We start from the raw sequence: 190060 nt of genomic DNA on the forward strand, positions 1-190060 counted from the left end.
GCGGCTGTCCGAGCGTTCGGCCAGGGGCTATGGCCGGTTCCCCAGGCTGACCCAGCCGATGCTGGCCGAGATGAGCCTGTTCGCGGTGCAGACCGAAGCCGAGGCGCAACGCTTGCGCAACCTGGGCGCCCGGAACGAAACCGTCGAAGTGACCGGTTCGATCAAGTTCGACCTGACCATCGACCCGCAACTGCTGGAACGCGCTGTTGAACTGCGCGGGCAATGGCGGGCACTGGAACGACCGGTGTGGATCGCGGCCAGTACCCATGACGGCGAAGACGAGGTGGTGCTGGCGGCTCATCGTCAGTTGTTGGCCAGTCACCCCGATGCCCTGCTGATTCTGGTACCGCGTCATCCGGAGCGCTTCAATTCGGTGTTCGGGTTGTGCCAGCAACAGGGGTTTGCCACGGTCCGCCGTTCCAGTGGCGATGCGGTCAGCGCAAATACTTCAGTGCTGCTGGGCGACACCATGGGCGAGTTGCTGTTTCTCTACGCCCTGGCTGACAGCGCATTCGTCGGCGGCAGCCTGGTGCCGAATGGCGGGCATAATTTGCTGGAGCCAGCAGCCTTGGCTAAACCGGTATTGAGCGGTCCGCATCTTTTCAACTTCCTCGAAATTGCCGCGCAGTTGCGCAGTGCCGGGGCGTTGCAGGAAGTGGAGGATGCCGAAGGGCTGGCGGTGGCGGTGCAGCGGCTGTTCGAACTGCCGCGAGATGCGCAGCGAATGGCAGAGGCCGGGTTGAAAGTGATGCGCACCAATCAGGGCGCATTGCAGCGCTTGCTGGACGGGTTGGGGCGGTTGATCGGCCAATAGACCGAGTCGTCGGACAGAAAAGGATCGCAGCCTGCGGCAGCTCCTGCACGGGATTGATATTCATCCTGTAGGAGCTGCCGCAGGCTGCGATCTTTGGTTTTTACTGATCAGGTCGCGCTTTCAACTGCTCCTCTGCCGCCTTGGCCAGATCCGGTGGCAGGAAGTCTTTGTCCGGGTTGTAGTTCGGATTGAGCCAGCGTGCCAGGACTTGCAGATCCCCCGGATTCAACGTGCCGGCCTGTTGCTTCAAGCGCAGGTTGTCGAGGATGTAGTCGTAGCGGGTGTTGTTGTAGTCGCGTACCGAGGTGTAGAGCTGACGCTGCGCATCCAGCACGTCGACGATGTTTCGCGTACCCACCTGATAGCCGATTTCAGTCGCTTCCACAGCGCTCTGGTTGGAGATGATCGATTGCTTGCGCGCCTGTACCTGCTCGACATCGGTGTTCACCGCGCGGTGCAGGTCGCGGGTGTTTTCCACGATGCTGCGGCGCAGGGATTCGCGTTGCTGCTCGGTCTGGTCCAGTTGTGCATAGGACTGACGCACCTGGGAGTTGATCAGGCCGCCGCTGTAGATCGGGATATTCAGTTGCAGGCCCACGGTCGTTTGCTCGACGTTGCCGCCGTAGGGTTGGCCCAAGGGAACCGGATTGCTGAAGCCCAGCGCATCGTTGTCGCCTTTCTCGTACTTGGCGACCGCGTCAACCGTTGGCAAGTGCCCGGACCTGCGCTGCTTGACAGTTTGTTCGGCGGCGCTGACGGCATAGTTGCTGGCCAACAGATTGAGGTTCTGCCTGCCCGCGGTTTCGACCCAGGCCTTGGCGTCGTTCGGTACTGGCGGCAGGATCGGCAGGTTATGGCTGATGCCCCAGATCGAGTTGTACTGGCGGTTGGTCAGGGTGATCAATGCTTCAAAGGCGTCGTCCACCTGGCGCTGCGCAACGATGCGGTTGGCGCGTGCGGTGTCGTAGCTGGCCTGTGAGTTCAATACGTCGGTCTTGTCCGAGAGGCCGACATCGAAACGCTCGTTGGATTGATCGAGCTGGCGTTTGAACGCCGCTTCTTCGGCCTTGGTCGAGGCCAGGTTGTCCTGGCTGCGCAGCACGTTGAAATAGCTGTCAGCGGTTTGCAGGATCAGGTTTTGCTCGGTCGCCGAGAGTTGCAGGGCAGCCTGTTCGTTGACTTCCTTGGCGGCCTGGAACTGGAACCAGCGATCGGCGCGGAACAAAGGTTGCGCCAAAGTGGCCTGGTAGGAATGAGCATCGCGGTTGGTCGTGCCCGAAGGTTGATCGAGCGACGTACGCACCTCGGCAACATTGGCGCCGCCCGAGAGGTTCGGCAGCAGCCCGGCGCGGGCCTGGGGCACGACTTCTTTCTGCGCGCCGTATTGGGCGATGGCAGCCGCCAGGTCGGCGTTGTTGTTGACGGCTTCCTGATAAACGCTGACCAGGTCCGTCTTGGCCGATAAGGGCGCATCTGCTGCCCAGGCCATTCCGTTGGACGCACAAGACACGGCGAGGGCCAGTGAGAGTTTGCGCAGCATAGACGATCCCTAGAATTGATATTACAGAGGTAATTTGAGCGCCAAGGCTAAGGCCATGGTTTGACAGCGTCAATGAGCGGCTCAGCGTAGCGAGTGTAGTTGTGCATTGGGGCCGCAACAATCCTGATACTGCGTGTAATTACGCCATTCATCACGGTAATTGCAGTGGGATTGGCGTTCTTTGCCAGTTGTGTCTAGACTGGCCGGGTTCTTGTCGGGGTGCCTTGCTATGAGGCTGAGATCGAATAATTTCGGATCCCGTTGAACCTGATCAGGTTAGCGCCTGCGTAGGGAACAAGATTTCTCGTCACCCGGCGAGTCCTCTTGTGCTTCGTCCGGGATGTTGTTCGACAATCGAACACCCCTCGAGCACTGAGCACAGCACAGCTGGTTTCTCCAGCGCCCGTGCGTCCATTCGTTTACAGGTTCGCTCCGACAAAAAATCCACTGCCTGGATGTGTGTCTGGAGAGCCCGTGATGACTACAAAATCAAAAATCGCCACCAACCTGAGTGACTCGGCCAAGGTCGATCAGCAATCGGTTCAGCCGTTTACCCGCTCGCAAAAAATCTATGTCCAGGGCACTCGCCCGGACATCCTCGTGCCGATGCGCGAAATCAGCCTTGATGTGACGCCGACCGACTTCGGCGGCGAGATCAATGCACCGGTCGTGGTGTACGACACCTCGGGCCCGTACACCGACCCCAACGTCATCATCGACGTGCGCAAAGGCCTGGCCGACGTGCGTTCGCCGTGGATCGAATCCCGTGGCGACACCGAGCGCCTGAGCGGCCTGAGTTCGAATTTCGGCCAGGAACGCCTTGCCGATCCTGAGCTGACAAAGCTGCGCTTCGCCCACGTCAACAACCCGCGTCGCGCCAAGCCGGGCGCCAACGTCAGCCAGATGCACTACGCGCGCCAGGGCATCATCACCGCCGAGATGGAATACGTCGCCATCCGCGAAAACATGAAGCTGGAAGTGGCCCGCGCCGCCGGCCTGCTGGACCAGCAACACGCCGGCCACAGCTTCGGCGCCAGCGTGCCGAAAATCATCACCCCCGAATTCGTCCGTGACGAAATCGCCCGTGGCCGCGCGATCATTCCGGCCAACATCAACCACACCGAACTGGAACCGATGATCATCGGCCGTAACTTCCTGGTGAAGATCAACGGCAACATCGGCAACAGCGCCCTGGGTTCGTCCATCGAAGAAGAAGTGGCGAAACTGACCTGGGGCATTCGCTGGGGTTCGGACACGGTCATGGACCTGTCCACCGGCAAGCACATCCACGAAACCCGCGAGTGGATCATCCGTAACTCGCCGGTGCCGATCGGTACGGTGCCGATCTACCAGGCCCTGGAAAAAGTCGGCGGCGTGGCCGAAGACCTGACCTGGGAGCTGTTCCGCGACACGCTGATCGAACAGGCCGAGCAGGGCGTCGACTACTTCACCATCCACGCCGGCGTGCTGTTGCGCTACGTGCCGATGACCGCCAAGCGCGTGACCGGCATCGTCTCCCGTGGCGGTTCGATCATGGCCAAGTGGTGCCTGGCGCATCACAAAGAGAACTTCCTCTACACCCATTTCGAAGACATCTGCGAAATCATGAAGGCCTACGACGTCAGCTTCTCGCTCGGCGATGGCCTGCGTCCGGGGTCGATTGCCGACGCTAACGACGAAGCGCAGTTCGGCGAACTGGAGACCCTCGGCGAGCTGACCAAGATTGCCTGGAAGCACGACGTGCAGTGCATGATCGAAGGCCCGGGCCACGTGCCGATGCAGTTGATCAAAGAGAATATGGACAAGCAGCTGGAGTGCTGCGACGAGGCGCCGTTCTACACCCTCGGCCCGCTGACCACCGACATCGCACCGGGCTACGACCACATCACCTCCGGCATCGGTGCGGCGATGATCGGCTGGTTCGGTTGCGCCATGCTCTGCTACGTGACACCGAAGGAACACCTGGGCCTGCCGAACAAGGATGACGTGAAGACCGGGATCATCACCTACAAGATCGCCGCGCATGCCGCCGATCTGGCGAAGGGGCACCCGGGCGCACAGATCCGCGACAATGCCTTGAGCAAGGCGCGTTTCGAATTCCGCTGGGAAGACCAGTTCAACCTGGGCCTGGATCCGGACACCGCGCGTTCGTATCACGATGAAACCCTGCCGAAGGATTCGGCCAAGGTCGCGCATTTCTGCTCGATGTGCGGGCCGAAATTCTGCTCGATGAAGATCACCCAGGAAGTCCGCGAGTATGCGGCCAACCAACGGATCGAAGCGGTCGACGTGGACGTTGCCCAGGGCATGGCCGAACAGGCCGAGCGCTTCAAGCAGGAAGGCAGTCAGCTGTATCAGAAAGTTTGATCTGAGCTGAGGTCGGCGGTGTTTTCACCGCCGCCATCGCGAGCTTGCTCGCGATGGCGTCAGACCAGTCAGCGAAGATCCGAATAACAAAATGTGTCCCTCTGAGATAACACCCTTGAGCATTCAACCCAGCACTTATTCTCCCGATATCGCGGTGCCGACCGACAATCGTGTGTTCGGCGGTCGCGACCTGTTTTCCCTGTGGTTCTCCCTCGGCATCGGCCTGATGGTGTTGCAGACCGGCGCATTGCTCGCGCCAGGCCTGGGCCTGTCCGGTTCGTTGCTGGCGATTTTCCTCGGCACCCTGGTCGGCGTTTTGCTGCTGGCCGCGGTTGGCGTGATTGGCAGTGACACTGGCCTGTCGTCGATGGCCGCGCTCAAGCTCAGCCTCGGCGCCAAAGGCGCGAGCCTGCCGGCGGTGCTGAACCTGCTGCAATTGATCGGCTGGGGTTCGTTCGAAATCATCGTCATGCGCGACGCCGCCAGTCTGTTGGGCGCAAAGGCGTTCAGCGACGGTAGCTGGCTGTCCAATCCGATAATGTGGACGCTGTTCTTCGGTGCGCTGGCGACCCTGTTGGCTGTCAGCGGCCCGTTGACGTTCGTCCGGCAGATCCTGCGCAAATGGGGCATCTGGCTGCTGCTGGCCGCGTGCACCTGGTTGACCTGGAACCTGTTCGCCAAGGCTGATCTGGCCGCATTGTGGGCCCAGGCCGGTGACGGTTCGATGCCGTTCGCTGTGGGTTTCGACATCGCCATTGCCATGCCGCTGTCGTGGTTGCCGCTGATCGCCGACTACTCGCGCTTCGGCAAGCGGGCGAAAAACGTCTTCGGTGGCACCGCCATCGGTTTCTTCATCGGTAATTTCTGGCTGATGAGCCTGGGCGTGGCCTATACCCTGGCGTTCGCGCCGAGCGGTGAAGTCAATGCCTTGCTGCTGGCGCTGGCCGGTGCCGGCCTGGGGATTCCACTGCTGCTGATTCTTCTGGATGAATCGGAAAACGCCTTTGCCGATATTCACTCGGCGGCGGTGTCCAGCGGGATTCTGTTGCGCGCCAAGGTCGAGCACCTGGCCCTGGCCATCGGCGTTATCTGCACGCTGATTGCCCTGCTGGCGCCGTTAGCCCAGTACCAGAACTTCCTGCTGCTGATCGGCTCGGTGTTTGCGCCGTTGTTCGGCGTGGTGCTGGTTGACCACTTCATCCTGCGCAAGCGCAGCGCCCAGGTGGCCTCGGCCGCACTGCGCTGGCCGGCGCTGCTTGCCTGGCTGGGCGGGGTCAGCACCTATCACTTGTTGGCCAACCTGTATCCGGATATCGGCGCGACCCTGCCGGCACTGGTCGTGGCAGGGTTGCTCCAGCTAGTGCTGGGCCGGGCCTTCAGTTACGGCCGGGAAACAGCTCGGGCTTGATGATGCCGTTCAGGCGAGGGTAGGGGATCTTCAGTTCGACATGGCCCAGCGCGTAAGGCGCGATGGTGCTGGTTTCGTACTTGAGGATCACCCCGCCGTAGGTCAGCGCCACGTTCTGGGTTTTCTGGAACGGCCAGCTCTTCACGAACTCCGGTTCCTGATCGAGCTTGGTGCTGATCAGCCAGCTGTTGTGTGCCACTTGCGCGGCTTTCCAGAATGCGTCTTCCTGCCCTGGCACCAGCATGTCCGACAGTGTCAGCACTTTATGCTGTTGGCGTGAATAGTTGATGAAACCTCGACCTGGGGTGCCGTGGGCGCCGCCGGTGTCCAGGTAGCTGGACAATTCGACGATCACCAAGCCGTCATGCTGCTCACGTACCTTTGCCTGCAGATAGCTGCTGAAGCGCGGGCCGGCGGTGCGCAAAAACTCTTCGCGATAGGCCGCCAGGGTCGGGGCAACCGGCGCGTCGGGCGAGGTGCGGGTCATTTGCAGCAGGCGCTTTTCGATGATCCCGTCCAGCGCAGGCTCGTCCGGGAAGTGCAGGGTGTCGATGTTGACCAGCGGGCAATCCGGATTGCTGCAACCGGGCTTGAGTTGCTCGGAGGCGTCGCGGGTGGTCTCCAGCGGCGTCCGGTAGTTGGGCTGGAACAGGCTCGCGCAAGCGCCCAGGGTCAGGGCGATAGCGGCCACGGAGGCGATTTTGAAAAGCGACATGAGCGTCCTTTCTGAAACAGGGGAAGGCAAAAAGTTACCGGCTTCGACTCTCAACAAAGCAGTCAGTTCGCCACTAAGCTAATTAGAGTGGGTTTCGCCCTCACCGTCCATCCCGCTGACAGGAAAGGGGCTGCATCAAACGTCACGGGCGCGTTAGGATGGCGCGAAGTCGAGGCCCAGGAAAAAAGCACCTCGAACAGGACTTGCAGTAAAAGAGGATAGTCATGACGGATTTTGCCAACGCCATTCCGACCGCCGTTGATATCGTGCGGCGCGAAAAGTGCTACGAGGGCTTCTACAAACTCGAACGCGTGCACTTGCGCCACGAATTGTTCGCCGGGGGCATGAGCCGCGAGATCAATCGCGAAGTGTTCGTTCGCCATGACGCAGTGTGCATGCTGCCTTACGATCCGCAGCGCGATGAAGTGGTGCTGATCGAGCAGTTTCGCGTCGGCGCCATGGACAAGACCGACAACCCGTGGCTGATCGAACTGGTCGCTGGTCTGATCGACAAGGATGAAGTGCCGGAAGCAGTTGCTCACCGCGAGGCGCAGGAGGAAGCTGGGCTTGAAATCGGGGCGCTCTGGCCGATCACCAAATACTTTCCATCGCCGGGCGGCAGCAACGAATTCGTGCATCTGTACCTGGGGCGTTGCGACACTACCGGGGTTGGCGGCCTGCATGGGCTGGAGGAAGAGGCAGAAGACATCCGCGTCACGGTCTGGGCTTTCGAAGATGCCCTGCAAGCCGTGCGCGACGGGCGTATTGCCAACGCGGCGAGCATCATTGCCTTGCAATGGCTGGCTTTGAACCGCGTTGAAGTGAGGGGGTTATGGTCGTAAACAAGCTGCGCGATCGCTATCGGGTGGACCTGGTGGGGCTGCAAGCGTCCTGCGAGGCGAACTACGCGCGCTTGATGCGACTGCTGCCGGACATGCGCAGCGAGCCCGCCGCGCGGCGCATCGCCGTGACCCATGGCGATCAGATGCTCGGTGTGCTGGCCCTGGAAGTCCTGCTGACCTGTCCTTACACCACGACCCTGCAAGTGCGTCAGGAGCACAGCCTGCCCTGGCTGCCGGTGCCGCAACTGGAAGTGCAGGTCTATCACGACGCGCGCATGGCCGAAGTGGTCAGCGCCGAACATGCACGACGCTTTCGCGGCATCTATCCTTACCCGAATGCCTCGATGCACCAGCCGGACGAAAAGGCCCAGCTGAACATGTTTCTGGGCGAATGGCTGAGCCATTGCCTGGCGCTGGGGCATGAGTACGAAGTCGTACGTTAGTTGTGAAGCGCAGTTGTGAACTGCGTCAGGTTCACAGATTTCCTCTTTCGATCGTCCCCCAGCATAATTGCGGCACTTACCCATCCCCGTGATCACGCCCTGGGAGAACGCCTTGCCGAGCGTATCCACATTGACCACCGCCGATCCGGCGTTGCTGGTGCAACTCTCCGACAGCCACCTGTTTGCCGAAGCGGACGGCGCGTTGCTGGGCATGAACACCCGCGACAGCCTGCAAAAGGTCATCGAGCTGGTGCGCGCGCAACAGCCACGGATTGACTTGATCCTGGCCACGGGTGATCTGTCCCAGGACGGGACGCTGGAGTCTTACCAACAATTTCGCGACATGACGCGTCAGCTCGATGCACCGGCGCGCTGGATTCCCGGCAATCACGACGAGCCACGGATCATGGCCGAGGCGGCGGTGCAGAGCGCTTTGCTGGAACCTGTGGTGGATATCGGCAACTGGCGGGTCACCTTGCTCGATTCGGCGGTGCCAGGCTCGGTGCCGGGATATTTGCAGGATGAACAGCTGCAGTTGCTCGCCCGCTCGTTGAGCGAAGCGCCGGAACGTCATCATCTGGTGTGCTTGCACCATCACCCGGTTTCGATTGGTTGCGCCTGGATGGAGCCTATCGGTCTGCGCAATCCCGAGGCGTTTTTTGAAGTGCTGGATCGTTTTCCACAGGTGCGTGCCGTGCTGTGGGGGCATGTGCACCAGGAAATCGATCAATTACGTAACGGCGTACGTCTGATCGCTTCGCCGTCGACCTGCATCCAGTTCGAACCCGGCAGCGAGGATTTCAAGGTCGGGGAACAGGCGCCGGGCTATCGCTGGCTGTGGTTGCTTCCCGACGGGCGGCTGGAAACCGGGGTGGAGCGGGTGACCGGGTTTGATTTCACTGTGGATTACGGTTCCAGCGGTTACTGATTTTTCATTTTTTCTGGAAAACCTAGTTGCGCCCTTCGCGAGCAAGCCCGCTCCCACAGGGGGGGCTTGTGACCGACGCAGGCCCAGTGTGGGTGCGGGCTTGCTCGCGAAGGCGTCTACACAGACGCCGTGATTTCCGCGGATATCCCCGATTCCCCCAGGTCCCTGTAAACTCCGACTCTTTAGCCGACGCACAGGGAGCTCAAATGTCCGGTTCGATCCTTTATATCCACGGCTTCAACAGCTCGCCGTTGTCGAAGAAGGCCTGTCAGTTGGTCGAGGTGATGGAGCGTCTGGGCCTGAGCGAACACTTGCGCGTTCCGGCGTTGCACCACCATCCGCGTCAGGCTATCGAGCAGCTGGAACAGGCGATTGCCGAGCTGGGGCGGCCACTGCTGGTCGGCAGCTCGCTCGGCGGCTACTATGCCACTCACCTGGCCGAGCGCCTTGGCTTGAAAGCCCTGTTGATCAACCCTGCCGTCAGCCCGCACCGGATGTTCGACGGCTTTCTGGGGACGCAGAAAAACCTGTATACCGAAGAGACCTGGGAAATGACCCACGACCACGTGACGGCCCTGGCCGAACTGGAAGTGCCGGCGCCCCAGGATCCACAGCGTTATCAGGTATGGTTGCAGACAGCTGACGAAACACTGGACTATCGCCTCGCCCAGCAGTATTACCGGGCATGCGCCTTGCGTATCCAGGCGGGCGGCGATCACGGTTTCCAGGGTTTTGCCACGCAACTGCCGGCCATGTTGAGTTTTGCCGGCATTGGCGCCGATTTGTATCAGGCAATCGATTTCACCGCATTGTGAGCGATAGCCCCATGAATTCTTTTTTCACCGAACACTGACGACGAGACCCCATGGCCACTCCCAGCGCTAGCTCTTATAACGCAGACGCCATCGAAGTCCTCTCGGGCCTCGACCCGGTGCGCAAACGCCCCGGCATGTACACCGACACCAGTCGGCCGAACCACCTTGCCCAGGAAGTCATCGACAACAGTGTCGACGAAGCCTTGGCCGGGCATGCCTCATCGGTGCAGGTGATCCTGCATGCCGACCATTCCCTGGAAGTCAGCGACGACGGCCGTGGCATGCCGGTGGACATTCACCCCGAGGAAGGTGTTTCGGGTGTCGAGCTGATCCTCACCAAGCTGCATGCCGGTGGCAAGTTTTCCAACAAGAACTACCAGTTCTCCGGCGGTCTGCACGGGGTGGGTATTTCCGTGGTCAACGCCTTGTCCACCGAAGTGCGGGTGCGGGTAAAGCGTGACGGCAACGAATACCAGATGACCTTCAAGGATGGCTACAAGGCCACCGAGCTGGAAATCGTCGGTACGGTCGGCAAGCGCAACACCGGCACCAGCGTGTTCTTTGCGCCGGATCCGAAATACTTCGACTCCCCGAAATTCTCCATCAGCCGCCTCAAGCATGTGCTCAAGGCCAAGGCCGTGTTGTGCCCGGGGTTGCTGGTCAGCTTTGAAGACAAGGCCACCGGCGAGAAAATCGAATGGCATTACGAAGACGGCCTGCGTTCCTACCTGGTGGATGCGGTCAGCGAATTCGAGCGCCTGCCGGACGAGCCGTTCTGCGGCAGCCTGGCGGGTAATAAAGAAGCGGTGGATTGGGCGCTGTTGTGGCTGCCCGAAGGTGGCGACGCGGTCCAGGAAAGCTACGTCAACCTGATCCCGACGGCCCAGGGCGGTACCCACGTCAACGGCTTGCGCCAAGGTCTGCTCGACGCCATGCGTGAGTTCTGCGAGTTCCGCAGCCTGTTGCCGCGCGGGGTGAAGCTGGCGCCGGAAGACGTCTGGGAGCGCATCGCCTTCGTGCTGTCGATGAAGATGCAGGAACCGCAATTCTCCGGCCAGACCAAGGAGCGCCTGTCGTCCCGTGAAGCGGCGGCGTTCGTCTCCGGTGTGGTCAAGGATGCGTTCAGCCTGTGGCTCAATGCCAACCCGGAAACCGGCATGCTGCTGGCGGAACTGGCGATCAACAATGCCGGCCGTCGCCTCAAGGCCAGCAAGAAGGTCGAGCGCAAACGCATTACCCAAGGCCCGGCGCTGCCGGGCAAGCTGGCCGACTGTGCCGGGCAGGACCCGATGCGTTCCGAGCTGTTCCTGGTGGAAGGTGATTCCGCCGGCGGTTCCGCCAAGCAGGCACGGGACAAGGAATTCCAGGCGATCCTGCCGTTGCGGGGCAAGATCCTCAACACCTGGGAAGTCGACGGCAGCGAAGTGCTGGCCAGCCAGGAAGTGCACAACATCGCCGTGGCCATCGGCGTCGACCCGGGCGCGGCGGACATGAGCCAGCTGCGCTACGGCAAGATCTGCATCCTCGCCGACGCCGACTCCGACGGTCTGCACATCGCGACCTTGCTCTGCGCCTTGTTCGTCCAGCATTTCCGCCCGTTGGTGGATGCCGGTCACGTCTATGTCGCGATGCCGCCGTTGTACCGCATCGACCTGGGCAAAGAGATCTACTACGCCCTCGATGAAGCCGAACGCGATGGCATCCTCGATCGCCTGGTGGCCGAGAAGAAGCGCGGCAAGCCGCAGGTCACCCGATTCAAGGGGCTGGGCGAAATGAACCCGCCACAGCTGCGCGAAACCACCATGGACCCGAACACCCGGCGCCTGGTGCAGTTGACCCTGGAAGATTTCGAGGCCACCTCGGAAATGATGGATATGCTGCTGGCGAAGAAACGCGCCGGTGACCGCAAGACCTGGCTGGAGTCCAAGGGCAACCTGGCCGAGGTGCTGGGCTGATGCGTCTGGGCTTTGCCCTGGCCTGTGGGTTGCTGCTGACGTCGATTACGGTATCCGCCGAGCCGGCGTCACAGCTGCGCGTGTTGTCCGGGCATGTCATCGACGGCATGCGCGGCGGCAACCTGTCCGGGCTGGCGCAGTGCGGCAATGACCTGTGGGCGGTTTCCGACCGCGACGATGGCCAGATCTACCGCCTCGATACCCGCGAATCCGTGTGGCAGGCACAAACTGTGCACATCGACGTACCGACGGTGCCGGACAGCGGTTTGCCCTGGGGGCTGAAGTCTCGCGTCTGGGGGGCTTCGTTCGTGCGTGGCGGCGATCTGGACTTCGAAGGCATCACCTGTGACAGCGCCGGCAATCGCTACATCGTCAGCGAAGGCCATGCCGCTGTCTTGCAAGTGCCGCCAACGGGGCCTGCCACCTGGCTTAAAATTTCGCCGATGATGGTTCGCGAGGCACGGGCCAGAGGCCTGCTGTTGCAATTCAATGCGCTGTTCGAAGGGCTGGTGATCAATCCGGCGGGGGATCGGATGTGGCTCGCCGCCGAGCGTCAAGGCCGGGGGTTACTGATGATCAAGCGCCAGCAGACGTTGTGGGATTGCGACGGTGGTTGCGTGCTGCTGAGCGAGGCGGGCATGGAAATGCAGCCCGAGCAGTTTCCCCGTGCCAAGCCTGTCCCGCGGGATTTTTCTGACCTGTCGCTGTTCAACGGCAAGCTGTTCACCCTTGACCGCAATGCCTTCCAGATCTGTCGCCGGGATGCGCAGACGGCCAAGGTCGAGCGCTGCTGGTCGTACGCCGCCGAGTTGTTGGAGGAGAGCCGTCGTTATTCACAGAACTACGGGCTGGAAGAAGCGTTGATCGTGGATGCCGATGGCGCCTGGATCGGTGTCGACAATAACTTCGGCGCGCGCGCCGATGGTGAAGTCCGCCCGGTGGTCTGGCGTTTCGCCGCACCGGAAGGTGGCTGGAGTGCCAGGCCATGAGACAACAAAGCCCGGGGCAGCGTATCGGCCGGGTGTTCATGGTGCTGGCCTGGTGTGCGGCGCTGTTTCTGGCCACGCGGTTTTTCGCCCAGTGGGAAGCGCGTCAGCAAAATCCGAATGTGGTGGTCAGTTCGGAGCAGGGCGAAGGTTTCATCGAGGTGAAACTGGTGAGCAATGTGCAGGGGCATTTCGTCGCCAGCGGCCAGATCAACGGCCAGCCGGTGGACTTCATGCTCGATACCGGGGCGACCGATGTGTCGATTCCGGCGGGCCTGGCCAAGCGCTTGAAGCTCGAAGAAGGATTCGGCGTGACCCTGAGCACGGCCAACGGCCTGAGCCAGGGCTATCGCACCCGTATCGAGCGCCTGCAACTGGGCGACATCGTGCTACGGGATGTACGCGCACTGGTGGCCCCGGGGCTGCACGGCGATCAGGTGTTGCTCGGCATGAGCGCACTGAACAAACTTGAATTTACCCAGCGCGGTGGCACCATGCTGCTGCGCCAGACAACGAACCGATGAGGCCCGCATGAGCGACTCCCTTGATCTCAGCCTGGACGGTGTAGAACGCCGGTCACTGGCTGACTTCACCGAAAATGCCTACCTCAACTACTCCATGTACGTGATCATGGACCGTGCCTTGCCGCATATCGGCGACGGTCTGAAACCGGTACAGCGCCGCATTATTTATGCGATGAGCGAGTTGGGGCTGGACGCCGATTCCAAGCACAAGAAATCGGCGCGTACCGTCGGTGACGTGCTCGGTAAGTTCCACCCCCACGGCGACTCGGCCTGCTACGAAGCCATGGTGCTGATGGCCCAGCCGTTCAGCTATCGATACACGCTGGTCGACGGCCAGGGCAACTGGGGTGCGCCGGATGATCCCAAGTCCTTCGCCGCCATGCGTTACACCGAAGCGCGGCTGTCGCGTTATTCCGAAGTGCTGCTCAGCGAGCTGGGCCAGGGCACGGCGGACTGGGGCCCGAACTTCGACGGTACCCTCGACGAACCGCTGGTGTTGCCGGCACGTTTGCCGAATATCCTGCTCAACGGCACCACCGGTATCGCCGTGGGCATGGCCACCGACGTTCCGCCGCACAACCTGCGGGAAGTCGCCACGGCGTGCGTGCGTTTGCTCGACGAGCCCAAGGCCACGGTCGAACAGCTCTGTGAACACATCCAGGGCCCGGACTACCCGACCGAAGCGGAAATCATCACCCCGCGCGCCGACCTGCTGAAAATCTACGAAACCGGTCGCGGTTCGGTGCGCATGCGCGCCGTGTATCACATCGAAGACGGCGACATCATCGTCACCGCGCTGCCACATCAGGTCTCGGGCGCCAAGGTGCTTGAGCAGATCGCCGCGATGATGCAGGCCAAGCCGTCCAAGGCACCGCAAATCGCCGACCTGCGTGACGAATCCGACCACGAAAACCCGTGCCGGATCGTGATCATTCCGGGCGCGCGAAAAAACTTCGACCACGATGCCCTGATGCAGCACCTGTTCGCCAGCACCGAGCTGGAGTCGAGCTACCGGGTCAACATCAATATCATCGGCCTGGACGGTAAGCCGCAGCTGAAGAACCTGCGGGCGCTGCTGGTCGAATGGCTGGAGTTCCGGGTGCAGACCGTGCGTCGTCGCCTGCAATTCCGCCTCGACAAGGTCGAGCGTCGCCTGCACCTGTTGGACGGTTTGTTGATTGCCTACCTCAACCTGGATGAAGTGATCCACATCATCCGTACCGAGGAACACCCGAAAGCCGCGCTGATCGAACGTTTCGCCCTCAGCGAAATCCAGGCTGACTACATCCTCGACACCCGTCTGCGTCAGTTGGCGCGACTGGAAGAGATGAAGCTGCGTGCCGAGCAGGATGAACTGCTCAAGGAACAAGCCAAGCTGCAAGCCCTGCTCAGCAGCGAAACCAAGTTGAAAAAACTGGTGCGCAGCGAGCTGATCAAGGACGCTGAAACCTACGGCGATGACCGTCGGTCGCCTATCGTCGAGCGCGCCGAAGCCAAGGCCCTGACCGAGCACGATCTGCTGCCGAACGAGAAAGTGACGGTGGTGCTGTCGGAAAAAGGCTGGATTCGCTCCGCCAAAGGCCACGAAATCGACGCCACCGGGCTTTCCTACAAGGCCGGGGACGGTTTCAAGGCTCTGGCAGCCGGGCGCTCCAACCAGTTTGCCGTGTTTATCGACTCCACCGGCCGCAGTTATTCGGTGGCCGCCCACACCTTGCCGTCGGCTCGTGGCCAGGGCGAACCGCTGACCGGTCGCCTGACGCCGCCGCCAGGGGCGAGTTTCGAATGCGTGTTGATGCCCGAAGACGACGCGTTGTACGTGATTGCCTCCGACGCCGGCTACGGTTTCGTGGTCAAGGGTGAAGACCTGCAAGCCAAGAACAAGGCGGGCAAGGCCCTGTTGAGCCTGCCGAACAACGCCAAGGTCATGCTGCCGCGCCCTGTGGCCGATCGTGAGCAGAACTGGCTGGCGTCGGTGACGACCGAAGGTCGCCTGCTGATATTCAAGATCAGCGACCTGCCACAATTAGGTAAGGGCAAAGGCAACAAGATCATCGGGATCCCCGGTGAACGAGTGGCCAGTCGTGAAGAGTATGTGACGGACATCGCCGTATTGCCGGACGGTGCAACACTGGTGTTGCAGGCCGGGAAACGTACCTTGTCACTGAAAGCGGACGATCTCGAACACTACAAGGGTGAACGTGGTCGTCGTGGCAATAAGTTGCCGCGGGGCTTCCAGCGGGTAGATGCGCTACTCGTCGAAAGCCCGGTCAACTGAGCGCTACTGCGTTCAGTTGACCGAAGAACGCGAGTTTGAGGCGCCGATCTACGATTTAACCCGTAGTTCGGCGCTTTGCGCTGGAGTCGGAACGCATATTCACGGATGATATGGCCTTTCAAGCGCCGGCATTGCCGCGCGTTCTTCATATTTATTGAGTATTTTCACTGTGGTCAGCCTTTTTGCGACCACCTGGATGGGACGATGACTGCTCTGCGCCTTCCTTTTATTCTTTTGCTCGCCGGCGTTCTTGGCCTGGCGGGTTGCAGCGTTCACCAACCGGTGTCGTTGTATCAGCTGGACGCGGGTAGTCCGGTTCAGCCCGCACAGAACGCGGGCATGGCGGTATTGTTGGGGCCTGTGACCGTGGCCGACTACCTGCAACGCGAAACCCTGTTGCAGCGCCAGCCCGATGGCAGCCTGCAAGCCTCGACCGACGGTCGTTGGGCTGGCAGCCTTTCGTCGGATATCGATCAACTGCTACTGCGTCAGGTCGCAGGTCGCCTGGACAGCCAGCGCGTAGTGCTGGCCCCGGCAACACTGGGCTTTACACCGGACGTCCAGGTCCTGCTGACTATCACGCGCCTGGATTCGGGTGAAAAACAGCCGGCGATCCTCGACGCGCAATGGCGCCTGATCGACCGTCGCGGGCAGGTCCGCGACAACCGCATCATCCATTTGCAGGAACAGCATGCCGGTACCACGGCGGCTCAGGTCCAGGCACAGGGCGTGTTGTTGCAACGCCTGGCCGAGCAATTGTCGGTGGCGCTCAAGCCCCTGGCCAATCAGCCGCCGATCGCCGAAGCCCCGCGCAAGCCGGCAGCCAAGGCGCCAGCACCTGCGGTAGAACAGGAAAAGCAGCCGAAGATCCCGATGGCCGCGCCGATTCGTACGGATATGGAAGTGTTCCGCTTCTAAGGCTGGATGGATTTGAAACAAAGCCCGCATAGATGCGGGCTTTGTTGTTTCTGCAGGATGGAGATATCTGGCGTCAGTTCCGGCCTCTTCGCGGGCAAGCCCGCGAAGAGGCCGGAGCAGGCCACAAAAAAGCCCGCAGACGATCGCTCATCTGCGGGCTTGCAGGCTTAAAGGCTAAAAGATCGCAGCCTTCGGCAGCTCCTACGCTCGGCGCTCGTGCATCCGCGCCAATTGCCGCTCCAGCATCGATGGATACGGCTCCATCAACCGCTCCACGCAGCAAGCCCCCTCAGGGCTGGCAATCGGGCGGATCCGTGCGCGCTGGCGGATCAACGCGTCGTCACTGATCTTGCGCTCCACCAGCAGCAGGTTGCGGCTGTGTTGCGACAGGGCCAGGGCGTCCTGGGCGGGATCGGTCAGCAGCAGGTCGATCTGGCTCAGGCCGAACAGTTCGTCGCCCAGGGTCAGGCCCAGTTGCAATTGCAGGGTGATGCCACTGTCCGCGACTTCGATCTGCAACTGGTGGCCCAGGGCCCGCAGCAGTTCGCCACAGCAGATGGCGTTGGTCAGGTAATCGTCGCCGCTGTCTTCTGTGTGGAACAGCATCAACGTGCTGCCATCGTTCAAGGTCTCTACTTCGCCCTGATACAGCGAGGCGGCCTGGTCGAGGCAATCGCGATAGCGTTCGAGCAGTTCTTCAAGACGTGCCCGCGGCAGGCGACGCAGTTGCTCCTGGGAGCCCAGTTGCACCGCCAGCACCGCGCTGTGTTGCGGCACGTTCGGCGTGGGCTTGCGAACCACCGGTTGTGGGGCGCTGTCGAGCGACTCGTCGCGCAGATCGGCGAACGGGTCTTCATCATCGTCGTCTTCGACGGTGCTGACGATCTGCCGTGGCGCTGGTTTGAGCGCCGCTACCGGACGGCTCTCGTCGAAACTCGGGTCGCGCAGGTTACGGACTTCGAAGGCCGGGTCGGCCTCGTCATCCATGTCGTCGAATTCCGGCTCCGGTTCCGGCACAGGGGCGGGCTCCGGGGCGAAGTTGGCGTGCAGTTGGCGCGCCAGGTCGCCGATTTCGTCCTGGCGGTCGGTGGCCGGGGTGTATTCGTCGATATTGCGCAGCCATACCCGCAATTGCAGCAGTGGCGTTGAGAGATAACGCCCCATGCGCAGGCTCAGGGCCAGGGACAAAGCCAGCAGGATGGCGCTCAGAATGCCCATGCTTTGCAGGCTGATGGTCATCGGCTGCTGGAACTGGTCCATGTCCAGGCTGATGCGCAATTGCCCGGCAGTCACGTCCTGGAAGGTGATCTTGCTCTGGTACATGCCCTCGGCTTCGCCCAGCAGGCTATGCTTGGGACGCTGGCCGGATTCGGCGAGGATGCGGTTGTCCGGGCTGTAGATGGCGGCGTGGGCCACCAGCTTGTTCTTGGTCAGGTTATTGAGCAGCACATTGAGGCTGAGGATGTCATTGGACACCAACAGCTCGGTGGCCGAGGTGGCCGTCTGCGTGGTCAGGCTTTCGCCCAGCGCATCCGCCTGCTCGTGCATGGCCTGCTTGAACTGCAGGCCCATCACACCGGCATAGATGACCAGGGCCAGGGCGACCAGGATCACGTTATGGCTGGCGATGCGCAATGCAATCGGTACACGGCGGTGACGCAGTGCCCGGAAGATCAGCAGGAAGAAGTTGTCGGTTTTTACTGGCGTAGGCCGGTTCACTTGAGCTCGGCTCTTTTGTCCGTGGAGTTGACGCGCAGTATAGCGACAGGCCCTAGACCGTCAAAGCGCTCACGGTGCCCGATGGTCACTGAAAGTGGGTAGAATGCGGTTTTTTTCCACCTGCGGGGGTGCGCCTTGCGCGAAATCGTCCTGATAAACATCACGGGAGTCGACCGTCCGGGTCTGACTGCGGCCATTACCGGCGTTCTGGCCCAGGGTGGTGTGAACATTCTCGACATCGGTCAGGCGGTGATCCATGACACCTTGTCGTTCGGTATCCTGGTTGAAATTCCCGACACCGAACAAGGCAGGTCCGTGCTCAAGGACATCCTGTTCAAGGGCTATGAGCTCGATCAACAGGTGCGTTTCACGCCGGTGTCCGAAGAGGATTACCAGCAGTGGGTCGGCAACCAGGGCAAAAAACGCCACATCGTGACCCTGTTGACCCGCAAGGTGACGGCCGGGCAGTTGCAGGCCGTGAGTTCGATCACCGCCAAATATGGCCTGAACATCGACCACATCGATCGTCTGTCCGGGCGCATGCCGCTGGACACGCCGGCCGACAAGGGCAAGGGCTGCATCGAGTTTTCCGTGCGTGGCGAAGCGGCTGATCCGCAGGCGCTGCGTGCCGAATTCCTCAGCGTTGCCCAGGAACTGAATGTCGATATTGCCTTCCAGGAAGATTCGCTGTTCCGTCGCAACCGTCGCCTGGCTGTGTTCGACATGGATTCAACGCTCATCGAAGCCGAAGTGATCGATGAACTGGCCAAGGCCGCAGGCGTCGGCGAAAAAGTGTCGGAAATCACCGAGCGGGCGATGGCCGGCGAACTGGATTTTCGCGCCAGCTTCAAGGAACGCCTGGCCTTGCTCAAGGGGCTGGACGTTAATGTGCTGGACTCCATCGGCGCCTCGCTGCGCCTGACCGAAGGTGCTGAAACCCTGTTCGCCGAACTCAAGCGCCTGGGCTACAAGACCGCGATTCTGTCAGGTGGCTTCACCTACTTCGCCAAGCAATTGCAGGCCAGGCTGGGTATCGACTACGTGTTCGCCAACGAACTGGAAGTGGTCGACGGCAAAGTCACCGGCGTGGCGGTCGAGCCGATTGTCGATGCGCAGCGCAAGGCGGATTTGCTGAAGGAACTGGCACACAAGGAAGGCTTGCGCCTGGAGCAGACCATTGCGGTCGGCGACGGTGCCAATGACTTGCCGATGCTGGCGATTGCCGGGTTGGGCGTGGCGTTCCGTGCCAAGCCGCTGGTGAAGCAGTCGGCCAAGCAGGCGATTTCGACTCTGGGCCTGGACGGCGTGCTGTATCTGCTGGGCTTCCGCGATCGCGACGGACAGCTCTGATACACCCGAAATAAATGTGGGAGCGGCGGTGCGGCGCTCCCACAGGGATGCAGCTCGGTCTTTAAGCTTTTGGCGAGCCCATGCCCTGACCCATCTGCACCGCAGTACCGGCGGTCATTTCTTCAGCCCACTTCACCTGATCCGGCCCGAACAGCACGACAGCGGTCGAACCCAGTTTGAAGCGTCCCAGCTCCGCACCTTTTTCCAGGTGGATCGGCGCGCGCGCGGCTTCGTCGTAGCGGAAGGTTTTCAGCTCGCGCTTCGGCGGCGTGACCAGGCCGGCCCACACCGTTTCAATCGACGCCACGATCATCGCGCCCACCAGCACCACGGCCATTGGCCCGCGCTCGGTGTCGAAAATGCACGCCACGCGCTCGTTGCGGGCGAACAGTTCCGGAACGTTTTCAGCGGTGGTCTGGTTGACCGAGAACAGGCGGCCCGGGATGTAGACCATTTCGCGCAGGGTGCCGGCCAGCGGCATGTGCACGCGGTGGTAGTCCTTCGGCGACAGGTAGATGGTCGCGAAGTCGCCCCCCATGAACGGCGCAGCATTTGCCGCATCGCCACCCAACAGTTCCAGCACGCTGAAGCTGTGGCCCTTGGCCTGGAACACGCGGCCGTGCTCGATCGGGCCGAGCTGGCTGATCGCACCGTCGGCGGGGCTGAGGATCGCGCCCGGGGTTTCGTCCAATGGACGGGCACCGTCTTTCAATGCACGGGTGAAGAACGCGTTGAAGTGCTCGTAGGCGGTCAGGTCTTCGACCAGCGCCTGGGACATGTCCACCTGATAACGCTTGGCGAACCAGGCGGTAAAGGCATTCTTGAACCAGCGAACGCGGCATTCGGCGATGCAGCCGGCCAGTCGCGAGAGCAGGTTGTGGGGCAGCAGGTACTGGCCGAGGAGAAACAGACGCTTGTTCATTAACGGTCCTTAAAAATCTTAAATTTCTACCGGGGTATCGGGATGGTTGCCCCATTCGCCCCAGGAGCCGGCGTAGCCTTTGACCCGCGGATAACCGAGGGATTTGGCCACCAGATAGGTGAAGCCAGAACGATGGTGAGTCTGGCAGTGGGTAATCACTTCTTTGTCTTTGCTGATCCCGAGTTGTTCGAGGATCTGCGGCATGTCGGTGCGGATGCGCAACTGGCGTGCCCGATCCATGCCCGCGGTCCATTCGAAATTGACCGCGCCGGGAATGTGCCCGCCCTTGGCTGCCAGGACTTTCTCGCCGGAGTACTCCTGCGGCCCGCGTGCATCCCAGATTGCCAGGTCGGCGGCGCCGAGGCGGCTTTGCAGGTATTCGCGGGTGGCGGTGGGTTCGTCGTGCAAGGTCAGTGAAACCGGGCCGCCCACCGGTGGCGGGATCTGGATCGACATGGGCAAGCCTTCCGCCAGCCAGGCCGTCAGGCCGCCGTCGATATAGTGGTACTTGCTGTGGCCGATGACATCCAGCAGCCAGATGAAGCGCCCGGCCCAACCGCCGCCTTCGTCGTCATACACCACGTAGATCGCGTCGGGGTTGTGTCCCAGTTCACCAAACAGCGCTTCGAGTGCTGCCTGCGGGGGCATCAGCCCCGGGGCGGGGGCCTGGCCGAGCTGTGTGCGTTTCGGATCGACAAAGCGTGCGCCGGGAATGTGCCCTTCGGCGTAGCGGGCGGGACTGGTCAAGTCCACCAGAATCAGTTCGCGGGCGTCGAGGCGAGGGAGCAAGTCGCTCGGCTCGATCACCAGCGGCAAGCCAGAGAAGTCAGACATGTGAGGTCTCCAGAGCACAAAAGGGAGGATTGTAACGCAGCTTATTGGCCACGGTGGCTAAAGCTGTGCAGGGCTTTTTCGATGCACTGCGCGGTTTTGCCGAAGGCCTGTACGGAAATTTCCGAAAACGGCCCGCCGCCTTGATCCGCCACGACGATCATGATCACCCGGCCATTGTTGACCAGCGAGCGCAGCAGCAAGTGTTCACCATTGAACTGCGAACGCAGGCTGTTGGGCAGCAGGGCCGAGAATTGCGCGTTGTTGGTTGGCGTCAGTCGCACCTGGGCCTGTTGCGCGAGCAGGCGTTGCAACACGTTGCTCTGGCTGACCACGAAATTCAACCCGGCAGCCTCCTTCGGCAGGCCGGCCGTTTGGTGCACGCGCAGATTGGCGTGGGTGCGGTCGGCCATCAGGATCATCACCCGGCGCATGCCGCAGGCCACGAGGGCGTCCCGGGCGGCGATGGTCAAGTGCATGGCATTGGTGAAACGACTCGGCTCGACCAGCAGTTCGGCGCATTGCTTGCGCCACTTCGCCAGGTCTTCGGCGGTGGGTGCCGCTGCCGGCAGCAAGCCTGCGTGGACACGGTTCATGCCCCACGGCCAGATCAGCGACTCGGCGGGGTGCCAGAGGTCGGGCATGGCGTGTTGGCGTGCGCTGTTGGCGGCTTGCTGGTGCAGTTGTTGCTGCAGCTCGTCCATTGGCATTTGCAGGTAAAGGCTGGTCAGGTACTGCCAGCGCTCACTGTGGGGGCTGTCCCAGGCGTGTTGCGCCGACAGCGCCAGCCCGTTGGCCAGCAGCACGGTATTGGCCGGTTGATTGAGCCAGCGGCGCAGGGTCGGATCGTCATCGAGGCGGTTCTGCTGGCGCAGTGGATGCTCGCTGTCACGGGCAATACGCAGGACCTTCACCAGTTCCCGCTCCTCGGTGAGCAGCAGTCGATAGCCTTGCTGCACCCAGATCGGCAGGTGCCAGACCTCCACCAGTGCCTGGCCAATCTCCAGCAGGCGTACGCCAAACAGTTGCTGTTCGACTTTGCGTGCCGATTCACCTTTATGGATGACCCGCAGCTCCCAGTTTTCGAGCAGTTTCGGATGGGTCAGCGCCAGCGGCCACAGGGGCGAAAGAAACAGCAGGCTGCCCCAGTGGATGTCCTGCCACAGGCGCGCCAGGCGACTGGCAAAAAAGCCATTGGCCTGTTGCGTGGCGTGCTGGCTGATCATCTGCAACTGACGCAGGGCTTTGGGAATCTCGGACTGGGGTTCGGCGGGCAGGCGCGCGAGCAGTTCTTCGGTGCGTTTCAGGCCGAGGCGATTGATCGCAACTTCAAGGTTTTCCGCAGGCTCGGTCATGCCGCCGTGGGTATGCCGGTTGGCTTCGCGAATCACGCTCAAGGCCAGGGCCGGGCTGCCTTGCATGAGGTCGGCGATATCGCGCAACGAGCTGCGATTGTCGCGGATGGCCTTGCAGACCCGGTCGTGGCTGGCTTGCGGAACCGGCAGGCGCACGCCATCGAGAAGCTTGACCCAGCCTTCGAGAGTGGTCGGTTTCGGGGTTGGGGCGTTCGTTTCGTTAACCATGGTGGGAGGCGATCATCGTCAACAGTACCTGTGCCCGCAAGGGGTCAAATTAGCTTTTCGCCTGAACTGGCTATAGTCTGGCGCAGTTTTGCCGATAAGTAGAAGAAGAGATTTTTTAACTTCCGAATATGACCTTGAACCCGACTCAGTAAGTGCTCTCCTAACCTATGGCTAAAATTATCGGCATCATCGTCGTATTCGCGAGCGTGCTCGGCGGATACGTGCTTTCCCACGGCAAGATTGCCGCCCTGATCCAGCCTTTCGAGGTCATGATCATCGGCGGCGCGGCCCTCGGCGCCTTCTTGCAGGCCAACCCCGGCTATATGACGATGCACGTGCTCAAGAAGTCCCTGAGCATGTTCAGTTCGCGTTTCAACCACGCCTTCTACCTGGAAGTGCTGGGCCTGATCTACGAGATCCTCAACAAGAGCCGCCGCGAAGGCATGATGGCCATCGAAGGCGACATCGAAGATGCCGCCGCGAGCCCGATCTTCGCCAAGTACCCGACGGTGCTGAAGGACGAGCGCATGACCGCGTTCATCTGCGATTACCTGCGCATCATGTCCTCCGGCAACATGGCTCCCCACGAGCTGGAAGGCTTGTTCGACATGGAGCTGTTCAGCCTCAAGGAAGACCTTGAGCATCCATCCCACGCCGTCAACGGCATCGCCGATGCCATGCCTGGTTTCGGTATCGTCGCGGCGGTACTGGGGATCGTGGTGACCATGGCTTCGTTGGGTGAGGGCGACCAGAAGTCCATCGGCCTGCACGTGGGTGCGGCATTGGTGGGTACCTTCTTCGGTATTCTCGCCGCCTACGGCTTCTTCGGCCCGCTGGCCCATTCCCTGGCCCACGATGCCAAGGAAGAACTGAACGTCTACGAAGCCATCAAGGCCTCGCTGGTGGCTTCGGCTTCCGGCATGCCGCCATCGCTGGCCGTGGAGTTCGGGCGCAAGGTCCTGTACCCGGCGCACCGTCCAAGCTTCGCCGAGCTGGAACAAGCGGTTCGCGGTCGTTAGTGCTTTGTTTCGCAAATACGCTCCTTTTTGGCGAGTGACTGTTGTTGCCAGACAAGGCGCCGCGACGAGTCATAGCCCCCGCTATGGCGAGGAGCGGCAACGCAGTATGGCGACAACAGGCACCGTCAAAAAGGAACAGTATTTGTGAGACAGAGCACTCTCCATGGAAAATAACCAGCCGATAATCATCAAGCGCGTCAAGCGCATCGCCGGCGGGCATCACGGGGGCGCCTGGAAAATCGCCTTCGCCGACTTCGCCACGGCGATGATGGCGTTCTTCCTGGTGTTGTGGCTGCTGTCCACCGCCACGCCGGAACAGAAGATTGCCATCGCCGGTTACTTCAAGGACCCGATCGGCTTTTCCGAAAGCGGCACGCCCTACATCATCGATCTGGGCGGCACACCGACCCTGGCGCCGGAAAACACTCTCAACCCGGAGGTGAAGTCCCAACCACAACCGGACAAGGTCACCATCGATACCGATCAGGTCGAAGGCATGGCCGAGCAGGTCGAAAAAGAGCGCCTCGAACTGTTGCTGCAAGAATTGCAGAACAAGGTCGAAGAAAACCCGCAGATGCAGAAGTTCAAGGACCAGATCCTGTTCGAGATCACTCAGGACGGCCTGCGCATCCAGATCATGGACGCGGAAAACCGCCCGATGTTCGACTCAGGCTCAGCTCGCTTGAAGCCGTATTTCGAAGACATCCTGCTGGCCATGGCCGACACCATCAAGGCGGTGCCGAACAAGATCAGCATCAGCGGCCACACCGATGCCAAGCCATACACCGGCACCGGTGAATTCGGTAACTGGGAGCTTTCGGCCAATCGTGCCAACGCCGCACGGCGTGCGCTAGTGGCGGGCAGCTATCCGGATGCTCAGGTGGCACGGGTGGTCGGCTATGCCTCGTCGGCCCTGTTCGATCGCGAGCATCCGTTCAACCCGGTGAACCGCCGTATCGACATCGTCGTACTGACGAAAAAAGCCCAGCGAGCGATCGAAGGTTCGCAAGGGGCGGAGCCTGCTCCTGATGCACCGCAGGGTTCGGCCGCTCCGGGAGCCGTACCGGCTAAGCCGGTCGATCCGAACGCGTTGCCGGCGGACAAGGAGCCTCTGCCGGCTCATGAACTGCGTGAGCGTCTGAACCTGTTCGACGACCCGGCACCGAAACCGGGCGAGCCAGCCAAACCGGCTGAACCGCCCAAACAGTGACCGATAAAAAAGCCGACAGCGATGTCGGCTTTTTTGTCGGCGTTTTCTACGTTAAAAGCCGCGGATGACTCGGGACTTGAGGTCGGCGTGAAAGCGATCCGCATTGGATTTGTTGACGCTGCGCACCGACTCGCTACCGGTCACCGAATCCAGTGACATCGAACGCTTGAGCGTCGACTCGTTGCGATAGGCATCGATAAAGAAGTCGATGTCCCGGTCGCTGATCAGCTTCGGCCATTTATCTAGGTACAACGGCAGCTCTGTCGGGCCGGTCTTGAACGAGCAGATACGCCGATTAGTGATCGTCGCCTCACCGATTTCGAACGGCACCCACCAGGACAGCGCGGTTTTCTCCGATACCACTGCCAGCAGGTGCGTGCATTCGCTGATGTTGCGGGTGATCACCCCGGTGATGTCGTCGGTGGTCTGGGATTCGGCATCCAGCACGTCGAGGTAGGTCTTGATGTTGGCCTGGATCAGGCGTGTGTTGATGTGAACCGCGTGGGCGCGGTCCATGTGGCGGTAGCTGATAAACACTGGCATCAGAAATGTCCCTTGATCGCGAGTTCGCGGTAATAGGCGCCGAGGGCGGTGAGGCGGCAGCCGGTGGCGTGGATGGCGGCGTAGTACATGTGTTCGGCGTCCACCGGTTCGACCAGGCTGTGGCGGTTGCACTTTTGCAGTTGGGCGAAGACCTCGCCCTGTTCCGGGTTGAACTCGGGTTCGGTGGGCTCAAAGCTGGGGGCGAGGGGGTACACCGACTCCGCTTCGGCAAACCATTCGGGGAGTTTGCGCAGGATCTCCTTGGGGATCAGCGGCGACACTTCGCGCAGGGAGATGAACTGCGACACGTTGGTCTTGAACACCGGACGCTGTTCCCAGGCATCGAGGGCGTTGTCGACAAATGAATAAAGGCTGCCGGGAGTGATCTTGCCCAGGATGTTCGCTGCGCCACCGTGCAGGGCCTGGAGCAACAATCCGGTGAACACACCGTGCTGCACGCCCTCCATCGCCGGTTCTTCCTTTTTGCAGGCGGTCAGGATGGTCATGCCTTCGCCGACCACGCTGCCCTCACTGCGCAAGGCGCGCAGTTCGCCGGCCGAGCCGCTCTGGCAACAGTCGAGAATGATCACTTTGTTCTTGATCTTCGTGGCCTTGCTCGCCCAGTTGAGAATGTCGCTGAGGCGAATCCCGTCCTTGGCACTCTTGTAATCCTGCGGGATCAACATGCCTTCGTCGGTGTCAGTGTCGAAGCAGCCGTGGCCGGCGAAATACAGCAGCGCGACATTGCAGTCGCCGGCAAACAGCTCACGGATCTGGTCTTCGAGTTTTTCCCGACTCAGATAGTCCTCGGCGGAGGTCAGTACGATGTTCTTGAAGTTCGGATCGCCATTGGCGTCGGTCTTGAGCACGGAGGCCATGGCCATGGCGTCATTGCTGCAGCCGCTCAGGCGTGACACATGGGTGTAGTCGTTGATGCCGATAAACAGTCCCTTGCGCATGGTTACACCGCCGTATGCTGGCGAATCGCATCGATGATGCTGTTGGTGTTCCACGCACATTCGGCATGTGCCGCGTCACGTACCACCATGGAAATGCGCTCGGCACCGAACGGCTTGATCGCAATGATCACCTTGCCCATGCGCTTGGCGATCTCGATTTCCTTGTTGATCCACTTGCTGTAGGTGGAGTACATCCCGGCCATGATCAATACCGCCGAACACGGGCGAATCTTGTTTTCGATGGCCTCCTCAAGTTGTTTGTCGGTTTTCGCGCCGACGATCGGGTTGTCCGGCGGTACCGAAAAATTCTTGTATGTGAAACCGGGCTTGGCGTTGAGCAGGCGCACGAGATTGTCGTGGGCGTCGGAGTAGTTCCACGAGTGGCTGATGAACAGGTGGTAGGTTTGCATGGGTGTCCCTCGGAGTCGCTGGAGTGCGAAGAGGGTTTGAACTTAGGCGAATGCAGGGCGGCCACAAGGTGTCGGCGCGGAAAGAGAAATGCCCTACAAGCGAGCGTGCGTACGTCTTACAGAAAGGTCTGATGTTTAAGAGGGGGGGAAGATCCAGCCGTCGGCCGCCCCGCTGAAGGCAGGGCGGTCGGCACGTCTGTTTAGTAGCCGTTTTCCGGCAGGCTGGCGATGATCGAGCGGTAGCTGTTCATCCGTTGCTGCTGCACGCGGCCGTCTTCCAGGGCTTTGAGCAGGGCGCAACCCGGTTCGCGGTCATGCTTGCAGTCACGGAAGCGGCAGGTGCCGAGGAGATCGTTGAACTCGATGAAGCCGGCTTCGACGTCGGCACGGCTGACGTGGCCCAGACCGAATTCGCGGATACCCGGGGAGTCGATCAACTCACCGCCGCCGGGGAAGTGGAACAACCGCGCGGTGGTGGTGGTGTGGGTACCCTGGCCAGACAGCTCGGACAGCGGACCGACGCGGGTTTCGACTTCCGGCAGCAGGCTGTTGACCAGCGATGACTTGCCGACACCGGACTGGCCGACGAACACGCTGATGCGTCCGTCCAGCTGCGTCTGCAATTGCTCCATGCCGTTGCCGTGGTGCGCCGACACTTCCAGCACCGGGTAGCCGAGGGTGCGGTATACGGCGAGCAAGGCGTTCAGTGCAGGAGCGTTGTTTTCGTCGATCAGGTCGAATTTGTTCAGCAGCAACAGTGGCTTGATGCCTGCATGTTCGGCCGCCACCAGGTAACGGTCGATCAGGTTGGCATGGGGCTCGGGCAGCGGTGCAAACACGATGACGATCATGTCGACGTTGGCCGCAACCGGCTTGAGCTGACCACGGCTGTCCGGGCGACATAGCTCGGTGTTGCGCGGCAGTTGCGCCACGATCACGCCGATGCCCTGGTTGCCGGCACGCCAGACCACCTGATCGCCGGTCACCAGCGCCGGCAGGTTGGCGCGCAGGTGGCAACGGAACACCTGGCCGGCCAGTTCGCCATCACGGGCCTCGACTTCGACCTGCACACCGAAGTGCGCGATCACCAGACCGTGCTGTTCCGGGCCCAGATCGCCGCCCTCAAGCGCCTCGACGGCCGAGGACTCGCGTTTGGCGGCGCGGGCAGCGCGTTCGCCCTGAATCTTTTCGATGCGCCAGTTTTGACGACGATTGAGTTGGCGTTTGGCCATGGGTGTTCCGTATCAAGAATGCAGCGATTAGGTAAAACGGCCGCGAGTTTAGCACGCCCGGCCACCGGCCTAGGCTAAACTGCGCAGCATTGCCTAGGAGCCGACACATGCAAAACCCACAGAACCTGATCTGGATCGACTTGGAGATGACCGGTCTGAACCCGGACACGGACGTCATCATCGAAATGGCCACCATCGTCACCGACAGTGACCTGAACACCCTGGCCGAAGGCCCGGTGATCGCCATTCACCACAGCGACGAAATCCTCGCTGGCATGGACGAGTGGAATACTCGTCAGCACGGCGGTTCCGGGCTGACCCAGCGGGTTCGCGACAGCCGCATCAGCATGGCCGAAGCCGAAGCCGAAACCATCGCCTTCCTGGAGAAGTGGGTGCCGAAGGGCAAGTCGCCGATCTGCGGCAACAGCATCTGCCAGGACCGTCGCTTTCTTTATACCCACATGAAATCTCTGGAAAGCTATTTCCACTACCGCAACCTCGACGTTTCCACGCTCAAAGAACTGGCTGCGCGCTGGGCACCGGATGTGCGTGACAGCTTCAAGAAGGGCAGCACCCACCTGGCGCTGGACGACATCCGCGAATCGATCGCCGAGTTGCAGCACTACCGCAAGCATTTCATCAAGTTCTGATACGGCCCACGGTCCTTATGTAGGAGCTGCCGCAGGCTGCGATCTTTTGATCTTGAACACCAAAGTCAAAAGATCGCAGCCTGCGGCAGCTCCTACAGGGGGGGTTGTAGGCTTTGGTGAAGTGAGTAGACTGCGCGCCTTTCTGCAAGGACCGCCAACATGCTGCTGATGCTCTACCTGATCGCCATCACCACCGAAGCCATGACCGGCGCCCTCTCTGCCGGCCGTCGCGGCATGGACTGGTTCGGTGTGGTGCTGATCGCTTGCGTCACGGCGTTGGGGGGCGGTTCGGTACGTGATGTGCTGCTCGGGCACTATCCGCTGACCTGGGTCAAACACCCGGAATACCTGGTGCTGACCACGGCTGCCGCCATGATCACGGTGTTCACGGCGCGCTGGATGCGCCATCTGCGTTCACTTTTCCTGGTGCTCGATGCCATGGGGCTCGTAGCCTTCACCCTGATCGGCTGCATCACCGCCCTGGAAATGGGCCATGGCATGTTGGTCGCCTCCGTCAGTGGCGTGATCACCGGCGTTTTCGGTGGCATCCTGCGGGACATTTTCTGCAACGATATTCCGCTGATCTTCCGGCGTGAGCTCTATGCCAGCGTTTCGTTTGCGGCGGCGTGGTGTTACATGCTGTGTATCTACCTGCAATTACCCGATGGGCAATCGATTCTGATCACCTTGTTCGGCGGCTTTTTGCTGCGCTTGCTGGCGATCCGTTTTCATTGGGAAATGCCGAAGTTCGTCTACAACGACGAAGCCTGACGTTCAGCGTGTTGCCGCAATGCCCACTCGACATGCTCACGCACCAGTTCCGAAGGGTGCTCCCGACGAGCCTTAAGCGCCTCCAGCACCGGAATCGTTGAAGGCGCATTCCCCAGCCCCACCGCCAGGTTGCGCAACCAGTTTTCGTAACCGGTCCGGCGTAGCGGCGAGCCTTCGGTGCTGCTCAGGAATTTGTCCTCATCCCACATGAACAGTTCCGCCAGTCCGGCATTGTCCAGATTGTGCCGCGGCTTGAAGTCGCCTTCACCGGACGGGCGGGCGAAGCGGTTCCACGGACAGACGATCTGACAGTCATCGCAACCGAACACCCGGTTGCCGATCAACGGTCGCAAATCTTCAGGGATCGCGCCTTTGAGTTCGATGGTCAGGTAGGAAATGCAGCGTCGGGCATCCAGCACATAGGGGCCGACGAAGGCGTTGGTCGGACAAATGTCGAGGCAGGCGCTGCACCGCCCGCAATGTTCGGTGGCGTGGGGCGGGTCGACCGGTAGTGGCAGGTCGACGAACAGTTCGGCGAGAAAAAAGTAACTGCCGGCCTTGCGATTCAAGACCAGGGTGTTTTTGCCGATCCATCCAAGACCCGCCTGTTCGGCGATGGCTTTTTCCAGCACCGGGGCACTGTCGACAAAAGCGCGGAAGCCAAATGGTCCAATCTCGGCCTGAATCTTTTCTGCCAGTTGCTGAACGCGTTTGCGGATCAGCTTGTGGTAATCGCGACCCAGGGCATAACGGGAGACGTAGGCTTTTTCCGGTTGGGCGAGCATTTTTGCCATCTGCGTGTCGCCGGACAGGTAGTCCATGCGCAGGGATACCACGCGCAACGTACCCGGCACCAGCTCTTCGGGGTGCGAGCGTTTGCTGCCGTGGGCGCCCATATAGTCCATTTCGCCGTGGTAGCCAGCTTCGAGCCAGCGTTCCAGGTGCTGCTCATGCTCGGCCAGGTCGAGGCCGCTGATGCCGACTTGCTGAAAGCCAAGCTCACGGCCCCAGTCCTTGATGGATTGGGCGAGGGCGGGCAGGTCTGTGGTAATAGCGGGCATGAGACGAGAGAAACCGGAGCTGAGGTGCGTATAATTCTGCCAGACATCGGAGCCCGAAGACGCATGCCGCACACTAAAGATGAATTACCCGACGCGCTGTACAGTGCCGCCCAGGTGCGAGCGCTCGACGCGAGCCTGATCGCCGCCGGCACAGCGGGCTTCGAATTGATGCAGCGCGCGGCGCGGGCGACGTGGCGGGCGCTGGTGCGGCAATGGCCGACCGCGAACGAACTGAGCGTGCTGGCCGGGCATGGCAATAACGCAGGCGACGGCTACCTGGTGGCTGTGTTGGCCCAGCGTGCCGGTTGGTCGGTGCGGGTGCTGGCGGTGGGGGATCCGCAGCGCTTGCAGGGGGATGCGGAGTTGGCCCATGCCGAGGCGGTGTCCGAAAACGTGCTCATCGAGCCCTGGACGGCACAATCCGGATTGCGCGGCATCGTGCTGGATGCTTTGCTTGGCACCGGTCTGAGCGGTGACGTGCGTGATCCCTATGCCAGCGCCATCGTCGCGATCAATGCCAGCGGGCTGCCGGTTGCGGCGGTGGATATTCCGTCAGGGTTGTGTGCGGATACGGGGCGCATCCTTGGTCATGCCGTGCGTGCCGACCTGACGGTCACGTTCATTGGCTTGAAGGTGGGGTTGTTCACCGGCGAGGCGGCCAATGTGGTCGGTGAGCTGGTGTTCAACGACTTGCACGCGGACCCACAGCTAATAGAAGGCGCTGCTTTCTCCGCCCGTCGCCTGACCGCTGCTAATCTGCCGCGTCCAATGGCGCGGGCACAGGCTTCCCACAAAGGTAAGTTCGGCCATGTGTTGCTGATCGGTGGCGACCGTGGGTTGGGTGGCGCGATCCTGCTGAGCGCGCAAAGTGCGCTGCGCAGCGGAGCGGGCATGGTGTCGGTGGCGACCCGCAGCGAACACGTGTCCGCCGCGCTGGCGCGGATCCCCGAGGCGATGGTGCTGGGCACTTCGTCGGCCAATCAATTGATGGGTTTGCTTCAAAAAATTTCTGTATTGGTTGTCGGTCCGGGGCTGGGCCAGGCTGGATGGGGGCGCAGCTTGTTGTCGGCCGCTGCCAATGCACCGCTGCCGCAAGTCTGGGACGCCGATGCGCTGAACATGTTGGCCGGGGAGCGTGTGAGTTTGCCCGGTAATTGCGTGATCACTCCGCATCCGGGCGAAGCGGCACGCTTGCTTGGGGTGAGCACTGCCGACGTTCAGTCTGACCGTCCCGCCGCAGCCCATGCCTTGAGCAAAAAATATACAGCTGTCGTCATCCTGAAAGGTGCCGGCAGCCTGATCGTCCATCCCGATGGGCGTCTGGCGCTGTGTCATCAGGGGCACCCGGCCATGGCCACCGCCGGTTTGGGCGATGTGCTGGCCGGTCTGGTCGGCGCATTGCTGGCCCAGGGCATGGAGCCATTCGACGCAGCCTGCCTGGCGGTCTGGCTGCACGCCAATGCCGGGGCACAACAAGGAAAATCGGGCCGTGGGCTGGCGGCCAGTGATCTGATCCCAGCCATTCGTCAATTGTTGGAGGAGCAAGCACCGTGTCTGAAGTAACCCTGTATCTGGCCGATGAGCTGGCCATGAGCGACTTTGGCGCACGCATTGCCCGAATCACCCAAGGCCATGGCCTGATCTTCCTTGAGGGTAACCTGGGGATGGGCAAAACCACGTTGTCCCGAGGCATCATCCGCGGTCTGGGGCATGTCGGGGCAGTCAAAAGCCCGACCTTTACCCTGGTTGAGCCCTACGAGATCGGCGACATTCGCGCCTTCCATTTCGATTTGTACCGTCTGGTCGATCCGGAAGAGCTAGAGTTCCTCGGTATCCGCGACTACTTCGAAGACGATGCCCTGTGTCTGATCGAATGGCCCGATAAAGGTGCAGGCTTTTTGCCAAAGCCTGACCTGACCATTACCATTAGCCCGCAAGACAGCGGGCGTTCGCTGAAAATTTTATCCCAGGGCTCGCGTGGCGAGGCCTGGTGTGCCGCTTTGGCATTGGAATCCAAATAGATGATGGGGTTAGGTATGCGCTTTCGCGCGTTGGTGGCTGCCGTAGGGGTGTTGTTTTTGGCGGTGACCGTCGACGCTGTGGCCGATTCGAAGGTCAACAGTGTTCGTCTGTGGCGGGCACCGGACAACACGCGACTGGTGTTTGACCTGACCGGCCCGGTGCAGCACAGCGTTTTTACCCTGACGGCTCCGGATCGCCTGGTCATCGACATCAATGGCGCGACCCTCGGTGCGCCGCTCAACGTCAATACCTCGAACACCCCGATTACCGCCATGCGCTCGGCCCAGCGCACGCCGACGGACCTGCGGGTGGTCATCGACCTGAAAAAGGCCGTGACGCCGAAAAGCTTTTCCCTGGCACCGAACGCCCAGTACGGCAACCGGTTGGTGGTCGATCTGTTCGATAACGCCGCAGACGCCGCGCCTCCTCCAGCGCCGACACCGTCGGTCGCCACTGTGCCTGCCGTACCGGTCACGCCGACGGAGCCTGCTATCAAATTGCCGCCAGCCCCGGCCGGCAAACGCGACATCATTGTGGTGATCGACGCCGGTCACGGTGGCGAAGATCCGGGGGCTTCCGGCTCCCGAGGCCAGCGCGAGAAAGACGTGGTGCTGCAGATCGCCCGCGAAACCCAACGCCAGGTCAACGGCATGAAAGGCTTCCGCGCCGAACTGACCCGGACCGGCGACTACTTCATTCCACTGCGCGGCCGTACCGAAATTGCCCGCAAGAAAGGCGCAGACCTGTTCGTCTCGATCCACGCCGACGCCGCGCCTTCTGCCGCCGCTTTCGGTGCCTCGGTGTTTGCCCTGTCTGATCGCGGCGCGACTTCCGAGACCGCCCGTTGGCTCGCCGACAGCGAAAACCGCTCCGACCTGATCGGTGGCGCCGGCAACGTCAGCCTCGATGACAAGGACCGCATGCTCGCCGGCGTACTGCTCGATTTGTCGATGACGGCATCCCTGACCTCCAGCCTGAACGTTGGCCAGAAGGTGCTGAGCAACATCGGCCGGGTGACACCGCTGCACAAGCAACGGGTCGAACAGGCCGGGTTCATGGTGCTGAAATCGCCGGACATTCCGTCGATCCTGGTGGAAACCGGGTTTATCTCCAACGCCAACGAAGCCTCCAAGCTTGCCGCGTCGAGCCACCAGCAGGCGCTGGCGCGTTCAATCAGCAGCGGCGTGCGCCAGTTCTTCCAGCAGAACCCGCCACCGGGCACTTATATTGCCTGGCTGCGCGACTCCGGCAAGATTGTGCAGGGGCCGCGTGATCACCGCGTCAACCCGGGCGAGACCCTGGCGATGATCGCCGTGCGCTATCAGGTTTCGCCCGCGACCCTGCGCAGCGCCAACAACCTGTCGAACGATGAGCTCAAGATCGGTCAGCACCTGACCATTCCGGGCACTGAACTGGCGGCCAAAGAATGAATCAGGTCGTGAACAACGGCGCGCGAATCGAGCTTCTCAGCCCGCGACTGGCGAACCAGATTGCCGCGGGTGAGGTGGTCGAGCGGCCGGCTTCGGTGATCAAGGAACTGCTGGAAAACAGCCTGGATTCCGGCGCCAAGCGCATCGACGTCGATGTGGAGCAGGGCGGTGTCAAGCTGCTGCGGGTGCGCGACGATGGCAGCGGCATTTCCGCAGATGACCTGCCGCTGGCCCTGGCCCGTCACGCCACCAGCAAGATTCGCAACCTGGAAGACCTCGAACAGGTCATGAGCCTGGGGTTTCGCGGCGAGGCCCTGGCATCGATCAGCTCCGTTGCGCGCCTGACCCTGACTTCCCGCACCCGCGACGCCGATCAGGCCTGGCAGGTCGAAACCGAGGGGCGGGACATGGCGCCCCGTGTGCAGCCAGCGGCCCACCCGGTGGGCACTTCGGTTGAAGTGCGCGACCTGTTCTTCAACACGCCAGCGCGGCGCAAGTTTCTCAAGACCGAAAAAACCGAATTCGATCACCTGCAAGAAGTGATCAGGCGCCTGGCCCTGGCGCGCTTCGATGTGGCGTTCCATCTGCGCCACAACGGCAAGACCATCCTCAGCCTGCACGAGGCCCATGATGATGCGGCCCGTGCCCGGCGCGTGGCGGCGATCTGCGGTCCGGGTTTCCTGGAGCAGGCACTGCCGATCGAAATCGAGCGCAACGGCCTGCATCTGTGGGGCTGGGTTGGTTTGCCGACCTTCAACCGCAGCCAGGCCGACCTGCAGTATTTCTTCGTCAATGGCCGTGCGGTGCGCGACAAGCTGGTGGCCCACGCGGTACGCCAGGCCTATCGCGACGTGCTGTTCAACGGTCGGCATCCGACGTTTGTGCTGTTTTTCGAGGTCGATCCGACCGGCGTCGACGTCAACGTGCACCCGACCAAGCACGAAGTGCGCTTCCGTGAAGGGCGCATGGTTCACGATTTCCTCTACGGCACCCTGCACCGCGCCTTGGGCGATGTGCGCCCCGACGATCAGCTGGCAGCGCCGGTCGCCACGGCCATCGTCCGGCCTACCGGCCTTGAAGCCGGTGAATTCGGGCCCCAGGGCGAAATGCGCCTGGCCGCCAATGCGCTGCTGGAACAGCCACAGGCTCAGCCGTCGTTCAATACGCCGGCGGGCTCGGGTTCGGGCGCGGGTTATCAGTATCAATACACGCCGCGACCGCAGTCCGGTGTGCCTGTCGCCGAAGCGCAGGCAGCCTATCGCGAGTTTTTTGCGCCGCTGCCCGAGGCCAATGCCGTCGCGCTCCCGGAGGGGCAGGACGACATCCCGCCGCTGGGTTATGCACTGGCCCAACTCAAGGGCATCTACATTCTTTCGGAAAACGCCCAGGGACTGGTGCTGGTGGACATGCATGCCGCCCACGAGCGGATTATGTATGAGCGTTTGAAGGTGGCGATGGCCAGTGAGGGCCTGAGCGGCCAACCGTTGCTGGTGCCGGAGTCCCTGGCTGTCAGTCAGCGTGAAGCCGATTGCGCCGAGGAACATGTCGCCTGGTTCCAGCGCCTGGGCTTTGAATTGCAGCGCCTGGGCCCGGAAACCCTGGCGATCCGGCAGATCCCGGCACTGCTCAAGCAGGCCGAGGCCAACCGGCTGGTCGCCGACGTCCTGGCTGATCTGATGGAATTCGGCACCAGTGACCGCATTCAGGCGCACCTGAACGAATTGCTCGGGACCATGGCCTGCCACGGCGCGGTTCGTGCGAATCGGCGCCTGGCCTTGCCGGAAATGAACGGTCTGCTGCGTGACATGGAAAACACCGAGCGCAGCGGTCAATGCAACCATGGCCGACCGACCTGGACCCAACTGGGCCTGGACGATCTGGACAAACTGTTCTTGCGCGGTCGTTGATGAGCCAGTTCCCACCTGCGATTTTCCTGATGGGCCCGACCGCCGCCGGCAAGACTGACCTGGCCATCGAGCTCACAAAGGTCCTGCCTTGCGAGTTGATCAGCGTCGATTCGGCGCTGGTCTACCGTGGCATGGACATCGGCACCGCCAAGCCCTCCAAAGAGCTGCTGGCGCAATACCCGCATCGTCTGATCGACATTCTCGACCCGGCCGAGAGCTATTCGGCCGCGGATTTCCGCCGTGACGCTCTGGAAGCCATGGCCGATATCACCGCGCGCGGAAAAATTCCGCTGCTGGTGGGCGGCACGATGCTCTATTACAAGGCTTTGGTTGAAGGTCTGGCGGATATGCCGGCCGCCGATCCCGAGGTCCGCGCGCAAATCGAAGAAGAGGCTGCGCGCCTTGGCTGGCAAGCCTTGCACGACCAGTTGGCGGTCATTGACCCGGTTTCCGCGGCGCGGATTCATCCGAACGATCCGCAGCGTTTGAGTCGAGCACTGGAAGTTTATCGTGTCAGCGGTCAGAGCATGACTGCCCTGCGTTTGCAACAAAGTGCGCAAAGTACTGAAGCAGCCGCTTCGGGACACCAACAATTGCCCTATACTGTCGCGAACTTGGCCATTGCTCCGGCAAATCGTCAGGTACTTCACGAGCGAATTAAACAAAGATTCACTTTAATGTTGGAACAGGGATTCATTGACGAGGTCGTAGCCCTGCGTAATAGAGGTGACCTGCATTCCGGGATGCCGTCTATACGTGCAGTAGGCTACCGCCAGGTCTGGGACTACCTGGATGGCAAGCTGACGTCAGCCGAGATGCAGGAGCGTGGAATCATTGCCACGCGCCAATTGGCGAAACGCCAGTTCACCTGGCTGCGCAGTTGGACTGATCTGCATTGGCTGGACAGTCTGGATTGCGACAATCTGCCGCGCGCCTTGAAATACCTTGGGACCATCTCCATATTGAGCTGAGTCCTTGCAATTGCCGTCTATCCTTGGGGGTGTGGCGGCCAAAGCCATCTGATTACCTATTTTTTATATTGAATCCTTAAAGGAGTGCGGCACATGTCAAAAGGGCATTCGCTACAAGACCCTTACTTGAATACTTTACGTAAAGAGAAAGTTGGGGTGTCCATCTACCTGGTCAACGGTATCAAGCTGCAAGGCACGATCGAGTCTTTCGACCAGTTCGTTATCCTGCTGAAAAACACCGTAAGCCAGATGGTCTACAAACACGCTATCTCTACAGTGGTGCCGGTTCGTCCAATTCGTCTGCCTAGCGCAACCGAATCCGATGCAGGTGACGCTGAGCCAGGTAACGCCTGATAGGAGTCTCCTTTGTTCTTTGAGCGCCACGGTGGTGGTGAGCGAGTCATCCTCGTTCACTTGGATGGACAGGACCCTGAGGCGCGCGAAGATCCGCAGGAGTTTCAGGAACTGGCTAATTCGGCGGGTGCCGAGACCGTTGCGTTTTTTAACGTGCCGCGTCATCGGCCAACCGCCAAGACCCTGATTGGCAGTGGCAAGGTCGAGGAACTGCGCGACCTGGTCAAAGCCGAGCAGGCCGATCTGGTGATTTTCAATCACATCCTCACACCCAGTCAGGAACGTAACCTCGAACGTGTTTTCGAGTGTCGCGTGATCGACCGTACCGGTCTGATTCTCGATATTTTCGCCCAGCGCGCCCGTACCCATGAAGGCAAGCTCCAGGTCGAACTGGCCCAGCTTGACCACATGAGCACCCGGCTGGTTCGTGGCTGGACTCACCTTGAGCGCCAAGGTGGCGGTATCGGTATGCGTGGCCCGGGTGAAACCCAGCTGGAAACCGACCGCCGTTTGCTACGGGTTCGCCTGCGGCAGATCAAGGGGCGGCTGGAGAAAGTGCGCAGCCAGCGCGAACAGTCGCGCCGTGGCCGATCGCGTGCGGATATTCCTACCGTGTCGCTGGTGGGGTACACCAACGCCGGTAAGTCCACGCTCTTCAATAACGTGACGAAATCCGACGTCTACGCAGCTGACCAATTGTTTGCCACGTTGGACCCGACCCTGCGTCGTCTGGATATAGACGACCTGGGGCCGATTGTCCTGGCGGACACTGTGGGTTTCATTCGCCACTTGCCCCACAAGCTGGTCGAAGCATTTCGGTCTACCCTCGAAGAGTCGAGCAACTCCGATCTGTTGTTGCACGTGATCGATGCGGCCGAACCGGATCGCATGTTGCAGATCGAGCAGGTAATGGTGGTGCTCGGCGAGATTGGTGCTCAGGACTTGCCGATCCTCGAGGTCTATAACAAACTCGATTTGCTTGAAGGCGTTGAGCCACAAATCCAGCGCGACGAAAACGGCAAGCCCCAACGGGTCTGGCTGTCGGCGCGTGATGGCAGTGGTCTGGAATTGCTTGAGCAAGCCATTGCCGAGTTACTGGGCAGTGATTTGTTTGTCGGTACCTTGCGCTTGCCGCAACGATTCGCTCGACTGCGTGCGCAGTTCTTCGAACTCGGTGCGGTGCAGAAAGAAGAACACGACGAAGAAGGCATCAGTTTGCTGGCCGTTCGTTTGCCCCGGGTCGAGTTGAATCGACTGGTAAGCCGCGAGGGATTGCAGCCGATGGAATTCATCGAGCAACACACTTTGCAATAAAAGCCTGAGAAAGCGGTTGTGCCGTGGTGACAGGCATTCTGTAGCATTGGTCGGCGCGCCGTGGGTGCGTCTTTGCTTTATCAGATGGAGAGCGCTATGGCTTGGAATGAGCCGGGTGGCAACTCGAATAATCAGGATCCTTGGGGTGGCAAGCGTCGTAACAACGGCGATCGCAAGGGGCCACCGGATCTCGACGAGGCCTTCCGAAAGCTGCAGGAAAGCCTGAACGGTTTGTTCGGTGGCGGTAAGAAACGTGGTGGTGACGATGGTGGTGGTCCGGGCAAGAGTGGCGGCTTTGGCGGCCTGCTCGGCATCGGCCTGGTCGTGTTGGCCGCCGTTTGGCTGTACAGCGCGGTTTATGTCGTCGACGAGCAGGAGCAGGCTGTAGTGCTGCGCTTCGGCAAGTACTACGAAACCGTGGGGCCGGGCCTGAATATCTACTTCCCGCCGATCGACAAGAAGTACATGGAAAACGTCACGCGTGAGCGTGCCTACACCAAGCAGGGCCAGATGCTGACTGAAGACGAGAACATCGTCGAAGTGCCGCTGACCGTGCAGTACAAGATCAGCAACCTGCAGGACTTCGTGCTGAGCGTCGATCAGCCGGAAATCAGCCTGCAGCACGCGACCGACAGCGCCTTGCGCCATGTGGTGGGTTCCACCGCGATGGACCAGGTCCTGACCGAGGGTCGTGAGTTGATGGCCAGCGAGATCAAGGAGCGTCTGCAACGCTTCATGGACACTTATCGCACCGGTATCACCGTTACTCAGGTCAACGTACAGAGCGCAGCGGCACCGCGTGAAGTCCAGGAAGCCTTCGATGACGTGATCCGTGCCCGTGAAGACGAGCAGCGTTCGCGCAACCAGGCCGAAACCTATGCCAACGGCGTCGTGCCGGAAGCTCGTGGTCAGGCCCAGCGTATCCTTGAGGATGCCAACGGTTACCGTGACGAGACTGTCTCGCGCGCCAAGGGTGAGGCCGATCGCTTCACCAAGCTGGTCGCCGAGTACCGCAAGGCCCCTGAAGTCACCCGCCAGCGTCTGTACCTGGACACCATGCAGGAAGTCTTCACCAACACCAGCAAGGTTCTCGTGACCGGCAACAAGAACGGCCAGAACAACCTGCTGTACTTGCCGCTGGACAAGATGGTCGAAAGTGGTCGCAGCACCAGCACTCCGGTGACCAGTGCGGCAGCCACCAGCAATGAAGCGAATGCGCGTGCGGCAGCTGATCTGCAGCAACAGCAAGCACGTACCAGGGAGAGTCGCTGATGAGCAATAAATCGCTGATCGCCCTTATTGTCGGCGTCGTCGTGGCGATCGCTGCCTGGAACTGCTTCTACATCGTGGCTCAGACCGAGCGTGCGGTGTTGCTGCAGTTCGGTCGCGTGGTCCAGACCGATGTTCAGCCAGGCTTGCATGTGAAAGTGCCTTACGTTAACCAGGTGCGTAAATTCGACGCACGCCTGATGACGCTGGATGCACCGACACAACGCTTCCTGACGCTGGAAAAGAAAGCCGTGATGGTCGATGCCTACGCCAAGTGGCGCGTGAAGGACGCAGAGCGTTACTACACCGCGACTTCCGGTCTCAAGCAGATCGCCGACGAGCGTCTGTCCCGTCGTCTGGAATCGGGCCTGCGTGACCAGTTCGGTAAGCGCACCCTGCACGAAGTGGTGTCGGGTGAGCGTGATGCGCTGATGGCGGATATCACGGCTTCGCTGAACAAGATGGCCGAGAAAGAGCTGGGCATCGAAGTGGTCGATGTTCGGGTCAAGACCATCGACCTGCCCAAAGAAGTGAACCGCAGCGTGTTCGAACGTATGAGCACCGAGCGTGAGCGTGAAGCTCGCGAGCACCGCGCCAAGGGTAACGAGCTGGCCGAAGGCATTCGTGCCGACGCCGATCGTCAACGTCGCGTGCTACTGGCTGAAGCCTATCGTGAATCCGAAGAGGTTCGCGGTGACGGCGATGCCCAGGCAGCTGCGATCTACTCCAAGGCCTACGGTCAGGATCAGGAGTTCTACGCGTTCTACCGTAGCCTGCGAGCCTACCGTGAAAGCTTCGCGAACAAATCCGACGTATTGGTCCTCGACCCAAGCAGCGACTTCTTCCACTACCTGGAAAAAGCCAAGCCTTGATACGGCGTTGACCTGATTTATCCCCCGCCGGGCGGCTAAAACCTCTGGCGGGGTGATCCTTTGGGAAAACGTGTGTATGATGCGGCAGCCGGGAAATTCCCGGCTTTTTTGCGTCTGCATGTTTGATTGCTGTTTTAAAGCAGATGCCGGGCCGATTGGCTCGACAGTTTTTCGAGGAAAGTGGTTGGCGAAGCCGGTAGAAGGGCTTTTCGCTCCGTCGCTCATGCGCGTGGTTTGTGCGCAAGCCGATCATTTTCTGCTTCACTCAAGGCTCGCCGACAGGCTGGTCGCCCGGAGATAGGGGAAGGCGTAATGGCAACGGTAGACCGCTGGCTTCTGCCAGATGGCATCGAAGAAGTACTGCCACCGGAAGCTGCGCGCATTGAAGTCGCGCGTCGTCAGGTGTTGGATCTGTTCCAGGGCTGGGGTTACGAGTTTGTCGTGACTCCCCATATCGAGTACCTGGAATCCCTGCTGACCGGCGCGGGCCAGGACCTGGATCTGCGCACCTTCAAGGTCATCGACCCGCAATCGGGCCGTCAGATGGGTTTCCGTGCCGACATCACGCCGCAAGTGGCGCGCATCGATGCACATACCCTGCGTCGTGAAGGCCCAAGCCGCCTATGCTATGCCGGTAGTGTCCTGCACGCTCAGCCTCGCGCCTTGTCGTCCTCGCGCAGCCCGATTCAACTGGGTGCCGAGTTGTACGGCGACGGCAGTCCGAGCAGCGACGTCGAAGTCATCAGCCTGATGCTGGCCATGCTGCAACTGGCCGATGTGCCGGATGTGCACATGGACCTCGGCCATGTCGGTATCTACCGTGGCCTGGCCCGCGCCGCCGGTTTGTCCGGTGAAGTCGAGCAGCAGTTGTTCGATGCCTTGCAACGTAAGGCCATCGACGAGGTCATTACCTTGACCGAAGGCTTGCCTGCCGATCTGTCGGGCATGCTGCGGGCGCTGGTCGACCTGTGTGGCGGTCGTGAAGTGCTGGCTGCAGCCCGTGAGCGTCTGGCCAAGGCGCCGGCACCTGTTCTGGCCGCGCTGGACGACTTGCTGGCGATTGCCGAGCGGCTGTCCGTGCGTTTCCCTGAGCTGCCGCTGTATTTCGACCTGGGCGAGCTGCGTGGCTACCACTACCACACCGGTGTGGTGTTCGCCGTGTTCGTGCCGGGTGTTGGCCAGTCCATTGCCCAGGGCGGTCGCTACGACGACATCGGCGCCGACTTCGGTCGCGCCCGTCCGGCAACCGGCTTCTCCACCGATTTGAAAACCCTGGTGACCCTGGGGCGTGCTGAGATCGAGCTACCGTCTGGCGGTATCTGGATGCCTGACAGTACGGATGCGGCACTCTGGCAGCAGGTTTGCCAGTTGCGCAGTGAGGGTCAGCGTGTCGTTCAGGCCTTGCCTGGACAACCTTTGGCCGCCGCCCGTGAAGCGGACTGCGACCGGCAATTGATTCAGCAGAACGGGCTTTGGCAAGTATCGCCACTGGCTTCTTGAGTTTTCCTGCCGGCTGCTGCCGGCACCAAGTTTGCGCGAATGAGGACAAGTGTTATGGGTAAGAATGTCGTAGTCCTGGGCACCCAATGGGGTGATGAGGGCAAAGGCAAGATCGTTGATCTGCTGACCGAACATGCTGCCGCCGTAGTGCGTTACCAAGGTGGCCACAACGCTGGCCACACTCTGGTGATCGACGGCGAGAAGACCGTCTTGCACCTGATCCCGTCGGGCGTGCTGCGCGAAGGCGTGCAGTGCCTGATCGGCAACGGCGTGGTGGTTGCACCTGACGCCCTGCTGCGCGAGATCACCAAGCTGGAAGAAAAAGGTGTGCCGGTGCGCGAGCGCCTGCGTATCAGCCCGTCCTGCCCGCTGATCCTGTCCTTCCACGTAGCGCTGGACCAGGCTCGTGAAAAGGCCCGTGGCGAGCTGAAGATCGGTACCACCGGTCGCGGCATCGGCCCGGCCTACGAAGACAAGGTTGCACGTCGTGGCCTGCGTGTGGGCGACCTGCTCAACATGCCGCGCTTTGAAGACAAGCTGCGTGAACTGGTGGATTACCACAACTTCATGCTGGTGGGTTACTACAAAGAGCCAGCCATCGAATTCGACAAGACCCTGGCCGAATGCAAAGAATACGCTGAGCTGCTCAAGCCGCTGATGCTGGACGTGACTGCCGAGTTGCACGACCTGCGTCGCGCTGGCAAGGACATCATGTTCGAAGGCGCCCAGGGTTCGTTGCTGGACATCGACCACGGCACCTACCCGTACGTGACCAGCTCTAACACCACCGCTGGCGGCGTTGCTACCGGTTCGGGTGTTGGCCCCATGTTCCTGGACTACATCCTGGGCATCACCAAGGCTTACACCACGCGTGTAGGTTCGGGTCCATTCCCGACGGAGCTGTTCGACGAAGTCGGCGCGCACCTGGCTAAACAAGGTCACGAGTTCGGCGCCACTACCGGCCGTGCTCGTCGTTGTGGCTGGTTCGACGCTGTTATCCTGCGTCGCGCTATCGATGTGAACAGCATCTCGGGCATCTGCCTGACCAAGCTGGACGTGCTCGACGGTCTGGAAACCATCAACATCTGCGTCGGCTACAAAGATGCAGAAGGCAAGGCCGTTGCCCCGACTGATGCTGACAGCTACGTGGGCCTGCAGCCTGTGTACGAAGAAGTGCCGGGCTGGACCGAATCGACCGTGGGCGCCAAAACCCTGGAAGAGCTGCCAGCTAACGCTCGTGCTTACATCAAGCGCGTCGAAGAGCTGATCGGCGCGCCGATCGACATTATTTCGACGGGCCCGGACCGCAACGAAACCATCGTCCTGCGCCATCCGTTTGCTTGATAAGTTGTTGATGTAAAACACAAAGGCCCCTTAATTGGGGCCTTTGTCGTTTATGCCTGTTGGACGGCATGACCTTTGCTATTAGCTTTGCCTAAAACGTCACTTTTGGCGTGCCATCAATTTAATGGCGCTTTTGCAGAGGGATATCAAGTGTCGGCCGTTCTCTCATTGTTACAAAGCCGTTTGTTGCGGCCCGTGTTCGTTACCCTTGGTATCGCCCTTTTGGTGCAGGTGCTGGTAGCTGTCGCTCTGACCCGGAGCACGGTGACCGCGCTGGAGGCCGATCTGGGCATGCGCCTGGGTGCAGACAGCCAAAAGCTTTCCGCTGAGCTTGAGCAGGCGGGGCGCGAAGTCACGTCGAGCCTCGACAGTCTCTCCACCAGTACCCGCCAGCGCCTGACAGCCGGTTTGTCCTCGCGACTGAAGGACGAGCAGGCGCAGTTGCGCGCAACGCTGGAAAAAGACCTGAAGGACTCCGCCAGCGACATGGCGCAGCTTCTGGCTTCCGTCGCGCCCCGCGCCATGTGGGACAACGACGTTCCGACACTTTCCGAGTTCGCTCGCCGCGCCCAGCGCAATCCCAACGTGCTGTTCGTGGTGTATGACGACGCCACCGGCCAGCACCTGACGCGCTACCTCAACCGGGAAAACCCGATCAACAAGGCGTTGCTGGAAAAAGGCCAGGGCGAGCGTGCGCTGGACAAGGTGCTGGATGCGGCGAAGAACGATCCTTCGGTGTTCTACATCGAGGCCCCGATCAATCCTAACGGCGTAGAAATCGGCAAAGTCCTGATGGGGGTCTCGACCGCTTCGGTGGAGACTGACTTGGCGGCCCTCGACAAGCGCTTCTCGGCCTTGATCGCCAGCAGCGATCAACTGGTGGGCGACAGCCTCAAGGGCGCGGCCGCCGACAGCGCCACGGCCATGCGCTCGCGCCTGCAGTCGGCGCAGTCCACGGCGGCTGAAATGAAGGCCAATACCACCAGCACCGTGCAGGAAGCCGCTACGACATTGCGCTGGCGCATCGGCGTGTGTCTGGCGGTGGTGGGTTTTGGTGTCCTGCTGTTGTTGGCGGTGGTACTCGGTCGCCGAGTGGTCAATCGCCTGAAAATGCTGATCGTTGCCATGGATGACCTGGCGGCGGGCGAGGGTGATCTGACCAAGCGTGTGCAGATCAACAGCAAGGATGAAATCGGCGACATGGCCTCGGCGGTCAATCGCTTTGTGGATAAGTTGCAGCCCATCGTGCGCGAGGCCGGTGATGTAGCCCAACGTACCGGTGTGGAAATCGGTGCCATGACCTTGCGCAACGCCGGTGCGGATGCGGCGGCTGGCATGCAGCGTGATGAGGTGGCGGAAAGTTTGCGCGCTTTGTCGCAAATGGCTGATGAGGCCCAGTCGGAAAGCCACGCGATGCAGGCGGCGCTGAAACAGGTGGTGGATATTCGTCAGGCGACTGACGAAAACACCCGGACCTCGGCGAAAGTCGGCAGCCTGATCGAGGAGCTGGCGGGTCAGGTCAACACTGGCGCCCAGGTGATCGAGCGTCTGGCGCAGCAAAGTGAGCAGATTGAGGTGGTGCTGACAGTGATTCACGGTATCGCCGAGCAAACCAACCTGCTGGCGCTGAACGCGGCGATTGAAGCGGCGCGTGCCGGCGAGACCGGGCGCGGGTTTGCCGTGGTGGCCGATGAGGTACGGGCGCTGGCGAGCAAGACACAAAGCTCCACCGGCGATATTCAGGCGCACATCGTCGCGTTGCAGCAAGGCGCGCGTGAAGCGGTGGCGGCGATTGGTCAGGCCGGGCGCCAGGCCAATGAGGGTTTGCTGGTGCTGCGCGACAGTGCGCGGTTGCAGCAGTCGGTGCAGGCATCGGTCGAGCAGGTCCATGCGGCGATCGGTCTGGCCACCCAGGCGGCGGCGCATCAGGCGCAGGGCGCGCAAGCAGTGCGGGGGCGGGTCCAGACCATTCACGCCCAGGCCGAGAAGGCGGCGCAGGCAGTGGTGGAGACCACGGCGAGCGGTAAGGTGCTCGATGGTCTGGCGGCGCAGTTGAAGGCGAGCCTGGGGCAGTTCAGGGCTTAAAAGATCAAAAGATCGCAGCCTTCGGCAGCTCCTACAGGGGGCTTTGCGTTTCTCTGTAGGAGCTGCCGAAGGCTGCGATCTTTTGCTTTGTCAGCGGCTTAGATACATCCGGGTCGTCAGCAGATAGACCGGCAACCCCGACACCACTATCAACAACGCCGCATAGGGCGCCGCCGCCGCAAACTCCACGTTCGCGGTATGCGCCCAGACTTCCGTCGCCAGCGTGTTGAGTCCGGTTGGACTCAACAGCAAGGTCGCCGTCAGTTCCTTCATCGCATCCAGGAACACCAGGGCAAAAGCCGCCCCCAGCGCCGGGAAAATAATCGGCAGTGTCACTCGGCAGAAAGCACTGAATGACGAGGCGCCCAATGTGCGTGCCGCCTCCTCAAGTTGTGGCGCCGCCTTGTTCAGGGCGGTGCGGATCGGCGCCTGGGCCAGTGGCAGAAACAGCAGGGCATAGGCGATCAGCAGCAATGCCGAAGTCTGGTAAAGCATCGGCACGTAGTGCAGGGCGAAATACACCAGAGTCAGGGCAATGACCAGTCCCGGCAGCGCATGCAGCAGATACGGCAGACGCTCGGCCCAGATCGCCAGCCGGCCTTTGTGGCGCACGACCAACAGGCCGACTGGAACCGCCAGCACCAGGCACAGCGCCGCGCCACCCAGCGACAGTGCTAGGGATGACAGCAATGCTTCGCCAATTGCCGCCGCGGGAAAGGCTGCCGATGATCCCACCGCAAGCCAATAGGCCAGCATGCCCAGCGGAATCCCGCTGCCAATGATTGCCAGCAGCAGGCAGTAAAACTGTCCCGCCATGGCCCATGGGCCCAGTTGAACCTGTTCCGCGCGTCGCGCCGCACCCTGGCCGGTGCGCACGTGTCGACCCTTGCCGCGCACGCGCAACTCCAGCCACAGCAGTGCCAGGCACAACATCAGCAGTACGGCGGAGAGCATTGCCGCGTTGGCATTGCTGAACTCCAGTTCGAACTGTTGATAGATCGCCGTGGTGAAGGTTTGCAGGCCGATGATCGACAAGGCGCCGAACTCCACCAGCATGTGCAGGGCAATCAGCAGCGAACCCGCCAGCAGCGAAGGCCAGAGCAGGGGCAGGGTGACCTTGAAAAATACGCCCCAACGATTCTGCCCCAGCGTGCGCGCGGACTCTTCGAGGGATGGGTCAAGGTTGCGCAGTGTTGCCGCCACGGGCAGGAAAATCAGCGGGTACTTGGACAGGCTCATTACCAGGATAGCCCCGCCAAGTCCCTCGAAATGAGCGCTGAGGGAAACCCAGGTGAAGCTGCTGACAAAGGCTGGAACGGCGAACGGCAGGCAGAGGATCACGCCCCACAATCGTCGGCCCGGCAGATTACTGCGCTCCAGCAACCAGGCTAGCGACAGGCCGATTACCCCGCAAACAGCGGTGACCCCAATCATCTGTGCGAGTGTGTTGCGCAGCAAGCCGAACACATAAGGTCGCCAAAGCAAATGCAGCGCTTGTGCCCAGCCCGCCTGCCAGGCTTTCAGGCCGACATACAGCAGAGGCAGGAGACTGAGCGCCACCAGCAGCAACACAGGCAATATCAGCCAGATAGACGGCCGCTTGCGCCGTGGTGCGCAGGCGTGATGCGCGGACAGTGAGGCACCCATCAATTCAGGCCAACATCGCGTTCCAGGTCCAGCGCTTCTTCGGCGTTGCCGAGGTCGGCAGGCGTGACTTTTGGTGCTTCCAGTTCGCTGAATGGCTTGAGCCCGCGATCTGATTCCATGCCTTTGTGCAGCGGGTATTCGGCGGTGGTCTGGGTGATCACGCGCTGGCCTTCTTCACTGGCCATGTAGGCGAGCAATTGCTGGGCTTCTTTTGGATGTTTGCTGGATTTCAGGACGGCAGCGCTGGAAACGGTGATCAGCCCACCGACATCGCCGCCAGTGAAGTAATGCAGCTTCGAATCGAGTTGGCCTTTTTCACGCTGCAGGGCGAACCAGTAGTAATTGTTCACCAGCACGGTGGCGACTTCGCCATTTTCCACCGCTTTCAATGCAACCATGTTGTTGCTGTAGGTCTTGCCGAATGCGCGCAGACCAGTCAGCCACTCTTCGGCTGCGTCCATGCCGTGGACCTTGATGATCGCCACCGCTTGTTCCTGGAAAGCGCCGCTGGTAGGAACGAAACCGACCTTGCCTTGCCATTTCGGATCGGAGAACTCCATCACCGAGGTCGGCAGGTCTTTTTCATCGATCAGCTTGGGGTTGAACGCAACGACGCGCACCCGGGCGGTCACGCCAATCCAGGTGCCGTTGCCAGCGACGTATTCCTTTGGCAGAACGGCCAGCGTGGCGTCATCCGTCTTGGCCAGCAGGCCTTGTTCGCCGAGTTTGTTCAGTGGTGGCGACTCTTCGGTGTAGATCACGTCGGCGGGGGAGCGATCGCCTTCTTCGACGATCTGGCTGGCGAGCTGGTTGCTACTGCCTTTGCGCACATTGACGTGGATCCCGGTCTTGGCTTCGAAGGCTTTGGCGACCGCGTCGCCGACTTCTTTGTGCTGGCCGTTGTAGAGGGTCAGGGCAACCGGGTCGGCGGCTTGGGTGAGGGGAGTGGCGAGTGCCAGGCCGAGGAGGGTGGTGATCAGGCCGCGGCGCAGGGTATTTCGAAACATCATTCGCAGGGTTCCTCACTGTCACATTGCAAAAACTTGTAACAATGATAAACGATATTGCTTCTCAAATGCGCTTTGTGAGGTGAGCTCAGGGGCGTGTGTGGTTTTCAAATGCCAGAAACGCAAAAACCCGCTTTCGCGGGTTTCTGTGAAATCCAAGGTCTTAACCTTGAATTTGAATTGGTGCCCAGAAGAAGACTCGAACTTCCACGACCTTGCGGTCACCAGCACCTGAAGCTGGCGTGTCTACCAATTTCACCATCTGGGCATTCATCTTCAGCGTTGCCGCTGTTGATGTGGCGCACTATACGGAGAGCATTTTGATCTGTAAACCCCTGATTCTAAAAATAATAAACCAGTGGTCAAAAATGCAAAAACCCGCTTTCGCGGGTTTTTGTGTGAGCCTTGAAATTGAACTAATCTCAAGCTCGAAATTGGTGCCCAGAAGAAGACTCGAACTTCCACGACCTTGCGGTCACCAGCACCTGAAGCTGGCGTGTCTACCAATTTCACCATCTGGGCAGTATCGGCAACGTTGTCCGTCGTCGATGGCGCGCACTATACGGAGCGTCTTTTTAACTGTAAACCCCCCGAGGTCAAAAAAACCTGGAAAATTTCGCCAGTGGTCTACAAAACTGCTTTGCGGTGTCGATACAGGGCTTTAGATGGGTCGTCTTAGCCTGAAATTTCCCGTTTCATTACGCCTATGCCAAACTAACCCGCATATAGACAAGGTGAAAACTCTCTAATGGCCGATTGGCAGTCCCTCGATCCCGAGGCCGCTCGTGAAGCGGAAAAATATGAAAACCCTATTCCTAGCCGCGAATTGATCCTTCAGCATCTTGCTGATCGAGGTTCGCCTGCTAACCGCGAGCAACTGGTCGAAGAGTTTGGTCTGACCACAGAAGACCAGATCGAAGCCCTGCGCCGCCGTCTGCGCGCCATGGAGCGCGACGCTCAACTCATCTATACCCGTCGCGGCACTTATGCGCCGGTGGACAAGCTTGATCTGATCCTGGGTCGCATCAGCGGTCACCGCGACGGCTTCGGCTTCCTGGTGCCGGACGACGGCAGCGATGACCTGTTCATGAGCCCGGCGCAGATGCGTCTGGTGTTCGATGGTGACCGTGCCCTGGCCCGTGTGTCTGGCCTGGACCGTCGCGGTCGCCGCGAAGGCATGATCGTCGAAGTGGTGTCCCGCGCTCACGAAACCATCGTCGGCCGCTACTTCGAAGAGGGCGGCATCGGCTTCGTGGTTGCCGACAATCCGAAGATCCAGCAGGAAGTGCTGGTGACGCCAGGTCGTAACGCTAACGCGCAGATCGGTCAGTTCGTCGAAGTGAAGATCACTCACTGGCCGACACCACGCTTCCAGCCGCAAGGCGACGTGGTTGAAGTCGTGGGCAACTACATGGCGCCGGGCATGGAAATCGATGTCGCCCTGCGCACCTACGACATTCCTCACGTCTGGCCTGACGCCGTGCTCAAGGAAGCCGGCAAGCTCAAGCCGGAAGTCGAAGAGAAAGACAAAGAGAAGCGCATTGACCTGCGCCATCTGCCGTTCGTCACCATCGACGGCGAAGATGCCCGCGACTTCGATGATGCGGTCTATTGCGAAGCCCGTCCGGGCAAGCTGCGCCTGTTCTCGGGTGGCTGGAAGCTGTACGTGGCGATTGCCGACGTATCCAGTTACGTGAAGCTCGGTTCGGCGCTGGATGCCGAAGCGCAGGTTCGCGGCAACTCGGTGTATTTCCCCGAGCGCGTGATCCCGATGCTGCCTGAGCAGCTGTCCAACGGTTTGTGCTCGCTGAACCCGCAAGTCGATCGTCTGGCCATGGTTTGCGAGATGACCATCTCCAAATCCGGCGAAATGACCGACTACTGCTTCTACGAAGCAGTGATCCACTCCCATGCCCGTCTGACCTACAACAAGGTCAGCGCCATGCTGGAAACGCCGAAAGCCACCGAAGGGCGCAAGCTGCGCGGTGAGTACACCGACGTTGTGCCGCACCTCAAGCAGCTGTACTCGCTGTACAAGGTGTTGCTGGCGGCCCGTCACGTACGTGGCGCGATCGATTTCGAAACCCAGGAAACCCGGATCATCTTCGGTTCCGAGCGCAAGATCGCCGAAATCCGTCCGACCGTGCGCAACGATGCGCACAAGCTGATCGAGGAATGCATGCTGGCGGCCAACGTGGCCACCGCCGAGTTCCTTAAAAAGCACGAAATCCCGGCGCTGTATCGTGTCCACGATGGTCCGCCACCGGAGCGTCTGGAAAAGCTGCGCGCCTTCCTCGGCGAGCTCGGCCTGTCCCTGCACAAAGGCAAGGACGGTCCGTCGCCGAAGGATTACCAGGCATTGCTGGCCGGTATCAAGGATCGTCCGGATTTCCACCTGATCCAGACCGTCATGCTGCGTTCGTTGAGCCAGGCGGTGTACAGCGCCGATAACCAGGGCCACTTCGGCCTGAATTACGAGGCGTACACCCACTTCACTTCGCCGATCCGCCGCTACCCTGACTTGCTCACGCACCGGGCGATTCGCAGCGTGATCCATTCGAAACAGAGCACCCCGCACGTTCGCCGTGCCGGTGCGATGACCATTCCGAAAGCGCGCATCTATCCGTACGACGAAGCGGCCCTGGAGCAACTCGGCGAGCAGTGCTCGATGAGCGAGCGCCGTGCCGACGAGGCGACCCGCGACGTAGTGAACTGGCTCAAGTGCGAGTTCATGAAAGACCGCGTGGGCGAATCGTTCCCGGGTGTGATCACCGCCGTGACCGGTTTTGGTCTGTTCGTCGAGCTTACAGACATTTATGTCGAAGGCCTGGTGCACGTCACCGCGCTGCCGGGCGATTACTACCACTTCGATCCTGTGCACCACCGCCTGGCCGGTGAGCGTACCGGTCGCAGCTTCCGCCTGGGCGATACCGTGGAAGTGCGGGTCATGCGCGTCGACCTCGACGAACGCAAGATCGACTTCGAGATGGCCGAGAAAACCATTAGCGCACCGATCGGCCGCAAGAAGCGTGGCACCGAAAGCACCGCACCCGCAGCGAAAGTCGAAGCAGAACCGGCCCCGGCAAAAACCGGTCGTCGTCCTGCCAAGGAAAAGGCTGTAGAAGCCTATCGCCCGAGCGATGCGGCGGCGAAAAACGCCGAAGTGCGCAAAAGCCGTGAAATGAAGCAGGCGTTGCTGGCCGGTGCGAAAAGCGGCGGTAAAGCGGCGTCTGGGGGAAAGACCAGTCGGTCGACGCCTGACAAGGCCGTCGGCGGCAAGCCAGCCAAACCGAGCAAACATCGTAAAGGTCCGCCAAAAGCGGGCTCGGCTCCAGCCAAGAGTGGCGGGGCGCGTAAACCTAAGGCCAAGCCATGAGTCAGTTGGAAAAGATCTACGGCGTACATGCTGTAGAAGCGTTGTTGCGTCACCACCCGAAACGCGTGAAGCAGATCTGGTTGGCCGAAGGTCGCAATGACCCTCGGGTCCAGACGCTGATCGAACTGGCCAACGAAAACCGGGTCCAGGTCGGCCAGGCCGAGCGCCGTGAAATGGACGCCTGGGTTGAAGGCGTGCACCAGGGTGTGGTCGCGGACGTGAGTCCGAGCCAGGTCTGGGGCGAGGCGATGCTCGACGAGTTGCTCGATCGCACCGACGGCGCGCCGTTGTTGCTGGTGCTCGACGGCGTGACCGATCCGCACAACCTCGGCGCCTGCCTGCGTTCCGCCGATGCGGCGGGTGCGCTGGCGGTGATCGTGCCGAAGGACAAGTCGGCGACCCTGACTCCGGTTGTACGAAAAATCGCCTGCGGCGCGGCGGAAGTGATTCCGCTGGTTGCCGTGACCAACCTGGCGCGCACTCTGGAAAAACTCCAGCAGCGCGGCTTGTGGGTTGTCGGTACGGCCGGTGAAGCTGAGGTCAGCCTGTATGATCAGGATCTGACCGGCCCGACCATCCTGATCATGGGCGCTGAAGGCAAGGGCATGCGTCGCCTGACCCGCGAGCATTGCGACTACCTGGTGAACCTGCCGATGGCCGGCAGCGTCAGCAGCCTCAACGTTTCCGTGGCGACCGGCGTTTGTCTGTTCGAGGCGCAGCGCCAGCGCAGTGTCAAAGCCAAGGCTGCTGCCAAGAAGTCCTAAGCTCGACGCAATCAAAATGTGGGAGCGGGCTTGCTCGCGAAAGCGGAGTAACATTCAGCAAAAATGCTGGATGTGCTGCCGCATTCGCGAGCAAGCTCGCTCCCACAGTGTTTTGTGGTGTGGCATGAATGTTGGCTGTTCAAATAATCACCAATTACCTTGCGCCTCCCTCGCCCCTTCTCTACAATTGCGCCCCTTGCTGTGATGGCAGGCACCAACGTGTCTAGCGTCCGCAAGTCCATAAGTGTCATTCACTCCTTGTCTGACCGCTTTTGAGCGGCAGGCTACAACCCGTAAGGAGCATTCATGCGTCATTACGAAATCATCTTTTTGGTCCACCCGGATCAAAGCGAGCAAGTCGGCGGCATGGTTGAGCGTTACACCAAGCTGATCGAAGAAGACGGCGGCAAAATCCACCGTCTGGAAGATTGGGGCCGTCGTCAACTGGCCTACGCAATCAACAATGTTCACAAGGCTCACTACGTGATGCTGAACGTTGAGTGCACTGGCAAGGCCCTGGCCGAGCTGGAAGACAACTTCCGCTACAACGATGCAGTGATCCGTAACCTGGTCATCCGTCGCGACGAAGCCGTTACCGGCCAGTCCGAGATGCTCAAGGCTGAAGAAAACCGCAGTGAGCGCCGTGAGCGTCGCGACCGTCCTGAGCACGAAGGCGCTGAAAGCGCTGATAGTGATGACAGCGACAACAGCGATAACGCTGACGAGTAATCCACGGACCTTTTAAGGAGCCAATTACATGGCACGTTTCTTCCGTCGTCGTAAATTCTGCCGCTTCACCGCTGAAGACGTGAAAGAGATCGATTACAAAGATCTCAACACTCTGAAAGCCTACGTATCCGAGACCGGCAAAATCGTTCCAAGCCGCATCACCGGTACCAAAGCTCGTTATCAGCGTCAGCTGGCCACCGCTATCAAGCGCGCCCGCTTCCTGGCCCTGCTGGCCTACACCGACAGCCACGGCCGCTGAGACCGGGCAGTCGACACGTAGCAAAGGATTGAATGCATGCGGGCCATAGCTGAGTTCATCATGCGCGGCCGTATGCAGGCCACTCTGGTAGTGGCTGGATGCGCGGCATTGCCGTTGTTGTATTGGTTGGGTGCTGCCGCCGGATGCCTTGTGCTCCTGCGGCGCGGATTGAGGGACGCCTTGGGCGTTCTTGCTCTGGGACTGCTGCCGGCATTGGCCTGGTGGCTTTACTCCGACGACCCACGGGCACTTCTGGTGCTGCTGGGGTCTGCGAGCCTTGCGTTGGTTTTGCGCGCAAGCGAGTCCTGGAACCGCGTGCTGCTGGTCAGCATAGCGATGGGAGTGGTGTTTTCAGTGGTGTTGGGGACAGCTTTTGCTCCCCAGATCGAGATGCTGGCGCAGGCTTTGATCAAAGTCATGCCGTCGCTACTCGGCGATGTCTACCAGAAGTTGTCGGTAGACGAACAAGCGCGTTTCGCGTCCCTGATTGCACCGGTCCTGACCGGCCTGATTGCGGCGTTGTTGCAAATCGTCAGCTTGCTGAGCCTGCTTGTCGGGCGTTACTGGCAGGCGTTGTTGTACAACCCGGGCGGTTTTGGTCGCGAGTTTCGCGCCATCCGCATCCCGCTGTTGCCAGCGATGTTGCTGCTGGCGTGCATGCTTCTGGGGCCGAATCTCGGTCCACAGATGGCCATGTTGACGCCGTTGTGCAGCGTACCGCTGGTGTTCGCCGGGCTGGCCCTGATTCATGGGCTGGTGGCGCAGAAGCGACTGGCCAGGTTCTGGCTGGTGGGGTTGTACGTGACGCTGTTGCTGTTCATGCAGCTGATCTATCCGTTGCTGGTGGTCCTGGCCATCGTCGACAGCCTGATTGATTTTCGCGGTCGTTCGGCACCGAAAGATGCCGATAACGCGAACGGTGAAGGTTAAAAGTTAAGAGGATTTTCACATGCAACTGATCCTTCTGGAAAAAGTCACCAACCTGGGCAACCTGGGTGACAAAGTGAACGTTAAGGCTGGTTACGGTCGTAACTACCTGCTGCCTTACGGCAAAGCTACCGCTGCGACCCCAGCCAACCTGGCTGCGTTCGAAGAGCGTCGCGCTGAGCTGGAAAAAGCTGCAGCAGATCGCAAAGCATCGGCTGAAAGCCGCGCTGCCCAACTGGCCGAGCTGGAAGTGACCATCACTGCCACCGCTGGCGACGAAGGCAAGCTGTTCGGTTCGATCGGTACTCACGACATCGCTGACGCACTGACCGCCTCCGGCGTTGAAGTGCAGAAGAGCGAAGTTCGTCTGCCGAACGGCACCATCCGCAACGTAGGCGAATTCGACGTAGCCGTGCACCTGCACGCCGAAGTTGAAGCCACCGTACGCGTTGTCGTGGTAGCAGCTTAAGCAGCACTTGTCGGCTGGCACCCTCGGGTGCTTGCCGGTAACATCGGGCACGATCCTGTTTACAGGTCGTGCCCTTTGTCTTTCTGATTCCTCCAATTTCAAGTGGCCATGAACGATATCTCCGCTCCTGAGCAATACGATCTGCAAACCGCCGCGCTGAAAGTGCCGCCGCATTCCATCGAAGCCGAACAGGCTGTGCTCGGTGGTCTGATGCTGGACAACAACGCCTGGGAGCGTGTGCTCGATCAAGTCTCCGACGGCGATTTCTATCGACATGACCACCGCCTGATTTTCCGTGCGATCGCCAAGCTGGCCGATCAGAACATGCCGATCGACGTCGTGACCCTGTCCGAGCAACTGGACAAGGAAGGTCAGACTTCTCAGGTCGGCGGCCTCGGTTACTTGGGCGAACTGGCGAAAAACACCCCGTCCGTCGCCAACATCAAGGCCTATGCGCAGATCGTTCGCGAGCGGGCGACGTTGCGCCAACTGATTGGTATCAGTACCGAAATCGCCGACAGTGCGTTCAACCCTGAAGGTCGCACCGCCGCCGAGATTCTTGACGAAGCCGAACGGCAGATCTTCCAGATCGCCGAGGCCCGGCCAAAAACCGGTGGCCCGGTGGGCGTCAACGACCTGCTGACCAAGGCCATCGACCGCATCGATACCTTGTTCAACACCGACAACGCCATTACCGGCCTGTCCACGGGTTACACCGACCTCGACGAGAAAACCAGCGGCCTGCAACCGTCCGACCTGATCATCGTCGCCGGCCGTCCATCGATGGGTAAAACCACTTTTGCGATGAACCTGGTGGAAAACGCCGTGTTGCGCAGCGAGAAGGCCGTCCTGGTTTACTCCCTCGAGATGCCAGGCGAATCGCTGATCATGCGTATGCTGTCCTCCCTTGGCCGTATCGACCAGACCAAGGTCCGTTCCGGTCAGCTTGAAGACGACGACTGGCCGCGCCTGACCTCGGCGGTCAACCTGCTCAACGACCGCAAGCTGTTCATCGACGATACCGCCGGCATCAGCCCGTCGGAAATGCGCGCCCGGACCCGCCGTCTGGTACGTGAACACGGCGAAGTCGGCCTGATCATGATCGACTACCTGCAACTGATGCAGATCCCGGGTTCCAGCGGTGACAACCGGACCAACGAGATTTCCGAGATCTCCCGATCCCTGAAAGCCCTGGCCAAGGAATTCAACTGCCCGGTGGTGGCACTTTCCCAGCTCAACCGTTCCCTGGAACAGCGCCCGAACAAGCGCCCGGTGAACTCCGACTTGCGGGAATCCGGAGCGATCGAGCAGGACGCCGACGTGATCATGTTCGTGTATCGCGACGAGGTGTATCACCCCGAGACCGAGCACAAGGGCATTGCCGAAATCATCATCGGCAAGCAGCGGAACGGGCCGATCGGCTTTATTCGCCTGGCCTTTATCGGTAAGTACACGCGATTCGAAAACCTGGCGCCGGGTAGCTATAACTTCGACGACGACGAGTAACCTGGGAGCGGGCTTGCTCGCGAAGGCGGTGCGTCAGATAACATCAATGTTGACTGACGCACCGCCTTCGCGAGCAAGCCCGCTCCCACGTGAGTAACGCGCAATTTCCGACCACAGCCGTCGGAATTGGTCAAAATTTGTGCTATATTCCGCGCCCGCGAAATTCAATGAAAGCCAACACCGGTTATCGACATGCAAGCAGCCAAGCCGTTATTTGACTATCCCAAGTACTGGGCCGAATGTTTCGGGCCAGCGCCGTTCCTGCCCATGAGCAGGGAGGAGATGGATCAGCTCGGCTGGGATTCCTGCGACATCATCATCGTCACCGGTGATGCCTACGTCGATCACCCGTCGTTCGGCATGGCGATCATCGGCCGGCTGCTGGAGTCCCAGGGTTTCCGCGTCGGGATCATCGCCCAACCGAACTGGCAGTCCAAAGACGACTTCATGAAGCTCGGCGAGCCGAACCTGTTCTTCGGTGTCGCGGCCGGCAACATGGACTCGATGATCAACCGCTACACCGCCGACAAGAAAATCCGTTCCGACGATGCCTACACGCCAGGTGGCCTGGCCGGCAAGCGTCCGGACCGCGCCAGCCTGGTCTACAGCCAGCGCTGCAAGGAAGCCTACAAGCACGTTCCGATCGTGCTCGGCGGCATCGAAGCGTCCCTGCGCCGCATCGCCCACTACGACTATTGGCAGGACCGTGTGCGTAACTCGATCCTGATCGACGCCAGCGCCGATATCCTGCTTTACGGCAACGCTGAGCGTGCGATTGTCGAAGTCGCCCAGCGCCTGTCCTACGGCCACAAGATCGAAGACATCACCGATGTGCGCGGCACCGCGTTCATCCGTCGCGACACGCCGCAGGGCTGGTACGAAGTTGACTCCACGCGTATCGACCGTCCGGGCAAGATCGACAAGATCATCAACCCGTACGTGAACACCCAGGACACCCAGGCCTGTGCCATCGAGCAGGAAAAAGGTCCGGTTGACGATCCGCAGGAAGCCAAGGTCGTGCAGATCCTGGCCAGCCCGCGCATGACCCGTGACAAGACCGTGATTCGTCTGCCGTCGGTGGAAAAGGTCCGTAACGACGCGGTGCTCTACGCCCACGCCAACCGGGTGCTGCACCTGGAAACCAACCCGGGCAACGCACGTGCGCTGGTACAGAAGCATGGCGAAGTCGACGTCTGGTTCAACCCGCCACCGATTCCGATGACCACCGAAGAAATGGACTACGTGTTCGGCATGCCTTATGCGCGCATTCCGCACCCGGCGTACGGCAAGGAGAAGATCCCGGCCTACGACATGATCCGTTTCTCGGTGAACATCATGCGCGGCTGCTTCGGCGGCTGCACCTTCTGCTCGATCACCGAGCACGAAGGCCGGATCATCCAGAACCGTTCCCACGAGTCGATCATTCGCGAAATCGAAGAAATTCGTGACAAGGTCCCGGGTTTTACCGGCGTGATCTCCGACCTCGGCGGCCCCACCGCGAACATGTACCGCATCGCCTGCAAGAGCCCGGAAATCGAATCCGCGTGCCGCAAGCCATCGTGCGTGTTCCCAGGTATCTGCCCGAACCTGAACACCGACCACTCGGCGCTGATCCAGCTGTACCGCAGTGCCCGTGAGTTGCCGGGTGTGAAGAAAATCCTGATCGCTTCCGGCCTGCGTTACGACCTCGCGGTCGAGTCGCCGGAGTACGTCAAGGAACTGGTGACCCACCACGTCGGTGGCTACCTGAAGATCGCCCCGGAACACACCGAGGAAGGTCCGCTCAACCAGATGATGAAACCGGGCATCGGCAGCTATGACAAGTTCAAGCGCATGTTCGAGAAGTACTCCAAGGAAGCGGGCAAGGAGCAGTACCTGATTCCGTACTTCATCGCGGCCCACCCGGGCACCACCGATGAAGACATGATGAACCTTGCCCTGTGGCTCAAGGGCAACGGCTTCCGTGCCGACCAGGTGCAGGCGTTCTACCCGTCGCCGATGGCCACCGCCACCGCGATGTACCACTCGGGCAAGAACCCGCTGCGCAAGGTCACCTACAAGAGTGACGCGGTAACCATCGTCAAGAGCGAAGAGCAGCGTCGTCTGCACAAGGCGTTCTTGCGTTATCACGACCCGAAAGGCTGGCCGATGCTGCGTGAGGCACTGACCCGCATGGGTCGCGCCGACCTGATCGGGCCGGGCAAGAACCAGTTGATTCCTTTGCACCAGCCGTCGACCGACAGCTACCAGAGCGCCCGGCGCAAGAACTCGACGCCGGCCGGCAGCCACAAGGTTGCAGGGGAAAAGACCACCAAGATCCTGACCCAGCACACCGGCCTGCCACCACGTGCCAGCGATGGCGGCAACCCGTGGGACAAGCGCGAACAGGCCAAGGCCGCGGCGTTCGCCCGCAACCAGCAGGCGGCCAAGGAGCGCAAGGACGCGGCCAAGGGCAAGGGGCCAAAGCCGACCCGCAAGCCGGTCGTGCCGCGCTAAACCTCGCTTGAGCTGAACAGAACGCCAACCTTCGGGTTGGCGTTTTGCATTTCTGGGTAATTGAATTCCATTGTAGCGAGGGAGCTTGCTCCCGCTCGGCGGCGAAGCCGTCGTAAATCTGGCAATCAGGCAAATGAAGGGGCCGCTTCGCGCCCCAGCGGGAGCAAGCTCCCTCGCCACAGAGGTCGGGCCGCGACATTTCTGTGCAACGGCCGCAAACCATTTCCCTGCATCGCCCGATTTTGGTGCTGTACTGCCTCAGGCAACCGAAGAAAGCGCCAGTGCTGCTGGATGGCATAAGTCTTGCGCGCTTTCCCATACGCTCAAGGCTCGCAGGAGGCACGCCGTGTCGATTCATGTCGCATTGCACCACGTCACGCATTACCGCTATGACCGCGCTGTCGAGCTCGGCCCGCAGATTGTTCGCCTGCGTCCCGCTGCCCACAGCCGCACGCGGATTCTGTCCTATGCGCTGAAAGTCTCCCCCGAACAGCACTTCATCAACTGGCAGCAGGACCCTCAGGGCAATTACCTGGCGCGGCTGGTGTTCCCGGAAAAAACCGAAGAATTGCGAATCGAAGTCGATCTGCTGGCCGAAATGGCGATCTTCAATCCGTTCGACTTCTTCCTCGAACCCTACGCGGAAAAAATCCCCTTCACCTATGCCGCGGATGAGCGCAAGGAGCTGGCGCCGTACCTGGAAACCCTGCCCCTGACGCCGAAGTTCAAGGCCTACCTGGACGGCATCGACCGCACTCCGTTGCCTGCCGTGGACTTTCTCGTCGCGCTCAACCAGCGCCTGAGCGAAGACATCGACTACCTGATCCGCATGGAACCCGGCGTACAAACACCTGAGCACACTCTCGACCAGGCCTCCGGTTCGTGCCGCGACTCCGCGTGGTTGCTGGTGCAATTGCTGCGCAACCTGGGGCTGGCGGCGCGTTTTGTGTCGGGTTACCTCATCCAGCTGACCGCCGACGTCAAAAGTCTCGACGGGCCGTCCGGCACCGAAGTGGATTTCACCGACCTGCACGCCTGGTGCGAGGTGTACTTGCCCGGTGCTGGCTGGATCGGCCTGGATGCGACTTCCGGGCTGTTTGCCGGTGAAGGACATATTCCGTTGGCCTGTAGTCCCGATCCGTCCTCAGCGGCGCCGATCAGTGGCCTGGTGGAACCCTGCGAGTGCGAATTCAGCCACGAAATGTCCGTGGAGCGAATTTGGGAGGCACCACGGGTCACCAAGCCCTACACCGACGACCAGTGGCTGGCGATCCAGGCCCTGGGCCGGCAGATCGATGCCGACCTGCTGGAGGGTGATGTACGCCTGACCATGGGCGGCGAGCCGACCTTTGTGTCCATCGATGACCCGGATGGCGCCGAATGGAATATCGCGGCATTGGGGCCGGATAAACGACGGTTGTCCTCCGAACTGTTCCAACGCATGCGTAAACACTACGCGCCCCAGGGGCTGGTGCATTTCGGGCAGGGCAAGTGGTACCCCGGCGAGCAACTGCCGCGCTGGTCGCTCAATTGCTACTGGCGCCGTGACGGCGTGCCGATCTGGCACAACAGCGCGCTGATCGCCGACGAGCAGGAAGACTACGGCGCGGATGGCGCACTGGCCGGGCGTTTTCTGGCGAGTGTCGCCGAACGCCTGAAAATTCCGACACGCTTTGTGTTTGCGGCCTACGAAGACAATTTCTATTACCTCTGGCGCGAAGGGATGCTGCCGCAAAACGTCAGCGCCGAAGACTCGCGCCTGGAAGAACCTCTGGAGCGTGCGCGCCTGCGCAAAGTATTCAGCCAAGGCCTGGACAAGGTGATTGGCCAGGTCCTTCCATTGGCGCGCACTGCCAAGAGCGATCAATGGCAGAGCGGCCGCTGGTATTTGCGCGACGAGCACTGCCGACTGGTGCCGGGGGACTCGCCGCTGGGCTATCGCTTGCCGCTGGGTTCGCAACCCTGGGTGAAAGCGGCGGAATATCCGTTCATTCATCCGCAAGACCCGAATCAAGACTTCCCGCCGCTGCCCGACACCACGCAACTGCAAAGCCAAAGCGAAGCTGCCGAGGTGCAGGAACGCGCACCGAAGATCGACGAGTCCGCCGACTGGCTGACCCGTACCGCCTTCTGCGCCGAGGCGCGGGCGGGTCGGTTGTACCTGTTCATGCCGCCGCTGGAACGGGTCGAGGACTATCTCGAACTGGTCGCTGCCATCGAAGCCACCGCCGAAGAGCTGATGTGCCCGGTGTTGCTGGAAGGCTACGAGCCGCCGAGCGATCCACGCCTGAGCAATTTCCGCATCACCCCGGATCCGGGGGTGATCGAGGTCAACGTGCAGCCGTCCGCGACCTGGGATGAGTTGGTCGAGCGCACAGAATTCCTCTACGAAGAAGCGCGCCAGACCCGGCTGACCACCGAGAAATTCATGATCGACGGCCGACACACCGGCACGGGCGGCGGTAACCACTTCGTGCTGGGTGGCGCGACGCCGGGGGACTCGCCGTTTTTGCGTCGCCCGGATCTGCTGCGCAGCCTGATCAGCTACTGGCACAACCATCCGTCGCTGTCCTACCTGTTTTCCGGATTGTTCATCGGCCCGACGTCCCAGGCGCCCCGTGTCGACGAAGCGCGCAACGATGCCTTGTACGAGTTGGAAATTGCCTTCGCACAGATGCCTGAACCGGGTGAGGAATGTCCGCCATGGCGGGTGGATCGACTGCTGCGTAATCTGCTGATCGATGTGACCGGCAATACCCACCGCGCCGAGTTCTGCATCGACAAACTCTATTCGCCGGACGGTGCCACCGGACGCCTCGGATTGCTGGAGCTGCGTGCGTTCGAGATGCCGCCCCATGCCCGCATGAGCCTGGCGCAACAACTGTTGCTGCGAGCGCTGGTCGCGCGGTTCTGGCGCGAGCCCTATGCGCCGCCGAAACTGGCGCGCTGGGGCACGGAGCTGCACGATCGCTTCCTGTTGCCGCACTTTATCGAGCAAGACTTCGCCGATGTCATCGTCGACCTCAACGCCGCCGGTTATCCGGTGCGGGCCGAATGGTTCGCCGCGCATCTGGAGTTCCGTTTTCCCAAGGTTGGCGACTACGCCGTCAGTGGCATTGCGCTGGAGTTGCGCCAGGCGCTCGAGCCCTGGCACGTGTTGGGCGAAGAGGGCGCCATGGGCGGTACGGTGCGTTACGTGGATTCGTCGCTGGAGCGTTTGCAGGTCAAGCTCAGCGGCTTGCCGCCCCAGCGTTATCTGCTGACCTGCAACGGCGTGCCGGTGCCATTGCAGCCCACCGGGCGTGTAGGCGAATTCGTCGCCGGCGTGCGTTTTCGCGCCTGGCAACCGGCGAACTGCCTGCAGCCCACCATCCCGGTCCACGCGCCCCTGGTGTTCGACTTGCTCGATACCTGGATGCAACGTTCGTTGGGCGGCTGCCAGTACCACGTCGCCCACCCGGGCGGGCGCAATTACGACAGCTTGCCGGTCAACGCCAACGAGGCCGAGAGCCGGCGGATGGCGCGTTTCTTCCGCGTCGGACACACACCAGGGAAACTTCCTGTGCCCAATCTGGACATTAACGACGAGCTGCCGATGACACTCGATTTGCGACGTTTCTAAACCGTACGCGACGCTCGGATTTTTCGTATATCCGGGCGTCACGAGCCTGCGTTAGTCTGACCGTTCATTGCTGTCTGCCGAGCTTTCCATGCCTGACCTGCTAGACCGCTACCCGCTGACGGCGGGCACCTATCACGAACTGCTCGACGACAGTGGCGCCGTGCGCCCGCACTGGTGCCGGCTGTTCGAGCAGTTGCAACGTAGCACGCCGGCGCAGCTGGTGCAGCGTCAGGCCCTGCTGACCCGGCAGATTCAGGAAAACGGCGTTACCTATAACGTCTATGCCGATCCCAAGGGCGCGGACCGGCCGTGGGAGCTGGACCTGCTGCCCCATGTCATCGCGGCTGATGAGTGGCAACAGTTGTCGGCGGGCATCGCTCAGCGGGCGCGCTTGCTCAATGCCGTGCTGGCTGACCTTTACGGTCCGCAACGGCTGATTGCCGAAGGTCTGCTGCCCGCCGAGCTGGTGTTCGGTCACAACAACTTCCTTTGGCCCTGCCAGGGTATCAGCCCGCCCGACGGGGCCTTTCTGCATCTGTATGCCGTGGATCTGGCGCGCACACCCGATGGCCGCTGGTGGGTGACGGCGGATCGTACCCAGGCGCCTTCGGGAGCCGGGTATGCGCTGGAAAACCGCACGATTGTGTCCCGGGCCTTTCCCGAGTTGTACCGCGATTTGAAAGTGCAGCACCTGGCCGGGTTCTTCCGCACCTTGCAGGAAACCCTTGCCCGTCAGGCCCCGAGTGACGGGGACGCGCCGTTGGTGGTACTGCTGACACCGGGGCGTTTCAACGAAAGCTATTTTGAACATTTGTATCTGGCTCGCCAGCTCGGTTATCCACTGGTGGAGGGCGGCGACCTGACGGTGCGCGACGCCACGGTCTACTTGAAAACACTGAGTGGCCTGCGTCGGGTTCACGCGATCATGCGTCGGCTTGATGACGATTTCTGCGACCCGCTGGAACTGCGTACCGACTCAGCCCTCGGCGTGCCGGGCCTGCTGGAAGCCGTGCGGCAGGGGCGGGTGCTGGTGGCCAACGCCCTCGGCAGCGGAGTGCTGGAGTCGCCCGGTTTGTTGGGCTTCCTGCCGAAGATCAATCAATTCCTGTTTGGCGAAGAACTGGTCCTGCCGTCCATCGCCACCTGGTGGTGTGGCGAAGCGCCGGTTCTGGCCCAGGCCCTGGAGAAACTGCCGGAACTGCTGATCAAGCCGGCGTTTCCGTCCCAGAGCTTTGCTCCGGTATTTGGCCGGGATTTGAGTGAAAAACAGCGCCAGGAACTCGCCGAGCGCATGCAGGCTCGGCCCTACGCCTATGTGGCGCAAGAACTCGCGCAGTTGTCCCAAGCGCCGATCTGGCAAGCCGAAGACGGTCAATTGCAACCCCGCGCCATCGGCATGCGCGTGTATGCGGTGGCCAGTCGCGTGGGATATCGGGTATTGCCCGGTGGCTTGACCCGGGTCGCCGCCCAAGCCGATGCCGAAGTGGTGTCGATGCAGCGCGGCGGCGCCAGCAAGGACACCTGGGTGTTGGGCGAACGTGCGCCCAGCGGCGAACAATGGAAGGCCCAGCGCAACATCGGCGTTCACGATCTGGTGCGGCGCGATCCGTACCTGCCGTCGCGAGTCGTGGAAAACCTGTTCTGGTTCGGTCGTTACTGCGAGCGTTGTGACGACAGTGCCCGTTTGCTGCGCATCATGCTGGCGCGCTATGTCGACGGCGACGACCCGCAAGCCCTGCAGGCCGCTGTAGACCTCGGCGAACGGCTGATATTGCTGCCCGAGGAGGGCGAGTTGCAGGAGCGCCTGTTGGCGGCGTTGCTCGGTGATGACTGGCCGTTCAGCCTGCGTTCCAACCTTCAGCGCTTGCAGTGGGCTGCTTCGCAGGTGCGCGGCAAGCTCTCGCGGGAAAACTGGCAGGCGCTGGTGGAGTTGCAGCGCGAAGCCATGGAGCTGGAAACCGAAGAGCCGGATTTCGGCGAGCTGCTGGATTTCCTCAACCGTCTGGTGATGTCCCTGGCGGCGCTGTCCGGCTTTGCACTGGACGACATGACCCGGGACGAAGGCTGGCGTTTCCTGATGATTGGCCGACGGATCGAGCGCCTGCAATTTCTCAGCGGCAGCCTGGCGGCCTTCCTTCGGGGCGCCGGGGCTTTTGACCAGGCCGGGCTGGAATGGCTGCTGGAACTGGGCAACAGCAGCATCACCTACCGTTCTCGATACCTGGCGGTGGCACAGTTGATCCCGGTGCTCGACCTGCTTTTGCTCGACGAGCAGAACCCTCATGCCGTGTTGTTCCAGTTGAAACTGGTGACCCGCACCCTCAAGCGTCTCAACGATGACTTTGGCGTGCCGCGTGAAGCCGCGTTGCCACAATTGGTCGAGCGTCTGGCGCGATTCGATCTGGGCTGCCTGGAAAACCCGCTGTTCGGCGACGCCAGTGTTCGCGCCGCCATCGAGGGGCTGGCCGCGCTGCTGCAAGAGATCGCCGACGCCAGCGGGCAGGTTTCCGATCGCCTGGCGCTGCGGCATTTCGCCCATGTCGATGATGTCAGCCAACGCACGGTGTCCGTCTGATGAGTGCTCATTACCAGATTTTCCACGACACCCATTACCACTACGACAGCCCGGTGTCCCTGGCCCAGCAACTGGCGCATTTGTGGCCGCGGCCTTGTGCCTGGCAGCGCTGCACCGACCGGCAATTGCAGATCAGCCCCGAGCCGACCTCGCGTCGGGATGAACTGGATGTGTTCGGTAATCCGCTGACCCGGCTGGCGTTCGAGCGTCCTCATGATGAATTGCTGGTCAACGCCAGCCTGACCATTGAAGTGCTGCCCCGGCCTGCGTTGGACTTCAATCGGTCACCCGCGTGGGAACAGACCCGTAGCGCGCTGACCTACAGCAGCCAGCCGCTGTCGCCCGAGCTACTCGAAGCCTGCCGATACCGGTTTGAATCGCCGTATGTGCATTTGAAGAAAAACTTCGTCGAGTTCTCGCAAAGCTGTTTTCCGCCCGGTCGAGCGTTATTGCTCGGCGTGCAGGCGCTGATGGAGAAAATCTTCAGCGAGTTCACCTTCGATGCCGAGGCGACCCAGGTGGCGACGCCGCTGGTGGAGGTGCTGGAGCGTCGGCGCGGGGTCTGTCAGGACTTTGCCCACCTGATGCTCGCTTGCGTACGTTCCAGAGGGTTGGCGGCGCGCTACATCAGCGGCTACTTGCTGACTCAGCCACCCCCGGGCCAGCCTCGGCTTATCGGCGCCGATGCGTCCCACGCCTGGGTCTCGGTGTTTTGTCCGGTGCTGGGGTGGGTGGATTTCGATCCGACCAACAATGTGCAACCGGCACTGGAGCACATCACCCTGGCCTGGGGCCGGGATTTTTCCGATGTGTCGCCGTTGCGGGGGGTGATTCTGGGTGGGGGCAACCATGATCCGGAAGTGCGTGTGACCGTGATGCCACTGGATTAACGCAGGTCAAAATGTGGGAGCGGGCTTGCTCGCGAAAGCAATTTCATATTCAACAAGGATGTTGCCTGACACTGCGCTTTCGCGAGCAAGCCCGCTCCCACAGGGGATGTGCAGTGGTTTCTGGAAAGGGGTATTTCAGACTGGCCTGTGAGGGTCGACAGCAAAGCTGCCAACCCTGGACACAGATCCGGTGGGCCTGATCAGGTTATCGGGCCCGGAGGTTCTCAGGCGTCAGGCGCCGAGTCTTTCGGTGCGTCAACATCGTCTTCTGCCGCCACTTCACCCTCAGGGTGCAGTGCCGCTTCTTCAGCTGTAGCTTTCTTGCGCTGAAGCTTTTCCTCTTTCTTCTGCTCCTTGGCCAAGTCTCTCTGACGTTTGGCGAAGGAATAATTAGGTTTAGCCATGGGCGATCCTCTGGGGTCGAAGGTGAGGTTGAGCGGCGCATATTCTGCCCTGTATCGGTGCCGAGCCGTTAGCTGGGTTTTTGCTCGGCCCATTTTGGCGCTACGGACGGTTGCCAGGCATCCAGAGCATCGAGCAGGGTTTGCGGCGATTCGCTCACTTGCAGCATGTCACGGTGCTGCCCGCGAACGAAGCCTTCGCCGACGATGTGATCAAGAAAAGACGTCAATTTGCTGTAGAAACCGTTCACTTCCAGCAAACCCAGCGGTTTTCCGTGGTAGCCGAGCTGGCCCCAGGTCCAGACTTCGAACAGTTCTTCGAGGGTGCCAAGGCCACCGGGCAGCGCGATAAAGGCATCGCTTAGCTCGGCCATCCGGGCCTTGCGCGCGTGCATGCCATCGACGACTTCCAGGCGAGTCAGGCCGCTGTGGCCGATTTCCTTGTCCTTGAGGCTTTGCGGGATGATGCCGATCACTTCACCACCGGCCGCCAGGGCCGCATCGGCGACGATGCCCATCAGGCCCACGGCGCCACCGCCATACACCAGGGTCAGCTTGCGCTCGGCCAACGCCCGGCCAAGGGCCACGGCTGCTTCGCGGTAAGCCGGGTTGGTGCCGGTGCTGGCACCACAAAATACACAAACGGATGTTAAAGACATGCCTTGCTCCATGGTCGATCAGGGCCACAGAGTAAAGGCAGGCGCACGGCACTCCAAGGGCTAGACTTGTTGTTCCGAAGTTTCGTACGTACCGCTGGCGCCGCAGGCATAGGCGGCGAGCAAACTGCACAACAGACTGTTGATTGACATGACAGACGTTCCATTTGAAGGGGGACGGTCTGATGATAGGCCCGGGCCAGACGCTTGGCCGGTAGATATTTCGCATCGGTGTCATAGCGCGAAAGTTGTATACAATTTTTGATTCAAGTCATATGAACTTGCGAGGTTTTCAGGCAGTCTTCTGTTTATTCGCGATTTCGTTAACCCTGCCTTGGAGATTCACCATGTTTGCCAAACTTGTTGCGGTATCCCTGTTGACACTGGCTAGCAGCCAATTGATGGCTGCAGAGTGCAAAGTCACTGTCGACTCCACCGACCAGATGTCTTTCGACACGAAGGCCATTGAAATCGACAAGAGCTGCAAGACGTTTACCGTGGAACTCAAGCACTCCGGCAGCTTGCCGAAGAACGTCATGGGCCATAACTGGGTGCTGAGTAAAGAAGCCGACATGCAGCCGATCGCCACCGACGGCCTGAGCGCCGGCATCGACAAGAACTACCTGAAGGAAGGCGACGCCCGCGTGATTGCCCACACCAAGGTCATCGGCGCTGGCGAGACAGACTCGGTGACCTTCGATGTGTCCAAGCTGGATGCGGCTCAAAAGTACGGTTTCTTCTGCTCGTTCCCGGGCCACATCTCGATGATGAAAGGTACGGTTACCCTGAAGTAATCGAATCGCAGTCATAAAAAAAGCGTCCTTAGTGGACGCTTTTTTTGCACTTGTAGGAGCTGCCGCAGGCTGCGATCTTTTGATCTTGAACATCAAAAGATCGCAGCCTCGTTTTACTCGACAGCTCCTACACGCTCCTGCGCGCAGGCGTTACGGCGCAAACGGCATCACCCGCTTGTGATGGGTCTTGTTGTACGTATCAACAATGATCTTGAACGCCTCTTCACGCACCGGTTCGCCGTGCAGGAAGGCGTCGATCTCGGTGTAGGTCACGCCGTGGGAGGCTTCGTCCGGTTTGCCCGGCGACAGGTCTTCAAGGTCGGCGGTCGGGACTTTCTCCACTAGCGACTCCGGCGCGCCGAAGCTGCGGGCGATGGCGCGGACCTGGTTTTTCACCAGGCCACTCAGTGGCGCCAGATCGCAGGCGCCGTCACCGAACTTGGTGAAGAAACCCATCACCGCTTCCGCCGCGTGATCGGTGCCGATCACCAGGCCATGGGCCGCGCCGGCGATGGTGTACTGGGCGACCATGCGCATGCGCGCCTTGGTGTTGCCGAGCACGAAGTCCACCGACACCGCATGTTTGCCTTCGAAGGCCGCCACTTCATTGGCCAGGGATTTAACCGCCGCGCCGATGTTCACGGTGTGGCGCTCGTCCGGCTTGATGAAATCCACCGAAGCCTGGGCGTCGTGCTCATCGAACTGGGTTTCGTAGGGCAGGCGCACGGCGATGAACTTGTAGGCGGCATCACCGCTGCGCTGGCGCAGTTCACGGACGGCCCTTTGGGCCAGCAGGCCAGCGGTCAGGGAGTCGACACCACCACTGATGCCCAGTACCAGGGTCTTGAGCCCGGAGTTGACCAGGCAGTCCTGAATGAAGGTCACCCGCCGGGCGACTTCGGCCTCAAGGGCGGCTTCGTCGGCGAATGGCGGCTGGACCTTGAGCTGTTCAGCAATCTCACGCTGTACGGCTTGCATGAATTCACTCCTTGCTTGATGTACTTGAAAGGGTGGCAGGAACCTGGAAAACGTGTCGCAAGTAAGCGACGAAATTCGGGTCTTTGCAGTGCGTCTTGCCTGGCTCGTCGGAGATCTTCGCCACCGGCTGGCCGTTGCAGGCGGCCATTTTAAGCACGATGCTCATCGGTTCGACACCCGCAATATCACAGGTCAGGTTGGTGCCGATGCCGAAGCTGACATTGATCCGACCGCGCAGCGCCCGGAATATTTCCAGGCACTTGGGCAATGTCAGGCTGTCGGAGAAGGTCAGCGTCTTGCTCATCGGGTCGATGCCGAGCTTGTGATAGTGGGCGATGGCTTTTTCCGCCCAGACCACCGGATCGCCTGAATCGTGGCGCAAACCGTCGAAAAGCTTGGCGAAAAACAGATCGAAATCGCCGAGGAAGGCATCCATGGTGATGCAGTCGGTCAGGGCAATCCCCAGCAGGCCACGGTATTCGCGGACCCAGCAATCGAGGGCGGCGATCTGGCTGTCGATCAGCCGCGGGCCGAGTTGTTGGTGCGCCATGATCCATTCGTGGGCCATGGTGCCCAAGGGTTTCATGTCCAGTTCCCGGGACAGGTGCACATTGCTGGTGCCGACGAAGCGTCCGGGGAAATCGTGCTTGAGCACGTTCACCACTTCTTCCTGCACCCGATACGAGAAGCGACGGCGGGTGCCGAAATCGGCCACCTGCAATTCCGACAATTCATCACTGCTGGCGTTGGCACTCAGCCAGTCGAACTTGCGGTAGAGCTGCTCGCGGGCCTGCTCCAGCACGACTTCGCGGTAGCGATAGCGGTTGCGCACCTCGCTGACCAGGGCCAGCAGCGGCACTTCGAACAGGATCACATGCAGCCAGGGGCCACGCAGGCGGATAAACAGCTCACCGTTTTCGATGCCGGTGTGGATGTAGCGCAGGTTGAAGCGAAACAAACCGAGAAAACGCAGGAAGTCCGGCTTCAGGAAGCTGATGCGCTCCAGAAAGCTCAATTGGTCGGCGCTCAGGCTCAGTTCGGACAGGCGCTCGATCTGGAAGCGGATTTCCGCCAGATACGGGCGCAAGTCCTCGCCGTTACGGCACCGAAACTCCCATTCGACTTCGACGTTCGGATAGTTGTGCAGCACCGCCTGCATCATCGTCAGTTTGTAGAAGTCGGTGTCGAGCAGGTTCTGCACGATGCGATCGGCAAACACACTCTCGCTCATAACGGGAATCTCCAGCGTTGCAGCGGTATTGATCGGTGGCGCTAGTGGCGCATATCAGCGGCAGGGATTGCCAGCAATTTTTTAGACCGCAGCAGATCCCTGCAGGTGTGAGCTTTTGTGGCGAGGGGGCTTGCCCCCGTTCGGCTGCGCAGCAGTCGCAATAGCTCCAGCTACGAAGTTGCAAATTTTGGGGCTGCTGCGCAACCCAACGGGGGCAAGCCCCCTCGCCACAGGGAAAGTGCAAGACGTTAGTGCTGCACCACATCCGGGCTATCAATCTGCTCCAGCATCCACTTCACAAAGTCCCGCACCTTGGGCACTTCCGCCGAGTGCTCCGGGTATGCAAGGTAATAGGCGTCGGTGCTGGGCATTGCATGCTGCCAGGGAATGACCAGCTTGCCGTCAGCCAGTTCTTCCTCCACCAGAAAACGCGGCAACAACGCTACGCCGCAACCGACCTGGGCGGCGCGGATGCACATATAAAAGGTTTCGAAGCGCGGGCCGTGGTAGCTGTGCTCGGTGTGGTAGCCCTGATGGTCGAACCAGTCATGCCAGGCCTGGGGGCGGGAAGCGTTTTGCAGCAGGACCAGGTCCGTCAGTTGCGTCGGATCGGTAAACGGTGTGTCCGGCAGGCTGCCCGGGGCGCACACCGGCACCAGCTCTTCGCCGAACAGCTTCAGGCATTCGGAACCCGGCCGCGAACCCTGGCCGAAATAGAACGCCAGGTCGCTGCGACCTTGCAGCAAGTCGTCGGCTTCCTGTTCGCTGCACAGGTCCAGGTGGATCGACGGATGCCGCAGGCGCCAGCCTTTCAGGCGCGGCACCAGCCAGCGTGCGCCGAAGGTCGGCGGTGTCGAGACGCGCAGGACTTCAGTCTCGCCGCCGTAGGAACGCAGGTAATGGGTCGACATCTCGACCTGCGTGAGGATTTTTCGCACCTCAACAAGGTACAGGTCGCCAGCCGGCGTCATCTGCAGACGTCGGCGCACCCGGCGAAACAGCAGGTGCTGCAACAGCTCTTCGAGTTGTGCGACCTGTTTGCTCACGGCGCTCTGGGTCAGGTTCAACTCTTCGGCGGCCCGGGTGAAGCTCAAATGCCGGGTGACGGCCTCGAAGCACTGCAACGCAGCGATCGATGGCAAGTAGCGTTTATTCAGCATGGGCGGTCCTTGGTTCTTGTCTCTTTATTGCCAGCAATGCACAGCATGAATAAACGGAATGATATCTCTCTTAATGGTCGTTTGTTGAGTAACCTCCGGGCAGCTAAAACTACAGGTCTGATCAGCCGTGAATTTCCGGCTGCACGTGTTCTGTCTTTTGCTTGAGGAGTGACCCATGGTTGCCGCATTGCTTGATCGTCTAGGTGTGAACCCGGCCCTGTACCAGAACGGCAAAGTGCCGGTGCATTCGCCGATCGATGGCAGCACGATTGCCGCCGTGAACTGGGAGGGCGCTGCTGAAGTCGAGCAGCACATCAGTCGCGCAGATCATGCGTTCGAACTGTGGCGCAAGGTCCCGGCGCCGCGCCGTGGCGAGCTGGTACGGCAACTGGGTGACATCCTGCGCGAATACAAGGCCGACCTCGGCGAGCTGGTGTCCTGGGAAGCCGGCAAGATCACCCAGGAAGGCCTGGGTGAAGTTCAGGAAATGATCGACATCTGCGACTTCGCCGTCGGCCTGTCACGCCAGTTGTACGGTTTGACCATCGCCTCCGAGCGTCCTGGCCACCACATGCGCGAAACCTGGCATCCGCTGGGCGTTGTCGGGGTGATCAGTGCATTCAACTTCCCGGTCGCAGTATGGGCCTGGAACGCCACGCTGGCGCTGGTCTGCGGCAACCCGGTGATCTGGAAACCGTCGGAAAAGACCCCGCTGACCGCACTGGCTTGCCAGGCGCTGTTCGATCGCGTGCTGAAGAACTTCAGCGATGCCCCACCGTACCTGAGCCAAGTGATCATTGGCGGTCGCGATGCCGGCGAAGCCCTGGTCGATGATCCGCGTGTCGCGCTGGTCAGCGCCACCGGCAGCACCCGCATGGGCCGTGAAGTGGCACCGAAAATCGCCGCACGTTTCGCCCGCAGCATCCTGGAACTGGGCGGCAACAACGCAATGATCCTCGGTCCAAGCGCCGACCTGGACATGGCCGTTCGCGCGATCCTGTTCAGCGCCGTCGGCACCGCCGGTCAGCGCTGCACCACCCTGCGTCGCCTGATCGCCCATGAGTCGGTGAAAGAGGAAATCGTCACCCGCCTGAAAGCGGCGTACTCGAAAGTGCGTATCGGCCATCCGCTGGAAGGAAACCTGATCGGCCCGCTGATCGACAAGCAAAGTTTCGACAACATGCAGGATGCGCTGGAGCAGGCCTTGAGCGAAGGCGGCCGGGTGTTTGGCGGTGAGCGTCAGCTGCAAGACAAGTTCCCGAATGCCTACTACGTTTCACCGGCCATCGTCGAAATGCCCGAGCAGAGCGATGTGGTGTGCCACGAAACCTTCGCCCCGATCCTGTACGTGGTCGGTTACAGCGACTTCCAGGAAGCCCTGCGCCTGAACAACGCCGTGCCACAAGGCCTGTCCTCGTGCATCTTCACCACCGACGTGCGTGAAGCCGAGCAGTTCATGTCGGCGGTGGGCAGTGACTGCGGCATCGCCAACGTCAACATCGGCCCGAGCGGCGCGGAAATCGGCGGCGCGTTCGGTGGCGAGAAAGAAACCGGCGGCGGTCGTGAGTCCGGCTCCGATGCATGGCGCGGCTACATGCGCCGCCAGACCAACACCGTGAACTACTCGCTGGAGTTGCCGTTGGCGCAGGGCATCACCTTCGATTAAGTATTGATTGTGAAGCTGGAAAGATCGCAGCCTTCGGCAGCTCCTACGGGACTGTGGCTGGCTGCGATTTTGTAGGAGCTGCCGCAGGCTGCGATCTTTTGGCGGCGACAACGAGGTGGGTTAGGTTTCTGTTGGAGTCTGGCAATGCCGTTACGCGAAGAGTGTCTGTGGGAAAAACTGACGCCGCAAAGGCCGGACAATTCGCCCCTCAAGGGTGAGGTTTCGGTAGATGTCTGCGTCATCGGCGCCGGATTTACCGGTTTGTCGGCGGCGGTGCATCTGCTGGAGCAGGGCAAGTCCGTTTGTGTGCTGGAGGCCCATCGTGCCGGCCATGGTGGTTCGGGGCGCAACGTCGGGCTGGTCAATGCCGGGATGTGGATTCCCCCGGACGAGATCGAAGCCGGGTTTGGCGAGGCGGTCGGCAGCCAGCTCAACCGCATGCTGGGGGCGGCGCCTTCCCTGGTGTTCAGCCTTGTGGACAAGTACAACATCGATTGCCAGTTGCGCCGCGAAGGCACGCTGCACATGGCGCACAACGCCCGTGGCGAAGCCGACTTGCGCAGTCGTGAAGAACAATGGAAACGACGCGGTGCGCCGGTGGAATTGCTCACCGGCCACGCCTGCGAACAAGCCACCGGCACGAAAAAGATCGCCGCCGCGCTGCTCGATCGCCGCGCCGGCACGCTCAACCCGATGGCCTACACCACGGGGCTGGCCAAGGCGGCCATCGGCCTGGGCGGTCAATTATTCGATCATTCCCCGGTCACCCGACTCGAGCGTCAGGGCCAACGCTGGTCTGTGCAAACCGCCCAAGGCTCGGTCATGGCCGAGAAAGTGGTGATTGCCTCCAATGCCTACACCGAGGGCGACTGGACGGAACTGCGGCGCAATTTCTTCCCCGGTTATTACTATCAGGTGGCCTCGGCCCCGCTGACCGAAGAGGCCGCCCGGCAAATTCTGCCCGGAGGACAGGGTTCCTGGGACACCCGACAGGTGCTCAGCAGTATCCGTCGAGACAAGGACGGTCGCCTGCTGCTTGGCAGCCTGGGTAATGGCAATCAGAAACCGGCCTGGTTCCTCAAGGCCTGGGCCGACCGGGTGCAGCAACATTACTTCCCTTACCTGAAACCGGTGGAATGGGAGTGCACCTGGACCGGTTGCATCGCTTTTACCCCCGATCATTTGATGCGCCTGTTCGAACCGGCGCCCGGTTTAGTGGCAGTCACCGGTTACAACGGCCGGGGCGTGACCACGGGAACAGTGGTCGGCAAGGCCTTTGCCGATTACCTGTGTAACGGAAATCCTCAAGCGCTTCCGATTCCTTTCGCGCCCATGCAGCCATTGGCCGGGGTAGGGTTGCGCAGCTGTCTGTATGAGGCGGGATTCTCGCTGTATCACGCAGGCCAGTGCCTGCGGATCGTGATCTGAAGGTTGTTTTTTGCAGTGGGGAGCGGCGCTTTTTCGATCTGCGGCTAGCCTGTAGTGGTGCGGGTTGTAGCAGTCTCGCACCAGCAGTGTGCACTTCGGTGACGCACGTTGTTACAGGCTGGTTGCACGTCGTTTAAAGCCGCGGTTGCAATGATGGCGCAGTCGGGTTGCGCCTCAAAAAAATAATGGTACTACCTTCAGCGGTTTAGACGGTTGCACGCCCAATGAAAATGGGATCGAAACAGTCGAAATAACAAGAAAGCAGCGACTTTTTTCAGAATAAAAAACCGATGGCACGGCCCTTGCTCTGAGCATTCAGTGAAGTCGCAGTGCCAATTAAAAAAACCATGGAGCACCACCTCATGTCCCAGACGTTTTACAAGAAAGGTTTTCTGGCCCTCGCAGTGGCAACTGCGCTGGGTGTTTCTGCGTTTGCTCAGGCTGACATCAAGATCGGCGTAGCGGGACCCATGACTGGCGCCAACGCGGCATTTGGCGAACAGTACATGAAGGGTGCACAGGCCGCGGCCGATGCGGTCAACGCGGCGGGCGGGGTCAACGGGGAAAAAATCGTACTGGTCAAGGGCGATGACGCCTGCGAACCGAAACAGGCTGTGACGGTCGCCAAAGACCTGACCAACCAGAAAGTCGCCGGCGTGGTCGGTCACTTCTGCTCCTCGTCGACCATCCCGGCCTCCGAGATCTACGACGAAGCGGGCATCATCGCAATCACTCCAGGCTCCACCAACCCCGCCGTTACCGAACGCGGCCTGAGCGCCATGTTCCGTATGTGCGGGCGTGACGACCAGCAAGGCATCGTGGCCGGCGACTACATCGTCGACGTGCTCAAGGGCAAGAAAGTGGTCGTGCTGCACGACAAGGACACCTACGGCCAGGGCCTGGCGGATGCCACCAAGGCTCAGTTGGTCAAGCGCGGCGTAACGCCTGTGCTGTATGAAGGCCTGACCCGTGGCGAGAAAGATTTCAGCACCATCGTGACCAAGATTCGCGGCGCCGGCGCTGACGTCGTCTACTTCGGTGGCCTGCACCCGGAAGCCGGTCCTCTGGTGCGTCAACTGCGTGAGCAGGGTCTGAAAGACGTCAAGTTCATGTCCGACGACGGCATCGTGACCGACGAACTGGTGACCACCGCTGGCGGTCCGCAATTCGTTGACGGGGTGCTGATGACCTTTGGCGCCGACCCACGCCTGCTGCCAGACAGCAAGACCGTGGTAGATGCCTTCCGCAAGGCCGGTACCGAGCCTGAAGGCTACACCCTGTACGCCTACGCTTCGGTCCAGGCCCTGGCAGCAGCCTTCAACGGCGCCAAGTCCAACAAGGGCGAAGAAGCGGCTGCATGGCTGAAGAAGAACCCGGTCAAGACCGTCATGGGCGAGAAGACCTGGGACAGCAAGGGCGACCTGAAAATCTCCGACTACGTGGTTTACCAGTGGGACAAGGATGGCAAATACCACCAGCTGGAAAAACAGAAGTAAGGGCTGACTCGATCAACTGACCCACAGTTCTCCTGTGGGAGCGAGCTTGCTCCGGGCGGCGTTCCGACGATGACGGACTGACAGGCAACACATTCGTTGAATGTTAAACCGCAATCGCGAGCAGGCTCACTCCTACAGGGGGGTGTGTCGACTGATCGTGGCTGACATTGCTCCGACGTAAATCTGTATTTTCCTTAGAAGAACCGCACAGCCACATGTGCAGGTTCTCATTGCGTGAGATTGCGTTATGGATGGTATTTTCCTGCAGCAACTGGTCAACGGCCTGACCCTCGGGTCGGTCTATGGCCTGATCGCCATCGGCTACACAATGGTCTATGGCATCATCGGCATGATCAACTTCGCCCACGGCGAGGTTTACATGATTTCCGCTTACCTCGCGGCAATCAGTCTGGCTCTGCTGGCTTACTTCGGTATCGAATCTTTCCCGCTGCTGATGCTTGGCACACTGATCTTCACCATCGTCGTCACGGCGGTGTATGGCTGGGTCATCGAGCGCGTCGCCTATAAACCCCTGCGTAACTCTACCCGACTCGCACCGCTGATCAGTGCGATCGGTATCTCCCTGATCCTGCAAAACTACGCACAGATCTCCCAGGGCGCGAAGCAACAAGGCGTTCCGACTCTGCTCTCGGGTGCCTGGCGCGTTGATATCGGTACCGGTTTCGTTCAGTTGACCTACACCAAGGTCTTCATTCTGGTCGCAGCGTTCGTCGGGATGGCCGCGCTGACCTACATCATCAAGTACACCAAGCTCGGCCGCATGTGCCGTGCAACCCAGCAAGACCGCAAGATGGCTTCGATCCTGGGGATCAACACCGATCGGGTGATTTCCTACGTGTTCATCATTGGTGCAGCGATGGCGGCCCTGGCCGGTGTGCTGATCACCATGAACTACGGCACATTCGACTTCTATGCCGGCTTCATCATCGGGATCAAGGCGTTCACCGCCGCGGTGCTCGGCGGGATTGGCTCACTGCCCGGCGCGATGCTCGGCGGGATCATTCTCGGGATTTCCGAGTCGCTGTTTTCCGGTCTGGTGAACTCGGACTACAAAGACGTTTTCAGCTTCTCGCTGCTGGTCCTCGTTCTGGTCTTTCGGCCTCAAGGCCTGCTCGGCCGTCCTCTTGTGTCGAAGGTGTAAGCGATGTCTTCAACCACTAAAAAAACCATTGATATCAAAAAAAGTCTGGTTGACGCGATTCTTGCCGGCCTCATTGCCCTGATTGTGTTCGGGCCGATTGTCGGCGTCGTTCTCGATGGCTATGGCTTCAACCTGGAAACCACCCGGGTGGCGTGGATCGTGGCGATCGTCATGGCCGGCCGCTTTGCCCTGAGCATGTTCCTGCAGACATCCAAGGGCCTGAAAATCCTCGAAGGCTTTGAAACGACAGGCTCCGGGGTGCATGTGCTCGCGCCGGACTACAAGTCGCGGTTGCGCTGGATCATCCCGCTGATGATCGTCATCGCCGTGGTGCTGCCGTTTTTCTCCAACTCCTACCTGCTGGGCGTGGTCATCCTCGGGCTGATCTACGTGCTGCTGGGGCTGGGGCTGAACATCGTGGTCGGCCTGGCCGGCCTGCTCGACCTCGGTTATGTGGCGTTCTACGCCATCGGTGCCTACGGCCTGGCGCTCGGTTATCAATACCTTGGTTTGGGTTTCTGGACGGTGTTGCCGCTGGCGGCGATTACCGCGGGGTTGGCAGGCTGCATTCTCGGCTTCCCGGTGCTGCGCCTGCACGGTGACTATCTGGCGATCGTGACCCTGGGCTTCGGCGAAATCATTCGCCTGATCCTCAACAACTGGTTGTCGCTGACTGGCGGCCCGAACGGCATGCCGGCACCGCTGCCGACCTTCTTCGGCCTGGAATTCGGCAAGCGGGCCAAGGATGGCGGCGTGCCGTTCCATGAGTTCTTTGGCATCGCCTACAACCCGGACGTGAAGTACTACTTCATCTACGCGGTGCTGTTCCTGGTGGTGCTGGCCGTGCTGTACATCAAGCATCGCCTGACCCGCATGCCGGTCGGCCGCGCCTGGGAAGCCCTGCGCGAAGACGAAATCGCCTGCCGCTCCATGGGCCTGAACCACGTGCTGGTCAAGCTCTCGGCGTTCACCATTGGTGCCTCGACGGCCGGTCTGGCCGGGGTGTTCTTCGCCACCTACCAGGGCTTCGTCAACCCGACCTCGTTCACCTTCTTCGAATCGGCCCTGATCCTCGCCATCGTGGTACTGGGTGGCATGGGGTCGACCATAGGCGTGGTGATTGCCGCCTTCGTGCTGACCGTCGCCCCTGAGCTGCTGCGTGGCTTTGCCGAGTACCGAGTGCTGCTGTTCGGCATCCTGATGGTGTTGATGATGATCTGGCGACCGCGCGGCCTGATTCGGATCAGCCGTACCGGTGTGACCCCGCGTAAAGGAGTAGCGCCATGAGCGAAGTCGTACTCAGTGTAGAAAAGCTGATGATGCACTTCGGCGGCATCAAGGCGTTGAGCGATGTCAGCCTGAAAGTGCACCGCAACTCGATCTTCGCCCTGATCGGCCCAAACGGCGCCGGCAAGACCACGGTGTTCAACTGCCTGACCGGTTTCTACAAAGCTTCCGGCGGCAAGATCGAACTCAACATTCGTGGGCAACAGACCAACGTCATCAAGTTGCTGGGCGAGCCGTTCAAACCAACGGATTTCGTTTCGCCGAAATCCTTCGCCAGTCGGCTGTTCTACAAGGCATTCGGCGGCACCCACCTGGTGAACCGTGCTGGCCTGGCGCGGACCTTCCAGAACATTCGCCTGTTCAAGGAAATGTCCGTTCTGGAAAACCTGCTGGTGGCCCAGCACATGTGGGTCAACCGCAACATGCTGGCCGGCATCCTCAACACCAAGGGCTATCGCAAGGCCGAAAGCGATGCACTGGACCACGCGTTCTACTGGCTGGAAGTGGTGGACCTGGTGGACTGTGCCAACCGCCTGGCCGGTGAACTGTCCTACGGCCAGCAGCGCCGCCTGGAAATCGCCCGTGCCATGTGCACCCGACCGCAGATCATCTGCCTCGACGAACCGGCCGCCGGCCTCAACCCTCAGGAAACCGAAGCGCTGAGCGCGATGATCCGGCTGCTGCGCGACGAGCATGATCTGACGGTGGTGCTGATCGAACACGACATGGGCATGGTAATGAGTATCTCCGATCATATCGTGGTGCTGGACCACGGCATCGTCATCGCCGAGGGCGGACCCGATGCGATTCGTAACGATCCGAAAGTGATTGCGGCCTACCTGGGCGCCGATGAAGAGGAAGTGGTGCTATGAGCCAACCCATCCTCGAACTCAAGGAACTAGACGTGTTCTACGGGCCGATCCAGGCCCTTAAAGGCGTCTCGCTGCACATCAACGAAGGGGAAACCGTCAGCCTGATCGGCTCCAACGGCGCCGGCAAGTCGACTCTGCTGATGTCGATCTTCGGCCAGCCACGGGCAGCCGACGGGCAGATCCTCTATCAGGGCGTGGACATTACCCACAAGTCGTCCCACTACATCGCCTCCAACGGCATCGCGCAGTCGCCGGAAGGGCGGCGGGTGTTCCCCGACATGACCGTCGAGGAAAACCTGCTGATGGGCACCATCCCTATCGGTGACAAGTATGCCAAGGAGGACATGCAGCGCATGTTCGAGCTGTTCCCCAGGCTCGAAGAGCGGCGTACCCAGCGGGCGATGACCATGTCCGGCGGCGAGCAGCAAATGCTCGCCATCGCCCGGGCCCTGATGAGCCGGCCCAAGTTGTTGCTGCTCGATGAGCCGAGCCTGGGCCTGGCGCCGATCGTGGTGAAGCAGATCTTTGCAACGCTACGGGAACTGGCCAAGACCGGTATGACCATCTTCCTGGTGGAGCAGAACGCCAACCACGCCCTGCGGTTGTCGGACCGGGCGTATGTGATGGTCAACGGCGAAATCCGCATGACCGGCACCGGCAAGGAGTTGTTGGTCAACGAGGATGTGCGTAACGCCTATCTCGGCGGGCATTGATCCTCAGCGTTAAAAAACGCCCTGCCGCTCTCAGTGTCAGGGCGTTTTTTATGCCCGCTCTGTAAAGGCCGTGGTAGGAGCTGTCGAGTGAAACGAGGCTGCGATCTTTTGATCTTGTTTTGAAAGGTCAAGATCAAAAGATCGCAGCCTTCGGCAGCTCCTACAAGAGCGGCGATGTGACGTAAAGTAAAATTGTGGAAAACAATATTCCCAAGCTCGTAAACCGCGACATAAAGCCGCTGCAAATAGTTGTTTTGTCACAGTTTTGACTTGTCCCCGTTTACTGTGGAACCGGCTGTGAATAACGTGGGAGTAGCTGGCTGGAGGCCTTTTAAACCGTGGCTTGCAGAGGGGTGGTTGTTTTTTGATCAAGTGTTTTTGCGCAGCTTGAAGGCCGCTTTGTCAACCTTTTTGTTCAGGGCGCAAGAGCGTGAAATCGGGGTGGACAAGCCTGTGGATAAGTCTGTGACTAAACTCTGGAAAGACTCGGCTGAAGGCCGTGGTTACTGGCTTGGCGCCATCGTCGGTTTGACCCATCAGTCATGAAAATGGCCAAGGGCTACACAGCAGGCGGTCGAGGGTCAAGCGAAAAAGTTTCAAAACCCCGCGCAAAGCCTTGTGGATAGCGGCTTGCAGCTTTTCCACTTGCCCCCAAAGACTGTGGACCGGCCTGTGGATAACGTGCGCGCACATGGCTGTAGGCCGCGCTGGTCAAGGGTTTGCCGGGATTGAGCGTTTTTTGAACAGATTGAACGGTGGTTGCCGCTGTGAACAAGGCCGGGCATGCTGCCTGCTGATTTTCTATTCCAATGGCTGGCGATCAGCCGAAGCAAGGAGAACACGATGTCCAACACCCTGTTTATTACCGGCGCGACCTCCGGTTTTGGTGAAGCCTGTGCCCGTCGTTTTGCCGAGGCCGGCTGGAAACTGGTGCTGACTGGCCGTCGTGAAGAGCGCCTCAATGCACTGTGCGCCGAGCTGTCGAAGCAGACCGAAGTCCATGGCCTGGTGCTTGATGTGCGCGATCGCAAGGCCATGGAGGAGGCGATTGCCAATCTGCCGCCATCCTTTGCCAAACTGCGCGGGTTGATCAACAACGCCGGGCTGGCCCTGGGGGTTGATCCGGCGCCCAAGTGCGACCTGGACGACTGGGACACCATGGTCGATACCAACGTCAAAGGCCTGATGTACAGCACCCGTCTGCTGTTGCCGCGCCTGATTGCCCATGGTCGTGGTGCCGGTATCGTCAACCTGGGGTCCATTGCCGGCAACTACCCGTACCCGGGCAGCCACGTTTATGGCGCGACCAAGGCTTTCGTCAAGCAGTTCTCCGTGAACTTGCGCTGCGACCTGCAAGGCACGGGCGTACGGGTCAGCAACATCGAACCAGGCCTGTGCGAGAGCGAGTTCTCGCTGGTGCGTTTTGCCGGTGACCAGGAGCGCTATAACGCCACTTACGCCGGTGCCGAGCCGATTCAGCCGCAGGACATCGCCGAGACCATCTTCTGGGTGCTCAATGCCCCGGCGCACATCAACATCAACAGCCTGGAACTGATGCCGGTCAGCCAGACCTGGGCCGGGTTTGCAATCGAGCGTAAGTCTTAAGACCGCGTAACGGCCCTTCGCGGGCTTGCTCCGGGCGGCGCTCCGACGAAGGGGGCGGAACTGGCAGTGCAAGACATCAGCTAGACTCCTCACCCAACAACTCCGCCACACCCGGCGGTCTAGAGGTATTAGAGGAGATCAAGTGAGTAATCGAGGCGAGCAGTCGCTGCTCAAACAATCGACCTTCCTGATGCTTGCCGTGACATTCGCCGGGATCATCACCGGGTTTGTTTCGGGCGCCCAATCCATCCTGTTCGATGGCTTCTTTTCGTTGATCGCGGCCTTCATCAAGGTCCTGATGCTGATTACCGCCCGGCTGATCGCCAAGGAAAGCAACCAGCGCTTCCAGTTCGGATCCTGGCACCTGGAGCCCATGGTGCTGGTGATCGAGGGCAGCTTTATTTTCCTGGTCGCCGTTTATGCCTTTCTCAACGGTGTGTTCGGCATCATCAGTGGTGGCCGCGAGGTCGAACTGGGGCTGGTGATTTTCTACGCGGCGTTCTTCACTGTCGTTGAGCTCATTTATTTTTTCTACGTCCGCCAACGCAATCGCACACTCAACTCATCGCTGATCCAGTTCGACAACATCAGTTGGCTGGTGGACGCGATGCTGTCGGCGGGCCTGCTGGTGAGTTTTCTCATCGCGCTGCTGCTCAAGACTCAGGGTTATGACAAGTGGGCGGTGTATGTCGACCCGATGATCCTGATCCTGCTGGCCCTGGGCATGCTCCCCCCGGCGTTCAAAATCCTCGGACCGGCCTTGCGCGATGTGCTGGGGATCGTCCCGGATCAACTGGACGATAAGGTGCGTCAGGTGATGGAGGTGGCGAAGGTCGAGCATGGTTTCGACGATTACATTTCCTACGTGCAGAAACACGGCAGGGCCTGTTTTATCGAGATTCACATCGTATTGCCGAAGGATTACTGGCTCGACGGTGTGGGGCAACTGGACAGTTTGCGCGAGGAAATTTCCGCGAAGCTTGGCGAGCCGGATGCCGCGCGATGGCTGACCATCAGCTTTACCGGCGATCGCAAGTGGATTGAGTGATTGGACGCCCCCTCGTCACAAAGTCAGCCGAGATATTGCGCCAGCCCGCGATAACAGGTCGCCAGGTGATAGGGCGTGGTCGACGGCATGTCGCGACGGCTGACTTCACCGTACTCGTCACGGCACTCAAACCAGCCTCCTGCGTGCAACGAGCGCTGCTGCAATGCCCGCAATTGACGCAGTACAGCCGCTTCGCTGTCCGGGCGCAGCGTCAATGCGCGCAGGTACTCGGCCTGGGCCCAGATACGCTGCGTGGCGTCCAGGACGCCGCTATCCGCTGCGAAGTCGAGCATCGCCCGCACTGCGCCAGTTTGCTGATCGACGCCCATTTGCTCGGTAAAGGCGAAGGCCCGTTGCAGATCGGCATGCAGCGTCGAATTGCGCAACAGCGCCGAGGATTCCAGCAGGAAATACCACTCGAACTGGTGCCCCGGTTCAAACCAGTTATCCACAGTCCCCAGCGGCTTCTCCATCAACACGCCGTGCTGCGGATCGATGAAGCGCGCGTGCATGGCTGTGCATAACTCGACGAGCGCCTGTTTCACGTCGGGGTCTTCGCGCACCGACAGGGTGGCGAGGAAAGCTTCGGCCAGGTGCATCAGCGGGTTTTGCAAAGGGCCGCTGTCCAGCGACGACCAGTCGCGGTCGAGCGTGGCTTCGTACAGACCGTCGTCCGTGGCGAAACGCTGCGCGACCACTTCCAGAGAGGCGTTGAGCACCGACTCCACCAGCGGCTCGCGGACCTTGTCCCAATAATGGGCGCAAGCGAACAGGATGAAGGCGTGGGTGTAGAGGTCCTTGCGCTGATCCAGCGGCGCACCTTGTGCATCGACGCTATAGAACCAACCTCCGTGCTCGGCATCGTGAAAGTGCCGCTGCATCGAGCGGAACAACGCGGCGGCACGCTCTTCGGCACCCGGCACCTGACCGATCAGGCCGGCAAACAGATACAACTGCCGCGCACAGGCCATGGCTCGGTAGCGTTGCGCTGGCAGCGGTTGGTGTTCGGCATCCAGCGCCTCGTAGGGCAACGCCATGTCGGCGTTCCAGCCCGGACCTTGCCAGAGCGGCACGATGACGTTCAGGAAGTGCTGTTGCACCGAGGCGAACAGGGCGGTCAATTCGGGCTGAGAGGCGGAGCGGGAAACAGGCGGCATTGGCTGGCGTCGTCACGGCAGGGGCGATTGCGCGACATGTTAGCAGAGAGGCTGACTCGACGGATGCGATCCTCGTAGGAGCTGCCGCAGGCTGCGATCTTTTGATGTGGATTTTGAATGCAAGATCAAAAGATCGCAGCCTGCGGCAGCTCCTACAGGGAGGGGGTTAGCCCGCCAGCAACCACACCCCGGTCGCCGCCGAAGCCGCGCCTGCCAGTCGAACCAGTGGCGCAGCTGCTTGTGGCAACACCCGCACGACTGCATAACCCGCCGCATGCAACACCGCCGTCGCTGCGACAAAACCTGCGGCGTAGGTCCAGGGACTCGACATGTCCGGTAGCTCAAGACCATGGGCCACGCCATGGAACAGCGCAAACAACGCAGTCGCACCCACCGCCATCACCAACGGTGGACGCACCGCCAAGGCAACCGCCAACCCCAAAGCCAACACGGAAGCGGCAATCGCGCCTTCCAGTCCCGGCAGGTTCAATCCTTCAAAACCCAACAGCCCGCCAATCAACATAGTGCCAACAAAGGCGCACGGCAGCGCCCAACGCGCAGCACCTTGCTGCTGTGCCGCCCACAGGCCGACGGCGAGCATCGCCAGCAAGTGATCGAGGCCGCCAAGCGGATGGCTGATGCCGGCGATCAAGCCGTTGTCGCCATGCCCCGGATGGGCGAAGGCGAGGGTCGGGGCCAGCAGCAGGGCCAGGGCGCCGAGAATGCGTTTGAGTGTCATGGATAAGCTTCCTTGTTGATAAGTCTTGCTCAGGCCGCGGTCAGCAAACCCTGGCGTTCGATGAAGGCGATGATTTCTTCCAGGCCCAAACCGGTTTTCTGATTGCTGAACACGAACGGCTTGCCGTTGCGCATGCGCTGGGTGTCGCTGTTCATCATCTCCAGCGAAGCACCGACCAGCGGCGCCAGGTCGATCTTGTTGATCACCAGCAGGTCGGATTTGCAGATTCCCGGCCCGCCCTTGCGCGGCAGCTTGTCGCCGGCCGAGACGTCGATCACGTAGATGGTCAGGTCCGACAGTTCCGGGCTGAAGGTCGCGGAGAGGTTGTCGCCCCCAGACTCCACGAGAATCAGGTCCAGCCCCGGAAAACGTCGGTTGAGCTGATCCACGGCTTCGAGGTTGATCGAGGCGTCTTCGCGGATGGCCGTGTGCGGGCAGCCGCCGGTTTCCACGCCAATGATGCGTTCCGGCGCCAGGGCTTCGTTGCGCACCAGAAAGTCGGCGTCTTCGCGGGTGTAGATGTCGTTGGTCACGACGGCCAGGTTGTAACGCTCGCGCAGGGCCAGGCACAGGGCCAGGGTCAGGGCGGTTTTGCCGGAGCCGACCGGACCGCCGATGCCGACGCGCAGGGGTTGTGTGTTCATGTGATTCTCCAAAATAGGGGCCCTAGGAACGGAACAGACGGCTGTACTGGCGCTCGTGTGCCATACACGCCAGGGACAGGCCGAAAGCGGCGCTGCCGTGGTGATCGGGATCGATTCGGGTGGCGTTCTGTTGCGCTTGTTGAAGCAGTGGCAACAGTTCGCTGGTCAGGCGTTGGGCGGCCTGCTGACCCAGGGGCAGGGTCTTCATCAGCACGGCCAACTGATTTTCCAGCCAGCTCCAGAGCCATGCGGCCAGGGCGTCCTGCGGGCTGATCTGCCAGGCGCGTGCGGCCAAGGCCCAACCCAGGGCCAGATGCGGCTCGCTGCGTTGATCGAGGAAGGCACGGGCCGGCGCGTCGAGTTCCGGCAAGCCATTGAGCAATTGCTGCAACGAGTAGCCCATCTGCCGGCTCTCCTGATGCAGCTCGCGAGTTTCGCGACTGGCGCGATGCGCTTCACAGTTCTGCAGCAACTCGTCCCAGTTTTCCTCGCTGGCGGCCACGCAATGGGCGAGCAACAGCGGCGCTTCGAAGCGCGCCAGATTCAGCAGCAACTGATCGCTGATCCAGCGTCGCGCACTGTCGGGGTCGTGAACACGGCCGTTATCCACAGCCATTTCCAGCCCTTGGGAGTAGCTGTAGCCGCCAATCGGCAGTTGTGGACTGGCCAGGCGCAGCAGCGCCCAGGCCGGGTTCATGTGCGTACGCCGAACTGGTGCAGTTTCGGCGCGTAGTTGAAGTCTTCATCGCCGTGGCGAGAATGATGATGACCACCGCCGTAGGCGCCATGTTCCGGCTGGAACGGCGCCTCGATGTTCACGGCAACGGCACCGAGTTGTTCGAGCATGGCCTTGAGAACGTAATCGTCGAGCAGGCGCAACCAGCCGTCGCCGACCTGCAGGGCAACATGGCGATTGCCCAGGTGATAGGCCGCCCGGGTCAATTCGAAGGCATTGGCGCAGGTGACGTGCAGCAGTTGTTCGGGGCGGGCGCAAACGCGCACGATTCGCCCGTCTTCGGCTTGCAGGCATTCGCCATCATGCAATGGCGGCTGGCCGCGCTCCAAAAACAACCCGACGTCTTCGCCTTCGGCACTGAAACAGCGCAAACGGCTTTTGCTGCGGGCTTCGAACGTCAGGTGCAGTTCGGCAGCCCAGGCGGGTTGAGGGTCGATTCTGCGATGAATCACCAGCATCGGAAGGCTTCCAGCAATGGACAATGCTCAGGCTAGAGCAAGGGGCTTGCCAATCGACATGATGCGTAGGAAATGGCTGACGGAGATGTGGGGTGCGCGACGATGGGGTTAGTTTTTTGGTTGAAGTTGGTGCGTTGTTTTTGATTTTTGCACCAGGTTGAAGCGATCAAGCTCAATGTGGGTTTTGGAGCAGTCTGAAACGAGGGGCGTTACTCAGTACTTCCAAGCCCTTGCCAATGCTTGAGGCCGATAAAGATGAATCGCAACTGCTGGGTGATTTTTGCCTGGGGCGTCAGGTGCTCGGGCAAGGCCTCGGTTGGCGGGTCGATGATGTCTGGCAGAGTAGCGAACACGCTCTTGACGATCAGGTCCGCCATGACGCTGAGGTCGGCGATGCCCAGATGCTGCAGTTTCGGCATCAGTGACAAATCCGCCGCCAGGTCCGAGCTGATGTTTTCACGCAAACGGCCGATGGCCTGGCGCACCGGTAGCGAACCGCCGTATTGCTCGCGTGCGAGAAACAGGAACTGCGATCGGTTGGCGCTGACTACGTCGAGAAAGATCCGCACCGAGGCATCGATGATGCCGCCCATCACGAATTCGTTGTGTCGTACCAGGCGAATGGTTTCGCGGAATGTCTGGCCGACTTCGCTGACCAGCACCAGGCCCAATTCATCCATATCGGCAAAATGCCGATAGAAACCGGTCGGTACGATCCCGGCGGTTTTCGCGACTTCGCGCAGGCTCAGGCTGCCGAATCCTCGGCCGCCATCCATCAGGCGCCTGGCAGCGTCCATCAGGGCATTACGGGTTTGTTGTTTCTGTTCGGCGCGGGGCAGCATCGCAAGGGCGTTTTCTGGACAGGGACGCGGCGCACTCTAGCAAATCGGCTTTGCCGGCGTCGAACGACTGTGGAGGATCAAGCGGGAGAAGTGCCGCATCTATCAAGCGGACCGCTGAAAAGGCAAAAGCCCAATCCGGGGATTGGGCTTTTTTTCAGGGCGGCCATGGGGCTTAGCTCACGGCGCTGTTGCGTTCGATCACACGGTCACCACCACCTTCAGCGAGGGTTTGACCTTGTGGAGTACGGTCGGAGCCATCAGCAGCGAGAGTCTGACCTTGTGGAGTGCGATCCGAACCATCAGCGGCAAGGGTCTGGCCTTGTGGGGTACGATCGGTACCATCGGCTGCCAGGGTTTGGCCCTGAGGAGTACGGTCCGAGCCATCCTGAGTGATCAGGCCTTTTTCTTTCAGGCGATCATTGCCGCCTTCGGCAAGGGTCTGGCCTTGTGGAGTACGGTCGGAGCCATCGGCGGCAACGGTCTGGCTGAACGCCGAGTGGTCTTGTTTCACTTGTGGGGTGGCCTGGTCAGCGGCTGGCAGGGCAAAGGCAGTGCTGGCCAGCATCGAGAGTGTAAGGCTAAGCAGTAATTGGCGTTTCATGATCGTTGTGCTCCTCGGGGGTGCGAAAAATTGGGTACGAGAGCAATGCTACTCTCGATAAATCGATATGAAAGTTCATAAACGCAATGGTAATAATCAATGGAATTGATTGTTTGCTGCGAAGGCTCTAAACCAGGCGTTTCAGGCGAGTTGTCCTGCCCAGAAATGGGTATTTTCGACTCATCTTCGACAGGCAGTAGTGCGGGGGGCGGTAACGCTGAATGACTGATTGGTCAGCTTTTGACTGGGTGAATTCAGCGAAATCGGTCTTTCGATTAAACCTGCCGGGTTTTTATCAGTCGTAACTCTCATGGCGAGCCGTTTGCGGCTCACCGTTTCACATGTGCGTCGCAGTCGGGGCGCTCAGTCGTATCAGGAGCCCTGTGCAATGACGCGCACTCAAAAGACGTTGGTCTGGACCCTTTCCACTTTCCTTAGCTTGTTGATGGTGCTGGTGCTGATCATCGTGTTTTTTGACTGGAACCGGATCAAACCGCCGCTCAACGCCAAGGTTTCCGAAGAGCTGCACCGCGCCTTCGCCATCAACGGCAATCTGTCGGTGGTCTGGCAGCCCGAGCCCGATGAAAGCGGCTGGCGCGCCTGGGTGCCGTGGCCTCATGTGGTGGCCGAAGACTTGAGCCTGGGCAATCCTGATTGGTCGAAACAACCGCAGATGGTCACCCTCAAGCGGGTGGAGCTGCGTATTTCACCCCTGGCATTGCTGGCGCAGCGGGTGGTGATCCCGCGTATCGATCTCACCGAACCCAATGCCCAACTGCAACGCCTGGCTGACGGGCGCGCCAATTGGACCTTCAAATTCGACCCGAAAGACCCGGACGCCGAGCCTTCGAGCTGGGTGGTGGATATCGGTGCGATTGGCTTCGACAAGGGCCATGTCACCCTCGATGACCAGAACCTGAAGACCCAGCTCGACGTGCTGATCGATCCATTGGGCAAACCGATCCCGTTCAGCGATATCGTCGGCGACAAGGCGGCGAAAGCCGCGCAGGAAAAGGGCTCGTCACCCCAGGATTATGCGTTCGCCCTCAAGGTCAACGGCCAGTACCACGGCCAGAAACTCGCGGGCCAGGGCAAGATTGGCGGGCTGTTGGCGTTGCAGGACGCGGCACGGCCGTTTCCGCTTCAGGCACAGGTAAAGATCGCCGATTCCAGCGTTGAACTGGCCGGCACCCTGACCGATCCACTGAACCTGGGTGCCCTGGACTTGCGCCTGAAACTGGCCGGCACCAGCCTGGGCAACCTCTACCCGCTGACCGGCGTGATCCTGCCGGACACGCCACCTTATGCCACCGATGGCCACCTGATCGCCAAGTTGCACGAGGCAGGTGGTGCGGTGTTCCGCTATGAACAATTCAACGGCAAGATCGGTGAAAGCGACATCCACGGCAATCTGACCTATGTGGCCAGCCAGCCACGGCCAAAACTCAGCGGCTCGCTGCTGTCCAATCAATTGCTATTCGCTGACCTGGCGCCGCTGATTGGTGCCGACTCCAACGCCGAACAGAAGGCCCGGGGCGGTGACAGCAAACAGCCGGCGGACAAAGTGCTGCCGGTCGAAGAGTTCAAGACCGATCGTTGGCGCGATATGGATGCTGATGTCGAGTTCACCGGCAAGCGCATCGTGCACAGCGAAAAGTTGCCGTTCAACGACCTCTATACCCACCTGGTACTCACCGATGGCGTACTCAGCCTCGAACCGCTGCGTTTCGGCGTGGCCGGCGGCAAGCTGGATGCGCAAATTCGCCTGAACGGCCACGCCGATCCACTGGAGGGTCATGCCCAACTCACGGCCCGAGGCTTCAAGCTCAAGCAGTTGTTCCCCGGCTTTGAACCGATGAAAACCAGTTTCGGCGAACTCAACGGCGATGCTGATATCAGCGGGCACGGCAATTCGGTGGCCAAACTGCTGGGCAGCGCCAATGGCAATCTGAAAATGCTGATCAACGATGGCGCCATCAGTCGCGAGTTGATGGAACTGGCGGGCCTGAACGTCGGCAACTACGTGGTCGGCAAAATCTTTGGCGACAAGGAAGTGAAGATCAACTGCGCCGCCGCCGACTTCGGCATCCAGTCCGGCCTGGCAACTACTCGCCTGTTTGTGTTCGACACCGAGAACGCCATCGTCTACATCGACGGCACGGCGAACATGGCGACCGAACAACTGGACCTGACCATCACCCCGGAATCCAAGGGCTGGCGCCTGATTTCATTGCGCTCGCCGCTGTACGTGCGCGGCAAGTTCATCAAGCCCGATGCCGGGGTCAAGGCCGTGCCGCTGATGTTGCGCGGAGCCGGGATGGTGGCGCTGGGCGTGATCGCCGCACCGGCGGCAGGGTTGCTGGCGCTGGTGGCGCCGAGTGGGGGGGAGGCGAATCAATGCGCGCCATTGCTGGAGCAGATGAAGGCGGGCAAGGCGCCGAAGACTGTGAAGTACTGACGCCAATTCTATGATCCTACAGCACTTCACTAAGTATCTCGAAGTGCTGTGCTGCCTGTATAAAGTTTCTTTTTGTCGGTGCCAAAAATTTACCGAGAATCTTGGATTCGAATTATTTCGGCAGTAATACTGTCATCGAGATATGCGTCAACTTCAACTCTGAGGTCTTCGTACGTGGACTCGTCAAAAGTGCTGGATAATAGCCAGGTATTAAAGTCATCTTTGTTGGTTGTATCGAGCACAGGGTTGTTCAAAATGCCGATATCGAGATATTGACCGCTCTCGATAGTAATTCTCAGTGTGTGCACGATTTTTTCGTGGTTGATAAAGGTCAATAGGATGCCAGTGCTCGTCTTTTTTTCTGAAGTGTCGCCTTTTTTGTTATCCTGGTAGCTTGTAGTTGTGTGGGCGTTAAAACGGGTAGTTAGGGCCAATATTGATGGCGAATCCTTGGGCTGCTCCTTCAGTACGGAAAACGCATGGTCAAGTGTTTGTCGATCGTTCTCTGAAAGTACATCGCCATAAGCTTGCAGCGAGATAGTGTACAAGCTTTCTTCGTTGGAACGAGTGTTGGTTTGATTTAAGCGGCAGGTCACCCAGCTCAGGTCTGCGACAGTTTTTGTATAGGTGGACCACACCTCATCGCTGTTGGTGCTATTAGCTTCGGCTACTAAATGGCCGGTGAGGCTTGAATGTAAAATGTCATTTTTGAATTTTTCGGAGTGTTCTCCAGAAAAGATAACAATATTGCCGCTGACAATGTAGAAGTCTAAATTGGAAGTTGGCATTTTGGGCTCCAGATATATTCGTTTGTTAAAGTCGACAAGTTTCGTCGACTTTAACATGGCCTGTGCGTGGCATTAGACCGGCTTTAGTTTTGGGAGCTTCCTGATCTTCGATTTAGCTTCGTTCAGAAAGACTTCGCGTAGCTCTCCGCGCAAGTCGTCAAAAATGGCGTTGTCCAGATAAATGTGCATTGCTCCTGATTTTATGGTGGTGGATTGTTTGGTGGTCTTCCAGAACAGAAAGCTTGTTGTGCTTTCCTGATTGTCCAGTGCGATGGTGTTCAAAACCATATTCGCTTGCCCGTTGCTATCAAGCCATGCCGGGGCAATGTCGAACTTTGATTGTTTTCCAAGCTTTTTATTTGACTCAAATAACGTGATCAATTCTTCATCACCCTGGATGGCGGTGATGGCTTGTTTTGCGAGGTTTGTCAGTAAGTTTGCATTGTTGCCAACTAGTCCTTTTATTACATCTATGGCGACTTGGTCCATTGTCAGGTTTATGCCCTTGATAGTCACGTCCTGAAGGTTTTTTGCTTGAATTGTCCAGCCCAGATCACTTAATCCTTTTGTGTAGTATTTATACCATTCAAACTGTTGTGTGGTATCCGGGTATTCTATGTCGGCTGCATTCTGCATAACCAGTTTGCAGAGGTTGATATCTGATATCAGGCTTTCAGAGAATCCCGGGAGAAATATATTCACACTGTCAGGAGTTACAAATCCATTTGGGCCATTGTTATCGTGTGGAGGTGTGGGTGTTTCATTGAGAGATAAAAAAGATCGAATGGCTTCTGGTTTAAGAGGGGGGAGCGTATTGATAAATTCCAAGCGTTGTTCAATGTTCATATAGAATCCTTTCTAACGAGTTTTGGTGGTCGTTTGGTTGCGGCTCAAGCTTAAGCTGAATAAAGGTAAAGTCTATTTTGATGTTGTTACCTTTAATGTTTGGGTTGGTTTGTATTCTGGCTTGCAGGGCTGCGGTGTATAATTAAGTTTTAGAGTTGAGGGCGTCTCTAGATGTTTGAGTTGCGGGGGCGGTACAGAGGTTTTTTATAAATACACTCTCTGCTTAGTTGTCGAAGGTTCCTATCTTTGAAATAGGCGGGATAATTGAGTCTCCTCCTGCAACCACGCAAAAAACGCTCGAACCGGGGGATGCCGCTCGCGCCCCGGCACGCACAGTGCGCTGTAGCCGGCGCCATCGACCTGGATGTCCCCGCGGTACGGCAACAACAGGCCACTGGCCACGCTTTCCGACACAAGAATATTGCTCGCCAATACCAGGCCTTGCCCGGCAATCGCGGCTTGCAGGGCGTAGTGTTCTTCGTCGTATTCACGCACGGCGGGCGGGCCACTCAGCCAGGTTTCGCCGGAGCGGGCGCACCAGGCTTCCCAGCCATGGGCATAGAGTTTGGAGTTGTGCCAGCGCACGCTGATCAGCGTGGGGGGGCGACTCGACGCCAGGGCCACCTGTTCTGGCGAGCCGTAGACACCGAAGGACTCATCGAACAGGCACTGGCCGTACAGGTTGGGGTAATCATCGAGGCTGTAGCGCAGCACCAGATCGACACTGGCGTCCTGATGCAGATCGATGACCTCGCAGTGGGTATCGAGGCGCACGTTGATGTTCGGGTGACGGGCGTAGAAGCGTCCAAGCCGTGGCACCAGCCACAGGGCGGCGAAGGCGGCGGTGGTGGAAACTGTCAGGTTGGCGCCGCTGCGTTGTGGGCGCAGGGTATCGACACTTTGCGCCACTTCGAGGAAAGCACCGTGCAGGCTCTGGAACAGCCGTTCGCCGCATTCGGTCAGGCGTACCTGGCGTGGCAGGCGCTCGAACAACGGCACACCGAGCCAGCTTTCCAGGGAGCGGATCTGGTGTGACACCGCCGTCGGGGTGACGGACAGTTCTTCGGCGGCAGCCTTGAAGCTCAACAGGCGTGAGGCGGATTCGAAGGCCCGCAGGGCGGTCAACGGCAATGAGGCAAACATTCAACACTCCATGGATGAAATAGATTCATCCAGACTGATTTCTTCTCATTTGAACGAGGACGTTGGTCAGCTTCAAGCTGCAAGCCACAAGCCGTTTGAGTTTAGTCCTGAGGAGAGACAGATGAGTAGAATTCTTGCTGTTCACGCCAGTCCCCGTGGTGAGCGTTCGCACTCCCGGCGTTTGGCCGAAGTGTTTCTAGCGGCCTGGCAGGCCCGTCATCCACACTCACAGTTGACCCGACGCGAAGTCGGTCGGACGTTGATACCGCCGGTCAACGAGGCATTCGTGGCTGCCGCGTTTTACCCCGAGCCTGCCGCTCGGCCGCTGTCGATGCAGGCCGACCTGGCACTCAGTGACGAACTGGTTGGCGAACTGCTTGGCCACGATGTGTTGCTGATTTCCACGCCGATGCACAACTTCAGCGTACCCAGCGGCCTCAAGGCCTGGATCGATCAGATCGTGCGCGTCGGGGTGACCTTCGATCACAGCCTGGACAATGGCGTGGCCCAGTACGAGCCGTTGGTACAGGGTAAAAAGGCCCTGATCATCACCAGCCGTGGCGGCTTCGGTTTTGGCCCGGGTGGCGAGCTCGAAGCCATGAACCATGCCGATACGCTACTGCGTACGGTGCTCGGATTCATCGGCATCACGGACATCACCGTGGTGGCTGCCGAGGGCGAAGAGTCCACCGAGCGCAGCTTTGAAATATCTGCCGCCGAGGCTGAGCAGCGTCTGTTGGCGCTGGCCGGGGAGTTCTAGGTGGCCTGGCTGTTTCTGCTGGTCGCCGCCGGGTTCGAAGTCACCTTCGCCATGGGCATGAAGTACGCCGAGGGCTTCACCCGGCTCTGGCCTTCGTTGATCACCGTGGTGGCCGCTGTGGGCGGAATCTACTTCCTGACCCTGGCCATGCGCGAGTTGCCGGTGAGCATCGCGTACCCGATCTGGACCGCCATCGGTTCGCTGGGCACGGTGTTTCTCGGTTTCGCGCTGCTGGGTGAAAGCCTGAGCGTGATCAAGCTGGTCTCGGTCGGGCTGATCGTGGCGGGCGTGGTGGGGTTGAAGTAGGGCCGATGACATAGACTTGTCGTCGAGTTGTCATCTTCGCAGGCTTAGCTTGGCGGATGTCTTGCATCCCGCCTTGCATCAACACCCGACCACAAGGATGTCCACCCATGTCGCAAGGTTCTGCCCCGCGCTACCCGCTGGTGTTGGTCCCGGGAATGCTCGGGTTCATACGGTTGGTGCTTTATCCGTACTGGTACGGGATCGTCGAGGCGTTGCGCCGTGGTGGTGCGGTGGTGTTCGCGGTGCAGGTCTCGCCGCTCAATTCGAACGAAGTGCGCGGCGAGCAATTGCTGGTGCGTATCGACGAAATCCTGCGGGAAACCGGAGCCGCCAAGGTTAACCTGATCGGCCATAGCCAGGGCTCGCTGACCGCCCGTTATGCAGCGGCCAAACGCCCGGACCTGATCGCTTCGGTGACCTCGGTGGCGGGGCCGAACCACGGTTCGGAGCTCGCCGATTACCTGCACGAGCATTATCCCCATGACAGCGTCCGTGGTCGTCTGCTGAGCGTTTTGCTACGGATGATCGGGGTGCTGATGGGCTGGCTGGATACCGGTTACCGCGGGCCGAAGCTGCCGGTGGATATCCATGCGTCTCATCACTCCCTCACCAGTGCTGGCGTGGCGCTGTTCAACCAGCGTTATCCACAGGGCTTGCCTGACACCTGGGGCGGTCACGGGCCGGAGCAGGTCAACGGTGTGCGTTATTACTCCTGGTCCGGCACCTTGCAACCGGGCATTACCGATCGCGGGCGCAATCTGTTGGACGGCACCAACCGCACTTGCCGGCTGTTCGCTAAAACCTTCGTCCGCGAAGCCGGGCATTGCGACGGCATGGTCGGGCGCTACAGCTCGCACCTGGGCACGGTGATTGGCGATGAGTATCCGCTGGATCACTTCGATATCGTCAACCAGTCGCTGGGGCTGGTGGGCAAGGGGGCCGAACCGATCCGGCTGTTTGTCGAGCATGCGGCGCGGCTGGCGGCGGCAGGCGTCTAGACCGCCTGTGGCGAGGGAGCTTGCTCCCGTTCGACCGCGCAGCGGTAGCAAATCGATCATTGAGTCTTGGGTGAATGAATAGGGGCTGCTGCGCAGCCCAACGGGACGGTGCGGCGATCCGACAAGCTCCCTCGCCACAAAAAGCTAGGCGCGACCCAACACCGTTGTCCATCGCTCGGAAACAATCACTCCACCCAAGGTCAATACCCCGCCCACCAGGTGATACAGCGCCAGTTGTTCATGCAGCACCACCGCCGCAATCAGGGCGGTAATCAGCGGCAGCAAATTGAAAAACTGCGTGGTCCGGCTCGGTCCCAAACGCACCACGGCCTGCATCCACGCCAGCGGCGCGACCATCGATGCCAGCAGGCAGGCGTACAGCACCAGCGGAATGTTCTGCAGGGTCGGGCCAACTTTCGGTGAGGCGATGAACAATGGAAACAGCACCACCACGGCCACCAGCACCTGCAGATACAAGAGCACCAGCGGCGGCAGTTTCAGTTGCCATTTTTTCAACAGGGTGCTGTAGACCGCATAGGCCAGGGTGGCGATCAGCATCATCGCGTCGCCCAGGTTGACCCCGTGTTCCAGCAATGTGCCAAGGCTTCCGGACGACACCACCACCAGGACACCGGCAAACGACAGTACCGCACCGGCCAGGGCGCCCATGGTCAGGCGCTGGCCGAGACTGATGATCGCCATGGCGAGCGACATCAGCGGCATCAGCGACAGGATGATGCCCATGTTGGTGGCCGAGGTCAGGCTCGCGGCGAAGTACGCCAGGCTTTGATAGACCGCCATGCCGAGAACACCGAGGACAAAGATCTTGCCCAGCTTCGGGCGGATCAGTGGCCAATGGGCGAGCACCGGTTTGAGCATGAAGGGCGTGAACAGCAACCCGGCCAGCAGCCAGCGGTAGAAACCGATCTCGGCGGGGAAGATCGCCCCGGCCGACATTTTGGTGATCACGGTGTTGCCGGCCCAGATAAAAATGGCCAGCAGGGGATAAGCGTATTGCATCGGGAAAAACCAGAACGTTAATGAAGGGCAATTATCCTCTTGTCTGGATGCAAGCCTATACTTCGATCCAGACAACCGGCCCCTGATGACGGACAGCATGAGCAGTAAACACATCGACCTGCTGGATTTCAGCGAACTGCCGTCGGCGGTGTACTTCCGCTACGCCGATTTCGACGCCCACGAATACGCCGCGCCCCATCGACATCCCTGGGGGACGCTGGAATATGCCGCCCACGGCGTGCTGCACATGGACGTCGAGGGCAGCCGCTTCATGTCGCCACCGCAATACGCGGTGTGGGTGCCGCCGCAGATCGAGCACAGCTTCTACAGCCACCAACCGGTCAACTACCGCGCGGTGTGCCTGGCACCCAAGGTCTGCGCCGACCTGCCGCCGCGAGCCTGCACCCTGGCCATCAGCGACATCCTCAAGGCGATCCTCAAGGACTTCGCCGCCCGGGACGTGAAAATCCCCGAACAGGCCGCCGACCAGCGTCTGGCCCAGGTATTGGTGGACCAGTTGCAACAGGCCCCGGTGCACGAGTGCTACCTGCCCTATGCCAGCAGCCCCGGATTGCTCGGGATCCTGGAAGCGCTGCAGGCCGAGCCGGGGGACAATCGGCCGCTGTCGGAATGGGCCGCACGCATCCATGTCAGCGAGCGCACCCTGGCGCGGCAGTTCGTGCGGGAACTGGGCATGAGTTTCGGTGAGTGGCGCCAGCGCCTGCGTTTTCTGGCGGCGATCGAAGCGCTGGACAGCCCGCGCAGCATTCAGGAAATCGCCTTCGACATGGGCTACAGCACCGGCTCGGCGTTTATCGCGATGTTCCAGCGCCAGGCCGGATGTACGCCGGAGCAGTATCGGCGCAGCCATCTGGAGAACAGGAAGGTGTAACAGGGGTTGTCTACACTCCAGTGCAAGGCCACGCCCCTCGGTGTGGCGACCAGGAGAAAACTCCATGAAGATGATGCGTGTCCCTTTGTTGATGATCGGTTTGCTGCTGTGCTCCCAGGGCTTTGCCGCCAATACGGCCCAGCAAGAGAAGATGACTACCTGCAACGCCGACGCTACGGCCAAAAGCCTCAAGGGCGACGAGCGCAAAGCTTTCATGAGCACCTGCCTGAAGGCGACTGCGCCGGCAAACGATGCTGGTAAGACCTTGACCCCACAGCAAGAGAAGATGAAGACCTGCAATGCCGACGCCGCCACCAAAGCCCTCAAGGGGGATGAGCGCAAGGTGTTCATGAGCGATTGCCTGAAGAAAAAATAAACTAGGGCTGAAAATTTTTGGAGCTGTGAGGGCCCCATCGCGAGCAGGCCAGTCGAGGCACTGCAAACATCCAGGGCCCCCACTAAGGTCGCCCCACACAATCCCTAGTGCTCGCACCGGATCGCTGGCAGACTGCCAATCCTTTTTACGCCGTTCGTTTTTGAGGCTGTATGCCAACGTTTTCTCAGCGTCAAGTCTTGCTGGTCATCAGCTGGGTCATCATTTTTGGCGGGCTGCTGCTGGTCCTGCCGCTGCGGTTGCTGCCCAGCCTGCTCGCCGGATTGCTGGTGTTCGAACTGGTCAACATGCTCACCCCGCAACTGCAACGGCTGATCGAAGGCCGGCGTGCGCGCTGGCTGGCGGTGGCATTGTTGGGGACTCTGATTGTCAGCGTGCTATCGCTGATCTTTGCCGGTGCCTTCAGCTTCCTGCTGCACGAGGCGGAAAACCCCGGTGCCTCCCTCGACAAGTTCATGGGAGTGGTCGACCGCGCGCGCGGGCAACTGCCGCCGTTCATCGACGCCTACCTGCCGGCCAGTGCCGCGGAGTTCCGCGTGGCGATTGGCGAGTGGGTCAGCAAACACCTCAGCGATTTGCAATTGGTGGGCAAGGATGCGGCGCACATGTTCGTGACCTTGCTGATCGGCATGGTGCTGGGTGCGATCATTGCCTTGCAGCGTGTGCCGGACCTGACCAAGCGCAAGCCGCTGGCTGCGGCGCTGTTCGAACGCCTGCACCTGCTGGTCCAGGCGTTTCGCAACATCGTGTTCGCCCAGATCAAGATTTCCCTGCTCAACACTGTCTTCACCGGGATTTTCCTGGCGGTGATCCTGCCGATGTTCGGGATCAAGCTGCCGCTGACCAAAACCCTGATCGTGCTGACCTTCCTGCTCGGCCTGCTGCCGGTGATCGGCAACCTGATGTCGAACACTTTGATCACCATCGTCGGTTTGTCGTTGTCGATCTGGGTCGCTGTGGCGGCGCTGGGTTACCTGATTGTTATCCACAAGCTCGAATACTTCCTCAACGCGCGCATCGTCGGCGGGCAGATCAGTGCCAAGTCGTGGGAGTTGCTGCTGGCGATGCTGGTGTTCGAGGCCGCGTTCGGCCTGCCGGGGGTAGTGGCGGGGCCGATTTACTACGCGTATCTGAAGAGTGAGTTGAAGCAGGTGGGGATGGTTTGATCTGCTTCGGATCTAGCAGTTGATCAAATTGTGGCGAGGGAGCTTGCTCCCGCTGGGTCGCGCAGCGGCCCCCTTATCCCTGAAAAGAAGGGAACTGCTGCGCAGTCCTACGGGAGCAAGCTCCCTCGCCACAGAGATTGTGGTCAGTCCATAGAGCCGTAGCGCTTGGCCGCTTCAATCGCCAGACCGCTACCGATACTGCCAAAGATGTTCCCTTCCACATGCCGCGCCTTCGGCAACATCGCCGAAACACTGTTGCGCAGCGCCGGAATCCCGCTCGAACCACCGGTGAAGAACACGGTATCGACCTGATCGACCCGCACATCGGCGTCCGCCAGCAGTTGGGTGACGCTGTTGCGCACCCGCTCCAGCAGGCTGTCGATGGCCGACTCGAACAGCGCCCGGCTCAGGTCCACGCTCAGGCCCGCTTCAATGCGGTCCAGTGGCACGTGGCGATTGTCGGCGTGGGTCAGCTGGATCTTGGTTTCTTCCACTTCCATGGCCAGCCAGTGTCCGGCACGCTGTTCGATCAGCTTGAACAGGCGGTCGATACCGCCGGTGTCTTCGATGTCGTAGCGCATGCTGCCCAGGGCCAGTTGCGATTTTTGCGAGTACACCGAGTTGATGGTGTGCCAGGTCGCCAGGTTCATGTGGTGGCTGGTGGGCATGTAGGCGCCGCTCTTCATGCGGCTGCCGTAGCCGAACAGTGGCATCAGGCCTTGCAGGCTGAGCTGTTTGTCGAAGTCGGTTCCGCCGATGTGCACACCGCCGGTGGCGAGGATGTCTTCGTGGCGGTTATCCACACCCCGACGCTCCGGCGACAGGCGCACCAGGGAGAAGTCGGAGGTACCACCGCCGATGTCGACGATCAGCACCAGCTCTTCTTTCTCGATGGTCGACTCGTAGTCGAACGCGGCGGCAATCGGCTCGTACTGGAACGAGACCTCCTTGAAGCCGATCTTGCGCGCCACGTCGACCAGAGTGTCTTCGGCTTCCTTGTCGGCCATCGGGTCATCGTCGACAAAAAACACCGGGCGACCCAGCACCACTTCTTCGAATTCCCGACCGGCGGACGCTTCGGCGCGGCTCTTGAGCTGGCCGATGAACAGCCCGAGCAGGTCCTTGAACGGCATCGCCGTGCCCAGGACGCTGGTGTCGTGCTTGATCAGCTTGGAACCCAGCAGGCTCTTGAGCGAGCGCATCAGGCGGCCTTCGTAGCCTTCCAGGTACTCGTGCAATGCCAGCCGGCCGTACACCGGGCGACGTTCTTCGATATTGAAGAAGACCACTGACGGCAGGGTGATCTTGTCGTCCTCCAGCGCGATCAGCGTTTCCACGCCGGGGCGCAGCCAGCCGACGGTGGAGTTGGACGTGCCAAAGTCGATACCCAAGGCACGGGCTGGAGATGCGTTGTTCATGTCTTTCAGGTTCCGGTTAAAAAACGGCCGCGCAGTGTATGTCAGAGCGCGCCAGATTCGAAGGCCGGTTATCTGCTAATTCTTCGCGGACAATGCCTTGAAAGATGGGTGATCCCCCCCAAACTACCCTGCATCAACCGGACAGCCGCGGGAGTGCTCGCAAGAAGCCCCGCCTGCTGCCGATAAACTTCTGCCGCGCCGCCCGGTCACAAACTTGAGATCGGTCAAACCAATGGCTGCAAACAAGCGCATGCTGTGGCCTGTGGCGCGATTCTGATAACGGATGGTGATTCCCTCGATGGACTTCAAAGACTATTACAAGATTCTCGGTGTGGAGCCGACCGCAGACGATAAGGCGATCAAGGCCGCCTATCGCAAGCTGGCGCGCAAATACCACCCCGACGTCAGCAAGGAAAAGGACGCCGAGTCCAGGTTCAAGGACGCCTCGGAAGCTTATGAAGCGCTGAAAAGCGCCGACAAACGCGCCGAATACGATGATTTGCGCCGCTATGGCCAGCACGGCCAACCGTTCCAGGGACCACCAGGCTGGCAAAGCCGTGGCGGTTTCGGTGGCGGTGGCCAGGACACGGGCGATTTCTCGGACTTCTTCAGTTCGATCTTCGGCAACCGTGGGCCTGGTTTCAGTGGTGGTGGACAGTCGCGTCGCAGTACCGGACGTCGAGGGCAGGACGTGGAAATGGAGCTTGGGGTTTTTCTCGAAGAAACGCTGTCGACCGAGTCGAAGAAGGTCACCTTCCAGGTGCCGCAGTACAATGCGGCCGGCCAGCATGTGAGCAACACCAGCAAGAGCCTGAACGTGAAGATTCCGGCCGGTGTGAGCGACGGCGAGCGCATTCGCCTCAAGGGGCAGGGCGCTCCGGGCGTGGGTGGCGGGGCCAATGGCGACCTGTACCTGACGATCCGTTTTGCGCCGCACCCGAAATTCGACGTCGAAGGCGAGAACCTGATCATCACCTTGCCACTGGCACCGTGGGAGCTGGCGTTGGGCGCTGAAGTCGCCGTGCCGACCCTGACCGGCAAGATCAACCTCAAGGTACCGGCGGGCAGCCAGAATGGCCAGCGCATGCGTGCCAAGGGCCATGGCCTGATGAACAAGGCCGGTGAGCGCGGTTATCTGTTCGTGCAACTGAAAGCCGTGATGCCGAAGAAATCCGACGAGGACATCAAGGCCCTGTGGCAGGAGCTGGCGAAAAAAGCCGCGTTCGACCCGCGAGAGCATTTTTGATCCCATGGAACCAAGGAGTCACTGACTATGAGCAGTCCCCTGATCGTTCAACTGGACATGGCAGAATTCTGTGAGGCGGCCGGGCTGTCGGACGTCTACGTGATCGAAATCGTCGAGCACGGCATCCTCGAACCTCAGGGCGCCCAGCCCAAGGACTGGGTTTTCAACGACTACGAGCTGACCCTGGCCAAGCGCGCCGCCAAGCTGCGGCGCGACCTTGACCTGGAATGGGAAGGCGTCGCCCTGGCGCTGGACCTGCTCGAAGAAGTCCAGCAACTGCGGGCCGAGAACCGCATGCTCAAGCAGAGGTTGGGGCGGTTGGTGGTGGAGTAACTCAAAGAGTGGCACCCAACCTGTGGCGAGGGAGCTTGTCGGATCGCCGCACCGTCCCGTTGGGCTGCGAAGCAGCCCCAAAAACATCCAGTCAGCACATTTCAACAGGTTCAGCGCAATTGCAGGGCTTGCGACCGCTTCGCGCTCGAGCGGGAGCAAGCTCCCTCGCCACAAAAGCCTCCCCTCGGCAAACGTCTAGACCTTCCTCGGCAACACCACGGTAAACGTCGTGCCATCTATCTCACGGGAACTGACTTCAATCGCTCCCTGATGCGCATCAACCACTTCCTTGACGATAAACAACCCCAACCCAAGGCTGGTCGTCGGCTCGCCGAGTTCTTCGCTGGCACTGCGCACCAGCGGGTCGAAAATCGTCGGGATCGCATCGCAGGGGATCGGGGCTCCGTCGTTGTGCACCGTCAGTCGGACGCTGTCAGCCTCGCCCCTGAGGCGCAGCGTCACTTCGCGTTTGCTTGAGCCGTGCTGCAAGGCATTGCCGATCAGGTTTTGCAGCATCTGATCGAGCCGGCGCGGGTCCCAGGTGCCGCGGGTGTCGCCCTGCACATCCAGGGTCGGATTGCATTCCGGTTGACTGGCACAGGCCCGGGCAATCGCTTCGCGCGCGGCTTCGGCCAGGTCCATGGGCGCCAGCTCGATCGGCAGGCGCTTGCCCAGGCGGCTGCGCACCAGTTCCAGCAAGTCCCCGACCATCACCGCCAGGTGCCCGGTACTGCGCAGGATATTGACCGCGCACTTGAGCGCATCACCGTCGAGCTCGGCTTTGCGCAGCAGCAGTTCAGTGGACATGCTCACCGCCTGCAGGGGCGCGCGCAGGTCATGGCCGAGGATCGCCAGAAAAATGTCCCGTGAACGATTGACCTGCTCGGCATAGGTGGCCGTGGATTCGGCGAGGGCTTCGTCGATGGCTTCGTTGAAACGGATCATGTCCTGGAAGTAGGCCAGGTCAGGCGATTGCAGGCTGTTGACCCACAGGCGGATGACACAGGCGCGCAGGTGACGGAATTCGCTGGTCATCTGCACCAGATCAAAACCCACGGTGTGACGCAGTTCGCCGTGGCTGGCGCCGGCCTCGTCGAGGCTGGGGGTTTTCTCCGGTCCTTCGCCGCGCGCCTTGGCCGCCTGTTCGGCAGGTGTCTGGGGTTTGCACATGTCCCGGGCCGCGGCCAGCAGGATCGACCGGGCATGGTCGCGCAAGGCGGCGCTATCCATGTTTTCGGCGGCCGGGGTGATGGTTTTGGCGAACAGCTCCCACTCATCGACGATGCGATCAACGTGTAACACGATGAATTCGGAAAGACGCATGGCGGTTACCTGTTCATGAATCGGGGGCGGCGAGTCGAATAGTAGTCCCTTTGCCGGAAAAAACACGACCGCTCATGCAGTGGCACAGGCGGACGTGCCGATGGCGGTAGATATATGTTTTTGGCTCCCTGAATTTCGATCCCCCGGAGCCATTTCGGGGGGGCGGCCAAGCAGTTATTTGGACTTTTGTTTCAGGTGCAGGTGAATAAGCTGGTGGTTCTTTTCCTGTCATCAAGGTGATTCAAAAGTGTCTGACTTGCATGGAAGCAACTCACAGAAAATACCGGACGGAGTGTCCATCGATAGTCACGGGATACATTACCGTCGTGCAAATGACGTGATACCGGGAGCCATCAAAAATGCGCCGGTAGAGAGGTTGAAGTCCCTGCTTGCGCTCGAGCCGCAAATGCCCGAGTGGTATAGCGGCGCGCGGGAAGTCGACCGTCAATATCTCAAGCGGTTGATTGATGAACGTTGGCGTTTACACGACGTACTGGACCAGACCCGGGGCGAGTTGAAGCATGACATCAACGCCTTCGCCGAACCGCTGCTCAAAACGGCTTTGCAATCGAAATTCACCACGGTCGAGAACTTCAACGAGCTCACCGTACAGCTCGAGGTGCCGAGCAAGTTCATTATCGGCATCGATACCGGGGCCAGTCGTGTGCGCGAATCCACGTTGCTGGAAGCTGCGCTGCACAACTTCGAACAAGACGAAACGGCACCTGACGCGTTGCGCAACAGTTCCGGTGTTTACCGCAGGGACAGTCGGGGCAGTCTCAGCCTTGAACCGGCCATCACCCTCCCGGCGTTTGCAGCCTTGTGCCGAAGCCTGGATATCGGCGGGCAATACCGACGACACATCAAGTCCGTCCTGTTACCCAGTACCCCACAGGCACAACGGACCTTGCAGCGGGATTCGGTGGCCAGTGAAAAGGCGGCTTTTCATGTGGCCGCGCTGATCGCCCGATTGAGGGGGGATATCAGTGACCATGCCTTCGGAACATTGAACAAGGTGCGTGAGGGCCAGGCAAACATCGAACTGTATAACCAGCCATTGCTTTGTCATCGGTTGTCGCTGATGGGCTTTCGAATGACTGGCATCGTGCTGTTCAGCGCAGTCATTGAGCCATCGCAAGTAAAACGCGAAGTTGAAGCGTTGACGCCGGAGCTGTTGAGTTTCTGGATAGACTGGTCGCGCCGCCTCTCGGTACTGCCGGGCCAGGCATATGATCAATTCAAACTGTTGCAAGCCTTCTTTGCCAATGGACCGCAGGGGCTGAGCGATGAACTGTTGCGCCGCGAGGATATTTATCAACAAAGTCGTTTGACCGGTTCGTTGATCGCCTATGTCCCGGATGATCCGGAGCATCCCTTCAGGGAGTATCCGTCGCTGACAGCGTTCATGAAAACGCTGCTCGGTCAGTTGAGAAATGCCGATTACCAAGCCTTTTTCAGCCGTTTTGTAGCTCAGAAGGACAAAGGACTTTTTTTCTCCCGGGTCAACGAACGACTCACCACCTACGCCTGGCACGAGCGCGAGCCGCTCGACATGGGGCCGTGGTGGCGTGAAACCGCGGTTGAAAACCCCGATGCGGAGCCCATCACCAACCAGATTACGGGTGAACTGTGGGTGGCGCTGTTTCTGGAGCGCCGCGACAAGGCCATCGCCGATGCCAGGCTCATTGCCGTGCCGACTGACGACGAGGATGCCAATGCACGCTTCAAACGCTTGACCAGTTACCTGTCGATCGGCTGGAACGTATTCAATTTCGCCGCAATGCTGGTGCCCGGACTGGGCGAAGCCATGCTCGGTATCATGGTCGCGCAGATGCTCGCCGAGGTCGCCGAAGGCATCGAGGACTGGAGCAAGGGCGACAAGGAGCAAGCCTCTGCCTACTTCAATGGGGTCTTGATCAACTTCGCGCAATTGGCACTCATGGGTGCCGGGCATGTACTGCCCGGCACCGGCGTCACGCCGATCAAAGTGTCGCCGTTTGTCGAGGGCCTCAAACCCGTGGAAGTCGGCGGCAAGGAGCGTTTGTGGAGCCCTGACCTCGGTCCCTATGAACAGCCGATCGTGTTGCCCGATGGAGCGAAGGCCAGTGACACAGGGCTGTACCGTCATCAGGATCAGGACCTGCTGCGCCGCGATGACAAATGGTACGCAGTCAAACAAGACCCGGCCACCGGCCGGCATCGACTTCAACACCCGACTCGCGCCGATGCCTATCAGCCGCTGGTGGAGCACAACGGTGCCGGCAGTTGGAAGACGGAGCTCGACCAACCGCTCGAATGGGACAGGAGGCAGATACTCAGGCGTCTGGGCGCTTCGGTGGATGGACTTTCCGATGAAACCCTGGAGCAGATTCTGACCGCCAGTGGCGTGCACGAAAATCTGCTGCGCCGGCTTCACGTCGAACAGCAGACCCCTCCCGCACTGTTGGCCGATACCCTCAAGCGCTTCAAGGCCCATACCGATGCGCAAGCCTGCACGGAGCAGATTCTGGCCAACCGGATCGGCGAGGAATGGGCCGATTACGCCGTGCGAATCATGACCGAAATGAGGGGCTGGCCCGATGACAAGGCCATTGAAGTCTTCCAGGGGCCGGGACTGACCGGGAAGGCGATCAAGGACGGCTATGCCCAGGCGTTACCGGCCAATACGTTGCAGATGAGCTGGTCCGACCTGCTGGCGGGGGCGCTGCCCGAGCGCGTGGTGGGGTTCCTTGATGAACAGGCGCTTCGTGAACTGCTCGGCGAATGGTTATCCGGTGACTCGCAGAAGCGTACCGAAGCGTTGCGCGAACAATGGGCAACACGGGTGGGTCAGCGCAAGCGCAAGTTGTTCGACCTTCTGTACAGTCGTCGGACCCGTTCGGACGATCCCTTGGTGAATCTGCTCAAGGGGGATTTTGCCGAAATCTCGCTCAGCCAGGCGCAAGAGTTGTTGGGTGAGGCGCATCCTTCGGACGTACGACACCTGAACGAAAAAAACCGCGTGCCCTTGCGCCTGGCGGAACAAGCCCGCAAGGACGCCGAGCAATTGCGGATGACACGGGCCTATGAAGGCCTTTACCTCGATGCCTTGCATAACGCTGATACCGCGCGCCTGGAGTTGCACTCCCTGGCGGCCTTGCCAGACTGGCCGGCGGGTGTGCGTTTGGAGGTTCGTGAGAATTCATTCGAGGGAACGTTGACCGACAGTCTCGGCCCCGTCGACGCGCCGATCCGCAAAGTGCTGATTCTGGGTGAGGATGGCAAATACGAAGCGCGCGACGACAGCGATCAACACCTGCACGGCGCGGACAATGTGTATGCCGCGGTGCTGCATGCGTTGCCGGATTCGCAACGAACGGCCCTGGGCTTCGGCATCAACGAGGCCGCGCGGCTGGAGCAAACGATAAAGGCACATCCGCTGGATCGTCAGGTATTTGAGCCGATTCTGCGGGACAACCCGAACTTCAAGCCGACTTACGATCCGACCGTCATGCGCCTGCGCGGCGGCATGCGTGGCTATGCTCGACAAGCACCGAATGGCATGGGGTTGCGGCGACGGGCTCGTGCGCTGTATCCGGGTTTTACCTCGGAGGAGGTCGAGACGCTGCTGGCGGAGGTACGCCAGGGCGAAGGTACGGCGCATGAACGACTGGCCGTGCTCGAGGCCGAGTTCAACCAGTTGAACCGCGCCCTGCAACGCTGGTTGGACTCGCCGACGAAGTCCTTTCGTTTTAGCCCGGCGGGCATGGTGGAGTGGCGTGCGCGAAACAATATCTACAAAGTACTCAGGCAATGCTGGCAGCGCACCGGGCCCGAAGGTATGGAAGCGGTGGGTGTGCTGCATCCGCAGTCCTTGAGGTTCGACAATATTCCAAAGTTGAGCGAGCTTCTGGATACCCTGCCGAAACTGGAGGCCAACTTCGATCATGTCACCGAGTTGAGCCTGAGCGGGGGCCGGTTGCGCGGCGAGCACATGTCATTCCTCGACTCGTTTCACCAGGTGCGCTATCTCAATCTGCAAGAAAATCTGCTGACGGAGCTGCCGCAGGCGGTGGAGGACATGCCCCATCTCACTTGCCTGTATCTTGGTGTCAATAACATTGAACTGGATGCATTGGCGGTAGACCGCCTGAAGAACTTGACGCGCATGATGTTCCTGCACATGCACGGCAACCCGCTGAAGCTCATTCCGAACATCAGCCGAATGCCGTATTTGCAGGTGCTGTTGCTGGGCGAAACAGGGCTGGACAGCTGGCCTGTCGGTTTGTTTTCGCAATCGCGGCCGCGCAGTATTTATCTTGATCTGAGCGGTAACCCGATCAGCCGGATACCCGAGGTCGCGCCCGGTTCATTTCGCGCAGAGCTATTGGCGCGTACCGTGATCAGTCGTTCCCCGCGCTGGATCTCGCCGGAGGATCTCGAGATCCTCAAGTCTTACATCGAGTCGGTTGGCATGGATCCGGAACGTCCCTATCCGCCTCGCAGCGTAATGGATAGCAAGAACTGGAAGTCGGGCATGACCGAGCGGCAATGGCAGATAAAACAGGAAGTCTGGGATGCGGTCGAGGATGAATTCGATTCAGTGCCGTTCTTCAATGAAATCCGCAGGCTCACCGAATCCGCCGACTTCAAGGCCGGCGGGACCTATCGGTCAGAACTGACCGACAAGGTCTGGCGCATGCTCGAAGCCATGGCCAGCGACAGTGAACTGCGCATCAGGCTGTTCAGCGAGGCGGCAACCCCCACCGAGTGCGTGGATGGCGGTACACAGTTGTTCAATGCCATGGGCGTGCAGGTGTTGGTCCACGAAGCTTACGCCCTGGAGCGTGCGGACCTGATCGAAACGCAATTGCTGGAGCTGGCCCTGGGCAAGTCCCGGCTCGATGAACTCGGTGCCATTGCCCGTACGCGTGTTTCTGAACGGTGGGCGAAGGGAGAGCGGTACCGCCGCTACGACGCCGATGGCGAAGTGACCGGCACTATCGATGAAGTGGAAGTGCACCTGGCCTACATGACCGAACTGGCGGAACGCCTGGATCTGCCGTGGCAGGCACGGGGCATGCAGTTTCGCAAGATCGCCAAGGTGAGCAAGGAGATGATCGAGGCAGCGTTCCAGCGGATCAAGGCGCTGGAGGAGGGCGAGTTGCTGATTGATCGAATCGTTGAACAACCGCTCTGGCGAACCTGGCTGGAGTCGACTTACCGCGAGGAATTGAATGGCTTGAAGCGCCGGATCGACGCGACCATCGATTTGCAGGATGCGTTGCAGCGCAGGGCCGAAGGCACGGGGCTGACCTCCGAGGAAAAGGCTGCGGTGGAGGTGGAAATCAAAGGGCTGTGCAGTGAATTGGGCAAAAGTGAAGCTGACTTTGCCGATGGCAAGCTGATGACTGACGAGCAATATGTTCAAGCCTTGGAAGACATCGATCTGCAGATTACGCAGTTGCTGAAAAAACTGACACGCGAAGCGATGATTCGGGCCAAGCTGGATCGGCTGCGGATTGAAACCGCCCAGTAACCACGGAAAAAACAAAAGCCTCGCCACAGGGTGTGCGAGGCCTTTGCTCGTGTCGTGGTTGCCGGGTCAGAACAGGAAGTAACGCTGGGCCATCGGCAAGGTTTGCGCCGGCTCACACCACAACAACACGCCGTCGGCCTTGACCTGGTAAGTCTGCGGATCAACGTCGATGTCCGGCAGGTAGTCGTTGTGAATCAGGTCGGTTTTCTGCACGTCACGGCAGCCTTTGACCACGGCGATTTTCTTCTTCAAGCCCAGGGCTTCGGGCAAGCCCGCCTCCTGCGCGGCCTGGCTGATGAAGGTCATGCTGGTGGCATGCAGTGAGCCGCCGAAGCTGGCGAACATCGGGCGGTAGTGCACCGGTTGTGGCGTCGGGATCGAGGCATTGGCGTCACCCATCAGGCTGGCCGCAATGGCACCGCCCTTGAGAATCAGCGTCGGCTTCACGCCAAAAAACGCCGGGCGCCACAGCACCAGATCGGCCCATTTTCCCACTTCGACCGAGCCCACTTCATGGCTGATGCCGTGGGTGATCGCCGGGTTGATGGTGTACTTGGCGATGTAGCGTTTGGCGCGGAAGTTGTCGTTGCCCTGGCCATCACCGGGCAACGGGCCGCGCTGCTTTTTCATCTTGTCGGCGGTTTGCCAGGTGCGGGTGATGACTTCGCCGACGCGGCCCATGGCCTGGCTGTCGGAGCTGATCATCGAGAACGCACCGAGGTCGTGGAGGATGTCTTCGGCGGCAATCGTCTCGCGGCGGATACGGCTTTCGGCGAACGCTACGTCTTCGGCAATGCTCGGGTCCAGGTGATGGCAGACCATCAGCATGTCGAGGTGTTCATCAATGGTGTTGCGAGTGAACGGCCGGGTCGGGTTGGTGGAACTGGGCAGCACGTTGGCAAAGCCGCAGGCCTTGATGATGTCCGGCGCATGACCGCCACCGGCACCTTCGGTGTGATAGGTGTGAATGGTGCGGCCCTTGAAGGCGGCGAGGGTGGTTTCGACGAAGCCGGATTCGTTGAGCGTGTCGGTGTGGATCGCCACCTGGACGTCGTACTGGTCGGCGACGCTCAGGCAGTTGTCGATGCTCGCCGGGGTGGTGCCCCAGTCTTCGTGCAGCTTGAGGCCGATGGCGCCGGCCTTGACCTGCTCGATCAACGGTTCCGGCAGGCTGGCGTTGCCCTTGCCGGTGAGGCCGATGTTCATCGGGAACGCGTCGGCGGCCTGGAGCATGCGCGCCAGGTGCCACGGCCCGGAGGTGCAGGTGGTGGCGTTGGTGCCGGTGGCCGGTCCGGTGCCGCCACCGATCATGGTAGTGACGCCGCTCATCAACGCTTCTTCGATCTGCTGCGGGCAGATGAAGTGGATGTGGGTGTCGATGCCGCCAGCGGTGAGGATCATGCCTTCGCCAGCGATGACTTCGGTGCTGGCGCCAATGGCGATGTTGACGTTGGGCTGGATGTCCGGATTGCCGGCCTTGCCGATCGCCGCGATGCGCCCGTCCTTGAGACCGACGTCGGCCTTGACGATGCCCCAGTGGTCGATGATCAGCGCGTTGGTGATCAGGGTGTCGACCACCTCGGCGGCCAGCAACTGGCTCTGACCCTGGCCGTCACGGATGACTTTACCGCCACCGAATTTCACTTCTTCGCCGTAGGTGGTGAAGTCCTGTTCCACTTCGATCCACAACTCGGTATCGGCCAGGCGGACCTTGTCACCGACAGTGGGACCGAACATGTCGGCGTAGGCTTGACGGGAAATCTTCATGTGTTCGCCTTGGAATTCAATTGATTTTGAGACCGCTCGCATTACTCGCTATCGCAGCCTCGCTGCGCTCGGCAGCTCCTACGGGTGTTCACACTGCATTCGCGCGCCCGGTCTCTGTTGGGGCTGTCGAGCGAAGCGAGGCTGCGATCTTTTGGGAGCACCGCATTTGTCAGTCGAGATCACCCATGATCCTGCCGGCAAAGCCGAACACCCGACGATGCCCCGCCAGATCCACCAACTCCACCTCGCGGCTCTGCCCCGGTTCGAAACGCACGGCGGTGCCGGCAGGGATGTTCAAGCGCATGCCACGGCTGGCGGAACGGTCGAACGTCAGGGCGTCGTTGGTTTCGAAAAAGTGGTAGTGCGAGCCGACCTGGATCGGCCGATCGCCACTGTTGGCCACTTTCAGGCTGATCGTGCGCCGGCCGGCGTTGAGTTCGATCTCGCCGGGCTGGATCTGGTATTCACCGGGAATCATCAATGGGCTCCTTGGAGAATCTTGTAGTACAGGGCGGTCGGCTTGTAGCGGCCGCTCGGGTCGCAGGCGTAGTCGGGGATTTCACCGGCGCGGGTATAACCCAGCGATTGGTAGAAAGCTTCGGCGGGCGAACCGGCTTCGGTGTCGAGGTAAAGCATGCCGCGCCTGTGCTGCAGGGCAGCGGCCTCCAGGGCGCTCATCAGTTGCTGGCCCAGACCACGACGCCGCGCATGTTCGCGAACCAGCAGTTTCTGCACTTCGCCACGGTTCAGACCGTTGGCTTTCTGGCACAGACTCAGCTGTACGCTGGCCTGCACCTGTTCGTCCTTGACCACCACCCACAGCAACACATTGCCCTTGTTCAGGTTGTCCTGGACTTCATCAAAATAGGCATGGGCCTGGGTCGCATCGAGGTCAGCCATGAAGCCGACACTGGCGCCATAACCGACGGCATCGAGCAGCAGATCGATCAGGCCCTGGCGATAATGCGCAAAGCTTTCAACGTTGACTCGTCGCAGTTGGGCGGGGTTCATGGGCGATCACTCCTTGTTGGCGGCGGGTGGTTGCGCGCCAGGATTGAGGGTCAGTTGCATGAAGGTCAGGTCCAGCCAGCGGCCGAACTTGGTGCCGACCTGAGGCATTTGCCCGGTGGTGATAAAGCCGATGCGCTCATGCAAGCGAATGGAGGCGGCGTTACCGCTTTCGATGGCAGCAACCATCACGTGCTTGCCGCAGCCTTTGGCGCGCTCGATCAGCGCATCCATCAGTTGTGGACCGAGGCCGTTGCCGCGCTGGTCGCTGCGCACATAGACCGAGTGCTCGACGGTGTGGCGAAAACCGTCGAAGGGTCGCCAGTCGCCGAACGAGGCGTACCCGAGCACCGTATTGTCGGCATCGACAATCACCAGGACCGGATAAGCCTGGGAATGCCGGGCGTTGAACCAGGCCTGTCGATTGCCGAGGTCGACCGCCTGTTCGTTCCAGATCGCCGTGGTGTTGAGCACCGCGTCGTTGTAGATGTCGCGAATGGCTGGCAGGTCGGCATGCTCGGCATCGCGGATGTGGTAAGTCATGGCGCGGCCTCAGGCGATGGGTTGGTGGACGGTGACCAGTTTAGTGCCGTCGGGGAAAGTGGCCTCGACCTGGATTTCCGGGATCATTTCCGGGATGCCATCCATCACTTGTTCGCGGGTCAGCAGGGTGGTGCCCAAGTGCATCAGGTCGGCCACGGTCTGGCCGTCGCGGGCGCCTTCAAGCAGGGCTGCGGAGATGTAGGCCATGGCCTCCGGGTAATTGAGTTTCACGCCGCGAGCCAATCGCCGCTCGGCCACCAGGCCGGCGGTGAAGATCAGCAGCTTGTCTTTTTCACGTGGGGTCAGGTCCATTGTTGCAATCCGTATTCGGCAGTTAGAAGGTCATTCAATCTGAGAACACAATCCCACATTGAATCGCATTTCAAGTGTTCCAAATTCGTGGTGGCATGGCTTCGCGTCCCAGTAGCGTCGGACGCAATAAGCGCCACAAATCAATCAACCATCCCCGCGCCAACAACGCTTCACTGGCCAGGCACCGTGCAACCAGCAATCCCGGCAACTGCGAAAGATCCCCGCGCACGTCGTTGGGCAGCGAGCGGCAGGTTTCCAGCAAGTCGCTATCGATTTCCCCGGTCACCAGCAACGTCGCAAATACCGGTCGCCCATCGAGCCCGATGGGCGAATCCAGCAAGCCGTCCGCCCCGACAATGCGCTGGCGTTCGTGCCAGAGCAACTGGCCGTCGCGGCGGATATCCAGTTGCGCCTGGAAGTACCCGAGATCGAAGCGCTCGCCACTGGCCGGACGGCCCAGGGCCACGACGTCCCAGTAGAACAGTCGCGCATCGCCTTCAAGGTTGATGCAAGTGCTGAGTTCAGCCTGGGCCGCGCTGAAAATGATCGTCTCCTGGGGCAGCCATTCCAGTGTCGCACCGGCCGCCACCTTCAACTTCAGCTGCTGATAGGCGGGGCCGGCGGCGCGATACCACTTGGCCGCGCCGGGGCTGGTGATTTGTGCCCAGGCATCGCGCTCGACGCTGGCCGAGATGTCCAGCCGATCACCGCCGGCAATTCCACCGGGCGGGTGGACGATGATGTGCTGGCAGACTTCCGGCCCTTCGGCATACAGGTGTTTTTGCACCCGCAACGGACCTTGGTGTCGACGCTGGACCGGGCGCGTGCTGTCGTCGAATCGTGCGTAACCCAGCTCCAGCTCGGCGTGCCAGCTGGGGGTAAACAAGGCACCAGAAGCGGGAAGAGTCATAGTCAGTGCTTATCGTGAGGACATCACGATGGTTGCAAAGGCTGTGCCGCAAGGTATCGCAGCAGGAGGCGGTTATTGCCGGATTGAGCGCACCAATAGGGGGAGACTCCTGAAATGTAGAGAACCAAATTGGTGCATTGTCCCTTTTTAGACATACCGGAGTATGCAGAACAGACTGCCCGGTCTTACCCCCGCTACAGCGCAGATCAGATCAAGTTGCATCAGGCGTTGCCTTCGACAGTCGATCTCGCGACAGCTTTCAGGCATGTCGATGTCTTCAAGAACAATTACACCTCAAGTCACGATGGTTCTTTGGTGGCCTACTCCATCAATCCACAAAACGCATCCGGCAATCCTGGATTCGGGCTGGGTTCCACGCCCGAAAGTCGAATCAAGAGGATCGTGACCATTGGCTCAGATCGTGACTAGCCCACGCACGCCCTCGGCCTCCATGTTTTCCCCGCGACCCTGTTGCACGATTTCGCCCCGGGACATCACCAGGTATTGGTCGGCCAGTTCGGCGGCGAAATCGTAGAACTGCTCGACCAGCAGGATTGCCATGTCGCCCCGGGCCGCGAGCTTTTTGATCACGGCACCGATCTCCTTGATCACAGACGGCTGTATGCCTTCGGTGGGTTCGTCGAGGATCAGCAGGCGAGGGCGGCTGGCCAGCGCACGGCCGATAGCCAGTTGTTGTTGCTGGCCGCCGGACAGGTCACCCCCCCGGCGTTGCTTCATTTGCAGCAGCACCGGGAACAGCTCGTAGATGAACGCCGGGACTTCCTTCGCTTCGCCGCCGGGAAAGCGCGACAGGCCCATCAACAGGTTTTCTTCCACGGTCAGGCGGCCGAAGATCTCCCGGCCTTGCGGTACGTAGGCGATGCCGGCATGCACACGCTGGTGCGGCTTGAAGGCGGTAATCGGTTTGCCTTCCCAGTTCACTGCGCCTTCCTTGGCTGGCAGCAGGCCCATCAGGCATTTGAGCAGGGTGGTCTTGCCCACGCCGTTTCGGCCGAGCAGGCAGGTGACTTCGCCGACCTTCACATCAAACGTCAGGCCGCGCAGGATGTGGCTTCCGCCGTAGTACTGGTGCAGTTTTTCGACTTGCAACATTTCCAGATTCTCCTCAGATCCCCCTGTGGGAGCGGTGTTCACATGTCTATCGACCGAGATAAACCTCGATCACCCGCTCGTTATCCTGCACTTGTTCCAGCGACCCTTCGGCCAACACGCTGCCTTGATGCAACACGGTGACGTGATCGGCAATCGAACCGACGAAGCTCATGTCGTGCTCCACCACCATCAGTGAGTGCTTGCCGGCCAGGCTCTTGAACAGCTCGGCGGTGAACTCGGTTTCGGCGTCGGTCATGCCCGCCACCGGCTCATCGAGCAGCAGCAATTGCGGGTCCTGCATCAGCAACATGCCGATCTCCAGGAACTGCTTCTGACCGTGGGACAGCAAACCGGCGGGGCGGTTGACCGATGGGGTCAGGCGAATGGTCTCGAGTACTTCGGCAATGCGGTCTTTTTGCTGGCCACTCAAATGTGCCCGCAGGCTGGCCCACACCGACTTGTCGGTTTTCTGCGCCAGCTCCAGGTTTTCAAACACGCTCAGCGCTTCGAACACCGTCGGTTTCTGGAACTTGCGACCGATGCCGGCCTGTGCGATCTGCACTTCGCTCATTTGCGTCAGGTCCAGGGTTTCGCCGAACCAGGCCTTGCCGTGGCTGGGCCGGGTCTTGCCAGTGATCACGTCCATCAGGGTGGTCTTGCCTGCGCCGTTGGGGCCGATGATGCAACGCAGTTCGCCGACGCCGATGTACAGGTTCAGATTGTTCAGGGCGCGGAAGCCGTCGAAGCTGACACTGATGTCTTCCAGGGTCAGGATGGTGCCGTGGCGCGTATTCAGGCCTTTACCGGCACGCTGACCAAGACCGATGGCATCGCGGCTGCTGCCGGCGTCGCGGTTGGGTTCCAGGGGTGGAAAGAACGCCGGTTCGAGCATGAATTCAGCGGTTGCAGTGACTCTCATTGCTCACCTCTTTTCTTCAACAGACCGATTACGCCCTTGGGCAAGTACAGGGTCACGACGATGAACAGCGCGCCGAGGAAGAACAGCCAGTACTCGGGAAACGCCACGGTGAACCAGCTCTTCATACCGTTGACCACGCCGGCACCGAGCAACGGACCAATCAAGGTGCCACGCCCACCCAGTGCCACCCAGACGGCCGCTTCGATCGAGTTGGTGGGCGACATTTCACTCGGGTTGATGATCCCCACTTGCGGCACGTACAGCGCACCGGCCAGGCCGCACAACACTGCGCTCAACACCCACACGAACAACTTAAAGCCACGCGGATCGTAGCCGCAGAACATCAGGCGATTTTCCGCATCGCGCAGCGCGGTCAGTACCCGACCGAACTTGCTTTGCGCCAGGCGCCAGCCGATGTACAGGCTCGCCACCAGCAACAGCACCGTGGCGAAAAACAACACGGCGCGGGTACCCGGTTCGGTGATGCCGAAGCCAAGAATGGTGCGGAAGTTGGTGAAGCCGTTGTTGCCGCCGAAGCCGGTTTCGTTGCGGAAGAACAACAACATGCCGGCGAAGGTCAGGGCCTGGGTCATGATCGAGAAATACACGCCCTTGATCCGCGAGCGGAAGGCGAAGAAGCCGAACACCAACGCCAGCAGCCCCGGCGCCAATACCACCAGGCACAGGGTCCAGAGGAAGCTGCTGGTGCCGGTCCAGAACCATGGCATTTCGGTCCACGACAGGAAGGTCATGAACGCCGGCAAACCATCGCCCGAGGCCTGGCGCATCAGGTACATGCCCATGGCATAGCCGCCGAGGGCGAAGAACAGGCCGTGGCCCAAGGACAGCAGGCCTGCGTATCCCCACACCAGATCGAGCGCCAGGGCGACGATGGCGTAGCAAAGGATCTTGCCCACCAGCGTCAGCGTATAGGCGGAAACATGCAGCGTACTGTCCGGCGTTAACAACGACAGCAGTGGTAACGCCAGCAGCAAAACGAGGATCACCGCGCCGATGGCAATCGTGACTTTGGGGCCGGCCTTTTGTGTAGCCTTGAGCATCAGGGGCTGGTTCATCAGTCGATCACCCGTCCTTTGAGTGCGAAGAGGCCTTGCGGACGTTTCTGGATGAACAGAATGATCAGCGCGAGGATGAGGATCTTGCCGAGCACGGCACCGATCTGCGGTTCCAGAATCTTGTTGGCGATGCCCAGGCCGAACGCAGCAAAAACACTACCGGCCAACTGCCCGACACCGCCGAGCACCACCACCAGGAACGAGTCGATGATGTAGCTCTGGCCGAGGTCCGGGCCGACGTTGCCGATCTGGCTCAGGGCCACGCCACCGAGACCGGCGATGCCCGAGCCGAGGCCGAAGGCGAGCATGTCCACGCGCCCGGTCGGTACTCCGCAGCAGGCGGCCATGTTGCGGTTCTGGGTGACGGCGCGAACATTCAGGCCGAGGCGAGTCTTGTTCAGCAGCAGCCAGGTCAGCACCACCACAAACAACGCAAAGGCAATGATGACGATGCGGTTGTACGGCAGCACAAGGTTCGGCAGCACTTGAATGCCGCCCGACAACCAGGCCGGGTTGGCCACTTCGACGTTCTGCGCGCCGAACACCAGGCGAACCAGTTGAATCAGCATCAGGCTGATGCCCCAGGTGGCGAGCAGGGTTTCCAGCGGACGGCCGTAGAGGTGGCGAATCACCGTGCGCTCCAGCGCCATGCCGATGGCCGCGGTGACGAAAAACGCCACCGGCAGCGCGATCAGTGGATAGAACTCGATGGCCTGCGGCGCGAAGCGCTGGAACATCAGTTGCACCACATAGGTCGAGTAGGCGCCGAGCATCAGCATCTCGCCGTGGGCCATGTTGATCACGCCGAGCAGGCCGAAGGTGATCGCAAGCCCCAATGCCGCGAGCAGCAGGATCGAGCCAAGGGACATGCCGCTGAAGGCCTGGCCGAGCATCTCGCCGACCAGCAGTTTGCGTTTGACTTGAGCGAGGCTGGTTTCGGCCGCAGTGCGTACATTGGCATCAGCCTCAACGCCAGGATCGAGCAAGCCTTCGAGGCGTGTGCGGGCTAGCGGATCACCGGTTTCGCCGAGCAAGCGCACAGCGGCGAGGCGCACGGCCGGATCGCTGTCGACCAGTTGCAGATTGGCCAGGGCCAGGCTGAGGGCGGCATGAACGCTCTCGTCCTTTTCGCCCGCCAGTTGCTGATCGAGGAATTTCAATTGCGCCGGCTTGGCGCTTTTTTGCAATTGCCGCGCGGCGGCCAGACGGAGTTTGGCGTCGGCGGCGAGCAACTGATGACTGGCCAGGGCCGTGTCGATGAGACCCCGCAGGCGGTTGTTCAGGCGCAGGTTTTTTGGCTGGCCGTCGACGGTCAATTCGCCGAGTTGCAGGGCGTTGATCAGTTCGATACGGGCCGGATCGGGTTGCGCGGCCCAGATTTCCAGCAGCCGGGCTTGCTGCACGGGATTGGCGGCGACGAAGTCTTCGGCGTCACCGGCGTGGGTGGCCATCGGCAGCAAGAGCGCGATCGCCAGAAGAAATCGGTACAGGGCAGTGGGCATAGAGAGTCGCCTTGCTCGGACTAAATGTGGGAGCGGGCTTGCTCGCGAAAGCGGTGTGTCAGTCACATAAATGTTGGATGTGCCGCCGTCTTCGCGAGCAAGCCCGCTCCCACAGGGAGTTGTGTTGGGCCTGAACTACCGTCAGGCCCAGTGGCTTAGTTACTCTTCACCGCATACTCCGGCTTCTTGTCGTTGCCCGGGATGAACGGGCTCCACGGCTGGGCGCGGATCGGCCCTTCGGTCTGCCACACCACGTTGAACTGACCGTCAGACTGGATCTCGCCGATCATCACCGGCTTGTGCAGGTGGTGATTGGTCTTGTCCATGGTCAGGGTGTAGCCGGACGGCGCGGCAAAGGTCTGGCCGGCCAGGGCTTCGCGGACTTTGTCGACGTCGGTGGACTTGGCTTTTTCCGCCGCTTGCGCCCACATGTGGATGCCGACGTAGGTGGCTTCCATCGGGTCGTTGGTCACCGCCTTGTCGGCGCCCGGCAGGTTGTGTTTCTTCGCATAGGCTTTCCAGTCATCGACGAACTTCTTGTTCACCGGGTTCTCGACCGATTCGAAGTAGTTCCACGCCGCCAGGTTGCCCACCAGTGGCTTGGTGTCGATGCCGCGCAGTTCTTCTTCGCCAACCGAGAACGCCACGACCGGAACGTCGGTGGCCTTCAGGCCCTGGTTGGCCAGCTCTTTATAGAACGGCACGTTGGAGTCACCGTTGACGGTGGAGATAACCGCCGTCTTGCCGCCCGCCGAGAACTTCTTGATGTTGGCGACGATGGTCTGGTAGTCGCTGTGACCGAACGGGGTGTAGACCTCTTCGATGTCCTTGTCGGCCACGCCTTTGGAGTGCAGGAACGAACGCAGGATCTTGTTGGTGGTGCGCGGGTAGACGTAGTCGGTGCCGAGCAGGAAGTAGCGCTTGGCGCTGCCGCCTTCTTCGCTCATCAGGTATTCAACGGCGGGGATCGCCTGCTGGTTCGGCGCTGCGCCGGTGTAGAAGACGTTCGGCGACATTTCTTCGCCTTCGTATTGCACCGGGTAGAACAACAAGCCGTTGAGTTCTTCGAACACCGGCAGTACCGATTTGCGCGACACGGAAGTCCAGCAACCAAACACCACGGCGACCTTGTCCTGGGTCAGCAACTGACGACCCTTCTCGGCGAACAGCGGCCAGTTCGATGCAGGGTCGACCACCACCGGCTCGAGCATCTTGCCGTTCACGCCGCCCTTGGCGTTGATCTCGTCGATGGTCATCAGCGCCATGTCTTTGAGCGACGTTTCGGAGATCGCCATGGTTCCGGACAACGAATGCAGAATACCGACCTTGATGGTCTCGGCCGCCTGGACAGTCCAGGTCATGCCCATCGCGGCAATGGATGCCGAGAGTGTGAAAGCCTTGATCAAACTGCGACGCTTCATTGTGCGATCTCCATGAACTTATGAGTTTTCTTGGTTGGCAGATGCGGACTACTGAAGGTGTGTTTTGCAAGGGCTGTGCCCGGTCGGCAAAAGGCAGGGGAATGTCGTTTTAGAGCGGTTGCGCGGTTTGAGGGCGCACCATGAAGGAACGAGGTCGGGGCCGTGGTGCGAGGAGGTGCGTCATTGTGGTGCTGCCGCATGGCGGCAGTTGCGGGACAATGGTGGTCAGTTCACGCCGGGCCAGGAATCCACATACTTGATGGTGAAGTCAGGGTAGGAGTCAACGATCTGGATCTTGTAGTCGGGGTACTGGTCGACAATCTCCCATTTACCGACGGAGTCGGGCCACTGAGTGACTTTCTGGACTTTCAGATCAGGCCAGTTGTCGTCAATTTTCACCTTGTAGTCAGGGTAAGAATTGACGAACTGAATCTTGCCGTAAATTTTCGAAACATCGACCGTGGTGTCAGCCAGCACGGTGCCGCTGCCGAAAGCCAACAACGAGAGAACAAACGTTTTCAACATGGAACTCATCCTGAGATTATGTGGACTCGCAGTCTAAGGGCAGATCATCGACGGCGCATCAAATCGATAAAAAACAGACGCCATCGCGAGTGGCCCGCTCCCACAGGACTCAACGATGGCGTATCAGCGTCGTAAACGGGGACCGTCAGCTTTTAATGCAAGTTTCAAAGCCATGCCCGCCACCCTCGTACTCCGGACCGTAGTAGTACTTGGTGAATGAAGCTTTTCCGTCAGGGGTTGTAGCGAGTTTCGCAATCCCGACGCCGTAATCCTTGAGCGACGGATCCGTATGGGCAAAGTAAATCGCCAGGGAACTCAAGTTGGCGGCAGCAAATCCTTCATATCGGGAGTTGTCGAGCAACGTCAGCGTAAAACCGTAGGCACCGTGTTCGCCGGTACTTTGTTCGGCATTGAGCTTCATCTCGACAACACCTTCAAACGCACCGATATGACTGTCCATTCCGGTGCATTGATACCGACCGCTGTAGTCAACGCCAGTAAAGGGTGGCTGCACTGCCCATGCGGGCGCTGAAACAAGTGCAATGGATGCGATGAACTTCTTGAACATGTTTACCTCTTTCCGCTCTTGTAAGAATTGTGGCGATTAAGTTGTAGGAATAATCGTCATTGAAGTGCGCGAGCGTTTTATGGGGGAGCTCGCGAGTGCGGAGTATGAACATGATGGTGTACTTGTTAAGTGTTAACTCAATACGAGTTTTTTCCAAGCGTAAATGCAGTTCTGAAATTTTTTAATTAACCATGGCGTTAACGACGTCGCATCAGGCCGATGAAGAACAACCCGCCAATTGCTGCGGTGGCAATACCGATAGGCAAGTCTTCGGGGGCGATCAGTGTCCGGGCGGCAACGTCGACCCAAACCAGAAACACGCTGCCGAGCAACACGCACACCGGCAGCAATCTTCGGTGTTCAGCCCCGACCAGGCGCCGCGCAATGTGCGGCACCATCAGCCCGACAAAACCGATCGAGCCGCTGATCGACACCAGCACCCCGGTCATCAATGACGCAATCAGAAACACTCGCAGGCGCACGGTGCGCGCATTCAGGCCCAGGGTCACCGCCGTTTGCTCGCCGGCCATCAGCGCATTCAGTGGTCGCGCCATGCCCAGCAATAACATCAACCCAAGCAACACACTGGCGGTCGGTACCGCCAGCAGCTCCCAGCGAGCCAACCCGAGCCCGCCGAGCATCCAGAACATCACCGCCGAACTGGCTCGATGGTCGCCCAAGAACAACAGCAGATTGGCAATCGCCATCATCACGAACGATACCGCCACGCCACACAGCAGCAAGCGGTCACTGTCGAGGCGACCATGACGACTGGCGATCATCAGCACCACCAGCATGCTCAGTAATGCACCGATGAATGCCGCGATCGGCAAGGTCAGCAGGCCAACGATTTCGCCCACATGCAACACCACGATGACTGCGCCCAAGGTCGCGCCGGACGTGACGCCGAGCAGGTGCGGGTCGGCCAAAGGGTTGCGTGTGACCGCTTGCAGCACCGCGCCGATCAGCGCCAGGCCGGCGCCCACCAGCGCGCCGAGCAGCATGCGCGGCACACGAATCAGCCAGACGATATGTTCCTGTCCGGGGTTCCAGTCCGGCACACCGACACCGAGCAGCTTGTGCAACAGGATGCGCCACACCACATCCAGCGGCACCCGCGCCGGGCCGAAACCCAGGGACACCACGCACGACACCAGCAACAGGGTGCCGAGGGCAATCAGCAACAGGGCGTAGCGACGGTTAATCATTCGCCGTGGAAACCCTTGGCCAGGGTGGCGACCGCCAGTACGTTATCGATCCCGGGCGTGGCCTGCACGTAAGGGATGACGATGAAGCGCCGGTGCTTGATCGCGTCCACCGATTGCAGGGCCTTGTTGCCCAGCAGGAATTGAATCTTCTGCTCGGCAGTGACTTCGCTGTAGTCGACGATCACGATCACCTGCGGGTTGCGTTCGACCACGGTTTCCCAATTGACCCGGGTCCAGCTCGCTTCGATATCCTCCAGGATATTGCGCCCGCCAGCGGCATCGATCAGCGCTTGTGGCATGCCCAGTCGCCCCGAGGTCATGGCCCGGTCTTCGCCGCTGTCGTACAGGAACACCCGCGGTGTTTGCGCGGGCAGGTCTTTGCGAATATTCGCGACTTGCGCCTGCATGTTCGCGATCAGGGCATTGGCGCGGTCCTGCACGTCGAAGATTCTGCCGAGGTTGCGCAGGTCGTTGTAGGTGTCTTCGAGGCTGGCCGGCGGGCGCTTCATCACGAAGGCACAGGATTCGCTCAGCTCATACACATTGATGCCCAGCGGTTGCAGGGTTTGTGGCGTGAGGTCGCCGCCGATGCGCATGCCGTAGTCCCAGCCGGCGAAGAAGAAATCGACGTTGGCATTGAGCAGGGTTTCCACTGACGGGTACTTGGCCGCCAGTTCCGGCAGGCCTTCGAGAATGCCCTGCATCTCGGGCGTCACGGCCTTCCAGCCACTGATGCCGCTGTAACCGGCCATCCGCGACTTGAGGCCGAGGGCGAGCATCATCTGGGTCATGTTGATGTCGTGGCTCAGGGCGTGTTGCGGTGCCTGCTTGAAGGTCACTTCGCGGTTGCAGCTTTTGATTGTCAGCGGGTAACGGGTGGCTTCGGCCAATGCCTGGGCGCTGCCCAGCAGCATCACGAGTGGGAGGCAGGAGCGCAGCAGGGAACGCAAAGTCATGGTTGGGTTATCCAGGTGATTCGTGGGTAGCCGTGCAGTGGATGTTCATCGATCAGCGCTTGGACGCCGAACACATTGCGCAGCAACGCAACCGTCAGGACGTCTTTCGGTGTGCCGCTGGCGACGATACGACCATGGTTGATCACGTACAGCCGATCACAAAAAGCCGCCGCCAGATTGAGGTCGTGGATACTCGCCAGGGTGCCGATATTCAGGCGTTTGACCAACTGCAGCAGCTCAAGCTGATAACGCGGATCGAGGTGGTTGGTCGGCTCGTCAAGGATCAGCAGTTGTGGTTGCTGGGCCAGGGCGCGGGCGAGGATGACCCGCTGCTTTTCACCTCCGGAGAGGGTGGCGAACCCGTGGTCTTCGAAGCCATTGAGGCCGACGGACTCCAGGGCCTGATTGATCAGGTCGCGGTCTTCAAGGGTATCGCCATCAAACAAGCTTTTGTGCGGCGTGCGGCCCATGGCGACCACTTCCTCGACGGTGAGGCCGAAGGCATCAGGGAATTCCTGCAGCACTACGGCGATGCGTTGCGCGCACCAGCGTGAGGATTGTTTCCAGACGTTCTGGTGATCGAGCCTGACTTCGCCGCTTTCCGGTTTACTGAAGCGCCAGGCACACCGCAACAGGCTGGTCTTGCCACTGCCGTTGGGGCCGATCAGCCCGACGAACTCACCGGCGGCCACGTGTAGCGAGGCATCACGCAGCTGGAATTGATGGTGGCAATGGCCGTGACCCAGAGGGGACCAGGTGAGGTTTGTGAGGTTCAGCGAGGTCATGCAGTGGCTCTTGAGGTGATGCTGATGGCCCCTTCGCGGGCAAGCCCGCTCCCACAGGTATTGCGCAAATCCTGTGGGAGCGAGCTTGCTCGCGATGGGGCTGAGGTGATGCGCGGGGAGTTTACAGTGCCTTTCGCCCCGCGCATCTCGCCTGATTCATGATGAAGATGAGGCGCTCTCAGTCTGCCGGGTGAAACGTGACAGCAGCACGCGATCGAACACCCATACCACCACCAGCGAAGCGCCCACCAACGGGAAGGCTACCGCCAGGGCGAACATGATCACCATCGCGGTTTTCCATTTCGGCAGGTCGTGGCGTAGCGGCGGCACGCCGAGTTTTCCTTGCGGGCGGCGCTTCCACCAGATCACCACGCCGCTGACCGCGCTGAGCAAAATCATCAAACAGATCAGCAACACGACGATCTGGTTGAACACGCCGAACATCTTGCCTTCGTGCAACATCACGCCGATTTCCGTGGCGCGGGCGACGCTGCCGTATTGCTCGAAACGTACATCGGCCAGGACCTTGCCGGTGTACTGATCGATGTGCAGCGTGGCGTCATTGCGCGGGTCGTCGGCGAATACGGCGATGGTGAACACGCCGGTTGCAGTGGTCGGCAGGGTGATGCTGTAGCCCGGTTCGACCTTGCGCTCGCTGGCAATGTTTTGTACGTCCTGCAGGCGGATGGTCGGCGATGCCGGACCGGCCGCTGCGCTGTCGTGGGCCATGTGCCCGGCATGGTCGCCGGACATCGGCATCGGTGTGTTTTCCATGGCCCACGGCACGGTCTGGCGGGTGGCGGTGTTGAGGCTGCGCGCCTCGACGTCGGACTTCGGCACGTCATCCCACATGGCTGCCGGGAACACGTTCCACACTTCGGCGTACTGCTTGCCCCAGAAGCCGGTCCAGGTCATGCCGCTGAGCAACATCACCAGCAGCAGGGACGCGCCCCAGAATCCGGTGACCGCGTGCAGGTCACGCCACAATATGCGACCACGACTGTTCAGGCGCGGCCACAAAATGCCTGCCGCCTGACCGCGCGGCCACCACAGGAAAATGCCGGACACCACCAGCACCACGCCCCAACCGGCGGCCAGTTCGATCAGTCGGTCGCCAACGGTGCCGATCATCAGCTCACCGTGAATCGACCGGGCGATGGCTTGCAGGTTCTTCTTGGCGTCTTGCTCGCCGAGGATGTCACCGTGGTACGGATCGACGAAAACGTTCAGCTCCTTGTCATCGTTGAGCACGACAAACTGCGCGCTGCGCTCGGCATTGACCGGCGGCAGGTACTGGGTGACCTGGCCTTGTGGATAAGCCATTTTCACCCGTGTCAGCAGGTCGTCGGCCGAGACGGTGTGATGACCGGCCGGAACCTTGAGCAGACTGCTGTACATCAGAGAGTCGAGTTGCGGTTTGAACAGGTAGACGGTGCCGGTCAAAGCCAGCATCACCATGAATGGCGCAACGAATAATCCGGCATAGAAATGCCAGCGCCAGGCCAGGTTGTAGAAATTCACTTTGGGCTGTTTCATCACGTGTGCTCCGCTTGGCTGGATCTTTTAGTTGTTTGTTTTTGCGGTTGCTGTGCAACCGATCGCGAGCAGGCTCGCTCCCCTGTAGGAGCGAGCTTGCTCGCGAAGCTTTTAGAAACTCATATCCACCTTGGTCCAGAGCGTTCGCCCCGGCTCCTTGATGGCTTGCGGGTCATTGGCCGGATAGCCGAAACCGGCGTTGCCGGCCAGATTCAAGTGCTCGGCGTAAGCCTTGCCGAACAGGTTGTCGACGCCGCTGCTGACCTTCCAGTTGCTGTTGATCCGATAGGCACCGTTGAGGGAGAACACGCCGAAGCCCGGCGTTTTGCCGAAGTCCTTGCCGACCACGTTGCCCTTGTTCTGGTCGATGCGGTTTTGCGCGGCAACCACTCTCCACAGTGCGCCGGCGCTCCAGTTGTCTTCGCTGTAGGTCAGGCCGAAACGGGCATCCAGCGGCGGCATTTGTGGCAATGCACTACCATCGCTGCTGTTCTTGCCCCAGGCGTAGGCCAGGGTCGCGTCGGCTTTCCAGTTGTCGGTGAGGTTGTAGGCGGCGCCCAGTTCACCGCCCATGATTCGCGCGTCGATGTTTTCGGCTTGCGAGGTCGTACCCATCATCGTCGGGGTGTAGTTGAACAGGATGTAATCGCGCACCTGCCCGACATAAGCCGATGCCCAGGCTTCGAGGTCTTCGGTCTTGTATTGCAGGCCGAAATCGAGCTGGGTGGTTTTTTCCGGCTTGATCGAATCGAAGGCATTGACCGAACCGGCGGGGCCGGACTTGGGTGAAAACAGCTCCCAGTAATCCGGGAATCGCTGGGTGTGACCGAGGCCGGCATACAAGGTGGTCGGGCTGTCGGCCAGGTCATGCTCGTAGCGGATGAAACCGCTGGGCAGGGTATCGGCGCGGGTGTCGTCGGCGGTCGGATTCGGGCGGGTCATCATGCCCGAGCCGATGGTCTGCCGAAAATCCTTGGCCGAGGCACGGTCCAGGCGTGCGCCGCTGATCAGGCGGTCACGGTCGGCGGCGTACCAGGTCAGTTCGCCGAACACGCCGTAGTTATGGAAGTCGGCATCCTTGGTGTACGGCAGGTCCTTGTAGGTGTCGACACCCATGGCGCCGCGCTGGCGATGCTCGTTGGTCTGCGCGTCGATGCCGCTGATCAGTTGTACATCGGCCCAGCGCCAGGTGCCCTTGACCCGTGCGCCGAGGGTGCGGCGGTCGACGTTGGAGGCCATGGGCCCGGACATCATTCCGGTACCGGACGGCGTGCGCAGGGTGTAGTTGTCCATCACGTGGTCGGCGTAGTTGTAGTAGATCTGCGCCTCGACCTTGTCCAGAACCTCGCCGATGTTGGACTGCTCGAAGCGCAATCCGAGGCTCTCGCGCAGGAACTGCGAGCCGTCCATGCCGCGCCCGGCGTAGCGGGCTTCACCATCGCCACGGCCGGCGGTCAGTTCCAGCAAAGTGTCGGTATTCGGCGTCCAGCCGATGGCCACGTCGCCGTTCCATTTGTCATAGCGCGACGCCACGGTGTCGTTGTTGCCGTCCCGGTAGTCGTCGGAGTGCGCGGTGTTGCCGATGACCCGCACATAACCCGATTGTCCGCCGGCTGCGGCGTCCACCAGTTTGTCAAAGCGACCGTAGGAGCCGGCCAACACGCTGGCGTTGACCCGCGTGCCGAGTTCGCCGAAGTGCTCCGGCTCGCGATCGAACAGGATGGTCCCGGCCGAAGAACCCGGCCCCCACAGCACGGTTTGCGGGCCTTTGATCACGGTGAGTCTGTCGTAGGTTTCCGGCGAGATGTAGGAAGTCGGAGCGTCCATCCGGCCCGGGCAGGCGCCGAGCATCATGCTGCCGTTGGTGAGGATGTTCAGCCGCGAGCCGAACATGCCGCGCAGCACCGGGTCACCATTGGTGCCGCCATTGCGCACCATGGCAAAGCCGGGGATGGTCTTCAGGTAATCGGCGCCGTCGCTGGCCGGCACCGGTTGGCGCGGGTCCTTGGGGTTGGTGACGATGGTCAAGGGCGAGCTGGGCGCCACGGCGGTAATCACCGTCGGGCTCAACTCTTCACTATGACCGGCGTGATCATTGGCCAGCGCAGAAGGCGCCAGCAAAGCACCGCACAGGATGGCGGTGGCGTGCCTGAAACGAACGCCGGATTCGTTCAGGGCATAAGAGGCTTGGGCAGGGCTCAAGCACGGGACAGCGGAAAACCTGGACATGACAATTTCCATCGAACAGTCGTAAACGACACGGCCGGCAGCCTGAAGCTGTCCCTGTGGGAGCGGGCTTGCTCGCGAAAGCGGTGCGCCAGACAACATCAACGTTGACTGACACTCCCTCTTCGCGAGCAAGCCCGCTCCCACAGGTTGCGTTGGCTGTCTTGCGGGCCGTGTGAAATCAGAAGTGAGTGTTTACGCGACGATGGGCGGGGCGCGGGTGCGGGCGCCGGGGAAGAAGGTTTGCCGGGCATGGCCCAGGCGCACAGAGGGTGTAGTGAAGGTGTTGACGGGCGGGATGACGAAGTTGGCGAAAGACACGCCACCGGTCAGTGCCGGGCAATTGAACAGCAGGCTGCAATAGCCGCACTTTTCCCACAGCACATGGTGCCCGGGGGCTGGCGGGCAATGCTCGGCGTTGGCTTGCGTGGCATGGTCGGCATGCTCCATTGCCGACATGTCCATCGGCATGTCCATGCTCATACCCGCAGGCATGGTCATCGACATGGCGCGCGAATCCATCGGCATCGACTGGGAAATCAGCGGACCGATAAAGATCATCAACATGGCGAACAGGCTGATCCAGCTGCCGCGTGTCAGGCTCAATGCCTGATTGCGTGACCTGGATGACCTGGCGCTAAGCGGGCGCATGGGCGTATTCAGCGCGGGTGGTTATTGCGCGTGCTTGTGTTCTTGCATGGCGTCCGGCGCCTGTTTCTGCACCGCGACTTCGACTGTCACGTCACCGGACTTTTCGAAGTGCAGCGTCATGGGGAAGCGCTTGCCGTCAGTGAGCAGGCTGCGGTCCTTGAGGTTCAGCAACATCACGTGATAGGCCATTGGTGCGAAGGTGACCTCGCCACCGGCGGGCACTTCCACGCTCGGTACGTGCTGCATTTTCATCATGTCGCCTTGCATCACGTGCTCATGCAGTTGCGCTTCGCCCGCAATGGGGGTGTCGACGCTGAGCAGGCGGTCGGCGGTCTGGCCTTGATTGTCGATCACGAAATACGCCGCAACGGTGGGCGCATTGGGTGGCAACTCCTGGGACCACGGATGCGCGATTTCCAGTTCGCCGACCTTGTATTCGTGTGCATTGGCAAAACAGGCAGGCAGCAGTAACGCAGCCAGAACGATGAGTTTGTTCAACATGGCAGTTCTCCGGAACGATTTAAAACGCAGTCAATTGCGAGAAAAAATCACACCAGAGGGGACGCGCGGGGGTTGAGACTCGGCCATTGCTGGCGCGGCGACGGGCTGTCGAGGGAGGTGGCGGGCAGGCTTCGGTTGGATTCGAAGAGTGCGAAATACAGCTGCGGCGAATGCCCCGGCAACGCCACCAATGGCGCAGAACCGGAGCAACACCAGCAATGCTGCATGTTGGAATGATCGTCGTTTTGCGGGGCTTTCTGTTCAAGGTCACCGATGGAAATCGCCACCATCCTGGCGCCGCTGGAGCTGCAGAAACTGCCCCACAACAACTGCTCGGCAGGTGAATTAGCCGTTTTTGCCATCGCTCCGGACATCGGCATGGCGAGCATGTTGAACAGCACTGCGAAGCAGGCTATCCAGGCAATTGCGAGCCGTTGTCGGGACATGGCACAAAATCCGTTTGGGTGGGCGATCAGGCGCGGGCTATTTAGCCTGATCAGGGCCGATAAGTAAAAAGGCGACGTGCGGTTTGGTGTCGCAGCGCCATCCTTTCGTAGCCTTCATAATAGTCGTGAATTTCAAAGCGTCAGTAGTGCTGGAGCTTTGTTCAGAATCCGCCGGACTATAGGGTGGAGACCTGGAGTGGATAATCCGTGTACTCCGAAGGTGTCGTAGGAAAAGTCCCGGCGGACGGGGGATCAGGAGCCGTCGAAGAGCGACAGGGTCGTCAGGATTTCTGTCACACCCTCAAACTCCCGATCAACTCCCGGCAACACCGGCCGCTTCAAGACAATCACCGGTACCCCACGCTCACGCGCCACTTCCAGCTTCGGCTCGGTCGCCGTGCTGCCGCTGTTCTTGCTGATCAGCACGTCGATGTTTCGCCGTTCGAATAACTCACGTTCATCGTCGATCAGGAAGGGCCCACGTGCGCCGATCACTTCGCAGCGCTCGTTGCCCGGGTACACGTCCAGTGCGCGCAGGGTCCAGAATTGCTCCGCAGGAATTTCGTCCAGGTGTTGCAGGGGCTCGCGACCGAGGGTGAACAGCGGTCGACGAAAGGGCTTCAGGGCATCGATCAGTCCGGCCCAATCGCTGACTTCCCGCCAGTCATCACTCGCCTGGGCTTGCCAGGCCGGACGGCGCAGCGCCCAGCAGGGAATGCCGCTCAAGCGCGCGGCGGTCGCGGCGTTCTGGCTGATACTGGCGGCGTAGGGGTGAGTGGCGTCGAGCAGCAGATCGATGCCTTCATCGCGAATAAATTGCGCCAGGCCTTCGGCACCGCCGTAGCCGCCGACGCGCACCTGGCATTGCAGATCGGTCGGCACCCGACCGACACCGGCCAGGCTGTAGATATGCTGCGGTCCCAGCGTGCGGGCAATCGCCATGGCTTCGGTCACGCCGCCGAGCAACAGGATGCGTTTCATTGAAATGCTCCGGCATGGCCAACGATCCCGCCTTGGCGATCGATGGCGAAGACTTCCACCTGAACCTGCGCCGGCACGACGCTACGGGCAAAGTCCAGGGCGTGCTGACAGACTGCATCACCCAGGGCGACCCCGGCTGCGGCGGCCATGGCCAGCGCCTGCTGGCTGGTATTGGCCTCGCGGATGTTTTGCTGCAACGCCGCATCGGCGCCGACCTGTGCTGCCCATAACGCCAGTTGCGGCAGGTCGATGCTCGAATGACGGCTGTGCAGATCCATGTGCCCGGCCGCCAGTTTGCTGATCTTGCCGAAACCACCGCACAGGCTGAGTTTATCCACCGGTACTTTGCGCAGGTGCTTGAGCACGGCACCGACGAAGTCGCCCATTTCGATCAAAGCGATTTCCGGAAGGTTGTAGACCCGGCGCATGGTGTCTTCGCTTGCATTGCCGGTGCAGGCGGCAATATGCAGGTAACCGTTGGTTTTCGCCACGTCGATGCCCTGATGGATCGAGGCGATGTAGGCCGCGCAGGAAAACGGCCGGACGATGCCGCTGGTGCCGAGGATCGACAGGCCGCCAAGAATGCCAAGGCGCGGGTTCATGGTTTTCAGTGCCAGTGCTTCGCCGTTCTCGACATTGACCGTGACCTCGAAACCACCGCTATAGCCGAGTTCGTCGGCCAGTCGGACCAGGTGTTCGCTGATCATTTTTCGTGGCACCGGGTTGATCGCGGGCTCGCCGACACCCAGCACCAGCCCGGGCCGGGTCACGGTGCCGACGCCGCGACCGGCCTTGAAGCGTGTCCCCGGTTCGGCGCTCAGGCGCACCTGGGAGTAGAGCAGGGCACCGTGGGTCACGTCCGGATCGTCACCAGCATCCTTGAGAGTTCCCGCTTCGGCGCCGTCCTCGGTGAGGCGGCAGAACTCCAGGCGCATCTGAACCTGCTTGCCTTTGGGCAATACGATTTCCACCGCATCGGCCTCTGTGCCAGCCAGCAGCAGGCGCGCGGCGGCGAGGCTGGTGGCCGTGGCGCAGCTGCCGGTGGTCAGGCCACTGCGCAGGGGGGCGGGTTGTTCGGCTGTTTCGTCACGCATCGAAGGGTTTCGTCACATCCAGCAAGGTAATCGGCAAGGCCTGGCGCCAAGTGTCGAAGTCACCCAGAGGTTGTGCTTGCGCGATATGAATGCGGGTCAACTCCCCGCCGTGTTGCTCGCGCCAGGCCATCAGGGTCATTTCACTTTGCAGGGTGACAGCGTTGGCAATCAACCGGCCTCCGGGTTTGAGTTCGGCCCAGCAGGTATCAAGCACGCCTTCTCGGGTGACGCCGCCCCCAATGAAAATCGCATCCGGTCGCTCCAGGCCGGCCAAGGCCTGTGGCGCATTGCCGCGAACCAGTTGCAGGCCGGGAACACCGAGGGCATCGCGGTTGTGTTCGATCAACCCTTGTCGGCCTTCATCGGCCTCGATGGCCAGTGCGCGGCAAGCGGGGTGGGCGCGCATCCATTCGATGCCGATCGAGCCACTGCCGGCGCCAACATCCCACAACAATTCGCCGGGGATGGGCGCCAGGCGCGCGAGGGTGATGGCGCGTACATCGCGCTTGGTCAGTTGGCCGTCGTGTTTGAAGGCAGAGTCCGGCAGGCCGGCCAGTCGCGACAGGCGCAGCGTGTTCGGCTCGGCGATGCACTCGATGGCGATCAGGTTCAGGTCGGCGATCAAAGGATCGCTCCAGTCATTGGCGATACCGTCGACACGCCGCTCGGCTTCACCGCCCAAATGTTCGAGCACGGTTATCCGGCTCGGACCGAAACCACGTTCACGCAGCAGTGCGGCGATGGCGGTGGGGCTGCCGCCGTCGTTACTCAACACCAGCAAGCGCACGCCGCTGAACAGTTGCGCGTTGAGTGCGGCGACGGGGCGGGCAACCACCGACAACGTGACCACTTCCTGCAAGGGCCAACCCATTCGCGCCGCAGCCAGCGAGCAGGAGGAGGGCGCGGGAAGCGTCAGCATTTCGGCCGAGGGGAGTTGCCGGGCCAGGCTGGCGCCGACGCCGAAGAGCATCGGATCGCCACTGGCCAGGACGCAAACGGGCTCGCCACGGTTCGACAGCAGCGACTCAAGGCTGAAGGGGCTCGGCCACGACTGGCGCTCTCCGCGTATGCACGGCGGGAGCAAATCCAGATGCCGCTGGCCGCCGAAGACTTTCGAGGCACGCAACAGCGCATGCCGGGCGTTCTTGCCCAAGCCCTTGAAGCCGTCTTCGCCGATGCCCACTACCGTCAGCCAGGGTGCCATGCCATTCCTCAATCACACGTTCAACGTTGTTGGGCGGCATGATAGCGCGGGTTCCTTGAGCTGACTGCCTTGTCTTCCCGACCGGAGTCTTTTCATGCAGCGAAGTAAAGCAGGCATAATACCGCGCACTTTCGCCGTGAACTGCCTCGCCACTTGTACGGGTCCGCCTTGAACGAACGTCCGCTGTCCGCTGCCTTACGCCCCTCGGCCTGTCCGGGGTTGCTGCGTATTGTCCCGGCGCTGGATGGCGGCATCTGCCGGATCAAGTTGGACGGTGGTTCGATCAGTAGCGACCAGGCGGAGGCCGTGGCGTCTGCGGCAGAGCGTTATGCCAGCGGGGCGATCGAGGCGACCAACCGGGCCAACCTGCAGATTCGTGGCATCGGCAACGAGCAAGCGGCGTTGATCGACAGCCTGCTGGCCGCCGGACTGGGGCCGCGTACGGCGGCTGGCGACGATGTGCGCAACCTGATGCTCAGCCCCAGCGCCGGGATCGACCGGCGCATGCTGTTCGACACTCGCCCGCTGGCCGGGCAGATCCTCGCCACACTGCAAAGCCAGGAGGCGTTCCACGACCTCAGTGCCAAGTTCGCCGTGCAGCTTGATGGCGCTGAAGAACTGACGATGCTCGAACATCCCCATGACCTGTGGCTCTCGGCGTTTGAACAAGACGGCGAGCAACGGTTGGCGTTCGGCCTGGCGGGATGCCCGACGGACAGCCCCGCCGGTTCGGTTGCGCTGGCTGACGGGCACGCACTGGTGGTCACGGTCCTTGAGTTGTTCCTTGAACTGGCGCGCCCCGAGCAGACGCGAATGCGCCATTTGCTGGCCGAGTACCCGGTCGAGGGCATGCTGTCTCGACTGGCCGAGCGAGTACCGGTGCAAACCGTTGTCGGTTGGCAGCGGGTTTTGGGCTCCAGTGATTTGCACATGGGGGCCCATCCCCAGGCCGAGTCCGGTGTTGTATATGTGGGGGCCGTCCCGCCGCTGGGGCGACTCGATCCCGCGATGCTGCGGGGTGTGGCACAACTGGCACGCAAGTTCGGTGATTCCAGTCTGCGCTTCACACCCTGGCAAAGTCTGCTGGTGCCCAATGTCCGCGCGGAAAATGCCGCCGAGGTATTTCGGCAATTGCAGTCTCTTGGCTTGCAGTGTGAAGCCCATCAGCCATTGTCCCGGCTGATCGCCTGCACCGGCTCAAACGGTTGCGGTAAAGGCTTGGCCGAGACCAAGGGCGATGCCCTGCAACTGGCCGCAGTGCTGCACCGCCATGGACCGGCACTGAACATACACCTGAGCGGTTGCCCGCGTTCCTGCGCCGCCGCGCATACGGCGCCCGTCACATTACTGGCTGTCACCCCCGGTCACTACGATCTCTATTTTCGCGATGCAGCGCAGCCGGGTTTCGGCGCGCTGCACGCACGCAACCTTACTATTGAAGCGGTCGCGACCTTGCTCGACGCCCGCTCACGGAGCCCCCTTGATGCTTGATTACATCCGCGACGGTCAGGAGATCTATCGCAACTCCTTCGCGATCATTCGCGCCGAGGCCAACCTCGACCGAATCCCGGCCGATCTGGAGAAACTCGCCGTTCGTGTGATTCACGCCTGCGGCATGGTCGATGCCATCGACGGCTTGCAGTTTTCCGAAGGGGCGGGCAAGGCCGGGCGTGATGCGCTGGCGGCCGGTGCGCCGATTCTGTGCGATGCGCGGATGGTCTCCGAAGGTGTGACCCGCGCGCGCCTGCCGGCGAACAATACGGTGATCTGCACCTTGCGCGATGAGAGCGTTCCAGAGCTTGCCCGTGAATTGGGCAATACCCGCTCAGCCGCTGCACTGGAGCTATGGCGTCCGCATCTCGAAGGCAGCGTGGTAGTGATTGGCAACGCACCGACGGCGCTGTTCTATCTGCTGGAAATGCTCGACGCCGGCGCGCCGAAACCGGCGTTGATCCTCGGTTTTCCAGTAGGCTTCGTTGGCGCCGCCGAATCCAAGGCTGCGCTGGCGGCCGACAGCCGTGGCGTGCCTTTTGTCATCATGCAAGGTCGCCTGGGCGGAAGCGCCATGGCCGCCGCCGCTGTCAATGCCCTCGCCACGGAGATCGAATAATGCAGCAACCTGGACGTTTGATCGGCCTCGGCGTCGGCCCTGGTGATCCGGAACTGATTACCGTCAAGGCTCTGCGCTTGCTGCGCGAGTCGCCGGTAGTGGCGTACTTCGTGGCCAAGGGCAAGAAGGGCAACGCCTTCGGCATCATCGAGGCGCATCTGCAGGAAGCGCAGAATTTGTTGCCGCTAGTGTACCCGGTGACCACAGAAGCCTTACCGGCGCCGCTGTCCTACGAGCAAGTGATCAGCGACTTCTACGATGACGCCGCCAATGAACTGGCGACGCATCTGGATGCCGGCCGCGACGTGGCGGTGATCTGCGAAGGCGATCCGTTCTTCTACGGCTCCTATATGTACCTGCACGATCGGCTCGCCGAGCGTTATCAGGCTGAAGTCGTTCCCGGCGTATGCTCGATGCTTGGCGGCGCCTCGGTGCTCGGTGCGCCGCTGGTGTATCGCAATCAGAGTCTGTCGGTGTTGTCCGGCGTGTTGCCGCACGACGAACTCAAGCGTCGCCTGGCCGATGCCGATGCGGCGGTGATCATGAAGCTGGGGCGCAACTTTCCCAAGGTTCGCCAGGTACTGGAAGAACTCGGCCTGGCCGAGCGTGCGCTGTACGTCGAGCGTGCGACCATGGCCAATCAGAAGATCGTGCCGCTGGATCAGGTCGAGCCGATGTCCTCACCGTACTTCTCGTTGATCATCGTTCCTGGTGAAAGGTGGCAAGGCTGATGACCCGTCCAGTTCCGGCGATTGTCATTCTTGGCAATGGCAGCCTCGCTACCGCACGCAGCATTCAGCAGGTGTACCCCGAATCCCTGATCCATGGCCTGGCCGAACGGGTCGACGGCGCGGATCTGGCCTATCACGAGTTCGGTGCGACCCTGCGCGAGTTCTATCAACAGGGCACACCGATCATTGCCCTGTGCGCGGCCGGGATCGTGATCCGTACGCTGGCGCCCTTGTTGCTGGAAAAAGGTGTCGAACCACCGGTATTGGCGGTGGCCGAAGACGGCAGTGCCGTGGTTCCCCTGTTGGGCGGTCTTGGCGGCGTGAATGTCATGGCCCGGGAAATTGGCGCTGCGCTTGAGGTATCCGCTGCGATCACCACCAGCGGGGAGTTGCGTTTCGGCACCTGCCTGCTCAATCCGCCGAGCGGCTATGCCCTGGGCGATCTGGAGTCGGGCAAGCGTTTCGTTTCCGATTTGCTGGCTGGCGAAACGGTGCGCATTGAGGGTGAGGCACCGTGGCTGGCGCAGGCGCAGTTGCCCGAAGATGCGCAGGCCCGACTGGCGGTGCATGTCGGTCATGCCGAGCGGGCTCCCGCGGTTAACGAATTGTTGATCTACCCGCGCAATGTGGTGGTCGCCGTGAAAGCTGATCTGGTGAACGTCGCGGAGGCTGTGCGCGAGGCCTTGCATCAGGCAGGGATCGCTGGGCAGTCGCTGGCCTGTCTGTTGGCCGACGACACCGAAATGGCCAGCGCGGCGTTGCGTGAAGCAGCGCTTGAATTGGGCGTGTCGTTGCGCTTTGCCCCGGCAGGGACCGTGCTCGGCGAACGTCTGCGTACTGCCGTGGGCCAACCCGTCTCCATGTTTGGTAACGACACTGTTGCCATTGCGGTAGCAGAGCAACCGCTGGACCCGTTGCAGATTGGCCGGCCTCGTGGTCGTTTGGCCGTGATCGGCCTGGGGCCAGGTGCTGCCGAGTTGATGGTGCCGGCTGTGAAGGCTGAACTGGCCCGCGCCAACGATGTATTGGGCTACGAAACCTACGTGCGCATGGCCGGGCCGTTTCGCGACGATCAAGTGCTGCATTGCACCGACAACCGCGAAGAGATGCAGCGTGCCCGCCACGCTTTCGAACTGGCGGCCCAAGGGCGCTCGGTGGTGGTGGTTTCTTCAGGCGATCCGGGGGTTTTCGCCATGGCCGCTGCGGTGCTTGAGGCGCTGCACGAGTCCACCGACGTCCATTGGCACAACGTCGATCTGGAAATTCTGCCGGGGGTTTCCGCATCGCTGGCGACGGCCGCCCAGGCCGGTGCGCCGCTGGGGCATGACTTCTGTGTACTGTCGCTGTCGGATAACCTCAAGCCATGGGCAATCATCGAGAAACGCCTGGATCTGGCCGCACAAGCCGATCTGGCACTGGCCTTCTACAACCCGATCTCGCGTTCACGACCATGGCAACTGGGCCAGGCACTGGACATCGTCGCCAGGCACCGTGTGCCTGAGACTCCTGTGGTGTTGGGGCGGGATATCGGGCGTCCGGGGCAAACGCTGCGGGCCACCACTCTTGGCCAGTTGACCCCGGATCAGGTCGACATGCGCACCATGGTGTTGATCGGTTCATCCCTGACCTGTGTTTTTCCTCGCGCTGGAGGCGGAGAGTGGGTCTACACGCCTCGTTGGTACCCACGCAAACCGGCTACCTGAGTGAAAGCGACTTTGCTCAAAGGTCGCCGATGTTCAAGTTAATAAGTAACTGATGGTAAAGCCTGCGGCTGACGAAAGTTGTCGCGGGCTTTTTTCTAATAACTCATGAAATAAGTTCTAAGTATTTTTACTTTGACCGGTTCAGCTCTGCGCTTTAGTTTTCAGCTGGTCGCATGAGGCGGCTTATTTATTAAAAGGAAGTTTAAATGACCGATATAAGTAATTACTCAATGGCTCAAGTCGCATTTGATGATGCCATGCAGGATAGGTATTTCAAAGGCGTTGCGGCAGAACTACAGAACGTCGCGCCAAGAGTGCGGACTAAGCGTTCGATCTCGATGCTGAGCACCGCATCGAGTGATTCGTCGGCGCAAGGTGTGGGGTCTTCGGTAGTAGGCTCCTCGCTGGTGGTCTTCGACCAGGCGCTTTCGGAAGACGACAGGCAAGATGCGCTGGACTGCCAGCAGTTTGCTGAAGCGGTGGTCCGGCGCCTGCCCAAGGAAACCAGTAACGAAGAGCGCTACCTGAAGTACAACGAAGCATTGTTGGCGGCGGGCTGGGTGACGGAAAGCTTCACCTACAAGAAATATGTCAGCAAACAGCTCACCATCACGATGAATGAGGCCGTGTTGCAGGTGCTGGCGACCGTCATTTCCGGAGGTTCGAGCGGCGTCCTGGACCTGGTGGCGTCGGGTTTCAGCAAGCTTAAGGGCGATAATGAGGCACTGAAGATTGTCGATGCCGGCAGCAAGAAAAACGACGTCGTCAGCTTCAAGGCTGTGCCTTGCATTGCAAGGCCAGGCGGTGGCATGTCCATGTTGATGGGCGGCCTTGACTTGGTGGACAAGGAATACAACGGCAATTTTTTATTCGTGACTTACAATACCCGAGGATTGCAGATTTTCCAGGGCGCGGGTGTGCGCAAGTTTAATCGGCGTGCATTTGATCGAAAGAAAAGCATGATTTATTCCTATAACGACGAGTTTGGCGATGGCCTTTTCAAACAACTGACAGGCCAATAAGGTTGGCGGGCTTAATCGATCAGGATACTGACTGTGTGGGGTGAATATGCCAGCGTCTGTTAATGCTGTTGTAGTGGGCGGTTGCTTGTTGTCTTTTGCGCAAAGTGTGGACTTGCAAGATCAGCAGGATATTCAGGACTGTCTGTTGTATGCGGAGTTGGCGGCCAATGAAAAATATCCGGGGCAGGCGTCGAGGAAGGCCTGGTTCGATTACTTTCAAGGGCGATTGCTCAAGACGGGATACACACTCAAGACCATCGTTCCGGCGGAGCCGATCCGGGTCAATAGTGTCCACCAGTTGCTCAGTGCCAGCTACCGCGTGATGGGCAGCGTGGGCGTGGAGCGCTTGGGCCAGCTCTTCAAGGACACCTATAAAGCGTTGCGGCTGGATGAGTTTGCCTGGGAGTTCTTTCGCAGCAATGTTGCCAAAGGCGGCTCGGGTATCCTCAAGTGCGCGCCTTGCGAGCGACTCGCCTCGGGTGAAGTGATCGTCTGCCTGCTTGGCTTGCGCTACAGCGCGACCGTGATTGAAAGTGACTTTTTCCTGTGGCGCGAGTTCGATCGAGAGCTGGCGATCATTCCCGATGGCGGGGTGTTCGTGTTCGACCGACGGGCGTTTGAAAACTACCGTAAACGGGTCCATGAGAAAATCGAAGCTTATTCGAAAAAGGTGTTCGTGCGTAAACTTCAGTCCTGATTAAAAGGCTTTGCCCGCAGTAAACGACAAGGCCCTGTGATTGATGCACAGGGCCTTGTTTTCGGGTTTGCACAAGCCATCGCTTCAGGGCACCAGGTAGCCCTTGACCCCGGTGAAGATGATCTGCGCTGCCAGTGCGCACACGAACAACCCCATCAGTCGGCTAACGATCTGTAGCCCCTGGTCGCCGAGAATGCGCTCGATACGACCGGACAAAAACAGCACCACGCCAACGGTAAAACTGGCCAGGGCAATACTGACAATGGCCGTGAGCTTGTCGTCCCAGTGCGGCTGGCTCACGCCCATCACCAGCAAGGCACCGATGGTGCCGGGGCCAACCGTCAGCGGGATGGTCAGCGGAACGATGGTGACATCCTGCTGCACGTTATCGGTCTGTACCGCCGACTTTCCTTGTGCCATCCCGAGTGCCGAGATGAACAGCACGCTGCCGGCACCGATACGAAAGGCATCCACGGTAATGCCGAAAACACTGAAAATCACCCGGCCGAACAAATACAGCAGCACACTGGAGACCAGCGTGGCGACCGCTACTTTCCAGGCCAGCCGACGCTGTTCCTTGCGCGAGTAACCACGGGTCAGGCTGATGAAGCAGGACAACACGAAGAATGGGCTGTAGAGCACCAGCATCTTCAGGTAAACACTGAACAACACATGGAGCATGGTGCCGGGCTCACTGGCGAGGGAAGTCGAGGGGGAGTCTATCAGGGGTTGCGCAGTCTGTCGGCTCAGGACGTTTGGGTTGTTGCGCGATTGTGCTGGTCACGCTGGGCGACCCAGTGCTCGATCAATTCACGCAGCTGCGACAGTTCCACCGGCTTGGCCATATGTCCGTCCATGCCGGCCTGGCGTGCACGCTCTTTGTGTTCGGCCAGGATATGGGCAGTCAATGCCACCACGGGGGTACGGACCCGCTGATTGCCGACTTCCCAGGCACGCAATTGCTGGGTGGCCGAGAAGCCGTCGAGGATCGGCATTTCACAGTCCATCAGCACCAGGTCGTAACGTTGGGCCTTCATTGCCTGTAGGGCCTCTTCGCCGTTGCAGGCGGTATCCGGTTGCAGGTTGAGCTTGCTCAGCATGCCGCGGATCACCTTGGTCGAGATGCTGTTGTCTTCGGCCACCAGGATGCGGAAGTCGCTGGGGACCTTGACCGGTAGTGCCGGGCCGTTTGGCAGTGGTTGCGTGACGACCAGGCCTTTGTTGCGTTGGGTCAGCTCGTCGGCCAGGGTGGTCTTGAGGGTGTAGCCGGCCACCGGTTTGGCGAGGATGCGCTTGATCCCGGAGTTGCGCGCGATGATCTTGCTCGGCGCATTGCTGATGCCGGTGAGCATGATCAACAGGATGTCATGGTTCAGGCTGGGGTCTTCCTTGATCTTGGCCGCCAGTTGCATGCCGGTCATGCCGGGCATGTTCTGGTCCAGCAGGACCACATCGAAGTAATCGCGCAAGTGAGCCTTGGTGCGCAGAAGGGCCAGCGCCTCCTTGCCGGAAGACGCGGCGCTGACGTTCAGGCCCCAGGCGCTGCACTGCTGCACCAGCACCTTGCGGCAGGTGTCATTGTCGTCCACCACCAATACCCGCGCACCCTGCAGCGGGCCGTCGAGGTCGGAGGTCGGGTGCTCGAGACGATCCGGGTCCAGCGGCAGGGTCAGCCACAGGGTGCTGCCCTGGTTGTTGCCGCTCTTGATCCCGAATTCCCCCTGCATCAAGCGGATCAACTGGCGGGCAATCACCAGCCCCAGGTTGCCGCCCAACTGGGTGGCCGAAAGAAAATGCCGGCTGTGCAGTTCGGCGTGCATCAGGGCGTCGCGTTCTTCGGCGTCCATGGGCTCGCCGCTGTCCTGCACGGCGATACGCAGGCGTGGTTTGGTGTTGCGCTCGTCGAGCGCAACGACGATCAGGATTTCGCCTTCATCGGTTTTTTTCAGGGCGTTTTCAAGCAGGCTCAACAGCGTCTGGCGCAAGCGTGTCGGGTCACCGCTGATCACCCGGGGCACTTGCGGCTGGATGAAGCTGATCAACTCGACGTTTTGCTGCTCGGCCTTGGCGCGGAAGATGCTCAGGCAATCCTCGATCAGTGCATTGAGGTCGAACTGCACATCGTCCAGTTCGATCTGTCCGGACTCGAGTTTGGAGATGTCGAGAATTTCGTTGATCAGTGTCAGCAGCTCGTTGCCAGCGCTGTGGATCGTCTGCACATAGTCGCGTTGCTTGACCGATAGCGGTGTGCCCAGCAGTAGCTCGGTCATGCCGAGGACGCCGTTCATCGGAGTGCGGATCTCATGGCTGATCTTCGCCAGGAACTCGGCCTTGGCGTTGATCTCGGCGTTGCTGGCTGCCAGGTCACGACTGATGCTGAAGCGGTCTTCGGTGATGCGGCGCTGGCGCTCGCTCAACGCAATGCTCATCAACAGGCCACTGATGCAGATGAACACCAGCAAGATGGTGATCAGGCCATGGGGTTCGACCAGGGTCAACCCCAACAGGGCGGGCAGGATGACCAGTGTCCCGAGGTTGAACACCACCATGGCTGCCACGAAGAGGCGAGCCGGGCGATAACCTTTTTGCCAGTGATAGGCGCTGATGAACAGCATGCTCAGGCCTGCCAGCGCTACCAGGCCGTAGGTAATGAAGTTCAGTGGCAAGGTATTGACGAACAGCAGCATCAGGCCGCAGGCGGTGATGAGCAGGATCTCGCCAAGCAGTAACCGGTTCAGCGGATGCGGCCCGAGCGGGGCGAAGAAACGATAGGCAAGCATCAGGCCGCAGGGCGCAGTCATTATCAATGCCAGGTAAGCCCCCGGCGTTTGCAGTGCATGCCAGTCCGGCAGCCAGGGGCCAGCCAGGTTCAGCAACAACAGCAGGCTGAGCATCAACAACCCTTCGCACGTCGCCAACCAGAGGGCGCTGCGCGAGCGGGTGTAGGTGTAGCGGATGAGGTTGTGCAGGATCAGCATGGCGATGCAACCGAACAACAGGCCATAGATCAGGGTCTGGTTCTGGTTGGCGGCCGAGAGGATCGCCGATTGCAGGGTGATATAGGGCCGTAACTGGTGGTCGGAGGCCAGTCGCAGGTACACGTCGAGGGGGTTGTCGCTTTGCGGCAGGGCCAGCATGAAGTCGCTGCTGGGCAATGGTCGCTCGGATTGGGGGCGTTCGTTGCCCGTGCTGGATTGATCGATCAGCTTGTCGCCGTCCAGAACGTACATGTTGAACTGGCGCAGGTCAGGCGCGAACACGCGCAGCAACTGTTCGTGTTTGCCCGGTGCAAGCCTGAATCGCAACCATAGCGCGCCATCGGGTTCGGCTGCGGTAAGGCGGTCGAGTTCGATAGGGCTGAATTGATTGGTGTAGCGTGCGGAACGGATGTCGCTCAGTTGCAGGTCGCCCTGTTCGTCGAGCAATACCGCCCAGCCACTGCCTTGCGCGGCCTGGGCCGGAAGCATGCAGAGCAAGGTCAGCAAAGTGACGGTCAAGCTTATGGCAATCCTGAGCCAGCGCACGGCGAAATCCCTTCGTTAGGTTGATGCCAGAATATAACGATGCGCGGCGCTGGAATAGCCAGGCAATAAACGGTGTTCATTGCCTGGCGCGGTGCATACCTTATTCCTGATTTTCGCCACGCTCGCGGGCAATGGCGCGGTAGCCAATGTCCTTGCGATAGAAGCAGCCTTCCCAGTCAATCGAAGCCGCCAGCTTGTAGGCCTGCTGCTGTGCAGCATCGACGCTGGCACCCATGGCCGTGGCGCAAAGCACCCGACCACCGGCCGTTACGACTTGACCGTCCTTGAGCGCAGTACCGGCGTGGAAGACTTTGCCTTCCAGTGCTGCCGCTGCGTCCAGGCCATTGATGGCCGCGCCTTTGGTGTAGTCGCCAGGATAGCCGCCGGCGGCCAGCACGATGCCGACGCTCGGGCGTGGATCCCATTGTGCTTCGACCTTGTCCAGCGCCTGGGCCAGAGCGGCCTCGACCAGCAGCACCAGGCTCGACTGCAGGCGCAGCATCACCGGTTGGGTCTCAGGGTCGCCGAAGCGGCAGTTGAATTCGATGACTTTTGGGTTACCAGCCTTGTCGATCATCAGACCGGCGTACAGGAAACCAGTGTAGACGTTGCCCTCCTCGGCCATGCCGCGCACGGTCGGCCAGATCACCAGGTCCATGACGCGCTTGTGCACTTCGGCGGTAACCACCGGCGCCGGGGAGTAAGCACCCATGCCACCAGTGTTTGGACCGGTGTCGCCGTCGCCGACGCGTTTGTGGTCCTGGCTGGTGGCCATCGGCAGCACGTTCTTGCCGTCGACCATCACGATGAAACTGGCTTCTTCGCCGTCCAGGAACTCTTCGATGACCACGCGCGAACCCGCATCGCCAAAGGCATTGCCGGCCAGCATGTCGCGCACGGCGTCTTCGGCTTCGGCCAGGGTCATGGCGACGATCACGCCTTTACCGGCGGCCAGGCCATCGGCCTTGATCACGATCGGAGCGCCTTTTTCACGCAGGTAAGCCAGGGCCGGCTCGATCTCGGTGAAGTTCTGGTAGTCGGCAGTCGGGATCTTGTGGCGCGCCAGGAAGTCCTTGGTGAAGGCTTTCGAACCTTCCAGCTGCGCAGCGCCAGCGGTCGGACCGAAGCAATCCAGGCCACGGCTGCGGAACAGGTCAACGACGCCGGCAACCAGCGGCACTTCAGGGCCAACGATGGTCAGGGAAACGTTTTTCTCGGCAAAGTCTGCCAGTTGCTCAAGCGCCAGTACGTCGATGGCGACGTTCTCGCACTTGGCTTCGATGGCGGTACCGGCATTGCCCGGGGCCACGAAAACTTTCTGCACGCGCGGATCCTGAGCCACTTTCCAGGCCAGGGCGTGTTCACGGCCACCGCTGCCAATGATCAAAACATTCATTTCAAAAACCTCGGATGACGCTAATTCTGTTTTAGAACCTAAAGCGCTTTACGCCTTAGGAGGTTGCAATGACGCCGGTAGATGCAAGGCGGAGCCCACCTCGATGAGCGGAGTTGCCTTTTGGCAATGAGCATCATCGAGGTGGGCTCCAACGCAGCAGATGCCGGCGTCAGTGCGACCGTTGCCGTATTAGTGACGGAAGTGGCGCATGCCGGTGAACACCATCGCGATGCCGGCTTCGTCGGCAGCAGCAATCACTTCAGCATCACGCATCGAGCCGCCTGGCTGGATCACGGCAGTCACGCCCGCCTTGGCCGCATTGTCCAGACCGTCGCGGAACGGGAAGAAAGCGTCGGAAGCCATCACCGAACCGGCTACCTGCAAGCCAGCGTGCTCAGCCTTGATGGCAGCAATACGCGCGGAGTTCACACGGCTCATCTGACCGGCGCCGACACCGATGGTCTGGCGATTCTTGGCGTAGACGATGGCGTTGGACTTAACGTACTTGGCGACTTTCCAGGCGAAGATCAGGTCGTGGATCTCTTGCTCGGTCGGGGCGCGCCTGGTCACGACTTTCAGGTCGTCGGTGCCGATCATGCCGATGTCGCGGCTCTGTACCAGCAGGCCACCGTTGACGCGCTTGTAATCCCAGGCAGCAGCGCGGTCAGCCGACCACTCGCCGCAGGCCAGCAGGCGCACGTTGGCTTTGGCGGCGACGATGGCGCGGGCCTCTTCGCTGACGCTTGGGGCAATGATCACTTCGACGAACTGACGCTCGACGATGGCCTTGGCGGTCTCGGCGTCGAGCTCGCGGTTGAAGGCGATGATGCCGCCGAACGCGGATTCGGTGTCGGTAGCGTAGGCCAGGTCGTAGGCCTTGCGGATGCCGCCTTCGGCATCAGGGCTGACAGCCACGCCGCACGGGTTGGCGTGCTTGACGATCACGCAGGCTGGCTTGACGAAGCTCTTCACGCATTCCAGCGCAGCGTCGGTGTCGGCCACGTTGTTGTACGACAGTTCCTTGCCTTGCAGTTGGGTCGCGGTGGCGATGCCCACTTCGGCAGGTTTGGCTTCAACGTAGAACGCCGCGCTCTGGTGCGGGTTCTCGCCGTAGCGCATTTCCTGGGCCTTGATGAACTGGCTGTTGAAGGTGCGCGGGAACTCGCTGCGACCGGAGGTCGAGAGGGTTTCAGCCGCCTGGTTCACGGTGCCCATGTAGTTGGCGATCATGCCGTCGTAGGCGGCGGTGTGCTCGAATGCCTTGAGCATCAGGTCGAAACGCTGAGCGTAGGTCAGGCCGCCGGCCTTGAGGTTTTCCAGGACGCTGGCGTAGTCGCCGGCATTGACCACGATGGCCACGTCTTTATGGTTTTTTGCTGCCGAACGGACCATGGTCGGGCCGCCGATGTCGATGTTCTCGATGGCGGTCGGCAGGTCGCAGCCTGGCTTGTTGATGGTGGCTTCGAACGGGTACAGGTTGACCGCAACCAGGTCGATCGGCTTGATGCCATGCTCGTTCATGATGGCGTCGTCGATGCCGCGACGACCGAGGATCCCGCCGTGGATTTTCGGGTGCAGGGTCTTCACCCGGCCGTCCATCATTTCGGCAAAACCTGTGTAGTCCGCGACTTCCACTGCGGCAACGCCGTTGTCCTGCAGCAGCTTGAACGTCCCGCCGGTGGAGAGGATCTCGACGCCCAGGGCTTCAAGCTCCCTGGCGAATTCGAGGATCCCGGTCTTGTCGGAAACGCTGATCAAGGCGCGGCGGATCGGCAGGCGGGTAGTCTGGTCGGTCATCTCAATTTCCATCAAAAGCAAAGGAAGTCAGCAAAAAAGGCGACCGGTTTTACGCGGGCGCCTTTCTGGTTTGATTGAATGCTTACAACAAATCGTACTGCTTGAGTTTCTTGCGCAGCGTGCCCCGGTTAAGCCCGAGCATCTCGCTGGCCTTGGTCTGGTTGCCCTTGACGTAGTTCATCACGCACTCGAGCAGGGGAGCCTCGACTTCGGAGAGCACCAGGTTGTACACATCCGTGACGGCAGCGCCCTCAAGGTGGGCGAAATAATTGTGCAGCGCCTTCTCGACACTCCCGCGAAGGGTCTGGCCTTCTTCGCTTGGCGTATTGAGGTGCTGTTTCAAATTCACGTTGTCGCTCACGGGTGTTGTTCCACTCACTAAAGTCTCGGTCATCATCGTCATGCGGCCACCCACTCTCCGTCCCCTGTCAGGCTCTTGTAACGCTCGGCGAAAAATCCCCGAACGTTGGCGCATTGTGCATCCGTACCATCCAAACGATTGAAGTGGGCGCGAAACTCCCTGGCGCCCGGCAGGGTTGCGAGATACCAGCCCACATGCTTTCGAGCAATGCGCACGCCCATGACATCACCATAGAAGGCGTGCAGGGCAGCCAGATGCTCTAGCAGAATGCGTTCCACCTCGATCAGTTCCAGCGCCGGGAGCTTCTCGCCGGTGCGCAGGAAATGGTCGATCTCGCGAAAAATCCATGGCCGCCCCTGGGCAGCCCGGCCAATCAACAGGCCATCGGCACCGGTCGCGTCGAGCACGTACCGGGCTTTTTCCGGCGAATCGATATCGCCATTGGCGAAGACCGGAATCGACACCGCCTGCTTGATCGCGGCAATGGTGTCGTACTCGGCTTCACCTGTGTACAGGTCGGCACGGGTGCGGCCATGCACCGCCAGCGCCGTAATGCCTGCCTGTTCGGCGATCTTTGCCACCGTCAGGCCGTTCTTGTTGTCCCGGTCCCAACCGGTCCGGATCTTCAGGGTAACCGGCACATCGACCGCAGCCACGACGGCCTGCAGGATCTCGGTTACCAGGGGTTCATCCTTCAACAGCGCGGAACCGGCCGCCTTGTTACAGACTTTTTTTGCCGGACAGCCCATGTTGATATCAATGATCTGCGCACCCATTTCAACGTTGGCACGGGCGGCGTCCGCCAGCATCTGCGCGTCCCCACCGGCGATCTGTACCGAGCGAGGCTCGGGATCACCTTCGTGGATCATGCGCATGCGCGACTTGCGGGTGTTCCACAAACTCATGTCGCTGGTGACCATTTCCGAGACGACCAGTCCCGCGCCCAAGCGCTTGCACAGCTGACGAAAGGGCTGGTCGGTGACTCCCGCCATGGGGGCGAGAATCAAGCTGTTATGTAATGTGTATGGGCCGATGCGTACCGCCGACATAGGACTTCCCTGTTGTGGGGCCGGATCATGAGAGTTCGAAAAAGGGTTGGCATGATACCCGCTCTCGATGACTGGATAAAGGCTGAATTGAACAAATTCTGAACAGTTATTCTGTTATTACCCGTGGTTTGGTTCGCCTGGGGCAGTCAGAAAGCCGGCGTGAATCCGGGAGCAATGAAGCGTTTCACTCCGGAGAGTGAAAGCTCAGACTGTAGTTCACGGCCTTGGCACCTGGGTCGAGAATGTCCAGGGCGATGTGGATCGGCGTTTGCGGAGGCATTTCCGCCATGCCTTCGAGATCGCCATTGAGGTACTCGCCAGGCTTGAAGCGACGACTGGCGATAAGATGGCCATTGAGGTCGGCGAAGCGCAGCTCCAGCAACGGGAAGGGCTGGGAGAAGGGCGCGCGGTTATAGATGATCGCATCGACCACCAGGGCGCCATTGAACTCGGGATGGCTACGTACCACCAGGTTGCTGCTCTTGATCTTCGCGATGTCGACTTTGGAAGGTACGGTGCAGCCGATTTGCGGGCACAGTTGCTGGAACCACGGGCGATATTGATCCTGTCGCGCCAGTTCGTCGAAATGGTAGGCAATGTACTGGCCGGCGAGGGCGCCAGCGGCAATCAGCACCAGCAGCAGCCAGAACAGGCGTCGGCCCCAGGGCGAGCGGCGTTTTTGCCAGTCCAGTTGCAGCGGGTCGTCGGTCAGGTCTTGCAGCACTTCGGCACGCACGCCCGGTTCGCTGCGTTCGCGTCGCTTGCGCAGCGGTTCGATCGAAGGCAGGTTGTCGTCGATTTCCCTCTCGTCGGCGGCCGACAGGCGTTCGTGGTTCAGCGGTGCATCGAGAGGGTCGTGCAGTCGCAAATGAGGTGGCTGCGATTCTTCGTCGAGATCAACCGGTTCCAGGGACAGCGAAGGTTCGGTGCGCGAGGCTTTGCTCGGTTCGACCGTCGGCTCTGGCGTTTCAAGGCTGTCGAGCGGTTCGTCGAGTTGCGCACGATCGGCCGCCGACTCACTGAACAGGCTGTCGGACCACGGCTCCTCGTCATCCTGCCCGGTGCTGTCGCGACGGGCACTCAGCGAGTCGTCGCGATGGCGACCGAGTTCGGTGGTCGGCTGGATTTCCCGCTGCTCGAGCCGGGCGAGCTCTTCGTCGAGGTCGAGACTGTCCAGGTCCAGTTCGGTCGCGCTCCATTGCTTTTGGCTGATGGCGCGCGGTGGCGATGGCTCAAGGGGCTCTTCAGGCTGCACGGGCGTCGTGACCGGTGATTCCTTGCTCGCCTGCTCAAGCAATTGCCTGGCGGCATTGAACACCTGCAGGCAGGAGCCGCAACGAACCACCCCGCGAGCCACGCTCAACTGGGCATGGCTGACGCGGAAGCTGGTTTGGCAATGCGGGCACTGGGTGACGAAGCTGTCGGTCATGCGGCGATCCGGATTATGCAGACGCTCATTCTAGCGCCGACGGCCAGTGATGCGCACCCAGCCATCGCGATTGGCGATCGGGTCCAGATCGAAGTCCTTGGTGTAGGCGGCAGCGACTTCATCGCCCTGTTCGGCGAGGATGCCCGACAGCGCCAGGCGACCGCCCGACTTGACCAGGCCCGACAGCTGTGGCGCCAGGGACACCAGCGGACCGGCGAGAATGTTGGCCACCAGCACGTCGGCCTGCACCTGCGGCAGGTCTTGCGGCAGATACAGCGGGAACAGGTGGTCGGCGATGTTGTTGCGCCCGGCGTTGTCGCGGGAGGCTTCCAGCGCCTGCACGTCGATATCGGTGCCGACGGCTTCCCTGGCGCCCAGCAACAGTGCGGCAATCGCCAGAATCCCCGAGCCGCAACCGAAGTCCAGCACGTTGCAGTCTTTCAGGTCCTGACCGTCGAGCCATTCCAGGCATAGTGCGGTGGTCGGGTGGGTGCCGGTGCCGAACGCCAGGCCCGGGTCCAGCAGCAAATTCACGGCGTCAGGTTCTGGTGCGGCATGCCAACTCGGCACGATCCACAGGCGCTGGCCGAAACGCATTGGCTGGAAACCATCCATCCAGCTGCGTTCCCAGTCCTGGTCTTCGATCACTTCGCTGTGGTGCTCGGGCAGCGGGCTGCCGGTCAGCAACTCCAGATGAGCCAATACCGGGCCTGGCTCGGTGCCACCTTCGAACAGGGCCAGCAGGTGCGTGTGCGACCACAGCGGCGTGGTGTTGAGTTCCGGCTCGAAGATCGGCTGATCTTCGGCGTCCATGAAGGTCACCGACACGGCGCCCACTTCAAGGAAAGCGTCTTCATAGGTTTCGGCTTGTTCTGGGCTGATGGCGAGACGTACTTGCAGCCAAGGCATGGCGGGCACCTTTGAAAAATATTGATTGCAGCCTGGCGGGCTGCGAGAAGGACGCAAGTTTACGCGAGCGCGGGGCAGAAGACGACTATAGGGGTGAAGCAAAAAGATCGCAGCCTGCGGCAGCTCCTACAGGGGAACGCATTTCAAATGTAGGAGCTGCCGAAGGCTGCGATCTTTTGAACTTAAACAACAAAGCCGCCCGAAGGCGGCTTTGTCGATGGGGTCGAAGCTTAGTGCTTCTCGCCAGCCAGCTTGTGCTCGAGGTAGTGAATGTTCACGCCCCCTTTGCAGAAGCCTTCGTCGCGGGTCAGGTCGCGGTGCAGCGGGATGTTGGTCTTGATCCCGTCGACCACGATCTCGTCCAGCGCATTGCGCATGCGCGCCATGGCTTCGTCACGGGTTGCCCCGTAGGTGATCAGCTTGCCGATCAACGAGTCGTAGTTCGGCGGAACGGCATAACCACTGTACAGGTGCGAGTCGACGCGAACGCCGTTGCCGCCTGGGGCGTGGAAATGCTTGACCGTGCCCGGGCTCGGCATGAAGGTTTTCGGGTCTTCGGCGTTGATCCGGCATTCCAGCGCGTGACCGCGGATGACCACGTCATCCTGGGTGAACGACAGCTTGTTGCCGGCGGCGATGCTCAGCATCTCCTTGACGATGTCGATGCCGGTGACCATTTCCGAAACCGGGTGCTCTACCTGGACACGAGTGTTCATCTCGATGAAGTAGAAGCGACCGTTTTCGTACAGGAACTCGAAAGTGCCAGCGCCCCGGTAGCCGATGTCGATGCAAGCCTTGACGCAGCGTGCGAGTACTTCCTCACGTGCGTTTTCGTCGATGCCCGGTGCTGGCGCTTCTTCGAGAACCTTCTGGTGACGGCGTTGCAGCGAGCAGTCGCGGTCGCCCAGATGGATAGCCTGGCCCTGGCCATCGGAAAGGACCTGGACTTCCACGTGACGCGGGTTGGTCAGGAATTTTTCCAGATAGACCATCGGGTTGCCGAACGCCGCGCCAGCTTCGGTACGGGTCAGTTTCGCGAAGGAGATCAGGTCTTCTTCTTTATGCACAACGCGCATGCCGCGACCACCGCCGCCGCCAGCGGCCTTGATGATCACCGGGTAACCGACTTCGCGACCAATGCGCAGAGCGGTTTCTTCGTCTTCCGGCAGCGGGCCGTCAGAGCCCGGAACAGTCGGAACGCCGGCAGCGATCATGGCGTGCTTGGCCGATACCTTGTCGCCCATCAGGCGAATGGTTTCGGCTTTCGGGCCAATGAACGCGAAGCCGGAGTTCTCGACCTGCTCGGCGAAGTCGGCGTTTTCCGCAAGGAAGCCGTAGCCCGGGTGAATGGCGGTAGCGCCAGTCACTTCGGCCGCGGCAATGATTGCCGGAATGTGCAGGTAGGAGTGGGCGGCCGATGCCGGACCGATGCAGACGGATTCGTCTGCCAGGCCCAGGTGCATCAGTTCCTTGTCGGCCTTGGAGTAAACGGCGACGGTCTTGATGCCCATCTCTTTGCAGGCGCGCAGGATCCGCAGGGCGATCTCACCGCGGTTGGCGATCAGAACTTTTTCCAACTTCGCAGTCATCAAAGGCTCTCCGCGGTTCAAACGATGGTGAACAGCGGTTGGTCGTACTCAACCGGCTGGCCGTCTTCGACGAGGATGGATTCGATCACACCGCTGGTTTCAGCTTCGATGTGGTTCATCATCTTCATGGCTTCAACGATGCACAGGGTGTCGCCTTTCTTCACGGTCTGGCCGACTTCGACGAAGGACGGCGAGGTTGGCGAAGACTTGCGATAGAAAGTACCGACCATCGGCGAACGGGCAACAGTGCCGTTCAGTGCTGGCGCGGCGGCGGCAACAGGTGCGGCAGCGGCAGCCGGAGCGGCGGCAGCGACAGGCGCGGGGGCCGGAGCGTGCATTGGAGCTGGCGCGTAGTACTGCTGAGCCGGGGTCTTGCTATGACGGCTGATGCGTACGGACTCTTCGCCTTCCTTGATCTCGAGCTCGTCGATGCCGGACTCTTCCAGCAATTCGATCAGTTTCTTAACTTTACGGATATCCATGAATCATCAACTCCCAAGGGTCGGTCAGGGGCGTTTAACGCTTGTTGTTCAAGCTGTTGCCTGTATTTGAAGCTGCTCTAGGGCGGCCTCCAGGGCCAGTCGATAACCGCTGGCGCCAAGGCCGCAGATCACTCCCACCGCTACGTCGGAGAAGTAAGAGTGATGGCGGAAAGGTTCGCGTTTGTGCACGTTAGACAAATGCACTTCGATGAATGGGATGCTCACCGCCAGCAGCGCGTCACGTAATGCGACACTTGTATGTGTAAAAGCTGCTGGGTTGATCAGAATGAAGTCCACGCCTTCGCTGCGGGCAGCGTGGATGCGGTCGATCAATTCGTACTCGGCGTTGCTTTGCAGGTGCAGCAAATGGTGACCGCCTTCGCGGGCACGGCGTTCCAGGTCCTGGTTGATCTGAGCCAGCGTCGTGGCGCCATAGGTGCCCGGTTCACGAGTGCCGAGCAGGTTCAGGTTGGGTCCGTGCAGAACGAGTAACGTCGCCATCGGCGGTTCCTATGTTATCTGTGAGCAATTGTCAGAACCCGGCGACTATGCCGCAAAGCCTTTGTGACTGTCCAGTTCTCTGCAATAGCCCGCACGATGACCGATGTTTGCGCGAAATATATGACTGCTTGATTAAATTTGGTCATTCGCCCTGGCAACACGTTCGGCGAAGTCCCTGGCGTTGATCTCGCCGATCACCCGAACATCGGCGCGTTCGACACCGTCCTTGCCAAAAAACATCAGGGCCGGTGGCCCGAACAACTGGTAACGGTCGAGCAGGGCGCGTTGCTCGGCGTTGCTGGCGGTGATGTCGAAGCGAATAAGCCGGTAGCCCTTGAGGCGTTCGATGACGACAGGGTCGTCCAGCACCTCACGCTCGATGACTTTGCAGCTTATGCACCAGTCGGCGTACCAGTCGAGCAGCAGCGGTGTGCCGGATGCGCGTGCGTCGGCGAGTGCTCGGTCCAGATCGGCCGGCGTGCTGACAGTTTGCCAGGTGCTGGCGTTTTGCGCGGGGCTGTTGTTGGCAACGATACGGGGCTGGCCGATCGGGTTGAGCGGGTCGGTCTGGCCGCTGAAGGCGCCGTACCAGCAGGCCAGTGCGTAAAACAGCAGGAACATGCCGAGCAATTGGCCCAGGCGTTTGCGCGGTGGTTTATAGACGAACTCCAGCGCTCCCATGAACAGGCCGACGCCGCCGGCCAGCAAACCGATGAGCAACAAGGTGACCTGACCCGGCAAGACGCGGCTGAGCAAGCCGACGGCCAACCCGAGCAACAACACGCCAATCGCGTTTTTCACGTAGACCAGCCACGGACCGCTTTTCGGCAGCCAGGCTGCGCCACCGGTGGCCACCAGCAACAGCGGCGCGCCCATGCCGAGGCCGAGCATGAACAGTTTCAAGCCGCCGCCCAGCGCATCGCCACTGGCGCTGATGTACAGCAGCGCGCCGGCCAATGGCGCCGAAACACAGGGTGAGACCAGCAAGCTGGAGACCACGCCCAACACTGCGGCGCCCCACAATGACCCGCCTTCGGTGCGGCCGGCGATGCGGTCCAGGCGACTGCTGATGGCGTGCGGCAACTTGAGCTCGAACACGCCGAACATTGCCAGGGCAAACACGGCGAAAAACATCGCGAACGGCACCAGCACCCAGGCCGACTGCAGTCGCGCCTGCAGATTGAGTTGGGCACCGAACAGGCCCATCAGGGCTCCGAGCAGGGCAAAGCAGGCGGCCATCGGCAGCACATAGGCCAGCGACAGATTGAAGCCGCGCCAGCCACCGACCTGACCGCGCAGTACCACGCCGGACAGGATCGGCAGCATGGGCAGCACGCATGGCGTGAACGTCAGGCCCAGGCCCGCGAGGAAAAACAGCGCCAGTTCGCGCCAGCTCCATGGATAAACCGTCGCCGGAGCGCCGCTGCCGTCGATACTCAGGCGCTCGGTTTCCGGTGGATAGCACAGGCCTTTGTCGGCGCATCCCTGATAGGTCACGACCAGGGTGAAGGCGCGTTGGTCGGTGCGCGGCAACTCGACGTCGAGAATGCCGTGATAGACCTCGACATCGCCGAAGTATTCATCGTGCTTTTTCTGACCGTCGGGCAGTTTCGCCGCTCCGAGGGCGACATCGGCCGGATCGGCGCGAAATTGAAAGCGGTGGCGGTAGAGGTAATAACCTTCGGTGGCGACGAAACGCAGCTTTATCGATTGCGGCGTGCTCTCTACCAGGCTCAGCCGGAAAGCTTCGCGCACCGGCAGGAAGTCGGCGCTGTTGTTGATCGAGCCCAGGCTGGAGCTGGGTCGGTTCTCCAGCAAGCCAGTGGCGCTGGCCGGCAGGGCGAACACTAAAAACAGCAGGCAAAGCAAACGGCGCATGACGATCTCGCGTATCGGAATTGGGGGGATGATAGCTGAGAGAGCATGGTCACATCGAACTGCGTAGGAGCTGCCGAAGGCTGCGATCTTTTGATCTTGCTCTTGAGAGGCAAAGTCAAAAGATCGTCCGAACGCGGCCCGAGCCTTCGGCAGCTCCTACAGTGAAAGCGATTTATCAGACGCGGAAGGCCTGAACGGCCGTATGCAATCGCCCACCCAGCACCAGCAAATTCTCCCCTTGCTCACGCCCTTGGCCAATGCGCAGCAGGTTATCCCCGCCCAACTGGTGAATCCGCTCACTGTGGTCCCGGATTTCGCTGACAGCGCCGCTTTGCTGGGCGGTGACATCAGCAATGCGTACCGCCGTGGCGGAAATGGTCTGGATCGCCCCCACGATCTTATCCAGTGCCCCATCCGCGGCCTGGGCCTGGCCGGCGGTCGCTTCGGCGTGTGCGACCTGGGCGCGCATGCCTTCCACCGATTGCCGCGCGGCGGTTTGCAGTCCTGCGATCAGCGTCTGGATTTCTGCCGTGGCCCCGGCGGTACGTTGCGCCAGTGAGCGCACCTCTTCGGCCACCACTGCAAAGCCTCGGCCCATTTCCCCGGCCCGGGCCGCCTCGATGGCGGCGTTCAAGGCCAGCAGGTTGGTCTGGTCGGCAATCGAGCGGATCACCGTCAGCACGCCGCCGATGGTGGCCGACTCTTCAGCCAGGTGTTCAATCATTTGCGCATTGCCTTGCACTTCATCCACCAGCGCATGCAGACCCGTGAGGCTCAGGCCGATGACTCTCTGTCCGTGCTCCACGGCCAGGCCGGCGTGGCGGCTGGCGTCGGCGGCCTGGCTGGCATCGCCGGCGACTTGTTGAATGGTCGCTTCCAGTTCGCTGAGGGAGTCACGGATCAGTGCCGTGTCACCGGCCTGATGCTCGGCACCGTCGTGCAGGTCGTTGCTCAGGTCGGCCAGGGTGCGGCTGCTGTCGGCCACCTGCTCGGCGTTGCGGCGAATGGTCCCCACCAGGTCCACCAGATAGGCGCGCAAGCGGTTGAGGGAGGCTTCAATGTCATGCAATTCGCGGTTGGTGCTGCCCAGTTGAATGTCGCGGCTGAAGTCGCCTTCGGCCCAGGTCGAGAGGGCCGGGGCGAGGTTGGTCAGGGTTCGGGCGAGTTTGCGCTGCAGGGTGTCGATCAGCAGGGCGATCAACAGAATCAAGCCGATCATCACGCCTTGCATCACCCGCACTTCACCCTGGATCTGCCCGTGCTGGGCGCGTACTACCGGTTCCAGCCCGGCAATGGCCTGTTGCACGTCGGCGATTTTCAGGTGGGTCGCCGCGCTGAGGTCGGCGCGCTTCTGGATTTGATCGCGGGTGCGCGAAAGCTCGGCCGGGTAGCGGGTGAGCAGGCTGTTGAGCTCACGCTTGAGGCCCACGCCGGCATCTTCGGCAACGGTTTTTTCAGTGTTCTCAAGGCCCATCATCGAGGCGAAATCGTCGGTGTTCGACTCGCCTCTGGTGGCTACGCCGAGCAAAGGCAGGGCGTCCAGTTTTTCAGCCTGGGTGCGGATGTTGGTCACTTCGCGTTCGACATCGGCGGCCAGTTCACTGCGGCCGCTGCTGACCAGTTTGTCACGGGCCAGGGACAATTTGCCCAGGTGTTGCGATGCGGTGAGCAGCGGCGTCAGGTAAGCCGCATTGCCGCTGGCGTACTGGCTGAGTTGATCGAGACTGGCGCCCAGTTCCCGCTCGGCCTGCAGCAGCAAGGCCTGCGGATCGCCTGCCAGCTTGCCGGCGGCCAGCAGGTCGGTCTTGCTGAATTCTTCAAGGGTCCAAAGGCTTGGGCGTAACGCCTCGGCCAGGGCCGGTGGCAATTCGCCGAGTTCTTTTTGCAGGCTGTCGATGCCTTGGGCGGCAGTGCTCAGGCGCAACGCGTCGCCGCTGCCCAGGTAATCCTCGACACTGCGGACGACGTCATTCTGAAATTGCTGCGACAGGCCCAGGTAGCGCTCCATTAATAGATACGGACGCTCAAGGGCTTTCTGCGACCACCACAGCGTAGCGCCGAGGGCCACGCACACGGCCACCAGAAGGAGGGTATTGAGATTGGTCAGCAGCTTCAGGCGCATCACGGACTACCAACGGCAGAAATGGTAAGCGCCTGAAGTTATTGCGTTTCTGTTACAGGCTTATGACCGTATCGGTCGATTCCGATAAAAAAGTGGCACTTTGCTTTGATGTCCGGGCCGCCTGGACGCGATTGCGTCCGCCGTGTTTGGCGCGGTACAGCGCTTCGTCCGCCTGGCTGGCCATCATCAGGCTGTCGGAGCTTTCGCAAAGCTCAACCACTCCGGCGCTGAAGGTGCACCACAGATCCTCGGGTTGCGCGGGGTAGTGAATCTCGGCAAAGCGCTGACGGATTTCATCGAGCACGTTGTAGGCCGCTTCGATATCGGTGTCCGGCATGACGATGGCGAATTCTTCGCCACCGTAGCGGCCGATGAAGTCGGTTTTGCGCAGGCGTTGCTTGAGAAACAGCGCCAGGCTCTTGATCACCCGGTCGCCCATGGGGTGGCCGTGGCTGTCGTTGACCCGTTTGAAGTGGTCGATGTCGAGCATGGCAAAGCTCAGCGGCTTGCTTTCGCGGCGGGCGCGGAACGAGCAGTCTTCGAGCAATTGCAGGATGTGCGTGTGGTTGTACAACCCGGTGAGGCTGTCGCGGACCATCCGTGCCTTGAGGTTGCGTGCCCGGGCCGCACGATTGCGCACGGTGGTGATCAGGTGCCGGGGCTTGATCGGTTTGGTCAGGAAGTCATCGCCGCCTTCGCTCATGGCGTCGAGTTGCTTGTCCAGGTCGTCTTCGGCTGACAGGTAAATGATCGGCACGCTGACGTAACGGTCGTTATGGCGAATGACCTTGGCCAGTTCCGTACCGGTGCAGGCCGGCATGTACATGTCGAGGATGATCAGGTCCGGCTGGAAATCCGCCAGTTCGGCCATCGCCTGGATTGGCTCGATCAAGGTGCGGGTGACGATCCCTGCGCTGTTGAGCAAGCGCTCGGTGTGCAAGGCCTGGGCGCGGGAGTCGTCGATGATCAGTACTTTATAAGGCTCGTACTGGGCGACGCAGGTCAGGACCTCGATCTTCTCCAGCAGGCTCGACGCTTCGAGGGTGCCGGTGAGGAATTCCTGGCCGCCGGCGCGCACGGCTGCCAGGCGGGTCGGAGTGTCGGTTTCGTGCAGGCTGAAGAACAGCAGCGGCAGTTGATGATCGAGGCCTTCCTGGGCTTCGGCGGCCAGTTTCAGGCCGACGCCGGTGCCACTGAAGTCCACGTCCATGACAATCGCCGCCGGCAGGCGCTCGACCATCGATGAGCGAAACGCGTCTACGCTGTCCAGGGACTGGGCGCTGAGGCCGAAGAATTCCAGTTGCTTGGCCAGGCGCTCGGCGCGATCGTGATCCTGCAGCATCACGTAAATGGGCTTGCGCAGCGGCGGCAGGAAGGTTTGATCGAGTTGGTCGCCATGGCGCAGGCCGGTGCGTGACAGGCGCTGCATCAAGCGATTGAGATCGGTGATCAGGCCGCTGCTCAGGCGTCCGCGATTGGCGTCGACCGCCTCCAGGGACTGACCGATGTGGCGTGCCAGTTGCGTGTGTTCCGGTTGTTCGAAGCGCTCGGCGAAACGCAGCAGGCGCAGATTGGCCTCGCTCAGTTCCAAAAGGTCGGCGGTGGACCACTCACTGCGTTGCAGGCGCTGCCATATCTCAAGAATCTGACGAGCCTGATGAATTACCCGCTGGGCAAAGTGGTGCTTGAGGCGCTCGCGGCTGGGATCTTCTGGCTCGGTCATATCCTGACTACTAGTTAGGGTGCACACTGAGGTCGAGTGGTGGCTCTATGCTAGCACCACTTGTCCATTGCATGAGTGCTGTACGTCAATAATCTGCAATGTGACTTCATTCAGTTTGTGACTGATCGGTCTTTTTCGAGTCTTTCAAGTCGCGGTTCGCAAGGGGCGTAGTGCTTGAATCAGGGCACTTGGCGGGTGCGGGGCGGAAATGGGCGAGCAGCTGACAACTGGCCATTGATGATTTTTTACCGGTGCTGATCGGTCCGGTTTTTTGGATTTCAGAGGGTCGGGGATTCCCTTAGGGTGGCAATCCAAACCATTAGGGGGGGATTTCGATGGTCGCGACGTCGTCGGCTGCACAGGTACTCCTTTGATCTGCAAGCCCGGTAATTTTTCGCATCGGTGCGATGGCGGGTGCCGGGCCAAGGCACGTTGTTGTATGGTTGTGGTCGAACCGTTGAACTCAAGAGCTTGAAAGGAAATCGCCATGCTGGACTGGAAGAACCGCACAGACAGTGCGCCTGAACGTGCCGCTGAACCGAAGTCGGAGACCCGCAGTTATCTGGGTGGTCTGTTGTTCAGCCGGGCGCTGGCCACTCTGCTGGGCATCTACCTGTTGGTGGCGAGTGTCCTGGGCTGGTACTGGAGCCAGGAGCCGGCGCTGTTCCCGGTCCAGCAAACCGCGCAACTGGCGGCCGAGAAAGAAGGCAAGCAGATGGTCGTCGGCTACACCACGGTGGAAACCCTCAAGACCGTCGCCGGCACCTTGCTGACCAAGCCAGGCGGCTATATTTCCAACGACCGATTCCCGCCAGGCCTGTGGATGGACAACATGCCGAGCTGGGAATATGGCGTGCTGGTGCAGGTCCGTGACCTGAGCCGGGCACTGCGTAAAGACTTCGCCCGTTCGCAGTCGCAGTCCGCTGAAGACGCTGACCTGGCCAAGGCCGAGCCGCGTTTCAACTTCGACAACAAGAGCTGGGTGCTGCCATCCAGTGAGTCCGAGTACCAGGAAGGCATCAATTCCCTGAGCCGCTATCAGGCGCGCCTGTCCGATCCAAACCAGAAGAGCGCATTGTTCTATGCCCGCGCCGACAACCTGAACAACTGGCTGGGTGACGTCGGTACCCGTCTGGGCTCGCTGTCGCAACGGCTGTCGGCCAGTGTGGGCCGGGTCAAGCTCAACACTGCGCTGAAAACCGAGGTGGTGACGCCGGGTGTGGCGCCGCAAGTCGATGAGGAAATCGTCGAAACCCCATGGCTGCAGATCGACAACGTGTTCTACGAAGCTCGCGGCCAGGCCTGGGCCTTGTCGCACTTGTTGCGCGCCATCGAAGTCGACTTCGCCGATGTGCTGGCCAAGAAGAACGCCACGGTCAGCGTGCGCCAGATCATTCGTGAACTGGAAGCGTCGCAGGAGCCGGTGTGGAGCCCGATGATCCTCAACGGCAGCGGCTTCGGCGTATTGGCCAACCACTCGCTGGTCATGGCCAACTACATTTCCCGGGCCAACGCCGCGGTGATCGATTTGCGCCAATTGCTCAATCAGGGCTGAGTCATGGTCGATAACGCCAGGGAAGCCGCGCACCGTGCGGCCTCCGATGCCGAACAGATCGCCTGGGTCGACGAACAGGACAACCTGCTCGGCGCCCTGGTCCGTTCCGATTTGCGCGAGCGCGGGCTGATCGGGCGCGGCACCTACATTATGTTGTTCAACTCCGCTGGCGAGCTGTGCGTACACCGACGCACCCTGAGCAAGGCGATCTATCCCGGTTACTGGGACGTGGCGGCGGGGGGCATGGTGCTCGCCAGTGAAACCTACGCCGAGTCGGCGGCAAGGGAGCTGGAGGAAGAGCTGGGCGTAAGTGGCGTGGAGCTGACTGCCCATGATCACTTTTTCTTCGAGGACACCGGCAATCGCCTGTGGTGTTCGGCGTTTTCAGCGGTATGGGACGGACCGTTGATCCTGCAACCCGAAGAGGTGCTCGAAGCGCGCTTTATCCCCGTCGATCAGGTCATGCTGGAAATCGAGCAAAAGCCTTATTGCCCGGACTCTCTGGCAGCGTTGAAGCGCTATTTGCGCTCACGCCGGATCGACGTCGCAAAACAGCTATAAATTGGCGCCGATTGGCTCTTAGCAATCGGCGTTTTTGCCGTTACACTGCGCGACCTTTTCAAGCTGAACCGGCATTGCCCGTTGTAGGAGCTGCCGCAGGCTGCGATCTTTTGACTTTGCTTTCGCGTCGAAATCAAAAGATCGCAGCCTCGTTGCACTCGTCAGCTCCTACAAAGCGTCGTACCGTTTCAGTAGCGCTGCCCCTGCCTGAGTGGGGCTTCGCGGTCGATAGCCTTCCCAAGTGCTGCGACCAGTCTTTGTCCTCCGAAGAGGATTGCCGGTGGCCAAAAAAGCCGCATCCTTCGCCGCCTTGGGCGGCCTGGTATTTTCCACCGACGCAGGTCGTCATTGCCCGGAATGCAGTAAACCGGTGGACGCCTGCATCTGCAAACAGACCGTTATCCCGGCCGGCGACGGCATCGCTCGCGTGCGTCGCGAAAGCAAGGGCCGTGGCGGCAAGACGGTGACCACCATCACCGGCGTGCCGTTAGCTGAAGACGCGCTCAAGGACCTGGCCACGACGTTGAAGAAACGTTGCGGTACCGGTGGGGCGCTGAAAGACGGTGTCATCGAAATCCAGGGCGATCATGTCGAGCTACTCTTGGCAGAACTGATCAAGCTCGGTTTCAAGGCGAAGAAGTCCGGCGGCTAGCAGCCTCTGTGAAAACCACCTGCGGCTTGATCCGGTCCTGATGACATTCAGGTCCGGCATCGTCTACATGGTTTTCACAGAGCCTGTTCATGACCGGTATCTAAACTCACTGCGGTCGGCGGGGTCTATTGCCTCGTTGACGAACCGTCATTTTCATTCTTTAGACTGCGCCGGCCTGAACCCAGGCGACGCACTATGACTTCTTTATAGGGGACTTCGATGTCCGTACGACGCACACGCAAAGACGATGGCAGCCAATGGACAGTTGCGGACAGCCGCAGTGTTTACGGGATTCGCCATTGGGGGGCCGGGTATTTCGCGATCAATGACGCCGGTCGCGTCGAAGTTCGTCCGAACGGTCCGAGCAGCTCGCCTATCGACCTGTACGAACAAGTCGACCAGCTGCGCAAAAGCGGCCTGTCCTTGCCGTTGCTGGTCCGTTTCCCGGACATCCTGCAAGACCGCGTGCGTCAGCTGACCGGCGCGTTCGATTCGAACATCGAGCGTCTGGAATACCAGAGCAAATACACCGCGCTGTACCCAATCAAGGTGAACCAGCAGGAAGCGGTGATCGAGAACATCATCGCTACCCAGAACGTTTCCATCGGCCTGGAAGCCGGATCCAAGCCTGAGCTGCTGGCAGTGCTGGCATTGGCGCCGAAGGGCGGCACCATTGTCTGCAACGGCTACAAGGACCGCGAATTCATTCGCCTGGCGTTGATGGGCCAGAAGCTCGGCCACAACGTGTTCATCGTGATCGAGAAAGAATCCGAAGTCGGCCTGGTGATCGAAGAAGCCAACTCGCTCAAGGTCAAGCCTCAAGTCGGCCTGCGCGTGCGCCTGTCATCCCTGGCCTCGAGCAAGTGGGCGGACACCGGCGGCGAGAAATCCAAGTTCGGTCTGTCGGCGGCGCAACTGCTGTCGGTGGTCGAGCGTTTCCGTGCGGCCGGCCTGGACCAGGGCATTCGCCTGCTGCACTTCCACATGGGTTCGCAGATCGCCAACCTGGCGGACTACCAGCACGGCTTCAAGGAAGCGATCCGTTACTACGGCGAGTTGCGCAACCTTGGCCTGCCGGTGGACCACATCGACGTCGGCGGTGGCCTGGGCGTTGACTACGACGGTACGCACTCGCGTAACGCCAGTTCGATCAACTACGACATGGACGACTACGCCGGTGTCGTGGTCGGGATGCTCAAGGAATTCTGCGATGCGCAGAGCCTGCCGCACCCGAATATCTTCTCCGAAAGCGGCCGTTCCCTGACCGCGCACCACGCCATGCTGGTGATCCAGGTGACCGACGTCGAGAAACACAACGACGACGTGCCGCAGATCGAGAACAAGGAAGCGCTGCCGGAAACCGTGCAGTGGCTGGTGGACCTGCTGGGTCCCACCGACATCGAAATGGTTACCGAAACCTACTGGCGCGCCACGCACTACATGAGTGATGTTGCCTCCCAGTACGCCGACGGAAAGCTGACCCTGGCCGAGAAAGCCCTGGCCGAGCAGTGCTACTTCGCTGTTTGCCGTCGCCTGCACAACTCGTTGAAGGCACGCCAGCGTTCCCACCGTCAGGTGCTGGACGAACTCAACGACAAGCTGGCCGACAAGTACATCTGCAACTTCTCGGTGTTCCAGAGCCTGCCGGACACCTGGGCCATCGACCAGGTCCTGCCGATCATCCCGCTGCACCGTCTCGACGAAGAGCCGTTGCGTCGCGCGGTGCTGCAAGACCTGACCTGTGACTCCGACGGCAAGATCAACCAGTACGTCGACGAGCAGAGCATCGAGACCAGTTTGCCGGTGCATGCCCTGAAGGAAGGCGAGGACTACCTGTTGGGTGTGTTCCTGGTCGGTGCCTACCAGGAAATTCTTGGCGACATGCACAACCTGTTCGGTGACACCGACTCGGTGAACATCTACCAGAACGCCGACGGCAGCGTGTACCACGCCGGTATCGAAACCCACGACACCATCGAAGACATGCTGCGTTACGTGCACTTGTCCCCGGAAGAACTGATGACCCACTACCGCGACAAGTGCGCCAGTGCCCGCATCAGCGCCACCGAGCGCACGCAGTTCCTCGATGCCTTGCGTCTGGGGCTGACCCGTTCGTCTTACCTGTCTTCCTGAGGTAAGGGGCACGCTCATCAGGTTGTCTGAAAATTTTCCGTTCGCTGCGGAAATTTCAGATGACCTGGTGCGGCAATTTTTCTGTTCCAGACGAAATTTCCAGCATCTTCGACAACCCAGCGCATTTGGTCTTCTTTTCGCGTAGGTTATTTCCTAATTTGTATTTCGGCACTCTACTCGGCCATGTCTCTCAGCGAGAATCCCCGGCCGCCCCTCCTGTAGAGAAACGCCGATGTTCAATCCAGTCAGCGAACCTTCATTTCGTCTGGATGTAGCAGGTCTGCCCGACTCCTTAGAGGTCCTGGCCTTTACCGGCAGAGAAGCCATCAGCGAGCCGTTCGTGTTCGACCTGAATCTGCTGATCGATGACCCGGAGCTTGACCTTGCCAGTTTGCTGTACCGCCCGGCCTCCCTGCATTTCGGGCCAGCCGAAAGTCACGTGCATGGACAATTGCATGAAATCGTCCAGCGCGATCACGCCTCGGCACCCCGGCTCTGTCAGGTGCGCCTGGGGCCAAGACTGGCGTGCCTGGCCCAGCGTTTCAGCCAACGAATCTTCAGCGCCCGTTCAGTGCCACAAATCCTCGACCAGGTGCTCAAGGAGCACGGCATTACCGGCATGGATCGACGCCTGGAACTAAGCGGCGAATACCCACCCCGGGATTTTTGCACGCAATATCGAGAGTCAGACCTGCAATTTCTCCAGCGACTGTGCGCCCGGGAAGGGCTTCACTACCACTTCGAACACGGGGCTCGCGGGCACTGTGTGGTGTTTGGTGATGACCGGCAGCATTTCCCAACCGGCGAACCTGCGGTATTGCGCGGCGAAGGCGAACGGCCGGCGGTGCGGCATTTCGAACGCCAGCGCCGCGGTGGGACAGCGCTGCAGAGTGCCGAATGCCGGACGGATCTGACGACCTTGCGCAGCGGTCGGTTGATGCCGTTGTCCGGTCACCCGGCTGCCGATTGCAATCGGCTCTGGTTGCTGACCCACGTTGAGCATTGGGGCAGCCAGGATACGACGACGCCCTACTACAATCAGGCCCGTACCCTGCAGTGGCCGGCACCCATCGAGCCGCCCTGTGCGACGGTCCAACCAAGGATGCATGGCCCGCAACGGGCGTGGGTGGTCGAGGTCGATGAGCCCGGCCCCGACCCGGCAAGGCCGGTACCGGTGCAATTCGACTGGCTTTATCAGGGCGAAGGTGCGGCGCCCAGTCATTGTTGGCTGCCCCTGGCCAGGCAGTTGCAGGCCTCGACGTTATCGCCGTTGCGGGAAGGAACTGAGCTGGTCGTGAGTTTTTTCGAGGGCGATCCCGATCAACCGCAGATAACCGGGGTGCTGCATGCGCCGGCAACGGTTGAAGCTGTGGACGCTGTCACCCCCGAGCCGGGCTGCACCCATCATGAGGGCGTGGAGCAATGGTTGCGTTCGGGGGAGCCGTTGCTGATGTTGTGCCTGCTACCCGGTGGCGGCAGTTTCAACCATTGCGCACAGGCTTTGTGTACCTGTCGTCTGGCGACGCAGCTTGGCCAGAGCTCTGGAGCATGATCGCCACATGCACGCCCGAGGCGCCCCCGCAGTGGCTGTTGCTGGATGTGCCGGGCACGCCGCAGGCGGGTGTCACACTTCGGCAGATGTTTGCCCAGGCCCGATGCTTCGGGTTGTTCGAAGGTACGGAGTGGCATGCGCTGCATGAACAGGGGCCGGTCCTGGTCGATCTGCACACCTGCCCGGCACTGGCCGATTTATGCTTCGTCGACGGACAACGCTGGCCCGGATTGCTGATGCACAGTGAAGCCGGCACTGCGTTGTTGCTGGCGCATTTGCGACGCATGCTCACGGTCACGCTTGGTCTGCACCGGGCCCTTTTGAATTACTACAACCCAATCACGGCCAGCTATTTTTTCGATGCCTGCGATGCCGTTGAGCTGAGTCGCTGGCTAGGGCCTATCCACCAGTTACGCTGGTTCGGCGGTAGTTGGGGCGACCGCGCGATGGGATGTCAGGGCTGGCAGCGCTTGTCCAACCCGGGGTTGGCGGTCAGCCCGTTGGCCGTCGAGGAAAGTCTAAGCGCCGGGCAGCAGGAAAAACTGCAAACCTGCCTGCTCGAACAGCATGCCTGGCGCTGGAGCCGATCCACCGGTGTCGATTTCCTTCGTCTGTGGACCTATGTGCAGGAAGGGCTGGCGCTGGCTTTCAGCGAGCGCCCGGTACTTGATGGCTGGATATGGCTACGCCTGCAGCATCCCGATGCCGTGCCCGTGCAGCCGCTGCCGGGCGGGACTCAACAGGAGCGACTCGATAGCCTGCGTCGGCTGTGGCAGAACGATCCACCCTGGCCGTGAGGGCCGAAATTGATTGCCGGGGCCGCGCCCGATCAGTGAATGCCGCCGGCGAACCAGCCATCGTTTCGGCGCAGGCGCCAGGCGATCACGCCGAGGGTCAGGCTGCGCAACAGCATGAACAACAGAAAGGTTATCCACAGGCCATGGTTGCCTCCGCCTTGCAGTGCCCAGCCGAAGGGCACTACCAGCGCCACGGTGAGCAGCATGCCGTTGCGCATTTCCCGGGCGCGGGTGGCGCCGATGAACAGGCCGTCGAGCAGGTAACTCCAGACGGCAATCAGCGGCAGTACGGCGAGGTAGGGCAGATAGATGAAGGCGGTGTCGCGCACACTTTGAATGTCGGTCTGCATCTCGATGAACAGATGCCCGGCGAACAGAAACAGCGCGGCAAAGCCCAGGCTTGCCAGCAACGACCAGCCACCGGCCACCACCAATGAACGGCGCAGGGCATCGCGGTCACGGGCGCCAAGCGCATGTCCGCACAGGGCTTCGACGGCGTGGGCCAGGCCATCGAGGGCGTGGGCGGTCAGCAGCAGACCATTGAGCAAAAGAGCGTTGGCCGCGACCGTGGCGTCGCCCAGTCGTGCGCCTTGCACCGTGATCAGGAAGAACACCGATTGCAGCGCCAGGCTGCGGATGAAGATGTCGCGGTTGACCGCCAGCAGTGGCCGCCAACTCTGCCACAGCGCCAATGCTGCCCAGACGATATGGCCGGGGTAGGCGCGCAGGGCTTTGCGGGTCATCAGCAAGCCAATCAGTGCACCGGTCCATTCGGCAATCACCGAGGCCCGGGCCGCACCGACCACGCCCCATTCCAGGCCGAGGACGAACCACAGGTTCAGGGCAATGTTGACCAGGTTGGTGCTCAGCAGAATCGCCAGGGGCGCCCGGGCGTTCTGGGTGCCGAGAAACCAGCCGACCAGTGCATAACTGGCGAGCGCTGCCGGCAGGCCGAACAGGCGGGTGTGGAAGAACTCGCGGGTCAGTTGATCGAGCTCCGCCGACGGTTGCATGAAGTGCAACGCGACCCCGCTCAAAGGCACGCCCACCGCCCCCAGGACCACGGCCAGGCCAATGGCGAGCAGCAGGCCCTGCAAGAGAATCTGCCGCAAGGCCGCGCCATCCCCGCGCCCGGCCGCCTGGGCGGCGAACCCGGTGGAGCCCATGCGCAGAAAGCCCATGGCCCAGGCGAGGAAGGTGTACAGACTGGCCCCGACCGCGACGGCGCCGAGTTGGTGGGCATGAGGCAGGTGACCGATGACGGTGCTGTCGACCAATGCCACCAGCGGTACGGAAATGTTTGAAAGAATCATCGGCGCAGCGAGCGCCCAGACCCGGCGATGGGTAGGGCGGTCGCGCCAGTCGGCGGTCAGGTTGGACATGCAGGCTCCTTGGAGGAGCGGGCATTGTAGCGGCACATCGAGAGCAAACCGCGATCAAATGTGGGAGCGGGTTTGCTCCCACAGGTGTCCAGTGGTGTCAGTGGATGATCCAGCTGAGCAACCAAAGCCCCAGCACCAACCAGATGATCCCCATGATGAACGATGCATTGAGAAAGGCGCGGATCGCCGACCACAGCAGTATCAGCCCGAGGATCAAGGTCACGATGCTGATGACCGAGGTATCCATGCCCAGCGCCTGGGACAGGCCTTCGACAAAATTGCTGCTGGCGTTGCTCAACAGATTGAACAGCCCGCTGAGGGCATCAACGATGAAGCGGATGATCGAGCCGAGTACCTGGCCGAGCCATTCGGAAAAACCTTCTACCTGCATGGAGTGAACGTCCTGATTAAAGAGAATTGAGTCTTGGGCTGTCGATCATGCTGCCGAGTTCCCACAAGCATAGAGGGTTGCACGCAGAGCGTGCACCTTCTGCCCCTTGCCTTCACCTGTGATCCCCCCGAAGCTATACGCCTTCAGGAGAGCCCGATGAACCTTGTTGAACTGACCGAACGCCTGCACGCCATCCGTGACCGCAATGACTGGCGGCAATTTCACAGCCCGAAAAACCTGGCCATGGCCGCGAGCGTGGAAATGTCCGAGCTGGTGGAAATTTTCCAGTGGCTGACCGAAGACCAGTCACGCCAGTTACCGGCGGACAAACTCGCCCACGCCGGGCAGGAAGTCGGTGACATCGTGCTTTATCTGTTGCTGTTGTGCAGCGAGCTGGGCCTGGACATGGATGCCGTGGTGCGCAGCAAACTGGCGGACAGCGAACGGAGGTTCAGCTGATGAGCGACCGTCATTTCGATCAACTGGCGACCCGTTTCGCCGAAAAAATCTATGGTGGCGCCAAAGGTGCGATCCGGCTCGCGGTTTTGCAGGCCGACCTGACCGAAATCCTGCCCGACCGGCCGCTGCGCGTGCTGGATATCGGCGCCGGCCTTGGCCACATGTCGTTGTGGCTGGCCCAGCGCGGCCATCAGGTGACCCTCGCCGAGCCTGCCGAACCGATGCTTGAAGGCGCCCGCCAGCGCTTTGCCGAAGCCGGGCAGAGCGCCACGTTCATTCAGGCGCCGTGGCAGGAGCTGCTCGGGCAGCTCACCGAACCCTACGACCTGGTGCTGTGCCACGCCGTGCTGGAATGGCTGGCCGAACCCCACGCCATCCTGCCGGTGCTGCATCAACTGACCAAGGCCGACGGCTGGCTGTCCCTGGCGTTCTACAACCGCGACGCGCTGATTTATCGCAACTTGCTCAAGGGCCATTTCCGCAAGATGCGCAAGAACGACATGGCCGGCGAAAAGCAGAGCCTGACCCCGCAACAGCCCCTTGATCCGCGCGAGCTGGCGGCGCAACTTGAAGGTCTGTGGAAGGTCGAAACCATGAGTGGCGTGCGGGTTTTCCACGATTACATGCCAGTGGAGTTCCAGGCCCGCGCCGAGCTGGCGGACCTGCTGGAAATGGAACTGGCCCACCGTCGTCATCCGGGCTTTGCCGGGCTTGGGCGATATTTGCACTGGATCTGTCGGCCTGTCTGATCGGAGCACGCAATGAAAAGTCATTCAGGTGTGCTGGTGTTCTGCCTGGGGCTGGCGGCCTGTCAGGGCAGCAACCCCTATGTCGCCACGTCCAACCCATTGCCACCGGCGCCGCCCCAGGCCGCCAAGACCTTTGACCGCAGCGCTTACCCGGCAGCCCCCCGTGACTATGGGCGCTACCGCAGTTGGGCGTGGCTCGACGGGCATTTGCCACCGGGCACCGCCTGGGCCGATTCGGCGCAGATCGCCGAAGCGGTCAGCAATGCGCTGGATCAACGCGGCTTGCGCCCGCTGCACGATAATCGACCGGCCGACCTGTTTGTCAGCGCCGACCTGCGGATGGAAACCCGCTTGCGCCAGGTTCAGGACGACTATTACGGCGGCGGTTATGGTGGCTACAACGGCTATGGCCCTGGATATGGCGGGTACGCCACTGTACCGGTCGTTCGTACCTATCAGGAGCAAGTCGTAGTGGTTCAGGTGGATATGTATGACGCCAGGAGCGGCCAGCCGGTGTGGAGCGCCAGCGCTGAAACCGGCAACCGGGGCAGCGAAAGTGAGCGGGCCGATGCCATACGGCAGGCTGTGGAAAAGGCAATGTCGGCGTATCCTCCCAGTTAGCTTCTTGTCGAATAAGAAGCATTTCGCAGGATCATGCCTTCAACCGGAGACTCATCATGTTCCGCCGTTTTGTTTTACTGGCAGTGGCCGCGCTACTCAGTGCCTGCGCCGCCAACCAGGTCAATCATGACTTCGACGCCAGCCGCGACTTTGCTGCCTATCGCAGCTGGACCTGGAAAGAACCCGCCCTGCAATACCGTCCCGATGATCCACGGATCAAGAGCGACCTGACCGAACAGCGCGTCCGTCAGGCGGTTGCCGATCAACTGGATCAGCGCGGTCTGCGCCCGGCCGCCGCAGGCGCCAAGGGCGATTTGAATGTACAGACCTACCTGATTGTCGAAGAGCGGCAACAACAGGTGACCACCAATTACGGCGGCGGCTGGGGTAACCCGTGGTATGGCTACTACGGCGCCCCCATGTATAACGAAACCCGCAACGTCAGCTACAAAGTGGCGACCATCCAGATCGACCTGCTCGATGGCAAGGACGGCAAGCTGGTGTGGCGTGGCAGTGACGAACAGATACTCAGCCGCACGCCGAACCCGACCGATCGTCGCGATGCCATCTGGGAAACGGTCACGCGGATATTGGCTAACTACCCACCGCACGCATCCTAGAATCAGTCAGCCCCTGAACCCCTGTGCCTCACAGGGGTTTTTTATTGCCTGAAATGGCAAGTTGCCAGCAGTCTCGGCCGCCCTTGTCTACACTGCTTTTCACCAACGGAGGTTGCGCCCGGCCGTGCGCCGGCAAAGGAGTGCGCCATGTCTCCCCGCCTGCAGTTTTGCGGCCCGGCCCGGCAACGGGGGGCGATCGGCTTGATGGCTGCATTGACCCTGACTCTGGCGTTGGCATTCATGTTGTTGGTGGTCGATACCGGCAGGCTGTATCTGGAAAAACGCAGTTTGCAGCGCGTGGCAGACATGGCCGCCCTTGAGGCTGCCACCAGGGGGGGAGACTGTTCCGGCGGCTCAACCGCTAACACCTATGCCACGGCCAGCGCGCAACGAAATGGTTTCGCCATTCCCTCCACTGGACGCGTATTGGCTGTGGCGTGTGGTGCGCTGACCCTGGATGCCAACAACCTTCGGGTATTCGCTGCCGACCCAAGCAAAAGCGAGGCTATCCGGGTTATTGCCAGCCATGTCGTGCAACAGAGTATTGCCGGCGGCATCGGCGCGTTGGCCGGCGGCGCACCGGCGGGCTCAACGCTGACGCTGAGCGCTACGGCGGTCGCTGCGTTGCCGCCTCCCCTGGCTTCATTGACGATCCGCAGTGCGGTCCTGACCTTTGATACCAGCAAGGCCGCCATTACCAGTCTGCTTTTCGGAGGGTTGCTGGGAGGCAACGTCAGTATCAGTGCGGCGGGCTGGAACGGGTTGGTCAATACCGACATCAGCCTGCTCGGCTACCTCAACCGGTTGAAAATCGATCTCGGCCTGACTGCGGGTGGCTACGATCAGGTACTGGGTAATACGATCAATGTCAGCCAGTTGATCCAGACCGCCATCAACGTACTGGACCCCAACGGCACACTTGGAGCATCTGCAACCATTGTCAGCCTGCAAGCGTTGAAGGTGGCAGCGGGTACGACGTCCGTTGTGCTGGGTAACATGTTGCATGTTGAAAGCGGCACCGACATTTCGACCCTTGCCGTGAACCTCAAAGCCTTCGATCTGATTGAAGGGTTTGTACAACTGGCCAACAAGAAGAATGCCGCGGTCGCGACCTTGCCGATCAACATCGCTGGCCTGGCGCAGATCACGGCACGGGTGCAGGTGATGGAGCCCCCGCAACTGTCGGCCATCGGCAATCCGAAAAACGCGGCATTGGCCCCTTTGGGCCCCAACCGCATCTATGTACGCACGGCTCAGGTCAAGACGTTGTTGTCGATCAACCTGCCCGTGCTGGACACCATCACGCCTCTGGTCAACGCTGTCATCGATCTCGCTTCACCCCTGGCCAATATCCTGAACTCATTGTTTGATTGGGACCTGGTGGGCGTTGTCAACGAATTGACCTGCGCGGTGCTCGTGCCGTGCGACACGCCGGAAATCAAGCTGTTGCCACCTCCGATACGCATCGACGTGGCCCTGGAGGCGGCCGGTGCCTGGAGTTATGTCACGGCTTACAGTTGTGTGAGTACGACGAACAAAAGCCTGACGACCAGCACCACCACCACGCTGATCGGTTTGAAGATCGGGCAGATCAATCCCGCCGATGTGTTTGGCTCACCCACTGTTCCACCCAGCAACCACGTCAATCCCCTGAAGGTCATCGACATCGGCGTGCAGACCTGCAAGCGGCTGCTGATCCTGTCCCTGACCTGCTACAACCATCAGCCCGGTGTTGGCGGCAGCATCGATCTCATGGTCAACACCGCGGTTGCCCAAAATGCCAACATCCCCCACGTCTATTCCGCACCGGCGGCTGCCAACCTGCCGGAGATCAATCAGCCACCGTTTTACTACGCCTTTACCACGACCAACATCGTCAACAGCCTGAACACCACTGTGAGTAACCTTGGTGTGAACATGTATGGGCCGTCGGGCAGCATCGTGGGAGGCTTGGGCAGTATTTTGAGTGAGGTCACGACTGCGTTGGTCAATGCGATCAATACGGTACTCAGCCCGTTACTGGATACGCTGATCAATACGTTGCTGGCGAGCCTGGGGATCGACCTGAACAAAGTCGAAGTGGGTGCCAACCTCAGTTGTCATTCGGGTCGAGCGGTGCTGGTGATCTAGTCCGGCGTCACAATCGGCAGTTCGATGCAGAAACGCGCACCTTCGCTGGTGTTTTGCACGCTCAGTTTTCCGCCCATGTGCTCGACGATGCCGTAGCTTACCGAGAGCCCCAGACCGGTGCCGACACCCACCGGTTTGGTGGTGAAGAACGGCTCGAAAATCCGCTCCAGCAAACGCGGGTCGATACCGCCGCCGTTGTCCTCGACCCACAGGCGTACCGAGTGCGTATCCCGTTCGGTATACAGCGAAATCCACGGTTTGAAATCGGGGTTGGCCTCGCGCTTGCCGAGCAATGCATCACGGGCGTTGACCATCAGGTTGATCAGCACCTGCTCAAGCTGATCGACGTAGCCGCGCACCAGCACTTCAAAACCGGTCTCGCTGATGCGCAGGTCGACGCCTTTGCCGCGCATTCCTTCGGACAACAGCGCCAGCGTGCCTTCGATGGCCTTGGCCGGGTTGAATGGCTGCTGCTCGATTTCCGAACGGCGGCCGAATACCCGCATGTGGTCCACCACCCGCGCGGCGCGCTGCACCTGGGTGTCGATGCGAGTGAGCTTGTCGATCAGGTAATCGACCTGTACATCACCGTTATTGAGGCGCTTGAGTACGTTGACGATGGCCATGCGCATGACGTTCAGCGGCTGGTTGATCTCATGGGCCAGGCCGGTGGCCATTTCACCGAGGGTGGCCATTTTCGCGCTTTGTGTGAGCTGCTGCTGCGAGCGCCGCACCTCGGTGTTGTCGCGCCCCACGGCCTGGATCTCGAGCAACCGGCCCTGTTCATCGAACACCCCGCGATCGGACCAGACCCACCAGGCGTGTTCGCGGCCGGGCAGTTGCAGGTTGATCTCGGCGGTACTGACCGGAAACTCGGGGCTCAACTGGTCCAGCCGTCGAGTGAATGCCTCGCGCTGTTCCCTGGACATCCAGTTGCCCAGATTCATCCCCGGCAATTGCTCGGGCGCCAATTCCAGGTAGGTGGCCAACGGGCGGTTGCCGAAGGTCAGCGTCAGATCCGGCTGGTAGCGGCAGATCATCGCCGGCGAGTCTTCCACCAGAATCCGGTAGCGTTCTTCACTCTGCCTGACCTGTTCAGTGGCCAGGGTCGCTTCGGTGATGTCCAGCCACAGGCCCACGGCTTCCACCGGCAAGCCGAGGTCGTTGCGCAACAACTTCGCTTCGTCCAGCAGCCAGTGATAGTCGCCGCGACTGTCGCGCAACCGATAGCGGGCGCGCACCGAGCCTTCACGCAGCAACAGCCGCGTGCGCTCGAAATACTGCTGGCGGTCGTCGGGATGTACCCGTTCAACCAACGCCCCGGGCGCACAGTCGGCGAGGGTCCAGCCGAGCAGTGGCAACAGGCTGTCGCTGAAGAACACCGGTTGCAACACACCTTCGACATAGCGCTGTACGTAAATCACCGCCGGAGAGCTGGCGATCAGATTGTCCAGGCGTGCGCGGGCGGCGGCGGCGATCTGCTCCTGGTTCTTTATGTCGCTGATGTCGAGCATGAAACCCACCAGCCGACGGTTTTTCCCCGCGCCCAAGGCCTGGCCTTGCAGGCGATACCAGATGGGTTCGGGCGCATTGTAGGGGCGATACAGGCGCACACACAGCAGCAGGGGAATGCCCTGCGTCTGCAAGTCTTTCAGGCGCATGCGCAGCTCTTCACGGTCGACGGGATACACCTGTTCGAGCCAGTCCTGCACGGATAAACGCGATGTTCCAAGGTTCAGGGTGGTGACCAGCGAAGGCGCCAACTGAACCTCGTCGCTGTCGCTGAAGACTTCCCACCAGCCTGTTCCCAGCAAGGCTTGCAGCGATTCCAGGCGTTCCAGTTGCAGATGATGCCGATGCTCGCGCAGGCGCCCGAGCAAGGGGCTGGCGAGCGCGGCGGTGATTTGCAGCCAGTCGCGTTCCGTGACATCGGGGGCGCGTTGTTGCGCCGTGAAGAAACCGCACAGCAACCAGGCAACCACCCCTTGCGCATCGTGATAAGGCACGGCGAAGCCATCGGTATTGCCGAACGTGCCCTGCAGGCGCGGGTGTTCGCGCGGGGTCAGGTGCTGCGGTGCGGAGCCGCTCAGACTGTCCAGCCCCGTGCCCAGGCGTTGACCGTTTTGCCAAAGTTGCGCTGCATCGAGGGCCGCGTAGTGCTGGTAAATTTGCCAACCCTGTTCCTGCTCATCGAGCAAGGCCAGGGCAATGCACGGGATCTGAAAGCGCTGGGCCAGGCTTTGCAGTTGTTCGGCCAGCATCTCGGGCAGGCGAGTCAGGCTACACAGGCGCAACTGTCCGGCGATTTGCAGCGCCAGCACCTGGCATTGTTCGCGGTTGCGCGATTGCCGGCGTTCGAGCAGCAAGTCACCGATGTCCAGCATCTGCAACAGCCAGGCATCGGCCAAGGGTTGCACCCAGCCGCGCAAATGTAGCGACGGACCGTTGAGGCTGCAGAAGTCCAGGTCCAGGGTTTGTCCCTGCCAGTCCGCTGGCGAGCCTTCGATGACGAGGCTGCTGTGGGGCAACAGGAAGTCGAGCAGGTGCGGTGCCTGTGCGCTGGGGGGATGCTGGGCCAGCAAGTGCCGCAGCGGACCGCTCAATTGAACGACACGCCCCTCGGCATTGAGCTGCATCTGCAATCCGAAGCTGTGCACCTGCAGTGCCTCCGGCGGCTCCGGTGGCGGCGGCGGGTGTCGGTGGAGCAGGCGCCCGAACAATTTGTCCCCGGCACTCAAAATTGCAGGCTCGCACTGGCCGTGAGGGTCGCCGGCAGATTGGGTACCTGACCGATGCCGGGCAGGTTCAGGAACGGGATGACGGCGCTGATTTTATTGGTGGGGTAACTGATACGCACTGTCAGCAAGCCGCCCACATAAGTGACGGTGGCATCAGTGGCGACATTGAAGTTCAGGGCCGGCGCAATCCAGGCCGTTTGCGTGGTCAGCTCCGTCTTGGCGCGGGCGATCAGCGCGGCACTGTAACCCGGGGTGGCCGGGTCCAGTGCCACGCTGCGGCGTACGGCTTCGGCGGTTGACTGGTTGAATGACTGCATCAACAGCAGCGGCAGGCTGTAGCTGATGATGCCGTAGAACACGCCAAAAAAAATGATGAACACCAAGGCGAATTCAATTGCGGCGGCACCTTTTTGTTTGTGGGGGAGGCTGGCTTTCATGAGTGCGTCTACCCTGACCAACACTGAGTAATGTCAGCATAGAATCATTCAGCCAAAACGGACGTTTTTTACCGAATGCAGAGCTTTGTCCTACTGATCTGGCTGGCGCTGTGCGCCGCACAGGATGCCCGGCAACGGCACATCGCCAACGGCCTCACCCTGGGCGGCGGTGCCCTGGCCCTGGCATGGTTGCTGTGGAGCGGCACGACCTGGCTGGGTGCCGAGGCACAACAGGGTGGCTGGGCCTTTTTGTTGGCCCTGGGCTTCACGCTACCGGGCTATGCCATGAAGCGAATGGGTGGCGCCGACGTGAAACTCATGGCCGCCCTGGCTCTTGCGACGGACGGTATGCACGTGCTCGGCACGTTTATTGGCGCCGGATTGGCCAGCGTTTTCTGGCTGCTGCTGGCGCCAAGAGTCTGGCTTCATATGGGTCAAGGGCTTAGAACCCATCTTTTTTACATGGCACCTGAACTGTCAAGGAAGCAGCCATTTGCACCCTTCGTGCTGGTGGGGCTGATTCTGACATTTGCCTGGTTCCGCTAGCTGACCCTTTTGTGTACATAGCCGCAAACTACGTCTACTTTTCAGACAGAAGTTGTACAGCCGCTGGCTGTCGCTGAGGGACGGGTCAACCTTTGACCTGACAGGGAGTTACTCGTGAGCAAGTTTACTTCGGCAGTAAAAGTCCTTGTGGTCGACGATGCGCCATTGATCGTTGAAGAGCTTTGCGAATTTCTGGAGGGCAAAGGTTACCGTTGTGTTCCCTGCGAATCGGGCTATCAGGCGATCGAGCGTTTCAACGAAGACCTCGATATCGGCCTGGTGCTACTGGACCTTCACATGCCCGGCATGGACGGTATTGAACTGATGCAGGAGTTGCAGCGGCTATCGGGCAAGCACCGGGCGTTCGAGGCGATCATGCTCACCGGGTGTGCCGACAAGCAGGATGTGATCAAGGCCCTGCGCGCTGGCGTTGCCGACTATTATCAGAAGCCGATCGATCTGGATGAGTTGTTCGAGGGTTTGCAGCGGCAGGAAGTGGCCTTGCAGGAGAGGCACAAGAACCTGCAGTTGGGGCATTTGAATCAGAAGCTGCAGTATCTGTCCGAGTCGATCGATGATCTGTACCAGGATCTGGACAAGGTTCGGCGTGGGCCGCATGCGGCTGACGCGGGTGTCGCTGATGGTGATGCGGTGGAGGTTCCGGCGATTTTCAATCAGCTGTCACCGCGGCAACTGGACGTGGCGCGGTTGGTGGGCAAGGGGCAGACCAATTATCAGATTGCCTGTGAGTTGGGGATTACCGAGAACACGGTGAAGTTGTATGTGTCGCAGGTGTTGCGGTTGACGCATATGCATAATCGGACGCAGTTGGCGTTGGCCTTGTCGCCCAGTGGGACCGTGGGGCGGCAGCGGGTTACGGCGCACTGAGGCTTGGCGGCCTCTGGGCCGACCATGCTGGTGGTTTGGGTTGTGTACATATCCGTTTCTTTGGTAACGGCGGCTGGCGGTTTCGCCCTTACGGCGACTCACTTTTTTACAAGCGCCTAAAAAAGTAAGCAAAAAACGCTCGCCCCTTACGTACGGCCCCTCGCTAAGGCTCGGGGTTCCTTCGCTGCGGTATTCATCCGGGGGCATTGCCCTCCGGTCGGCTTCGCTTCGACCTACATGCAATGAGTTCGACTGCGTCGAACGGCGCTGCGCGCCAATCCCCGGATAAACACCTCCACTCAGCCTTCCGAGGGGGCGGGTGGATCAAGATCAAGAGCTGCAGGCGAGCTAACGCTCGGCCTGATGAGTGGTGAAGAGCGACGCGGTGTACGCCGACCTGTCTTTGCCTTTCTGTGGGAGCGGGCTTGCCCGCGATGACGTCCTTTCAGCCAACACATTCCTGTGTAGTTTTCCTCAAACCCCTGGGAAATCTCCGACACGCTTTTCAGGTTGTCCGTCGGAAGCGAGATCTCTAGCCTTTGTCGGTCGCTGCAAAATCAGTGATCGGGTTTGGTCGCCCGGGTTTAGAATGGCGCACAGTGCCGCGCGAGCGGCATTTTTGTGCTTGCTTAATGGCGAGCCGTGCGTGGGAGGGCCCTGGCCCTGCCGGGTTTCCATTCCCTGGTCGACCAACCTGCGTACGGTTCGCCACCCATCTGCTTGGTCGCAGTGATGGCGAACTCCAAATCCAAGAATGGAGCTTCACCATGATCAAACCCACCCCAAATCCCCCCGAAACCGACGACGTTTCCCCCTACCAGTCCCCCCACTCAAACAAACTCCACGAAGCCGCCGACCGCGCCCTCGATCACTACCTCAATCCACCCAGGCAACCTGTTCCCCACAAGCGCGGCACGATGTTCGTCGTCGCCCCGAATATCGACACCGAAACCCTGCTGGCCCACGCCTGTGAGTCACTGGCGTCGGCGAGTGTGATGGCGAGTGATTTCGCTGGGTTTCTGCAGGGCTCGCAGCGCAATACGATGCTGGGGATTGCGCAGGTGATCATGCTGGGTGAGCTGGCGGTGAATCGGGCGCTGGATAATCTCGATCCGCAGGATTAGTGCCCAAAGGACCTGGCCAGGGCCGTGAAGCCCGGGCCGGCCAGGACGATCAATAACGCCGGGAAGAGAAACAGCATCATCACCACGGACATTTTGGCGGACATTTTGGAGATGTATTCCTGCAGGCGCGTCAGGCGTCGGTCGTCGAGCAACTGTTTGAGCGCCAGCAGGGATTTCATCGCGCCGCCACCCTGATGGATCAATTGTTGAAGGATCACGCAGGTGTCGGTGAACTCGTCTACCGCAAGCAAGCGGGTGGTCTTGTTCAACTCTTCGCCCAGTTCCAGGCCGGAGTCGACGCGGGTCAGAATCAGGCGCAGTTCATGGGTCAGGACGGGCAGCAACTGCCTGCCCTCCTGGCTCAGCACACGCAGGGATTGCTCCACCGCCATGCCGGATTCGAACAGGGTGCGCAGCAGTGCAATGAAGGTCGAGGTTTCGGTGGCCAGTTGTTTTTGCCGACGCTGTGCGGCGGCGGCCAGCCAGCGCTTGGGCAACAGATAGCCGGCGCTGGTGGCGAGCATCGGGGCGATCCAGTGGTTCTCCACATTCGGGAAGAACAGCCCCTGGATCAGCAGGCACAAGGACAGCGCCAACATCGGCACACCCACCTGCAAGGCGGCGAACAGCGAGCGTTGGCGTACGCTGCGCCAGCCCAGGCGGTTGAGCAGGGCCTGGGTTTCGTTGTCCATTTTGACCGACTGCTGCCCCAGCCGACTGGCACCCAGGGCATGCAGCAGTTGGGTGAGGTGGCTATCACCGGGCGCCTTGCCATCCAGGCGCTGGGCCACTTGGCGTGCCCGTCGGCTTTGGTCCAGCAAGGCGCTGAGCAACAACAGCGCAGCCCCGAAAAGCAGCAGTGCGCTCACCAGCAAGAGCATCGTCATATTCATAGGCTACGCAACATGCGCCAAAGCGCCAGGCAACCGAATACCTGAAATCCGAAGGCACTCGCCAGCATGATTTGCCCCGAGCTGTCGTGCCACATGGAAAGCAGGTAGGTTGGATTGGTGAGTAGAAAGTAGCCAGCGACCGAAACCGGCAGCAGGGCCAGGACCACGGCGGTGATGCGGGTTTCGCCGGTCATGGCCTTCAACTGGCGAGCCGCTTGCTCGCGCTCGCGGATCATCTTGATCAGGTTTTCCAACAGCTCACTGGCATTGCCGCCGTAGTGGTGGTTGACCTTCAAGCCGAGTGCGAGCAGGCGTAGTTCGTCTTTTTCGTACAGTTCGGCGAAGTCCGAAGCGGCGTCTGCCAGGCTGACCCCCAGTTGCACATTGCGTTGAATCCGGCCCATCGCATTTTTCAGCGGGTGTTCGGCCGCATCGATGGCGCCGAGCACGGCATCGGCCAGGGTTCGCCCGGACTTCAGGCTGCGTACGGCATGGTCGAGCAGCATCGGCAGTTGGTCGATCATGCGACTGAGGCGACGCTGATAACGCCAGCTGACGAATAGTCGTAGCACCACCGGAGGCACCAGCAGCGCCAGTAGCGCGCCGATCCAGCCACCCAGGGCAATCCCCAGCAGCACCCCGAGTATCCAGAACACCAGCCATTGGCCCAGGCGTTCGGTGGGGCGTCCGAGACCGGCACGCAGGAACGCCCGCTCAAGGCCCGCCCATGATGACTTCTGCACGGCCCGAAGCGGTTGTCCCTGGTTCAGGCGTCCCAGAATCCGTTCGTTGCCGGTCTGGCGCAAGCCGCTATAGAGCAGGCGCAGCGCCAGGCCGAGAAAGATCAGGCAAACGAGGATGAGCAGCGCCGGTTTGAGCATGCCGTGACCTCAGTACGCCGAGGGAGACAGCGCCGAGTCCCGGCGCAATTTGTCGCCAGCCGGGTTCACGGCTTCGCGCAGGAAACCAAATCCGGTGTGGCGGTCGAAACGGAACAGTGTGTTGGTGACATACACGTCGTCGCGCACACCAACGACTTCCACCACTTCACTGACGCAGCGGCGACCGTCGGGCAGGCGCGTGAGCTGGATGACCACGTCGAGCGCCGCGCAGATCATTTGTCGCAGGGTGCGTTCGGCGATGCTGCGGCCGGTCAAGCCCACCAGGGTTTCCAGGCGCAGCAGTGCATCCTGGGCGTTGTTGGCGTGTACGGTACTCATCGAACCGTCGTGGCCGGTGTTCATCGCGGTCAGCACATCGACCACTTCGACGCCGCGAATCTCACCGAGGATGATCCGGTCCGGGCGCATCCGCAGGGCGTTGCGAATCAGGTCGCTGGCTTTCACTTCGCCATGGCCTTCGGCATTCGGTGGACGGGTTTCCAGGCGCACGACGTGAGGGTGGCCCAGTTGCAGTTCGGCGACGTCTTCGATGGTGACCAGTCGTTCGTGGGGGTTGATCAACTGGCTGAGAATGTTCAGCAGCGTGGTCTTGCCGGTGCCGGTGCCGCCGCTGATCAGGATGTTGCAGCGCTTGCCCACGGCTTCATGAATGAATTCGAAGATCCCGTGATCGATGGTTTGCATCGCGATCAGGTCGGAGCTTTTGAGCATGTCCTGGCGGAACTTTCGGATCGACAGGCACGGGCCATCGAGGGCAATTGGCGGAATGATGGCGTTGACCCTGCTGCCGTCCGGCAGGCGCGCGTCGACCATGGGCGAGGACTCATCGAGACGTCGACCCAGGGGCGCGAGAATCCGTTGCATGACACGTTCGACGTGGTGCGAATCGATAAAGCGCAGGTCACTCAAGTGCAGCAAGCCTTCGCGTTCGACAAATACCCGGTGCGGCCCGTTGACCAGAATCTCGGTCACCGTCGGGTCGCGCAGCAGTACTTCCAGAGGGCCGAAACCGGTGAGTTCGTCGACGATCTCTTCGGCCAGGCGCTCCATTTCATAGCGGGAAATCGCCAGGTGCAAACGCGCGATGTACTCGGCCACCTTGTCGATCACGAACTGCGACAGCGCCTGGCGCGAACCCTCCAGCAGGTTTTTCCCCGACTCTTCGATGGCGTCGATGATGTAGCGGTGCAGCACCAGTTTCAGGCCTTCGTGGTCGGTGTTGCCGACTGCGCCGCGATGGGGGGAACCGAAGAGTTTTTCACTGCTCATTGTGCGCCCCTCAAGCGGTTGAACCAGCCGGTCTTGGGTTTGGCCAGGCCTTCGGAATGCTTGGCCAGGCGCTCGCCGAGGGCGCGCAGGCCCTGGGTGAGGCCCTCGCGTGGGGCCAGTTCGAACAAGGTCAGGCCCTGGTTCTTGGCGTTGAGCCGCACTTCCGGGCTGTAGGCGAGGGTGGCGATGATCTCCAGGCCGAACGTCTTGCCCAGGGTGTCGGAGTCCGGTGCGACGCTGCGCAGGTAGCGGTCCACGAGCAGTCTGGCGTGATCGAGCTTCATGCCTTTTTCGCGCCACAAGTTGAGCACCGTGAGGTTGCGGCGGCAGTCGAGCACGTTCTGGTCGGTGTACCACAGCAGTTTGTCGCAATGGCTGACGAAGGTGCGCAGCGCCTCACTGTCGGGTTGGCCGGTGAGGTTTACCACGATGTGCTGGAAGTGTTGGCGCAGGGCGCTGAGCAACATGTACAGCTCGGCGGCGCTGGTGTGTTCCAGCGGTTCATCGCCACTGGCGTAGGCGAGGATGCGCAGCCCGGCTTCGCAACTGGTGAAGGCGCTGTCGATCAGTGTCGCGTCCAGGCGTCGCAAGTGGCGCAATGCATCGCCGAAATGAAACGAGCTTTCAAGGCCCAGCAGCGCCAGGCTATCGCCCCGGGGTAATCCAAGGTCCAGCAGCAGCGTGTGCTGACCGCTTTTTTGCACCACTTGCGCCATGTGTGTGGCCAGCAACGCGCCGTCGGCGCTGCTCTGCACGCCATACAGCACGGTCAGGCGGCCAAGGTGCGTGTTCGGCGCGACAGCGGGCAGGCGTTTGCTCAGGCGTCGCACCAGCCCCGCGACTTCACTTGAGCGTGAACCATAGGCCACGAAGTCCCTGGCCCCGGCGCGCATCGCATTGAGTACAAGCTGGTTGTCCATGCCGTCGCCCAGCGCGACGATCGCCAGCATCGGTTTGGCTTCCAGTGCGCTTTCGATCAACGCGCTTTGGGTGACCACGTGGTCGCGGTCCAGGCCGATGAACACCAGGCTGGCGCAGGTCACGTCCACCAGTGCCAACAGTTCGTCGAGGCTGCCGCCACCGGCGCTGACCACTTGGCCCAAGGGCGCAAGGGCACCTTGCAGCCATTCCAGGTCGGTACTGTTGCGTGTGATCGCGAGGAAGGTTTGACTCAGGTTCTGGCTCATTGCGGTAACTCGCTACGTGATACCGCACTCGCCGGCAGGCCGCCGAGCAAATTGGCCCGGATCAAGCCGTTGAACAGTGGCGTAAAAGGTCTGCGCATGGAAAGGCATCCTTGCTCGACTCAGGGTGTTTGTTGGGTGATCTCGTTACCGCGAATGACTTCCACGCTCTGCTTGCGCGGCGCGGCGCCAGGACTGGTAGTGACAGGTTTGGGTGGCCCGGTCATGGCCAGTTGGCTGAATTGCAACAACTCGCGGTTGGCATTGGCCAGGTTGGCGGCAGAGCCGCTGTCGCCGGCCCAGTAGCGCGCCAGGCGTTTTTCATCGGCGCTACGCACGGCCAGGCGCAGCACGCCGGCCTGGGTCGCGAGCATCAGGCGGCTCACCAGTTGTTCAGGAACGGCGAGCAACACGGTCCGCGCCGCGGCGCGGGATTGATCCTGTTTGAGTTTTTCATCGGCGTTGCGCGCCGGGCTGGAAGGCTGGCCGTCGTTGGTCAACCCCAATTGCTCGCCGACCCCGAGCACCCGCAAGGCCGGCACTACGAGTTGAGCCGTTGGCTGAGGATTGAGGGTGTCCATGCGCAGGAACAGCAGCACATCGACATAGTCCCCCGGCGTCAGTTGCCCGCCGACTATGACCACTTCGTCTGTGGCGACCGCGAGGGCGCGCTCATTGGGGCGGATCATCCGCGACAGCTTGCTGCCGGCTTCGAAGCTTTCGTCGTTGAGCCAGCTGCCGGCGGTGAGGGCGCGCCAGGGGGTACGGCCAATCGCCTGGTCGAGGCTGGTCAGGCTGCCGACCGGGGCGGTGTGCAACTGTTCCAGGACGACATCGGCGGGGGTGACCGGGGTATATGGCGCGACATCGTTGACCAGCACGACCACCGGATGGCGGGTCGGGTCATTTGCCGACAGAGGTGCCTGTGGGATGGCCAGCGGTGCATTGGCGGTGGATTGGGCAACGGCCTCGGGGGCCGGTTGGCGACTCAATGAGAGTCCCCAGTAGCCGGTAATGATGGCGCCGACCAGAAACAGTCCGGCGAGGCCCAGAGTGACACGGCTGTTCATGAAGGCTCTCCCTTTCCTGCTGCGCAAACCTCGTCAAGTCCAACGAGACAACTTCGCAATCAGGCAGCTATGAACATGGAACTATTTCGCTATTTGACCGTAGCGCAGGTAGAGCAAAATGCCATTAGTGCGGGGAAAATATCTAACGGAAGTGCAAAGTTGCGATAAAACGACCTGTTTTTGACGTCAACGAAACGGTTAATGCTTTCGTATTAATGCGTATTTACAGTTGTTGGGCCTGGGAATGCCGACAATGCTGGTGCTGGCACTGGGGAATCATGTTGCGTCCGTGCAACACCCGTCGTCGTCCAGGAGAAATGCCATGTCTTTTTCCACGCTTGTTTTTAAGGTCGCTGCCGAAATCGCATATTACAAAGGCTTGATCAAGGATACCGAGGGGGCTTCAGGTATTGAGTACGCGGTTATCGCTGCCATGGTCGCGGTGGTTATCGCCGGGCTCAGTTCGGGCGTTGGGGATGATATTAGGACGGTGTTCGGCAATATCAGGACTGCACTGGTCCCTAGTTCCTGATTAAGGCATCGGAAATGCTGAAATCGGGTACTAACATCAGCGCTTCGTCCATTGCAGGTGTTACCTCATGAACACTCTCGCACAGCCACGCCAACAGTTGCTTCTGGTGGATGACGAAGAGGACGCATTGCTTGAGTTGGCTGAGTTGCTGGAGGGTGAGGGGTTCAACTGCTTTACGGCCACTTCGGTCAAGCTCGCGCTGCAGCATCTGACCCGGCATCCCGATATCGCTTTGGTGATCACCGATTTGCGCATGCCGGAGGAGAGCGGCATGTCGTTGATCAAGCGCTTGCGCGAGCATACGTCGCGCCAGCATTTGCCGGTGATTGTGATGTCGGGGCATGCGGGCATGGATGATGTCAGTGACATGTTGCGCTTGCAGGTGCTGGATCTTTTTCGCAAGCCGATTTATCACGTGCGGTTGTTGGAGACGCTCAATAATCTGTTTCCTCAGCCGCAGGTTTATCTGGTCAAGCGTTGACTTGGCGGCCTCTGGGCCGACCATGTTGGTGGTTTGGGTTGAGTACATATCCATTTCTGCGGTAACGGCGGCTGGCGGTTTCGCCCTTACGGCGACTCACTTTTTTACAAGCGCCTAAAAAAGTAAGCAAAAAACGCTCGCCCCTTACGTACGGCCCCTCGCTAAGGCTCGGGGTTCCTTCGCTGCGGTATTCATCCGGGGGCATTGCCCTCCGGTCGGCTTCGCTTCGACCTACATGCAATGAGTTCGACTGCGTCGAACGGCGCTGCGCGCCAATTCCCGGATGAACACCTCCGCTCAGCCTCCCGAGGGGGCGGGTGGATCAAGATCAAAAGCTGCAGGCGAGCTAACGCTCGGCCTGATGAGTGGTGAAGAGCGTGGGTGTACGCCGACCTGCCTTTGCTCTTCTGTGGGAGCGGCGGTGTGGCGATCCGACTTGCTCGCGAAGGCGGCCTGAAAGCGACCTGATTATCTGAGTGTACGCAGCCCATCAGGAGCACGCTTCCTCACCATGAATATCAGCCGTTCAGGCCACCGGTCGCCAATGCCCGACCATATGCTCCAGCTCCCCGAGACCCACCAATTGAAAGTCCCCACTCGGCCCCGGCGTACTGGCCAGCAACGTCATTTCACTGGGCAGCCGTACCGGCTTCTTGAACTGCACTTCGATCTCGACATTCGCCACAGGCAGATGCCCGGCCAGCGCAGCCAGGGTGCGCGCCTTGTTCCACAGGCCATGGGCGATGGCGGTCGGGAAGCCGAAGAGTCGGGCGCTGGCCGCGCTCAGGTGAATCGGGTTGTAGTCGCCGGACACCTTGGCGTATTGCCGGCCGATGTCCGAGGGCGCTTTCCAGTGCTCGACTTCGCTCAGGGCCAGGCTCGGTACCAGGCTCTCTTCGAGCGGTTCGCCCTCGAGTTTGACGCCGCGACAGAGCATCCGGCTTTCTGCTTCCCACAGCGGGCCCAACTGATCGTCGAGTGTGGTCAGCAAATCGAACGTTGCGCCTTTGGCGTGGGGTAGCAGGTTCTGCACTTGCACGCTGACGCGCACCCGACTCACCCCGCCCATGGGGCGCAGTACACGAATGCGGTTGCTCAGGTGAATCAGACCCAACAGCGGGAACGGGAAGTCCCTGGCTGTGAGCAGTTGCATCTGCAAGGCAAACCCGAGGATGTGCGGGTAGGTCGGCGGCAGCAGGCCGTTGTCGGCGAAACCACAGACCTTGCGATAGGCCGCCAGGCGCTTGGGATCGACTTCGACCCAGCAACGCAACCCCGAATCGGGCAGGTGGCTGCCAGTGATTTTGCGCCGTGTCGCCGCTCGTGCGTACAACCCCGGCAGGCCGGGTTCGCGGTTGAGTGTGTGCCAGTCGGTGATCATCCTTAAGCTCCCAGAACGCTTTGCCCACATACGCGCAATGCTTGCCCGGTGAACGCGCCGGTGCCCGGTTGCGCGAGCCAGGCCACGGCCTCGGCGACGTCCTGCGGCAGGCCGCCCTGGCCCAGCGAACTCATGCGCCGTCCGGCTTCGCGCAGGCCGAAGGGAATGTGTGCGGTCATCTGCGTTTCGATGAACCCCGGCGCCACGGCGTTGATGCTGATGCCGCGCTCTTGGAGCAGCGGCGCCCAGGCTTGTGCCATACCGATCAACCCGGCCTTGCTCGCCGCGTAATTGGTTTGCCCGCGATTGCCGGCGATGCCGCTGATGGACGCCAGCAGGATCACCCGGCCGTTGTCGTGCAGGGTGCCGCTGTCGAGCAGGGCTTTGGTCAGCACTTGCGGCGCATTGAGGTTGACCGCCAGCACCGCGTCCCAGAATTCCGGGGTCATGTTGGCCAGGGTTTTATCCCGGGTGATGCCGGCGTTGTGCACTACGATGTCGAGGCCATCGGGCAATTGTTCGATCAACTGCGCGGCGGCGTCTTCGGCGCAGATGTCGAGGGTGATGCTGCGCCCGCCGAGGCGCGCGGCGAGCGCTTCGAGATCGGTTTTGGCCGCAGGCACGTCAAGCAGGGTGACGTCGGCACCATCACGGGCCAGGGTTTCGGCGATGGCGGCACCGATACCGCGTGCTGCGCCGGTAACCAGAGCCTTGCGCCCGGCGAGCGGGCGTGTCCAGTCGGTGACTGGCGTCGCGCACGGATTCAAGCGAATGACCTGCCCGGACACGAAGGCGCTTTTCGGCGAGAGGAAAAACCGCAGCGGGCCTTCCAGCTGCGCCTCGGCACCTTCGCCGACGTAGATCAATTGCAGGGTGGCACCGCTGCGTAATTCCTTGGCCAGGGAACGGCCGAAACCTTCCAGGGCACGCTGTGCACTGGCGGCGAACGGGTCGCGCAGGGTTTGCGGGTCACGCCCGAGAATCACCAGGTGCGCACAGTGTTCGAGGTTCTTCATCAGCGGCTGGAAAAACTCGCGCAGTTGCTTGAGCTGATCGGTGTGCAGCAGGTCACTGGCGTCGAATACCACGGCCTTGAGTTTCGGTCCGTGGCCGGGAATCCAGGCCGTGGCCATCGAAGGCTCGGTGCCGTAGCTGTAGATCGCGTCGGTCAGGCGGTTGGCGAAGGCGTTGACGTGTTCGGTCAACGGCCCGCCGCCGATCAGCAGTGCGCCTTCCACAGGTCGCAACCGGCCCGCTTGCCAGCGCTCAAGCCTGGTCGGCGTCGGCAACCCCAGGGCGCCGACCAGGCGGTGGCCGATGGACGAATTGGCGAAGTCGATATAGCGGTCAGACATGGAACGCGCTCCGAAAGCTGGGGATCAAAGTGTGGACCACGAATGGCGATCAGTCGTTCGATCCACGAGATAAGGCCTACGCTTGGTCATTGTAGGAGCTGCCGAAGGCTGCGATCTGTTGATCTTGATTCCAAAAAAGCCAAGTCAAAAGATCGCAGCCTTCGGCAGCTCCTACAGGGGGAGTTTCAATTTTGGCAATTTCATCAGGAGCTTTTCATGACCCAACTGCGCCGCGTCGCGATCATCGGCGGTAACCGGATTCCCTTCGCCCGCTCCAATGGCCCCTACGCCACGGCCAGTAACCAGGTGATGCTCACCGCCGCCCTCGAAGGCCTGATCGAGCGTTACAACCTGCACGGCCAGCGCATCGGCGAGGTGGTCGCCGGGGCGGTGCTCAAATTGTCGCGGGACATGAACCTCACACGTGAGTGCGTACTGGGTTCGCGACTGTCGCCCGCCACCCCGGCCTATGACATCCAGCAGGCGTGCGGCACCGGGTTGGAGGCCGCGCTGCTGGTGGCGAACAAGATTGCCCTGGGGCAGATCGACTGTGGCATTGCCGGTGGCGTGGACACTACCTCGGATGCGCCGATCAGCGTCAGCGAAGGCCTGCGCAAAATACTTCTGCAAGCCAACCGCGCGAAAACCACCGGCGACAAACTGAAAACCTTCCTGCAGTTGCGTCCCAAGCATCTGGTTCCCGAATTCCCGCGCAACGGCGAGCCGCGTACCGGGTTGTCCATGGGACAGCATTGCGAGTTGATGGCGCAGACCTGGGACATCCCGCGCGAAGCACAGGATCAATTAGCGTTCGAGAGCCATCAGAAACTGGCCGCGTCCTACGCCGAGGGCTGGCACAACGACCTGATGACACCCTTCCTGGGCCTGACCCGCGACAACAACCTGCGCCCGGACTCCACGCTGGAAAAGCTCGCCGCGCTCAAGCCGGCCTACGAGAAAAGCGCCAAGGGCACCCTGACCGCCGGCAACTCCACGCCACTGACCGATGGTGCGTCACTGGTGCTGTTGGGCAGCGAGGAATGGGCCAAGGCACGCGGCTTACCGATCCTGGCCTACTGGCGTGACGGCGAGGCGGCGGCGGTGGATTTCGTCAACGGCGCCGAGGGCTTGTTGATGGCACCGGTCTACGCCGTGCCCCGGTTGCTGGCGCGCAATGGCCTGACCTTGCAGGACTTCGACTACTACGAAATCCACGAAGCCTTCGCCGCGCAGGTGCTGTGCACCTTGAAGGCCTGGGAAGATCCCGAGTACTGCAAAACCCGTCTCGGGCTCGATGCGGCGCTGGGCTCGATCGACCGCAGCAGGCTCAACGTCAAGGGCAGTTCATTGGCGGCGGGGCATCCGTTTGCCGCCACGGGCGGGCGCATCGTCGCCAACCTGGCGAAGTTGCTGGATGCGGCGGGCAAGGGGCGGGGACTGATTTCGATTTGTGCGGCGGGCGGGCAGGGCGTGACCGCCATCCTCGAACGCTGAACACGAAAAAATGTGGAGGCCGCTCCCACAGGTTTTTTACCAGGCTCAGATTATGTGAACGACACTGAAGCCTTGTGGGAGCGAGCTTGCTCGCGATGGGGCCATCAGCTTCAACATCTATGTTGACTGATATACCGCCATCGCGAGCAAGGGTTGATGGTGTGCCGGCTGATCAGGTCCGGAACCTGCGCACCAACCCGTCCAGCTCATTCGACAACCCGGCCAGGCTCTGGGAGTCCAGGCGCGCCGAGTTGGCCAGTTCCGCCACCAATTGCGCATCGCCATGGATCTGGCTGATGTGCCGGTTGATGTCTTCGGCCACTTGATGCTGTTGTTCCGCCGCCGTGGCGATCTGGGTGTTCATGTCGCGGATCACGTCCACCGACTCGCGGATCTGTCCGAAGCTGTTGCGTGCCTCGCCGATGCGGGTCACCGATTGCTGGGACACTTCCAGGCTGGCGTGCATCTGATGGGCCACCTGGCTGGTGCGTTTGGCCAGATTGCCCAGCAGTCCGTCGATTTCCGCCGTGGAGTCGGCGGTGCGCTTGGCCAAGGCCCGCACTTCGTCGGCCACCACGGCAAAGCCGCGTCCCTGTTCACCGGCACGGGCCGCTTCGATCGCGGCGTTCAGCGCCAGCAGGTTGGTCTGTTCGGCGATCGAGCGGATGGTCCCCAGGATCGACTGAATGTCGTTGCTGTCGCGTTCGAGCTGTTGCATCGACTGGGCCGACTGTTCGATTTCCTGGCTCAGGCGATCCACGCTGTTCACCGCCGCGTCGATCTGCTGCTGACCTTCGCGCGCCTGGCGCTGGCCACTGTCGGCAGACTCCGCGGCCTGGCTGCAAGAGCGCGCGACTTCGTTGGCGGTGGCGACCATTTCGTGGAACGCCGTGGAGACCATGTCCACCGCTTCACGCTGGCGTCCGGCGGCTTCGGCCATGTCGCTGGAGACCTGGGTCGAACTCTTGGACGTGGCGAGGATCTTGCCCGCCGCGCCGCCGATGTTCTGGATCAGGTTGCGAATCGCGGTCAGGAACTGGTTGAACCAGTTGGCCAGTTGCGCGGTTTCATCGTTGCCACGGATTTGCAGGTTCTGGGTCAGGTCGCCTTCGCCCTGGGCGATGCCTTCCAGGCCGCTGGCCACGCTGCGGATCGGGCGCACGATGAGGCTGGCGAAACTGGCGCCGACGACGGCGAAGATGACAGCCAGGACGGCGGCGATGATGGCGATCAACCAGGTCAACTGGGTCGCGGAGCTCATCACGTCGTCCTGTTTGATCAGGCCGATGAAGGTCCAGCCCAGTTGCTCCGATGGCCAGACGTTGGCCATGTAGTGCTCGCCGTTCAGCTCCACTTCCACCAGGCCCTTGCCGGCCTTGGCCAGTTGCGCGTAGCCGTCGCCAAGGCTGTTCAGCGGTTTGAAGTTGTGTTCCGGTTGTTTCGGGTCCACCAGGACCATGCCGGTGTTTTCCAGCAGCATCAGGTAGCCGGTTTCACCGAGCTTGATCTGCTTGACGATTTCGGTGAGCTGCTTGAGCGTCACGTCGATGCTGACCACGCCACCGTTGGTGCCCAGTTTGTTGTCGATGGTGCGCACGGTGCTGACGTAGGTCGCGTCGTCCTGGGCCCAGTAGTAAGCCTCGGTGCGGAACGGCTTGCCCGGTTTGGCCTGGGCGGCCTTGTACCAGGGGCGCTGGCGCGGGTCGTAGTTATTGAGCTTCGGATCATCCGGCCACGACACATAGCCGCCCGCCGCGGTGCCGAGGATGGCATAGGCATAGGCCGGGTGGCTGTTGCCCAGGTCCTGGAGCAGGGCGAAGACTTTTTTGTCCGCCTCGCCCTGGGGGACGCTCTCGGCGTTGGCGGCCATGTAAGTCTTGAGGCTGTCGTCGGAGTTGCGGATCAGCGGTTGCTTGGCCAGGTAATCGACGTTCTGGCTGATGCCGTCAAAGAACAATTGCATGGCGTTGCTGACCTGACGAATCTCGCGGGCACTGCCGTCGACGAATTCGTCCCTGGCATCACTGCGCAGGTTCAGCACAACGAGGGTGGCGACCAGCACCACGGGCAGGCAGGCGATGATTGCAAACGCCCAGGTCAACTTCTGTTTGATGTTCATCCGCGCTCCAGATTTTCTTGTCGGCCCACGCAGTGCAGATGACTCGCGGTTTATTGGCCGCCGTAAACGTTCTTGGTCAACCCGGATCCTTGAGTGCGGCATCGCTATTGTTGGGGGAGCGATTGTCGGACAAATCACTTTGTCACTTAGGGCTTCGGCCGTTGTCGGAGGAAATTGAGGTCTGTTGGGAAAAATCCTACGGAAGGCATGAGTTGTGTTGTCAGCTTCTGTCGCAATTGCCCTCAATGCCCCTGCACAACAAGTGACGCAGGCTCGGCTATGATCTGGAACGACCCATGGCGGTCGTCGGTTTTACCTGATGAAATCGGCACATTGTGTGCATCTGCAATGTTCATAAGTCGGCAACCCCTCCCCCCCGTGAGTGGATTGCCGTATAACGAATGACTTTCGCGTGTTTGGTAATAAAGGACCCACAATAAAAGCTGATGAAGACTCCAAAACGCATTGAACCCCTGATCGAGGACGGTCTGGTCGACGAGGTGCTGCGCCCACTCATGAGTGGTAAAGAAGCAGCTGTTTATGTGGTGCGCTGCGGCAACGAGTTGCGTTGCGCGAAGGTCTACAAGGAGGCGAATAAACGCAGTTTCCGTCAGGCGGCCGAGTACCAGGAAGGCCGCAAGGTGCGCAACAGCCGTCAGGCCCGTGCGATGGCCAAGGGCTCCAAGTTTGGCCGCAAGGAAACCGAGGACGCCTGGCAAAACGCCGAAGTGGCGGCGCTGTTCCGTCTGGCCAATGCCGGTGTGCGGGTGCCCAAGCCGTTCGACTTTCTCGAAGGCGTGCTGCTCATGGAGCTGGTGGCCGACGAGTATGGTGATGCCGCGCCGCGTCTGAACGATGTGGTGCTGGAGCCGGATCAGGCCCGCGAATATCACGCGTATCTGATTTCCCAGATCGTGCTGATGCTGTGTACCGGTCTGGTGCACGGCGACCTGTCCGAGTTCAACGTGCTGCTGACGCCGACTGGCCCGGTGATCATTGATCTGCCGCAGGCGGTGGACGCGGCGGGCAACAACCACGCGTTCAGCATGCTGGAGCGGGATGTGGGCAACATGGCGTCCTACTTCGGGCGGTTTGCGCCGGAGTTGAAGAAGACCAGGTACGCCAAGGAAATGTGGGCCTTGTACGAGGCCGGCACCTTGCACCCGGCCAGTGTCCTGACCGGCGAGTTCGCCGAAACGCAAGAGCTGGCCGACGTGGGTGGCATCATGCGCGAGATCGAGGCCGCGCGCCTGGATGAAGAGCGCAAGCAAGCCGTACGCGCGGCGGACGATGCTCCGCCGGGCAAGACCGAAGAACCGCCTCCGCCATGGATGCAGTGATCGGTTAAAGAAAAACCCG

General features: G+C 60.7%; 166 protein-coding genes, 2 tRNA genes, 1 pseudogene and 1 riboswitch (1 of these 170 cut by a window edge). Of the genes and pseudogenes, 85 read left to right on the forward strand and 84 right to left on the reverse strand.

Features of this window, described 5'->3' with window-relative positions; genetic code table 11:
• Positions 1-814, forward strand: partial view of a lipid IV(A) 3-deoxy-D-manno-octulosonic acid transferase gene (waaA, locus tag ACM6IT_RS15150; protein ID WP_414914210.1) — the 3' portion only. It extends 464 nt beyond the left edge of the window; 814 of the gene's 1278 nt are visible here — the last part of the coding sequence; the start codon falls outside the window, past its left edge; it ends in the stop codon at positions 812-814.
• Positions 815-914: 100 nt separating this feature from the next.
• Here waaA and ACM6IT_RS15155 read toward each other — a convergent pair whose 3' ends face one another.
• Positions 915-2354, reverse strand: coding sequence for a TolC family outer membrane protein (locus ACM6IT_RS15155; RefSeq protein ID WP_056725518.1), 1440 nt, complete (start codon positions 2352-2354; stop codon positions 915-917).
• A 205-nt stretch (positions 2355-2559) separates the two neighbouring features.
• Positions 2560-2665: riboswitch (TPP riboswitch) on the forward strand.
• A 166-nt stretch (positions 2666-2831) separates the two neighbouring features.
• Between ACM6IT_RS15155 and thiC the strand changes: the two genes are divergently transcribed.
• Together thiC and cytX are read left to right on the forward strand one after the other, a co-directional pair.
• Positions 2832-4721 carry a phosphomethylpyrimidine synthase ThiC gene (gene thiC, locus ACM6IT_RS15160; protein WP_056725516.1) on the forward strand — a complete coding sequence of 630 codons (1890 nt, stop codon included), beginning with the start codon at positions 2832-2834 and terminating at the stop codon, positions 4719-4721.
• A gap of 115 nt (positions 4722-4836) precedes the next feature.
• Complete coding sequence (cytX, locus tag ACM6IT_RS15165) at positions 4837-6129, forward strand: putative hydroxymethylpyrimidine transporter CytX (RefSeq protein ID WP_414914211.1); 1293 nt, start codon at positions 4837-4839, stop codon at positions 6127-6129.
• On the opposite strand, the gene ACM6IT_RS15170 is transcribed toward cytX, so the two are convergent.
• Positions 6098-6844: an RsiV family protein gene (locus ACM6IT_RS15170; protein WP_102669298.1), complete on the reverse strand. Its 747-nt coding sequence runs from the start codon at positions 6842-6844 to the stop codon at positions 6098-6100. The genes cytX and ACM6IT_RS15170 overlap by 32 nt on opposite strands.
• A 224-nt stretch (positions 6845-7068) precedes the next feature.
• Here ACM6IT_RS15170 and ACM6IT_RS15175 point away from each other — a divergent pair, with 224 nt between their 5' ends.
• The 9 genes from ACM6IT_RS15175 (at position 7069) to ACM6IT_RS15215 (ending at position 16533) form a co-directional block, all read left to right on the forward strand.
• Positions 7069-7686: an NUDIX domain-containing protein gene (locus ACM6IT_RS15175; RefSeq protein WP_056725510.1), complete on the forward strand. Its 618-nt coding sequence runs from the start codon at positions 7069-7071 to the stop codon at positions 7684-7686.
• On the forward strand, positions 7677-8129 hold the full coding sequence (locus ACM6IT_RS15180; RefSeq protein ID WP_007977461.1) for a DUF1249 domain-containing protein: 453 nt from the start codon (positions 7677-7679) through the stop codon (positions 8127-8129). Before ACM6IT_RS15175 ends, ACM6IT_RS15180 begins: the two co-directional genes overlap by 10 nt.
• A 112-nt stretch (positions 8130-8241) precedes the next feature.
• The gene (gene cpdA, locus ACM6IT_RS15185) at positions 8242-9057 is read left to right on the forward strand and encodes a 3',5'-cyclic-AMP phosphodiesterase (RefSeq protein ID WP_414918263.1); all 816 of its coding nucleotides are present in this window, start codon (positions 8242-8244) and stop codon (positions 9055-9057) included.
• A 206-nt stretch (positions 9058-9263) separates the two neighbouring features.
• A complete protein-coding gene (locus tag ACM6IT_RS15190) occupies positions 9264-9872 on the forward strand; it encodes a YqiA/YcfP family alpha/beta fold hydrolase (RefSeq protein WP_056725505.1) in 609 nt (202 codons plus the stop codon).
• Positions 9873-9922: 50 nt separating this feature from the next.
• Positions 9923-11827 carry a DNA topoisomerase IV subunit B gene (gene parE / locus ACM6IT_RS15195; RefSeq protein WP_414914214.1) on the forward strand — a complete coding sequence of 635 codons (1905 nt, stop codon included), beginning with the start codon at positions 9923-9925 and terminating at the stop codon, positions 11825-11827.
• Positions 11827-12816, forward strand: coding sequence for an esterase-like activity of phytase family protein (locus tag ACM6IT_RS15200; protein WP_414918264.1), 990 nt, complete (start codon positions 11827-11829; stop codon positions 12814-12816). Before parE ends, ACM6IT_RS15200 begins: the two co-directional genes overlap by 1 nt.
• A complete protein-coding gene (locus ACM6IT_RS15205) occupies positions 12813-13337 on the forward strand; it encodes a TIGR02281 family clan AA aspartic protease (protein WP_056725499.1) in 525 nt (174 codons plus the stop codon). Before ACM6IT_RS15200 ends, ACM6IT_RS15205 begins: the two co-directional genes overlap by 4 nt.
• A gap of 7 nt (positions 13338-13344) precedes the next feature.
• Positions 13345-15615 carry a DNA topoisomerase IV subunit A gene (parC, locus tag ACM6IT_RS15210; RefSeq protein ID WP_095943185.1) on the forward strand — a complete coding sequence of 757 codons (2271 nt, stop codon included), beginning with the start codon at positions 13345-13347 and terminating at the stop codon, positions 15613-15615.
• A gap of 204 nt (positions 15616-15819) precedes the next feature.
• Entirely contained in the window at positions 15820-16533 is a 714-nt protein-coding gene (locus tag ACM6IT_RS15215) for a membrane integrity-associated transporter subunit PqiC (protein WP_056725495.1), read from the forward strand.
• Positions 16534-16734: 201 nt separating this feature from the next.
• On the opposite strand, the gene ACM6IT_RS15220 is transcribed toward ACM6IT_RS15215, so the two are convergent.
• Positions 16735-18252: an AhpA/YtjB family protein gene (locus ACM6IT_RS15220; protein WP_414918265.1), complete on the reverse strand. Its 1518-nt coding sequence runs from the start codon at positions 18250-18252 to the stop codon at positions 16735-16737.
• A gap of 135 nt (positions 18253-18387) precedes the next feature.
• Here ACM6IT_RS15220 and serB point away from each other — a divergent pair, with 135 nt between their 5' ends.
• Positions 18388-19602 (forward strand): phosphoserine phosphatase SerB, encoded by a 1215-nt coding sequence (gene serB / locus ACM6IT_RS15225; RefSeq protein ID WP_414918266.1) that lies wholly within the window; start codon positions 18388-18390, stop codon positions 19600-19602.
• Positions 19603-19663: 61 nt separating this feature from the next.
• On the opposite strand, the gene asd is transcribed toward serB, so the two are convergent.
• The 3 genes from asd to ACM6IT_RS15240 are packed head-to-tail and all read right to left on the reverse strand — an operon-like array spanning position 19664 to position 22938.
• Positions 19664-20524 carry an archaetidylserine decarboxylase gene (gene asd, locus ACM6IT_RS15230; protein ID WP_008048034.1) on the reverse strand — a complete coding sequence of 287 codons (861 nt, stop codon included), beginning with the start codon at positions 20522-20524 and terminating at the stop codon, positions 19664-19666.
• Between the two features lie 18 nt (positions 20525-20542).
• Entirely contained in the window at positions 20543-21358 is an 816-nt protein-coding gene (locus tag ACM6IT_RS15235) for a rhodanese-like domain-containing protein (RefSeq protein WP_056725488.1), read from the reverse strand.
• 41 nt (positions 21359-21399) lie between these two features.
• Positions 21400-22938: an HDOD domain-containing protein gene (locus ACM6IT_RS15240; RefSeq protein WP_414918267.1), complete on the reverse strand. Its 1539-nt coding sequence runs from the start codon at positions 22936-22938 to the stop codon at positions 21400-21402.
• Between the two features lie 167 nt (positions 22939-23105).
• On the opposite strand from ACM6IT_RS15240, the gene motA reads away from it, so the two are divergent.
• On the forward strand, positions 23106-23957 hold the full coding sequence (gene motA / locus ACM6IT_RS15245) for a flagellar motor stator protein MotA (RefSeq protein ID WP_015093220.1): 852 nt from the start codon (positions 23106-23108) through the stop codon (positions 23955-23957).
• Positions 23958-24120: 163 nt separating this feature from the next.
• Entirely contained in the window at positions 24121-25167 is a 1047-nt protein-coding gene (gene motB / locus ACM6IT_RS15250; protein ID WP_414918268.1) for a flagellar motor protein MotB, read from the forward strand.
• 51 nt (positions 25168-25218) lie between these two features.
• On the opposite strand, the gene ACM6IT_RS15255 is transcribed toward motB, so the two are convergent.
• The 4 genes from ACM6IT_RS15255 to rsgA all read right to left on the reverse strand — a co-directional run bounded on the left by ACM6IT_RS15255 (position 25219) and on the right by rsgA (position 28311).
• On the reverse strand, positions 25219-25710 hold the full coding sequence (locus ACM6IT_RS15255) for a toll/interleukin-1 receptor domain-containing protein (protein WP_056725481.1): 492 nt from the start codon (positions 25708-25710) through the stop codon (positions 25219-25221).
• Entirely contained in the window at positions 25710-26669 is a 960-nt protein-coding gene (locus ACM6IT_RS15260; RefSeq protein ID WP_414918269.1) for a caspase family protein, read from the reverse strand. Before ACM6IT_RS15260 ends, ACM6IT_RS15255 begins: the two co-directional genes overlap by 1 nt.
• A gap of 2 nt (positions 26670-26671) precedes the next feature.
• Positions 26672-27079: a TIR domain-containing protein gene (locus tag ACM6IT_RS15265; protein WP_414918270.1), complete on the reverse strand. Its 408-nt coding sequence runs from the start codon at positions 27077-27079 to the stop codon at positions 26672-26674.
• Positions 27080-27279: 200 nt separating this feature from the next.
• The gene (gene rsgA, locus ACM6IT_RS15270; RefSeq protein WP_223541730.1) at positions 27280-28311 is read right to left on the reverse strand and encodes a small ribosomal subunit biogenesis GTPase RsgA; all 1032 of its coding nucleotides are present in this window, start codon (positions 28309-28311) and stop codon (positions 27280-27282) included.
• 107 nt (positions 28312-28418) lie between these two features.
• On the opposite strand from rsgA, the gene orn reads away from it, so the two are divergent.
• The gene (orn, locus tag ACM6IT_RS15275) at positions 28419-28961 is read left to right on the forward strand and encodes an oligoribonuclease (protein WP_007995036.1); all 543 of its coding nucleotides are present in this window, start codon (positions 28419-28421) and stop codon (positions 28959-28961) included.
• 159 nt (positions 28962-29120) lie between these two features.
• Complete coding sequence (locus tag ACM6IT_RS15280) at positions 29121-29732, forward strand: trimeric intracellular cation channel family protein (protein WP_056725470.1); 612 nt, start codon at positions 29121-29123, stop codon at positions 29730-29732.
• Here ACM6IT_RS15280 and queG read toward each other — a convergent pair.
• Entirely contained in the window at positions 29714-30793 is a 1080-nt protein-coding gene (gene queG / locus ACM6IT_RS15285) for a tRNA epoxyqueuosine(34) reductase QueG (protein ID WP_414914221.1), read from the reverse strand. The genes ACM6IT_RS15280 and queG overlap by 19 nt on opposite strands.
• A gap of 63 nt (positions 30794-30856) precedes the next feature.
• Between queG and ACM6IT_RS15290 the strand changes: the two genes are divergently transcribed.
• The 12 genes from ACM6IT_RS15290 to ACM6IT_RS15345 all read left to right on the forward strand — a co-directional run bounded on the left by ACM6IT_RS15290 (position 30857) and on the right by ACM6IT_RS15345 (position 45861).
• Positions 30857-32356, forward strand: coding sequence for an NAD(P)H-hydrate dehydratase (locus ACM6IT_RS15290; protein WP_414918271.1), 1500 nt, complete (start codon positions 30857-30859; stop codon positions 32354-32356).
• On the forward strand, positions 32344-32814 hold the full coding sequence (gene tsaE / locus ACM6IT_RS15295) for a tRNA (adenosine(37)-N6)-threonylcarbamoyltransferase complex ATPase subunit type 1 TsaE (RefSeq protein WP_056725465.1): 471 nt from the start codon (positions 32344-32346) through the stop codon (positions 32812-32814). Before ACM6IT_RS15290 ends, tsaE begins: the two co-directional genes overlap by 13 nt.
• Positions 32815-34245 (forward strand): N-acetylmuramoyl-L-alanine amidase, encoded by a 1431-nt coding sequence (locus ACM6IT_RS15300; protein ID WP_056725463.1) that lies wholly within the window; start codon positions 32815-32817, stop codon positions 34243-34245.
• Positions 34242-36152, forward strand: coding sequence for a DNA mismatch repair endonuclease MutL (mutL, locus tag ACM6IT_RS15305; RefSeq protein ID WP_056725462.1), 1911 nt, complete (start codon positions 34242-34244; stop codon positions 36150-36152). The genes ACM6IT_RS15300 and mutL overlap by 4 nt, the downstream gene beginning before the upstream one ends.
• Complete coding sequence (miaA, locus tag ACM6IT_RS15310) at positions 36152-37123, forward strand: tRNA (adenosine(37)-N6)-dimethylallyltransferase MiaA (RefSeq protein ID WP_414914299.1); 972 nt, start codon at positions 36152-36154, stop codon at positions 37121-37123. Before mutL ends, miaA begins: the two co-directional genes overlap by 1 nt.
• A gap of 93 nt (positions 37124-37216) precedes the next feature.
• The gene (gene hfq / locus ACM6IT_RS15315; RefSeq protein ID WP_003221112.1) at positions 37217-37477 is read left to right on the forward strand and encodes an RNA chaperone Hfq; all 261 of its coding nucleotides are present in this window, start codon (positions 37217-37219) and stop codon (positions 37475-37477) included.
• 12 nt (positions 37478-37489) lie between these two features.
• Positions 37490-38791: a ribosome rescue GTPase HflX gene (hflX, locus tag ACM6IT_RS15320; RefSeq protein ID WP_008048071.1), complete on the forward strand. Its 1302-nt coding sequence runs from the start codon at positions 37490-37492 to the stop codon at positions 38789-38791.
• A 96-nt stretch (positions 38792-38887) separates the two neighbouring features.
• Positions 38888-40063 (forward strand): FtsH protease activity modulator HflK, encoded by a 1176-nt coding sequence (gene hflK, locus ACM6IT_RS15325; RefSeq protein WP_056725459.1) that lies wholly within the window; start codon positions 38888-38890, stop codon positions 40061-40063.
• Positions 40063-40932: a protease modulator HflC gene (gene hflC / locus ACM6IT_RS15330; protein ID WP_056725458.1), complete on the forward strand. Its 870-nt coding sequence runs from the start codon at positions 40063-40065 to the stop codon at positions 40930-40932. The genes hflK and hflC overlap by 1 nt, the downstream gene beginning before the upstream one ends.
• A 312-nt stretch (positions 40933-41244) precedes the next feature.
• On the forward strand, positions 41245-42432 hold the full coding sequence (locus tag ACM6IT_RS15335; protein WP_056725456.1) for an ATP phosphoribosyltransferase regulatory subunit: 1188 nt from the start codon (positions 41245-41247) through the stop codon (positions 42430-42432).
• A gap of 54 nt (positions 42433-42486) precedes the next feature.
• Complete coding sequence (locus ACM6IT_RS15340) at positions 42487-43776, forward strand: adenylosuccinate synthase (protein WP_046039830.1); 1290 nt, start codon at positions 42487-42489, stop codon at positions 43774-43776.
• A gap of 150 nt (positions 43777-43926) precedes the next feature.
• The gene (locus ACM6IT_RS15345) at positions 43927-45861 is read left to right on the forward strand and encodes a methyl-accepting chemotaxis protein (RefSeq protein WP_414914225.1); all 1935 of its coding nucleotides are present in this window, start codon (positions 43927-43929) and stop codon (positions 45859-45861) included.
• 90 nt (positions 45862-45951) lie between these two features.
• On the opposite strand, the gene ACM6IT_RS15350 is transcribed toward ACM6IT_RS15345, so the two are convergent.
• From ACM6IT_RS15350 to ACM6IT_RS15365, 4 genes are all read right to left on the reverse strand, one after another.
• Entirely contained in the window at positions 45952-47508 is a 1557-nt protein-coding gene (locus ACM6IT_RS15350; RefSeq protein WP_414918272.1) for an ABC transporter permease, read from the reverse strand.
• Positions 47508-48518: an extracellular solute-binding protein gene (locus ACM6IT_RS15355; protein ID WP_056725448.1), complete on the reverse strand. Its 1011-nt coding sequence runs from the start codon at positions 48516-48518 to the stop codon at positions 47508-47510. The genes ACM6IT_RS15350 and ACM6IT_RS15355 overlap by 1 nt, the downstream gene beginning before the upstream one ends.
• A 178-nt stretch (positions 48519-48696) precedes the next feature.
• Positions 48697-48783: transfer RNA gene (locus tag ACM6IT_RS15360), tRNA-Leu, on the reverse strand.
• 167 nt (positions 48784-48950) lie between these two features.
• A tRNA-Leu gene (locus ACM6IT_RS15365) sits at positions 48951-49037 on the reverse strand.
• A gap of 226 nt (positions 49038-49263) precedes the next feature.
• On the opposite strand from ACM6IT_RS15365, the gene rnr reads away from it, so the two are divergent.
• The 11 genes from rnr (at position 49264) to ACM6IT_RS15420 (ending at position 66128) form a co-directional block, all read left to right on the forward strand.
• The gene (gene rnr / locus ACM6IT_RS15370; protein ID WP_414918273.1) at positions 49264-51891 is read left to right on the forward strand and encodes a ribonuclease R; all 2628 of its coding nucleotides are present in this window, start codon (positions 49264-49266) and stop codon (positions 51889-51891) included.
• A complete protein-coding gene (rlmB, locus tag ACM6IT_RS15375) occupies positions 51888-52655 on the forward strand; it encodes a 23S rRNA (guanosine(2251)-2'-O)-methyltransferase RlmB (protein WP_007973273.1) in 768 nt (255 codons plus the stop codon). Before rnr ends, rlmB begins: the two co-directional genes overlap by 4 nt.
• A gap of 306 nt (positions 52656-52961) precedes the next feature.
• Entirely contained in the window at positions 52962-53384 is a 423-nt protein-coding gene (gene rpsF / locus ACM6IT_RS15380; RefSeq protein ID WP_008048087.1) for a 30S ribosomal protein S6, read from the forward strand.
• A 28-nt stretch (positions 53385-53412) separates the two neighbouring features.
• Positions 53413-53643 (forward strand): 30S ribosomal protein S18, encoded by a 231-nt coding sequence (rpsR, locus tag ACM6IT_RS15385; RefSeq protein ID WP_002551829.1) that lies wholly within the window; start codon positions 53413-53415, stop codon positions 53641-53643.
• A gap of 36 nt (positions 53644-53679) precedes the next feature.
• Positions 53680-54573 (forward strand): hypothetical protein, encoded by an 894-nt coding sequence (locus ACM6IT_RS15390; protein ID WP_414918274.1) that lies wholly within the window; start codon positions 53680-53682, stop codon positions 54571-54573.
• Between the two features lie 19 nt (positions 54574-54592).
• Positions 54593-55039 (forward strand): 50S ribosomal protein L9, encoded by a 447-nt coding sequence (gene rplI, locus ACM6IT_RS15395; RefSeq protein ID WP_007973276.1) that lies wholly within the window; start codon positions 54593-54595, stop codon positions 55037-55039.
• Between the two features lie 108 nt (positions 55040-55147).
• Positions 55148-56545 (forward strand): replicative DNA helicase, encoded by a 1398-nt coding sequence (gene dnaB, locus ACM6IT_RS15400; RefSeq protein WP_056725443.1) that lies wholly within the window; start codon positions 55148-55150, stop codon positions 56543-56545.
• 192 nt (positions 56546-56737) lie between these two features.
• The gene (locus ACM6IT_RS15405; RefSeq protein ID WP_008048090.1) at positions 56738-59041 is read left to right on the forward strand and encodes a YgiQ family radical SAM protein; all 2304 of its coding nucleotides are present in this window, start codon (positions 56738-56740) and stop codon (positions 59039-59041) included.
• 346 nt (positions 59042-59387) lie between these two features.
• Positions 59388-62663, forward strand: coding sequence for a DUF2126 domain-containing protein (locus tag ACM6IT_RS15410; RefSeq protein WP_414918275.1), 3276 nt, complete (start codon positions 59388-59390; stop codon positions 62661-62663).
• 88 nt (positions 62664-62751) lie between these two features.
• Complete coding sequence (locus tag ACM6IT_RS15415; protein WP_414918276.1) at positions 62752-65238, forward strand: circularly permuted type 2 ATP-grasp protein; 2487 nt, start codon at positions 62752-62754, stop codon at positions 65236-65238.
• A complete protein-coding gene (locus ACM6IT_RS15420; protein WP_223541723.1) occupies positions 65238-66128 on the forward strand; it encodes a transglutaminase family protein in 891 nt (296 codons plus the stop codon). The genes ACM6IT_RS15415 and ACM6IT_RS15420 overlap by 1 nt, the downstream gene beginning before the upstream one ends.
• Positions 66129-66352: 224 nt before the next feature.
• Here ACM6IT_RS15420 and ACM6IT_RS15425 read toward each other — a convergent pair whose 3' ends face one another.
• Together ACM6IT_RS15425 and ACM6IT_RS15430 are read right to left on the reverse strand one after the other, a co-directional pair.
• Complete coding sequence (locus tag ACM6IT_RS15425; protein ID WP_414918277.1) at positions 66353-66532, reverse strand: hypothetical protein; 180 nt, start codon at positions 66530-66532, stop codon at positions 66353-66355.
• A 68-nt stretch (positions 66533-66600) separates the two neighbouring features.
• Entirely contained in the window at positions 66601-67188 is a 588-nt protein-coding gene (locus ACM6IT_RS15430) for a TIGR00730 family Rossman fold protein (protein ID WP_414914231.1), read from the reverse strand.
• 344 nt (positions 67189-67532) lie between these two features.
• Between ACM6IT_RS15430 and azu the strand changes: the two genes are divergently transcribed.
• Positions 67533-67979: an azurin gene (gene azu / locus ACM6IT_RS15435; protein ID WP_056725433.1), complete on the forward strand. Its 447-nt coding sequence runs from the start codon at positions 67533-67535 to the stop codon at positions 67977-67979.
• Between the two features lie 150 nt (positions 67980-68129).
• On the opposite strand, the gene nadE is transcribed toward azu, so the two are convergent.
• From nadE to ACM6IT_RS15450, 3 genes are all read right to left on the reverse strand, one after another.
• Positions 68130-68957 (reverse strand): ammonia-dependent NAD(+) synthetase, encoded by an 828-nt coding sequence (gene nadE / locus ACM6IT_RS15440; RefSeq protein WP_056725430.1) that lies wholly within the window; start codon positions 68955-68957, stop codon positions 68130-68132.
• Between the two features lie 4 nt (positions 68958-68961).
• The gene (gene pncB / locus ACM6IT_RS15445; RefSeq protein ID WP_414914232.1) at positions 68962-70188 is read right to left on the reverse strand and encodes a nicotinate phosphoribosyltransferase; all 1227 of its coding nucleotides are present in this window, start codon (positions 70186-70188) and stop codon (positions 68962-68964) included.
• 248 nt (positions 70189-70436) lie between these two features.
• Positions 70437-71348: a LysR family transcriptional regulator gene (locus tag ACM6IT_RS15450; protein WP_414918278.1), complete on the reverse strand. Its 912-nt coding sequence runs from the start codon at positions 71346-71348 to the stop codon at positions 70437-70439.
• A 175-nt stretch (positions 71349-71523) separates the two neighbouring features.
• Here ACM6IT_RS15450 and ACM6IT_RS15455 point away from each other — a divergent pair, with 175 nt between their 5' ends.
• The 10 genes from ACM6IT_RS15455 to ACM6IT_RS15500 all read left to right on the forward strand — a co-directional run bounded on the left by ACM6IT_RS15455 (position 71524) and on the right by ACM6IT_RS15500 (position 82625).
• Positions 71524-73014: an aldehyde dehydrogenase family protein gene (locus ACM6IT_RS15455; RefSeq protein ID WP_056725425.1), complete on the forward strand. Its 1491-nt coding sequence runs from the start codon at positions 71524-71526 to the stop codon at positions 73012-73014.
• A 144-nt stretch (positions 73015-73158) separates the two neighbouring features.
• On the forward strand, positions 73159-74442 hold the full coding sequence (locus tag ACM6IT_RS15460; RefSeq protein WP_414918279.1) for an NAD(P)/FAD-dependent oxidoreductase: 1284 nt from the start codon (positions 73159-73161) through the stop codon (positions 74440-74442).
• Between the two features lie 362 nt (positions 74443-74804).
• Positions 74805-75938, forward strand: coding sequence for an ABC transporter substrate-binding protein (locus tag ACM6IT_RS15465; RefSeq protein ID WP_056725421.1), 1134 nt, complete (start codon positions 74805-74807; stop codon positions 75936-75938).
• A gap of 247 nt (positions 75939-76185) precedes the next feature.
• Positions 76186-77100 (forward strand): ABC transporter permease subunit, encoded by a 915-nt coding sequence (locus ACM6IT_RS15470; RefSeq protein WP_008048116.1) that lies wholly within the window; start codon positions 76186-76188, stop codon positions 77098-77100.
• Between the two features lie 3 nt (positions 77101-77103).
• Complete coding sequence (livM, locus tag ACM6IT_RS15475) at positions 77104-78387, forward strand: high-affinity branched-chain amino acid ABC transporter permease LivM (protein ID WP_056725420.1); 1284 nt, start codon at positions 77104-77106, stop codon at positions 78385-78387.
• Positions 78384-79259, forward strand: a complete 876-nt coding sequence (locus ACM6IT_RS15480) for an ATP-binding cassette domain-containing protein (protein ID WP_056725418.1) — start codon at positions 78384-78386, stop codon at positions 79257-79259. Before livM ends, ACM6IT_RS15480 begins: the two co-directional genes overlap by 4 nt.
• Positions 79256-79972 (forward strand): ABC transporter ATP-binding protein, encoded by a 717-nt coding sequence (locus tag ACM6IT_RS15485; protein ID WP_056725416.1) that lies wholly within the window; start codon positions 79256-79258, stop codon positions 79970-79972. Before ACM6IT_RS15480 ends, ACM6IT_RS15485 begins: the two co-directional genes overlap by 4 nt.
• Positions 79973-80269: 297 nt before the next feature.
• Positions 80270-80518 (forward strand): hypothetical protein, encoded by a 249-nt coding sequence (locus ACM6IT_RS15490; RefSeq protein ID WP_056725415.1) that lies wholly within the window; start codon positions 80270-80272, stop codon positions 80516-80518.
• Positions 80519-80815: 297 nt separating this feature from the next.
• Positions 80816-81577 (forward strand): SDR family oxidoreductase, encoded by a 762-nt coding sequence (locus ACM6IT_RS15495; RefSeq protein WP_056725413.1) that lies wholly within the window; start codon positions 80816-80818, stop codon positions 81575-81577.
• A gap of 142 nt (positions 81578-81719) precedes the next feature.
• Positions 81720-82625: a cation diffusion facilitator family transporter gene (locus tag ACM6IT_RS15500; protein WP_056725411.1), complete on the forward strand. Its 906-nt coding sequence runs from the start codon at positions 81720-81722 to the stop codon at positions 82623-82625.
• Positions 82626-82648: 23 nt separating this feature from the next.
• Here ACM6IT_RS15500 and ACM6IT_RS15505 read toward each other — a convergent pair whose 3' ends face one another.
• The 7 genes from ACM6IT_RS15505 to ACM6IT_RS15535 form a co-directional block, all read right to left on the reverse strand.
• A complete protein-coding gene (locus ACM6IT_RS15505; protein ID WP_414918280.1) occupies positions 82649-83782 on the reverse strand; it encodes an AGE family epimerase/isomerase in 1134 nt (377 codons plus the stop codon).
• Between the two features lie 166 nt (positions 83783-83948).
• Complete coding sequence (locus ACM6IT_RS15510; protein ID WP_414914237.1) at positions 83949-84521, reverse strand: HupE/UreJ family protein; 573 nt, start codon at positions 84519-84521, stop codon at positions 83949-83951.
• A gap of 29 nt (positions 84522-84550) precedes the next feature.
• Entirely contained in the window at positions 84551-85165 is a 615-nt protein-coding gene (gene ureG / locus ACM6IT_RS15515) for an urease accessory protein UreG (protein WP_046039876.1), read from the reverse strand.
• Positions 85166-85187: 22 nt separating this feature from the next.
• Positions 85188-85862 (reverse strand): urease accessory protein UreF, encoded by a 675-nt coding sequence (locus ACM6IT_RS15520; protein WP_414918281.1) that lies wholly within the window; start codon positions 85860-85862, stop codon positions 85188-85190.
• Positions 85859-86359: an urease accessory protein UreE gene (gene ureE, locus ACM6IT_RS15525; protein ID WP_223541721.1), complete on the reverse strand. Its 501-nt coding sequence runs from the start codon at positions 86357-86359 to the stop codon at positions 85859-85861. Before ureE ends, ACM6IT_RS15520 begins: the two co-directional genes overlap by 4 nt.
• 209 nt (positions 86360-86568) lie before the next feature.
• Positions 86569-87201: a TetR family transcriptional regulator gene (locus tag ACM6IT_RS15530; RefSeq protein WP_056725389.1), complete on the reverse strand. Its 633-nt coding sequence runs from the start codon at positions 87199-87201 to the stop codon at positions 86569-86571.
• Between the two features lie 172 nt (positions 87202-87373).
• Positions 87374-87802, reverse strand: coding sequence for a hypothetical protein (locus ACM6IT_RS15535; protein WP_223541720.1), 429 nt, complete (start codon positions 87800-87802; stop codon positions 87374-87376).
• A 388-nt stretch (positions 87803-88190) separates the two neighbouring features.
• Between ACM6IT_RS15535 and ACM6IT_RS15540 the strand changes: the two genes are divergently transcribed.
• On the forward strand, positions 88191-90260 hold the full coding sequence (locus tag ACM6IT_RS15540; RefSeq protein ID WP_414918282.1) for an AsmA family protein: 2070 nt from the start codon (positions 88191-88193) through the stop codon (positions 90258-90260).
• A gap of 89 nt (positions 90261-90349) precedes the next feature.
• Here ACM6IT_RS15540 and ACM6IT_RS15545 read toward each other — a convergent pair whose 3' ends face one another.
• The 3 genes from ACM6IT_RS15545 to ACM6IT_RS15555 all read right to left on the reverse strand — a co-directional run bounded on the left by ACM6IT_RS15545 (position 90350) and on the right by ACM6IT_RS15555 (position 93037).
• A complete protein-coding gene (locus ACM6IT_RS15545) occupies positions 90350-91048 on the reverse strand; it encodes a hypothetical protein (protein WP_414918283.1) in 699 nt (232 codons plus the stop codon).
• A gap of 72 nt (positions 91049-91120) precedes the next feature.
• Positions 91121-91894, reverse strand: a complete 774-nt coding sequence (locus ACM6IT_RS15550; protein WP_414918284.1) for a hypothetical protein — start codon at positions 91892-91894, stop codon at positions 91121-91123.
• 240 nt (positions 91895-92134) lie between these two features.
• A complete protein-coding gene (locus ACM6IT_RS15555; protein ID WP_414918285.1) occupies positions 92135-93037 on the reverse strand; it encodes a LysR substrate-binding domain-containing protein in 903 nt (300 codons plus the stop codon).
• Between the two features lie 121 nt (positions 93038-93158).
• Here ACM6IT_RS15555 and ACM6IT_RS15560 point away from each other — a divergent pair, with 121 nt between their 5' ends.
• From ACM6IT_RS15560 to ACM6IT_RS15570, 3 genes are all read left to right on the forward strand, one after another.
• The gene (locus ACM6IT_RS15560) at positions 93159-93797 is read left to right on the forward strand and encodes an FMN-dependent NADH-azoreductase (RefSeq protein ID WP_414918286.1); all 639 of its coding nucleotides are present in this window, start codon (positions 93159-93161) and stop codon (positions 93795-93797) included.
• On the forward strand, positions 93798-94103 hold the full coding sequence (locus ACM6IT_RS15565) for a DMT family transporter (RefSeq protein ID WP_056725381.1): 306 nt from the start codon (positions 93798-93800) through the stop codon (positions 94101-94103).
• A 107-nt stretch (positions 94104-94210) separates the two neighbouring features.
• Entirely contained in the window at positions 94211-95101 is an 891-nt protein-coding gene (locus ACM6IT_RS15570) for an esterase/lipase family protein (RefSeq protein WP_414918287.1), read from the forward strand.
• Positions 95102-95245: 144 nt separating this feature from the next.
• Here ACM6IT_RS15570 and ACM6IT_RS15575 read toward each other — a convergent pair whose 3' ends face one another.
• Positions 95246-96121, reverse strand: a complete 876-nt coding sequence (locus ACM6IT_RS15575) for a DMT family transporter (protein ID WP_056725378.1) — start codon at positions 96119-96121, stop codon at positions 95246-95248.
• A 97-nt stretch (positions 96122-96218) separates the two neighbouring features.
• Here ACM6IT_RS15575 and ACM6IT_RS15580 point away from each other — a divergent pair, with 97 nt between their 5' ends.
• The 3 genes from ACM6IT_RS15580 to ACM6IT_RS15590 all read left to right on the forward strand — a co-directional run bounded on the left by ACM6IT_RS15580 (position 96219) and on the right by ACM6IT_RS15590 (position 98573).
• Complete coding sequence (locus ACM6IT_RS15580; RefSeq protein WP_223447660.1) at positions 96219-97013, forward strand: AraC family transcriptional regulator; 795 nt, start codon at positions 96219-96221, stop codon at positions 97011-97013.
• Between the two features lie 64 nt (positions 97014-97077).
• Entirely contained in the window at positions 97078-97389 is a 312-nt protein-coding gene (locus ACM6IT_RS15585) for a PsiF family protein (protein WP_056725374.1), read from the forward strand.
• A gap of 170 nt (positions 97390-97559) precedes the next feature.
• Positions 97560-98573: an AI-2E family transporter gene (locus tag ACM6IT_RS15590; protein ID WP_056725372.1), complete on the forward strand. Its 1014-nt coding sequence runs from the start codon at positions 97560-97562 to the stop codon at positions 98571-98573.
• A gap of 143 nt (positions 98574-98716) precedes the next feature.
• On the opposite strand, the gene ACM6IT_RS15595 is transcribed toward ACM6IT_RS15590, so the two are convergent.
• The gene (locus ACM6IT_RS15595; RefSeq protein WP_008001051.1) at positions 98717-99991 is read right to left on the reverse strand and encodes an Hsp70 family protein; all 1275 of its coding nucleotides are present in this window, start codon (positions 99989-99991) and stop codon (positions 98717-98719) included.
• 298 nt (positions 99992-100289) lie between these two features.
• Here ACM6IT_RS15595 and ACM6IT_RS15600 point away from each other — a divergent pair, with 298 nt between their 5' ends.
• Both ACM6IT_RS15600 and ACM6IT_RS15605 read left to right on the forward strand, forming a co-directional pair.
• A complete protein-coding gene (locus ACM6IT_RS15600) occupies positions 100290-101237 on the forward strand; it encodes a DnaJ C-terminal domain-containing protein (protein ID WP_056725369.1) in 948 nt (315 codons plus the stop codon).
• Between the two features lie 27 nt (positions 101238-101264).
• Entirely contained in the window at positions 101265-101570 is a 306-nt protein-coding gene (locus ACM6IT_RS15605; RefSeq protein ID WP_056725368.1) for a chaperone modulator CbpM, read from the forward strand.
• Between the two features lie 195 nt (positions 101571-101765).
• Here ACM6IT_RS15605 and ACM6IT_RS15610 read toward each other — a convergent pair whose 3' ends face one another.
• Positions 101766-102893: a sensor histidine kinase gene (locus ACM6IT_RS15610; RefSeq protein ID WP_414918288.1), complete on the reverse strand. Its 1128-nt coding sequence runs from the start codon at positions 102891-102893 to the stop codon at positions 101766-101768.
• A gap of 247 nt (positions 102894-103140) precedes the next feature.
• On the opposite strand from ACM6IT_RS15610, the gene ACM6IT_RS15615 reads away from it, so the two are divergent.
• The gene (locus ACM6IT_RS15615; RefSeq protein WP_414918289.1) at positions 103141-108411 is read left to right on the forward strand and encodes a dermonecrotic toxin domain-containing protein; all 5271 of its coding nucleotides are present in this window, start codon (positions 103141-103143) and stop codon (positions 108409-108411) included.
• A 66-nt stretch (positions 108412-108477) separates the two neighbouring features.
• Here the strand turns inward: ACM6IT_RS15615 and ureC are convergent, their stop codons facing one another.
• The 24 genes from ureC to cbiE form a co-directional block, all read right to left on the reverse strand.
• Complete coding sequence (gene ureC, locus ACM6IT_RS15620; protein ID WP_414918290.1) at positions 108478-110178, reverse strand: urease subunit alpha; 1701 nt, start codon at positions 110176-110178, stop codon at positions 108478-108480.
• 169 nt (positions 110179-110347) lie between these two features.
• On the reverse strand, positions 110348-110656 hold the full coding sequence (locus ACM6IT_RS15625) for an urease subunit beta (RefSeq protein WP_056725355.1): 309 nt from the start codon (positions 110654-110656) through the stop codon (positions 110348-110350).
• Positions 110656-111189 (reverse strand): GNAT family N-acetyltransferase, encoded by a 534-nt coding sequence (locus ACM6IT_RS15630; RefSeq protein ID WP_414914248.1) that lies wholly within the window; start codon positions 111187-111189, stop codon positions 110656-110658. Before ACM6IT_RS15630 ends, ACM6IT_RS15625 begins: the two co-directional genes overlap by 1 nt.
• A gap of 6 nt (positions 111190-111195) precedes the next feature.
• Entirely contained in the window at positions 111196-111729 is a 534-nt protein-coding gene (locus ACM6IT_RS15635; protein ID WP_056725353.1) for a GNAT family N-acetyltransferase, read from the reverse strand.
• Positions 111730-111738: 9 nt separating this feature from the next.
• On the reverse strand, positions 111739-112041 hold the full coding sequence (locus tag ACM6IT_RS15640) for an urease subunit gamma (RefSeq protein ID WP_056725351.1): 303 nt from the start codon (positions 112039-112041) through the stop codon (positions 111739-111741).
• Between the two features lie 70 nt (positions 112042-112111).
• The gene (locus tag ACM6IT_RS15645) at positions 112112-112951 is read right to left on the reverse strand and encodes an urease accessory protein UreD (protein WP_414914249.1); all 840 of its coding nucleotides are present in this window, start codon (positions 112949-112951) and stop codon (positions 112112-112114) included.
• Between the two features lie 414 nt (positions 112952-113365).
• Positions 113366-114064, reverse strand: coding sequence for an urea ABC transporter ATP-binding subunit UrtE (urtE, locus tag ACM6IT_RS15650; protein ID WP_056725349.1), 699 nt, complete (start codon positions 114062-114064; stop codon positions 113366-113368).
• Positions 114065-114110: 46 nt separating this feature from the next.
• Positions 114111-114983, reverse strand: coding sequence for an urea ABC transporter ATP-binding protein UrtD (gene urtD, locus ACM6IT_RS15655; protein ID WP_056725346.1), 873 nt, complete (start codon positions 114981-114983; stop codon positions 114111-114113).
• Entirely contained in the window at positions 114980-116059 is a 1080-nt protein-coding gene (gene urtC / locus ACM6IT_RS15660; protein WP_056725344.1) for an urea ABC transporter permease subunit UrtC, read from the reverse strand. The genes urtD and urtC overlap by 4 nt, the downstream gene beginning before the upstream one ends.
• The gene (gene urtB / locus ACM6IT_RS15665; protein ID WP_414918291.1) at positions 116059-117561 is read right to left on the reverse strand and encodes an urea ABC transporter permease subunit UrtB; all 1503 of its coding nucleotides are present in this window, start codon (positions 117559-117561) and stop codon (positions 116059-116061) included. Before urtB ends, urtC begins: the two co-directional genes overlap by 1 nt.
• Before the next feature lie 155 nt (positions 117562-117716).
• Positions 117717-118982 (reverse strand): urea ABC transporter substrate-binding protein, encoded by a 1266-nt coding sequence (gene urtA, locus ACM6IT_RS15670; RefSeq protein ID WP_007996683.1) that lies wholly within the window; start codon positions 118980-118982, stop codon positions 117717-117719.
• A gap of 225 nt (positions 118983-119207) precedes the next feature.
• A complete protein-coding gene (locus ACM6IT_RS15675; RefSeq protein WP_414918292.1) occupies positions 119208-119507 on the reverse strand; it encodes a hypothetical protein in 300 nt (99 codons plus the stop codon).
• 145 nt (positions 119508-119652) lie between these two features.
• A complete protein-coding gene (locus ACM6IT_RS15680) occupies positions 119653-120075 on the reverse strand; it encodes a hypothetical protein (RefSeq protein ID WP_056725333.1) in 423 nt (140 codons plus the stop codon).
• 197 nt (positions 120076-120272) lie between these two features.
• The gene (locus ACM6IT_RS15685) at positions 120273-121283 is read right to left on the reverse strand and encodes a FecCD family ABC transporter permease (protein ID WP_414914253.1); all 1011 of its coding nucleotides are present in this window, start codon (positions 121281-121283) and stop codon (positions 120273-120275) included.
• Positions 121280-122239 (reverse strand): ABC transporter substrate-binding protein, encoded by a 960-nt coding sequence (locus tag ACM6IT_RS15690; RefSeq protein WP_414918293.1) that lies wholly within the window; start codon positions 122237-122239, stop codon positions 121280-121282. The genes ACM6IT_RS15685 and ACM6IT_RS15690 overlap by 4 nt, the downstream gene beginning before the upstream one ends.
• Positions 122236-123024 (reverse strand): ABC transporter ATP-binding protein, encoded by a 789-nt coding sequence (locus ACM6IT_RS15695; protein ID WP_056725330.1) that lies wholly within the window; start codon positions 123022-123024, stop codon positions 122236-122238. Before ACM6IT_RS15695 ends, ACM6IT_RS15690 begins: the two co-directional genes overlap by 4 nt.
• A 156-nt stretch (positions 123025-123180) precedes the next feature.
• The gene (locus tag ACM6IT_RS15700; RefSeq protein ID WP_414918294.1) at positions 123181-124560 is read right to left on the reverse strand and encodes a PepSY-associated TM helix domain-containing protein; all 1380 of its coding nucleotides are present in this window, start codon (positions 124558-124560) and stop codon (positions 123181-123183) included.
• A 111-nt stretch (positions 124561-124671) separates the two neighbouring features.
• Positions 124672-126789, reverse strand: a complete 2118-nt coding sequence (locus tag ACM6IT_RS15705; protein WP_414918295.1) for a TonB-dependent copper receptor — start codon at positions 126787-126789, stop codon at positions 124672-124674.
• Positions 126790-126981: 192 nt separating this feature from the next.
• The gene (locus ACM6IT_RS15710) at positions 126982-127437 is read right to left on the reverse strand and encodes a DUF2946 domain-containing protein (RefSeq protein ID WP_056725324.1); all 456 of its coding nucleotides are present in this window, start codon (positions 127435-127437) and stop codon (positions 126982-126984) included.
• 21 nt (positions 127438-127458) lie between these two features.
• Positions 127459-127938 carry a copper chaperone PCu(A)C gene (locus ACM6IT_RS15715; protein ID WP_056725322.1) on the reverse strand — a complete coding sequence of 160 codons (480 nt, stop codon included), beginning with the start codon at positions 127936-127938 and terminating at the stop codon, positions 127459-127461.
• Positions 127939-127985: 47 nt separating this feature from the next.
• The gene (locus ACM6IT_RS15720) at positions 127986-128384 is read right to left on the reverse strand and encodes a DUF2946 domain-containing protein (protein ID WP_414918296.1); all 399 of its coding nucleotides are present in this window, start codon (positions 128382-128384) and stop codon (positions 127986-127988) included.
• Between the two features lie 252 nt (positions 128385-128636).
• Positions 128637-129365 carry a cobalt-precorrin-6A reductase gene (locus ACM6IT_RS15725; protein WP_414918297.1) on the reverse strand — a complete coding sequence of 243 codons (729 nt, stop codon included), beginning with the start codon at positions 129363-129365 and terminating at the stop codon, positions 128637-128639.
• Entirely contained in the window at positions 129362-130459 is a 1098-nt protein-coding gene (locus ACM6IT_RS15730; protein WP_414914257.1) for a cobalt-precorrin-5B (C(1))-methyltransferase, read from the reverse strand. Before ACM6IT_RS15730 ends, ACM6IT_RS15725 begins: the two co-directional genes overlap by 4 nt.
• Positions 130452-131663: a precorrin-6y C5,15-methyltransferase (decarboxylating) subunit CbiE gene (gene cbiE / locus ACM6IT_RS15735; RefSeq protein ID WP_414918298.1), complete on the reverse strand. Its 1212-nt coding sequence runs from the start codon at positions 131661-131663 to the stop codon at positions 130452-130454. Before cbiE ends, ACM6IT_RS15730 begins: the two co-directional genes overlap by 8 nt.
• A gap of 168 nt (positions 131664-131831) precedes the next feature.
• Here cbiE and cobG point away from each other — a divergent pair, with 168 nt between their 5' ends.
• The 6 genes from cobG (at position 131832) to ACM6IT_RS15765 (ending at position 137926) form a co-directional block, all read left to right on the forward strand.
• Positions 131832-133154, forward strand: a complete 1323-nt coding sequence (gene cobG, locus ACM6IT_RS15740; protein WP_414918299.1) for a precorrin-3B synthase — start codon at positions 131832-131834, stop codon at positions 133152-133154.
• The gene (locus tag ACM6IT_RS15745; protein ID WP_414918300.1) at positions 133147-133773 is read left to right on the forward strand and encodes a precorrin-8X methylmutase; all 627 of its coding nucleotides are present in this window, start codon (positions 133147-133149) and stop codon (positions 133771-133773) included. Before cobG ends, ACM6IT_RS15745 begins: the two co-directional genes overlap by 8 nt.
• The gene (locus tag ACM6IT_RS15750; RefSeq protein WP_056725311.1) at positions 133773-134504 is read left to right on the forward strand and encodes a precorrin-2 C(20)-methyltransferase; all 732 of its coding nucleotides are present in this window, start codon (positions 133773-133775) and stop codon (positions 134502-134504) included. The genes ACM6IT_RS15745 and ACM6IT_RS15750 overlap by 1 nt, the downstream gene beginning before the upstream one ends.
• Complete coding sequence (gene cobJ, locus ACM6IT_RS15755; protein ID WP_414918301.1) at positions 134504-136207, forward strand: precorrin-3B C(17)-methyltransferase; 1704 nt, start codon at positions 134504-134506, stop codon at positions 136205-136207. The genes ACM6IT_RS15750 and cobJ overlap by 1 nt, the downstream gene beginning before the upstream one ends.
• 206 nt (positions 136208-136413) lie before the next feature.
• Positions 136414-137229 carry a hypothetical protein gene (locus tag ACM6IT_RS15760; RefSeq protein WP_414918302.1) on the forward strand — a complete coding sequence of 272 codons (816 nt, stop codon included), beginning with the start codon at positions 136414-136416 and terminating at the stop codon, positions 137227-137229.
• Between the two features lie 46 nt (positions 137230-137275).
• On the forward strand, positions 137276-137926 hold the full coding sequence (locus ACM6IT_RS15765) for a hypothetical protein (RefSeq protein ID WP_056725305.1): 651 nt from the start codon (positions 137276-137278) through the stop codon (positions 137924-137926).
• A gap of 84 nt (positions 137927-138010) precedes the next feature.
• Here the strand turns inward: ACM6IT_RS15765 and ACM6IT_RS15770 are convergent, their stop codons facing one another.
• The 14 genes from ACM6IT_RS15770 to gcbA form a co-directional block, all read right to left on the reverse strand.
• The gene (locus ACM6IT_RS15770; protein WP_008053960.1) at positions 138011-138607 is read right to left on the reverse strand and encodes a MarC family protein; all 597 of its coding nucleotides are present in this window, start codon (positions 138605-138607) and stop codon (positions 138011-138013) included.
• 65 nt (positions 138608-138672) lie between these two features.
• Positions 138673-141450, reverse strand: coding sequence for a hybrid sensor histidine kinase/response regulator (locus ACM6IT_RS15775; protein ID WP_056725303.1), 2778 nt, complete (start codon positions 141448-141450; stop codon positions 138673-138675).
• A gap of 100 nt (positions 141451-141550) precedes the next feature.
• The gene (gene purD / locus ACM6IT_RS15780; protein WP_056725301.1) at positions 141551-142846 is read right to left on the reverse strand and encodes a phosphoribosylamine--glycine ligase; all 1296 of its coding nucleotides are present in this window, start codon (positions 142844-142846) and stop codon (positions 141551-141553) included.
• A 189-nt stretch (positions 142847-143035) separates the two neighbouring features.
• Positions 143036-144643: a bifunctional phosphoribosylaminoimidazolecarboxamide formyltransferase/IMP cyclohydrolase gene (purH, locus tag ACM6IT_RS15785; protein WP_414918303.1), complete on the reverse strand. Its 1608-nt coding sequence runs from the start codon at positions 144641-144643 to the stop codon at positions 143036-143038.
• 82 nt (positions 144644-144725) lie between these two features.
• A complete protein-coding gene (gene fis / locus ACM6IT_RS15790; protein WP_015093301.1) occupies positions 144726-145046 on the reverse strand; it encodes a DNA-binding transcriptional regulator Fis in 321 nt (106 codons plus the stop codon).
• A complete protein-coding gene (gene dusB / locus ACM6IT_RS15795; RefSeq protein WP_414914265.1) occupies positions 145043-146053 on the reverse strand; it encodes a tRNA dihydrouridine synthase DusB in 1011 nt (336 codons plus the stop codon). The genes fis and dusB overlap by 4 nt, the downstream gene beginning before the upstream one ends.
• Positions 146054-146237: 184 nt before the next feature.
• A complete protein-coding gene (locus ACM6IT_RS15800; protein WP_056725295.1) occupies positions 146238-147482 on the reverse strand; it encodes a DUF3426 domain-containing protein in 1245 nt (414 codons plus the stop codon).
• A 30-nt stretch (positions 147483-147512) separates the two neighbouring features.
• Complete coding sequence (gene prmA, locus ACM6IT_RS15805; RefSeq protein WP_056725294.1) at positions 147513-148391, reverse strand: 50S ribosomal protein L11 methyltransferase; 879 nt, start codon at positions 148389-148391, stop codon at positions 147513-147515.
• Between the two features lie 230 nt (positions 148392-148621).
• Positions 148622-149980 (reverse strand): acetyl-CoA carboxylase biotin carboxylase subunit, encoded by a 1359-nt coding sequence (gene accC, locus ACM6IT_RS15810; protein ID WP_056725293.1) that lies wholly within the window; start codon positions 149978-149980, stop codon positions 148622-148624.
• Between the two features lie 17 nt (positions 149981-149997).
• Positions 149998-150462, reverse strand: coding sequence for an acetyl-CoA carboxylase biotin carboxyl carrier protein (gene accB, locus ACM6IT_RS15815; protein ID WP_150727805.1), 465 nt, complete (start codon positions 150460-150462; stop codon positions 149998-150000).
• Between the two features lie 48 nt (positions 150463-150510).
• Positions 150511-150963: a type II 3-dehydroquinate dehydratase gene (gene aroQ / locus ACM6IT_RS15820; protein ID WP_056725289.1), complete on the reverse strand. Its 453-nt coding sequence runs from the start codon at positions 150961-150963 to the stop codon at positions 150511-150513.
• 132 nt (positions 150964-151095) lie between these two features.
• Positions 151096-152841 (reverse strand): protein-disulfide reductase DsbD, encoded by a 1746-nt coding sequence (locus ACM6IT_RS15825; RefSeq protein WP_414918304.1) that lies wholly within the window; start codon positions 152839-152841, stop codon positions 151096-151098.
• A gap of 175 nt (positions 152842-153016) precedes the next feature.
• The gene (locus ACM6IT_RS15830; RefSeq protein ID WP_414918305.1) at positions 153017-154963 is read right to left on the reverse strand and encodes a methyl-accepting chemotaxis protein; all 1947 of its coding nucleotides are present in this window, start codon (positions 154961-154963) and stop codon (positions 153017-153019) included.
• 52 nt (positions 154964-155015) lie between these two features.
• Positions 155016-156686, reverse strand: coding sequence for a diguanylate cyclase GcbA (gcbA, locus tag ACM6IT_RS15835; protein WP_414914269.1), 1671 nt, complete (start codon positions 156684-156686; stop codon positions 155016-155018).
• 487 nt (positions 156687-157173) lie between these two features.
• Between gcbA and ACM6IT_RS15840 the strand changes: the two genes are divergently transcribed.
• The 6 genes from ACM6IT_RS15840 (at position 157174) to ACM6IT_RS15865 (ending at position 163936) form a co-directional block, all read left to right on the forward strand.
• Positions 157174-158241 carry a DUF2333 family protein gene (locus ACM6IT_RS15840; protein WP_046039967.1) on the forward strand — a complete coding sequence of 356 codons (1068 nt, stop codon included), beginning with the start codon at positions 157174-157176 and terminating at the stop codon, positions 158239-158241.
• A 3-nt stretch (positions 158242-158244) separates the two neighbouring features.
• On the forward strand, positions 158245-158802 hold the full coding sequence (locus tag ACM6IT_RS15845; RefSeq protein WP_056725280.1) for an NUDIX hydrolase: 558 nt from the start codon (positions 158245-158247) through the stop codon (positions 158800-158802).
• 280 nt (positions 158803-159082) lie between these two features.
• Positions 159083-159454 (forward strand): translation initiation factor Sui1, encoded by a 372-nt coding sequence (locus ACM6IT_RS15850; protein ID WP_008053936.1) that lies wholly within the window; start codon positions 159083-159085, stop codon positions 159452-159454.
• A 219-nt stretch (positions 159455-159673) separates the two neighbouring features.
• Entirely contained in the window at positions 159674-161587 is a 1914-nt protein-coding gene (gene speA, locus ACM6IT_RS15855; RefSeq protein ID WP_056725278.1) for an arginine decarboxylase, read from the forward strand.
• A gap of 232 nt (positions 161588-161819) precedes the next feature.
• Positions 161820-163139 (forward strand): type VI secretion system Vgr family protein, encoded by a 1320-nt coding sequence (locus ACM6IT_RS15860; protein WP_414918306.1) that lies wholly within the window; start codon positions 161820-161822, stop codon positions 163137-163139.
• The gene (locus ACM6IT_RS15865) at positions 163136-163936 is read left to right on the forward strand and encodes a DUF4123 domain-containing protein (RefSeq protein WP_414914271.1); all 801 of its coding nucleotides are present in this window, start codon (positions 163136-163138) and stop codon (positions 163934-163936) included. The genes ACM6IT_RS15860 and ACM6IT_RS15865 overlap by 4 nt, the downstream gene beginning before the upstream one ends.
• Before the next feature lie 32 nt (positions 163937-163968).
• Here ACM6IT_RS15865 and ACM6IT_RS15870 read toward each other — a convergent pair whose 3' ends face one another.
• The gene (locus ACM6IT_RS15870) at positions 163969-165318 is read right to left on the reverse strand and encodes an MATE family efflux transporter (protein ID WP_223541701.1); all 1350 of its coding nucleotides are present in this window, start codon (positions 165316-165318) and stop codon (positions 163969-163971) included.
• 97 nt (positions 165319-165415) lie between these two features.
• Positions 165416-165709 carry a hypothetical protein gene (locus ACM6IT_RS15875; RefSeq protein WP_056725270.1) on the reverse strand — a complete coding sequence of 98 codons (294 nt, stop codon included), beginning with the start codon at positions 165707-165709 and terminating at the stop codon, positions 165416-165418.
• 156 nt (positions 165710-165865) lie between these two features.
• Between ACM6IT_RS15875 and ACM6IT_RS15880 the strand changes: the two genes are divergently transcribed.
• The 5 genes from ACM6IT_RS15880 (at position 165866) to ACM6IT_RS15900 (ending at position 170288) form a co-directional block, all read left to right on the forward strand.
• Positions 165866-166168: a MazG-like family protein gene (locus ACM6IT_RS15880; protein WP_085727452.1), complete on the forward strand. Its 303-nt coding sequence runs from the start codon at positions 165866-165868 to the stop codon at positions 166166-166168.
• Complete coding sequence (locus ACM6IT_RS15885) at positions 166168-166917, forward strand: methyltransferase domain-containing protein (RefSeq protein WP_056725266.1); 750 nt, start codon at positions 166168-166170, stop codon at positions 166915-166917. Before ACM6IT_RS15880 ends, ACM6IT_RS15885 begins: the two co-directional genes overlap by 1 nt.
• A gap of 12 nt (positions 166918-166929) precedes the next feature.
• Positions 166930-167538: a DUF4136 domain-containing protein gene (locus ACM6IT_RS15890; RefSeq protein ID WP_056725263.1), complete on the forward strand. Its 609-nt coding sequence runs from the start codon at positions 166930-166932 to the stop codon at positions 167536-167538.
• Positions 167539-167594: 56 nt separating this feature from the next.
• Positions 167595-168158, forward strand: coding sequence for a DUF4136 domain-containing protein (locus ACM6IT_RS15895; RefSeq protein ID WP_056725261.1), 564 nt, complete (start codon positions 167595-167597; stop codon positions 168156-168158).
• A 147-nt stretch (positions 168159-168305) separates the two neighbouring features.
• Entirely contained in the window at positions 168306-170288 is a 1983-nt protein-coding gene (locus ACM6IT_RS15900; protein ID WP_414918307.1) for a pilus assembly protein TadG-related protein, read from the forward strand.
• On the opposite strand, the gene ACM6IT_RS15905 is transcribed toward ACM6IT_RS15900, so the two are convergent.
• Together ACM6IT_RS15905 and ACM6IT_RS15910 are read right to left on the reverse strand one after the other, a co-directional pair.
• The gene (locus ACM6IT_RS15905; protein ID WP_414918308.1) at positions 170285-173026 is read right to left on the reverse strand and encodes an ATP-binding protein; all 2742 of its coding nucleotides are present in this window, start codon (positions 173024-173026) and stop codon (positions 170285-170287) included. The genes ACM6IT_RS15900 and ACM6IT_RS15905 overlap by 4 nt on opposite strands.
• Entirely contained in the window at positions 173023-173463 is a 441-nt protein-coding gene (locus ACM6IT_RS15910; protein ID WP_056725254.1) for a TadE/TadG family type IV pilus assembly protein, read from the reverse strand. The genes ACM6IT_RS15905 and ACM6IT_RS15910 overlap by 4 nt, the downstream gene beginning before the upstream one ends.
• 75 nt (positions 173464-173538) lie before the next feature.
• Here ACM6IT_RS15910 and ACM6IT_RS15915 point away from each other — a divergent pair, with 75 nt between their 5' ends.
• From ACM6IT_RS15915 to ACM6IT_RS15925, 3 genes are all read left to right on the forward strand, one after another.
• Complete coding sequence (locus ACM6IT_RS15915; protein WP_056725252.1) at positions 173539-174009, forward strand: prepilin peptidase; 471 nt, start codon at positions 173539-173541, stop codon at positions 174007-174009.
• A gap of 114 nt (positions 174010-174123) precedes the next feature.
• The gene (locus ACM6IT_RS15920; RefSeq protein ID WP_223541698.1) at positions 174124-174897 is read left to right on the forward strand and encodes a response regulator transcription factor; all 774 of its coding nucleotides are present in this window, start codon (positions 174124-174126) and stop codon (positions 174895-174897) included.
• 767 nt (positions 174898-175664) lie between these two features.
• Positions 175665-176021 (forward strand): DUF6124 family protein, encoded by a 357-nt coding sequence (locus ACM6IT_RS15925; protein ID WP_414918309.1) that lies wholly within the window; start codon positions 175665-175667, stop codon positions 176019-176021.
• Here the strand turns inward: ACM6IT_RS15925 and ACM6IT_RS15930 are convergent.
• The 5 genes from ACM6IT_RS15930 to cpaB all read right to left on the reverse strand — a co-directional run bounded on the left by ACM6IT_RS15930 (position 176018) and on the right by cpaB (position 181339).
• Complete coding sequence (locus ACM6IT_RS15930; protein WP_056725246.1) at positions 176018-176908, reverse strand: type II secretion system F family protein; 891 nt, start codon at positions 176906-176908, stop codon at positions 176018-176020. The genes ACM6IT_RS15925 and ACM6IT_RS15930 overlap by 4 nt on opposite strands.
• A gap of 2 nt (positions 176909-176910) precedes the next feature.
• Positions 176911-177795, reverse strand: coding sequence for a type II secretion system F family protein (locus ACM6IT_RS15935; protein WP_409078602.1), 885 nt, complete (start codon positions 177793-177795; stop codon positions 176911-176913).
• Positions 177796-177804: 9 nt separating this feature from the next.
• Positions 177805-179085: a CpaF family protein gene (locus ACM6IT_RS15940; protein ID WP_414918310.1), complete on the reverse strand. Its 1281-nt coding sequence runs from the start codon at positions 179083-179085 to the stop codon at positions 177805-177807.
• Entirely contained in the window at positions 179082-180272 is a 1191-nt protein-coding gene (locus tag ACM6IT_RS15945; RefSeq protein ID WP_414914279.1) for an AAA family ATPase, read from the reverse strand. Before ACM6IT_RS15945 ends, ACM6IT_RS15940 begins: the two co-directional genes overlap by 4 nt.
• Before the next feature lie 119 nt (positions 180273-180391).
• Positions 180392-181339, reverse strand: coding sequence for a Flp pilus assembly protein CpaB (gene cpaB / locus ACM6IT_RS15950; protein ID WP_414918311.1), 948 nt, complete (start codon positions 181337-181339; stop codon positions 180392-180394).
• Between the two features lie 322 nt (positions 181340-181661).
• Between cpaB and ACM6IT_RS15955 the strand changes: the two genes are divergently transcribed.
• Positions 181662-181871 carry a Flp family type IVb pilin gene (locus ACM6IT_RS15955; RefSeq protein ID WP_414918312.1) on the forward strand — a complete coding sequence of 70 codons (210 nt, stop codon included), beginning with the start codon at positions 181662-181664 and terminating at the stop codon, positions 181869-181871.
• A gap of 67 nt (positions 181872-181938) precedes the next feature.
• The gene (locus ACM6IT_RS15960) at positions 181939-182352 is read left to right on the forward strand and encodes a response regulator (protein ID WP_414914282.1); all 414 of its coding nucleotides are present in this window, start codon (positions 181939-181941) and stop codon (positions 182350-182352) included.
• A gap of 526 nt (positions 182353-182878) precedes the next feature.
• Here ACM6IT_RS15960 and ACM6IT_RS15965 read toward each other — a convergent pair.
• Positions 182879-183733 carry a MaoC family dehydratase gene (locus tag ACM6IT_RS15965; RefSeq protein ID WP_414914284.1) on the reverse strand — a complete coding sequence of 285 codons (855 nt, stop codon included), beginning with the start codon at positions 183731-183733 and terminating at the stop codon, positions 182879-182881.
• 2 nt (positions 183734-183735) lie between these two features.
• Positions 183736-185088 carry a 3-oxoacyl-ACP reductase gene (locus ACM6IT_RS15970; protein ID WP_223541695.1) on the reverse strand — a complete coding sequence of 451 codons (1353 nt, stop codon included), beginning with the start codon at positions 185086-185088 and terminating at the stop codon, positions 183736-183738.
• A gap of 216 nt (positions 185089-185304) precedes the next feature.
• On the opposite strand from ACM6IT_RS15970, the gene ACM6IT_RS15975 reads away from it, so the two are divergent.
• Entirely contained in the window at positions 185305-186582 is a 1278-nt protein-coding gene (locus ACM6IT_RS15975) for an acetyl-CoA C-acetyltransferase (RefSeq protein ID WP_414918313.1), read from the forward strand.
• 172 nt (positions 186583-186754) lie between these two features.
• Here the strand turns inward: ACM6IT_RS15975 and ACM6IT_RS15980 are convergent, their stop codons facing one another.
• Positions 186755-187522: a methyl-accepting chemotaxis protein gene (locus ACM6IT_RS15980; RefSeq protein WP_414914300.1), complete on the reverse strand. Its 768-nt coding sequence runs from the start codon at positions 187520-187522 to the stop codon at positions 186755-186757.
• A gap of 90 nt (positions 187523-187612) precedes the next feature.
• A pseudogene (locus ACM6IT_RS15985) lies at positions 187613-188803 on the reverse strand (cache domain-containing protein); the annotation flags it as partial.
• Positions 188804-189147: 344 nt separating this feature from the next.
• Between ACM6IT_RS15985 and ACM6IT_RS15990 the strand changes: the two are divergent.
• Entirely contained in the window at positions 189148-190041 is an 894-nt protein-coding gene (locus ACM6IT_RS15990) for a PA4780 family RIO1-like protein kinase (protein WP_056725232.1), read from the forward strand.
• The last annotated feature ends 19 nt before the right edge of the window (positions 190042-190060 follow it).

Origin of the sequence: Pseudomonas sp. IT-P4 (assembly GCF_949767755.1) — a bacterium.
Lineage (GTDB): Bacteria > Pseudomonadota > Gammaproteobacteria > Pseudomonadales > Pseudomonadaceae > Aquipseudomonas > Aquipseudomonas monachiensis.

Excerpts from the sequence above, each read along its gene's own strand:
- ACM6IT_RS15155 (WP_056725518.1), bottom strand. The coding sequence starts at position 2,354 with ATGCTGCGCAAACTCTCACTGGCCCTCGCCGTGTCTTGTGCGTCCAAC.
- thiC (WP_056725516.1), top strand. The coding sequence starts at position 2,832 with ATGACTACAAAATCAAAAATCGCCACCAACCTGAGTGACTCGGCCAAG.
- ACM6IT_RS15170 (WP_102669298.1), bottom strand. The coding sequence starts at position 6,844 with ATGTCGCTTTTCAAAATCGCCTCCGTGGCCGCTATCGCCCTGACCCTG.
- ACM6IT_RS15175 (WP_056725510.1), top strand. The coding sequence starts at position 7,069 with ATGACGGATTTTGCCAACGCCATTCCGACCGCCGTTGATATCGTGCGG.
- ACM6IT_RS15180 (WP_007977461.1), top strand. The coding sequence starts at position 7,677 with ATGGTCGTAAACAAGCTGCGCGATCGCTATCGGGTGGACCTGGTGGGG.
- ACM6IT_RS15190 (WP_056725505.1), top strand. The coding sequence starts at position 9,264 with ATGTCCGGTTCGATCCTTTATATCCACGGCTTCAACAGCTCGCCGTTG.
- parE (WP_414914214.1), top strand. The coding sequence starts at position 9,923 with ATGGCCACTCCCAGCGCTAGCTCTTATAACGCAGACGCCATCGAAGTC.
- ACM6IT_RS15200 (WP_414918264.1), top strand. The coding sequence starts at position 11,827 with ATGCGTCTGGGCTTTGCCCTGGCCTGTGGGTTGCTGCTGACGTCGATT.
- ACM6IT_RS15205 (WP_056725499.1), top strand. The coding sequence starts at position 12,813 with ATGAGACAACAAAGCCCGGGGCAGCGTATCGGCCGGGTGTTCATGGTG.
- parC (WP_095943185.1), top strand. The coding sequence starts at position 13,345 with ATGAGCGACTCCCTTGATCTCAGCCTGGACGGTGTAGAACGCCGGTCA.
- ACM6IT_RS15215 (WP_056725495.1), top strand. The coding sequence starts at position 15,820 with ATGACTGCTCTGCGCCTTCCTTTTATTCTTTTGCTCGCCGGCGTTCTT.
- asd (WP_008048034.1), bottom strand. The coding sequence starts at position 20,524 with ATGAACAAGCGTCTGTTTCTCCTCGGCCAGTACCTGCTGCCCCACAAC.
- ACM6IT_RS15235 (WP_056725488.1), bottom strand. The coding sequence starts at position 21,358 with ATGTCTGACTTCTCTGGCTTGCCGCTGGTGATCGAGCCGAGCGACTTG.
- ACM6IT_RS15240 (WP_414918267.1), bottom strand. The coding sequence starts at position 22,938 with ATGGTTAACGAAACGAACGCCCCAACCCCGAAACCGACCACTCTCGAA.
- motA (WP_015093220.1), top strand. The coding sequence starts at position 23,106 with ATGGCTAAAATTATCGGCATCATCGTCGTATTCGCGAGCGTGCTCGGC.
- motB (WP_414918268.1), top strand. The coding sequence starts at position 24,121 with ATGGAAAATAACCAGCCGATAATCATCAAGCGCGTCAAGCGCATCGCC.
- ACM6IT_RS15255 (WP_056725481.1), bottom strand. The coding sequence starts at position 25,710 with ATGCCAGTGTTTATCAGCTACCGCCACATGGACCGCGCCCACGCGGTT.
- ACM6IT_RS15260 (WP_414918269.1), bottom strand. The coding sequence starts at position 26,669 with ATGCGCAAGGGACTGTTTATCGGCATCAACGACTACACCCATGTGTCA.
- ACM6IT_RS15265 (WP_414918270.1), bottom strand. The coding sequence starts at position 27,079 with ATGCAAACCTACCACCTGTTCATCAGCCACTCGTGGAACTACTCCGAC.
- rsgA (WP_223541730.1), bottom strand. The coding sequence starts at position 28,311 with ATGGCCAAACGCCAACTCAATCGTCGTCAAAACTGGCGCATCGAAAAG.
- orn (WP_007995036.1), top strand. The coding sequence starts at position 28,419 with ATGCAAAACCCACAGAACCTGATCTGGATCGACTTGGAGATGACCGGT.
- ACM6IT_RS15280 (WP_056725470.1), top strand. The coding sequence starts at position 29,121 with ATGCTGCTGATGCTCTACCTGATCGCCATCACCACCGAAGCCATGACC.
- queG (WP_414914221.1), bottom strand. The coding sequence starts at position 30,793 with ATGCCCGCTATTACCACAGACCTGCCCGCCCTCGCCCAATCCATCAAG.
- ACM6IT_RS15290 (WP_414918271.1), top strand. The coding sequence starts at position 30,857 with ATGCCGCACACTAAAGATGAATTACCCGACGCGCTGTACAGTGCCGCC.
- ACM6IT_RS15300 (WP_056725463.1), top strand. The coding sequence starts at position 32,815 with ATGATGGGGTTAGGTATGCGCTTTCGCGCGTTGGTGGCTGCCGTAGGG.
- mutL (WP_056725462.1), top strand. The coding sequence starts at position 34,242 with ATGAATCAGGTCGTGAACAACGGCGCGCGAATCGAGCTTCTCAGCCCG.
- miaA (WP_414914299.1), top strand. The coding sequence starts at position 36,152 with ATGAGCCAGTTCCCACCTGCGATTTTCCTGATGGGCCCGACCGCCGCC.
- hfq (WP_003221112.1), top strand. The coding sequence starts at position 37,217 with ATGTCAAAAGGGCATTCGCTACAAGACCCTTACTTGAATACTTTACGT.
- hflK (WP_056725459.1), top strand. The coding sequence starts at position 38,888 with ATGGCTTGGAATGAGCCGGGTGGCAACTCGAATAATCAGGATCCTTGG.
- hflC (WP_056725458.1), top strand. The coding sequence starts at position 40,063 with ATGAGCAATAAATCGCTGATCGCCCTTATTGTCGGCGTCGTCGTGGCG.
- ACM6IT_RS15335 (WP_056725456.1), top strand. The coding sequence starts at position 41,245 with ATGGCAACGGTAGACCGCTGGCTTCTGCCAGATGGCATCGAAGAAGTA.
- ACM6IT_RS15340 (WP_046039830.1), top strand. The coding sequence starts at position 42,487 with ATGGGTAAGAATGTCGTAGTCCTGGGCACCCAATGGGGTGATGAGGGC.
- ACM6IT_RS15350 (WP_414918272.1), bottom strand. The coding sequence starts at position 47,508 with ATGGGTGCCTCACTGTCCGCGCATCACGCCTGCGCACCACGGCGCAAG.
- ACM6IT_RS15355 (WP_056725448.1), bottom strand. The coding sequence starts at position 48,518 with ATGATGTTTCGAAATACCCTGCGCCGCGGCCTGATCACCACCCTCCTC.
- rnr (WP_414918273.1), top strand. The coding sequence starts at position 49,264 with ATGGCCGATTGGCAGTCCCTCGATCCCGAGGCCGCTCGTGAAGCGGAA.
- rlmB (WP_007973273.1), top strand. The coding sequence starts at position 51,888 with ATGAGTCAGTTGGAAAAGATCTACGGCGTACATGCTGTAGAAGCGTTG.
- rpsF (WP_008048087.1), top strand. The coding sequence starts at position 52,962 with ATGCGTCATTACGAAATCATCTTTTTGGTCCACCCGGATCAAAGCGAG.
- rpsR (WP_002551829.1), top strand. The coding sequence starts at position 53,413 with ATGGCACGTTTCTTCCGTCGTCGTAAATTCTGCCGCTTCACCGCTGAA.
- ACM6IT_RS15390 (WP_414918274.1), top strand. The coding sequence starts at position 53,680 with ATGCGGGCCATAGCTGAGTTCATCATGCGCGGCCGTATGCAGGCCACT.
- rplI (WP_007973276.1), top strand. The coding sequence starts at position 54,593 with ATGCAACTGATCCTTCTGGAAAAAGTCACCAACCTGGGCAACCTGGGT.
- dnaB (WP_056725443.1), top strand. The coding sequence starts at position 55,148 with ATGAACGATATCTCCGCTCCTGAGCAATACGATCTGCAAACCGCCGCG.
- ACM6IT_RS15405 (WP_008048090.1), top strand. The coding sequence starts at position 56,738 with ATGCAAGCAGCCAAGCCGTTATTTGACTATCCCAAGTACTGGGCCGAA.
- ACM6IT_RS15415 (WP_414918276.1), top strand. The coding sequence starts at position 62,752 with ATGCCTGACCTGCTAGACCGCTACCCGCTGACGGCGGGCACCTATCAC.
- ACM6IT_RS15420 (WP_223541723.1), top strand. The coding sequence starts at position 65,238 with ATGAGTGCTCATTACCAGATTTTCCACGACACCCATTACCACTACGAC.
- ACM6IT_RS15425 (WP_414918277.1), bottom strand. The coding sequence starts at position 66,532 with ATGGCTAAACCTAATTATTCCTTCGCCAAACGTCAGAGAGACTTGGCC.
- ACM6IT_RS15430 (WP_414914231.1), bottom strand. The coding sequence starts at position 67,188 with ATGTCTTTAACATCCGTTTGTGTATTTTGTGGTGCCAGCACCGGCACC.
- azu (WP_056725433.1), top strand. The coding sequence starts at position 67,533 with ATGTTTGCCAAACTTGTTGCGGTATCCCTGTTGACACTGGCTAGCAGC.
- nadE (WP_056725430.1), bottom strand. The coding sequence starts at position 68,957 with ATGCAAGCCGTACAGCGTGAGATTGCTGAACAGCTCAAGGTCCAGCCG.
- pncB (WP_414914232.1), bottom strand. The coding sequence starts at position 70,188 with ATGAGCGAGAGTGTGTTTGCCGATCGCATCGTGCAGAACCTGCTCGAC.
- ACM6IT_RS15450 (WP_414918278.1), bottom strand. The coding sequence starts at position 71,348 with ATGCTGAATAAACGCTACTTGCCATCGATCGCTGCGTTGCAGTGCTTC.
- ACM6IT_RS15455 (WP_056725425.1), top strand. The coding sequence starts at position 71,524 with ATGGTTGCCGCATTGCTTGATCGTCTAGGTGTGAACCCGGCCCTGTAC.
- ACM6IT_RS15460 (WP_414918279.1), top strand. The coding sequence starts at position 73,159 with ATGCCGTTACGCGAAGAGTGTCTGTGGGAAAAACTGACGCCGCAAAGG.
- ACM6IT_RS15465 (WP_056725421.1), top strand. The coding sequence starts at position 74,805 with ATGTCCCAGACGTTTTACAAGAAAGGTTTTCTGGCCCTCGCAGTGGCA.
- ACM6IT_RS15470 (WP_008048116.1), top strand. The coding sequence starts at position 76,186 with ATGGATGGTATTTTCCTGCAGCAACTGGTCAACGGCCTGACCCTCGGG.
- livM (WP_056725420.1), top strand. The coding sequence starts at position 77,104 with ATGTCTTCAACCACTAAAAAAACCATTGATATCAAAAAAAGTCTGGTT.
- ACM6IT_RS15480 (WP_056725418.1), top strand. The coding sequence starts at position 78,384 with ATGAGCGAAGTCGTACTCAGTGTAGAAAAGCTGATGATGCACTTCGGC.
- ACM6IT_RS15485 (WP_056725416.1), top strand. The coding sequence starts at position 79,256 with ATGAGCCAACCCATCCTCGAACTCAAGGAACTAGACGTGTTCTACGGG.
- ACM6IT_RS15495 (WP_056725413.1), top strand. The coding sequence starts at position 80,816 with ATGTCCAACACCCTGTTTATTACCGGCGCGACCTCCGGTTTTGGTGAA.
- ACM6IT_RS15505 (WP_414918280.1), bottom strand. The coding sequence starts at position 83,782 with ATGCCGCCTGTTTCCCGCTCCGCCTCTCAGCCCGAATTGACCGCCCTG.
- ACM6IT_RS15510 (WP_414914237.1), bottom strand. The coding sequence starts at position 84,521 with ATGACACTCAAACGCATTCTCGGCGCCCTGGCCCTGCTGCTGGCCCCG.
- ureG (WP_046039876.1), bottom strand. The coding sequence starts at position 85,165 with ATGAACACACAACCCCTGCGCGTCGGCATCGGCGGTCCGGTCGGCTCC.
- ACM6IT_RS15520 (WP_414918281.1), bottom strand. The coding sequence starts at position 85,862 with ATGAACCCGGCCTGGGCGCTGCTGCGCCTGGCCAGTCCACAACTGCCG.
- ureE (WP_223541721.1), bottom strand. The coding sequence starts at position 86,359 with ATGCTGGTGATTCATCGCAGAATCGACCCTCAACCCGCCTGGGCTGCC.
- ACM6IT_RS15530 (WP_056725389.1), bottom strand. The coding sequence starts at position 87,201 with ATGCTGCCCCGCGCCGAACAGAAACAACAAACCCGTAATGCCCTGATG.
- ACM6IT_RS15535 (WP_223541720.1), bottom strand. The coding sequence starts at position 87,802 with ATGAAACGCCAATTACTGCTTAGCCTTACACTCTCGATGCTGGCCAGC.
- ACM6IT_RS15540 (WP_414918282.1), top strand. The coding sequence starts at position 88,191 with ATGACGCGCACTCAAAAGACGTTGGTCTGGACCCTTTCCACTTTCCTT.
- ACM6IT_RS15545 (WP_414918283.1), bottom strand. The coding sequence starts at position 91,048 with ATGCCAACTTCCAATTTAGACTTCTACATTGTCAGCGGCAATATTGTT.
- ACM6IT_RS15550 (WP_414918284.1), bottom strand. The coding sequence starts at position 91,894 with ATGAACATTGAACAACGCTTGGAATTTATCAATACGCTCCCCCCTCTT.
- ACM6IT_RS15555 (WP_414918285.1), bottom strand. The coding sequence starts at position 93,037 with ATGTTTGCCTCATTGCCGTTGACCGCCCTGCGGGCCTTCGAATCCGCC.
- ACM6IT_RS15560 (WP_414918286.1), top strand. The coding sequence starts at position 93,159 with ATGAGTAGAATTCTTGCTGTTCACGCCAGTCCCCGTGGTGAGCGTTCG.
- ACM6IT_RS15570 (WP_414918287.1), top strand. The coding sequence starts at position 94,211 with ATGTCGCAAGGTTCTGCCCCGCGCTACCCGCTGGTGTTGGTCCCGGGA.
- ACM6IT_RS15575 (WP_056725378.1), bottom strand. The coding sequence starts at position 96,121 with ATGCAATACGCTTATCCCCTGCTGGCCATTTTTATCTGGGCCGGCAAC.
- ACM6IT_RS15580 (WP_223447660.1), top strand. The coding sequence starts at position 96,219 with ATGAGCAGTAAACACATCGACCTGCTGGATTTCAGCGAACTGCCGTCG.
- ACM6IT_RS15585 (WP_056725374.1), top strand. The coding sequence starts at position 97,078 with ATGAAGATGATGCGTGTCCCTTTGTTGATGATCGGTTTGCTGCTGTGC.
- ACM6IT_RS15590 (WP_056725372.1), top strand. The coding sequence starts at position 97,560 with ATGCCAACGTTTTCTCAGCGTCAAGTCTTGCTGGTCATCAGCTGGGTC.
- ACM6IT_RS15595 (WP_008001051.1), bottom strand. The coding sequence starts at position 99,991 with ATGAACAACGCATCTCCAGCCCGTGCCTTGGGTATCGACTTTGGCACG.
- ACM6IT_RS15600 (WP_056725369.1), top strand. The coding sequence starts at position 100,290 with ATGGACTTCAAAGACTATTACAAGATTCTCGGTGTGGAGCCGACCGCA.
- ACM6IT_RS15605 (WP_056725368.1), top strand. The coding sequence starts at position 101,265 with ATGAGCAGTCCCCTGATCGTTCAACTGGACATGGCAGAATTCTGTGAG.
- ACM6IT_RS15610 (WP_414918288.1), bottom strand. The coding sequence starts at position 102,893 with ATGCGTCTTTCCGAATTCATCGTGTTACACGTTGATCGCATCGTCGAT.
- ureC (WP_414918290.1), bottom strand. The coding sequence starts at position 110,178 with ATGAAGATTTCCCGTCAAGCCTACGCCGACATGTTCGGTCCCACTGTC.
- ACM6IT_RS15625 (WP_056725355.1), bottom strand. The coding sequence starts at position 110,656 with ATGATTCCCGGTGAATACCAGATCCAGCCCGGCGAGATCGAACTCAAC.
- ACM6IT_RS15630 (WP_414914248.1), bottom strand. The coding sequence starts at position 111,189 with ATGAACCCCGCCCAACTGCGACGAGTCAACGTTGAAAGCTTTGCGCAT.
- ACM6IT_RS15635 (WP_056725353.1), bottom strand. The coding sequence starts at position 111,729 with ATGACTTACCACATCCGCGATGCCGAGCATGCCGACCTGCCAGCCATT.
- ACM6IT_RS15640 (WP_056725351.1), bottom strand. The coding sequence starts at position 112,041 with ATGGACCTGACCCCACGTGAAAAAGACAAGCTGCTGATCTTCACCGCC.
- ACM6IT_RS15645 (WP_414914249.1), bottom strand. The coding sequence starts at position 112,951 with ATGACTCTTCCCGCTTCTGGTGCCTTGTTTACCCCCAGCTGGCACGCC.
- urtE (WP_056725349.1), bottom strand. The coding sequence starts at position 114,064 with ATGTTGCAAGTCGAAAAACTGCACCAGTACTACGGCGGAAGCCACATC.
- urtD (WP_056725346.1), bottom strand. The coding sequence starts at position 114,983 with ATGAGAGTCACTGCAACCGCTGAATTCATGCTCGAACCGGCGTTCTTT.
- urtC (WP_056725344.1), bottom strand. The coding sequence starts at position 116,059 with ATGAACCAGCCCCTGATGCTCAAGGCTACACAAAAGGCCGGCCCCAAA.
- urtB (WP_414918291.1), bottom strand. The coding sequence starts at position 117,561 with ATGCCCACTGCCCTGTACCGATTTCTTCTGGCGATCGCGCTCTTGCTG.
- urtA (WP_007996683.1), bottom strand. The coding sequence starts at position 118,982 with ATGAAGCGTCGCAGTTTGATCAAGGCTTTCACACTCTCGGCATCCATT.
- ACM6IT_RS15675 (WP_414918292.1), bottom strand. The coding sequence starts at position 119,507 with ATGTTGAAAACGTTTGTTCTCTCGTTGTTGGCTTTCGGCAGCGGCACC.
- ACM6IT_RS15680 (WP_056725333.1), bottom strand. The coding sequence starts at position 120,075 with ATGTTCAAGAAGTTCATCGCATCCATTGCACTTGTTTCAGCGCCCGCA.
- ACM6IT_RS15685 (WP_414914253.1), bottom strand. The coding sequence starts at position 121,283 with ATGATTAACCGTCGCTACGCCCTGTTGCTGATTGCCCTCGGCACCCTG.
- ACM6IT_RS15690 (WP_414918293.1), bottom strand. The coding sequence starts at position 122,239 with ATGACTTTGCGTTCCCTGCTGCGCTCCTGCCTCCCACTCGTGATGCTG.
- ACM6IT_RS15695 (WP_056725330.1), bottom strand. The coding sequence starts at position 123,024 with ATGACCTCGCTGAACCTCACAAACCTCACCTGGTCCCCTCTGGGTCAC.
- ACM6IT_RS15700 (WP_414918294.1), bottom strand. The coding sequence starts at position 124,560 with ATGAAACAGCCCAAAGTGAATTTCTACAACCTGGCCTGGCGCTGGCAT.
- ACM6IT_RS15705 (WP_414918295.1), bottom strand. The coding sequence starts at position 126,789 with ATGTCCAGGTTTTCCGCTGTCCCGTGCTTGAGCCCTGCCCAAGCCTCT.
- ACM6IT_RS15710 (WP_056725324.1), bottom strand. The coding sequence starts at position 127,437 with ATGCGCCCGCTTAGCGCCAGGTCATCCAGGTCACGCAATCAGGCATTG.
- ACM6IT_RS15715 (WP_056725322.1), bottom strand. The coding sequence starts at position 127,938 with ATGTTGAACAAACTCATCGTTCTGGCTGCGTTACTGCTGCCTGCCTGT.
- ACM6IT_RS15720 (WP_414918296.1), bottom strand. The coding sequence starts at position 128,384 with ATGTCCCGACAACGGCTCGCAATTGCCTGGATAGCCTGCTTCGCAGTG.
- ACM6IT_RS15725 (WP_414918297.1), bottom strand. The coding sequence starts at position 129,365 with ATGAAACGCATCCTGTTGCTCGGCGGCGTGACCGAAGCCATGGCGATT.
- ACM6IT_RS15730 (WP_414914257.1), bottom strand. The coding sequence starts at position 130,459 with ATGCGTGACGAAACAGCCGAACAACCCGCCCCCCTGCGCAGTGGCCTG.
- cbiE (WP_414918298.1), bottom strand. The coding sequence starts at position 131,663 with ATGGCACCCTGGCTGACGGTAGTGGGCATCGGCGAAGACGGCTTCAAG.
- ACM6IT_RS15745 (WP_414918300.1), top strand. The coding sequence starts at position 133,147 with ATGCTTGATTACATCCGCGACGGTCAGGAGATCTATCGCAACTCCTTC.
- ACM6IT_RS15750 (WP_056725311.1), top strand. The coding sequence starts at position 133,773 with ATGCAGCAACCTGGACGTTTGATCGGCCTCGGCGTCGGCCCTGGTGAT.
- cobJ (WP_414918301.1), top strand. The coding sequence starts at position 134,504 with ATGACCCGTCCAGTTCCGGCGATTGTCATTCTTGGCAATGGCAGCCTC.
- ACM6IT_RS15760 (WP_414918302.1), top strand. The coding sequence starts at position 136,414 with ATGACCGATATAAGTAATTACTCAATGGCTCAAGTCGCATTTGATGAT.
- ACM6IT_RS15765 (WP_056725305.1), top strand. The coding sequence starts at position 137,276 with ATGCCAGCGTCTGTTAATGCTGTTGTAGTGGGCGGTTGCTTGTTGTCT.
- ACM6IT_RS15770 (WP_008053960.1), bottom strand. The coding sequence starts at position 138,607 with ATGCTCCATGTGTTGTTCAGTGTTTACCTGAAGATGCTGGTGCTCTAC.
- purD (WP_056725301.1), bottom strand. The coding sequence starts at position 142,846 with ATGAATGTTTTGATCATTGGCAGCGGTGGCCGTGAACACGCCCTGGCC.
- purH (WP_414918303.1), bottom strand. The coding sequence starts at position 144,643 with ATGACCGACCAGACTACCCGCCTGCCGATCCGCCGCGCCTTGATCAGC.
- fis (WP_015093301.1), bottom strand. The coding sequence starts at position 145,046 with ATGACGATGATGACCGAGACTTTAGTGAGTGGAACAACACCCGTGAGC.
- dusB (WP_414914265.1), bottom strand. The coding sequence starts at position 146,053 with ATGTCGGCGGTACGCATCGGCCCATACACATTACATAACAGCTTGATT.
- ACM6IT_RS15800 (WP_056725295.1), bottom strand. The coding sequence starts at position 147,482 with ATGACCGACAGCTTCGTCACCCAGTGCCCGCATTGCCAAACCAGCTTC.
- prmA (WP_056725294.1), bottom strand. The coding sequence starts at position 148,391 with ATGCCTTGGCTGCAAGTACGTCTCGCCATCAGCCCAGAACAAGCCGAA.
- accC (WP_056725293.1), bottom strand. The coding sequence starts at position 149,980 with ATGACTGCGAAGTTGGAAAAAGTTCTGATCGCCAACCGCGGTGAGATC.
- accB (WP_150727805.1), bottom strand. The coding sequence starts at position 150,462 with ATGGATATCCGTAAAGTTAAGAAACTGATCGAATTGCTGGAAGAGTCC.
- aroQ (WP_056725289.1), bottom strand. The coding sequence starts at position 150,963 with ATGGCGACGTTACTCGTTCTGCACGGACCCAACCTGAACCTGCTCGGC.
- ACM6IT_RS15825 (WP_414918304.1), bottom strand. The coding sequence starts at position 152,841 with ATGCGCCGTTTGCTTTGCCTGCTGTTTTTAGTGTTCGCCCTGCCGGCC.
- ACM6IT_RS15830 (WP_414918305.1), bottom strand. The coding sequence starts at position 154,963 with ATGCGCCTGAAGCTGCTGACCAATCTCAATACCCTCCTTCTGGTGGCC.
- gcbA (WP_414914269.1), bottom strand. The coding sequence starts at position 156,686 with ATGACCGAGCCAGAAGATCCCAGCCGCGAGCGCCTCAAGCACCACTTT.
- ACM6IT_RS15840 (WP_046039967.1), top strand. The coding sequence starts at position 157,174 with ATGCTGGACTGGAAGAACCGCACAGACAGTGCGCCTGAACGTGCCGCT.
- ACM6IT_RS15845 (WP_056725280.1), top strand. The coding sequence starts at position 158,245 with ATGGTCGATAACGCCAGGGAAGCCGCGCACCGTGCGGCCTCCGATGCC.
- speA (WP_056725278.1), top strand. The coding sequence starts at position 159,674 with ATGTCCGTACGACGCACACGCAAAGACGATGGCAGCCAATGGACAGTT.
- ACM6IT_RS15860 (WP_414918306.1), top strand. The coding sequence starts at position 161,820 with ATGTTCAATCCAGTCAGCGAACCTTCATTTCGTCTGGATGTAGCAGGT.
- ACM6IT_RS15865 (WP_414914271.1), top strand. The coding sequence starts at position 163,136 with ATGATCGCCACATGCACGCCCGAGGCGCCCCCGCAGTGGCTGTTGCTG.
- ACM6IT_RS15870 (WP_223541701.1), bottom strand. The coding sequence starts at position 165,318 with ATGTCCAACCTGACCGCCGACTGGCGCGACCGCCCTACCCATCGCCGG.
- ACM6IT_RS15875 (WP_056725270.1), bottom strand. The coding sequence starts at position 165,709 with ATGCAGGTAGAAGGTTTTTCCGAATGGCTCGGCCAGGTACTCGGCTCG.
- ACM6IT_RS15880 (WP_085727452.1), top strand. The coding sequence starts at position 165,866 with ATGAACCTTGTTGAACTGACCGAACGCCTGCACGCCATCCGTGACCGC.
- ACM6IT_RS15885 (WP_056725266.1), top strand. The coding sequence starts at position 166,168 with ATGAGCGACCGTCATTTCGATCAACTGGCGACCCGTTTCGCCGAAAAA.
- ACM6IT_RS15890 (WP_056725263.1), top strand. The coding sequence starts at position 166,930 with ATGAAAAGTCATTCAGGTGTGCTGGTGTTCTGCCTGGGGCTGGCGGCC.
- ACM6IT_RS15895 (WP_056725261.1), top strand. The coding sequence starts at position 167,595 with ATGTTCCGCCGTTTTGTTTTACTGGCAGTGGCCGCGCTACTCAGTGCC.
- ACM6IT_RS15900 (WP_414918307.1), top strand. The coding sequence starts at position 168,306 with ATGTCTCCCCGCCTGCAGTTTTGCGGCCCGGCCCGGCAACGGGGGGCG.
- ACM6IT_RS15910 (WP_056725254.1), bottom strand. The coding sequence starts at position 173,463 with ATGAAAGCCAGCCTCCCCCACAAACAAAAAGGTGCCGCCGCAATTGAA.
- ACM6IT_RS15915 (WP_056725252.1), top strand. The coding sequence starts at position 173,539 with ATGCAGAGCTTTGTCCTACTGATCTGGCTGGCGCTGTGCGCCGCACAG.
- ACM6IT_RS15925 (WP_414918309.1), top strand. The coding sequence starts at position 175,665 with ATGATCAAACCCACCCCAAATCCCCCCGAAACCGACGACGTTTCCCCC.
- ACM6IT_RS15930 (WP_056725246.1), bottom strand. The coding sequence starts at position 176,908 with ATGACGATGCTCTTGCTGGTGAGCGCACTGCTGCTTTTCGGGGCTGCG.
- ACM6IT_RS15935 (WP_409078602.1), bottom strand. The coding sequence starts at position 177,795 with ATGCTCAAACCGGCGCTGCTCATCCTCGTTTGCCTGATCTTTCTCGGC.
- ACM6IT_RS15940 (WP_414918310.1), bottom strand. The coding sequence starts at position 179,085 with ATGAGCAGTGAAAAACTCTTCGGTTCCCCCCATCGCGGCGCAGTCGGC.
- ACM6IT_RS15945 (WP_414914279.1), bottom strand. The coding sequence starts at position 180,272 with ATGAGCCAGAACCTGAGTCAAACCTTCCTCGCGATCACACGCAACAGT.
- cpaB (WP_414918311.1), bottom strand. The coding sequence starts at position 181,339 with ATGAACAGCCGTGTCACTCTGGGCCTCGCCGGACTGTTTCTGGTCGGC.
- ACM6IT_RS15955 (WP_414918312.1), top strand. The coding sequence starts at position 181,662 with ATGTCTTTTTCCACGCTTGTTTTTAAGGTCGCTGCCGAAATCGCATAT.
- ACM6IT_RS15960 (WP_414914282.1), top strand. The coding sequence starts at position 181,939 with ATGAACACTCTCGCACAGCCACGCCAACAGTTGCTTCTGGTGGATGAC.
- ACM6IT_RS15965 (WP_414914284.1), bottom strand. The coding sequence starts at position 183,733 with ATGATCACCGACTGGCACACACTCAACCGCGAACCCGGCCTGCCGGGG.
- ACM6IT_RS15970 (WP_223541695.1), bottom strand. The coding sequence starts at position 185,088 with ATGTCTGACCGCTATATCGACTTCGCCAATTCGTCCATCGGCCACCGC.
- ACM6IT_RS15975 (WP_414918313.1), top strand. The coding sequence starts at position 185,305 with ATGACCCAACTGCGCCGCGTCGCGATCATCGGCGGTAACCGGATTCCC.
- ACM6IT_RS15980 (WP_414914300.1), bottom strand. The coding sequence starts at position 187,522 with ATGGCCGAAGCCGCCGGACGCCAGCGTGAAGCGGTGGACATGGTCTCC.
- ACM6IT_RS15990 (WP_056725232.1), top strand. The coding sequence starts at position 189,148 with ATGAAGACTCCAAAACGCATTGAACCCCTGATCGAGGACGGTCTGGTC.